This is a genomic window from Streptomyces sp. NPDC046860, assembly GCF_040645115.1.
Taxonomy (GTDB): Bacteria; Actinomycetota; Actinomycetes; order Streptomycetales; family Streptomycetaceae; genus Streptomyces.
On record NZ_JBEYXQ010000002.1, the window covers coordinates 242649 to 468472 of the forward strand.

Genomic DNA, 225824 nt, shown 5'->3' on the forward strand with positions numbered 1-225824 from the left:
GCTGCCTCCGCGCTGTTCAACACCGCCCGCCAGATCGGCAGCGCGACCGGCGTGGCCCTCGGCGGCAGCCTGCTGGCCGGCGGTGCCGACTACGGCACCGGACTTCGCATCAGCATGGCGGCCGGAGCCCTCGCCTATCTGACCGCGGCGGTCGTCGCGTGGGTGTGCGTCCCGGACGGACCGAAGGCACCGCCCCCGGTGCGGACGCGGCGATGATGCTCGCGGTCAGTCTCGGCGGGCGTACGCCGTGATGCGGTCGGCGAGACCGGTGACGAGGTCACGGAGTTCGTCGGGGCGCTCGATGACGAACGGCCGGTCGAGTGCGGCGAGTACCGGAGGCAGCCAGTCGAGCCGCTCCGCCCGCAACTCGGCGCGCAGCCAGCGCTCGGCCGCCCGGTCCTCGGGCGCCCGGTCCTCGGCGGTCGCGGAATCGTGCTCCTCCAGGCACGCGACACTGGCCGGAAGGTGCGCGCGGATCTGCTCGACCGTCCCGTGGATCCGCAAGGTGACCTGATGCCGGTACCCGGCCGTGGCCAACCCCGACAGCACGCGCTGTGCCGGACCCGGCCCCACCGGCGCCTCGAACGAGCCGGGCAGGGCCCTCGCGGCCGCGATGCGATCGAGCCGGAAGGTCCGGTCATCGTCGGCCTGGGGGTCCTTGCCCGTCACGTACCACCTGCCCCCATGGGCGACGATCCCGTAGGCGTGCAGGGTGCGTTCGCTGCGCCGTCCGTCACGGTCGGTGTAGCGGACCGAGACCGGCCGGCGGTGGCGCACCGCATCGGCGATCGTGAGCAGGATACCGGCGTCCGGGGTGTCGAACTCGCCGGGCTGATCGGTGAAGGCGAGAGCCTCCATGAGTGCGTCGAGCCGGACGGCGAGGTGCTTGGGCAGCACCCGCTGGATCTTCGCCGACGCCGTCTCGTTCGCCGTGCGTTCCGTCGTCGTCAGCCCCGCCCGGCGGCCGGCGACCAGGCCGAGCAGCACGGCCAGCGCCTCGTCGTCGCTGAGCATGAGCGGGGGCAGGCGGTACCCGGGAGCCAGCCGGTACCCGCCGTAGCGACCGCGCACCGACTCCACGGGTACGTCCAGGTCGATCAGGTGGTCCACGTACCGCCGCACCGTGCGCCCTTCGACGCCGAGCCGGTCGGCGAGCTCGGCCACGGTCCGGGTGCCGCCGGACTGCAGCAGCTCCAGGAGTGTCAGCACGCGGCCGGTGGGTCGAGGCATGGTGCGCAGCGTAACGCGAATACAGGACCGATTCTGTCCACTATTTCTCCTAGCCTGCGACGTACGCGCCTCCGGCACGACCAAGGAGATCCCCATGGAGTTCGTCTCGATCCGCATCATCACCGGCGACGTCGCTCGTCTCGTCGACTTCTACGAGCGAGCCACAGGGGCACGGGCGACTTGGGCCACCGAGGACTTCGCCGAGCTCAGGACCGCGGGCGCCACCCTCGCGATCGCCGGCATCCGCACCGTCCCTCTGTTCGCCCCGGGCTCTGCCCGCCCGGCGGACAACCACAGCGTGATCATCGAGTTCCTCGTCGACGACGTGGACCGCGTCCACCAGAACCTGACCGACCTCGTCACCGACTTCGTCAGCGGGCCCACCACGATGCCCTGGGGCAACCGGTCGCTGCTGTTCCGTGACCCCGACGGCAACCTCGTCAACTTCTTCACCCCCGTCACCCCGCCGGCTGTCGAGAAGTTCGCGCACTGACGCACCCACCGGCGCTCCGGTCAGGTGATCGCCGGGTTGGTCCCGTCGGGCAGCGCGCAGGCGTAACCGGCGTAGGCGCGTGAGACGACCTGTCCGCCGGCGGCCGCGCAGTCGTCTCTGGAGATGTTCGGGGACGAGGCGGCCGCGACGCCGGCGGCGCCGATGGCGCTCACGCAGGTCAGGGTCGCGGCGGCCAGGACGGCGCCCAGGATTCTTCGCACGCGCATGACGTTCCTCCTCCCGAGCGCCTCCGTCCGGCCGTCCGGAAGGGCAGGTCTTCGAACGACGGCGCCCTTCTCTTCAGAATGGGCGTTCCGTGCGGGGCCCGCGAGGCGGGGCCCGCACGGAACCGTGGGGGGCTGTCGCGCGCTGTCCTCTAGCGCGGTTCGTGGGCCGCCGCGCGGCAGGCGCCGGTCGCGGCGCCGCCCGCCACTCCGGCGCCGGTCAGCCCGGTCACGCAGCTCTGCAGGTCGCCGACCACGCCACGGCCGCAGGCCGCTGTGACGGAGGCGGAGTCAGTGGCACCGGCCAGCTCTGCCATGCGTGCGCAGGCGGGGATGTCCGCCCGGGCCGCCGGAGCGGCGATGACCGCACCGGCGAGGGAGAGGGAGAGGGCGGCGAGGGCAGAGGCGATACGGGTCGACGTGTGCATGAGACGAACCTGCCTTCCGGCTCGGTAGCGCGGTCCTGGTCCCCCCTCCCCCGTTCCAGCGTCGCATCGTCTTCCGCGCCCGTCCTGGGCATCCGGAGGCGGGGCACGCCGGGTGACCGCGACCGCGCGAGGCGCGGCAGCCGATCCGGGGTGGCTCGGTCAGCTGTCACCCGGCAGCGAGGTCGCCGCGGCTGCGACGCCCGGAGTCGCCGTCTCCTGCCCCGGACCGGGGTCCTCGGCCGGCCTGTCGGACCGCGCGAGCAGCCAGTACAGGGTGGCCGGCACGGCGAGTCCGACGATCCACGAGACGTCCGACCCGCCGAGCGGCGCGACGAGTGGTCCGGTGTAGAACGAGGTGGCCAGGAAGGGGAGTTGGGCCAGGACGCCGACCGCGTACACGATCAGCGCGCCCCAGCGCCAGGCGCCGTAGCGGCCGTGCGGGTCGAAGAGGGCGGGGATGTCGTAGCGCTCGCGGGAGATCAGGTAGTAGTCGACGAGGTTGATGGCCGACCAGGGCGTGAAGAAGGTCAGCAGGAACAGCAGGAAGTCCTTGAACGAGACGAGGAAGCTGTCCTTGCCGGCCAGGGCCAGCACGGTGCCGGCCACCATGATCGCGGCGATGTACGCGGCCCGGCCGCGCGGCGACAGCGTCCGCTGCCCCCGGAAGCCGCTGATCCCCGTGACCATGGAGATGAAGCCGCCGTAGGTGTTGAGGACGTTGATCGTGAGCTTGCCCAGGGCGATGACGAAGTACAGGAGCGACGCGACCACACCGGCGCCGCCGAGTGAGACGACGTAACCGACCTGGTCGTCCAGGAACCGCTCCCCGGCACTGGCCGCCACCAGTACGCCGAGCGTCATCGACCACTGGGAGCCGAGCGCCGAGCCGGACAGGGTCCACCAGAACGTCGCCCGGGCGCTGGTCGTGCGCGGCAGGTAGCGCGAGTAGTCGGCGACGTACGGGCCGAAGGCGAGCTGCCAGGACGCTGACAGCGACATGGCGAGCAGGAACATCGGCAGGGAGAAGTGCGCGTCCGCGAGAAGTGCCCCCACGTCGACGCGGTCGAGCAGCCGGATGCCCAGGAAGACGAAGGCGACGGCGCAGACGGCGCTCGCGACTCGCCCCAGGGCGTGGATGACGCGGTAGCCGATCGCGGCCATGACGGCGGTCAGCGCGGCGAAGGCGACGATGCCCGTGGTGTCGTCGGCGTGGACGAGCCGGGCGGTGGCCTGCCCGGCGAGCACGCTGCCGCTCGCGAAGAATCCGATGTACATCAGGATGACGAGGAACAGCGGCACCGCGGCGCCCCGGACGCCGAACTGCGCGCGTGACTGGATCATCTGCGGCAGTCCCAGCCTCGGACCCTGCGCGGAGTGCAGCGCCATGACCGCGCCGCCCAGCAGGTTGCCCGCGACGAGTCCCACGAGCGACCAGACCACGTCACCGCCGAACACGACGGCGAGAGCTCCGGTGACGATGGCGGTGATCTGCAGGTTCGCGCCGAGCCAGAGCGTGAACTGGCTGACCGCCCGGCCGTGTCGCTCGCTGTCCGGTACCACGTCGATGGAATGCCGTTCGATCACGCCCTCGGCTCGGCCGGGACCGCCCGTGGTGCGCGCGTCCTTGTGGTCGAAACGCCCCGCCCTGGTCATCGTCTGCCCTCCGCGCGCCGGCCCGTTCTGCATATAGCCATGCAGACTCCGATCCACTGAATGATTTGTCAATACCCTGCTGACCGGGCGCCTCTCCTCCTGTTAATTTCATGCGGTGATCTCTCTGGGGGAGCCCGCGTTCTTCACCCGCCTGCGTGACGCGCGGCGGATTCTCATCGCCGGTGCGGGCGGCGGATTCGACGTGTACGCCGGACTGCCGCTGGCCCTGGCGCTGCGGTCGGCGGGCAAGGAGGTGCACCTCGCCAACCTGTCCTTCGCCGACCTGTACGGCCTCAGCCCCGAGGTGTGGGTGGCTGAGGATGTGGCCGCCGTCGGGCCCGACACCCCAGTGCGCGGCGACTACTTCCCCGAGCGGACGCTCGCTCAGTGGCTCTCGACGCAGGATCTGCCCGCGACCGTGTACGCGTTCCCGAGCATCGGGGTGGGTCCGCTGCGGGCGGCGTACCGGGCGCTGATCGCGCGCCTCGGCGGTGTCGACGCGGTCGTGCTGGTGGACGGCGGGACCGACATCCTGATGCGCGGCGACGAGCACGGGCTCGGCACCCCGGAGGAGGACATGGCGAGCCTGGCCGCCGTGAACGGGCTGGACGAGATCCCCCACCGGCTGGTCGCCTGCCTCGGTTTCGGGGTGGACGCGTATCACGGCGTGAACCACGCGCTCGTGCTGGAGAACCTGGCCGCGCTGGACCGGGAGGGCTCCTATCTGGGCGCGTTCTCGCTGCTGGGGGCGGGCCGGGAAGGCGCGCTCTATCTCGACGCGGTGGCCCATGCCCAGCGCTCGACCCCGAGTCACCCGAGCATCGTGAACGGGTCGGTGGCCGCGGCCGTGCGCGGCGACTTCGGTGACGTCCGGTTCACGGAGAGGACCAGGGGCAGCGAGTTGTTCGTCAACCCGCTGATGTCGCTGTACTTCTGCGTGGACCTGCCCGGACTCGCCCGGCGCAACCTGTACCTGGACCTGCTGGAGCGGACCTCGCTGATGCGTCAGGTGAGTTCCGTGATCGAGGAGTTCCGGGCCGCCCTCCCCCGCCAGCGTCCACCACGGGTGTTCCCGCACTGAGCCTCGCCGCGGTGCGCGCACACGGTCCGGTCACCTCCCCCGGGTCCCCCTATGCTCGGCCTGTGCAGCCGCTCCCCGACCTCCCCGATCTCCCCGATCCGCTGATCTCGGCGTTCCCGGCCAGGTTCGCCGAGGATGTCGAAGCGGTGCTGGCGGTGATGCCGGCCGCCCAGCTGGAGCCTGTCGGCTTCTTCCCGGTCGGCGTCGAGGGCCGGGAGGTGTCCATACCCGGGCGTCTCTACCACGACGAGCCGTCGGCCGAGTTGGTCGCGGCTCTCTCGCCTCGTCAGCAGCGGATTCTGCACTGCCTGTACTCCAGGCACTGCGACGGGCGGGTCAGGCAGCGGCACTTGGCGGAGATCGTCGGCCACGTGGACCCGTGGGTCGTCCCGTACGTCCTGCAACTGACCGGCGAGTACGTCGTGGAGATCCTGGTCGCCGTCCTCGACGGGCTTCGTGATCTCGCGGCGCCGGGCAACCCCGGCCACATCGCCTACGGACGGTTCATCGTGGAGAACCCGCTCCACTTCGCGCGGACCCAGCGACGGGTCGTCAGCTACTGGAACTGCTACTACCGGTCGGTCTGGTCGAGCTTCCGGGGCTACCCGGGCTGCGTCCTTCTCGACCTGTTCCGTTCGGCCGCCTCGGACAGCGCGGGCCGCCCCTGGCCCAGCCTCGCCCCGGAGGCGCGCGCCCGGGTGGACGGCTACTGCTGAAGCCAGCCGGTGGCGTCCGCCACCTCGCGCGCGATGTCGACCACGGAACGCCCGTCGGTCCTCACCCGGACCGCGTCCAGGGGCATCCGCTCGTCCAGCAGTCGTGCCTTACGGGCACTGCTCTCCATTTCGTGCTGGAGCTCCGAGCCCTGTTCGCGGCCGGTCAGCCGTGCGCGGACGGTGGTGTCGGAGGCGGTGAGCACCACCCGTACGATCCTGACCTCCGCGCCCATGGCCCGCTGGAAGATGCCCTCGTTCTCGGGCAGCACGCTCACCGTGTGCGTGTAGATCAGGCGGCGGTACCCGAGTTCGGCGTAGTTCGACCAGAGTGCCGTCAGATTGCGCTCGGTGATCTTGGTGCGGCGGGGGTCGCCTTCCGGGGCGGGATGCGCCTGCGCCATGAAGTCACCCTCGATCACGCAGTGGGCGACCTCCGCGGCGCGCAGGCGCGCGGAGACCTCCCAGCCCACCGTCGTCTTGCCGACACCCGGGCGCCCTGAGAGGAGCGGTACCTCCGCTTGGTCCATGACCGCACCCTGCCATCGCACAGCCGGACCGGGCGAACGAAACCGGCGCTCACGGCGTCATGTGGCGGGTGATCAGGTCCAGCAGGCGCAGGACGGCCGCGTCCGCTTCCGGGCGGTGGACGGCGACCAGGGTGGTCTCCAGGTAGGCGGACGAGCCGCTCAGGGGGACGAAGGCGACCTCGGGCACCTGGAAGTCACGCAGACGCTCGGGCAGAAGGCTGACGCAGAGTCCGGAGGCGACGTAGCTGAACAGGCCGGTGAGGTCGTCGGAGACCGCTCGGCTACGAGGGATGAAGCCGGCCTCGTGGCAGGCCAGTTGGACCTGGTGGGCCAGGGCCGGGAGTGCCGTGGCGTCGGGCAGGACGAAGTCCTCGTCCCGCAGGTCCCCGAGCGAGATCATGTCGGCTCCGGCCAGCGGGTGACCGCGCGGCACCGCCGCGGCGATGCGCTCCACGGCGAAGTCACGGGTGACGAGGTCCGCCGACAGTGGTGAGGGGTCGCGCAGGAATCCCAGGTCCAGCGTGCCGGAGCGGACCATCTCGGCGAGGGCGGCGGGCGAGTCCTGGTGCAGGTGGATGCGCAGGCCGGGCAGTTCCTCGGCGGCCGCCCTCAGGAGCCGGGGCAGGTAGTGGTGGCTGAGGATGCTGACGTACCCCACCCGGACGTCACCGGCCAGGCCGCCGGCGACTCGGCGTACCCGCTCGATGGCCGCCGACTGGGCCGCGAGCAGGCGCTGCGCGTCGGCGGTGAACGTCTCGCCGGCCGGGGTCAGCGACACCCCGCCCGGCCCCCGCTCGAACAGCCGCACCCCCAGCCCCCGCTCCAGGCGCTGGATCGACTGACTCAGCGGCGGCTGGCTCATGGAGAGGCGTTCCGCGGCGCGGCCAAAATGCCGCTCGTCGGCCACCGCAAGAAACTGCTCCAGGAGGCGCTTGGTCAGCTGAATATCGTCAATCATATCGCCCATACATCAACCATATATTGGACAGACCCCAGGCGGCAGGTGTCCACTGAGTCGTGGGTGCTCGGTCGGCAGCGCCCTTCCCCCAGACCAAATGCGATGCGGGAGAGGTCCGCGCATCTCCGCGGACGACACCGACCACCTGCGCCGCGGGCCGAGCGGCGCATTCCTCTCCCTGGAGGCTCTCGATGCAGAAGCAGGATGTCGTCCGGCTCTTCACCACGCCCGTGGGCGCCCCCGCCTACGCGCCCACCCGGTACCGCTTCACCGATCGCGAGTACCTGAACATCTACTACCGCACCGACCCCGAGGCGCTGCGCCGGCTGGTACCGGAACCGCTGTCGGTCACGGACCCGGTCGTCCGCTTCGAGATCATGCGGATGCCCGACGTCACCGGCCTGGGCGACTACACCGAGGCGGGCCAGCTCGTCGCCGTCGAGCACGAGGGCGAGGCGGGCGAGTTCAGCCTCGCGATGTACGTCGACAGCGTCCCCGCGATCTCCAGCGGCCGCGAGTACAGCGCGTACCCGAAGAAGGGCGGGTCTCCCTCCCTGTACGTCGACTCCGACACCCTGGTCGGCACGCTCGACTACGGCACCCTGCGCGTCGCCACGGCCACCATGGGCTTCAAGCACCACGCCATGGACCTCGACGAGGCCCGCGCGGAGATCTGCTCGCCGAACTTCATGATCAAGACGATCCCGGACTACGACGGCGGCCTGCGCGTGTGCGATCTGGTCCGCACCCGGATCACGGACGTCACCGTCAAGAGCGCCTTCACCGGCCCGGCCCGGCTCGAGCTCTTCGCCCATGTGATGGCTCCGCTCTCGGACCTGCCGGTCCTGGAGATCCTCAGCGCCAGCCACATCGTGACCGACCTGACCCTCAACCCGGTCGAACCCGTCTACGACTACCTGGCCGCCTGACCCGGTCGCGGACCCCGGCGTCCTCGTCCCCCACCGGTGACCGAGACGGTCCCACCCCCTGCTGTTCGAGAAAGGCCCGCCCCATGTCCCCCACCCCTGAGCCCGTCCTGGACTCCTACAAGCGCGCCGCGATCATCGGCGGCGGCGTCATCGGTGTCTCCTGGGCCGGTCTCTTCCTCGCCCGTGGCATCAAGGTCGTCGTCAACGACCCCCGCGGCGACATCGAGGACCTTGTCCTCGCGGGCCTGGCGGAGATCGCCCCCACCCTGGACGCGCTCGGTCTGCCCACCGAGAACCTCGCCGCCGGGCTCACCTTCGAGGCCGACCTGGCCACCGCCGTCTCCGACGTCGACATCGTCCAGGAGAACGGCCCCGAACGCCTCGAACTCAAGCAGCGGATCTGGCAGACCGTCGAGCGGAACGCCCCGGCCCACGCGCTGCTGGCCACCTCGACCTCCAGCATCCCGGCGACCGCCATCGCGGAGGCCATGCGGCAGCCCGAGCGGCTCATCGTGGGCCATCCCTTCAACCCGCCGCACCTCGTGCCGCTGGTGGAGATCGTCCCCGGCGAGAGGACCTCCGAGGCCACCGTCCACCAGGCCAAGGCGTTCTACGCCGCGCTGGGCAAGAAGCCGCAGGTCCTGCGCAAGGAGGTACCGGGCTTCGTCGCCAACCGCCTGCAGTCCGCGATCTTCCGTGAGTGCGTCCACCTGGTGGCCGAGGGCGTCGTCACCGAGCAGGAGCTCGACGACATCGTCACCTCCTCCATCGGCATGCGCTGGGCGGTCGGCGGCCCCTTCCGCACCTTCCACCTCGGTGGTGGCCCGGGCGGACTGCCGCACTTCATCGAGCACCTCGGGCGTGCCATGGAGAGCGGCATGTGGCCGGTGCTGGGCAACCCCACCTTCGACGACGCCACCGTCGCCGAGCTGACCGACCAGGCGGCCGACGCCTTCGGCGGGAGCAGCGTCGCGGAACTCGCCGCCGAGCGGGACCGGGCGCAGATCGCCCTCATGCGCGCCCTGGGCGAGACGCCCGGCGCCGTCGCCGGCCAGGCCTGAGCAGCCTTCCCTCACCTCCCCCCCAACGCACCACACCTGAGAAACGAAGAGATCATGCCCCTCCCTGACAACTCCGGCCCTGACAACTCCCGCCCCGACAACTCCCTCACCGACAAGATCCAGAGGGCGATCGACAACCCGGCCACCGACGACGCGTTCGACGTGCACGCCGAGACGGACGAGGTACTGGCCGGCATCGGCCTGAAGCCGGGCGCCACCGGCGGCCGGATCACCTTCGAGGGCGCCGACCCGGTCGTGCCCAGCACCCTGCGGCTCGGCGCGGCCTCCGGCATCGCCCTGGTCGCCAAGTCCGCCGCCGTCGCGGCTCTGTGGAAGGACCGCACCGGGCGCGGCCAGGACATCCACATGGACCTGCGCAAGGGCCCGCACCGGCTGTGCCCCTTCTACGAGGGCAAGTGGGAACTCCTCAACGGATACACCGGCGGCACGCCGTCCATCATCAACATGGCGCTCGCCAACAACTTCTACCGCACCGCGGACGAGCGCTGGATGATGCCGTTCAACATCTATCCCAACATCAAGGTCGCCGCCCAGCGCCTGCTCGGCGTCGGTGAGGTGCCCGAGCACGTCGAGGCCGCGATCGCGAAGTGGGACGCCCGGGAGCTGGAGCGGGCGGGCGCCGAGGCCGGATGCGTCATGCCGATGGTGCGCACCCCTCAGGAGATCCTGCGGGAGGAGCAGTACGAGCAGGTGCTGTCCAGGCTGCCGCTGGTGGAGATCACCCGCGTCGGCGACAGCGATCCGGAGCGGCTCCCCGCCGACCCGACCGCCCCGTTCGACGGCGTGAAGGCGCTGGGCATGGGCCACATCATCGCCGGTGCCGGTGCCGGCCGGGCCATGGCGCTGCACGGCGCGGACGTGCTGAACCTGTGGCGCCCGTACGAGCTCGAGCACGATGTCACGTACAACTCCACGAGCGTGGGCGTGCGTTCGGCCACGGTGAGCCCGTACACGAAGGACGGCCTGGCTCTCGTCCACAAGCTGCAGTCCGAGGCCGACGTCTTCTACGCCAACCGGCGCCCCGGCTTCCTCGGCCGTATCGGTCTGTCCGAGGAGGAGGCCGTCGCCCGCCGCCCCGGCCTGATCTACGCGACGGTGTCGCTGAACGGGCGGAGCGGTCCGTGGAAGGACTACCTCGGCTTCGACCAGACGGCCGGCGCGCTGACCGGCCTTCTGCACCTGGAGGGCGACGGCGACAGGCCCGCGCTGCCTCCCATCACCGTCGTCAACGACTACCTCGTCTCCTGGTTCCTGACGGCCGGCATCGCCGAGGCCCTGCGGCGGCGCGCCGTGGAGGGCGGCAGCTACCGGGTCCACGTGTCCCTGTCCCGGGTCGCCCTGTGGATCCTGTCCATGGGCATCTTCGACCAGGACTACGCCAAGGGGATCGCGGGCACCGGCGAGCCGCACGCCTACCCGGACCCGGAGCTGTTCACCGCCGAGACCCCGCTCGGCCACTACCAGGGCATCACCGACCAGGTGCGGATGTCGGACACCCCCGGCGCCTACCGGCAGATCCTCGTCCCGCGCGGCTCGCAGCGCCCGGAGTGGCTGCCCACCGCCTGACTTCCCGGCCCCGACCGGCCCTGCCTCCCGTCCGCGTCGGCGCGCTCCGCCGGGCCCCGGCCCCGGCCCCGGCCTAGTCTTCTTCTGTGCGCACAGTGGAGCTGCTGCCCGACGAGGCGACCGAGGCACGGGTACGGCGGGTCTGGGCGCGGCTGGCGGCGGCGGGGTTGCCCAGTATGGCCGGGCACCGGCACCCCACGAACCGGCCCCACCTGACCCTGGCGACGGCGTCCGACCTGCCGTGGGACGCGCGGACCGGGCTGGCCGAGGCGCTCTCCGTGCTTCCGGTGCCGCTGCGGCTGGAGCACACGGTCCGCTTCGCCGGGCGGACGTCCGTACTGGCCTGGCGGGTCGTGCCGGACGCCGCGCTGTCCGCCCTCCAGCGGCAGGTGTGGGAGCTGGTCGGCGGCGGTGACAACCCCCTGCTGGAGCCGGACGAATGGGTCCCCCATCTCACCCTCGGCCGGACGCGGTCCAAGGGCGATCCATGGCCCGCCGAACTCCTGCCCGTCGAGCTGTCCGAGCCGTGGGAGGGGGCGTTCACCGCGGCGCGGAGCTACGACACCGGGACGCGGAGCGTGGAGCGGCTCACGCGGGCTTCCGCGACGCCGCCCGGGTCCGGGGTCCCGGTCCACCGCGACCGGCGCGATTCGTCCTCCGGCGGGACGGTGAACGGTTAGAGTGCGCGTGCGACGCGGTGAGGGGGTCCCATGGCGAAGGTCAATGTCAGTCTCGACGCCGAACTCGTGGTCGAGGTGATGGTGCTGGCCGGGATCGGCTCGCCGCAGGACGCGGTCGAGGCGGTGGTGCGGGACTACATCGCCCGTGGTCATCGCACCGAGGCCCGGACCGAACGCACGGACCTGAAGCTGCGGGAGACCGACATCAGGCCGCAGGACCCGCAGGGCTGATCGGGCCGTTCCCGGTTGCCGCCCTGGCAGGATGACCGCATGGAACGAGTACGTGGAATCGGTGGCTACTTCATCCGGGCCGCCGACCCGGCCGCCCTGAGCGCGTGGTACCGCGACTGTCTGGGGCTGGACAGCGACGAGCACGGCCTGTGGCGTCAGGACGCCGGGCCGACGGTGTTCGCCGCCTTCGAGTCCGGGACCGGCTACTTCGGCGCGCCGACGCAGCAGACCATGCTCAACTTCCGGGTCGGCGACCTCGACGCGATGCTCGCGCAACTGCGCGCCAAGGGGGCGGACGTGGCCGAGGAGACGCAGGACATGGCGGGGGTGGGCCGGTTCGGCTGGGTCACCGACCCCGAGGGCAACCGGGTCGAGCTGTGGCAGCCCGCCTGACCCCGTAGCGGCCGCGAGGCGCGGTTCCTGGCTCAACTCGCCGCCGTCTCAGGTCCAGTTGGCTGAGTTAGGGTTGCCCGGTCCGCCGACCCGCTCCAAGGAAGGGTGCTCCATGCTCGACCGGATCGTGCGGCACCTCGCCTGCCCGCACTGCGGTGCCGCGCAGGCGATGGGCGAGCGGGCGCTCCACTGCTCCGCGGGACACTCCTTCGACATCGCGAAGCAGGGGTACGTGAATCTGCTGCCCGGGGCGACGAAACTGCGGGCGGACACACGGGAGATGGTGGAGGCGCGCGACGCCTTCCTGTCGGCCGGGCACTACGACCCGGTGCGGGACGCGCTGGCCGGGCTGGCGCGGCGGACGGCCGATCCGGCGGTGCCCGGCTGTGTCGTCGACATCGGGGGCGGGACGGGCCACCACCTCGCCGGGGTCATGGACGCGTTACCCGGTCTCGACGGCCTGCTGCTGGACATCTCCAAGTACGCCGTGCGGCGGGCCGCCAAGGCCCATCCGCGGATCGCCGCCGCCGTCGCCGACGCCTGGCGGACGCTTCCGCTGCGGGACGACACCGCCGCCCTGGTGATCAACACGTTCGCTCCCCGCAACGGTCCCGAACTGCGCCGGATCATCCGGCACGGCGGTGTCCTCCTGGTCGTCACTCCCCTGCCCGGGCACCTGAACGAACTCGTCGGCGCGCTGGGGCTGCTGCGGGTGGCCGAGGGCAAGGAGTCACGGCTCGCCGGGCAACTGGCCCCGCACTTCTCGCCCGTCGCCACGGAGCGGCTGACCCGGACCATGGCGCTCGATCACCGGGCTCTGGCCCATCTGGTCGGCATGGGGCCCAATGCCTGGCACCGCGACGCCCGGGAGGATGCCGAGCGGATACGGCGGCTGCCCGCGCCGGTGCGGGTCACGCTGTCCGTACGGCTCTCCGCCTACCGGTTGTCGGCGTAGCGGCTGTCGGCGTAGCGGCTGTCGGCGTAACGGTGCGGGGTCCGGCCCGGTCAGCCGGCCACGTGCAGCCCGAACCCCGTGCGGCCCGGTGTCTCCAGCCCCTCCTTCAGGTGCAGTGAGGGGATCTCGTAGTCGCCGAAGTTCTGCCGCCGGAACGGGATCGGTTCCGTCGACTCCAGGGTGAGCAGGCGCTGCTCCCACGCCTTGGCGACGTCGGTGAAGTCCGCGTCGGTGATCCGGTCGGCGCCGTGGAGGACGAACGGGGGCAGCACCTCGATGCCGGGGTAGTACAGGATGCCGTGGTGGATCGGGAACAGCAGGTCCTCGATGGGGCCGTTGATCCCGCGGGCGGCGTAGTGCGACTCCGGGCCGCCCACGGTCACCGACAGCAGGGCCCTGCGTCCCGCGAGGGTTCCCTCGCCGAAGCGCTCGCCGTATTTGGTGTCGCTGTGCTCGCCGACGCCGTAGGCGAAGCGGTGGGTGAAGACCCGGTCCACCCAGCCCTTGAGGATCGCGGGCATGGTGTACCACCACAGCGGAAACTGAAAGATGACGGTGTCGGCCCACAGCAGCTTCTCCTGCTCGGCGAGCACGTCCGGGGTGAGTGTCCCGGCGTCGAAGGCACGGCCGGAGTCCTGGGCGACATGCAGCGGGCTGGACGCGTGGGGCCCGTAGTCGGCGGCGTCCACGACCGGCTTCCAGTTCATCGCGTACAGGTCGCTGACCCGTACCTCGTGCCCGCGGGCCCGCAGCGTCGACACCGCGAGGTCCTTGAGCGAGCCGTTGAGCGACCTCGGCTCGGGGTGGGCGTGGACGATCAGCGTCTTCACGGGGGCTCCTTGGGATCGGGGTGCCCTCGATTCTGGGCGGCGCGGCATCCGGTGTTCAGGGGCGGCGCTTCCGACGGACCGGACTTCCTGGTATCGGCAGGACCACCCTCACCGGCCGCCGCCGCGGCCATACTTGGGGCCATGGACGATCTTGCGGGCTTCCTGCGTACCCGGCGTTCCCGGGTCGATCCGGCGGCCGTCGGCATTCCGGCCGACAGCCGCCGCCGGGTCGCGGGGCTGCGCCGCGAGGAGGTCGCGCATCTGTCCGGAGTCAGCGTGGACTACTACGTGCGCCTGGAGCAGGGCCGCGCAACCCAGCCCTCCGAGCAGGTCCTCGACGCGCTCGCCCGCGTCCTCGGCCTGGACGGGACCGAGCGGGAGCACCTCCACCGGCTCGCCCGGCAGCGCCGGCGCCGCGCGAACGCCCCGGCCGCGCGACTGCGCCCGGAACTGCTGCGTGTCCTCGGTCTGGTCACCGACGCGCCCGCGCTGATCATGAACCACCGGCTGGACGTGCTCGCCGGCAACCGGCTCGCCGGGCTGCTCTACGGCCGCCCGCTGCCGGGCCTGAACACCGCCCGGCACATCTTCCTGGAGGAGACCGAGCGCGGCCTGTACGCGGACTGGGAGAACTGCACGCTCGACGCGGTCGGGCATCTGCGCCTGGCCGTCGGGAAGTACCCGGACGACCCCCGCTCGGCCTCGCTCATCGGCGAGCTGGCCATGGGAAGCGAGCGCTTCCGCCGCCTCTGGGCCCGTGCCGACGTACGGGCCCGTACGCACGGCCGCAAGGCGTACCGGCATCCGTTGGTCGGGCTGCTGGAGCTGCACCAGGAGAACTTCGCGCTGCCGGACGACTCGGGTCTGGAGCTGCTGGTGCTGTCCGCGGCCCCCGGCAGCCCCACCGAGGACGGGCTGCGTCTCCTGGCGGGCCTGAGCACGGACGACGGTGAGGGGCGGAGCGCGGGGAGTGCCGGTGGCCGCGAGGGGATCGACGGCGGCGGGCCGCTGGCTGGGGCGGGTCGCCAGGAGCCTGCTCCGTCGAAGGCACGGGACACCCCTCAGATGCCGTAACCCCCGGGGACCTCGCGCGGGACGGCGTCCGGCATCGCGGCCGGTGGCGCCTCCGACACGGCCGTCCGGTGGCCTCCTGGCGACCGGCACCGTTCGGGCAGCCGTGCTGCCCCTGCCGTGCCTCACGCGCCCTGGTGTTCTCGCCCGGACGGTGTCCACGATGGGCTGACGCGACGGAAGGTGGAAGACGGTGGCGCACCAGCGGCGGAGCCGGCAGGACGGGCGGGGCGACGAGGCGGCAGAGGGGCGCAGCGCGGGTCCGGCGCCCCGCTCGGACGCCGTCGTCCCGGCCGGACCCGAGCGGGCGGTGAGTCCGGGCAGTGTGGCGGCGCTCCAGCGGTCCGCCGGGAACGCCGCCGCGGCCGCCGCCGTGCAGCGGTCGTCGGTGCACCAGGTGCTGCGCAAGGCGGGGAAGCCGCTGGACGCCTCCGTGCGCGGGGAGATGGAGGCGCGGTTCGGTACCGGCTTCGGGGACGTGCGCGTGCACAGCGGGGCGGACGCGGAGCGGTCGGCGACCGAGATCGGTGCCCGTGCCTACACTGCGGGCAGCCATGTCGTCCTGGGACGCGGCGGCGGTGACAAGCACACCCTCGCGCACGAGCTGACGCATGTCGTGCAGCAGCGCAAGGGGCCGGTGTCCGGCACCGACTCCGGGCACGGGTTCGCCCTGTCCGATCCCTCGGACCGTTTCGAGCGGGCCGCGGAGGCGAACGCGCACCGGGTCATGTCGGGCCCCGTACCGGACCGGGGCGGCGCGTCCGACGCGGTGCAGCGGGCCGCCGCCGCGGACCCGGAGACGGTCCAGCGGGCGCTGGACATGAAGCTGGAGAAGGCGCGCGTCTCGCACTACTCGCCGTCGAAGAAGGGTGCGGGGACCGCTCAGGACCTGCCGATCGAGCGCCCGCACGAGGTGAGCGGGCCCGTCCGCAAGACCGGCACGAAGGGCAGGCCCGCCGCGCCCAACCCGATCGCGGTGCGCAAGCTCCAGCAGGCCTACAAGTCGAAGGCGGCCGCCGGAAAGTGGAAGGTGCCCAGCGAGGCGGACGTGTGGCGGGACCTGTTCGGCGGGGCGGGGTACGACCGCGGGCATGTGATGGGTCTGGAGGTCGGCGGTGTGGACGACCCCAAGAACATCGTCCCGCAGTGGTCGCTCAACCAGGGCACCGGCATGTGGCGGCGCATGGAGCAGGCGCTCGCCGAACTCGACGCGGGCACCGTGCGTTTCGAGGTGCACTACGCGTCGGCGAACGGCAACCACCGCGCGGTGATGGTGCCGACCCGGATCGACGTCTACCACGACGGCGCGGCCTACAAGCAGTGGAACAACGAGCCGGACACCAACGACCTGATCAGGTCCGGTGCCGACCCGAGCGACCTGTTCTTCTTCTACGAGCAGGCCATGGAGGACCTCGGGCGCAGCTCCGGTGACACCCTGACGCACGCGGAGATGGACGCGTTCGCCCTGCGCGCGCTCGGCGCGGACCGGGCCGACATGCTCTCGCACAACGACTACCACGACGCGGTCGCGCAGGGAGACACGCCCGCCGCCGACGCCGCCGACCAGCACGCGGCGGGCATGTCCAAGTCCGCCATCCCCGCGGACCGCCGCAAGAAGCAGATCGAGCGGTTCGTGGCCGCGGACCTCGTCACTCAGCACGGTACGGGCGACACGGCCACCTACACGCTGCACGACGCTCCGGGCCCGTCGCCGGACAGCGACTCCAGTTCGTCGAGCGGTTCGGACGTGGAGATGTCCGACGGATCGCAGTCGCAGGGCCAGCCGTTCATGACGATGACCTTCGACTCCCAGAGCAGCGGCGACGAGTACCAGGGGTCGGACGACCAGATGTCGACGTCCCCCTGAGCCGCACCGGCTCTGCCCGCCCGCCGGGGCGGGTGCCCGGCGCCGCCGTCAGGCGCCGGGCGAGCCGGAGCGGGGCGACTCGCGGGCGGAGCCGGAGCGGGTGTTGGGCGGGGTGCTGGTGTCCCGGAAGCACAGGTCGTGCCCGTGCCGGCGGAACAGTTCGCTGACGAACTCGTCCAGCGCGGCGATCTCCTCCTCGCGGGAGTGGATGTCGGCGAGGGCGGCGCGCTGCTCCAGGTCGATGGCGCGCTGCTTGTCGAGCCACGCCTGGTCGGTGGGCGCCTGCGGCAGTTCCTCGAACTCCCGCTGCGTACGCACGGGGAAGCTCTCGACCGGTTCGAGGACGGCCGGGCCTCCGGAAGGGTCCTCGTGGGAGCGGTAGACGACGAAGACCAGGCCGTCCACCGCGCCTTCGGCGATGCGTTTGCGCAGTTCGGGCCATTCCAGGGTGCTGAGCACGCTGGAGGGGACGGTGCCGTCCAGGGCGTGGGCGGTGACGGTGCCGGTGAGGCCCTGGACGTAGGTGGTGGACAGGCGTTTCCAGAGCGCGGCCAGGGCGTCCGAGGCGCTCCAGGTGGGCAGGCCGAAGAGGAGGCCGTCGAAGACGCGGCCCTGGACGGACGCTTCGAGGACCACACCCCGGCCCACGCTCGCGTCCTCCGTGGGGATGGCCGAGTTCATCTTGGCCCAGAGCTGTCCATGTCCGGCGGAGGCGGCGGCGACCCGGTCGAGCGACTCCTGGAAGCCCTCCTTGCGCTGCTGCTGGACGTACCAGGAGTACTGGACCCGGTGGCCCTGCACCTGGCGGTTCTGGAAGCCGTCGATGATCCGGCCGATGGCGGACTCGTCGACCCCGGTGGGCCGCCCGGCCTTCATGTCGGCCTCGATGTTGTCGAGGAAGGACTCGATGCCGGACATGAAGCCGGGCACCGTCCTGAGCGCGTCGACCCGGTTGACGCGCTTGAGGAGTTCGTCCTTGTCCTGGACGAACTTGATCCTGCGCCGGTCGGCTCCGGTCATCGAGTGCGCGGACTCCTGGGAGTTCTCGCTGTCTTGCGACTCCTCGGACTTCTGGGAGGCGCGCGAGGGTGGCCGGGAGGACTGGGGCGACCGCTGCACGACCTCGTCCGAGCGGGCGTGTTGGACCAGCCGGGACACCGCGGCGTTGCCCGCCGAGCGCTGGAGTGCGAGGAGCGGCCTGTTCAGTGCGCCGGTGCCGGCCCGTGTCCTGTCGGCGCCGTGCGTTCCGTCCGGTTCCGTCCCGTGTCTGTGTGTTCGCAACGCGCTCCCTCACCCCGCTCGAGCGGAACCGGATCATCGTGGTGATCCCCCTCGAACGCTGAGAGGAGATCAAGCCAAGTTTGATTCGCCGTGAATGGCGCCTACACGCGGTTACCGAGAGAAATTCAGCCAAGACACCCGAACATAATCGAGCAAAACCGGTCAGAGGACCGACAGGACCGGGGGTCCGTTTTCTGAACTCCCGGCCCTGTCGCGGCTTTGCATCACGGCGCGTGTCCGTGAGCATGTCCGTGACGCCTTTGTCACCTGGTGCTACTGAGCACTCCGCTGACGTTGAGCACCTCATGACACCCCTGTGCCCGCCGGCCGGTGGCGGGGGTGCCCGGCTTGGCGCAGGTGACCTGGGCGGTGACCGTGTCGTTCGCGGCGATCCTGATGGGGGTGACCCAGTGGTAGTCCTGATTGCGGAAGGTCTCCAGCGCGATCGTCGTGATCTTCCGCTCGCCGAAGTTGATGGTCAGCACCCCTTCGTCGCCCTGGAAGTTGGCGACGACGATGTCGGTGACCTGGAAGACCTTGCCCGCGGGCACCGTGTAGGTGCCGGTCTTGTCCGTGCCGCCGGCCGTCTGCACGTCGATGGTGGCCGAACCCTGCTGGCCACCCGCGCCACCGCTTCCGCCAGGACCGCTCTCGGTGCCCGTGCCGTCGCCGCCGCCGGCACCCGGACCGGTGCCCGCGCCGCCGCTGCCGCTGCCGCCGCCGGGCTTGCCCTCACCGCTTCCGGTCTGCCCCGCCTGTTCGTCGGCGCCGGGAGTGGGCCGCTGCTGGACGACCTCGTCAGCCGCCTCCTTCGCCGCGCTGCGCACGGCGGGCCGCACCAGCGTGAACCAGGCGAGGAGCAGGGCGATCAGGGCGGCGAGCACGGCGAGCAGCCACTTGGGGAAGACCGGGATCTGCACGAACTCCGCGTCCAGCGGGGTGTGCACGGCGTCGGCCGGCTCCGGCCGCTCCGCGCCGGGTTCCTCCGTCTCGGCGACGGCGACCGTGAACGGCCAGACGACGGGGGTGCCGAACCACACGGGCTTGCCGATGCGCGCCCGCAGACCCACCTCGGCGGACTCGCCCGGTTCCAGCTTCTGTTCGGCCGGCTTGACGGTGAAGCGCAGCTCCTCGCCCGGCTGCGCGGGGGTGAAGCCCAGGGTGACCGGGCTGTTGCCCTCGTTGCGCAGGGCCAGCCGGTAGCGGCCGCGCAGCCAGCCCCGGCGGCGGCGCGGCGCGATCTCCGCGCGCAGCTGCCTGAACTCCTCGACCCGGACGGTCGATTCGGGCACCCGTACCGCCTCGGGGTGCTCCGTCGGCAGCACGCGCACGGCGAGCGGCAGCTCACCGGCCCGGACCTCGTGGGACCTCGGCGGTTCCAGACGGATCGTCACCGTCTCGGAGGTGCCCGGGTACAGGGAGACGCGCGCGGGCTCCACGGTGGCCCAGGCCGCGCACTCGCCGACCACTTCGAGGCCGTAGCCCTCGACGATGTCGCTGTCGTTGCGGACGGTCAGAGTGGTGGTGGCGATACCGCCGGGCGTCACCGACACCGCGGGGATGTCGGAACCGGGCGCGCCGGGGCTTGGGGTGGGTGCTGGAGACGTCACCGGGTGACCGTATGACGCGCTCTCCTCCCCTCCGAGAGACGCGAGGGCAAGCCCGCGGGCAGCGCTCGTGCCCCGCGCAGCACTGCCCGGCTCCCCCGGTGCGGGCCCCTGCCGCCCCTCGAAGACGGTGCGCGGGCCGACTCACGCCGCTCGGACCCGCACGCAGCACCACGGCGCGCCGCTCCACCCCCCACACGTTCGATGGAAACAGGACTCATGACCACGAGCTGCCCTCAGGCCAACCGTCCCGCCACCGCGGCCCCGGCCGCCCACACCGCCCCCTGGACCACGCCCGCCGGACGGCCCGAGCGGGTGTCCGTCACCGTCTACGCCCCCGATCCCGTCCTCTACGTCGGCATCGTGCACCAGCTCCGCCAGCGCCCCGAGATCGAGTTCGTCGAGGCCGGGGCGGACGACAGCGCCCAGGTTTCCCTGATCGCCGTCGACACCGTCGACGACGAGACGTCGGCGCTGCTGCACCGGCTGCGGCACGACTCCGCGACCCGGACCGGCCTGGTGGTCGGCACCTTCGAGTCGGGTGACGCGCTCCAGCGCGCGATAGACAGCGGTGTCGCCGCGGTGCTCCGCCGCGCCGAGGCCGACCAGGACCGGCTGTTGCGGCTGGTCCTCGCGATCGCCAAGGGGGAGGGCATGCTGCCCGGCGACCTGCTCGCCAAGCTCCTCACCCATGTGGGCAGCATGCAGCGTTCGCCGCTCGATCCGCGGGCGGCGTCGCTGTCCACGCTCGCGCCGCGGGAGACGGAGATGCTGCGGCTGGTGGCGGAGGGGCTGGACACCGGGGAGATCGCCCGCAAGACCTCCTACTCCGAGCGCACGGTGAAGAACGTGCTGCACGAGGTGATCACCCGCCTGCAGCTGCGCAACCGTGCCCACGCGGTCGGCTACGCCCTGCGCAACGGCCTGATCTGACCCGTGCACCGCCCTCCGGCGGTCGGCACACTGCCCGAAAGCCCCTGAACCCCTTCCCCCGGGAGCGTCCCGCCGGCCCTGCCGCACCAGGGACGGCGGCGCCCAGGATGGCGGACGGTTGTGCGAAAGCGGAGTGCGGACGGTGAGGTGGGCCCGTGACGGGCACGGACAAGGCCGGCGGGTGGCGGTACCCGCTGGAGCGGATCGGCCTGGCGTTGCTGCTGCTGGTCCCCCTGCTGGCGGTGACCGCGGCCGCCGGTCCCGGCACGGCGAAGGCCCGGCCCCGGGCCGGTGACGCGGCGGTGACCCGGATCGCCTTCGCGGGCACCCGGCACCGCAGCCTGGGCCGGGTGGCGACGACCAAGTCCAGCACCCCGCTGTTCGGGGAGGGCGTGACCCACTACGACGTGGAACCCTCGGCGCTGGGCGAGCAGTTGGTGTTCGCCGGCCGCCGGGACGAGCGGAACCCGCAGGTCTATCTCCGGGCCGCCGACGGCTCCGTGACGAAGCTGACCGCCGGCCGGGACGCGGCGCATCCGCGGCTGACGCCGGACGGCCGGTCGGTCGTCTTCGACTCGGCCGAGCCCGGCGGCCCCGGGGGCCGCACCCAGCGCGACCTGTGGCTGGTGCGCACCGACGGCACGGGCCTGACCCGGCTGACCGACACCCCGGCCGACGAGGAGTGCCCGACGGTGTCGCCGGACGGACAGCGGCTGGCGTACTCCAGTGACGCCGATCCCCTGGCCGGGCAGCAGATCTACGTCCGCCCGCTCGGCGGCGGCACCGCGAACCGGGTCACCGATCCGGCGAACGGCACGGCGGGCGAACCGGCGTGGAACCCGGTGGACACCGCCGGGAAGCGGGACATCGTCGCCTACACCGCGACCACCGCCGAGGGCCCCAAGCTGCGCTACGTCTACGCGAGTTCGGGTGACGGCGGCCCGCTGCTGGGCGCCACGGAGGCAGGCTGGCGTACCCACGGGGCAGCCTGGTTGCCCGACGGGAACCAGCTGCTGTTCCTCAGCCCGGACCGCGACTGCACCTGCGAGGGCGACTTCGACCACGTCTTCCGGACGGTCGTGCACTCCGACGACGACGGCAACCGGTCGCTCGTGCTGACCGAGGACCGCGAGGTCGGTACGGCCACCTGGCTCGGTCCGGCCGACGGCGGCGGGGCCGTGGTGGACCGCACCACCGCCTCCGGACCGCACGTGGTGACCCTCCAGGACATCCGCGCGGACGGCTCCGACCCCCGCGACCTGGGCCGGGAGATCCTCCGGGAGGACCCGGCGGCCGACACCAACACCGATCCCGCCAAGGACCCGCTGTTCCAGCCCGCCGCGGGCTCCGACCCGTGGACCGAACGGCAGAACTACACCCCGGACGGGCGGCGGATCGTGCTGACCCGGTTCGAGGACTCCGACGCCGGACGCGTCGAGCGGATCTGGCTGGCCGACGCCGACGGCTCGAACCCGCGTGCCCTGCCGCTGGCCGGGCGCGGCCCGAAGGACTGGGACACCGACCCGACCATCTCCCCCGACGGCAAGTCCCTCGCCTTCCGGCGGACCTCGCCCGGCGGGACCGGGGACGCGGCCGGGCCGAGCCGCGTGCTCGTCGCGGACCTGGCCACCGGGGCGCTCCGGGGCACGGTCACCCCGCCGGCCGGACAGGCGCAGGGCACCGACGCCCAGCCCACCTGGTCGCCGGACGGCACCCGGCTCGCGTTCACCCGGACGCAGGTCGTCGCCGGCGGTGACGGCAACAAGCACATCTGGACCGTGCCGGTGGACCGGCTCGACCAGCAGCGCGACCTGTCCGCCGCCGACTGCCCCGGCGCCTGCGACGTCATCGACGACAGCCCGGCCTTCTCCCCGGACGGGCTGACCATCGCCTTCAACCGCAAGGCGGGGGGCGGCCGTGTCGACCAGCAGGGCGGGCTGCTGCTCACCTCGGTGACGGGCGACGACTGCCGGGTGCTGCTGCCCGCCGCCGCGCGCGGTCTGCCGGGCGCCTGTGGCCGGGAGCTGCCGGACGCCTCGGCCACCGGCCCGTTCCAGCCGCGGGACGCCGCCTGGACGGCCGACGGCACGGGGCTGGTGTTCAGCTCGCGTGCCGGGCTCGCGGTGAACAGCCCCGAGAAGCTGAGCCGGGTGGACGTGGAGTCGGGCACCCTGACCCCGCTCACCACCGGGCTGGGGGGCCGTCAGAAGGAGCCCTCGGTACAGCAGTCCGTGGATCTGGCGGTGCGGGCTCCGGACACCTCCGGGCAGGTCGTCGTCGGCCGTACCGGCACCGTCCGCGTCGACGTCGTGAACCAGGGCCCCGCGGCCTCGCCCGGCACCCGGTTCACCGTGGCGCCGCCCCTCGGGGCGACCGTCACCGGTCTGACCGCGCCCGGCCGGAACTGCGACGTGCGCGGCCTCACCTGCGACCTCGGCGTGGTGCCGCCCGGCGCCACCGTCCCGGTGACCGTCACCGTCACCGGGGTCACGCCCGGCGACCAGCCCCTGGACTGGTCGGTGACCGGCGCCGTGATCGACCCCGACCCGGGCGACAACACCGACCGCACGGTGGTCCCGGTGCGCGAGGCGCCCGCACCGCCCGACCCGACGCCGAGCCCGACCCCGACCGTTCCGACGCCGCCGACCACGCCCCCGGTACCGCCCGCGCCCCCGGCGCCGCCGGTTCCGGAACCCCCGGCGCCGAAGGCCGGGCCGGGCGTGACGGTCACCGCGAACCCGAACCCCGGCTATGTCGGCGGCCGCGTCGTCGTCACGTACACCGTGCGCAACGGCCGCAACGCCCTGGCCACCGGGCTCCGGCTGCGCATCGGGCTGCCCGCGAACGTGCCGGACAACGGGCCTCCGCCCGGCTGCGACACCGACTGGCTGTGCGCGCTGCCCGATCTCGCGCCCGGCGGCCGCAGCACCCTCCAGGTGGTCCTCAGCCCGAAGAAGGCGCTGACCGCCGAGGTGACCGGCACCCTCACCACCACCGGCACGGACGCCGACCGGAGCGACAACTCCGCCCGGCGGCGGCTGCGCGTCCTGCAGCCCCGGATCGTCGCCGTGCCGCCGATCGGCAAGCCCGGCTTCGTGACCTCGGTGCGCGGCAAGGACTTCCCGCCGGGCGCGCCCGTCCGGTTCCGCTGGAAGCCCGGCATCACGGCCGCCGCCGCGCCGACGGTGCCGCTGCCGGACGGCACGTTCATCGGGCAGCTCCTGATCCTGGCCAAGGACCAGACGGGCCCGCGCACCATCACCGCGAGCGGTCCCGGCTTCTCCCCGGTGAAGACGGACTTCCTGGTCGTCAACGGCAGTGTGCAGCCCCCGGACGAGGTGACCCGCCGGTGATCCACGAGGTCGACGAGGCCCTGCGCGGCCTGCTGGAGGAGTCCGGGCTCGCCGCGTCGGGCGTCGAGGTGGTGTTCGACGCGCCGACCAGCGAGTGGGCGGCCCGCCGCAGCGCGCCCACGGTGTGCGCGTTCCTGTACGACATCCGGGAGGACAACAGCCGGCGCAACAGCAGCGCGGGCGAGATCTACGACGAGGACGGTTTCGTCGTCGCCCGCCGCTCGCCCGCCCGCTGGTTCGAGCTGACGTATCTGGTCACCGCCTGGGCGAGCCGCCCGCAGGACGAGCACCGCCTGCTGTCACAGGTGCTGTCCACCCTGGCGTCCACGGACACCCTGGCCCCGCATCTGCTCACCGGCACGCTCGCCGAACTCGGCCTGATCGTGGGCCTGGACGCGGGCGGCACCGGACTGGACGCCCCGGCCGCGTCCGACGTGTGGTCCGCGCTGGGCGGCGAGCTGAAGCCGTCGCTCGGGGTGCGGGTACGGGCGCCGCTCGCCGGGATCGAGCGGGTCGCCGCGCCGCCAGTCACCGAGGGTCTGGTCGTACGGTCGGTGCCGCGGTCCCTGCCCGACGAGCCGGAGTCGGCGCGCCGGCTGCGCTACACGGAGATCGAGGACCCCGGCGCGGAGGGCTTCGGCGGGGGCCGGGAGCGGCGCCCCGCGCCCGCCCGGCGCCGCAGGAGGGGTGACCGCCAGCCATGACGGACAGCGTGGACCCGGAACTGTGGCGGCGGCTGGGCGCCGTGGAGGAGCGGGTGCGCAAGGCGGTCGCCGCACGGCGTGCCGTGGACCCCGACCCGGACGACCCCTACCGCGGCCAGTACCTCACCCCCGAGGCGGCGCGGCGCGTCCTGGACCACCGGCGCGAGCCGGCTCCCCTGGAGCCCGAGCGGCCCCAGGAGGACTCGCCGCTCGCCCTCCTGGCACGGGACTTCGGCCTCGCCCCGCTCGATCTCGACCTGCTGCTGGTCGCGGCGGCGCCGGACCTGGACGCGCGTTTCGAGCAGCTCTACGGCTATCTGAACGACGACCTCACCCGGCGCCGGCCCACCGTGGGCCTCGCCCTCGAACTGTGCGGGCACTCCGGTCTCTCCCCGGCCCGCTTCCGCCTCTCCCCCGGCGCGCCGCTGCTCGCGGGCGGTCTGCTGGAGGTCCAGGAGCCGGAACGGCCGCCGCTCTCCAGGGTGCTGGCGGTGCCGGACCGGGTGACCGCCCATCTGCTCGGCGACTCCGCGGCCGACGCGGCCCTGCGTCCCGTGCTCGGGGAGCCGACGCCCGACCCCGCGGCCGACCCCGGCATGGTCGGGCGGGCCGCACGGGCGGCCCTCGGCGGCACCGGTCATGTGCACCTGCGGGCCGTCGGCGGTGCCCCCGAGGGCCTGGCGGACGCGGCACTGCGCGAAGCGGGCCGCCCGCCGCTGGTGCTGGACGCGGCCGCGCTGGCCCGGCAGGCCCGTGCGCTGCCCGAACTGGCCGCGGCCGCCGCCCGCGAGGCACGCCTGACGGGCGCCGGAGTGGTGCTCGGTCCGCTGGACGCCCTCCCCGACAAGCCGTCCGAGCGGACGCACGCCCTGCGCACGGTGTGCGCGGCGCTGACCGGTATCCCCCTGTTCACCTACGGCGCGCAGGTGTGGGACCCGGGGTGGGCGGTGCGGACCCCGGTGTCCTTCACGGTGGGCCCGTCCTCCCCGGAGCAGCAGGCCCTGCGGTGGCGCTCCGCGCTGGAGGCGGCCGGTGCTCCGCCGGACGGCGCGTCGGGCGAGGAGCCCGCCCGCGCGGTGGCGGCGCACCGGCTCGACTCCGGGCAGATCCGCCGTGCGGCGGACGCGGCGGTGCGCACGGCGGCCCTGGCCGGGCGGCCGGTGGACGCGCGGGACGTACGGGCGGCGGTGCGGGCGCAGAACGGCGCGGGGCTCGCCCGGCTGGCCCGCCGGGTGGAACCCGCGGTCGGCTGGGACGACCTGGTGCTGCCGCCCCGGACCCTGCGGGGGCTGCGCGAGCTCGCGGTGCGCGCCCGCCACCGCGACCGGGTGCTCGGCCAGTGGGGGATGCGGCCGGGCGGGGGCCGGGGGCGTGGCGTGATCGCGCTGTTCGCCGGGGAGTCCGGCACCGGCAAGACGATGTCCGCCGAGGTGGTCGCCACCGACCTGGGCATGGACCTGTACGTGGTGGACCTGTCGACGGTGGTCGACAAGTACATCGGGGAGACCGAGAAGAACCTGGAGCGGATCTTCACCGAGGCGTCGGCGGTCAACGCGGTCCTGCTGTTCGACGAGGCCGACGCGATCTTCGGCAAGCGCTCCGAGGTGAAGGACGCCCGCGACCGGCACGCCAACATCGAGTCGGCCTATCTGCTCCAGCGCATGGAGTCCTTCGACGGGATCGCCGTGCTGACCACCAACCTGCGGGCCAATCTGGACGAGGCGTTCACCCGGCGGCTCGACGTGGTGGCCGACTTCCCCGTGCCCGACGCGGCGCAGCGCCTGGCGCTGTGGGAGCGGTGCCTGGGCGAGCGGCTGCCGCGCGCGGCCGATGTGGATCTGGCGTTCTGCGCCGACCGGTTCGAGCTGGCGGGCGGTTCGATCCGGTCGTGTGCGGTGACGGCCGCGTATCTGGCGGCCGATTCGGGGAACGAGCTGACGATGCGGCAGGTGGTGGAGTCGGTCGCGCAGGAGTACCGCAAGCTCGGCCGGCTGGTCCTGGCGGCGGAGTTCGGTCCCTGGCTCGCGCAGGTCACGGGCGTCTGACCCTGCACGCGCGGTGCGGCCCGCCCGCCCGTGCGGGCAGCCGGGCTGCCCCCGGGCAGGGCCCGATGTCCCCTGCGTGCGGTCGCGGCCGGAGGGAGGGTGGAGGAGACCCGTACCGCAGGACCGTGAAGGAGCGAGCATGCCGACGTACCTCACCCCAGGTGTTTACGTGGAGGAGGTGCAGTCCGGTGCTCGCCCGATCGAGGGTGTGGGCACCGCGGTCGCCGCGTTCGTGGGCTTCGCCGAGGACGGGCCGTTCCACGAGCCGACCCTGGTGACGAGCTGGGACCAGTACACCCGGCTGTTCGGCGGCTTCGTGCAGGGCGCCTACCTGCCGCACTCCGTCTACGGCTACTTCGCCAACGGCGGCGGCTCCGCCTACGTCGTCCGCATCGGCGGCTCCGCCGAGGACTCCTCCGCCCCGGCCGGCGACGGCGGGAGCGCGCGGCGCGAGCAGGCGGCGCTCGCCGTCGAGGTGGGCGGCTTCCAGATCGCGGCCCGGCCCGGCGTGAGCGGCGTCTCCATCGAGATCGCCGACCCCGAGGGCGAGAACCCGCCGGAGGACCGCTTCCGTGTCCTGGTCCGCCAGGGCGAGCAGGTCGCCGAGACCTACGACGCCTCGACCCGCCGCAACGTCAAGGGCTACCTGCCCAACCAGGCGCGCGGCTCGAAGCTGATCGAGGTGACCGAGCAGCGCGGCGGGAACGCGACCCGTCCGGCCGCGCAGACGATCTCCGTGCCGGACGCCCCGGCCGCGCCCGCGCCCGCCGCCTCCGGCCAGGTGGCCCGGCTGAACTCGGCCGAGTACGTGGGCGACGCGGACGCGCGCACCGGCTTCGCCGGTCTGGAGAGCGTGGACGAGATCACGATGGTCGCCGTCCCGGACCTGATGAGCGCCTACCAGCGCGGCGACATCGACGCCGAGGGCCTGCGCACGGTGCAGCTCGCCGTCATCTCGCACTGCGAGCAGATGGGCGACCGGGTCGCCGTCCTGGACGCCCCGCCCGGCCTGACCGCGCAGGGTGTCCGCAACTGGCGCAACGACGAGGCGGGTTACGACTCCCGCTACGCCACGCTGTACTACCCCTGGGTGCGGGTGCTGGACCCGGGCGCCGGGCGCAACATCACCGTCCCGCCCAGCGGGCACGTCGCCGGTCTGTGGGCGCGCAGCGACGCCGAGCGCGGGGTGCACAAAGCACCCGCGAACGAGGTGATCCGGGGCGCGGTCGACCTGGAGCGCCGGCTGAGCAAGGGCGAGCAGGACCTGCTGAACCCGATCGGCGTCAACTGCATCCGCACCTTCCCGGGCCGGGGTGTGCGGGTGTGGGGCGCGCGCACGCTCTCCTCCGACCCGGCGTGGCGCTACCTGAACGTGCGCCGGCTGTTCAACTACCTGGAGGAGTCGATCCTGCTCGGCACCCAGTGGGTGGTGTTCGAGCCGAACGACGACCGGCTGTGGTCGAGCATCCGGCGCAACGTCAGCGCCTTCCTCACCGAGGAGTGGCGCCGGGGCGCCCTGTTCGGGCGGACGGCGGCCGAGGCGTTCTACGTCAAGTGCGACCGGGACAACAACCCGCAGGAGTCCATCGACCAGGGACGTGTGGTCTGCGAGATCGGTGTCTCGCCGGTCAAGCCGGCCGAGTTCGTGGTGTTCCGGCTGGCGCAGTTCTCCGACAGCACCAGCCTCGTCGACGAGTGACCCGACTCGCTCCGGCACTTACCCCACCCAGAAAGGTGACACACAGTCATGGCTGAGGGCGATGCTCTTTCCACCCATATCTTCGGCGTCCAGCTCGGCGGCTACCTGGTCGAATCCATCCAGGAGATCAGCGGCCTGACCGTCGAGGAGGAGGTGGTCGAGGTCCGGCAGGTCAGCTCCGAGGGCAAGCAGATCATCCGCAAGCAGCCGGGCGCCCGCCAGGCCGGCGAGATCACGATCACCCGGGGACTCGACCAGAGCAGCGAGTTCACCCAGTGGATCAAGGAGACGCTGAACAACGGCGCGGTGGACACGGCGCGGCAGAACCTCACCATCGAGATCAAGGACTCCACCGGTGAGACCGTGCGGCGCATCCAGCTCATGCAGGGCTGGGCGTCCAAGTGGGAGGGCCCGTCCCTCAAGGCGGGCGAGTCGTCGGCCGCGACCGAGTCCGTGACCATCGTGTTCGAGGAGATCATCGTCGAATGAGGCGCCGTACGGTGACCGCGGGCAACCTGGACGAGATCCTCCAGGCGACGGCGCCCGCCAAGGGCGAGGCGGAGGCGGTGTCCAAGCCGTTCGCGCCCACGCCTCCCCCGCGCCAGGAGCCCGCGCTGCGCACGGAGTTCGAGTTCGAGCTGCCGCGCGGGTACGTGGACGAGGCGGGGACCGTGCACCGGCACGGGGCGATGCGGCTGGCCACGGCCCGCGACGAGCTGCGCCCGCAGATCGACCTGCGGGTCAAGGAGAACCCCGCCTACCTCAGTGTCGTGCTGCTCAGCCAGGTGATCACCCGGATCGGCACGGTCACCGACGTGCACGCGGGGGTCGTGGAGCGGATGTACGCGACCGACGTCGCGTTCCTCCAGGACTTCTACCGGCGCGTCAACAGCGAGGGCCACACGCGTGCGGCGGTCACCTGCCCGCACTGCGAGGGCGGATTTGAGGTCGACCTCTCCGGTGGGCGCCTGGGGGAATCGTGACGTACGCGCTCCCCCGGCTACGGGAGGAGATCGCGTACGTCGCCTACCACTTCCACTGGAGCCGCGAGGAGATCCTCGATCTCACCCACGGCGAGCGCCGGGAGTGGGTCTCCGAGATCGCCCGCATCAACACCCGCGTGAACGAAGGCGGTTGAACCCATGGGATGGCGAGACAGGCTACGTCGCCCCCGGCTGCCCGCCGCTGAAGGCGCGGGTCCGGCTTCCGTGCCCACCGAGGGGACGGAAGCCGGCTCCGGTGTGCCCGAGGGGTGGGACGGCGGCTGGCGTGCGGCTTCCGCCCCCGAACTGACGCTGGCCCGAGCGCCGTTGGCGGTCAGTGACGGTCTGGCCTTCCGCTCGGGGCTGGCCGCCTGGCGGGACCCTTCGTTCGACACGGGGCTCGCGCACGGCGTGCTGCCCTCGGCACCGGCCGGTCTGGTGCGCGGGGTCGCGCGGACGTCCTCGGGGTCCGGAGCGACCTTCGGCGGGGGCGGACCACTTCTGTTGCGGGCGGTCCGGCGGGAGGAACCGGAGGAGGCCGCGCCCGAGGCGGGCGAGCGGCTGGAGCGGGTCGTGTCCGGCCGCCCCCGGCAGGAGCCGGCCGCGGGGTCCGGTTCGGCGTCCCGGAAGGGTGCCGGGGGCGGGCGCGCCGGTGCGTCTACGGTGCGGCGGGGCCGGGACGCGTCGGAGGTCCCAGCGCCTGTCGAGGGGCAGCGGGGGCTCACGTCCACGGCATCTCCGGCCGTGCTGGGCGCGGGTGCGTCGGAGGCTCAGGTGCAGCGGGCGGCGACGACGCCGACCGCCGCCGCGCGGGCGTCGCTCCCTGTGGTGCGGCGCGTCGCGGTGGTGGACCCTCGTACGGGCGGGGCGGGCGGACCGGCAAGTGCAGTGCACTCAGGCGCTGTTACCGGTCCCACGAAGGCTTCGACATCACCCGGCACTGACTCCGAGCGAACCTCCTCCACCGCGTCCGTCCGTCCGTTTCCCACCGGCCGCTCACTGATCGTCGCCCGGCGGCCCGGCGGTCCCGTGCGCCGGGTGGCGCCTGTACCGACCGCCGCTTCCGAGTCGGCCGAGCCGCAGCAGCGGGCCCCTCAGGCGGAGCAGTCGTCGGAACAGGCCACGGTCCAGCGGCGCGAGGGAAGCCGTCCGCCGCTGGGTGAGCCCATGTCCCAACTCCCCTCGACGGCCGTGCCGATGAAGCGGCAGGCTGTCGAGGGAAGCGTTGCCGGGCCCGCTCTTCCCGTGGTCCAGAGCCGGGCGGAAGCGACGCCCGGTGATCGGCACGCCCCGTCCACCGAGCCTTCGCGGCGCCGGACAGCTCCCCCGGCCCCCCGTCCCCGGACCGGGCTGGGAGCACCCCTGTCGGAGCTTCCGCCCACGGCCGACGTACCCGGAAGCAGGCAGCGGCCCGGCCGGAACCCGGTGCGGCGGTCCACCGCCCCGACACCTCAACAGGCATCTCACAAACCCCTGTTGGGTGACCGGAACCCCGACGCCTCCAGCGAGCCGACGCCCGCCGCCCCGACCACCCCCGCATCACCGCCCGATGCTCTGGTGCAGCGCCGTACGACCACGGACGCCACGCCGACCGCAGCCCCGGCGCCCCTGACCCTGGCCCGACCCAGCACCCCCGCGCACGAGAACCCCGGCTCCACCGGTCCGGACACCCCCGCGCGCCGCACACCGTCACCGGCGTCACGCCCCGAGGACACGCGTCGTACGGCACAACGCGCCCCGGCCGCTCCCCGTACGCCCGACCGCCCGACCCTCGGTGCCCCGGAGCGCCAGACCTCCGTCTCTCCGGCCACGGCCTCCAGCGACCGGAGTCCCGCACGTCCGGCCACGGCCCCCGACCGGCCCGCCCCCGGCGTCGGCCAAGGCGCGGTGCCCTTGACCACGGCACGTCCCGGCACGCCGGCCCCTAAGGCGTCCGGCAGCGACCGGGGCTCCGTACCGCCGACTTCGGCCCGCCCGAGCACGTCCGGCACCACAGGTGCCACAGGTGCCATAGGCGCCACCGGCCAGGGCTCGGTCCCCCTGACCCCCGCCCGTCCGGTCACGCCCACGGTCCAGACGTCCCGCACCGCCCAGAACCCGGCACGCCCCAGCACGCCCGGCCCCACGGCGGCCCCGGCACGCCCGGACACCCAACCCCGCCAGGCGCCCGGCACCCTCCGGCCCCCCGCGAGCCCCCGCACACCCGGCACCGCCCCGGCCTCGGCACGCCCCGCCCCCGCCACCACCCCCCTGGTCATGGCCCGGGCCGTCACCCTCACCGGTCGCCCCGCGCCCACAGCCGCCGAGCCGTCCCCCACGCTGAACCTCCTCCCCGCCCGCCCGCTCACCCTCAGCACCGAGTCGGCATCCCCGACAGCCGCGCCCACGCGACGCGGGCCCGCCGGACGTCCGGTCGTGGCCGCTCGCTGGGCACGCGAGACGGCGGGAGCGCACACGCCCGCGCCCGTCCAGCGCGCCACCCAGCCCCCGGTCACCCCCTCCCCCGCACGTACCGCGCGCCCCGCTCCCCTGGCTTCAGCCCCCAGCGCCCCCGCGCCACGCCCTCTCCCGGTCACCGCGCCCCAACCGCCCGCCGTGCAGCCCTTCCTGGCGAACGCCCCCGCCCGCGAGGCCACCCCGTCGACCCCTGTTCCCCTGGTCCGGCCCGCGCGCATCCAGCGGGACACCGGCACCGCCCCCGCCGCGCCGCACCCCGTGTCCCCGGCGGTCCACCCCCAGATCCAGCGGGACAAGGGCGGCACCACCACCCCGCCCGCCCAGGGCTCCGCCGCCCCCCAGAACGTGAAGCAGCGGACCGACAGCACCAGCCGGGCCAAGCCCCCGGCCCCCGAGTCCGCCCCCGACCTCGACGACCTGGCCCGCCGCCTGCTGGACCCCGTCTCCCGTCTCCTGCGCGCCGAACTGCGCCGGGGCCGGGACCGTACGGGCCGACCCTTCGACGGCCGTCGCTGACGCCCGCCCCGCCACGCCAGACCCGCTCCACGCCCGACCCTCCACCACCACCGCACGCACCACGGACGGAACCCGAGCAGCATGACGGACAACATCTTCGCCACGAGCGTGTTCTTCCGGCTCAACATCGGCGGCAACGACCTCGGCGCCTTCCACACCTGCTCCGGGATGGGCGCCCAGGTCGAGATGGAGACGTACGCGGAGGGCGGCAACAACGCCTTCACGTGGCAGTTGCCGGGCCGGGTCACCTGGTCGAACATCACGCTGACCCGGCCCGTCACGGCCGACACGGCGAAGATCGGCCGCTGGCTGGACGAGACGCTGCGCCGGGTGGAGCCCAAGGACGGCGAGATCGTGGCGCTGCGGCCCGACCTGAGCCGGATCATCGGCTGGCAGGTGTACGGGATCGTGCCGGTGCGCTGGCAGGGCCCGTCGTTCGACCCGGCCAGTTCGCAGGCGGCGGTGGAGACGCTGGAGATCGCGCACGAGGGTCTGGTCCCGTCCTGACCCCCTGCCCTCGCGGTCCCCGTCGAAGCCTCGTCCCCCAGGAAGGAAAGCCCCATGTCCCCATCGGTCCGCGCCAGCCGGGCCAGGGCTCAGCTCACGCTCAAGGAGCCGCCGGCCTCCGTCGGCGCCCGGCCCGGCGGCACGCTCGCGCGGCTCGACCTCCAGTTCAACCCGTCGACGCTGGAGCTGAGCAAGTCCACCGAGTGGCGGCGCACCCCGGCGCGCATGGCGGGCGAGTCGGCGCTGCCGGAGTTCGTCGGCAGTGGTCCTCGGGTGCTGAGCCTGGAGGTGTTCCTGGACGCGACGGCCACGCACGACAACTCCGTGGAGCAGGCCGTGGAGAAGCTGATGAAGGCGTGCGTGCCCACGCAGGCGAGCCTCGGCCGGAAGAAGCCGGCGAGCCCGTGGGTCCGGTTCGAGTGGGGCACGGCGCGCACGACGTCGTTCGACGGGGTGCTGTCCAGCCTGTCGGTGTCGTACACACTGTTCGACGTGGACGGGAAGCCGCTGCGGGCCACCTGCTCGCTGTCCATCGAGGAGGCGAGCGTCGACCCGCCGGGGCAGAACCCCACCTCGGGCGCTCGGACGGCGCGCAGCACGCACACGCTGGTGGCGGGCGACAGCCTGGCGATGCTCGCCTGGCGGGAGTACGGGGACGCCACGGCCTGGCGGGCCATCGCCGAGGCGAACGGCATAGACGACCCGATGGCGCTGGAGCCCGGGACCGAACTGGTGGTGCCCGGACTGCGGGACGCCGGGTACGAGGAGGAGTCGTGACGGCCGCCGAGTCGGGGGACGTGCGGTCGTTCGCGGCCGATCCGGTGGTCGAGGCGCCGGGAGAGCTGCCGCCGACCTGGGCGACGCAGCTCGTGAGCTGTGTGGTGGAGGAGAGCGTGGGGCTGCCGGACACGGCGGTGCTCACCTACCGTGATCCGCAGCACGAGTTCCTCGCCGCGACCGGTGTCACGATCGGCACGCCGCTGCGCGTGTCGGTGGTGACCGTGAAGGGGCAGGCGCGGGAGCCGTTGTTCAGCGGCGAGGTCACGGCGCTGGAGCTGGACCGGGACGGCACCGGTACGTTCACCGTCCTGCGGGCCTACTCCAAGGCGCACCGGCTGCAGCGGGGCCGCAAGGTCGTGGCGTACCGGAACATGACGGTCGCGGCGATCGTGCGCAAGGTCGCCGCCTCGGCGGGGCTGGCCTGCGGCAAGGTGGAGGCCCCTGCGGTGACGCACGAGCAGCTCTCGCAGGCGAACGTCTCCGACTGGGAGTTCCTCCAGTACCTGGCGGCCGAGTGCGGGGCGCACGTACGGGTGGACGCCAAGGGTGTCCTGCAGTTCACCCGCCCGGTGAAGGCGTCCGGTGCCCCCGCACCGTCGACGCCCGCGACGCGCAGCCCGCTGGTGCTGGAGTACGGGCGGAACCTGCTGGCGCTGCGGGCGTCGCTGTCGATGGCCGACGCGGCGCAGAAGGTGCAGGTGCGCGGCTGGGACGTGACCACGAAGCGGGCGGTGGTGGCCGAGCAGGCGTCGGTGACCAGCGGCACGGTCGTGCCCGGTCTGGGCCCGGCGTCGGTGAACCGGTTCGGGAAGAAGACCCAGGTGACGGTGGCCGACACCCCCTACCGGACGCAGGCGGAGGCGGCGGCGGTGGCGCGGGCGACGGCCGAGCAGGTCAGCGCCTCCTACGGTGACCTGGAGGCGCTGACCACCGGCAATCCGGCACTGCACGCGGGCAAGGCGGTGGCGCTGGGCAATGTGGGTCCGGCGTTCTCGGGGCGGTACACGGCGACCGCGGTGCAGCACGTGCTGGAGCCGCACGGCGGGTACCGGACGACCCTGTGGGTCAGCCCCCGCCAGGACCCCTCGCTGACCGGGCTGGCCGGTGCCGGGGCGGGCTCGCGCGGTCCGCGCATCCCGGGTCTGGCGATCGGTGTCGTCACCGACGTGCGTGAGCCGGGCGGCGCCGAACAGGGCGCGGTCCGGCTCAAGTTCCCCTGGCTGGACGACACCTACGTCTCGGACTGGGTGCGCACGGTGCAGTGGGGCGGCAAGGGCGGCGGCGGTGTGGTCAGCCCCGAGGTGAACGACGAGGTGCTGGTCGGGTTCGAGCAGGGGCTGCTCGACAGTCCGTACGTCCTGGGCGGGCTCTACAACGGGGTGGACAAGCCCTCGAAGCACGACGTGCCGTTGGTCGACAGGACCAGCGGCAAGGTCAACCGGCGTTCCTTCGTGTCGCGTTCGGGGCACCGGCTGGAGCTGCTGGACGCTCCCCGGCCCGGCCCCTCGGGGCTGCGCCTGGTCACGGCGGACAAGCGTCTGGAGGTGCGGATGGACGACCGCGAGGACCGTATCGAGATCACCGTCTACCGGTCGCCGGGGCAGGCGGGGACGTCCGTGGTCATGGACAAGCAGGACATCACGCTGAGCGCGCCTCAGGGCCAGGTGATGCTGAAGGGACGCCGGGTGGTGCTGGAGGGCCAGTCGCGGGTGTCCGTGTCCGGGCGGGCCGTGGCGGTCTCCGGGCGTTCGTCGGTCGAGGTGGACGGCGGTCTGCTGGGTGTCCTGAAGGCCAAGCTCATCAGGATCAACTGAGCCCGCCCGCATGCCTGTTGTTGTCGAATACCGAGGAGTGCACGATGCCGGCCGCAGCCCGTACCGGTGATCCGACCAGCCATGGCGGCCGGATCACCACTCCGCCGCCCGCGGCCGCCGCGCGGGTGGCGACCGTGCTCATCGGCGGCCGCCCGGCCGCCGTCGTGGGCAGCCTGCACGTGTGCGTGGTCCCGCCGCACGCGGCCACCGGACCGCTGAACGTGATCGTGCCCGATCCGATGGCCCTGGCCGGCGAGGGCGTGCTGATCGGCGGCCTGCCCGCCGCGCGGATGGGCGACAAGACCGCGTGCCAGGCGCAGATCGTGATGGGTGAGTTGAGCGTGGAGATAGGTGGCGTGCTGTGAGCGAGCGGTTCATCGGCCGTGGCTGGGCGTTCCCGCTGCGCGTCGGCCCCACGGGCGGTATCGCCATGGTGGAGCGGGCGCGGGAGATCGAGGAGGCGATCCGGCTCGTCCTCGGCACGGCGCCCGGCGAGCGGCCGATGCGGCCGGAGTTCGGCTGCGGCATCCACGACTACGTCTTCGCGCCGGGCGACGGCGACACGGCGGGGCGGGTCGCGCAGCAGGTGCGGGAGGCGCTGGAGCGGTGGGAGCCGCGGATCTCCGTGGACGACGTCGTGGTGGCCTTCGACGCGGTGGACGCCGGGACGCTCTACATCGACGTGCACTACACGGTGCGCTCCACCAACGACCGGCGCAATCTGGTGTTTCCGTTCTACACGATCCCCTCCGAGGAGGGTGTCGAGGAAGTGGTCGGCGACTGATGGTCCTGCCCTCCCCCAATCTGGACGACCGGCGCTTCCAGCAGCTCGTCGACGAGGCGAAACGGTATGTGCAGCAGCGTGCTCCCGAGTGGACCGACCACAACGTGTCGGACCCCGGCGTCACGCTGATCGAGACGTTCGCCTACCTGGTGGACCAGTTGCTGTACCGGCTGAACCGGGTGCCGGAGAAGAACTACCTCGCGTTCCTGGACCTGCTGGGCATCCGGCTGTTCCCGCCCTCGGCGGCGGCCGCCGATGTCGACTTCTGGCTCTCCGCGCCGCAGCCGGAGACGGTCACGCTGAGCGCGGGCACGGAGGTGACGACGGCGGCGGGCGAGGACGAGGACGCCGTCGTCTTCGCCACGACCGATGAACTGCGCATCGTGCCGAGCGAGTTGGTCCGGCTGGTGACGGCTCCGCGCGGCGGTGAGCAGACCGACCGGACGAACGCGCTGGCCGAGGGCCACGACGTGCCCTGTTTCCAGCCGGTGCCCGAGCCGGGGGACGCGCTGCTGTTCGGGCTGCCGGCGGCGGTGCCGCGCTGTGTGGTCGCGGTCCGGCTGGACAGCCGGGTCGAGGGCGTCGGCGTCGACCCGCGCCAGCCCCCGCTGGCCTGGGAGGCGTGGGACGGGACCCGCTGGCTGCGGTGCGAGACCGGCGAGGACACCACGGGCGGTCTGAACCGGCCCGGCGAGGTCACGGTGTACATGCCCGCCTCGCACACGGCGTCCGTGATCGGCGGGACGCGGGCGGGCTGGCTGCGCTGCCGGGTCGTCCCGGCCGAACCCGGCCAGCCCTTCTACTCCGAGTCGCCGACCGTGCGGGAGGCCGCCGTGTTCACGGTGGGCGGCACCATGACGGTGGAGCACGCGGAGACGGTCGCGGACGTGCCGCTCGGCGTCTCGGAGGGGGTCGCGGGGCAGACGTTCCGCCTGGACCGGCCGCCGGTGCTGCTCGACGGGGAACCGCCGGTGGTGGAGGTGTCCTCGGCCGACGGCTGGCAGCGCTGGCAGATCGTCGAGCACTTCGGCCGCTCGGGGCCGGAGGACCGGCACGTGCGGGTCGACGCCACCTCGGGCGAGTTCGGCTTCCCGCCCGCGCTGCGCGAGGCCGACGGCACCCTGCGCGTGTGCGGCGCGGTGCCGCCCAAGGGCGCCCAGGTGCGGGTGGCCCGCTACCGCACGGGCGGCGGACCGGCGGGCAACGTGGCGCGCGGCGCGATCAACGTGCTGCGCAGTTCGGTGCCGTACGTCGCCCGCGTCGGCAACCGTGAGGCGGCCCGCGGCGGCGTCGCGGGCGAGACGGTGGCCAACGCCCGGCTGCGCGCCCCGCAGGCGCTGCGCATGCAGGAGCGGGCGGTCACGGCCGAGGACCACGAGATCATCGCGCGGCAGGCGGCGCCCTCGGTGCGCCGGGTGCGCTGTCTGCCCGCCGCCGGGGAGCCGGGCGCGGTACGGGTGCTGGTGGTCCCGGACGCGGTGCCCGACGACGACGGCCGGGTCCGCTTCGAGCAGCTCATCCCGTCCGACCAGGTGCTCGCCGCGATCACCGGGGCGCTGGACGAGCGGCGCCTGATCGGCACCCGCCTCGTCGTGGAACCGCCGGTCTACCAGGGCGTCACCGTGGTGGCCCGGCTCACCGCGCCCGCCGCCGTCGCGGACCGGGTGCGCGCGACGGCCCTGGCCGCGCTCCACGACCACCTGGACCCGCTGCACGGCGGCCCCGACGGCACCGGCTGGCCGTTCGGGCGGCCGGTGCAGTACGGGGAGGTGTTCGGCGTCCTCCAGCGTGCCGTGGGCGACGTGCTGGTGGAGGACATCCGGCTGTTCCCCGCCGACCCGGTGACCGGGCGGCGCGGCGCACCGGTCGACCGGGTCGACATCGGCGCGGGCGCGCTGGTCTTCCCGTACCAGCACCAGGTGGTCGTCACGGCCGCGGAGCCGGAGGCCCGCGCATGAGCCGCGCCGCGATCCCCGGCCTGCCCAGCCGCCATCCGATCGGCGGCCAACTGCCCGCGCTGTACGCCGAGGACGACTTCGCCCAGCGGTTCACCGCGGGCCTCGACACGGTCCTGGCCCCGGTGTTCAGCACCCTGGACAACCTGCCCGCCTACCTCGACCCGAGGGTGGCCCCGGCCGACTTCGTGGCCTGGCTCGCCTCCTGGGTGGGCGGGGTCGACGATCCGCGCTGGCCGGCCGAACTGCGCCGCGAGGCCGCGGTCCGGGCGATGGAGCTGCACCGCCGGCGCGGCACCGCGCGCGGCCTGCTGGAAGCGCTGGACCTGATCCTCGGGGTGCGCGCCGAGGTCGTCGGTGACGGTTCGGCGCTGTGGTCCCGCACCCCCGGCAGCGAGCTGCCGCCCGCGCCGGACGCGGAGATCGTCGTACGGGTGTGGCCCGGCAGGGCGGCGACGGTCGAGGAGTCGCGCGTCCACGAACTGGTCCGGGCGCTGTGCCCGGTGCACACGCGGTGCCGGGTGGAGATCCTCCCGGCCGCACCCGCCGACTCCGGCGAAGGGGAGTGACGTCATGCGCGAGTGTCCCGCCTGCGGGGCTTCGAACGAGGCGACGGACGACTTCTGCTGGAACTGCGGGAGTTACCTCGGCTGGTCGGAGGAGACGGCGCGAGGACGGGGGCGGGGCAGTGAGCCCGCGGCGCAGCCGTCCGCGCCCTCGGCCTCGACTTCGGCTTCAGCTTCGGCTTCGGCTTCGGCTTCGGCTTCGGCTTCGGTCGGGGAACCGGCTGCCCCGGCGGAACCGGACGCGGCCCGCGAGCCGGAGCAGGCCCCCGGGCCGGAGCCGGCGGCCGGGGAAGCGAAGCCGGCGGCTGGGAAAGCGGACCCGCCCGCCGGGACGCCCGCCCCGGCGCCCGCCGAACCCGCCCCGGAACCGCCCCGCGCGCCCGCCCCGCCCCCCGAGCCGCCGGCTCGCCCGGCGGCACCGCAGCCGGTCAAGCCGGCCAAGGCGGTCGCGCCCCGGCCGGTGGTCCGCCCGGTCGCGGCGGAGGAGGACACCTCGGGTGTGCCGTGTCCCGTCTGCCGTACGCCGAACCCGGCGTACCGGCGTTTCTGCCGCCGGTGCGCCGCGCCGCTGACGGCCGCCGCGGCGCCGCAGCGGCTGCCGTGGTGGCGCACGGTGTGGCCGCTGCGGCGCCTGCGCGGCGGGTCCGGCCGGCTGGTGCGACTGCTGGTCGTCCTCGCGGTGATCCTGGCTCTGGGGGTGGCGGGGTTCCTGCTGCTCCCGGCCGGACGGCATCTGGTGGAGGACACGCGGGACAAGCTGGGCAAGCCGAGGGCGGTGAGCCCGTCCCGGGTCGTCGCGACGGCCGAACTGCCGGGCCACGGGGCCCGGCTCACCACGGACGGGCTCAGCAACCGCTACTGGGCGATCCCGGGGAAGGGCGCGTCGGTGACGTACACCTTCGCCAAGCCCTTCCGCTTCGTGGATGTGATCGTCACCAACGGCGCGTCCAGGAAGGCCGAGGACTACGGCACCCAGGCCCGCGCCCTCCACCTGGACATGGAGGTCACCTCGGAGGACGGCCGGGTGCGGCACAAGGAGCTCGACCTGAGCGACAAGCCGGGCGAGCAGCCCTTCGCCGTCGGCATGAGCGGCGTCACCACGGTCCGGCTGACGCTCAGCGCCCCGGTCGGCCTGTCCGGCGGACGGCACGTCGCGCTGGCGGAGGTGGAGTTCTTCCAGCGGACGTGACGTCCCCGGGGCCGGGCCGTTCGTGGCACCGGTGTGGGGTCACCGGACGATGCGGACCAGCTTGTGGTTGGCGAACTCCTCCATGCCGAAGCGGCCCAGTTCCCGGCCGAAGCCGGACCGCTTGACCCCGCCGAAGGGCAGCTCGGCCGCGGTGCCCGCCGGGCCGCCGACGAACACCATGCCGGTGGCGAGGCGCTGGGCCACCCGGTCGGCCTGCTCCGGGTCGTCGGTCTGCACCGAGGCGCTCAGCCCGTAGGGCGAGTTGTTGGCGAAGTCGACCGCCTCGTCCTCGGAGCCGACCCGGAACAGCAGCGCGACCGGACCGAACAGCTCCTCCTTGTAGGCGCGCATGTCGGGCGTGATGCCCGCGAGCACGGTCGGTTCGTACCAGGCGCCCGGCCGGTCCATGCGGCGCCCGCCGGCCAGGACGGTGGCCCCCTTGTCGACGGCGTCCCGCACCTGCTCGTCCAGGGTCTCCAAGGCCCTCTCCGAGGAGAGCGGGCCCATGAAGGTGCCGGGGTCGGTGGGGTCACCGGGGACGATCTCCCGGACCGCCTCGGTGTACCGCCCGGCGAAGTCGTCGTAGTGCTCGTCCAGCGCGATGATCCGCTTGGCGGAGTTGCACGCCTGCCCGGCGTTGAACATGCGGCCCTGGAGGGTGTTCCGCACGACACGGGCCATGTCCGAGACGCCGAGGATCAGATAGGGGTCGGAGCCGCCCAGCTCCAGCACGACCTTCTTCAGGTTCCGGCCCGCGATCTCGGCCACGGCGGCGCCCGCGCGCTCGGAGCCGGTGAGGGAGACGCCCTGGACGCGGTCGTCGGCGATCACGTCCTCGATCTGCTCGTTGGAGGCGAAGATGTTGACGTACGCGCCCCTGGGCAGACCGGCGTCGTGGAAGACGCGCTCCATCTCCAGCGCGGACTCCGGGCACTGCGGGGCGTGCTTGAGCAGCACGGCGTTGCCGAGCATCAGGTTCGGCGCGGCGAACCGGGCGACCTGGTAGTAGGGGAAGTTCCACGGCATGATCCCGAGCAGGGTGCCGACGGCCTCCTTGCGGACGACGGCCCGGCCGCCGGAGGCGACGTCCAGTTCCTCCTCCTTCAGGAACTCCTCGCCGTGGTCGGCGTAGTACCGGTAGATCGAGACGACGATGTCGATCTCACCGAGCGCCTGGCCGACCGGCTTGCCCATCTCCTGGGTGATGACCGCGGCGAGCCGGTCCCGGCGCTCCTCGTAGAGATCGGCCACCCGGTGCAGCACGGCCGCGCGCTCCTCGGGCGGCCGCGCCGCCCACTCCCGCTGCCCCTCATCGGCGAGCGCGAGCGCCTCGCGCAGTTCCGCGTCGGTCGCGGTGGGGTACTCCCGCACGGTCTCGCCGGTGGCGGGGTTGACGATCCGGTACTGCTGCATGGGGGTCCTCTCGATCTCCGGTCCTGGAACCGCGGTCGGTGGTGGCGTGCGGAGGCCGCGCACCAGGTGTGTGCCGCTCCTACCCGCCACTCCCTCCACCAGGCTGTCCGAGATCCGCCGGACGCGCTCGCCGGGGAGCGCCACACGCAGGTCCGTCCCCGTCGCTCGGGAGGCATGTGCGCGGATACGACGACCGACGGTGCGTTCCGGCCGCGCCGGGCAGGGGGTGTGCCGAGCCGCGCTGCTGGAGGTACGTCTCGGCTCGGAAGCAGGTGACTGCGGTCGGGAATCCCTCGCCGTTGTCCGATCTGTTTGATATGACTGTCCATCAGCGGATCTCCAGCGCTCGGAGCGGAGTCGGAAGACTCGTCCTCGTGCGTGCTGGGAGTGAAGGCGGGGGTGGGGCGCGCCGCGCGCACAGCTAGGGGGATCGTGACTTCCGTTTCGTCGTTCAGGCAATGGTTGCGGGACAACCCCGAACTGGTGCTCCTGCTGTTCCGCCACGTCGAGAAGACACACGGCCCCGCCGCGCTGCAGTACGACGGCGGCCCCGCCGTCTCGAAGCTGCGCAGGCCCGCCGGGGCACGGATGTGGGTGACCCGGGCGCCCGAACAACTGGTCCTCAGCCTCTGCGCGTGCGGGTTCAGGCTCGCCGACTCCCGGATACGCGAGACGGGACACACGGCACGGCTGCCGGACGCCGATCTTCAGCAGCTCACGCAGATGCTGACGGAGCTGCCGCCCGACCTCGCCCGACTCGTGCTCCAGGGACTCTCCCTCTTCGAGGACCTGCCCGCGGGCCGGCTGGTGCGCGATCACGCCGAGCAGCTCCAGCGGGCCGCCGGGAGTGCCGCCGCCCCTCTCGCACAACCCGACTACGAGCGCCTCTCCTGCGAGGACCGGGTGCCGAGGGAGTCCGGCGGCGCGGCGCGAACAGGCACAGACACAGACACAGGGCAGACGACTCGACCGGAAGCAAGGGGAAGCCGGACCGTGGACGCCGAGGAGATCGCGCAGGAGACGGCGCGGTTGAAGGAAGCCGCAGGACGACTGGCCGACGGGCTGGACGCCTTCGCCGCAGGCGTGAGGGCCGGACGGCTGGCCGGCGATCGGGAGTTGTCGCGCGCGACCGCCCGGTGGGTCCGGGAGCGCGGCGCGCTGGCCGGCATCCTCCGGGATGCGGGTGCCGAGGAGGTCTGGGCCGACGACCAGGACTGGGCCGCGGCCGAGTCACTCGTCGAGCGGGTCCGCGAGAAGGAGCACCTGCGGAAGGCGACCGAGCGGGAGATCTCGGAGACCGAGCAGGCGCTCGACGAGGCCCGCTCCGTCTACCGGTCCTCCGCGAGCGAGATGCTCCGGGGCCATCTGCGCGAGAAGATCACGGAGTACGAGCAGCGCCTTTGTCAGCTGCTCGGAGACGCCGACGCGGAGGACCCCGCACCGCCACCGGTCAGCCAGGTCAGCGACACCGGCTCGGAGCCGGAATCGTCCGGAGAGCTGAGCACTCCGTCGCCGGACGACGACGCGGACAGCGGTACGGACGACGTCCCGGTCACGGACGAGGAGGAGGCCGCTGGGCTCGGCACCATCCCCGAGCCCGGCGGCGAAGCGGGCCCCGCCCCGGAGGAGACGTACACCGAGGACTCTCCGCCCGCGTCCCCCGCGGACCCGGGGCCGCGGCCGGACACCCCGGAGGCGGACGGGAGTGAGGAGTCCGGGGACGGCGTTTCCTGGGGTGAAGGCGACGCGCCCACCCTCGCCGTCCAGGACGGGACGGCGCACAGGGACGCCGCTGCGGGCGCGGTGAAGCAGGAGGCCCCCGCGACTGCCCTGGACCACGTCCCCGCCCCACGCTGCCCGGACCCGAAGCCCACGGCCGACGTGTGGTCCGGCGAGTCCGCCCCCGTGGCGGAGCTGGTCGAGGAGGGGAGGCTGGCCGAGGCCTACTGGCTGAGCCGCGCCGCCGGGGCGAACGTCCACCGCCTGGTCGCCATGGCGTTCGCGGACGCCGCCTTCCACACGTCGCCGGGGCTGGCCTCGGGTCTGCAGGTCGAGGCCGAGGAACGCATCGAGGCGGTCGTCGGAGAGGGGCCGTGGGAGGACGACCGCGATGCCCATCTGGTGCTGCTGACCGCGGCCATCCGCAGCGGCCTGTCGGCGCGATGGGCCGGCAGCGTGCTGACCGACTTCACGTCGCTGCCGGGGCTGTCCGGACCATGGGCGGCACTGCTGGAAGAACTGGTGCACGCGGTGCGCCAGTCCGTAGAGATCCAGCCCGGCGCCCAGGACGCACCCGCCGTGGCGTCCGCCGCCGACAGCCGGGAGGAGATCGGTGAGCGGGCCCGCCAGCTCGCCCTCGACCTGCCGCAGCGCACCATTAAGTACCAGCGGGCCACCATCGTGCTGCAGGCCCTCGCCGCGCCCGACGGTGTGCTGGGAAGCACGCTGGAGACCATTCAGGGCTGGGCCGAGGGGCGCGTCGAGGCCGAAGAGCTCGTCAAGGAGATGGAGGAGCGTTACAAGCGCTCCGACGCCGCCGACCGGATCATCGACACCACGGACCGCGCGAAGCGGACGCCCAAGCAGGCGAAGCACTCGATCCACTCGGCGGCACGCGACCAGCTCCGGGGGCATGTGAAGAACGTCCAGGACCTGCTCACCGCTGCCCTGCACATCGCTGCCTCGTCCCGCCCGTCCGGCAGCCGCGATGTCGGCCGGGACCTGGTGAGGGCGATCACGGCCGCACGGCAGGCCGAGCCGGTGCCCGGGGTGGGTGGCACACTCCTCGCACTGCTGCTGCGGTGGCTCGACGGCTCGTACTCCCCCGAGCCGCGCGACACCGGGTTCCGCCCTCCGGCCGACGGCCTGCTCCACCTGCCCGGCCTGTCCTGGCGGGTCGACGAGGGCCGGGACGAGCCCGACCTCGAGAGGCCGGACGCGCTGGAGGCCATGCTCGGCCTGCTGGGTCCCGCCGACATCTCCCTGGCTCTCCGGCATCACCAGGGCGAGGGCGACCTGCACCTGGCGGCCCGGCTGCTGGACAGACTGGAGCAGGGACGGATCGCCGGGGCCACGCCCCAGCCGGCACAGCTCTTGGACTGGCGTGAGGGACTCTCGGACGCGGCCGCCGACTGGCGGCGCAAGTGCGCCGAAGAACACCGACGCGCCCAACTCGCCCTGGCCCAGATGCGGGTGCAGAACCTGTTGAAGCCCGAGGACGAGCACGACTTCACGGTGCGTCTCCTCGACCTGGAGGCGGACCACGGGGAGCGTCACGGGGAGAAGTTCCGCGCCACCGCGGAGATCGGGCGTCGCCTGCACGCGCTGGAGGAGAAGCAGACCGCTCAGCTCTACCGCGAACTCGACGCCGCACGCCTGAGCCAGGCGGAGGAGCAGCGCATCCGCGCGCTGCTGGACCGTGGTGAGACGGTCGCCGCGGAGGAGCTCCTGTCCTTCGCCCGAGGTGGCGACGCGCTGCCGGAGCCCACGGAGCCCGTGGGTCAGGAACTGTCGCGCTTCCTGGCGGGCGTCTCCCACCGCGACGTCCCGCCACCCACCCGGCACGGTGTCAGCGCCCGCTGGTGGGCGCAGCACTACGCGGGGGACGACTCACTGGTGCAGAACGCGGTCGCCGGGCTCGATTCCTGGGAGAACCTGATCCGCGAGCGCGACGCGCGCAAGATCCGTGGTCAGGCCAGAAGCGTGCTGCGTCTGCTCGGCCTGAGCGTGACCGAGTCCAACGTCGAGGAGGCCCGGCACGGTGTCACCCGGCTGAGCGTGCGGGCCGACATCACCGAGAGCACGCCGGGCTACGTCGCCGCCCTGGGGTCTCAGGCCCGCCGGACGTACAAGGTCGTCGTCATCGCCGACGAGCTCCGGGGTGAGGGTCCGCTGCGGCACCTCCCCGACTCGGCCATCGGCGCCAACGTGATCCTCTACCTCCAGCCTCTCGGGATCGAGGGGCGTCGCAAACTGGCGCTCGCCTCACGCGACCGTGGGCAGCAGGCGCTGGTGGTGGACCCGGCCGTCGTCGGCTGGGTCGCGGCCCGCGCCCCCCGCTCGTTCCGCGCCGTGCAGCGGGTCACGCTGCCGTGGACCGGGTACACCCCGTACACCCCGCACGTCGCCGGTCTCGTGCCGCCGGAGGTCTTCAAGGGCCGGGCCGAGGAGATGCGCGAGATCCTGAAGCCCGATGGTTCCATCTTCCTCTTCGGAGGACGTCAGCTCGGAAAGTCGTCGTTGCTGCGGCAGGCCGTCGAGGTGTTCCAGAAGGCGGACCCCGACAGCAACATCGCCGTCTACCTCGACCTCCTCAAGGCGGACATCGGGCACGCCGAACCCCCGGACGGCATCTGGCGGGCGCTGCTCGCGGAGTTGAAGCGTCGCGACGTCATCTCTTCGAGCACCTCCGACAGCAGTCCTGTCGACGCCATCGCCGACAAGATCAGGCAGTGGATCGAGGCGCAGCCCGGCCGGCGCATCCTGCTGCTCGCCGACGAGGCGGACGCCTTCCTCACGGCGGACGCCCAGGCGGTCTACACGGGTGGCGGCCAGTCGACGTTCCGTACCGTCAAGCGGCTGCAACGGCTGATGGAGACGACCGGCCGGTCCTTCAAGGTCGTCTTCGCCGGTCTGCACCAGGTCCAGCGCTTCAACCACCTGACCAACGTCGTCACCGCGCACGGAGGCCCTGGCGTTCTGGTCGGACCGCTCAAGCCACAGGCCGCCGTCGCGCTCGTGGAGGAACCCCTGGCCGCGGTCGGTCTCGTCTTCGAGCGGCCCGACCTGGTCTGGCACATCCTGGGTGTCACCAACTACCAGGCCAACCTGGTGCAGATCTTCTGCGATCACCTCGTCGTCTACATGCAGCAGCGGGCCATGCCCGCCGACGGCCGCCGCGCGCCGATCACCTGGGACGACGTACAGGCCGTCGCCAACCTGGAGCGGGTACGCGAACTCATCGCGGAGCGGCTGCGCTACACCATCAACCTCGAGGACCGCTACCGCGTCCTCACCCTGCTGATCGCACTGCGGGCTCTCGAGCACGGCTACGCGCACGCGATCCGCCCCGGAGAGCTGCTGGAGGAGGCCCATGCGATCTGGCAGGAGGGCTTCCCCCTCAACAGCGAGCGTCAACTGACCATCTTCCTGGATGAGATGGTCGGGCTGGGTCTGCTCATCAAGCTCCCCGCCGAGGAGCGGGCCTATGCGATGCGCAGCCCCAACGTGGTGAACATGCTGGGCACGCGCAATGAGCTGGAGAGCGAACTCAACGACACCGATTTCGATCTTCCCTACGACTACAACCCTCGCTCGGCCCGCCGCTCGGTCGGCGTCATGCGCGGCATCCAGCGGATGAGCCCGCTGACCGAGGGGCAGTTCGACGAGATGCTCGCCCACCCCACCCGCACGAGCATCGTGCCGTGCACCCGGGCACTCGGCGACCACCTCGTCGAGAGCGGCCTGCGGCTGTACGGCGAGGGGTACGGTTTCGACGTCGTCACCGTGGACCGGGCCGAAGACCTCGTCGACGCGATCACGGCCAACTCACGGCGTCGGCGGGGTTCCAGGCTCCTCTTCGTCGATCTGCGCGGCCGAGCGGGTTCCGAGGTGAAGGAGGCCGCGCAGCGCCTGGTCGAGCACACCTCGGTCTCGGCGATCGACGCCGAGAGCACGCCCGGCGCGGCTCGGCGGTACGCGGTCGTCCTGTGCTCCCCGGACGCGGCGGCTCAGGCCGAGACGGCCAAGGCCGGCCTCGTGGTGCCGCAGCGGTGGACCGAGGACAGCGTCCGTGCCTGGCCCGAGTCGCCGTTCGGGCTGCCGCAGGAACGCCGCAGTCTCATCGCCGCCACCGGTGGCTGGCCCGCTCTGGTCGAGCTCGCGATGCACAACGTGCGTTCCGGCATGCGGCAGAAGGAAGTGCTCCAGAGTCTGTACGAGCGGTTCGACGCCGTCGACGCGGCCACGGCACACCTGAACGCGGCCGGCCTCGTGGCATCGGACATCTCCCCCGTCGCGGCCTGGGCGCAGTTCTACAGCACGGAGGAGTACCTCGCCGGGAACGCGGCCCTCACCCCTGGGGACCTGGCCGCCGCGTTCTTCGAGGAGAGTGACGAGCACGAGGCCCTGCGCTCGGCGGAGGGCCTGCTGGAGCGGCTGGACCGGCTGGCAGTCCTCGATCAGGGGGGCAAAGGCGTCCGGCTCGACGCTGTCACCTTCCGTGCCCTGAAGACGATCGGACCGGATCGGTGAGCGCTGCCGGCCCCTGGGTGCGGGGCAGCGCGCCCGGGGGCGCGGAGTCCACGTACGGCGATGACCCCGGTGCGCAGGTCCCCAAGGCGCGCCTGCCGGTCGCGGACAGCGTGGATGCCGCCCCGCAGATCGACAACGAGGGCCTCGCCGGGCTCCCCGGCCCGCGTCGGCACCTCGATCTGCTGGAGGCGGACCTGCGGTCCGGGCGGAGCTGCGTCTGGTACTTTCCCGATCCCTTCGTGGAATCCGGACGCGCCGACTTCTTCGTCGACGAACTGGCCCACCGCGTCGACGGGGTGGTCTCGGTTCCCGGGGTGGTGTCCCCGTCCGACCGGGGCACACTCCCGTCACCCGGGGCACGGACGCCGTTACCGGGTCCGGTCGCGTCGCCCGACACCACGACGCCGCCGGATGCGGCGGATCTCCAGGACGACCCGTACGGTGACCTGCTGAGCAGCCTCGTCGTCACGACCGGCACGGAGCTGCCCAGCGTGTCCCCCTCGGCACCCGTGTCGGCCTCGACGCTGCGGGACCGGCTGGCCAAGGAACTGGGCGTGAGCGGCGATCCCGTCGCGGCGCTGGCGGACCAGGCCGCCGCCGGTCTGGCTCCCCACACCATCGTCGTCCGCTGCTGGAACGAAACCTCACCGGAAGAGGCGGCCCGGGTTCTCCGAGTGGCTCTGGCCACCTTTCACGAAGCCGGTCTGGCGGACCGCGCCCAGCCGCGGTTCCTCATCGCGGCACGAGCGGGCGACCTGCCACGCCAGGCGCTGGGCGACCGCAGCCGGTCGTCCGTGCACTGGTGGTGGAAGGTGTGGACCCGCCTGGACACCGAGGTCCTCATGGCCTGGCAGCCCCGCGCCCGGACCGACGACCCGGCGGGCGCCCTTCTCCAGCGCGTCACGGATGCCGTCGTCGCCGAGGTCTGCGGCCCCGACATCGACCGCGCTCTGGCCCTGCGCGAAGCGTGGAGCGGCGGAGACCTGAAGAGTCTGCGCACGGCGCTCGCAGGACTGCTGCCCGACGAACCGCACCCGGAGGCGGAGTACGATCCGAGCCCGCGCATGTCGGTCGCCCACGCCTGGGCCCCGGACGCCGAGATCCACGATGCGTGGGCCGGGGGCTCCGTCGAGAGCTGGGACGGGCGCATCAGGTCGGTGAACGGCCGTAATCTGCTGGATTCCCGGTCGCACGAACTGCAGGTTCTCGTCTGTCACGCCCAGAACCGGGTCCTGCTCCCCCTCATCGAGGAGGCGCGCACGGCCCTGATCCTCCTGGTGCCCGAACTCCTGCGCAAGGGCAGGCACAGCCTCCAGGACTTCTGTGTCAGAGCCCGCTCGCAGTACAAGAACAAGAACGGCCGGACAGCGGTGCCGCCGGATCTCCACGAACTGGAGATCGGCGGCCTCTCGGCCGCCGCGTTCATGCTGAACCTGACCAGTGCCCAGATTCTGCGCCTGCGCTCGCTGCACACCGCGCGCAACATCCTCTCCCACCGCAGCCCCCTCGAACACGCGGACCTGGTGACTCTGGTCAGAGTGCTGACCACGGACTGGACCACGAAGTGACGCTCTCCGTGCCGGGACACCGGTCGGGCAAGTCTCCGCTCATCCGGTCGTGCCTAGCCCGATCCGGGGTACACGGCCCCGCATGGCAGCGATGACCGATCACTCCAAGTCCCTGCGGGCCGTCCGGCAGTTGCGTCGGGTGCGTGGTTTCTACGCGAGCGGCGTGCTCCTCTGGCTGACCGCGGCTGTCTGGACGGGATGGATGCGTCCCGGCAGCCCTCAGATGTGGGTCTCCGTACTCCTCCTCGCCCTCTTCGCCGGGCTGCTGGTCACGGCGTCGCTGTGGCTCTCGCGTCTGCGCGGCCCGGGTGCGGGTGTTCCGGCCCACCATGCGGCGGCGGGACGGAAGATCACCGCCGGGCACGCCTGACCCCCTGCGAGCGGCTCGGCTGGAGATTGGAAAAGTTTTTGCCTCTGGCGCGAACACCGCGCCGATGACCAGCTCACCCGCCCCGCGCAGGTTCTCGCTTCGGCAAAATGCGGCCGGAACCGGTGCCGGGCGGGTGTCGTGCGCGTTACGGGGGCGTTGACCGGCGCGGGCACCGGGCGGAGGCTCGTCATATAGGTGCTCGGTACAACTGGTTCGGCGGCCCGGCCCGGCCCGAGCGGGAAACCGCAGGCCAGGCGGCGTGCCGGGGGCAGGAGGCAGCGCATGTGCGGTATCACCGGCTGGGTGTCCTTCGACCGCGATCTCGGTGCCGAGGACGCCGTACTGGATGCGATGACGGAGACGATGGCCTGCCGGGGTCCGGACGACCGGGGCACATGGGCCGAGGGGCCCGCCGCGCTGGGGCACCGCCGGCTCGCCGTCATCGACCTGCCCGGCGGACGCCAGCCGATGTCCGTCGGCACCCCGCAGGGGAACGTCGCCCTCGTCTACTCGGGAGAGGCGTACAACTTCACCGAGCTGCGCCGTGAACTCGCCGACCGGGGGCACCGGTTCACCACCGACTCCGACACCGAGGTCGTCCTGCGCGGCTATCTGGAGTGGGGCGACACGGTGGCCGAGCGGCTGAACGGCATGTACGCGTTCGCCGTGTGGGACGGCCGCCACGACAGGCTGGTGATGATCCGCGACCGCATGGGCATCAAGCCGTTCTTTTTCTTCCCGACCTCCGACGGTGTCCTCTTCGGCTCCGAGCCCAAGGCGATCCTCGCCCATCCGCTGGCCCGCCCCCGCGTCGCGCTGGACGGTCTGCGAGAGCTGTTCACCCTGGTCAAGACCCCCGGGCACGCCGTGTGGGACGGGATGCGCGAGGTCGAACCGGGCACCGTCGTCACCGTCGACCGCTCCGGCCCGCGCACCCGGACGTACTGGCGGCTGGAGACCCGGCCGCACACCGACGACCGGGAGACGACGATCGCCACCGTCCGGTCGCTGCTGGACGACATCGTGCGCCGTCAGCTCGTCGCCGACGTGCCGCGCTGCACCCTGCTCTCCGGCGGTCTGGACTCCTCCGCCATGACCGCGCTGGCCGCCCGGCAGCTCGCGGAGCGGGGCGAGAAGGTACGCAGCTTCGCGGTCGACTTCGCCGGACAGGCGGACAACTTCGTCGCGGACGAACTGCGCGGCACGCCGGACACCCCCTTCGTCCACGACGTGGCCCGGCTCGCCGGGACCGAGCACCAGGACATCGTCCTGGACGTGCAGTCCCTGGCCGACCCCGCCGTGCGCGAGAGGGTGATCCGCGCCCGGGACCTGCCCGCCGGGTTCGGCGACATGGACGCCTCGCTCCTGCTGCTCTTCCGTGCCATCCGGGACCAGTCCACGGTCGCCCTGTCCGGTGAGTCCGCCGACGAGGTCTTCGGCGGGTACCTCCAGTTCTTCGACGAGGAGGCCCGGCACGCACAGACGTTCCCCTGGCTTGTGGCCTTCGGCCGCCACTTCGGTGACGACACCGGCGCGCTGCGGCCCGAGCTGGCCGAGTCCCTCGATCTGCCGGGCTACATCGCCGACGGCTGGCGCACGGCCGCCGCCGGTGTCGAACGGCTGAGCGGCGAGAGCGACTTCGAGTACCGCATGCGCCGGATGTCCCACCTCCACCTGACCCGGTTCGTACGGACGCTGCTCGACCGGAAGGACCGGATGAGCATGGCGGTCGGGCTGGAGGTGCGGGTGCCGTTCTGCGACCACCGGCTCGTGGAGTACGTCTACAACACGCCCTGGGCGCTGAAGTCGTTCGACGGGCGGGAGAAGAGTCTGCTGCGCGAGGCCACGGCCGATGTGCTGCCCGGGTCGGTGTACGAGCGGGTCAAGAGCCCGTACCCGTCCACGCAGGACCCCGGCTACGGGCGCGCCCTCCAGGAGCAGGTCAGGGACCTGCTCGCGCGGCCCTCCCACCGCGTCTTCGACCTCCTCGACCGGGAGAAGGTCCGCACGGCCGCGGCGGAGGGGACCCCGGCGGGTACCCAGGCGTCCCGGCGGGGACTGGAACGGACGCTGGACCTCGCCCTGTGGCTCGACCTCTACTCGCCCGAGGTGATCCTCGGCTGAGGCCGGTCACCACCAGGAGCGCCGCCGTGCCCACGGCGGCGCTCCTGTCTGTCCAGATCCCCTCGACTCCCTTCTCCCGCAAGCAAGTTGACCGAACTTCGCCTTTCCCGCGCCCCTCCACTTGACTGGTACAGACCAATGCGTTTGAGTGTGGCCCCACACCCCCCATCACGGCCGTCCCCCACGCCTTGGCCGGTGTCTCCCGTGCGCGCCGACGAAGCGCGCCCGCGTTGCGCCCTGAGCCGGAACAGCCGTGGAATCTCAAGGAGTTGATTCAGTGTCGAGACGGCACATCTCCGCCGCGCTGGCCGCGCTCACGCTCGCCGTGGCCCCCGTACTGCTTCCGGCGCCGGCCGCTTCGGCCGCCCCGGCGGCCTCCTGCTCCAGCTACCCGAACTGGGTGGCCGGCAAGTCGTACCGCGCCGGTGACATCGTCCGCTACACGGACGGCAAGGCGTACATCGCCGAGCACGACAACCCGGGCTACGACCCGATCATCAGCACCTGGTACTGGGACCCGTACTCCTGCGACGGCGGCGGCACCACGCCGGTCGGCAACTTCGTGGTCACCGAGGCCCAGTTCAACCAGATGTTCCCGAACCGGAACTCGTTCTACTCCTACAGCGGGCTGGTGAACGCGCTCGGCGCGTACCCCGGCTTCGCCAACACCGGCAGCGACTCGGTGAAGAAGCAGGAGGCCGCGGCCTTCCTCGCCAACGTGAACCACGAGACCGGCGGCCTGGTCTACGTGGTCGAGCAGAACACCGCGAACTACCCGACGTACTGCGACTGGGGCCAGCCGTACGGCTGCCCGGCCGGTCAGGCGGCGTACTACGGGCGCGGCCCGATCCAGCTCAGCTGGAACTTCAACTACAAGGCGGCCGGCGACGCGCTCGGCATCGACCTGCTGAACAACCCGTGGCTGGTGCAGAACGACAGCGCGGTCGCCTGGAAGACCGGCCTCTGGTACTGGAACACCCAGTCCGGACCCGGCTCCATGACGCCGCACAACGCCATGGTCAACCAGGCGGGCTTCGGGCAGACGATCCGCAGCATCAACGGCTCCCTGGAGTGCGACGGCCGCAACCCCGCCCAGGTGCAGAGCCGCGTCGACGCCTACCAGCGCTTCTCCCAGATCCTCGGCGTCTCCCCCGGCGGCAACCTCTACTGCTGACGAGGACCCCGCTCCCGGCGCGCCACGGCCACCCCGGCCGTGGCGCGCTCGTGCGTCGGCGGCCGGCTCCGCCGTCACACCGGGCCGCTCCGGCACCGCCGACGTGTGGTTCCGGCGACGAAGGGCACTCAGAGACACGCACGGGAACGCCCGGCGTCCGGGAGGCCGACATGGGACCAGTGGCAGCGCTGCCGACCCCGCCGGGTGTGTACGCCCCGCAGCACGACACCGGCCTGATCGCCCGCGCGCTGGACGACGAGCGCCTGGACGCCGGTTCCGCCGTCCTCGACCTGTGCACCGGGAGCGGGGCGCTGGCCGTACGGGCCGCGCGGCGCGGAGCCCGGGTCACGGCGGTCGACATCTCCTGGCGCGCCCTGGCCACCGCGTGGTGCAACGCGCTGCTCGCCGGGCGGTGCATCACCGTGCGCCACGGCGACCTGGTCGGGGCCGTGCCGGGGCGCCGGTACGACCTCGTGGTGAGCAACCCGCCCTACGTGCCCGCGCCTGCCGCGAACCCGCCGAACCGGGGTCCGGCCCGCGCCTGGGACGCCGGGCCGGACGGCCGGGTCTTCGTGGACCGGATCTGCGACAGCACCGCGGAGGTGCTCCGCGGCGGCGGGGTCCTCCTGCTCGTGCACTCCGGGCTGTGCGGCACCGCGCCGACCCTGGAACGGCTCGCCGCCTCGGGGATGGACGCCACCGTGGTGGGCCGGGCCACCGTGCCCTTCGGCCCCGTGCTGCGCGAGCGCCGGTCCTGGCTGCACAGCCGGGGCATGCTGCGCGACCGGCACGAGGAGCTGGAGGAACTGGTGGTGGTCCGCGGCGTACGGCGCTGAACGGAGCCGGGTCCGTTTCGGCGGACTTCAGCGGGTACTCGGGGTGCGGAACGCGACGCGTGTCGAGAGGGCGGAGGTCCGCCGTGCCCCGAGAAGCCGAGACCCCGGTCCGCGTGACCATCACGCCCGACGGGCCGCTGCTGCTGCCGGGGCCGGTCGAGGTGACCTGCCCGGACGGTACGGTCGTCACCTCGCGGCGCTTCACGGTGGCGCTCTGCGTCTGCCGCCGCAGCCGCGCCTACCCGTGGTGCGACACCAGCCACCGCCGACGCACGCGGAGCACGGGGGACGACCGGTGACGGCGCCCCCGCTCCCCCGGCCGCGCGGCGCACTGTCCGCGTCCGTCGTCTCCTCGCTGACCGGCGGCCGCGACGCGCCCGTCCATAGGCCCGCCGATACGCTCGCGGACACCGCCGACCCGTACGGCGACGACCTCCAGCTCGCCCTCTACGTCCTCTACGAGCTGCACTACCGCGGCTTCGAGGGCGTGCCCGACGACCTGGAGTGGGACCCCGTCCCGCTGGCGCTGCGCCGGTCGCTGGAGCGGCCGTTCCTCGCGGCCCTACGCCGGGACGCACCGCCGGGCACGAGCGCCGGGAAGGCGCTGGACGCGCTGCTGGTGGAGCCCGTCGGGCACGACGACAGCAGCGTGAGCCACCATCTGCGGCGGGACGGCAAGCTGTGGCAGCTGCGGGAGTACGCGGCCCTGCGCTCGCTGTACCACCTCAAGGAGGCCGATCCGCACGCCTGGGTCATCCCGAGGCTGCGCGGCCGGGCCAAGGCGGCCATGGTGGCGGTGGAGTTCGACGAGTTCGGCGCCGGACGCCCGGACGAGATCCACGCCCGGCTGTACGCCGACCTGATGGCGGACCTCGGTCTGGACACCGCGTACGGCAGCTATCTGGACCGGGCGCCCGCCCCCGCGCTGGCCACGGTCAACCTGATGTCCCTCTTCGGCCTGCACCGCGCCCTGCGGGGCGCCCTGGTGGGCCATTTCGCGGCGGTCGAGGTGACGTCCTCGCCGGGGTCGCGGCGGATGGCCGCGGCCATGCGCCGCGCCGGGGCGGGGGCGGCGGCGCGGCGGTTCTACGACGAGCACGTGGAGGCGGACGCCGTGCACGAACAGGTCGTCCGCCGGGACGTGGTCGGCGGCCTGCTGGCCGACGAGCCGTGCCTGGAGGCCGACATCGCCTTCGGCGTGCACGCCACCGGCCTGCTGGAGGACCGGTTCGGCGCCCATGTGCTGAAGGCGTGGCGGCAAGGGCACAGCGCCCTGCGGGAGGCGCCCGCGACGCCGGACGGCCCGGACCGGTGCCGGTCCGGGCCGTCCGGCAGCGGGTGAGGCGCGCTCAGGCGTCCAGCAACTGGTTGAAGAAGGTGCGGTACTGCTGGAGTGCCACGCGCAGCCCTTCGGTCTCGACCTGCTCGCCCCGGCTCCACTGGCCTTCCAGGTCCTTCTTGTGGTCGGCGAAGGTCGCGGCCAGGGACTGGATGACGTCGGCGACGAGGGCGTCCGCCGAACGCACCGCCTCCTTGGGGTCGTCGACGAAGGTGCCCTGGATCTTCGCCCAGCGCCCGCGGTAGTCCTCGGCCTCCTGATGGGCGATCAAGGGGTCGGACCCCTCGTCCACCGAGCGCGGCCGCTCGTCGCCCCGCGTCCGGTCCTGACCGGCCTGTTCCTCCGGTGCTCCGGTGCGCTCCCCGGCGGCCTCCCGCTCCCGCGAACGTTCCGGTGCGGGCGTCGCCTCGCCGGGGAAGGAGGGCGGCGACGTGTCGGCGCTCCGGCCGGTGCGCTCGTCGGACAGCGGGGGCGCTTCGGCGGTGCGGTCGGAGTGCGCCTCGGACAGCGGGCCCGAGCGGACCTCGGACGACGTGTCGCGTCCGGTACCGGAGGGCGCGCCCGAAGGCGTGCCGGGGGCGTCGGGCGCGTCGGTCAGGGGGCCGGAGCGGGCGTCGGGACGGCTGTCCCGGCCAGAGCGCGCCAGGTCCTCCGTCGTCAACTCGCCCTCGCCCGGGCCGCTGTTGGTGTGCCGGTCTGTCATGACAGCCTCTCTTCCGCTGATGCCGTGGTGGGCCGGGCGCCGGGTCAGGCCGCGTCGTGCCCGGTGCTCTCGTGGTGCGGGGGACGCTCGCTGCCCAGCAGGTCGTCGAAGAGGGTGCGGTAGCGCACCATGGCGCCGCGCAGTTCCTCGGTGGTCGCCTCGCCGTTCTCGTTGCGGAGGTTCACGTCGTGCGCGTCGCGGTAGTGCTCCAGGGTCTTCGCGTGCTCGACGGACAGGTCCTTGAGCTGTTGCTCGAAGCCCTCGGTGGGGTAGCCCCGGTCCCGCATGAGCCGGGTGACCAGGCGGTCGGCGTCGTCCACGCTCTGCGCCGGGTGGTCCACGAACCGTTCCTGGGTGGTGCTCCACTCGGCGGCGTACCGGTCGCGCTCGTCGGGGGACAGCTCCTTGAGGTCGAGGTCGCGGTGCCGCTTCTCCCGGGCCTTGAGCTCGCGCTCGGCGTCGCGCCGGCTCTCGCCGGACTCGACGGCCCGGTCGTACTCGGGACCGAACCGCTCTTGCAGGCTGCGCCGGCGACGGCGCGTCACGAGCCACACTCCCGCGGCGATCAGAATCAGGATGACCGCGATGGGGACCAGAATGGCGATCAGCGTTTGAGCGGTGGACATCGCCTCTCCCGCATGGTGAGTTGAGTGGTGGGGCTGATCCGGTCGACGGACAGCCCGGTACACCGCCCGAGTACCCCCGCCGTGTTGCGGCACACCGGGTGACGTGATTGCCCGGCCGCGCCGACGGGTACGCGGAGGCGGCACCGGGCGGCTCGCCAGTCGTGCGGCGGGCCGCCCTCCTCCTTGCACCCCCACGGCACGGACGGGGATGAGGGCATGAGCCGACGGCACACTCAGGACGACGCGGCACGCGTGCCGCGCACGCGTCCGGCGACGGCCGGCCACCACCGGGAGCGCTCCGGGACCGAACCGGCCACCGCCCGCAGCCCGCTGAGGCTGCGGCTGGTGCTCGGCGTGGCGGGCCTGCTCGTATTCCTGCTCGGTACGGCGCTCTTCGCCCTGTGGGCGGGCGCGGTGACGCAGCGGGACGTTCCGGACCCCACCCAGCTCACGGTCCTGGCGGTGATCTGCGGTGTCCTCTCACTGCTCGCCGCCGTGGACCTGGTGGTGGTCCTGCTGCGTCTCGCGCGCGAGCGCGCCGGGCGGCCCCGCCGGAGGTGATGGCGCGAGCCGCCGCGGCGGGGCCGCACCTCAGCGCGGCTCAGCCGGAGGGCTCGTCCGGCACGGGCTGGTCGGCGCGCACCCCGGCGGCGTCCGGAGCGCCGCGCGGGCCCGCGCCCGCCTCGTCCGTGTCGGGCACGTCGCGGGTGTCGTGAGGCGTGTCGGGCCCGTGCGCGCGGGCGTCCCAGCGGTCCTCGCCCTCGCCCGCCTGCTGGTCGGGCAGGTCCCTGGGCACGCGTCGGGCTCGGGGGTCGTGCTGCTGGTCGGACATGGCGCTCTCCTCCACGGTCGGGTCCTCGGACGCCGCGCACGGGCCGGGGCCGGGCGGGCGGTCCGTCGCGGGTACCCGGCAGTCCTCGGAGCATGCGGCCCGGGGGGGGTGAGCCGAGCGGCCCAAACAATTGAGCGGTTCATGTTTCAGGACAAACGACCCGGATACCCGCACGCAGTCGTACCAACAGCTCGGAGGAAGTGTTCACGGTGGGCGCAGCAAGCCTTACCCCGCGCGAACGGCGCAAACTGACCGAGATAGAGAAGGGCTTGAGCGGTGACAAGGTGCTCGCCCGGCGGCTGAGCACCATGCGGGTCTCCGGCCGGCCCGTGACCTGGGCGCGGCGGGCGCGGCGCCGGGCGCTCCCGCTGGCGGTGGCCGTGGGGGCGATGACGACCCTGACGCTGCTCGGTCTGCATTTCGTGCTGCGCGAGACGTACCTGATCGGAGCGATCGTCGCCGTGTGGCTGGCCACGGTGGCCGGTCTCGTGACGCTGGTCGTGCGGGCGTGCCGCCGCTGGGAGGCGGCCGAGCGGGCGGGGCGGAGGACTCCCTGGCCGATCGACCCCTCCCAGGTGTGAGGGGGCGGACCATGCCGAGCCGCATGGATGACAAGGCTGAGGCGGGCCTGCCGCGTGCCAGGCGCCCGCTCACGGAGGAGGAGTTCCGTGAGCTGATGCGCGAGGCCCGGCAGGAGGCGCGCCGGCTCCGGTTCGGCGCGCCGCCCGAGGAGGACTCTGCGGTCGCGCTGCGCACCCAGCACGCCGAGTTCGGCGCCGCCGCGCACTGACCCGCGCCGCGCGGAGGTCTCCGGTCGTTTCCCCGGTGAAGGAGGCCCGCCGCTGCGGTTACGCTCACCCGGCACGGTGTTACGTCAGGGGCACATCAAAAGGTGTGGCGGGGAGAGCGGGGGCCGCTGTGGCGGAGCTGGACATGGCCGAATACCTGGGCGGGTACGCCCGGATGCTGGCCGAGGTCTCCCGCACCGGCCGGCGCCCCACCCGTACGGAACTGGACGAGCGGCGGGCTCTCGGGGAGCGGGCCGCCGAGGCGGGGCACAGTCTGCGCGCCCTGGTGCGCGGACATCTGACGGCCACCCGGACCGCGTGGCCCGACGGCACCCCGGCGGGCTCGGTGAGCGGGGTGCTGGCAGCCGTCGAGCAGGCGGTGGACGCCTTCGCCGAGGGGTACGAGCGGGCGCAGCGGCTGGCCGTCCGGCAGGAGGAGGCGGCACGGCGGGAGTTCGTCGACGACCTGCTGTACGGCCGCAGCGACCTGGGGCGCCTGGCCGAGCGGGCCGAGCGGTTCGGCCTCGTCCTCTCCCACACGCACGCGGTCGCGGTGGCCGAGGGCCCGGAGGCGTTCGCCGACACCGCTCCGGTGACCCGGCGGGTGGAGTCCGTGCTGATCGCGCGGTTCAGCGAGCGGCGCATCCTGCTGACCACGAAGAACGGCAAGCTGATCTGCGTGGCCCCCGGCGACCAGGAGGAAGTGCTCGCCTGCTTCGCCGAGCAGGTGCTGACGACCCAGGACTGCGGCCGGGTGGCGATCGGCCGCCCCCGGCAGGGTCCGGGCGGGGTGGTGCAGTCGTACGAGGAGGCGCTGAGCACCCTGGAGCTGGCGGAGCGGCTCGGCCTCGGCGAACCGGTGGTCCGCGCGGCCGACCTGCTGGTGTACCCGGTGCTGCTGCGGGACCGGCAGGCGATGACGGAGCTGGTGCTCAGTGTGCTGGGGCCGCTGCGCGACGCCCGCGGGGGCGCGGAGCCGCCGCTGCGGACGCTGGAGGCGTACTTCGAGTCGGGCTGCCGGGCCGCGGAGGCGGCCCGTCGGCTGTCGCTGAGCGTGCGCGCGCTGACGTACCGGCTGGAGCGCATCCGTCAGCTCACCGGCAGCGATCCGGCCGATCCGCTGCACCGGTACACGCTGCAGACGGCCGTCATCGGGGCCCGGCTGCTGGGCTGGCCGGCGCGGGAGACCTGAGCACGCCGAAGGGGGCCCACCGGCAGGGTGGGCCCCCTTCTTCCGGTCGCCGGACCCGCTCAGCCCGTGATCTCGACCTTGCCGTTGCCCTGGGCGCCCTGGGCGGGCCGCCCGGCCGGGGTGACGCTCGTGGCGGCACGCTCGGTGACGCCCTTGAGGAGCTGGGTCAGGTCGACGCCGGTGGTGGAGCCGAGCAGTTCCAGACCCTGGGCCACGTTGTCGGCGACCGCGCGCGGAATGCGGCCGGCGCCGTCGGTGGAGATCACCGTCATCTTGTCCACGGCGCTGAGCGGCTCGGACGCCTTGGCGACGATCTCGGGCAGCACCGAGACGAGCATCTGCAGGACGGCGGCGTCGCCGTACTGCTCGTAGGCGTCCGCCTTCTTGCGCATGGCGTCGGCCTCGGCGCCGCCCTTGGCGGTGATCGCCGCGGCCTCCGCGTCGCCCTCCAGCCGGACCGCCTCGGCGATCGCCGCACGGCGGGACCGCTCGGCCTCACCCTGCTTGAGACCCTCGATGGCGCCCGCCTCGGCCAGTGCGCCGCGGCGCTGCTTCTCGCCCTCACCGGTGAGCCGGGCCCGCTCGGCCTCGGCCTCGGCCGCCGCGATCCCGGCCAGCCGCTCCGCCTCGGCCTGCTTGACGCGGGCGACCCGGCGGGCCTCCGCCTCCTGCTCGGCGGCGTACCGCTTGGCGTCGGCGGGCTTGCGGACCTGCGTGTCGAGCTGACGGTCCGTCAGGGCGGCCTGGCGCTCGGCGACCTTCTCCTGCTCGGCGAGGATCTCCTGCTGGCGGGCGGCCTCGGCGAGCGGTCCGGCCGCCGCCGCGCGGGCGGCGGCCTCGTCGGTCTCGGCCTTGATCTCCGCCTGCTTCAGCGCGAACGTCCGCTGCGCGACGGCGATCTCCTCCTCGGCCTTGAGCCGGGCCTGTTCGGCGGCGCGCCGGGCCACGGCCTCGGCGATGTCGGCCTCCTGGCGGGCGCGGGCGGCCTCGGGACGGCCGAGGTCCTCCAGGTAGGAGCCCTCGGTGGTGATGTCCTGGATCTGGAAGGCGTCCAGCACCAGGCCCTGCCCGGACAGGCTCGACTCGGCCTCCTCGGCGACCTGGCCGGCGAACGCCGCGCGGTCGCGGATGACGTCCTCCACCGACATCCGGCCCACGATGGCGCGCAGCGCGCCGGAGAGCACTTCCTGGGTGAAGCCGACGATGCCGTCCTGCTGCATCAGGAACCGCTGGGCCGCGGCGCGGATGGAGTCCTCGGTGCCGCCGACCTTGACGATGGCGACGCCGTCCAGGTTGGCCTTCACACCGCGCAGGGTGACCGCCCCGCGCACCGCGACCGGGATGTGCCGCGAGGACAGGTCGAGGGTGAACCGCTGCTGCACGAACGGCACGACGAACACACCCCCGCCGACGACGACCTTCTGGCCACTGTTGTCGGTGAAGACGCGCCCGGTCTCCGGGTCGGTGGCCTTCTTGCCCCGGCGGCCGGTGACGATGAACGCCTGGCTCGGCCCGGCGACCTTGTACCGGCTGACCACGGTGAGCGCCAGCAGGGCGAGGAGTACGACGACTCCGGCCACGGCGATCAGGACAGGACTCACGACGTTGCCCCCCAGATTCAGAGATGACGCAGATTCAGAGATGACGACAGAGCAGGGTTCAGCGCTCCACCGGGCGCACCACGAGGGAGGTCGGCGACGGCACCGCTTCCACCCACACCTCGGTGCCGCGCGGCAGCGGCGCGGTGGCGCGCGCGGCGAACTTGACGGTCTGCCCGCCGAGCCGGACGAGGACCTCGCCGTACCCGGAGGCCGGGATCGCCGTCACCACGTGGCCCGAGGTGCCGATCAGGTCGTTACCGGTCGGGGTGGCGTCGGTCTGGTCGCGCAGCAGCATCCGGCCGAAGCGGTAGGTCAGCCAGGCGGTGCCCACGCCGGCCGCCGCGCCGATCGCGGCGGCCGGCGCCGGGGCGATACCCAGGCCCTCGAGGGCGATGACCCCGCCGAAGCCGGTCATCGACAGGAACCCGGCGACGACCGGCAGCGACAGCCACCCCTCCAGGGCGCCTTCCAGCGCGCCGTGGAACAGGCCGTCCAGCAGGCCGTCGAAGACCAGCGACAGGACGAGCAGCACGACCCCCGTGATGCCGATTCCGAGAAACCAGGCCATACGCGCCCTCCCCCTCCCGCCCGCCGCTGATCTCCGGCTCGGCGGAATGTTCACACACGTCCCGGACCATTTCATTGCCTGAATCCGGCAGTCTTTACGTTCTTTTTATGCCGTCTTCACGCCGGGCGGCGGCCGAAGGCGTGATCCGTGGTCACCGGGTTACTCGTGGGGCAGGACGCGGGCGCTGCCGGCCCGCGGCAGGTCGTACGCGTCAGGAGGCAACCGTGGCCATCCGGTACCAGCTCATCCGGCGTCCGCCGGCCGCCGTGTGGCGGGTCCTCCAGCGGCCTTCCAGCTACGCGGACTGGGTCGTGGGCACGCACGAGACCGCCGCGCGCGAAGGCCGCTGGCCCGAGCTGGGATCGTCGCTCTCCTACACGCTCAAGATCGGCCCGCGCCGGGTCGAGGGCCACACCGTGGTACGCCGCCACGAACCGCCCCGGCACCTGGAGCTGGAGGCGAAGTCCCCCTTCGGCAACGCCCGCATCGCCATCGACGTACGCGACTGGGGCGACGAGAGCCTCGTCATCGTGGACGAGCACCCGCTGCGCGGGCTGGGCGACAAGCTCCACAACGTCCTGTTCGACACCCTGATCCAGCTCCGGCACCGGGACATGCTCAGCCGCCTGGCCCGGCTGGTGGAGCGGGAGACACCGGGGCAGTCCGACGACGGCGGCCGACGGGGTTCCGCGTCGGTCCCCCACGGCACCGGGGAGGCGGGCCATGACTGACGCGGTGGTCATCGGGGCGGGACCGAACGGGCTGGTCGCGGCCAACCTGCTCGCCGACCGGGGCTGGAGTGTGGAGGTGCTGGAGGCACAGCCGGAACCCGGCGGCGGTGTGCGCAGCGACCGCGCGGTCCACCCCGACTTCGTCAACGACCTCTTCAGCTCCTTCTACCCGCTGTCCGCCGCCTCCCCGGTCATCGAGGCGCTCCGCCTGGAGGAGGAGGGACTGCGCTGGTCGCACGCCCCGCAGGTGCTGGCCAACCCGCTGCCCGACGGGCGCTGCGCGGTGCTGCACCAGAACGCCGAGGCCACCGCCGAGTCGCTGGACGCCCTCGCCGCCGGGGACGGCGCGGCCTGGCGGGCCCAGTGCGAGACCTGGGACCGGGTGGGCGCCGACCTCGTCCGGGCGCTGTTCACCACGATGCCTCCCGTGCGGGCGCTCGCCGCCCTCGGGCTCAGGCTGCGCGGCGGCGGCGCGCTGCGGCTGGCCCGCTCCATGCTGCTGCCCGTGCGGCGGCTCGGCGAGGAGGAGTTCAGCGGCGAGGGGGCCAGGCTGCTGCTCGCGGGCAACGCCCTGCACGCCGACCTGGGCCCGGAGTCGGCGGTCGGCGGCGGCTTCGGCTGGCTGATGTCGATGCTCGGCCAGGACGTGGGTTTCCCGGTGCCGGTCGGCGGGGCCAACGCCCTCACGGACGCGCTGGTCGGCCGGCTCGGGCGCCGGGGCGGCGTCGTCCGGTGCGGGGAGCGGGTGACGGAGATCGTCGTGGAGCGGGGCCGGGCCGTCGCGGTCCGTACCGCGGGCGGCGACACGGTCCCGGCCCGGCGCGCGGTCCTGGCGGACGTGTCCGCGCCCGCCCTGTACGGCGGGCTCGTCGCGCCGGAGCATCTGCCCTCGCAGGTGCTCGACGACATGCGGCGCTTCCAGTGGGACTTCGCCACCTTCAAGGTCGACTGGGCGCTGGACTCCCCCATCCCGTGGCGGGCCGGGGCCGCGGGCGGCGCCGGCACCGTGCATCTGGCGGACAGCGTGGACGACCTCACCCGGTTCGCCGCGCAGATCGCCATGGGGCTGGTCCCGGACCGGCCGTTCGTGCTGCTGGGGCAGATGACGACCGCCGATCCGACCCGCTCCCCGGCGGGCACCGAGTCCGCCTGGGCCTACACCCACCTGCCGCGCGACATCCGCGGCGACGCCGGGGACGGAGGTCTCACCGGCTCCTGGGACGCCGCCGAGCGCGAGATCATGGCGGACCGGATCGAGCAGCGGGTCGAGGAGTTCGCGCCCGGTTTCCGCGCCCGCGTGCTCAACCGGCGCGTGCTGGCACCGCCCACGCTGCAGTCGGCCGACGCCAACCTGAGCGAGGGCGCCCTCAACGGGGGCACGACGGCGCTGCACCAGCAGGCGGTCTTCCGGCCGATCCCCGGCACGGGACGCCCGGAGACCCCGGTCCGGGGGCTCTATCTGGCCTCCGCCTCGGCCCACCCGGGCGGCGGGGTGCACGGCGCGCCCGGCGCCAACGCCGCGCAGGCCGCGCTGGGAGTCCGCCGCTCCTTCGCGGACGCCATGGCCCTGCTGCAGCGCTCCCTCGCACGCGGCAGCGGGGCGGCCGCGGTGGGAAACCGCTGACCGCCCCGCCCGCCGTCCGGCTGCCGGGAGACGCTAGCCCGCGTCGCCGCCCAGGCTGCGGATGATCGCCGACGAGAAGGCGTCGAGGTCTCCGGGGTCGCGGGAGGTGATCAGGGGGTGGCCGCCCTCGGTGTCGACCACCACCGGCTGGTCGGTCCACATCGCTCCCGCGTTCACCAGGTCGTCCAGCAGCGACGGGTACGACGTCATGTCGCGGCCCTCGGTGAGCTCGGTGTTCACCAGCAGCCAGGGTCCGTGGCAGATCGCCGCCACCGGTTTGCCCTCCCGCGCGAACGCGGTCACCAGGCGCTGCGCGTCCTCGTCGACGCGCAGCTGGTCGGCGTTGAGGGTGCCGCCGGGGATGATCACCGCGTCGTAGCCGTCCGACGTCGCCTCGGCGAGCGTGGTGTCCGGCTCGACCTTGTCGCCGGGGTCCTTGTCGGAGACGAGGGTGGCGATGGCCTCCGGTTTCTGTGCCGCGACCACCACGCGGGCGCCCGCCTCGCGCAGGGCCGCCACCGGCTTCTGAAGTTCGTCCTGCTCGGTCCCGTAGTTCGTCGTGAGGACGAGGACGCTCTTTTCGTCGAGTGCCATGGGTCGGTGCTCCTCCCGTGTCCCCCTGGTTCCCGGCGCGCGGACCCGCTCGCGGCGGCGTCCGGGCGGCCGGTCCTACCCGCACCGGCTGCCCCTCTGGCCCCGTTTCATTCGACGGCGGCCGGAATCCGTTCCAGCACCCCGCCCGCGAACACGTCGTACAGCGGCAGCGTCTCCAGGTGGACGTAGCCGATGTGGCAGTCGCAGCTGGTCAGCGGGCACGGGCGGGGGCGGAGCGCGGCCCGGTAGGAGCCGTCGTAGAGGTTGCCCAGCTCCGCGGGGACGAAGTGGCAGCGGCGGACCGTGCCGTCGCCGTCCACCGAGATCACGGACTCACCGGTCCGGCAGGGCAGCCCGGCACTGGCGTGCGGGTGCCTGCTGTACGGGAAGAGCGGGTCCAGCCCCGTCCACAGGGCGGCCTCGGCGTCGTCGTAGGTGTGGCCCTCGGCCGCGTTCACCCAGAGGTACACCCGCTCGGGCAGCTCGGCGCGCAGCCGCCGGGCCGCCTCCAGGTGCTCGGGCAGCCCGACGACGCCGACGCTGTACCGGACGCCGAGCCGGTCCAGCTCGTGGCACTTGCCGAGGAACCGGTCGTAGGGGGTCTGCCCGGGGTGGTAGGTGCACCACAGCGCGAGGGTGTCCCGGTCGGCGTCGGCGAGCCAGTCGGTGCGGCAGCTCAGGTTGGTCTGGATGGCGACGCGGCGGATGTGCGGCAGGTGGGAGAGGTCGGTCAGGGCGCGCCGGTACCAGGAGCGCACCAGTCCCTCGCCCCAGGGCGTGAACAGCACCGAGAGCCGGTCCTCGGTGCGGCCGGCAGCCCAGCCGGCGAACCGCTCCAGGCTCGCCCGGTCGGCCCGCAGCTGCTCCCGGCTGTCGCGGCGCTTGGCGAACGGGCAGTAGGGACAGTCGTAGTCGCAGGAGGCCAGCGGGCCCCGGTACAGCAGGGTCAGGTCCATGACGGCAGGCTCACTTGCGCTCGTAGGCGGCCATCGCGGCCCGCACGGCCGGGGAGAACAGTTCGGGGCCGAGCGCGTCGGAGTGGGCCAGCCCTTCTGGGGTCAGCCGCAGCACCGGGTCCGCGCCGGGCTCCAGCCAGCCGAGGTCCGCGAACCGCGCCAGCTCGGCCGGGAAGTCCTCGGCCGGGGCGCTGCCGCCGAACCGGGTGCGGTACTCCGCCGTCTCCAGTCCGTCCGCCTGGAGCAGCGACTGCAGCAGGTGGCGGCGGCGCGCCTCGTCCCCGGTCATCCGGCGTCCGTATTCGGCGTGCGCGAAGTCGGCGGCGGGGCGGGCGGTGTAGTCGTCGATGATCGCGCGGATCTCGTGCATGCCGACGGCGTAGTCGAAGGAGTAGTGCAGCCCGGAGGTGTAGGAGCGTGCTCCGCAGCCCAGGCCGATCATGCCGTCGGTCTGGCAGGCGTAGTCGTCGGCGCCCTCGGCCGGGGCGTCGGCGCGGCGGAACATGCGCATGGACCGCTGCTCGTAGCCGTGCGCGAGGAGATGGTCCCGGCCGGCGCGGTACAGCCGCAGCCGCTGCTCGTCCCACTCCGGGTCGGCCGCGTCGCCGCGCCGTCCGAGTCCGGTGAGCGGGCGTACGTAGAGCGGGTAGAGGTACAGCTCCTCGGGCCGCCAGGCCAGCGCGGCGTCCAGCGAGCGCAGCCAGGTCGCCTCGGTCTGGCCCTCGATGCCGTAGATCAGGTCGATGTTGAGCACGGGTATCCCCGCGTCCCGGACCCGGCCGAGCGCCGCCTCGACGTCGGCGCGGCGCTGCGGGCGTACGGCGGCCCGCGCCTCGGTGTCGTCGAAGCTCTGCACGCCGAGGCTGAGGCGGGTGGCACCGCGCTCGGCGAGGACGGCGAGCCGGTCGGCGGTGGCCGTGGCCGGGGACGCCTCCACGGAGAGCGGCACGGCACGCAGGTCGGCGCCCATGCGGTGCTCGGCGATGTCGCAGAGCCGGGTCAGTTCGGCGGCCGTGAGGAAGGTGGGGGTGCCCCCTCCGAAGGCGGCGGTGGCGAACCGGACCGTCTCGCGCTCCCCCAGCGCCTCCCGCACGGCGCCCGCCTGCCGCTCCAGTGCGTCGAGATAGGCGCCGGTGAGGCCGTCGGGCGCGCCGATGCGGGTGAACAGGTTGCAGAACCCGCAGCGCACCTCGCAGAACGGGATGTGCAGGTAGAGGGAGAGCGCGTCCGTGGGCTCGTCCGCCCACAGCCGGCTCAGCCGCGGCCGGTCGGCCAGCCGCCGGTACGCGGTCTTGTGCGGGTAGGCGTAGACGTAACTCTGGTAGGGGGCCGGGGCGGTCACGGCGGCCGGGGTCATCGGCCGGCTCCCTGCGCGAGCGCGAAGTGGGCGTAGGGCACGGTCCACACCGACTCGTGGCCGATGCGGTGTCCGCTCCAGCCGTCGTCGCCGTAGGCGGTGCCGTGGTCGGAGCAGACGATGGCCAGGCAGGGGCGGCGGCTGCTCATGGCGGTGAAGAGGCGGCCGATGTGCCGGTCCACGTACTCCAGCGCGGCGGCGTGGGTGGCGCAAGAATCGCCGTCCTCCTTGCACGCGCCGGGCAGATGGAACCAGTTGGGCTGGTGCAGCGCGGAGACGTTGACGAAGAGGAACAGCGGCTGCTCCGGCGCCGTGCGCGCGGCTATCTCCTCGGCACGGGACACCTGGGACTCGAAGGAGTCCGGTGAGGTCACCCCGAACTCCGGTTCCCAGTGCGACTCGTCGAAGAGACCGGGCAGCACCGAGCCGAGGGCGCCCTGCTTGTTGAAGAAGCCCACGCCGCCGACGCAGGCCGTGCGGTACCCGGCCTGGGCGAGCCCGGACACCAGGTCCGGGGTGTCGTAGACGAAGGTGCCGTCCGCCGTGGTCTCGCTGCCCGCGAAGGCGGCGGCGAACAGGCGCGGGTGCCTGCCGGGCGCGGCCGGTGTGGGCAGGAAGCCCGCGAACATGGCCTGGTGGGAGGCGTAGGTGAAGCTGCCGGGGGCGTGCCGCTTCTCCCAGCGGCCGCCGGGCAGATGGCGGGCGAGGTGGGGGATGCGGCCGGCCTCGGCGAGTTCGGCGGCCACGTCGTAGCGGAGCGTGTCGAGGGTGACCAGCAGAATGTCGTGGCTGCCGACGACGCGGTTCATGTCCGGTACGCCGGGGGCCACTTCGGGCAGGCGGGCGGTGGCCGGGTCAGGCGCTGGCATGGGTGGTTCCTGTTCTGTGCGGGTGGTGCGGGCCGGGCGGCGTGGTGAGCGGGGCCCGGCGCAGGGCGGCGGCGACCTGCGCCGCGTAGGTGTCGAGGCCCTCGGCGCCGCTGCCGGGCAGGCCGGTGAGCCGGGGCAGCAGATCGCCGAAGGCGTTGACCTCGCCGACGAAGGCGCGGCGCCAGCCGACGGCCGGCAGCAGGTCGACGCCGACGCAGAGGGTGTCCGGGAAGCAGGCCGCGGCCCGCTCGCAGATCCCGAGCAGCTCCGGCCAGCGCAGGCCGGCGCTCTCGGCGGCCCGCCTGGCTCCGGCCAGATCGCCCCGGTGGCCGCCGAGGTGGAGGTTGGTGAGCGGTCCGGCGCCGGTGCGGACCACGGCGTGGGTGGCGCGGCCGTCGACCACGACCACCCTGAGGTCGGCGGCGCGGCCGTCCTGGGACGCCTTGGGCACCCAGCGCTCCAGGTGCAGGCCGTCCGGGGCGAGCGCGTCCACGATGGCGGCGATGTCCCGCTCCCGCTGATACCGGCGTATCCGGAGGGAGTTGAACAGCCGCCCCTCCGCGTCGAGTTCGACGGAGGTGGTGGCCCTGATCCGGCCGCCGGCCGCCGAGTCCACGGCGAGCACACCGGAGGCCGACGAACCGTGCGCGGGCTTGACGAACAGCCGGGGCATGCGGTGCTCGCGCATCAGCGCCCGCACGTCGTCCCAGCCGCGCACCGGTGCACCCGCCGGGCCCGAGGTGGGCGATTCGGGCACCGGGACGTCCGCCGCGGCGAGGACCGCGTGGCAGCGCCGCTTGTCGAACATGACGGCCACGTCGTCGGCGCCGTCCAGCCGTACGCCGCCGCGCAGGGTGCCCAGGGCCGCGGTGAAGCGCTCGTACCAGCGGGCCGAGCCTTCGACGCGGGTCGGGTCGGGCACGCCGCGCAGGAGGAGGTCGACCTCGGGGTCCTCTCCTGGCGAGTCGACGCGGACGATCTCCTGCGTCCCGAAGCGGGCCCCGCCTTCGCGCAGCACCTGAAGCCAGGGCACCACGCGGGGCGCGGGCAGCCCGGCGGCCTCGACGGCCCGGGCGAAGAGGGTGACCCTGCGGCCCGCGGGGTTGCCGACCACCGTGAAACACCGGTTCATGGAGGGCCGCTCACTCGCCGATCGCCACGAACCGCTGGACCGTGCCGTCCTTGTCCTCGTACGAGTCGGCGTCGTCGTCGTTCAGGTCGAGCCGGACGCCCGCCGGTTCGAGGGTGTCCCGAAGGCGCTGACGCAGCGGCTCGGTGAAGTAGTTGTGGTGCAGGTCGAGGAAGTCGAGGTGGGTCAGCGGCCGGCCGGCGAGCAGCGCGGCGGCGCCCTCGTCGCCGAGGGTGCCCATGGAGAGGTCCAGCGTCCGGAGCCGGTCCACGACGGGCGCGGCGGCGACGGCGGCCGCGATCGCGTCCTGTATCTCGCTGTTGCGCAGCCCCAGATGACGCAGGCGGGGCAGCCGGGCGCCGGAGAGGATCGGCTCCAGGTCGGACACCTCGCTGTCGGCGCCGTACGACGAGTCGCCGAGCCACAGTTCGAGGTGCTCCAGCGCGGGCAGGTCGCTGCCGCCGACGCCCCGCACGACCTCGGCGGGCAGCCCGCCGGTCTCCACGACCAGCTTGGACAGCGCGGAGTGGGTGAGCGCGTGGAACTCGAGCCCGGTGCCGCCGCGCACCCCGAACTCCACCAGCTCCGGGAAGCCGGTGAGCAGTCCGGTGACGTCCGACTGCTGGATCCAGGAGAGTTCGGCCTCCTCCATGACGAGGTCGCCGAGGAACAGCGCGCGCAGGGCGGGCAGCCGGTCGCGGGCGGCGAGCAGCGCGGCCGTCGCGGCGGAGGAGTCCGTCTCGTACGCGTCCGTCCAGGCGCCGACGATCAGCGCCCGGACGCGCGTCGTGTGCACGGTGGCGAGGAAGCGGGCGAAGGCGTCCGTCCACTCCTCCTCCGCGTCGTACACGTCCCCGGCGATCCGCCACGCGACGGCGTCCGGCTCGGGCAGCTCCACCTCCGCTTCCGCGTCGGGGAAGTCGAACGCGGGGAGGCCGTACAGCTCTCCCAGGTGTTGATTGATCGTCATACGGGCTGCTCCTGACGTGCGATGGGCGCGAACGTGTGCGGTCCACGGCGTGTCCGGAAGTTCTACCAACCCGCACTGACAACCGCCCCGCCGCCTGTGGAGAACCACGGCTGAGGAGCGCCACGGCCTTGGAGCGCCACGCGGCGGACCGCGCGGCGGACTACTCGGCGGGCAGGGCCTCGCGGAGCGTCCTCGCGGTGGCCGCCGGGTCGTACCCCTCGGGGACGCCGTCGACCAGGACGATGTCCCCGGCGATGTGCCGGGAGCGCAGCGGGGCGATCTCCTGGTAGGCGGGCGAGTCCCACCAGGCCCGCGCCTCGGTGATCCCCGGGAAGCCGATGATCACGACATGGCCGGGCCAGACGCCCTCCTTCACCTCGTGCTGTGCGCCGTGGACGAGGAACCGGCCGCCGTAGGGCTCGAAGGTGGCGGTGATCCGCTCGATGTACTCGGCGATCTCGAGGTGCGGGGTGGCCTCGCGGAGATGGGCAACGGCGTAGGCGGTCATCGGGTCCTCCACAGCGTCGGCGATCATCGGATCTTCGCGACGCCCGATCCTGCCACCCCCGCTGACCGGCGTCGACGGTCCGCCGGGTGATCGATCGCGACGGGCCGGAGCGGCACGGTGCTCCCGGCTTCCGGGGCGGATCTGTGCTACTCTTTCTCTTGTTGCAGTTGTGGTACCCATGAACTTTATGTGCGCCTGACGGGAAATGTTTCTCCTTCAGGCGCATTTTGTTTTCCGGCATCTCCGGATGGGGCCTCTGCCATCAGAAGGAGAAAGTCATGGCACAGGGAACCGTCAAGTGGTTCAACTCGGAAAAGGGCTTCGGCTTCATCGAGCAGGACGGCGGCGGCCCGGACGTCTTCGCCCACTACTCGAACATCGCCACCCAGGGCTTCCGTGAGCTCCAGGAGGGCCAGCGGGTCTCGTTCGACGTCACGCAGGGCCAGAAGGGCCCCCAGGCCGAGAACATCGTTCCCGCCTGATCGCAGGACGCGTATCTCGCTCACCGGGGTCCGCACCGTCATGGTGCGGACCCCGGTTTGTGCTGTGTTGAGGAAGGCAGTAACCGCATGCCCCGCAGGTATCAGAAGCCGAACCGCGGCTCGTCGTCGTCCCGGCCCTCGCCGGCTCCCAGTGCTCCCCAGGAATTCCGCCTGCCGGAGAGCACGACACCCGCGCTGCCGGCCGTCGCTGAGTTCGCCGACCTCGACATGCCCGCGGCGCTGCTGAAGACGCTGGCCGCTCAGGGGGTGACCACCCCCTTCCCCATCCAGGCCGCCACGCTGCCGAACTCGCTGGCCGGCCGTGATCTCCTGGGCCGAGGCCGTACCGGCTCCGGCAAGACCCTGGCCTTCGGCCTCGCCCTCCTCGCCCGTACGGCGGGACGGCGCGCCGAGCCCAAGGCCCCCCTCTCCCTGATCCTGGTGCCCACGCGTGAGCTGGCCCAGCAGGTGACGGACGCGCTGACCCCGTACGCCACGGCGGTCAACCTGCGCATGGCCACGGTGGTCGGCGGTCTGTCGATCACCAAGCAGGCCGCCACGCTCCGGCGCGGCGCCGAGGTGCTGGTGGCGAGCCCCGGCCGTCTGAACGACCTGGTGGAGCGCGGCGACTGCGTGCTGCACGACGTCGACATCACGGTGCTGGACGAGGCCGACCAGATGACGGACATGGGCTTCCTGCCGCAGATCACCAGGCTGATCCAGCAGGTACGCCCCGACGGCCAGCGGATGCTGTTCTCCGCCACGCTGGACCGGAACATCGACAAGCTGGTGCAGCGGTTCCTGACCGACCCCGTGGTGCACTCGGTGGACCCGTCCGCCGGTGCGGTCACCACGATGGAGCACCACCTGCTCCACCTCCAGGACGAGACCGACAAGAAGGCCGTCACCACGCGCATCGCGGCCCGTGACGGCCGGGTCATCCTGTTCCTGGACACCAAGCGGTCCGCCGACCGGCTCGCCAAGCGCCTGCTGTCGGTCGGGGTCCGCGCCGCCGCCCTGCACGGCGGGCGCTCGCAGCCGCAGCGCAACCGCGCGCTGGAGCAGTTCAAGACCGGCGAGATCACCGCGCTGGTGGCGACCAACGTCGCGGCCCGCGGTATACACATCGACGATCTCGACCTCGTCGTGAACGTCGACCCGCCGACCGACCACAAGGACTACCTGCACCGCGGCGGCCGCACCGCCCGTGCCGGCGGTTCCGGCAGCGTGGTCACGCTGGTGCTGCCCGAGCAGAAGCGGGAGGTCAACCAGCTCATGTCGGCCGCCGGCATCCGCCCGAAGACGGCCCGTGTCACCTCCAGCGCCCCGGAGCTGGTCACCATCACCGGTGCCCGTGAGCCCTCGGGCGTGGCCGTGGTCATCGCGGCCCCGGAGCCGACGCCGCCGAAGGCGCGTCCGGCCCGCGGGTCCGGCGCCGGTTCCGGGGCGGGTGGCCGCGCGGGCCGCCGACGCCGTCCGGCCGGTGCCGGTGAGGGCACGAGCGCGGGCGGCCAGGGCCGGGGGTCCGAGGGCCGTTCCAAGCCGGGTACGGCGAGCGGCGGCGGCACGGGTGCCTCCGGCGGGCGCGGTACGGGCCGTCGCGCGAGCGCGGAGGGTGCCAAGGGCCAGAGCACGGGCGGCCGCCGCGGCGCCGGTGGCACGGCTTCCGGCAAGGCGGCCCCGCGCGGTGCCGCGCGCAGGGGTCCGGGCGAGCGGGCGGCGGGCACCGGCGGTGCCGACCGCCGAGGCGGCCGCCGCCCGGCCGCGAGCTGAGCCCAGAGCAACGGAAAAACCCCCCGACCGGGCCGGTCGGGGGGTTTTCTGTTCGCTTGGGCCGGTACGGATCACCGGCGCCGGGGCAGGCGGACCACCTGGACGAAGAAGTCGTCGATCTGGCGGACGGCGGCGATGAACTGGTCGAGGTCGACCGGCTTGGTGACGTAGGCGTTGGCGTGCAGCTTGTAGCTGCGCAGGATGTCCTCCTCGGCCGCCGAGGTGGTGAGGACGACCACGGGGATGTCGGCGAGGTCCTGGTCGGACTTGATCCGCTCCAGCACCTGGCGCCCGTCGTACTTGGGCAGGTTCAGGTCCAGCAGGATCAGGTCGGGCCGGGGCGCGTCGGTGTGGCCGGCGCGCCGGTAGAGGAAGTCCAGCGCCTCCTCGCCGTCGCGGACCACGTGCAGCGTGTTGCCGATCTTGTTGTCCTCGAAGGCCTCCCTGGTCATCAGCTCGTCGCCGGGGTCGTCCTCCACGAGGAGGACGTCGATCGGGGTGGCGTCGGGAGTCGTCATGTCAGGGCCTTCTTCTGAGGGTGGGTGCCGGGCTCGTCCTGGATGGTCGCCCCGGGCAGGGTGAAGCGGAAACGGGTGCCGTCGACGTACTCGGTGTCCAGCCAGATCCTGCCGCCGTGGTGCTCCACGATCTTCTTGCACAGCGCCAGGCCGATGCCCGTCCCACCGTAGGCGTCCCGGCTGTGCAGTCGCTGGAAGATGACGAAGACCTTCTCGGCGAACTCGCCGGGGATGCCGATGCCGTTGTCCGTGACGCTCAGGAGCAGGGTGCCCGGCTCGTCCGGGTCGTCCTCGCAGGTGACGATGACCTGCGGGGCGCGGTCGGGGTGGCGGAACTTCAGGGCGTTGCCGACCAGATTCTGCCAGAGCATGGCGAACAGGGTCGGGTCGCCCACCACCTCGGGCATCCCGTCCGGCCGCTCGACCCGGGCGCCGGACTCCTCCACGGCGGTGCCCAGGTTCATCAGCGCCTTCTCCAGCGACTTGTCCAGGCCCACGGGCACGCGGTCGTCGGTGAGACGGCCGACGCGGGAGAAGGTGAGCAGGTCGTTGATGAGCACCTGCATGCGCTTGGCGCCGTCCACCGCGAAGTCGATGTACTGCCGGCCGCGGTCGTCCAGCTCGTCGTAGTACCGCTTCTCCAGGAGCTGGCAGAAGGAGGCGACCTTGCGCAGCGGCTCCTGGAGGTCGTGGGAGGCGACGTAGGCGAACTGCTCCAGCTCCACGTTGGAGCGGCGCAGCTCGACCGCCTGGGCGTCCAGGTCGGCGGCCTGGGTGGCGAGGACACGCTGCTGGGCGTGGGAGGCGTCCAGCTCGGCCACGATCCGCTTGCGCATGCCCTCCACGTCGTCGGCGAGGGCCGTCAGGTCGGTCGGGCCGCCTCCGGTGATGACGTGTTCGAAGTCGCCGCCCGCGACCCGGCGGGAGGCGGTGCGCAGCCGCTCCAGGGGCCGGGTGACGAGCAGCCGTACGAAGACGGCGAGCACCGCGCCGGTGAGCAGGAAGGCGGCCACCATGGCGGCGAGCCCGGTGTTGCGCAGGTTCCGCTCGTGCGCGAGCTTGGCCCGCCCGTCGCTGACCGCCTCGGCCAGGTGCGTGTTCTGCAGGCTCCACTGGGCGCGCAGGCGGTCGAAGTCCTGCCTGCCGCGCTCCAGCTTCTGCTGGTCCAGCGCCTTCGGGCGGCCGGGGGTGATGGAGCGGGACAGCGGCTCGGCGTAGTCGCGGCGCCATGCGGCGGCCCCGCGCTCGATCGCGTCCAGGTCACGGCGCAGTTCGGGGCGGTCCCCGATCAGCCGGCGCAGGTTGTCGGCCGCGTTCGCCTCCTCCTGCTTGCCCTGGGCGTAGGGCGCGTTGAAGCGGGGGTCGGCGGTGATCGCGTAGCCCCGGATGCCGGTCTCCTGGTTGACCAGCGCGGCCTGGAGCCGGTACGCCTCCGTCTGCGCGGGCTGGACGTTGCTCAGCATGGTGTCGGTGACCGACGCCGTACGGTTCAGCAGGTTGGCGCCGACCACCGTGCCCAGGAGGACGAAGAGGGCCATCAGCGACAGCACCAGGTAGAACCAGCCCTGCACGGTCAGCCGGCGTCCGGTCCACGGCTTGCCCGTGACGTTCCTCACCCTGTGCTCCGAACCGACTTGTCGCTCACGCGTCCCACTCGTTTCTCTCGTCTCACGTTTCTCAGTTCCAGCTCACATGGACCACGGCCACGTCGTCCGCGAGGCCGCCGCGCTCCTCGGCCAGGCCCTCGGCGTCGCCGATGAGCCGGTCCACGAAGTCGTCGGGCCCCAGCCCGGCCGCCTCCCGGGCGAGTTCGAGCAGACCCTCCTCGCCGAGGCGCTGCGGGCCCTGGCTCACGTGCCCCTCGAAGAGCCCGTCGGTGAAGAGGACCACGGAGGCGCCCGGCGGCACCTGCAGTTCGGCGACGGGCCAGCGGGCGCCGCCGGGGACGAGGCCCAGCGCCGGTCCGCCCGGCACCTCGACCCAGTCGACGTCCCCCGCACCGCGCCGGAGCAGTCCGTGGTGGCCGGCCCGCACGACGCTGGCCCGGCGTTCGCCGGGGACGGCGGACAGGCTGACCAGGGTGGCGAAGACCTCTTCCCTGGCGCGCTCGGCGACCAGGATCTCCTCCAGGCGGGCCACCTGCTCGGTGCCGGTGATGCCGCTGAGGACTAGTGTGCGCCAGGCTATCCGCAGGGCGACGCCGAGGGCGGCCTCGTCCGGTCCGTGGCCGGAGACGTCGCCGACCAGGGCGTGCACCGTGCCGTCCGCGCTCTGCACGATGTCGTAGAAGTCGCCGCCGAGCAGCGCCTGGGCGCGGCCGGGGCGGTAGCGGGCGACGACCTGGACGCCGTCGGCGCGCAGCAGCGGGCGGGGCAGCAGCCCGCGTTCCAGACGGGCGTTCTCCTGGGCCTGCATCAGGCTGGCCTGGAGCGCGACCGCCGACTGTTCGGCCTGCTTGCGCTGGATCGCGTAGCGGACGGCGCGGCCGAAGAGTTCGGGTTCGACACGGCCCTTGACGAGGTAGTCCTGGGCTCCGGCGGTGACCGCGGCGAGCCCGGTCTGCTCCTCGGCCAGGCCGGTGAGGACGACGATGGCCACCCGGTCGGCGCGTGCCTTGACCAGGGAGACCGCTTCGAGGCCGCTCGCGTCGGGCAGGTGCAGGTCGAGCAGGACGCAGTCGGGGCGCTCGGTCGCGAGCACCTCGGCGGCCTCGGCCATCGAGCGCACCCAGCGCAGCCGCATCTTCAGGGCGCTGTCGGCGACCAGTTCCTCGACCAGCAGCGCGTCGCCCGGATCGTCCTCGATCAGGAGCACGGACGGCTGCCGCTCGTCCCACACCGGCTCGACACCTGTTCCGGCCACCGGCGTCAGCTCATCGGCCTCAGCCCGTGACGTCACCATGGTCTCGCCCTTTCGCCCCACTCGTGCCGCCCGACGTAAGAAGTTGTCGACCGACAACATTGGATGAGCATACTCAGTGTGAAGATCCGGGCGTGACCAGTCCGGGTGACATCATTCACCCATCCGGACCGGGAGGCGAGGCGCGGGTGCGCGAAGGGCACGCGGTTCAGCCTTCGAAGCGGTACCCCATGCCCGGTTCGGTGATCAGATACCGGGGGTGGGAGGGGTCCGCCTCCAGCTTGCGGCGGAGCTGGGCCATGTACACGCGCAGGTAGTTGGTCCTGTCGCTCAGGGAGACACCCCAGACCTCGCGCAGCAGGTGCTTCTGGCTGACCAGGCGGCCGGGGCTGGTGACGAGGATCTCCAGCAGATGCCATTCGGTCGGGGTGAGTCGGATGTCACGCCCGCCGCGCACGGCCTTCTTGGCGGCCAGGTCGAGGGTGAAGTCCGCCGTGCGGACCAGCGTGGTCTCCGGGGGCGTGCGGCACTCCTCGGTGCGGCGGACCGCGGCGCGCAGCCGGGCGAGCAGTTCGTCCATGCTGAACGGCTTGGTGACGTAGTCGTCGGCCCCGGCGTCCAGGGCGGCGACCTTCTCCTCGGACGCCTGGCGGGCGGAGAGGACGAGGATCGGCACGCGGCTGCGGGACGCGCGCAGGGACCTGATGACCTCGGCGCCGTCCATGTCGGGCAGTCCGAGGTCGAGCACGACTACGTCCGGCACCTGGTCCGCCGCCAGCCGCAGCGCCGTGGCGCCGTCCGGGGCGGCGTCGACGGCGTACCGGCGGGCCTGGAGGTTGATCACGAGGGCCCGTACGAGCTGCGGGTCGTCCTCCACCACGAGCACCCGGGTCATGGACGCGCGCCCTCCTGTCGTACGCCGCCGCGGATCAACGGCAGCAACTTACGTCATACGTGCGGGATTCGGGGGTGCGGGGCGGCCCGGACCCTCCTTGTCCAGCCGCCGCACGGGCCGTTCCCCCGCACGAGCGCGTCTCCCCCGATCGAACGAGTTTGAGAACGGCACCCCTTGGCGCGCGGGGCCGACCGGGCGGCGCGAACGCGTGTTCCGGAATTCGTCGCGGAAAAGCCGTGACAAGGCCGGTGTCCGGCGCGTTTTTAGAGCACCAGTACCACTCGCCCCTCAGACGGAGGACGCCATGCATCCCGCACCGACCCGCGCACCGCGCGCCTCCGCATTCGAACACCGGGTCCGGGCCGGTCTGGTCCGTACGGCCGTACCCGGACGGGGGCGTACGGCATGAGCGGGTTCGCGCCGGGAGGCGCCCGCATCACCTGCCGTGCGCTCGTCGTCGACCGGGAGCGGCGCGCCCTGCACGTCCGGGACGGGGCCGGGGGTCCGTTCGTACTCCCGGCCGCCCGGGCCGGGGAGGGCGACCGCACGCTGCTCGCGGCGGCGCTGCGCGCGGTCACGGAGCGGACCCGGCTCGCACCGGGCGACCTGTGCCTGACACCCCGATTACTGACCTCTCCGGTCCATGTCGAAGCCACGGGCCCGGCCTGCCTCACGTTCACCTTCGTGCTGTACCTGGCCCGCGAACTGGCCGAACCCCTGCCCGGCGCCGACTGGCTGCCCCTGGAGAAGCTCGAACCGCCGGCGCCGGCGGAGCGGTTGAGCGCGGCGGGGCTCGACGGCAGCCCGGCGCCGGTGAACTCCTCGGCGCTGATCCACGACGGCGGGGGCCGCTACCTCCTCCACCTGCGCGACAACGCACCCGGCATCCCTGAGCCCGGCGCCTTCGCCCTGCTCGGCGGCGGCCGGGAGCCCGGGGACCGCACCCCGGAGGACACCCTCCGCCCCGACGAGCTGCACCGGCTGCGGCTGGACCCCGGGACCCGCGCGCTCCTGCTGCGCCACGCGGCCCGCTCCGCGCCTCCGCCGGCCGTCGGAGCGGTCCCCCGCCCGGCGAAGGCCCCCGACGCGCGCGGTACCGAACCCAACATCGTCGGCGCCCATCTCTACGCGGAGGACGGCGACGGCCGCGTGCTGCTCGGTCTTCGCCATCCCGGCTCGGCGTTCGCCGGGTCCACCTGGCACTTCCTGGCCGGGCACTGCGAGCGGGAGTCCGCCGTCACGTGCCTGGTGCGGGAGGCGTACGAAGAGGCCGGCCTGGTCATCGACCCCGCCGACGTGGACCTGGCCCATGTGGTGCACGTGCTGAACGGCCCGGCGGCGCGGCCACGCCTCCAACTCGTCTTCCGGGCCCGCCGCTGGCAGGGGACACCCCGGCTGAGGGAGCCGGACAAGTGCCTGGAATGGCGCTGGTGGGCCCCGGACGGGCTGCCGGAGAAGCTCGTCCCCTACACCCGCGTGGCCATCGACGGCATCCGCGCGGGCCGGGCCTACTCGGAGCTGGGCTGGTGCCCGGCATGAGCGGGCGGCGCCACACCGTGCCGGTCGACGTCCACCTGATCCTGCGCCGGGAGAGCGGCACGGGTCCCGAGGTGCTGGTGTCACGGCGGGCGGGGGCGGTGTACGCGGCGGGGCTCTGGCATCTGCCCTCCGGGCACCTGGACGGTCCGCACGAGGACATGACCGGCGCGCTGATCCGGGAGGCCCGGGAGGAGACCGGTGTCGTCGTCGGCCGGGCGGACGTGCGCGCGGCGGTCGGCGTCCACCACCGGGCCCCCGGCGGGGACGCCCGGGTCGGCTTCTTCTTCGAGGTCCTGCGGTGGGCGGGCGAACCCCGCCTGATGGAGCCGCACCTCTGCGACGCCATGACCTGGGCCCGGCTGGACGCGCTGCCCGACCCGATGGTGGCGTACTGCCGGGCCGGACTGGACGCCTACCGGGCCGGTGACCACCTGGCCGTGCACTTCCAGCACCCCGGCGACCCGGTCGCCCACGACGTGACGGCCGACCGGCTCCGCGTCGTCCCCGACACCACTTCCCCGCCGCCTCCGCAGGGTTCGGCACCGGGCCGGCCCGCCGCACCCCCTGGAGACGCCTCGTGAACAGCGAAGCCCTGCACGCCCGCCCGCAGCACTCCGGCAGCGCGCCCTCAAAGCCCGCCGTCCGGCCCGCCACCCCCGCCGACGCGGAGGGGATCGTCCGGCTCCGGTCCGCCTTCGTGCTCGGCGAGCCGCTGACGCGGGAGTGGATCGCCCGTTCCGGCGCCGGACTGGCCGCCCGGCTCGCCCCCGGCGGCGACGCCCGCGCCCGCGTCGTCGACGCCCCGGACGGCACCCTCGCGTCCTGCGCGCTCGCGCTGGTCCACTCCGTGCTGCCGGAACCGGCCTCGCCCTCGGGGCGTGCCGCCCGCGTGCACGCCGTCGCCACGCATCCCTCCTGGCGCCGCCGGGGATTCGGCCAGGCGGCGCTGACCGCGCTGCTCGGCGGGCTCCGGGCGGAGCGGGTGTCCCCCGTCGACGCGGACGTGCCCGGCGCGGCGGCGGCGCTCTTCCGTGCCTCGGGATTCTGCGGCAGCCTGGCGCCCATGCGGATGACATGGCCGGAGCCGCCGCTCCGGGGCCGGGTGGACGAGAAGACCGGCCATGTCTGGCTGCCGCCGGAGCAGTACGCCGAGACGGTCATGAAGGCGACCGGCTTCGCCTGCGTCCTCTTCACCGACGGCCGGGAACGGCCGGTGCAGCTGCACGGGGTGTACAGCCCGACCCACCCGTGGCAGCTGGTGGGCGGCACGATGGACCCGGGCGAGCGGCCCTGGGAGACGGCCGTGCGCGAGTGCCGGGAGGAGACCGGCATCGAGCTGGGCGGACCTCCGAAGCTGCTGGCCACGGTGTACGGACTGCCGGGCGCCGAGTGGCCGTACAGCACCATGGGACTGGTCTTCGACGGCGGGCGGCTGGACGAGGCCCGTATCCGGGACATCCGGCTCGACCCTCGTGAGCACGACGAGGTGCGGGTGCTGCCGCTGGAGCGATGGCGGCCTCTGATGCCGCCTCGGGACTTCGCGCGGCTCCGCGCGGTGCTGGAGGCCCGCCGTACCGGCGTGGCCGCCTACTTCGACACCTGGGACTGGGGGACGCAATGAGCATCGTTCTGATGGCGGACCGGCGGGTGGCGGCGGTCCCGGTGCGGGAGTGCGGCGAACCGCTGGTGGACGTCCGGGCGCACGGCGCCCTCCGGGTCGACCCGCGCAGGCAGGACGCCGCGGGCGCCTTCGCCCATCTGCGCCCGGGGGTGCTGCACCGCCTGCTGCACGCCCAGTCGCTCCTGCCGGACGGCCTGCGGCTGCTGTACGTCGAGGGGTACCGGCCACCCGCCCTGCAGCGGCGGTACTTCGACGAGTACAGCGACGTGCTCGGCCGGGACAACCCCGACTGGCCCCCGTCGCGCGTGCGGGAGGCGGCCAGCCGTTACGTCTCCCCGCCGGAGATGGCCCCGCACGGCGCGGGAGCGGCCGTGGACCTGACCCTGATGAGCGCCGACGGCCGCGAACTGGACCTGGGCACCCGGCTGAACGCCGATCCCGAGGAGAGCGAGGGCGCCTGCTACACCTCGGCGACGAACATCAGCTCCGAGGCCAGGGCCAACCGGGACATCCTGGCCGGCACGCTGTCGGAGGCCGGGCTGGTCAACTACGCCACGGAGTGGTGGCACTGGAGCTGGGGCGACCGCTACTGGGCCCTCCAGACGAACAACCCCACCGCCCCCTACGGTCCGACCGGCCTGGACCGGTGAACCCCGGCCCCCGTCAGTCGGCGTCGGTGGGCAGTGAGAGCCCCCGGTAGACCTGGTCGAGGACGGTCGGCAGCAGGGCGTTGGCCGTGGTGCGGCCTCCGGGCGAGAGGGTCAGGTTGGTCCAGATGACGAGGGTGACGTCGTGGTCCGGGTCGTGGCCGATGAAGGAGTTGAAGCCGGGGAGTTCGCCGCCGTGGTAGTACATCGCGGCGTTCGGGCCGAACCGCTGGTGGGTGATGCCGTATCCGTAGCTCTGCCCGCCGGGCGGTGCCGAGGGGTCCTCGGCGCGCGGGCTGTCCAGCCACTGCCGTTGGTGCGCGGCGTCGAACACCTTGCCCGTCACCAGCGCCCTGATCCAGGCGGCCAGGTCGTCCGCGGTCGAGACGGCGCCTCCGGCCGCGGTGGCGTACGACGGGTTCTGGTGGGTGTAGTCGCGGGGCGGGAGTTCCCCGGAGCGCGCCGCCGCCTCCAGACGGGCGGGGTAGGGCCGGTCGGTCAGCGCGTAGGCGGTGCCGCCCCACATGTAGCCGTGGGCGTAGGGGTCCGGCAGGGAGGTGTCGGTGATGCCCGGCAGGGAGGTGCCCGTCAGGCCGAGGGGGGCGAGGAGCCGGTCACGGAACTGCCGTGCCAGGGGCGCGCCGCCCGCCTGCTCGGCGACGAGGCCCAGCAGGGCGTAGTTGGTGTTGCTGTACTCGTAGGCCGTGCCGGGGGCGAAGTTGGCCGGGTGCCGGAAGGCGAGGGCCAGCATCTCGCGCGGGGTGCGGGCCGCCGCGGGATCGGCGTCCAGGGAGGCGGCGAGCCGGGGGTCCTCGGTGTAGTTGTAGAGGCCGCTGCGCATCCTGAGCAGTTGGGCGAGGGTGATGTGGTCGCCGTTCGGGACGCCGGAGACGTGGCGGGAGACCGGGTCGGAGAGCCGGAGCCTGCCGTCCTGGGCGAGCAGCAGGATCAGCGCCGCGGTCATGGTCTTGGTGTTGGAGGCGATCCTGAAGTGCTCGGAGGTGGTGGGCGCCCGTCCGCCGCCCAGCCGGCTCGTGCCGACGGTCACCCGGTAGGTGCCCTGCGGGGTGCGGAGCAGGACGACAGCGCCGGGCACCTTGAGCCTGGCCGCCGCCCGTTCGACGGCGGTGCGGAGGGCGGCCTGGTCCACGGGTCTGAGCGCGGGGTCGGCGGACGCGGCGGTCGCGGATGCGGTGGTCGCGGATGCGGCGGCCACGACCGGGGCGCCGGAGAACACCGGCGGTCCCGCACCCGTCGACAGGAGGCACCCCGCGGCCAGCAGGGCCGCGTACGGCGTCGTGCGGGGCATGCGGCGCTTCGCGCGCCGCGCGTGTCCCGCTCCGCGAATCCTCATCCCGTCGTCACTGTCCTGACGGTCTCGCAGGTGCCTCTGGCGTTCTCGCAGGTACGCATCGAACAGAGCACCCAATCTTACCAGCCGAGCCCCGCCAAGCAGGCATATAAGCCGCATATCGCGCTCTCGCTGGCATAGTGCCGCCATGACCCTCACGCCCCGTAGGAACGACTCGCGGCGGGGCGGCGGCCGCCATCGCACGGCCCTCGCCCTGGTCTGCGCCCTGGGGATCGCGGGCGGCGTCGTCCTGGCGCTCGACCCGTCCCCGGACGAGCCCCGCACCCCCGCTCCCCCCGGCCACCCCGCGCCCCGCCCCTCGGAGGCGCCCTCCCCCGGCGCGCCCGGCATCGGCGACCCGCTCATGCCGCTGGACGGGAACGGCGGCTACACGGTCCGCCGCTACACCCTGGACTTCGACTGGCAGGCCCCCCGGACGCCCTTCCCCGCGACCACCACGATCAGCGCCACCGCGACCCAGGCCCTCTCCCGCTTCGACCTCGACTTCGCGGGCAACACCCTGCGCGGCGTCACCGTCGACGGCGCGCCCGCGCGCACCGTGCGCCGGGGGGACGAGCTGATCGTGACCCCGGCCCGGCCGGTCGCGCGCGGGCGCGCCTTCACCGTGCGGGTCTCCTACACCGCCGATCCCTCGCAGCGGCGGCACCGCACCGACGCCATCCAGGACTACGGCTGGGTTCCCACGGCCGACGGCACGGTGCTGTCGCCGCAGCCGAACGGCGCCAGGATGATCTTCCCGGCGAACGACCATCCCAGCCTGCGGGCGCCGTTCACCTTCCACGTCACCACCCCGCCCGGCCTGACGGCCGTGGCCAACGGACGGCTCGTCAACCGCGCTCCCCAGCGCGACGGCAGGGTCCGGTGGACGTACGACTCCGAGCATCCGGTCGCCCCGCAGCTGGTGCAGCTGGCCATCGGCCGGTTCGACGTGGTCGACGGCACCGGCCCGCACGGGCTGCCCCTGCGCGACGTCGTGCCCCGGGGGCTGGTGGCGAGCACCGAGGCGTACCGGTCCCTGACGCCGGACCACCTGACCTGGCTGGAGAAGCGGCTCGGCCCCTACCCGTTCCGGCGTTACGGCGTGCTGGTCGGCGACTCCGAGCTGCCGGTGGCGCTGGAGACGCAGTCCCTGTCGGTGGTGCCGAGCGCCGATCTGCTGGGGGATCAGGTCGGTGCGGACCGGAACCTCGTGCACGAGCTGGCGCATCACTGGACCGGGGACAGCGTGGCGATCCGCCGCTGGTCCGACCTGTGGCTGAGCGAGGGTCACGCCCGGTTCTACGAGCTGCTGTACGCCGACACGCGGGGCGGTCCGAGCCTGGAGGACATGATGCGTTCGGCGTACGAGCAGCACGACCAGTGGCGGCACGACGACGGCGCGCCCGCCGAGCCGCACGAGGAGGGTCTGTTCCGTCAGATGCGTTACGACGGCTCGGCGCTGGTGCTGTACGCGCTGCGGGAGAAGGTCGGCGCCGAGACCTTCGAGCGCGTCGAGAAGGCGTGGGTGACGGCGTATCGGGGCCGGGTGGCCGGTACCCGGGACTTCGTCAGGCTCGCCTCGAAGGTGGCGGGCGAGGACCTGACGGGCTTTCTGACTCCTTGGCTGTACGGGTCGCACACCCCGCCCATGCCGGGACGGCCCGACTGGCGGGTGGACCCGGTCGAGGAGGAGTGAACCGCTGCCCCCACCCGGCGGGGTCCGCTGCCGCCGACCGGGTGGCCTGGGCGCGGGGGCTGGTCCACGCCAGTGACGCTCGGCGCGACGCGGCGCCCGAGGCAAGGAAACGTGGCGGAGGTGACATGCGGGGCGCGCCCTCGTTCGCGCCCTGGCCGCATGTTCCGGCCGCGCCGAGCCTCGTTGGAGCCACCGTATGAGAAAACGCGTCGCCCCCCGCCTGTCCACTGCCATGCGCGGGCACCGGCGGATCGTCTGCGTGACCGCCGCGTCGGCGGCGCTTCTGGTGCCCTTGCTCATCGACCGCCCGGACGACTCCGGGCCCCCCGACCGGCGTCTCCAGGACGACTACACGGCGGCGGCGGACGAGTTCCACGTCCCGCGCGGTGTCCTCATGGGGGTGTCCTACCTGCAGTCGCGGTGGGACTCCCACCAGGGGGCGCCGAGCGTCGTCGGCGGCTACGGGCCGATGCACCTGGTGGACTCCGCCGGGCTGCCGGCCGAGACTCCGCCGCACCATGTGACGCCTCATCCGAAGGTGCGGAAGGCAAGCCCGTCCCCGGCGCAGAAGGCAGCCGAGGCCGCGCTGCGCTCGGCCGACCTGCGGCGGGCGGCCGTTCTGGTCGGTCTGCCGGTGGAGCGGCTGCGCACGGAGGACGCGGCCAACGTGCGCGGCGGCGCGGCGCTGCTCGCGGAGGCCCAGCGGAGTCTGGGCAAGCCGCTGAGCACGGACCCGGCCGACTGGTGGGACGCGGTGTCGCGCTTCCCGGGCACGACCGACGCCGGCTCGGCGGCGGCGTACGCCAACGACGTCTTCGACATCATCCGCCGGGGCGCGGACCGCGTCACCGACGCCGGTCAGCATGTGGTCCTGGCCGCGAGCCCCCGGGTGCGCCCGCACGCCGGTGCGGCCGGCGCGTCCCGCTCGAAGAACGTGGAGTGCCCGGCGGAGCTGCCGTGTTCGTGGCTGAGCGCGCCCTACGTCAGGATCGACGACGAGGCGTACGGCAACCACGACCTGGCCGACCGGCCCAAGGACCAGCGGATCGAGTACATCGTCATCCACGACACCGAGGCGCCGCTGGCCTCGATGCTGCTGACCGTCCAGGACCCGACGGAGGCGTCCTGGCACTACTCGATCCGCTCCAGCGACGGCAGTGTCACCCAGCACGTCAGGACCAAGGACGCGGCCTGGCACTCGGGCAGCCAGTTCGTGAACGGCCGCTCGATCGGCATCGAGCACGAGGGCTTCCTGCGGCAGCCGAACGCCTGGTACACGGAGCAGATGTATCGTTCCTCCGCCCGGCTGGTGCGGTATCTGACGAAGCGGTACGACATTCCGCTGGACCGTCAGCACATCTTCGGCCACGACAACGTGCCCGCGCCGACCGAGGAGACCATCCCGGACATGCACGACGACCCCGGTCCGTTCTGGGACTGGCGGCACTACTTCGACCTGCTGGGCGCGCCGCTGAAGGCCACGGCGGGGCCGGACAGCGACACGGTGATGATCCTTCCGGAGTACGCCAAGCACCGGCCGGTGTTCACCGGGTGCGTGGAGAGCGGCGAGAAGTGCGCGCCGCACGGCTCCAGCGCGGTCCGGCTGCACACCGAGCCCAGCGAGGACTCCTCCCTGATCCAGGACCCCGGCCGCAAGCCGGACGGCGACGACACCACGGTGGACGTCAACGATCTGGGCTCGCGGGTGTCCGCCGGGCAGCTCTTCGCGGTGGCCGGGCGGCAGGGCGACTGGACGGCGATCTGGTTCCAGGGCCACAAGGCGTGGTTCAAGAACCCGAAGGACCAGCCGACCGCCGTGGGCGCGCGGGCCCGGACGGTGACGCCGAAGGAGGGCCGCCACGAGATCCCGGTGTTCGGGCGGGCGCTGCCGGAGGAGTCGGCCTACCCGGAGGGGATGGACGAGCAGCAGGAGGCGCCGCTGCCGTACACGATCGACGAGGGGCAGCGGTACGTGACGCAGTCCCGTGTCCAGGGCTCGTACATCGACCGCTCCTCGTTCGGTGACAGCCCGGCACCGGTGGTGCGGGGGCAGGAGGAGTACTACGAGATCCAGCTCGACCACCGGCTGGCCTACGTCCGGGCGAGCGACGTGGACGTGCAGGAGCCTCCTGCGGCCGCGGGCGCGCCGAAGAAGGGCACGGCGAAGTCCGGGAAGTGACACAGCGCGGCCGGGGCAGTCCCACCCCTTTCGATGACCGCCCCGGCCGCGTGGTGAACGTCCTCGGTCACCGCCGACCGCTGGACTGGCTCCCGGTGAGCACCCAGACTGGGGGTGTCGGACGCCCCGATCTTCCTGGACGGTGACCGTGGAGACGCAAGACAGCCGGCGGGTGGAGTTCACTCCGGAGGCGGCCGGGCTGGTAAGGCGGCTGAGCGAGCAGCACGGTCCGCTGATGTTCCACCAGTCCGGCGGCTGCTGCGACGGCAGCGCCCCCATGTGCTACCCCGAGGGCGAGTTCCGCACCGGTGACTCCGACGTCCTGCTGGCCGAGCTGACGGTGGACGGCGTCGCGGAACCGGTCGGCTTCTGGATGTCGAAGTCCCAGTACGACCTCTGGAGCCACACCCGCCTCATCGTGGACGTGGTGCCCGGCCGGGGCAGCGGCTTCTCCCTGGAGGCCCCGGAGGGCGTCCGCTTCCTGATCCGCTCACGGGTGATCGACGCCTAGGGCTGCCGCGTCACGGCCGCAGTCCGCTCACCAGGTCCGCCGTGGCCGTGAGGCCGCTGCTGATGGTGGGGGCCATGCTGGTGCTGGCCAGGTAGAAGCCGAGCAGCATGCAGACCAGGGCGTGCGAGATCTTCAGGGCGCCGTTGCGCATGAAGACCACGGCCAGGATCAGGAGCAGCAGCACCACTGAGATGGAAACAGCCATCGGAACCTCCTCCGCCACGCCCGGTGTGCGGCGTTCGGCCGCAAGTGTGGCGTAGCGGAGGCTGGTTCCGGGGCGCTGACGTGTCCCCCGTACGGGTGGTGTCAGCCCGACGCGGGAACCGGGAGGTCCGCCAGTGCCGCGAGGGCCTCGCGGTGGGCGCCCGCGCTGCCGTGGGCGAGGGAGTCGGCCTTGGCCCGCTTCAGGTACAGGTGGACCGGGTGTTCCCAGGTCATGCCGAGCCCGCCGTGAAGTTGCACCGCCTCCTCGGTGGCCCGGACGGCCACGGGAGAGGCGTAGGACTGCGCGACGGCCACCGTGAGGTCGGTGTCGGTGCCCGTGGTGAGGGCGTCGGCGGCGGCGCGGGCGGCCGCGCGGAGGTTGACCACCTCCAGCCAGAGCTGGGCGAGCCGGTGCTTGATCGCCTGGAATCCGCCGACCGGCCGGTTGAACTGCTTGCGCTCCTTCAGATAGCGCACGGTCTCGGTCAACGCCCAGTCGGCGACGCCCCATTGCTCGGAGGCGAGCAGTCCCGCACCGGCCCGCAGCGCGCGCCGCACGGCGGGCTCGGCGGGGCCGAGGCGGCGGCCGGGGGCTCCGTCGAGGGTGACGGTGGCGAGCGGGCGGGTGAGGTCGAGCGCGGTCCGCGGGGTGATCGTGACGGCGTCGGCGGCCACGGCGTACAGGCCGCCGTCGTCGGCCGGGACGAGCAGCACGTCGGCGGCGACGGCGTCCGCGACGGAGGTGAACTCCCCGTGCAGCGAGCCGTTCTCGACGCGCGCGGTGGTGAAGGCGGCGCCGGGTGCGGTGGTCAGGGCGACGGCCAGCGCGGCCACGGTGCGGCCGGAGGCCAGTCGCCCGAGCAGCTCGTCGTCGGCGCAGGCGAGCAGCGCCTCCGTGGCGACCACGGCACTGGTGAGGTAGGGCACCGGGGCGACGGCCCGGCCCAGCTCCTCCAGCACGACGGCCGCCTCGCGGTGGGTGGCGCCCTGGCCGCCCCGCGCCTCGGGGATCAGCAGTCCGGCCAGGCCCATGCCCTCGGCGAGCTGCTTCCACAGGGCGGGGTCGTGCGGGGTGTCCGACTCGGTGCGGGCGATCACCGCGGCGGGCCCGCAGTGGTCGGTGAGCAGGTCGCGTACGGCGGCGCGCAGCGCCTCCTCCTCCTCGGAGTACAGGAGGTCGGGCTCGGCGTTCGTCGTGCTCATCGGGCCAGGTCCTTCCAGGGGACGTCCTTGTCGGTGCGCGGTTCGGCGGGCAGGCCGAGGACGCGCTCGGCGACGATGTTCAGCAGGACCTCGCTGGTCCCGCCCTCGATGCTGTTGCCCTTGGAGCGCAGGTAGCGGTACCCGGCGTCGCGTCCGGTGAAGTCGACCAGTTCGGGACGGCGCATGGTCCAGTCGTCGTACAGCAGCCCTTCCTCGCCCCGGAGTTCGACCTCCAGGCCGCTGATCTCCTGGTTGAGGCGGGCGAAGGCGAGCTTCATGCCGGAGCCCTCGTAGCCGGGCTGGCCGGCGTTGAGCTGCTGGCGCAGGCGTTCGGCGGTGAGGCGGGAGACCTCGGCCTCGACCCAGAGCTTCAGCAGCCGCTGGTGCAGGTCGTGGGTGCGCAGCTCGGCGCGTTCCCGCCAGGTCCTGGCCACGGGCCCGATCATGCCGCCCTCGCGGGGCAGGCGCATGCCGCCGATGGAGACGCGTTCGTTCATCAGCGTGGTCTGCGCGACCCGCCAGCCGTCGCCGACCTCGCCGAGGCGGTGGTCGTCGGGGATGCGGACGCCGGTGAGGAAGACCTCGTTGAACTCGGCCTCGCCGGTGATCTGGCGCAGCGGCCGCACCTCGACGCCGGGGTCGGTCATGTCGCAGATGAAGTACGTGATGCCCGCGTGCTTCGGCGCGTCCGGGTCGGTGCGGGCGATGAGGATGGCCCAGCGGGCCAGGTGGGCGCTGGAGGTCCACACCTTCTGGCCGTCGACCACCCAGTCTCCCCCGCCCTCGCGCACGGCACGGGTGCCGAGGGCGGCGAGGTCCGACCCGGCACCGGGCTCGCTGAAGAGCTGACACCACACCTCCTCGCCGGTCCACAGCGGGCGCAGGAAGCGGGCCTTCTGCTCGTCGGTGCCGTAGCGCAGCACGGTCGGGGCGGCCATGCCGAGGCCGATGCCGATGCGGCGCGGGTCGTTGTCGGGGGCACCGGCGGCGGCCAGCTCCTCGTCCACGACGGCTTGGAGGGTGCGCGGGGCGCCGAGCCCGCCGAGGCCCTCGGGGTAGTGCACCCAGGCGAGTCCGGCGTCGAAGCGGGCCCGGAGGAAGTCGAGGCGGTCGGTGGTGGCGGGCGGGTGCGCGGCCAGCAACTCACGCGTGCGGCGGCGCAGTTCAGCGGCGTCGGTCATGCGGTGGCTCCGTTCTGCGGCAGGACGGCGATCCGGCCGGTGGTGACGCCGTCGGCGACGCGCTGCACCGCCTCGGCGGCTCCGGCGAGCGGGACCCGCTCGCTGACCAGCGGCTTGATCGCGCCGCGCGCGGCCAGCCCGGTCAGCTCCTCGTGGCAGCGCAGCACCAGCTTGGGGTTCTTGGTGTTGTACAGGCCCCAGTGCAGGCCCACGATCGAGTAGTTCTTGACCAGGGCGTGGTTGAGGGCGGGGCTCGGGATGGTGCCGGACGCGAAGCCGACGACCACGATCCGTCCCTCGAAGGCGACGAGCTTGGCGGACTGCGCGTAGGCGTCACCGCCGACGGGGTCGTAGATCACGTCGGCGCCCTTGCCGCCGGTGGCCTCCTTGACGGCGGCGACCACGTCCTCGGCGCGGCGGTCCACGACGACGTCGCAGCCCAGTTCGCGGGCGACGGCGGCCTTGTCGGCGCCGCCCACGACGCCGATGACCCGTGCCCCGGCGGCCTTGCCGAGCTGGACGGCCGCGCTGCCGACTCCGCCCGCGGCGGCGTGCACCAGCAGGGTCTCGCCCACCTCCAGGTGCGCCCGGCGGTGCAGGCCGAACCAGCCGGTCTGGTAGCCGATGTGCAGGGCGGCCGCCTCGGCGTCGTCCAGCGTCTCGGGCGCGGGCAGCAGCGCGCGGGCGTCGGCGAGCGCGTACTCGGCGAAACCCCCGTGGGGCAGCGCCGGGTTGGCGATGACACGGCGGCCGTCCTCGGTCTCGCCGCAGATCTCCACGCCGGGCGTGAAGGGCAGCGGGGGCCGGATCTGGTACTGGCCCCGGCAGAGCAGGGCGTCCGGGAAGTTGACGTTGGCGGCGCGCACGCGCAGGAGCACCTGGCCGTCGCCGGGGGTGGGGCGTTCCACCTCCGCCAGGCGCATCACCTCGCACGGCTCGCCGTTCTCGTGCACTTGCCATGCCTGCATGCCGGGCCTCCACGGGACTGCGTCGTCTTGAGCGGGGTCCACGGCATACTAAGCGGTCGCTTGCCGATCAGGGAACAGTCTGCCGGGATCAGGGCGACCGGACCCTCAGCCCTCCCCCTCGGCTCGCCGCCCCGCCCGCGCCCGCAGGTGCATCCGCTCGCCCTGCGGCCCGAACAGGCTCAGGAACTCCACCGGGCCGTCCCCGGCCGACCCGAACCAGTGCGGCACCCGGGTGTCGAACTCGGCGGCCTCCCCCGGCCCCAGCACCACGTCATGGTCGCCGAGGACCAGCCGCAGCCGCCCGGAGAGGACGTACAGCCACTCGTACCCCTCGTGGGTGCGCGGGTCCGGCTGCCGGTCGCGGCTCGGTTCGAGCACCTTGTACGCCTGGAGGCCGCCGGGGCGCCGGGTCAGGGGGTAGAAGGTGCGGCCGTCCCGCCTGACCGGCTCGGTGCGCACCCTCGGGTCGCCGACCGGCGGGGCCCCGACCAGTTCGTCCAGCGGGACCCGGTGGGCCTGCGCGATGGGCAGCAGCAGCTCCAGGCTGGGGCGGCGCAGCCCGGACTCCAGCCGGGAGAGGGTGCTGACCGAGATGCCGGTCGTCTCCGACAGCGCGGCCAGGGTCACGTCCCGCTCCTTGCGGATGCGGCGCAGCCTCGGACCCACGGCGGCCAGCACCTCGTCGGTGCCCTCCGCGCCCACGTCGTTCACGTCACTCATGCCCGTATTGCAGATTCGGCAACGCCGTTTGTCAATCCGGCAGGGCGGCCGGTCCGGCGTCGCGGGTGTGCGCCCGGCCGTGCCGGTGCACCATGGCTGCATGCTGCTCACCCGGCTCGCGGAGGTGTCGGGTCAGGTCGCCGCGACGGCGTCCCGGACCCGCAAGAGGGATCTGCTCGCGGAACTGTTCCGGGAAGCGGAACCGGACGACGTCCCGGTGGTCATCCCGTATCTGGCGGGTCACCTGCCGCAGGGCCGGATCGGCGTCGGCTGGAAGGTGCTCGGCCGCGAGGTGCCGCCCGCCGCCGAGCCGACCCTCACCGTGCGCGGGGTGGACGCCCTGCTGAGCGAGCTGGCCTCGGTGTCCGGCGCCGGCTCCCAGGCCGAGCGGGCGCGGATCGTCAGGGAGCTGATGGGCGCGGCCACCGGGGACGAACAGCGCTTCCTGCGCGGCCTGCTGACCGGGGAGGTCCGCCAGGGCGCCCTGGACGCGCTGGCCGTGGAGGGGCTGGCCCGCGCGACGGACGCCGACCCCGCGGCGGTGCGGCGGGCGGTGATGCTCGCCGGGTCGCTCCGGACCGTCGCCCGGGCCCTGCTGGCCGAGGGCCCCGGCGTGCTGGAGGAGTTCCGGCTGACGGTGGGCTGCCCGGTGCTGCCGATGCTGGCCCGCAGCGCCTCCTCGGTCGCGGAGGCGGTGGAGAAGCTGGGGGCGTGCGCGGTGGAGGAGAAGCTCGACGGCATCCGTGTGCAGGTACACCGGGACGGCGGCGAAGTCCGGGTGTACACGCGGACGCTGGACGACATCACCGGCCGGCTGCCGGAGGTGACGGCGGCGGCGCTGGCGCTGCCCGGCGAGCGGTTCGTGCTGGACGGCGAGGTGATCTCCTTCGGGCCGGACGGGCGGCCCCGCTCCTTCCAGGAGACGGCGGGACGGGTCGGCTCCCGGGTGGACGTGGCCCGGGCGGCCGGGGAGGTCCCGGTCTCCCCCGTGTTCTTCGACGCCCTGTCGGTCGGCGGCCGGGACCTGCTGGACCTGCCGTTCACCGAGCGGCACGCCGAGCTGGCCCGGCTGGTGCCGGAGCCGATGCGGGTGCGCCGGGCACTGGTGGCCGGTCCCGAGGACACCGGCGCGGCGGAGGAGTTCCTGGCCGGGACCCTGGCGCGGGGCCACGAGGGCGTGGTGGCCAAGGGGCTCGACGCGCAGTACAGCGCGGGCAGGCGCGGCGCCTCCTGGCTGAAGGTCAAGCCCGTGCACACCCTCGATCTGGTGGTGCTGGCCGCCGAGTGGGGCCACGGCCGCCGCACCGGCAGGCTCTCCAACCTCCACCTGGCCGCCCGCACGGCCGACGGGGGTTACGCGATGCTCGGCAAGACCTTCAAGGGCATGACCGACGCCATGCTGGCCTGGCAGACCGAACGGCTCGGCGGACTCGCGGTGGAGGAGAAGTCCTGGGGCGTGACCGTACGCCCCGAACTCGTCGTGGAGATCGCCTACGACGGACTCCAGCGCTCCACCCGCTACCCCGCCGGGGTGACCCTGCGGTTCGCACGGGTGATCCGCTATCGGGAGGACAAGCGGCCCGAGGACGCCGATACGGTGGAGGCCCTGCTCGCGGCCCACCCGGAGGTCAAGGCGTGACCGTACGTCCGACGAAGCGCAGCGCTGGACTGCTGCTGTTCCGCCACACCGATCACGGGCTGGAAGTGTTGCTCGGCCATATGGGCGGCCCGCTCTGGGCCACGAAGGACGAAGGGGCGTGGTCGGTGCCCAAGGGCGAGTACGAGCCGGACGAACCGGCCTGGGAGGCGGCCCGCCGCGAGTTCCAGGAGGAGCTGGGCATCGCCCCGCCGGACGGCCCGGCCCTGCCGCTCGGCGAGATCACGCAGCGCAGCGGCAAGATCGTCACCGCCTGGGCGGTGGAGGCGGACCTCGATCCGGCGACCGTCGCGCCCGGCACCTTCACCATGGAATGGCCGCCGCACTCGGGACGCGTCCAGGAGTTCCCCGAGCTGGACCGGGTGGCCTGGTTCACCCCGGAGCGGGCCCGGGAGCTGATGGTCTCCGGACAGGGCACGTTTCTCGACCGTCTGGCGGAGCACTCGGGCTGAACAGGGGACCGAGGCGTTGCGGTTCCGCATGCCGCGCGCGAAGGTCGACGCACATCCCGGTACCAGGAGGTCAGCCATGCCCATCGCCACGGTGAACCCGGCGAACGGCGAGACGGTCAAGACGTACGAGCCGATGGACGACGCCGAGGTGGAGCGCCGGCTCCAACTCGCCGAGGCAACCTTCCGGACCTACCGGACGTCGTCGTTCGCCGAGCGCGCCGAGCATCTGAACCGGGCCGCCGACCTGCTGGAGGCGGACAACGACGAGATCGCCCGGGTCATGACGACCGAGATGGGCAAACCGCTGGCGCAGGCCCGCGCGGAGGCGGCCAAGTGCGTCAAGGCGATGCGCTGGTACGCCCGGCGGGCCGAGGGGCTGCTCGCCGAGGAGGTGCCGGACGAGGCGGACGTGAAGGACTCCGGGGCCTCGCGGGTCCGGGTCGTCTACCGGCCGCTCGGCCCGGTGCTGGCGGTGATGCCGTGGAACTTCCCGCTGTGGCAGGTGATCCGGTTCGCCGCGCCCGCGCTGATGGCGGGCAACGTCGGACTGCTCAAGCACGCCTCCAACGTCCCGCAGACCGCCCTGTATCTGGAGGACCTGTTCCAGCGGGCCGGGTTCCCGGTGGGCTGTTTCCAGACGCTGCTGGTCGGCTCGGCCGACGTCGACGAGATCCTGCGCGACGACCGGGTCAAGGCCGCCACCCTCACCGGCAGCGAACCGGCGGGCCGGGCGGTCGCCTCGACCGCGGGCGAGATGATCAAGAAGACGGTGCTGGAGCTGGGCGGCAGCGACCCGTACCTGGTGATGCCGTCCGCCGACCTCGACCGGGCGGCGAAGGTCGCGGTGACCGCGCGGGTGCAGAACAACGGACAGTCCTGCATCGCGGCGAAGCGGTTCATCGTGCACACGGACGTGTACGACGCCTTCGTGGAGAGGTTCGTCGCCGGGATGAAGGACCTGACGGTCGGTGACCCGATGGACGGCGCCACCGACGTGGGGCCGCTCGCCACCGAGCAGGGCCGCGCGGACGTGGAGGAACTGGTCGACGACGCGCGCCGCAGCGGGGCGGCCGTGCTGTGCGGCGGCGAGCGGCCCCGGGGCGCCGGCTGGTACTACCCGCCGACCGTGATCGCGGACGTCACCCGGGAGATGCGCATCCACCGGGAGGAGGCGTTCGGCCCGGTGGCGACCGTGTACCGGGCGGACGACCTGGAGGACGCGATCCTGATCGCCAACGACTCGCCGTTCGGCCTGAGTTCCAGCGTATGGACCGAGGACGAGGACGAGATGGCGCACTGCGCGCGGGACCTGGAGGCCGGGGGCGTGTTCGTCAACGGCATGACCGCCTCGCACGCCGCGTTCCCCTTCGGCGGGATCAAGCGGTCCGGGTACGGACGTGAACTCTCCGCGCAGGGAATCCGGGAGTTCTGCAACATCACCACGGTTTGGCAGGGAGCGTGAGGATCGCACGGATACGATCCGGTCTGTGAACGGCGAAGTGACCCTGCCCCTGATCGTGGACGAGCGAGGCGCGCTGCGGGTGTCGGCGTCCGACGTCAGCAAGCTGCTGCGCAGCGTGGGGGCACGGTGGGTGCATCTGGTGGAGGCCGGGGAGCGGGGGCTCGACGAGGACACCGTCGCCGAGCTGACCATCGAGCTGGCGAAGTTGGCGGACCGTATCGACGTGGCGTGCATCGCGCACAGCAGCGGGGCGCCGTAGGGGTTTTCGGGTGCGTGGTGGGGTGCTGCGCCGTCGTGGCTTGTCGCGCAGTTCCCCGCGCCCCTGGGGCCGGAGCAGTCGCCCGGCGATTTCAAGCGGCTCTGAGCTGCGGAGATGCCCTTTTACTACTCTCCGTTCTCGCCGGTTCGGAGTAATTCGGCGCGAGATCGTCGGCCTTACGGGTGAGTGTGGGTGGACCACCTTCTGACCGGCGGACGAAGGCCCGCCGGACGGCGAAAGCAGGGACCGCTCATGGCGACTTTGTGCAGACCCTCGGTGTCCGTGCCGGATCACGTGATCACCATGGAGGAGACCCTGGAGCTGGCCCGCACCCACCACGCGGACAACCCACAGCTCCCGTTGGCCCTCCGGCTGATCGAGAACACCGGAGTGCGCACCCGGCACATCGTGCAGCCGATCGAGGAGACCCTGAAGCACCCCGGTTTCCATCAGCGCAACAAGCTGTACGAGTACGAGGCCAAGGCGCGGGTGCCCGCGGTGATCCAGCAGGCGCTGGACTCGGCCGAACTCCTCACCTCTGACATCGATGTCATCGTCTACGTGTCGTGCACCGGCTTCATGATGCCGTCGCTGACCGCGTGGCTGATCAACGAGATGGACTTCTCCAGCACCACCCGGCAGCTCCCCATCGCCCAGCTGGGCTGCGCGGCGGGCGGTGCGGCCATCAACCGGGCGCACGACTTCTGCACGGCCTACCCGGAGGCCAACGCCCTCATCGTGGCCTGCGAGTTCTGCTCGCTGTGCTACCAGCCGACCGACCTCGGCGTCGGCTCCCTGCTCTCCAACGGCCTGTTCGGCGACGGCATCGCGGCCGCCGTCGTACGCGGCCGGGGCGGCACGGGGGTGCAGCTCGAGCGCAACGGCTCGTACCTGATCCCCAAGACCGAGGACTGGATCTCGTACGACGTGCGGGACACCGGGTTCCACTTCCTGCTGGACAAGCGGGTGCCGACCACGATGGAGCCGTTGGCCCCGGCGCTCCAGGACCTCGCGGGCACCCACGGCTGGAACGCCTCCGACCTGGACTTCTACATCATCCACGCCGGCGGCCCCCGAATACTCGACGACCTCAGCAAGTTCCTGAAGGTCGAGCCGCACGCGTTCCGGTTCAGCCGGGCCACGCTCACCGAGTACGGCAACATCGCCAGCGCCGTCGTCCTGGACGCGCTGCGCCGGCTGTTCGACGACGGCGGTGCCGAGCAGTCCGCGCGCGGACTCCTGGCCGGCTTCGGCCCCGGCATCACCGCCGAGATGACCGTCGGCCGCTGGGTCGACCGGGACTAGGAGGGGGCCATGAACGACGAGACGCTCACCGAGACCCCGCCCCCGATCCGGCCATGGCCGGCCGTCGACCTGCCGGGCACCGACTTCGACCCGGTGCTGGCCGAGCTGATGCGCGAGGGCCCGGTCACCCGTATCCAGCTGCCCAACGGCGAGGGCTGGGCGTGGCTGGTCACCCGGTACGAGGACGTACGCATGGTGACCAACGACCCCCGGTTCGGCCGGGAGGCGGTGATGGACCATCCGGTCACCCGGCTCGCGCCGCACTTCATCCCGGACCGGGGCGCGGTCGGCTTCCTCGACCCGCCCGACCACACCCGGCTGCGCCGCTCGGTCGCCGCCGCGTTCACCGCGAAGGGCGTGGAGCGGGTACGGGAGCGGTCGCGGGCCATGCTGGAGGAGCTGGTGGACGAGCTCCTCCAGGACGGTCCCCCGGCCGACCTGACCGGCGCGGTGCTCAGCCCGTTCCCCATCGGGGTGATCTGCGAGCTGATGGGCGTGCCCCCGGCCGACCGGCACGCCATGCACGAGTGGACGCAGCGCATCCTGTCCTCGGCGCACGGCAAGGAGGTCAGCGAGCAGGCCAAGCGGGAGATGAGCGCCTACTTCACGGACCTCATCGGGCACGGCCCGCACGGACCCGAGGACGCCGTCTGCTCGCTGCTGAGCGCGGCCGTGGACCGGGACGAGGTCACGCTGGTGGAGGCGGTCGGCCTGGCCGTGCTGCTCCAGATCGGCGGCGAGGCGGTCACCAACAACAGCGGGCAGATGTTCTACCTGCTGCTGACCCGGCCGGAACTGGCGGAGCGGCTGCGCTCGGACCCGGCGATCCGGCCGAGGGCGATCGACGAGCTGCTGCGCTACATCCCGCACCGCAACGCGGTCGGCCTGTCCCGGATCGCGCTGGAGGACGTGGAGGTCGGGGGTGTCCGCATCCGTGCGGGCGACGCCGTCTACAACTCCTACCTGGCCGCCAACCGCGACCCTGAGGTGTTCCGCGACCCGGACACCATCGACGTCGAGCGCAGCCCCAACCCGCACGTGGCGTTCGGCTTCGGCCCGCACTACTGCCCGGGCGGGATGCTGGCCCGGCTGGAGTCCGAGCTGCTGGTGGACGTCCTGCTGGACCGGGTCCCGGGTCTCAAGCTCGCGGTGCCGCCGGAGGAAGTCCCCTTCCGCAAGGGCGCGTTGATCCGGGGGCCCGAGGCCCTGCCGGTCACCTGGTAACCCGGTCATGACGTCGACCGAGGGACTGCTCGTGCCGCCGGGACACGGCCGGGTCGTGCAGACGGCCGCCCAGCGGGTCACGTTCAAGGTCACCGGCACCCACTCGCGGACGGCCTCCACCTTCGAGGTGGAGGTCCCGCCGGGCTTCGACGTGGGCGCCCATGTGCACACCCACAGCGAGGAGCTGTTCTACGTCCTGGACGGGGAGCTCGACGTCCTCGCCTTCGAGCCCCGCATCCGCACTCCCGACAACTGGCAGAAGTGGGAGTCGACTTCGGGCAACCGGGTCGTACGGGCCACGCCGGGCACGGTCATCGTCGTCCCGCCCGGCTGCCCGCACGCCTTCGCCAACCCCACCGACACCCCGGCCCGCATGTTCTTCCAGGCCTCTCCCCCGCCGGACCACGAGCGCTACTTCGAGGAACTCCTGGAGATCCTGGACGCGGGAGGCCCCCCGGACCAGGAGGCCATCGAGGAGCTGCGGAAGCGCTACGACATCGACCAGCTCACCCCTCTGAAGCACCGGTGAGCGAGTCGGCCCGAGGGGCGCGGGGAACCCCGCGCCCCCCGGCGCTAGCGAATCGGCACCCCGGCCAAGGTCCGGGCGATCACCAGCCGCTGGATCTCGCTGGTTCCCTCGAAGATCGTGTAGATGGCGGCGTCCCGGTGCATCCGCTCGACGGGGTACTCCCGCGTGTACCCGTTCCCCCCGAGGATCTGGATCGCCTGGCCGGTGACCTTCTTCGCCGTCTCGCTGGCGAACAGCTTGGACATCGATCCCTCGGCCGCGGTGAACGGCCTGCCGTTGACGGCCATCCACGACGCCCGCCACACCAGCAGCCGGGCCGCGTCGATGGACGTGCGCATGTCCGCCAGCTGGAAGGCGACTCCCTGGTTGTCGACGATCGGCCGCCCGAACTGCTCACGGGTGGTGGCGTATTCGAGGGCCACCTCGTAGGCGGCGCGGGCGGTGCCGACGGCCATCGCGCCCACGGCGGGCCGGGACGCCTCGAAGGTGGCCATCGCCGCGTTCTTCACCCTCTCGCCCCCGCCGCGGGCCCGCTCCCGCGCCCGGGCCAGCCGCTCGTCCAGCTTCTCCTTGCCGCCGAGCAGGCAGGAACCGGGCACCCGCACGTCCTCCAGGACGACCTCCGCGGTGTGCGAGGCGCGGATGCCGTGCTTCTTGAACTTCTGGCCCTGGCCGAGACCGGGGGTGCCGGGCGGGATGATGAAGGAGGCGTGGCCCTTGGACCCCAGCCCGGGGTCGACCACGGCGACGACGACGTGGACGTTGGCGATGCCGCCGTTGGTGGCCCAGGTCTTGGTGCCGTTCAGCACCCACTCGTCCTTGGCCTCGTCGTACACCGCGCGGGTGCGCATGGAGGCCACGTCGGAGCCGGCGTCGGGCTCGGAGGAGCAGAACGCCGCGACCTTGACGTCGTTCACGTCGCCGTACATCTGGGGTATCCAGGTGCCGATCTGCTCCTCGGTGCCGTTGGCGAGGACGCCCACGGCCGCGAGGCCGGTGCCGACGATGGACAGGGCGATACCGGCGTCGCCCCAGAACAGCTCCTCCATGACCATCGGGATGCCGAGGCCGGTGGGGTCGAAGTACTGCTGGGCGTAGAAGTCGAGGGAGTAGACGCCGATCTTGGCGGCTTCCTGGATGACCGGCCAGGGAGTCTCCTCACGCTCGTCCCATTCGGCGGCCGCGGGCCGGATCACATCGGCGGCGAAGCCGTGCAGCCAGTCCCGGACCTCCTTCTGTTCGTCGTTGAGCTCCATGGTGAACTCGGCCATGTCCCCTCCAGCGGCGCACGAGCGGTGTTACTAGCGGTAACCAGAGTCTGTTACCGACCGGTAGGCAAAGTCAACTCCGGATGACGCCTTTGGTATCCCGTTCGATGTCAGGGCCGCGGTGAGTGTTAGTTTGCGCAGGCGTCACCGAATCAGCACGGGTGGGGAGAGCACATGGACACCACACAGCGGACCGATCAGCAGAGGTCCGCCGACCGACGGCGGCGGGAGCTGCTGGAGGCCGCCGACCGGGTGGTGCTGCGCGACGGCCCGCAGGCGTCGATGAACGCCATCGCCGCGGAGGCGGGCATCACCAAGCCGATCCTGTACCGCCACTTCGGCGACAAGGGCGGCCTGTACGCGGCCCTCGCCACCCGGCACACCGACGCCCTGCTGGACTCCCTGCGCGCGGCCCTGGACGCCCCGGCCGACCGCCGGGAGCGCGTGGAGTCCACCCTCGACACCTACCTCGCCGCCATCGAGGCCCGGCCGCAGGTGTACCGCTTCCTGATGCACCCCTCCGAGGGCGGCCAGGGCGGCGAAGCCGGATTCGACGTCGGCAAGCACAGCGCCCCGCTGCTGCGCCGGATGGGCGAGGAGCTGGCCCAGGTCATCGAGGAGCGCGTGGACCTCGGACCGGGCAGCCAGCGACTGGCCCGCGTCTGGGGGCACGGCATCGTCGGCATGATGCACGCGGCCGGGGACTGGTGGCTGGGCGAGCGCCCCTGCTCGCGGGCCGAACTGGTGCGCTCCCTGGCCGACTTGCTGTGGGGCCGCCTGGCGGCCGCCGGTGACCGGGTGGGCGGTCCGGGCTTCTGATCCCGCCCGCCGGGCCTCAGGAGCGCCAGGGGGCCCGTCGTACCTGCCGGTCCAGCTTGCGCCGGCGGCGGCCCGTCACGCGGTCGGCGTAGACCGTGCCGTCCAGGTGGTCGCACTCGTGCTGGAGGCAGCGCGCGAAGAACCCGGTGCCGTGGACGGTGACCGGCTCCCCCGTCATCGTGAAGCCCTCGACCACCGCGTGGTCGTACCGCACGGTGCCCGCCTCCAGGCCCGGCAGCGACAGGCACCCCTCGGGGCCCAGGAACTCCAGACCGTCGGCCGCCACCAGCCGGGGGTTGACGACATGGCCCAGGTGGCGGACCTCGTCGTCGTCCGGGCAGTCGTACACGAACACCCGCTGGTCCACCCCGATCTGGTTGGCGGCCAGGCCCACGCCCTCGTTGGCGTACATGGTGGCGAACAAGTCCGTCACGAGTCCGGCGAGTTCCGGACCGAAGTCGGTGACGTCACGGCATGGGGTGTGCAGCCCGGTGTCGCCGAGCAGGGTGAGGGGCCGGACGCGCCCGTGGGCACCCGGTATCGAGCGGTGTCGCATGACGGCAAGGGTACGGTTCGTTCGGCCCGCGCCGAGCGCGCGAGGGCGGGCCGGGTGGACCGGGATTCGGGTGTGCGAACGGTTCTCGATAGGCTGAGGCCCACACCACGCTGCCGGATGGCCCCAGGCGCGGCGCGTACGCAAGGAGGATCGAGGACTGATGGCAGGCAACTCGGACCCGCTCTCGCCGCGGGCCAAGCTGGCCGTGACCGCGGGCAAGGCGGTCGCGGCGGCATCGCGCGCCGCCGGGCGCGGCAGCGGGTCGGTGATCGGCGGAAAGGTCGCCCTGCGGCTCGACCCCGACCTGCTCGCCCGGCTCGCCACCCACCTGGACGTGGTCCTGGTGTCGGCGACGAACGGCAAGACCACCACCACCCGGCTCATCGCCGAGGCACTGCGCGCCGCCGGGCCCGTCGTGTCCAACGCGCTCGGCGCCAACATGCCGGCCGGCATCACCTCCGCCCTCGCGGGCGGCTCGGACGCCAAGTTCGGCGTCATCGAGGTGGACGAGAAGTATCTGGCCGGTGTGGCACGTGACACCAGCCCGAAGTGCATCGCGCTGCTGAACCTCTCCCGCGACCAGCTGGACCGCGCGGCGGAGACCCGGATGCTCGCGGAGAACTGGCGCGAGGGCCTGTCCGGCTCGAAGGCCGTCGTCGTCGCCAACTGCGACGACCCGCTGGTGGTGTGGGCGGCCTCGTCCTCCCCGAACGTGGTCTGGGTCGCGGCCGGCCAGATGTGGAAGGACGACGCCTGGTCCTGCCCGTCGTGCGGCGGCGTGATGCAGCGCCCCGGCGACGACTGGTTCTGCGGCGAGTGCGGCTTCCGCCGTCCGACCCCGACCTGGGCGCTCTCCGGCGACCACGTCCTCGACCCGCACGGTTCGGCCTGGCCGATCCACCTCCAGCTCCCGGGCCGCGCCAACAAGGCGAACGCGGCCAGCTCGGCCGCCGTCGCCGCCGTGTTCGGGGTGCCGCCGCAGGTGGCGCTGGAGCGCATGTACCAGGTGCAGGCGGTCGCCGGACGCTACGACGTGGTCCAGTTCCAGAACCGCGACCTGCGTCTGCTGCTGGCGAAGAACCCGGCCGGCTGGCTGGAGACCTTCTCCCTGATCGACCCGCCGCCCACCCCGGTGATCCTCTCCGTGAACGCCCGCGGGGCGGACGGCACCGACACCTCCTGGCTGTGGGACGTGGACTACACCCGGCTCACCGGCCACCCGATCTTCGTGGTCGGCGACCGGAAGCTGGACCTCGCCGTGCGCCTGGAAGTGGCGAACCAGCACTTCCAGGTGTGCGAGAACCTCGACGAGGCCGTCGCCGCGGCCCCGCCGGGCCGTATCGAGGTCATCGCGAACTACACCGCGTTCCAGGACCTGCGCCGCCGCGTCGGCAACTGAGCCAGAAGGGCGAAGACCTCCTCATGAGCGACAACCAACTGCGGCTGGTGTGGATCTATCCCGATCTGCTGAGCACCTACGGCGACCAGGGCAACGCCCTGGTCGTGGAGCGCCGGGCGCGCCAGCGCGGCCTGGACGTGGCCCGTCTCGACGTGCGCAGCGACCAGCCGATCCCGACCTCGGGCGACATCTACCTGATCGGCGGCGGTGAGGACCGTCCGCAGCGGCTGGCGGCCGAGCGGCTGCGCCGCGACGGGAGCCTGCAGCGCGCGGTGGAGAACGGCGCGATCGTCTTCTCCGTGTGCGCCGGCTACCAGATCCTGGGCCACGAGTTCATCAACGACCTCGGCCAGCGCGAGCCCGGCCTCGGCCTGCTCGACGTGGTGTCGACGCGCGGCGAGGGCGAGCGGTGCGTGGGCGACGTGCTCGGGGACATCGACCCGCGCCTCGGCCTGCCCCCGCTGACCGGGTTCGAGAACCACCAGGGCGTCACCCATCTGGGCCCGAGCGCCCGCGCCTTCGCCCAGGTGAAGCTGGGCCGGGGCAACGGCACCGGGGACGGTACGGAGGGCGCGTACAACGGGACCGTGTTCGGTACCTACATGCACGGCCCCGTGCTGGCCCGTAACCCGCAGATCGCGGACCTGCTGCTGAAGCTGGCGCTGGACGTGAACGCGCTGCCGCCGATCGACGACCGCTGGTACGAGGCGCTGCGCGACGAGCGCATCGCCGCGGCACAGCAGCCCGCGTAATCACGGCATATCACCCATATCAGTACACCCGTCAGGCGGGCTCCCGGGCATCGGGGAGCCCGCCTGACGCATACTCCGCTCACCTGTGCGGGTGCGTCCAGCAGGCGGACGCCCGCTGGGTGAGGGGGCCATGACGCCGGTAGTCTGGCCGGGAACCCGCCGGACAACGTGGTCCGGTCTCCCGGCCCACGTCGAGAAGGTAATTCGGGCTATGCGCATTGGTGTCCTCACCTCCGGCGGCGACTGCCCCGGCCTGAACGCCGTCATCCGGTCCGTCGTGCACCGAGCCCTCGTCGACCACGGCGACGAGGTCATCGGCTTCCGCGACGGCTGGAAGGGCCTGCTGGAGTGCGACTACTTGAAGCTCGACCTGGACGCCGTGAGCGGCATCCTGGCGCGCGGCGGCACGATCCTCGGCTCCTCCCGTGTCCGTCCGGAGCATCTGCGCGGCGGGGTCGAACGGGTGAAGGGCCATGTCGAGGAACTCGGGCTCGACGCGATCATCCCGATCGGCGGTGAGGGCACGCTGAAGGCGGCTCGGCTGCTGTCGGACAGCGGGCTGCCGATCGTGGGCGTGCCCAAGACCATCGACAACGACATCTCGGCGACCGACGTCACCTTCGGGTTCGACACCGCCGTGGGGGTCGCCACCGAGGCGCTGGACCGGCTGAAGACCACCGCCGAGTCGCATCAGCGGGTGCTGATCGTGGAGGTCATGGGCCGCCACACCGGCTGGATCGCGCTGAACTCGGGCACGGCGGCCGGCGCGCACGCCATCGTCGTCCCGGAACGCCCCTTCGACATAGGGGAGTTGGCGCGCCGGGTGGGTGCCCGGTTCGAGGCGGGCAAGCGGTTCGCCATCGTGGTGGCCGCCGAGGGCGCCAAGCCGCTGCCCGGCTCCATGGAGTTCGACGAGGGCGGCCGGGACATCTACGGCCACGAGCGCTTCGCCGGTATCGCCCGGCAGCTCTCCGTCGAGCTGGAGCAGCGGCTCGGCAAGGAGGCGCGGCCGGTGATCCTCGGGCATGTGCAGCGCGGCGGCACGCCGACGGCGTACGACCGGGTGCTGGCGACCCGGTTCGGCTGGCACGCGGTGGAGGCGGTGCACCGGGAGGAGTTCGGCCGGATGACCGCGCTGCGCGGCACGGACGTCGTGATGGTGCCGCTGGCCGACGCGGTGAGCACCCTGAAGACGGTTCCGGACGAGCGGTACGCCGAGGCGGAGTGCGTGCTGTAGTCCGGGGCGCGGGGAGGTGCGGACCCCGCTCACGGCCGGGCGCGGGGGCGCCCGTACCCTGAGTGCGGACAGAAACCGCTCAACCCCCACGAACCAGGAGCCGCCGGATGGACCACAGCGGGCACGGCATGGTGCCGGATCTGCCGCCGTTCACCTTCGGACGGGGGCTCGCGTGGTCGGCCGACCCCTTCTTCCTGGTCGCCTGCGTGGCCGGGCTGGCCCTGTACGGCTGGGGGGTGCTGCGGCTGCGGCGGCGCGGGGACGCGTGGCCGGTGTCGCGGACGGTGTCCTACGTCGTCGGCGTGCTGACCATCGCCCTGGTGATGTGCACCCGGCTCAACGACTACGGCATGGTCATGTTCAGCGTGCACATGGTGCAGCACATGGTGATCAGCATGCTGTCGCCGATCCTGATCCTGCTCGGCGCCCCGGTGACGCTGGCGCTGCGGGCCCTGCCCACGGCAGGCCGGGGGAAGACCGGCCCGCGTGAACTGCTGCTGGCGCTGCTGCACAGCCGGTACATGCGGTTCATCACCCATCCGGCGTTCACGATCCCGCTGTTCATCGCCAGTCTGTACGCGCTGTACTTCTCGCCGGTCTTCGACTTCCTGATGGGGTCGAGGGCCGGGCACATCGCCATGATGGTGCACTTCCTGATGGTGGGCGTCGTCTTCTTCTGGCCGATCATCGGCGTCGATCCGGGCCCGCACCGGCCGAACCATCTGATGCGGATGCTGGAGCTGTTCGCGGGGATGCCGTTCCACGCCTTCTTCGGCATCGCGCTGATGATGGCGTCCGAGCCGATGGTGGAGACCTTCCTGCACCCGCCCGCCTCGCTCGGCATCGACGCGCTCTCCGACCAGGGCGCGGCCGGCGGCATCGCCTGGGCGTTCAGCGAGATCCCGTCGGTCCTGGTGCTGATCGCGCTGCTCTTCCAGTGGTACCGCTCCGAGCAGCGGCAGGCCCGCCGCAAGGACCGGGCCGCGGAGCGGGACGGCGACCAGGAGCTGGAGGCGTACAACGCCTACCTGGCCTCGCTGAGCGCCCGCGAGGGCTGATCCGGCGCGGAATTCCGCGGGCTCACCGTGTGCCGGTGGGCCCGGAACCGGGGCACGATGGTGGTGGACGGACCACGAGGAGGGTGCCGCGATGCCCGGTTCCATGCGAGGTTCCAGCAAGGCGGACGGTTCCACCAGGGCGATGGGGGCGCTGACCGTGGGCGGTCTCGTCGTCGTCACGGCGTACACGGTCGCGCTCGGCAGCAACGGCTGGCTCTGGTTCGGCTGGGTGGTGCTGGGACTGCTCACGCTGGCGCTGGCCGTCACGCAGTCGTGAGGACGCCGCGCCGCCTCCGGCCGCGCCACCGCCGGTGAGAGGCGGCCGCGGCTGATTACAGTGCCCGCATGAACAGCAGGACCGCGTCCTTCGACGACCTCGACCGCAAGATCATCACCGCGCTGATGGCGAACGCCCGGAGCAGTTTCGCCGAGATCGGCGCGGCCGTCGGGCTGTCGGCCACGGCGGTGAAGCGGCGGGTCGACCGGCTGCGGGAGACCGGGGTGATCACCGGGTTCACGGCGACCGTGCAGCCCTCCGCGCTGGGCTGGCGCACGGAGGCGTACGTCGAGGTCTACTGCGAGGGCGCCGCCCCGCCCCGGCGGCTCGCGGAGGTGGTCAGCAACCATCCGGAGATCACCGCGGCCATGACGGTGACCGGCGGCGCGGACGCCCTGCTCCATGTGCGGGCGCGGGACGTGGAGCACTTCGAGGGGGTGCTGGAGCGCATTCGCGCCGAGCCGTTCATCCGGAAGACGATCAGCGTGATGGTGCTGTCCCACCTCCTCCCGGAAAGCCCCGAGGCGGGCGCCACCCAGGCCGCACCCGAGTGATCGTCGTTCAAACCCGCGAGGCACGCAGATGTCGTGCGTCCTGGCCGGTGTATACGCAACGATGCTGCGCGAGCACGCAGCTTTTGTCGCTTGTCGCGCCTCGGCCCGAGTTCCTACCGTGGTCTCACCCCCGTGAGTAACACACTGGAAAGCGGAGGAAACCCTCTGTGGCCGAAACCCGTGTGCAGCGCCCCCGGCGCTTCCTGGTCTGCGAACCCAGGCACTTCACCGTCCAGTACGCGATCAACCCCTGGATGCGTCCCGACGCCCCCGTGGACGTCGACCTCGCCCAGTCCCAGTGGCGTGCGCTGATCGACGCCTACCGCACCCACGGGCACACCGTGGACGCGGTCGACCCGGTGCCGGGCCTGCCCGACATGGTCTTCGCGGCCAACGCCGCCTTCGTGGTCGGCGGCCGCGTCTTCGGCTCGCTGTTCCACGCGCCGGAGCGCCGTCCGGAGTCGCTGCACTACGACTCCTGGTTCAAGACGGCGGGGTACGACGTGTACCGCCCGCTGGCGGTGACCGAGGGCGAGGGCGACCTGGTGTGGACCGGCCGGTACGTGCTGGCCGGCACCGGGTTCCGCACCACCCGCGACGCCCACCGCGAGGCGCAGGAGTTCTTCGGCCACCCGGTGATCGCGCTGACCCTGGTGGACCCGTACTTCTACCACCTGGACACGGCGCTGTTCGTCCTGGACGACGACAACATCGCCTACTACCCGGAGGCGTTCTCGGCGGGCAGCCGCGAGGTGCTCCAGCGGCTCTACCCGGACGCGGTGCTCGCCACCCGTGACGACGCGATGGCGTTCGGCCTGAACTCCGTGTCCGACGGCCGGCACGTCTTCATCGCCCCCCAGGCCGAGGTGCTCGCCGAGCGCCTGGCCGCACATGGTTACGATCCCGTGCCCGTCGACCTGTCGGAGCTGCACAAGGCAGGCGGCGGCATCAAGTGCTGCACTCAGGAGATCCGCTCATGACCGCACCCGCGCACGCGCGCACGTCCGCCGACCTGATCCGGGCGGAGGAGCCGGTGCTCGCGCACAACTACCACCCGCTGCCCGTCGTCGTGGCACGGGCCGAGGGCGCCTGGGTGGAGGACGTCGAGGGCCGCCGCTACCTCGACATGCTGGCGGGCTACTCGGCCCTCAACTTCGGCCACCGCCACCCGGCGCTGATCCAGGCCGCGCACGACCAGCTCGACCGGCTGACCCTGACCTCCCGCGCCTTCCACAACGACCGGCTGGCGGAGTTCGCCGAACGGCTCGCCGCGCTGACCGGGCTGGACATGGTGCTGCCGATGAACACCGGCGCGGAGGCGGTGGAGAGCGGCATCAAGGTGGCCCGCAAGTGGGCGTACGACGTGAAGGGCGTCCCCGAGGGGCAGGCCACGATCGTGGTCGCGGCGGACAACTTCCACGGCCGTACGACGACCATCGTCAGCTTCTCCACGGACGAGACGGCACGGGCGGGCTTCGGCCCCTTCACCCCCGGCTTCAGGATCGTGCCGTACAACGACCTGGCCGCGCTGGAGGAGGCGGTCGACGAGACCACGGCCGCGGTGCTGATCGAGCCCATCCAGGGCGAGGCCGGGGTGATCATCCCCGACGAGGGCTACCTGGCGGGTGTGCGGGAGCTGACGCGGCGCAGGGGGTGCCTGTTCGTCGCGGACGAGATCCAGTCCGGGCTGGGCCGCACCGGGCGCACCCTCGCCGTCGAGCACGAGTCGGTCGTGCCGGACGTGCTGCTGCTGGGCAAGGCGCTGGGCGGCGGCATCGTCCCGGTGTCCGCGGTGGTGGCCCGGCGCGAGGTGATGGGCGTACTGGGTCCGGGCGAGCACGGCTCCACCTTCGGCGGCAACCCGCTGGCGGCCGCGGTCGGCACGGCGGTGGTCGGTCTGCTGGAGACGGGAGAGTTCCAGCGCCGGGCCGACGAGCTGGGCGTGGTGCTGCGCGAGGGTCTGGAGGCGCTGCGCGGTCACGGGGTGAGCGGGTTCCGCGCGCGGGGTCTGTGGGCCGGTGTGGACGTGGACCCGGCGCTGGGCACGGGCCGGGAGATCAGCGAGCGGCTGATGCGCGAGGGCGTCCTCGTCAAGGACACCCACGGCTCCACCATCCGGCTCGCTCCCCCGCTGACGGTCACCGCCGACGAACTGCGCTCCGCGCTGGGGACGCTGGAGAAGGTGCTGGGACAGGCGGGCTGAGCCCGCGCGGGCGGGGCCGGGGCCGTGACGGCTCCGGCCCCGCCCGTCCCGGTCACTTCTGGCCGAGCAGGCCCTTCATCTCCTTGATCTCGGGGCTCTGCGCGGCGATCACGTCGTCCGCCATCCGCTTCGCGCGGCCGTCGCGGCCCTGGGCCTTCTCCGTGCCGGCCATCTCCACCGCGCCCTGGTGGTGGGCGATCATCAGGGTCAGGAACTTCCTGTCGAACTCCGCGCCCTCGCTCTTCTCGAGCGCCGTCATGTCGTCGGCGCTCATCATCCCCGACATGCCGGCCATGCCGTCGTGGTGCGTGTGGTCCATGCCGGCCGCCGGGGCCTTCTCGCCCCAGGAGTCCAGCCAGCCGGTCATGGTGCGGATCTCCGGGGCCTGGCCCTTCTCGATACGGGCGGCCAGCGCCTTCACCCGGGCGGAGGCGCCGTGGCCGGAGGCCAGCCGGGTCATCTGCAGGGCCTGCCGGTGGTGCGGGATCATGCCCTGCGCGAAGGCGACGTCCGCGGCGTTGTGGGCGCCGGCCGGGACCGATGCCGCCGGGGCTCCGTGCGTACCGGCGTGCTCGTCCGCGCCGCAGGCGGCGAGGAGGAGGGCGGCACAGGCGGTGGCGGCGCTAAGTGCGGCACGGCGGATCGCGTGAGAGGTGGTCATGCTGGAACTCCTGCTGGTGAAAGGGGATTTGGGCACGCGTGGGGACGGCCGCGCCGGATGGGCCGCGCGCGGTCGTAGGTGCCTCTAGATCCGCAGGAGCTGGAGTTCTGCCAGTGAGGGGGGTGCCCGGGCGCCGTCCGGTGAGGCGGGGGCGCGGGTGCGGGCTTCGCCGCAGGGCTCGGGTGCGCCGAACGGCCCGGCGAGCGGCTCGGGCAGCTCGGGGCCGCCGCTGACCGCACCGGAGGCGCAGGACGGGTCCGCGTGGTGCAGGCGGTGGCCGCCGCAGTGGCCGTCGGGACAGTCGCCGGGGGCGTCGGCGAGGACGCCCGCGTGGACGGCGTGCGCGTGCTCCGGGTGCCCGGTCCCGCCGACCGGTGCCAGTGCGTGCATCCCGAGCAGCCCGGTCAGCACCGCGAGCACGAGCAGGCCGGGCGAGCGCCTCAGGGGCGTTCGCGGGGCGCGCTGGGACGCGGGGCCGGGCATGCCCGGCATCCTACGAGCAGTGTGCGCGGCCGCCTCGGCCGGACCCGCCGCCGGGTGCCGTTCAGCTTCCGGTGCCGGTCTCCGTGGGCGGCCCGCCGTCCCGGCCGCGTCTGCGCGAGCGCCGTACCAGACGTGTCACCGCCGCCCCGGTCGCGGCCGCCGCCCCGGCGCCGAGCGCGTAGGGCACCCAGCGGGGGCGGGGCTCGTCCGGGGTGGCGGTCCGGTCGGGCGGTACGGGACGGGTGCGGTGCCCGCCCGTTGCCGTGGAGGTCGTGCCGGCCGCCAGGGAGGTAGGGCCGCCCGGCTCGCCGGGGTGCCGGTCCCCCGGTCCGGCGGCTCCCCTGCCCTCGGTCACGGCGGGCCGGAGCCGCTCCACTCCGGCGTCCCGGTGGTCCTTGGTCACAGCGCCCCGAAAGGGCCGCTCACCCACTCCCACGGTGCCCCGGCCGCTCAGCCGGAACAGCAGCACCAGGGAGGGCACGATGAGCAGCGCCGCGACGATCGCGACGCCGACCACGACGGCCAGGGTGGCGTCCGGGGCCGCAGCCTCGTTGACCGAGAGGTGGGTGCCCAGGAGGTAGGGCGTCTGGGCCACACCCCAGCCGATCACGACGAGCGCGACGGCGCCCGCCGCCGCGATCCGTGTCCCGATGGTCCGCTTGGCCCGCAGCAGGGCGAGTCCGACCAGGCCGCCGACGGCCGCGAGGACCACCAGGGGCAGCGCCGGACCGACGAGGCGGTCGAAGAGGCGCGGCGAGTCGGCCTGGAGGATGAAGATGCCCGCGATGCTCACCGCGCCGGTGACCGCGCCGGCCATGATCGCCCGGTTGCGGTAGTACCGGTACAGGGTGTGGTCGTCGCGGTGCAGGGCCTCGACCGTCAGATAGGTGGCGGCGAGGTAGGAGCAGGCGAGGATCGCGAGGATGCCGCCGAGGATGCTGGTGGGGTTGACCCAGCTCGACACGGCGTCGCCGTTGCCCGCCGTGGGCACGCGGCCGGAGGCGAGACCGCCCGCGATGGCGCCGAAGCAGTACGGCGTCAGCACGGAGGACAGCGCGAAGGCCGCGCCGTACACCCGCTGCTCCTCGGTGTTGACGGTCGCCTTGCGGAAGGCGAATCCGGCGCCGCGCAGCACGATGCCGAGCAGGGCGAGGACCATCGGGATGTAGAGCGTGGTGGTGATGGCGGCGAAGGCCGAGGGGAAGCCGGACCACAGGACGACGAGGCAGTAGATCAGCCAGGTGTGGTTGGCCTCCCAGACCGGGGCGAGGGAGACGTCGATCAGATGCCGTGGTTCGCGGCCGCGCTTGGCGCCGCCCGCGACGAGGTCCCACAGGCCCGCGCCGAAGTCTGCTCCGCCGAGCACCGCGTAGGCGACGACGCCGATGAAGAGGAATACCGCGACCAGCTCGGCCATTTACAGCACCTTCCCCTCGGAGCGCTCCTGCCGGGAGCCGGGTGTGGAGTCGGGGCCGTAGGGCACGTAGACGTTCTCGTCGCCCTCCTTCTGCCAGCGTCGCTTCATCGACAGCAGCACCCAGATGGCACCGGCGCCGACCGCGGTGTAGAGCACCACCACCCCCGCGAAGGTGGGCCAGAGGTTGCCCTGGGTGGTCACCGCGTCCTGGGTTTTCAGCAGGCCGACGACGATCCACGGCTGCCGGCCGACCTCGGTGGTCACCCAGCCGGCCTCCAGGCTGAGGATGGAGACGATGCCGCACAGGGAGGCGGCGCCCAGGAACCAGCGGTTGGTCTGGAGGGTGTTCCGGCGCTTCCACCAGACCCAGACGAACCAGGCCGCGACGGCCAGCATGAGCATGGAGGTGCCGACCATGATGTCGAACGCCCAGTGCACGATGTTGACCTGTGCGGTGGTGGGTCTGACCTCGGCGGGGACGGCGTCGAGTCCCAGGATGCGGGTCGAGGGTTTGAATCCGGCGAGGATGGAGGCGACCCACGGGACCGGGATGCCGTAGCGGACCTCGCCGTCGATGAGCACCCCGCCGAGGGTCTCGGGTACGTAGGTGCCGGTGGTGGGCAGCAGCTCGATGGCCGCGAACTTGGCGGGTTCGTCGTCGAAGACCTGCCGCGCGATGGTGTCGCCGACGAAGATCTGCACCGGCAGGGCGACCGCGGCGGTGATGAAGCTGATCAGGAAGCCGAGCTTCTGGTAGTGGCCGCGCCGCCCTCTGATCATCCCGATCGCGTAGACGCTCGCCACGCAGAATCCGGCGACGATGTAGGCGGCCAGCAGCATGTGCCAGAACTGGAGCCAGAAGGCGTTGTTGAAGAAGACCTCGCCCGGCCGGACGTCGACGACCTCGCCGTTGCGGACGGTGATGCCGCCGGGCTGGTTCATCCAGCTGTTGGCGGCGATGACGGCGCCCGCTCCGCCGATGCTGGCCAGCGCCACCGGCACGCCCGACCAGAAGTGGGCCCAGGGGGGCATCCGGTCCCAGCCGTAGATGTAGATGGCCACGAAAATCGCTTCGAGGAAGAAGAAAAGCCCCTCGATGGCGAAGGGGAAGCCGAAGGCGGCGCCGTATTTGCCCATCAGCCCGGGCCACAGCAGACCCAGTTCGAAGGAGAGGACCGTTCCGGTGATGGCACCGACCGCGAAGAGCACGGCCGCCACCTTCGACCAGCGCCGGGCCAGCAGGAGCGCGGCCTCGTCCCCCTTGCGCAGACCCCGGTAGTTGGCGATGAGCATCAGCGACGTCAGGGCCACGCCGAAGGGCACCAGGATGATGTGGAAGCCCAGGGTGAAGGCCATCTGCTCCCTGGCCGGCAGGAGCTGGTCCGGCTCGGCGGCGGCCAGGAGCATGGGATACCTGGCCAGGTCGACCGTCAACATGGACGGGCCCTCCTCTTCGCTGGTTCGGCCGGTCTCTCATGAATCTGCCACCATTTCTTCCGTTTCGCCCGCTATGGATGCACCGGACGGGCGGCATGGGGCGCGGCCGCTTCCGCGAATTCGCCGCCGGAGGAGCATGAGCCCGGCCGCGCGCGGTTAGAGGTGATGCACAGGCCGCTGCGGGCGAGGGGGAGCCGTGTTCTACCACTTGCTGAAGTACGTACTGCTGGGTCCGGTGCTCCGGCTGCTCTTCCGGCCCCGGATCGAGGGACTGGACCATGTGCCGGAGTCGGGCGCGGCGATCATCGCCGGGAACCACCTGTCGTTCTCCGACCACTTCCTGATGCCCGCCATCCTCAAGCGCCGGATCACGTTCCTGGCCAAGGCGGAGTACTTCACCGGGCCGGGGATCAAGGGGCGCCTGACCGCGTTCTTCTTCCGCAGCGCGGGCCAGATCCCGGTGGACCGCTCGGGCAAGGAGGCCGGGCAGGCGGCCGTCCGCGAGGGCCTGAAGGTGCTGGGCCGGGACGAGCTGCTGGGGATCTACCCCGAGGGCACGCGGTCGCACGACGGACGGCTGTACAAGGGGAAGGTCGGAGTCGCCGTGATGGCGCTGAAGGCCGGGGCGCCGGTCGTGCCCTGCGCCATGATCGGCACGTTCGAGGCCCAGCCGCCCGGCCGGAAGATCCCGAAGCTGCGCCCCATCACCATCCGCTTCGGCGAGCCGCTGGAGTTCTCCCGCTACGCGGGCATGGAGGACGAGAAGGCGGTCCTGCGGGCCGTCACGGACGAGATCATGTACGCGGTGCTGGAGCTGTCGGGCCAGGAGTACGTGGACCGCTACGCGGCCGAGGTGAAGGCGGAGGCGGAGGCGGCGCGCACCCGCAGGTTCGTCCGGCGGCGCTGACCCGTCCGGGAACGCCGGAGGGGGCGGCCGGGTGTCCGGCCGCCCCCTCCTTCTTGCTCCTGGCTCGCTCCGGGCCGTTACGGCTGGGGCGTGGCGTGCGGTGCGCAGGTGACGTCGGAACCGTCGAGCTTGCCGCTCAGCAGGTAGGCGTCGACGCGCTGGTTGACGCACGGGTTGACCAGTCCGGTCACGCCGTGCGAGCCCGCGCCCTTCTCGGTGATCAGGCGGGAGCCCTTGAACCGCTTGTGCAGCGAGACGGCACCGGCGTACGGGGTCGCCGCGTCGTTGGTGGACTGCACGATCAGCACGGGCGGCAGACCCTTGTGGGTGCCGACCTCGACCGGGGTGTGCTGCTTGGCGCCCCAGGTGGCGCAGGGCAGGTTCATCCAGGCGTTGGCCCAGGTCATGAACGGGTAGTCCTTGTGGAGCCGGGTGTTGTCCCGGTCCCACTTCTGCCAGCTGGTGGGCCACTTGGCGTCGGCGCACTCGACGGCGGTGTAGACGGCGTTGCCGTTCTCCGCGGAGATGTTGCCCGCGGTGTCCGACGGGTCGGGCGCGGCCGCGTCCACCAGCGCCTGGGTGTCACCGGCGACGTACTTGCTGAACGCCGTGGCGACCGGCACCCACGAGGAGTCGTAGTACGGGGCGCTCTGGAAGAAGGAGATCAGCTCGGCCGGGCCGACGACCCCGCCCAGCGGGCTCTTCGCGGCGGCGGCGCGCAGCTTGAGCCACTGGCCCTGCACGGCGGCACGGGTGGTGCCGAGGTGGAAGGCGGCGTCGTTGGCGGCGACCCAGTCCTGCCAGTCCTTCCAGCGGCCCTCGAAGGCGATGTCCTGGTTGAGGTTGGCCTCGTACCAGATGTTCTCGCGCGAGGGGTCGACGACACTGTCGACGATCATCCGGCGGATGTGACCGGGGAAGAGGGTGCCGTAGACGGCGCCGAGGTAGGTGCCGTAGGAGACGCCCAGGTAGTTGAGCTTCTTCTCGCCGAGCGCGGCCCGGATGACGTCGAGGTCGCGCGCGGTGTTCGGCGTGGTCATGTGCGGCAGCATCTCGCCGCTGCGCTCGGCGCATCCCTCGGCGTACTCGCGGGCCAGCTTGCGCTGGGCGCGCTTGTCCGCCTCGCTGCCGGGCACCGGGTCGGCCTTGGGCGCCTTGACGAACTCCTGCGGGTCGACGCAGGAGATGGGCGCGGAGTGGCCGACGCCGCGCGGGTCGAAGCCCACGAAGTCGTACGCCTTGGCGGTGTTGGCCCACAGGGCGCTCTTGGTGGTGACCCGGCGCGGGAAGCGCAGGCCGGAGCCACCGGGGCCGCCGGGGTTGTAGATGAGGGCGCCCTGGCGCTCCTCCTTGGTGCCGGTGTTGCCGATGCGGTCGACGGCGAGCTTGATCTGCTTGCCGTACGGCTTGGCGTAGTCCAGCGGCACGGTGACCCAGCCGCACTGGATGGGCTTCTCCAGCCCCCAGTCGGCGGGGCAGTCCTGCCAGTCGATGCCGGCCTGTGCGGCGCGGGCGGCGGCCGTGGCGGCGCCGCGGGCCTCGCGGTCCTGGCCGTGGCGGCTGTCGGCGCTGGCCGCGGGCGCCGACACCGCGCCGGCTATCAGCGTGGCGGTGACGAGCGCTCCGGCCGAACTGAGCGCCAGCAGACGGCTCTTCGGCTTGTTCTCCCTCAAGGGGCCCCCTCCGTGACTTCACTGCGAGTGGTCAGGCGGGGAATCCTCGCGGCTGTGAGCCGTCTGAGAACAGGGTTGGTCGACCTTCTTTACCAATCCGATAAACGGATGGTCAGTTCCGATCGGCGGTCAGTAGCGACAGCGCCTCGTCCAGGCGGCGCCGGAGGGCCAGCGCGTCGGGCGCCACGGCACTGACGAGGACGGCGGGTCCGGCGAGCGGCATCAGGGCGGTGTCCTCCCCCAGCATCCGGGGTTCCGCCGAGTGCTGCCGCAACTCGGGCGCTACGAGAACCAGTTGACCGACCGAGCGATGTCCCCCGAGCACGGCCGGCCCGTCCCAGCCGCCCGGCGCGCCGGGGCCGCACGACAGCTCCTGGTCCAGCAGTGTGGTGCCCGCGAGGCGGACGGTGAGTCTGCTGGTGAGCCGCCCCGGCTCCTCACCGGCCCGCCCGAGCACCTGCTCCTCGCGCAGGACCAGCCGTGCGCCCGGCGCCAGTTCGGCACGGGTGGTGACGTGCAGGTCGCTGCCCCGGGCCGAGATGAGCTGCTCGGGCAGCCAGCGCAGCTCTCCCCCGGCGGCCACGTCGAGCCGTACGTCGTAGCGTGCCTCGCCCTTGGCCTGGCCGGGCAGGGCGAGGGTGGCGGCGGCCGACCCCAGGTGCAGCCGGGCGCCCTCCCCCACCTGGGCGTCGATCGAGAAGCGGTCGCCGCCGAGCGGGCCGCTCATCGCGCCGACCAGCAGGACGCGGGCCTCGGTGCCGTGTGCGCGGGTGCGGCGCGGGGCCAGCGGGCCGTCGCCCTCCAGCACCGGGAGCGCGGTGCCGCCCCGGCCGTCGGCGCGGGCCTCGATCCGGGCGCGGGCGCGGACTCCGGTCACGCGGTCCACGCCGCGAGCTTCTCGCGCACCCACCCGGCCACCTCGCCGACCCCGCCCTCGACGCGCAACGTCTGGAAGACCACCGGGAGTTCGGCGCGCTGCGCCTTGGCGTCGGCGGCCATCCGGGCGAGGTCGGAGCCGACGTACGGGGCGAGGTCGGTCTTGTTGACCACGAGGAGGTCGGCGGTGGTGACGCCGGGGCCGCCCTTGCGCGGGATGTCGTCGCCGCCGGCCACGTCGATGACGAAGACCTGGGCGTCCACGAGCCCCTTGGAGAAGGTCGCGGTGAGGTTGTCCCCGCCGGACTCCACCAGGATCAGGTCGAGCGGGCCGACGGCGTCCTCCAGGTCCTCCACCGCTTCGAGGTTGGCGGAGATGTCGTCGCGGATCGCGGTGTGCGGGCAGGCGCCGGTCTCCACGGCCGTGATCCGCTCGGGCGGCAGCACGGCCTCGCGCAGCAGGAATTCGGCGTCCTCGCGGGTGTAGATGTCGTTGGTGACGACGGCGAGGGAGAGTTCGTCGCGCAGCGCCCGGCACAGCGCGGCGACGGTCGCGGTCTTCCCCGAGCCGACCGGGCCGCCGAGGCCGATGCGCAGGGCGCGCCGGGTGCCGTCGGGGCGGTGTGCGTCGGCGCCGACGGCCGCCGGGCCGGTGTGGGGGTGGTCGAGATGCATCTACGGCTCCAAGTGCGGTCGGTTCAGGGCCTCTACGAGGCGAAGAGGCGGACGGGCCAGGCCGCGTGTGCCTGGGCGCCGATCTCCAGCAGGGGGGCGGACTCGGCGGGCAGGTCGTCGGCTCCCTCGGTCAGCGCGCGCCGGGCGGCCTCCACGGCGCGGTCCGCCACCCGGTCCAGCTCGGGGGTGAGCCGGGCGAGGACGCCGGTGGCGTCGAACGGGTCGAGGCTGAGCAGCCGCACGGTGGCGGTCGCGGGGCCGCTCACGCTCTCGTACAGCGCGCAGTGGGCCGCGTCCAGGGGTTCGAGGCCGGCCGCGCGGGCGGTGAGGCCCAGGACGACGGGCTGGTGGGCCCCCTTGGGGAACTGCCGTGCCAGATCGTCCAGTTCGGGTGACGGCCAGGTGGCGCGGGCCGCCCGTACCAGCTGACGGCCCAGTCGCCGGGCGGCGGTGCGGAGAGCCGGTGACGGGGTGCGGGCGTCGGCGGCCGCGTCCAACTCCCTTGCGGGGATGCCGAGTACGGCCGCCGCCGCGAGGGAGGCGGCGACCAGGCCGGTGGTGTGCAGGCGTCCCCGGCAGAAGTGCTCCAGGGTCGCGGCGTCGGTGACGCGGCCCGCCTTGACCGCGGCCTCCGCCCCGCCGGAGTGGGCGTGCCCTCCGGCGGGGAAGCGGCCGTCGGCCAGGACGAGCAGCGCGGCTCTTGACATCAGCGGCCTCAGAAGAGGAAGTAACGCTGGGCCATGGGCAGTTCGGCCGCCGGTACCGCCTCGACCAGCTCTCCGTCGATGTGCACGGCGAAGCTGTCCGGGTCGATCCGTACGTCCGGCATGGCGTCGTTCTCGCACAGGTCGGCCTTGGTGACCGCGCGGGTGGAGTCGATCGCCACGAACTCCTTGCCCAGACCGAGTCGTTCGGGCAGGCCGTCCTCGATCGCCAGCTCGGAGACGAAGTTGAGGGAGTTGGCGGCCGGGGCCCGGCCGATGGCGCCGAACATCGGGCGGGGCAGGATCGGCTGCGGGGTGGGGATGGAGGCGTTGGCGTCGCCCATCTGCGCGTAGGCGATCTGGCCGCCCTTCAGCACCAGCAGCGGCTTCACCCCGAAGAACGCGGGCTCCCAGAGCACCAGGTCGGCCAGCTTGCCGGTCTCCACGGACCCGACCTCGGCGGCGAGACCCTGCGCGAGCGCCGGGTTGATCGTGTACTTGGCGACATAACGCCGTACCCGGTGGTTGTCGGCGCGGCCGTCGCCCGGGAGCGCGCCCCGGCGGCGCTTCATCACATGGGCGGTCTGCCAGGTGCGCAGGATGACCTCGCCGACGCGGCCCATGGCCTGGGAGTCGGAGGAGATGATCGAGATCGCGCCGAGGTCGTGGAGGATGTCCTCCGCGCCGATGGTGGACGGCCGGATGCGGGACTCCGCGAAGGCGAGGTCCTCGGGGACGGCCGGGTTGAGGTGGTGGCAGACCATCAGCATGTCGAGGTGTTCCTCGGCGGTGTTGACGGTGAACGGCCGGGTCGGGTTGGTCGAGCTGGGCAGCACGTTGGGCTGCGAGACGACCGTCATGATGTCCGGCGCGTGCCCGCCCCCGGCACCCTCGGTGTGGTACGAGTGGATGCCCCGCCCGGCGATGGCGGCGAGGGTGTCGCCCACGAAACCGGCCTCGTTGAGGGTGTCGGTGTGGATGGCGACCTGGATGCCGGTGCGGTCGGCGACCGTGAGGGCCGCGTCGATGACGGCCGGGGTGGAACCCCAGTCCTCGTGCAGCTTCAGCCCGACGGCGCCGCCCCTGATCTGGGACAGCATCGCCTCCTGCGAGACGGTGTTGCCCTTGCCGAGGAAGCCGACGTTGACCGGGTACGCCTCCATCGCCTCCAGCATCCGGGCGAGGTGCCAGGGTCCCGGCGTGACGGTGGTGGCCTTGGAGCCCTCGGCCGGGCCGGTCCCGCCGCCGACCAGGGTGGTGACACCGGAGGACAGCGCCTCGTCGGCGATCTGCGGGCAGATGAAGTGCACATGGGCGTCGATGGCGCCGGCCGTGAGGATGCGTCCGTTGCCCGCGATGACCTCGGTCTCGGGGCCGATGACGAGGTCGGGGTGGACGCCGTCCATGGTGTCGGGGTTGCCGGCCTTGCCGATGCCGGTGATCCGGCCGTCGCGGATGCCGACGTCGGCCTTGATCACGCCCCAGTGGTCCACGACGACGACACCGGTGATCACGGTGTCGGGGGTGCCCTCGGCGCGGGTGGCGCGGGACTGGCCCATGGACTCGCGGATGACCTTGCCGCCGCCGAACACCGCCTCGTCGCCGGAGGCGCCGGGGCCGCCGGAACGGTCCTCCTCGATCTCGACGAGGAGGTCGGTGTCGGCGAGCCGGATGCGGTCGCCGGTGGTGGGGCCGAACAGGTCGGCGTAGGCGGCGCGGGAGATCTCAGGCATCGAGGACGCCTCCGGTCTCGCCGCGCAGTCCGGGCACGATCCGGGCGCCGCCGAGGGGGACGAGTCCGACCTCGACGGGGATGCCGGGCTCGAAGCGGACGGCCGTGCCGGCGGCGATGTTCAGCCGCTTGCCGCGCGCGGCGGCCCGGTCGAAGTCCAGGCCGGGGTTGGCCTCGGCGAAGTGGTAGTGCGAGCCGACCTGCACGGGCCGGTCGGCGGCGTTGAGGACGGTGAGCCGGGTGACCTCGCGCCCCTGGTTGCAGACGACCGGGCCGTCCGCGAACAGCACTTCTCCGGGAATCATCGCGGCGCCCCTCAGACGATCGGGTCGTGGACGGTGACCAGCTTGGTGCCGTCCGGGAAGGTGGCCTCCACCTGGACGTCGTGGATCATCTCGGGGATGCCGGCCATCACGTCGTCCCGGGTGAGCACCTTGCGGCCGGAGGACATGAGTTCGGCGACGGTACGGCCGTCGCGGGCGCCCTCCAGGATGTGCGACGTGATGAGCGCGACCGCCTCCGGGTGGTTCAGCTTCACGCCGCGGGCCCGGCGCCGTTCGGCCACGTCGGCCGCCACATGGATCAGCAGTCGCTCTTGCTCGTGCGGGGTCAGCTGCACGTCCCACCTCACAGTCCTCGCTCCGGACCGTGCGGGGCCCGGTTGCCGCGGCCACGACTGGGGGCCGGCTCGTGACGAAAACCCCTGGTGGCGTGGGAGCGAAGGCTAGTTCGCCGGCGTTTCGGCGTTGTTAACCGGCGGGTGTTCGGCGCGCCTCCGCCTCAGGAGGTGCCCGGCCGGCGGTGCTCGGCGGCGATGCCGAAGCGCTGCCGCTCCAGCGGCGGGGAGGCGGGGACCTCGTGCACGCCGGAGACGGAGCTGATCACCTGCTCGTCCCGCTCCGGCGCGTCGGAGGCGGCCTGCGCGTCGAGCGCCTCCAGCCGCTCCAGGTCGGCGGCCGAGACCAGCGCGACGAGCGGCTTGCCGTGCCGGGTCACCGTGACGCGCTCACCGCCGTACACCACGCGGTTGATCAGGTCGGCGAGCTCAGCCCTGGCTTGGGTCACCGGAATCTCGTAGGCCATGACCCCATTCTAACGTCACGTACGTCCTGTACATTTTTTACAGAAGCGGGGTCTGAAGCGGCCCCGCCGATCAGGAGGGGTGTGCCATGACCCGATCGAACGCCCGACATGTCCTGCCCGAGTTCACCGAGCGCGAGGGCGGGGTCCGCCGCACGCTCGACCCGTACTCCAAGCTGTTCGAACACCGGATCGTCATGCTGGGCACGCCGCTGGACGACGCGGCGGCGACCGATGTGATCGCCCAGCTCATGCAGCTCGAACACGCCGCCCCGGACCGGGACATCACGCTGTACCTGAACTGTCCGGGCGGCGACTTCCACGCCATGACGGCGGTGTACGACACGATGCGCTACATCAGCTGCGACGTGGCGACGTACTGCCTGGGCCAGGCCGTCTCGGTGGCCGCCGTGGTGCTCGCGGCCGGAGCGCCCGGCAAGCGGTTCGCGCTGCCCGGCTCGCGGGTCGTGCTCCGCCAGCCGGAGCTGGCCGAGCCGGTGCGGGGACAGCCCAGCGACCTGGAGATCCAGGCGGCGGAGATGGTCCGGGCGCGGGAGCTGATGGAGGAGCTGTTCGTCCGGCACACCGGCCGCGACGCCGCCACCGTCCGCGCCGACCTGGAGCGCGAGCGGGCGCTGGACGCCGCCGGCGCCCTGGAGCACGGCCTGGTCGACGGCGTCGTGGGCACCCGCGACCACGTCCCCGGCGCCCGGTGAGCGGGCCGTGCTGCCGGAGGAACTACCACCGCTGCCCGCGCTGACCCGTGCCGAGGGTGAGCTGATCGACCGTTATCTGGAGGCGGCCGACCTGCTGGGCCGGATCAACCCGGCCCGGCACGGCGACACGTACCGGGCCCTCAGGGCGGCGCAGGCACTGGTGCGTACGGCGGCCGCGCTCCGTGACGCGCTCGCACTGATGCACGGGCGGGGCGAGCGGGAGCTGTACGGGGGCACGCTGGCACACGCGCTGCGGGTGCTGGACGGCGAGCGCCGGACCGCGCGCGTCGTGCTCCCGCCCGATGACGGTGGCTGACCCGGACGCCGCCCACGGGCGGACGGCGCCCCGCGCGCCGTCCGCCGAGCCGAAACGGGCCGAACGTGGTACCGCCGACCGGTGTATCTCCGCGCCCGTTTCCGTGCTCGCCGACTTGCGCGCCGCGCGCCCTGCGGGGTGTCCCGTGACCGTGGAAGCCCAGGTCCGGGGCTACGGCATGCAGTTGACGGTCACTCGGGAAAGGTGCTGTCCACCCGAACGGGTGAGTGGTGAGTAACCCCACAAACCACCGGTTCCATTGGGATTTTCGGACAGGAGTGGGCCAAGATCCCTGTCTGACGACAAGCCCCCGCCACAGCGGCGGGGCGGTCCGGGCGGACGCCGAGTCCTGCCGCCGCCCGGATGCCCGGTCGACAGAAGTGCATCGGCAGGAGTGGAGGACCCGAGCAAGACGGGTCGCCGGGACGTTCGTCCGCAGCAGCGGGCGGCCGTGCCGAGCAGCCCTTGGGGTGAAGCCGTGGTGACACGGCCGGGCAACTTCGCCAGCCCGAATCCGACAGGTCATCCTTCACAGGCGGCTGACGAAGGGTTGCGCATGACTGCGCTCAATCGTGTCCCGTCGCTGATGGCCCGGGCCGGTACCGCCTCGGCCCTCACTCTGGCCGCCGTGGGCGGCTCGATCGTGGTGCCGGGGCTCGCCACCGACGCCTCCGCCGCGACCACCGCGACGAAGGCACTGAAGGTCGCCGCCTCGAAGAAGGGCGCACCGTACCGCTACGGGGCCACCGGTCCCCGCAGGTTCGACTGCTCGGGCCTGACGCTGTACTCGTTCAAGAAGGCGGGCAAGTCCCTGCCGCGTACGGCCGCACAGCAGTACAACAAGACGCACCACATCTCCTCCGGCCGCCGCAAGGCCGGTGACCTGGTGTTCTTCCACTCGGGCTCCAGCGTCTACCACGTCGGCATCTACGCCGGTAAGGGCAAGATCTGGCACGCGCCGAAGACCGGGGACGTGGTGCGGCTGCAGAAGATCTGGACCAGGAGCGTCTGGTACGGCCGGGTCAACTGACCCGGACGAGCGCGGCGGGAGCGGCTCCGCGCGGGCGTACGCGCCCCGGGAGCCGTTCCTGAGCGGGCCCCCGGCATCGGGGCGCCCGCGGCGGCTCAGCGGGCCGGAGATGCCTCCGGCCGGACCGCGTTGGCCAGCGGCTGGCGCGGGACGCTCCAGGGCAGCTCGACGAAGACCGTCTTGCCGCCCTCCCGGGTCGGCCGGACGCGCAGCTTGCCGCCGCACTCGACGGTGAGGCAGCGGATGATGGCCATGCCGCGCCCGTTGTCCTGGGCGACGGCGGCGGGGAGCCTCTTCGGCAGCCTCGGATGGCTGTCCGTCACCCCGATCAGCAGCAGCTCGTGCCGGGCCAGCACGACGTCCACGGTGAAGGTGGGCGACTGGCCCAGGGTGTGCTGGACGGCGTTGGTGGCGAGTTCGGAGACGATGAGGCGCACGGTGTCGGTCACCTCGTCGTCCGAGGGCAGCCCCCAGCCGGCCAGGGTGCCCACCACGTAGGACCGGGCCGTGGACACCGAGGCGGGATCGCTCGGCAGCGTGACGGAAGCTTCCAGGTGATCTGCCATGGCGAGGTCGTCCCTTTCCCACGGGGCCGCCCGCCGACCTCCCCCGGGCCGCGCGGCGACGCGGGGCGGAGGGTTTTCGGGACGGTTCCGCACTGATGCCTGCACGTCACCCTGCCATCACCGGGCCGGTCCGGGGAACCAACCCCCCAGATACGCGGACATCTGTCGCTCAACGGGGTGAACTCTACGACGCGAGACCGTATTTGACGGGGTTTTTCCCGGCCTCAGCGGGGCCGGACGGCGGTGATGACCCGTACGGCCCGTTCGATGTCCGCGTCCGACAGGTCCGCGCGGGCCGTCAGCCGCAGCCGGGAGACGCCGTCCGGGACCGAGGGCGGGCGGAAGCAGCCCACGGACAGACCCTCGGCACGGCAGTCGGCGGCCCAGCGCACGGCCGCGTCGGGCGACGGCGCCCGTACCGAGACCACGGCCGCGTCCGGGCGTACCGCCGCCAGGCCCTCGGCGGTCAGGCGGGCGTGCAGTCCGGCGGCGACCTCGCGGACACGCGCCGGGCGCCCGGGTTCGCGCCGGAGCAGGCGCAGCGCGGCCAGCGCGGCCCCCGCGGCGGCCGGGGCGAGACCGGTGTCGAAGATGAACGTCCGCGCGGTGTCGACCAGATGGGCGATCACGCGTGCCGGGCCCAGCACCACCCCGCCCTGGCTGCCCAGCGACTTGGAGAGCGTCGCGGTGACCACCACGTCGTCCGCGCCCGCGAGCCCGGCCGCGTGCGCCGCGCCCCGGCCGCCCTCCCCCAGCACGCCGAGACCGTGCGCGTCGTCCACGACCAGTCCGGCACCGTGCTCCCGGCAGGCTTCGGCCAGCCGGCCCAGGGGTGCCGCGTCGCCGTCGACGGAGAAGACCGTGTCGGAGACGGCGATCGCCTCGCCCCGGTGGGTCGCCAGTGCCTTGGCCACGGCTTCCGGGTCGGCGTGTCCGACGACCTGCTTGGTGCCGCGCGCCAGCCGGCAGCCGTCGATCAGGGAGGCGTGGTTGCACGCGTCGGAGACGATCAGCGAGCCGTGCGGGCCGAGCGCGGTGACGGCGGCCAGGTTGGCGGCGTAGCCGGAGGACAGCACGAGGGCCGCCTCGAAGCCGCAGAACGCGGCGAGTTCGTTCTCCAGCCGGGTGTGCAGCTCGGTGGTGCCGGTGACCAGGCGGGAGCCGGTCGCGCCGCCGCCCCAGGTCCGCGCCGCCCCGGCCGCGCCCTCGACGACCTCCGGATGGCGGGCCAGGCCCAGGTAGTCGTTGCTCGCCAGATCCAGCAGGGGTGAGTCGGCGGGGCGGGGGCGCAGGGTCCGCAGGAGTCCGGCGCGGCGGCGCGCCTCGGCCTGCTCGTCGATCCAGCCGAACGCCATGGGCTCCTCCGGGACTCGCTTTCGCGGACAAGGGATTTGTAGACAACAGACAGACACTAGCGGCGTGGAGAGCCGCCCATGATGTGGCAATACCCACACGGTGAACGCCGGTCGTTGTGCGAAGTCTCCTTGGCCCGAGGCGGTCGGGTAGGACAGGATCAACCCCCATGGACCTCCTGAACACGCTGGTGGACAAGGGACTGCGGCGCGAGACGCCGACGCGCGAGGAAGCGCTCGCCGTGCTCGCCACCTCCGACGACGACCTGCTCGATGTGGTGGCCGCGGCCGGGAAGGTGCGGCGGCACTGGTTCGGCCGCAGGGTGAAACTCAACTATCTGGTCAACCTCAAGTCGGGCCTGTGCCCGGAGGACTGCTCCTACTGCTCCCAGCGGCTGGGCTCCACGGCGGGCATCCTCAAGTACACCTGGCTGAAGCCGGACCAGGCGTCCGAGGCGGCGGCCGCCGGGCTCGCCGGGGGCGCCAAGCGGGTGTGCCTGGTGGCGTCCGGGCGCGGGCCCACCGACCGGGACGTGGACCGGGTCTCCGACACCATCAAGGCGATCAAGGAGCAGAACGAGGGCGTCGAGGTCTGTGCCTGCCTGGGCCTGCTCTCGGACGGTCAGGCGGAGCGGCTGCGGGAGGCGGGCGCCGACGCCTACAACCACAACCTGAACACCTCCGAGGCGACCTACGGCGACATCACCACCACCCACACCTACGCCGACCGGGTGGACACGGTCCACAAGGCGCACGCGGCCGGCCTCTCCGCCTGCTCGGGGCTGATCGCGGGCATGGGTGAGCGCGACGAGGACCTGGTGGACGTGGTGTTCGCGCTGCGGGAGCTGGACCCGGACTCCGTTCCGGTGAACTTCCTGATCCCGTTCGAGGGAACCCCGCTGGCCAAGGAGTGGAACCTCACCCCGCAGCGGTGTCTGCGCATCCTGGCGATGGTCCGCTTCGTCTGCCCGGACGTGGAGGTACGGATCGCGGGCGGCCGTGAGGTCCACCTGCGCACCCTCCAGCCGCTGGCGCTGCACCTGGCCAACTCGGTCTTCCTCGGGGACTACCTGACCAGCGAGGGCCAGGCGGGCAAGGCCGACCTGGAGATGATCGCGGACGCCGGGTTCGAGGTGGAGGGCGCGGACCAGGTGACGCTGCCGGAGCACCGGGCGGCGGCCGGAGGCGGCTGCGGGTCGCATGCGGCGGCGGGCGGCTGCGGCTCGGACGCGGCGGCGGGCGGCTGCGGGCCGGACGCGGAGACCTCCGGGTGCGGGTCGCACGCCGGGGGCGGGGTGTGCGGCACGGCCGGGCCCGCGGCCGAGGTGCCGGCCGGCACCGACGCGCGGACCGACCTGGTCGCCGTGCGCCGCCGGGGCGCCGGGACGGACCTCGCGCCCAATGCCTGAGCGGGACGCGGCCGAGCTGCTGGAGCTGGACCGGCGGCACGTGTGGCATCCGTACGGTCCGATGCCCGGCCGCACCGAGCCGCTTCTCGTGGAGTCGGCCAGCGGGGTCCGGCTGCGGCTCGCGGACGGCGGTGAGCTGGTCGACGGGATGTCGTCCTGGTGGTCGGCGATCCACGGCTACAACCACCCGGTGCTGAACGAGGCGGCGCGCGAGCAGCTGGGGCGGATGAGTCATGTGATGTTCGGCGGGCTCACCCACGAGCCCGCCGTCCGGCTGGCGAAGCACCTTGTCGACATGTCGCCCGAGGGGCTTGAGCACGTCTTCCTCGCGGACTCCGGGTCGGTGTCCGTCGAGGTGGCCGTCAAGATGTGCCTCCAGTACTGGCGTTCGCTGGGCCGTCCCGGCAAGCGGCGCCTGCTGACCTGGCGCGGCGGCTACCACGGGGACACCTGGCACCCGATGTCGGTGTGCGACCCGGAGGGCGGCATGCACGGGCTGTGGTCCGGCGCGCTGCCCCTCCAGGTCTTCGCCGACGCGCCGCCCGCCGAGTACGACGAGGCGCACGCGGAGCATCTGCGCTCGGTGATCGAGCGGCACGCGGACGAACTGGCCGCCGTGATCGTGGAGCCCGTGGTGCAGGGCGCGGGCGGGATGCGGTTCCACTCCCCCGCGTATCTGCGCGTGCTGCGCGAGGCGTGCGACGCGCACGACGTGCTGCTGGTGTTCGACGAGATCGCCACCGGATTCGGCCGCACCGGCGCGCTGTTCGCGGCGGAGCACGCGGCCCTCTCGCCGGACGTGATGTGCGTGGGCAAGGCGCTGACCGGCGGCTATCTGACCCTGGCGGCGACCCTGTGCACCGCGCGGGTGGCCGAGGGCATCTCGCGCGGTGAGGTGCCCGTGCTCGCGCACGGGCCGACGTTCATGGGCAACCCGCTGGCCGCCAGCGTGGCGTGCGCCTCGCTGGAGCTGCTGCTGGGGCAGGACTGGCCCGGTGAGGTCAAGCGGATCGAGACCGGTCTGCGGGACGGCCTGGCCGAGGCGGCCGGTCTGCCCGGTGTCCGGGACGTGCGCGTGCTGGGCGCGATCGGCGTGGTCCAGCTCGACCACGAGGTGGACATGGCGGCCGCGACGCGGGCCGCCGTGCGGGAGGGCGTGTGGCTGCGCCCCTTCCGCGACCTGGTCTACACGATGCCGCCGTACGTCACGGACGACGCGGACGTGGCACGGATCGCGCGCGCGGTGTGCGCCGCGGCGCGGGAGGGATGACATGCCGGTACTGGTGATCACGGGCACGGGCACGGAGATCGGCAAGACGATGGTGACGGCCGCCGTGGCGGCCTCCGCCCTCGCGGCCGGCCGCTCGGTGGCGGTGCTGAAGCCCGCCCAGACGGGAGTACGCCCGGACGAGCGCGGCGACGCCGACGAGGTGGCCCGCCTGGCGGGCCCGGTCACGGCCCGCGAACTGGCCCGCTACCCGGACCCGTTGGCGCCGGCCACGGCGGCCCGCCGGTCCGGCCTGCCCCCGGTCCGCCCCCGCGACGTGGCCGAGGCCGCCGCCAAGCTCGCCACCGAGCACGACCTGGTCCTGGTGGAGGGCGCGGGCGGCCTCCTGGTCCGCTTCGACCCCGCGGGCGGCACCCTGGCCGACGCGGCGTCCCTGCTCGACGCCCCGGTCCTGCTGGTCGCCCCCGCGAGCCTGGGCACCCTGAACTCCACGGAACTCACGGCACGCGAACTGCGCTCCCGCCACCTGGAGTTGACCGGGGTGGTGATCGGCTCCTGGCCCACCCGCCCGGACCTCGCCACCCGCTGCAACGTCACCGACCTCCCGGAGGTCGCGGGCGCCCCCCTCCTCGGCGCGCTCCCCAGGGGCACGGGCACCCTGCCCCCGCCGGACTTCCGCACCCACGCCCCGTCCTGGCTCTCCCCCCGCCTGTGGGGGACGTGGGACGCGGACGGGTTCCGGGAGCGGGAGGGGGCCTGGTAGGGGCGTACGGATTCCTCCCCGCTCGCATCCGCCGCTGCGCCGATGGCCGAACAGTGTTTCAGGTGTGGTCCGGGTCACACTAGGCTCGGCCATGGCCAAGGAGTCGGAACGTCGAGGCGACGGGGAGACCATCTTGTTCACATCTGCTGCTCAGGACGCGCCGGGCGCGGTGCCGGGGGACGGGACGGTGGCCCGGGCCCGTGGACTGACCAAGGCGTACGGCACCGGGGAAACGGCCGTGATCGCACTGGACTCGGTGGACGTGGACATCGCGCGGGGCCGGTTCACCGCCGTGATGGGTCCCTCCGGGTCCGGCAAGTCCACGCTGATGCACTGCCTGGCGGGGCTGGACACGGTCTCGGCCGGTCAGGTGTGGCTCGGGGACACCGAGATCACGGGGCTCAAGGACGGCGAGCTGACCAGGCTGCGCCGGGACCGGATCGGGTTCGTCTTCCAGTCGTTCAACCTGATCCCCACGCTCACGGCGGCGGAGAACATCACCCTGCCCATGGACATCGCGGGCCGCAGGCCCGAGCCGGGCTGGGTGGACCAGGTGATCGACCGGCTGGGTCTGCGCGACCGGCTCGGCCATCGCCCGGCGCAGTTGTCCGGCGGCCAGCAGCAGCGCGTGGCCTGCGCGCGGGCGCTGGCCTCGCGGCCGGAGCTGATCTTCGCGGACGAGCCCACCGGCAACCTGGACTCCCGGTCGGGCCTGGAGGTGCTGGGCTTCCTGCGCAGCGCGGTGGACGACCTCGGGCAGAGCGTGGTCATGGTGACGCACGACCCCGGTGCCGCCGCCCACTCCGATCTGGTGCTCTTCCTCGGTGACGGCAGGATCGTGGACCGGATGGAGCGGCCCACGGCGGACGCCGTGCTGGAGCGGATGAAGGCGTTCGACGTGGTCCGGGGCCGCCTGGGCGACGACGCCGTGGCGCGGGAGGACTGACCACCGTGCTCCGGGCGACTCTGCGCAGTTTCCTCGCGCACAAGGGGCGGCTGGCGCTCTCCGCGCTGGCCGTCGTGCTGTCCGTGGCGTTCGTCTCCGGCAGCCTGATCTTCTCCGACACGGTGACCCGTACCTTCGACCGGCTGTTCGCCTCCACCGCGGCGGACGTGACGGTCGGCCCGAAGCAGGACCTGCGTTCCCCCGTGCCCGGCGGCGCGGTGCAGACGGTGCCCGCGGACCTCGCGGCCCGGGTGGCGAAGGTCGGCGGTGTCGCGTCGGCGCACGCGGACGTGTCGGTGCAGAACATCACGGTGATCGACAGCCGGAACAGGTCGGTCGGCCCGACCACCGGGGCTCCGACCATCGCCACCTCCTGGTACATGACGGACCGCAGCCCGGTGGAGCTGACCTCCGGTCACGCGCCGCGCGGTGCGGGAGAGGCGCTGCTCGACGCGGACACCGCGGACAAGAAGCACGTACGCGTCGGCGACCGGCTGACCGTGCAGGCGCAGCCGGGGACGTTCCGGGTCCGGGTCGTCGGCATCGCCACGTTCCGGACCACCAACCCCGGCGCGGCGCTGGTCTTCCTGGACGGGGCCACGGCCGGGAAGCAGTTGCTGGGCTCGGCGGACCGGGCGACCGCCGTCTCGGTGGACGCGGCGCCGGGGGTGACCGACCCCGAGCTGAAGCGCCGGGTCGGTGCCGCGGTCGGCGGCGGCTACGAGCTGAGGACGGCCGCCGAGCAGGCCAAGTCGGCGGCGGCGAACCTCGGCGGCTTCCTCGACGTGATCAAGTACGTGATGCTGGGCTTCGCCGGCATCGCGGTGCTCGTCGGGATCTTCCTGATCGTCAACACCTTCTCCATGCTGATCGCCCAGCGCACCCGCGAGCTGGGCCTGCTGCGGGCGCTGGGCGCGGACCGGCGGCAGGTGCGGCGCTCGGTGCTGCTGGAGGCGCTGCTGCTCGGGGTGGTGGGCTCCACGCTGGGGCTCGCGGCCGGCATCGGGATGGCGTACGGGCTGATCCGGCTGATGAGCCTGTTCGGGATGAACCTGAAGGCCACGGAGATGGTGATCGGCTGGGGCACGCCGGTCGCGGCGTACGTGGTCGGGGTGGGCGTCACCTTCGTCGCCGCGTATCTGCCCGCCCGGCGGGCGGCGACGGTGTCGCCGATGTCCGCGCTGTCGGACGCCGAGGTCGCCGGGGTGGACAAGCCGCTGACGGGCCGGGCGGTCGCGGGCGGGGTCACGGGGCTGGCCGGGGCCGCCGCGCTGGCCGGCTGCGTGACGGCGACGAAGGCCGCACCGGCGGCCTCGCTGCTGGGGCTGGGCGTGGTGCTGACGCTGATCGCCGTGGTGATCGCCGGGCCGCTGCTGGTGCGGCCGGTGATCCGGGTGCTGGGCGCCGCGTTCCCGGCGCTGTTCGGTTCGGTGGGCCGCATGAGCCAGCGCAACGCGCTGCGCGATCCGCGCCGTACGGGTGCCACGGCGGCGGCGCTGATGGTGGGGCTGGCGCTGGTCGGCGGGATGTCGGTGGCCAGCGCCTCGATGTCGGCCTCGTTCGACCGGCAGATCGACCGCACCCTCGGGGCGGACTACATCGTGCAGAGCACCAACTTCACGCCGTTCAGCGACGACGTGCGGCGCACCGTGCTGGCCACCGACGGCGCCGGGCTGGTGGTACCGCAGCGGATCACGCCGCTCGCGGTGCGGATGCCGGACGGCCGGCGGGTGCAGACGGCCGCCGCGGCCTACGGGCGCGGGCTGGACGAGGTCGTGCACCTCACGTACACCCGCGGCGGTACCGCGTCCGCGCTGGCGGACGGGCGGCTGGCGATGGACTCCGGGTTCGCGCGGGACCACGGCGCGCGGATCGGGAGCGTGCTGCCGGTCGAGTTCCCCGGCGGGCGCGTGGCGCGGCTGACGGTCGGCGCGCTCACCAACCTGGACTCGCCGGAGGGCTTCGGCACGCAGGGCGGCATCTTCCTGGGCCTCGGCACGGTGGACACCTATGTGCCCGGCGCCCAGGACTCGGTGCTGTACGTCAACGCCGCGCCCGGCACCGACCGGGACGCGCTGCGCTCCTCGCTGGAGTCGGCGCTGAAGCCGTACCCGCAGCTCCAGGTCCGCGACCAGGCCGACTACAAGAAGCTGGTGCACGACCAGATCTCGGTGCTGCTGTTCCTGGTGTACGCGCTGCTGGGGCTGGCGATCGTCATCGCGGTGCTCGGGGTGGTCAACACCCTGGCGCTGTCGGTGGTGGAACGCACCCGCGAGATCGGGCTGCTGCGGGCGATCGGGCTGAGCAGGCGGCAGCTGCGCCGGATGATCCGGCTGGAGTCGGTGGTGATCGCCGTGTTCGGCGCGGTGCTCGGGCTGGCCCTGGGCCTGGTGTGGGGGGTGTGCGGTCAGCAGGTGCTGGCGCTGCGCGGGCTGAAGGAGCTCCAGGTGCCCTGGGGCACGATCGTCGCCGTGGTGATCGGCTCGGCGGTGGTGGGTGTGGTGGCGGCGCTGCTCCCGGCGCTGCGGGCCTCGCGGATGAACGTACTGGCCGCGATCGCGCACGAGTGATCCGGGCCCGGTCCGGTGGCGGGTTTCCCCCGGGCGCGGCACGGTATAGATGGTCCGTACCGCGTGATCTGCAAGGGGGCGCGTCCCGGCGCGGACTTCGGGCTCGTCCGCGAGCCCGCGTCTCCTCCCGGCCGGGCCCGTTCGGCCACCGTTCTCCGGACCTGGTGTCCGGGGCACCGCGTCCCCAGCCGGAAGAGGGATGCGCCATGACGACCAACTCCAGCGACGGGCAGGTCGGCTTCGCCGATCTCGACCTGGCCCCCGAGATCCAGCGGGCGCTGACCGCGCTCGGCTACGAGGAGCCCACCCCGATCCAGCAGGAGGCCATCCCGCCCCTGCTGGAGGGCAACGACCTGCTCGGGCAGGCGGCGACGGGCACGGGCAAGACGGCGGCCTTCGCCCTGCCGGTGATCCAGCGCATCGCCCGCGAGGGCAAGGGCAAGGGCCCTTCCGCCCTGGTGCTGGTGCCGACCCGCGAGCTGGCCATCCAGGTCTCGGAGGCCGTGCACCGCTACGGCACCGATCTCGGCGTCCGCGTCCTGCCGGTCTACGGCGGGCAGCCCATCGGCCGCCAGCTCCGCGAACTGCAGCGCGGGGTGGACGTGGTGGTGGCGACGCCGGGCCGGGCCCTGGACCACATCGCGCGCGGCACGCTGCCCCTCGGCGGCCTGCGCACGGTCGTGCTGGACGAGGCCGACGAGATGCTGGACATGGGGTTCGCGGAGGACATCGACTCGATCCTGGAGAACGTGCCCGAGGAACGGCAGACGGTGCTGTTCTCGGCGACGATGCCCTCGCGGATCGACTCCATGGCGCGCAAGCACCTGCGGGACCCGGTGCGGGTGCGGATCGAGCGGGAGGCCCCGGCGCCCGGTGAGGCGCCACGCATCCGGGAGTCGGCGTACATCGTGGGGCGGGCGCAGAAGGCGGCCGCGCTGGGCCGGCTGCTGGACGTGGAGTCCCCGGAGGCGGCGATCGTGTTCTGCCGCACCCGTGACCAGGTCGACCAGCTCTCCGAGACCCTGAACGGCCGCGGCTACCGCGCCGAGGCGCTGCACGGCGGGCTGAGCCAGGAGCAGCGGGACCGGGTGATGGGCAGGCTGCGCGGCGGTACGGCGGATCTGCTGGTGGCGACCGATGTCGCGGCCCGCGGTATCGACGTGGAGCACCTCACGCACGTGATCAACTACGACGTCCCGTCGGCGCCGGAGTCGTACGTGCACCGGATCGGGCGCGTCGGGCGGGCGGGGCGCGAGGGCGTGGCGATCACGCTCGCGGAGCCCCGGGAGTCCCGGATGCTCAAGGCGATCGAGCGGGCGACGGGCCGGAAGGTCCCGCTGGAGAAGGTGCCCTCGGTCGCGGACCTGCGGGCCAGGCGGCTGGAGCTGACGCGGGCCGCGCTGCACGAGAGCCTGCTTCAGGACGAGGACCTGGAGCGGTTCCGGGTGGTGGTGGAGACCCTCGGGGACGAGTTCGACGTGATGGACGTGGCGCTGGCGGCGGTGAAGCTGGCCCACGAGTCCGGCGGGGCCGCGTTCGACGAGGAGGAGATCCCCGAGCTGGCGCCGCGGGACCGGGACCGCGGCGACCGCGGGGGCCGGGACCGCGACCGGGACCGGGGTCCGCGCGGGCGGCGGCCGCAGCGGACCTCGCCGGGGATGACCCGGCTGTTCGTCGGGGCCGGGCGCAGTGCGGGGGTGCGGCCGCAGGACCTGGTGGGTGCCATCGCCGGGGAGACGCGGCTGAGCGGGCGGGACATCGGGGCGATCGAGATCGCCGACCGCTTCTCCCTGGTGGAGGTGCCCGAGGAGGCGGCGGACGACGTGGTACGGGCGATGCGCGGCGCCAACGTCAAGGGCCGCCGTGCCCAGGTCCGCCGCGAGCGCGACCACGCCCGCTGACCGGACGCGGACCGGGCGCCCGGCGGGGCGCCCGGTTCCCCTGGGCGCAATCGGTCCCGCATGCCGGAAACCCTCTGGTCCGGCGGCCGCCCGCTCTGCTTGGCTCGGGCTCATGAGTGATCCGTACATCCGCCGGGCCGGTCCCGGTGACATCGACGCCGTGCTGGAGTTCTGGCGCGAGGCCGCCGAGGGCACGAGCATCAGCGACGACCGCGCCGGGGTGGCCCGGCTCCTCGAACGGGACCCCGAGGCCCTGCTCCTGGCCGAGCTGGACGGGGTCCTGGTGGGCTCGGTCATCGCCGGTTTCGACGGCTGGCGGTGCTCCGCGTACCGGCTCGCGGTGCACCCCGGCCACCGGCGCCGGGGCATCTCCCGGGCGCTGCTCGCGGCGGCGGAGAACCGGTTCGCCGCACTGGGCGGGCGGCGCGTGGACGCGATGGTGCTGGTCCGCAACGAGAACGCCCACCATGCCTGGCGCGCGGCGGGGTACGGGCCACAGGAGAAGTGGCGTCGCTGGGTCAAGCCGCTGAGCGGCTGAACCCGACGGAGGCCGCTTTGCCGATCCTTTACCATTGGAGCAGCATCTCGGCACTCGATGAAAGGTCGTGAGCGTCCTCCCATGGGCGAGCCTCCCAGTCCGCGCCACCGACATCGCGCGGTCCACCCCGTCCTGACCGATCCTGGGACGGAGGTGACCCGATGACCGAAGTGCTGCTCCTGCTGGTGGCGATCCTGCTCTCGCTCGCCTGCGGGGCCTTCGTGGCGGCCGAGTTCTCGCTGACCACGGTCCAGCGCGGCGAGCTGGAGCGGGCCGCGGCGGCGGGCGAGCGTGGCGCTTCCGGCGCGCTGAAGGCCGTACGCCAGCTCACCTTCCAGCTCTCCGGCGCCCAGCTCGGCATCACCGTCACCAACCTGATCGTCGGCATGCTGGCCGAGCCGTCCATCGCGGCACTGCTGTCGGGACCGTTCCGCGCCATGGGGCTCTCCCCCGCCACGGCCAGCTCGGCCGCGCTGGTCCTGGGGACCGCGCTGTCGACGGTGTTCCTGATGGTGGTCGGCGAACTGGTGCCGAAGAACTGGGCGATCTCCTCGCCGCTGGCCGTGGCCAAGCGGGTGGGCACCCCCCAGCGCTGGTTCAGCCTGGCCTTCCGCCCCTTCATCACCCACCTCAACAACACCGCGAACCGCATCGTGCGCCGCTTCGGCCTGGAGCCCGCCGAGGAGCTGGCGTCCGCGCGCGGGCCGCAGGAGCTGGTGGCGCTCGCCCGGCACTCCGCGAAGGCCGGCTCGCTGGAGCCGGACACCGCGGAGCTGTTCGTGCGCACGCTGAATCTCGCCGACCTGACCGCGGAGAACGTGATGACCCCGCGCGTCCAGGTCGTCGCCCTCGACACCCTGGCCACCTGCGAGGACGTGGCGAACGCGACGCGTGCCACCGGCCTGTCCCGGTTCCCGGTCTACCGGGGAAACCTGGACTCGGTGGTCGGTGTCGCCCACATCAAGGACGTACTGGCGCTGCCCGCCGAGGACCGGCCCGTCCGCTCGGTGACCCAGATCATGCGCGAACCCCTCCTGGTGCCCGAGTCCCTCACCGTGAACCGGCTGCTGGACCGGCTGTCGGGCAAGCGCACCATGGCCGTCGTCATAGACGAGTACGGCGGCACCGCGGGCGTGGCCACGCTGGAGGACATCGTCGAGGAGGTCGTCGGCGAGGTACGCGACGAGCACGACCCGCACGAGACCCCCGACCTGGCCCCGGCCGGCACCGACGAACAGGGCCGCACCCTGTACTCGGCGGACGGCGCGGCCCGCACCGACCAGCTCGCGCGGGTGGGCCTGCGCGTGCCCGAGGGCCCGTACGAGACGCTGGCCGGGCTGGTCGCCACCGAGCTGGGCCGCATCCCGGAGATCGGTGACAGCGTGACGGCCGAGGGCTGGCGGATGGACGTGGTGGACGCCTCCGGGCACCGGGCCGCGCGGCTGCTCCTGCACGCCCCGGCCGCCGCGCCGCACGGCAGGCAGAGCGACGAGCGGACGGGGAGGGCGCGATGACCGCCGTACAGATACTGATCGGTCTGGCGACCCTGATCGTCAACGCGTTCTTCGTGGGCGCCGAGTTCGCGCTGATCTCGGTGCGGCGCTCGCAGGTCGAGCCGCTGGCCCAGGAGGGCGACAAGCGGGCCCGGCGGGTGCTGTGGGGGCTGGAGCACGTGTCGGCGCTGCTGGCCGCCGCCCAGCTCGGCATCACGCTGTGCACGCTGGTCCTCGGTGTGGTCGCGGAGCCGGCCATCGCGCACCTGCTGGAGCCGGTGTTCCACGCGATGGGCGTGCCCTCGGGCGCCGGGCACGCGGTGTCCTTCGTGATCGCGCTGACCCTGGCCACCTATCTGCACATGCTGCTGGGCGAGATGGTGCCGAAGAACATCGCGCTCGCCGAGCCGGTGCGGACCGCGCTGCTGCTCGGCCCGCCGCTGGTGGCGCTGGCCCGCGCGCTGCGCCCGGTGATCTTCTCCGTCAACGCCTTCGCCAACGGCCTGCTGAAGCTGCTGCGGGTGGAGGCGAAGGACGAGGTCTCCGCGACGTTCACCGACACCGAGCTGGCCGAGATCGTCAAGGACGCCACCGAGGCGGGCCTGATCGACGGCCGGGCGCAGGAGCGCCTGCGCGACGCGCTGGAGCTGGGCAGCCGCCCGGTCCGGGACGTGGTGGTGCCGCTGGAGCGGGTGGTCTACACGAGCGTCGGCGTCACCCCGGAGCAGCTGGAGCGGCTGTCGGCCGAGTCGGGCTTCTCCCGGTTCCCGGTGGTCGACGCGGGGCGCCGGATCGTGGGCTACCTGCATGTGAAGGACGCGCTGGACGCCTCGCCGCGCGACGTGCCGTTCCGGCTGCGCGACATGCGGCCGATCGCGCGGGTGCGGGAGACCTCCCCGCTGGACGACGTGCTCACCGCGATGCGCGGCAGCCGCACGCACGTGGCGGCGGTGATCGGGGCGGACGGGAAGCTGGCCGGCCTGGTGACCATGGAGGACGTGCTGCGGGAGCTGTTCGGGCAGACCGCCTGACAGGCAGGGGCCGGAGGCGGGGTACGGGGGCCGGGTACGGGGGCACCGACCGGTGGGTATGGCGGCGGGATACCATCTCTGTCGCCATGCAGACGAATTCCACACCTCCCGCGTACACCAGCCTCGTCGCTCTGGGCGACTCCTTCACCGAGGGCATGTCGGACCAGCTGCCCGACGGCTCCTACCGGGGCTGGGCGGACCTGCTGGCGGCCCGGATGGCCGCCCGCACCCCCGGCTTCCGGTACGCCAACCTGGCGGTGCGCGGAAAGCTGATCCAGCAGATCGTCGACGAGCAGGTGGACCTCGCGGCCGCGATGCGGCCCGACGTGATCACCCTGGTCGGCGGCCTCAACGACACCCTGCGGCCCAAGTGCGACATGGACCGGGTGCGGGATCTGCTGACCGAGGCGGTGGAACGGCTGGCGCCGCACTGCGAGCGGCTGGTGCTGATGCGCAGCCCCGGCCGCCAAGGCCCGGTGCTGGACAAGTTCCGCCCGCGCATGGAGGAGCTGTTCGCCTGCGTGGACGAGCTGGCCGCCAAGCACGACGCGGTCGTGGTCGACCTCTACGGGGCGCCGTCGCTGGGCGACCCCCGCCTGTGGGACGTGGACCGGCTGCACCTGACCCACGAGGGGCACCGCCGGGTGGCGGAGGCGGTCTGGCAGTCGCTCGGCCACGCGGCCGAGGACGCCGAGTGGCGCACCCCCATGGCCGCCACCCCGCCGCCCGGCTGGGGAGCGCGCCGGGTCGCCGACGTCCGCTTCACCCGGCAGTACCTCCTGCCGTGGATAGCCCGCCGCCTCACCGGCCGCTCCTCGGGCGACGGCCTCCCGGCCAAGCGCCCGGACCTGCTGCCGTACGAGCTGACGCACGGGGACCCGGCGTAGGGCCTGTCAGGCCGGAGGCGACTCTCGCGGTTCAGCCGTTCGCCGTGCGACAGACGGGCTCGGCCGGGCCCCGGTCCACGGGGATCCCGAGCCGGCCGGCCACGGTGGTGAGCGCCGGGCCCAGAGGGAGGGCGACCCGGGCGCGGGCGTGCACGTCGCCGCGGGTCGGGTCCAGGTTGACGACGAACACCGGCTTCCCGGCCTCGGCCGCCTGGCGGACGAAGCGGAGCCCGGACATCACCGTCAGCGAGGAGCCCAGGACCAGCAGCGTGGCCGCCTCGCGGACCAGGGCGCGGCAGTGCTCGACGCGGGCGGGCGGGACGGCCTCGCCGAAGAACACCACGTCCGGCTTGAGGATGCCCCCGCAGACCGCGCAGGGCACCACGCGGAAGTCGCCGACCTGGTCGTCGGTGAGGTCGGCGTCACCGTCCGGGTTGATACCGGCGGCCACCGGGGCGAATCCCGGGTTCGCCTCCTCCAGCCGCCCGGCGAGGACGCTTCGCGGGCTGAGGTCGCCGCAGGAGAGGCAGACGACGCGGTCCAGGCTGCCGTGGAGTTCCACGACGTCCTGGCTCCCGGCCGCCTGGTGCAGGCCGTCGACGTTCTGGGTGATCACGCCGGACAGCAGGCCGTGCCGTCCGAACGCGGCCACCGCCCGGTGCCCGGCGTTGGGGCGGGCGCGGCCGAAGGTGCGCCAGCCCAGGTGGCTGCGGGCCCAGTACCGGCGCCGGGCCCGGTCCCCGCCGGTGAAGTCCTGGTAGGTCATCGGGGTGTGCCGGCTCAGGCTGCCACCCTCGCCGCGGTAGTCGGGGATGCCCGACTCCGTGGAGATGCCCGCCCCGCTCAGCACGAGCACCCCGCCCGCGCCCAGCGCCTCGGCGACCGGCCCCGGATCGGTGATGCCCGGCGGCAGTTCCCCGCTCGGGGTCCAGCTCAACGTAGGACGCATGCGCATACTGCAAGAGTAGGGAACCCGCCCGCGATGCCCGCGCCGCGCTCCTTGTAGCTTCCTCCGAAGCACCCCACGGCGCTGGCCTGCACGAATCGCCAGTACAATTCCGTTACGTGACTTCAGCGCCCGCCAAGCCCCGCATCCCCAACGTCCTCGCCGGACGGTACGCCTCCGCCGAGCTCGCCACGCTCTGGTCGCCCGAGCAGAAGGTGAGGCTGGAGCGGCAGCTCTGGCTCGCCGTGCTGCGCGCCCAGAAGGACCTGGGCATCGAGGTGCCGGACGAGGCGATCGCCGACTACGAGCGCGTCCTGGACACCGTGGACCTGGCCTCCATCGCCGAGCGCGAGAAGGTCACCCGGCACGACGTGAAGGCGCGGATCGAGGAGTTCAACGACCTCGCCGGGCACGAGCACGTCCACAAGGGCATGACCTCGCGCGACCTCACCGAGAACGTCGAGCAGCTCCAGATCCGGCTCTCCCTGGAGCTGGTCCGCGACCGTACGGTGGCCGTGCTGGCCCGCCTGGGCAGGCTGTCCGGCGAGTACGCCGAGCTGGTCATGGCCGGTCGCTCGCACAACGTGGCCGCGCAGGCCACCACCTTGGGCAAGCGCTTCGCCACCGCCGCCGACGAGCTGCTGGTGGCCTACGCCCGCGTGGAGGAGCTGCTGGGCCGCTACCCGCTGCGCGGCATCAAGGGCCCGGTCGGCACCGCGCAGGACATGCTGGACCTGCTGGGCGGGGACGCGGCCAAGCTGGCCGAGCTGGAGGAGCGCATCGCCCACCACCTGGGCTTCGGCCAGGCGTTCACCTCGGTCGGCCAGGTCTACCCGCGCTCGCTGGACTACGAGGTCGTCACCGCGCTGGTGCAGCTGGCGGCGGCGCCCTCCTCGCTGGCCAAGACGGTCCGGCTGATGGCCGGGCACGAGCTGGTCACCGAGGGCTTCAAGCCCGGCCAGGTCGGCTCGTCCGCGATGCCGCACAAGATGAACACCCGCTCCTGCGAGCGCGTCAACGGCCTGATGGTGATCCTGCGCGGCTACGCCTCGATGACGGGCGAGCTGGCCGGCGACCAGTGGAACGAGGGCGACGTGTCCTGCTCGGTGGTGCGCCGGGTCGCGCTGCCGGACGCGTTCTTCGCGCTGGACGGCCTGCTGGAGACGTTCCTGACCGTGCTCGACGAGTTCGGCGCCTTCCCGGCCGTCGTCGCCCGTGAGCTGGACCGCTACCTGCCGTTCCTCGCCACCACCAAGGTGCTGATGGGCGCGGTGCGCTCGGGCGTGGGCCGCGAGGTCGCACACGAGGCGATCAAGGAGAACGCGGTGGCCACCGCGCTGGCCATGCGGGAACAGGGTGCCGAGCGCAACGACCTGCTGGACAAGCTGGCCGCCGACGACCGGCTGCCGCTGGACCGCGAGCAGCTCGCCGCGCTGATGGCCGACAAGCTGTCCTTCACCGGCGCCGCCGCCGACCAGGTCGGCGTGGTCGTGGGCAGGATCGAGGAGATCGCCAAGCAGCGCCCGGAGGCGGCCGGTTACACCCCCGGGGCGATCCTCTGACCTCCTTCACCCAGGCGGAGCTGGAGGCCGCCCGCGACCGTCTCGTCCCCGACGTGATCGCGGACGGCCTCCGCGTCCTGTTCTGCGGCATCAACCCGGGCCTGATGTCGGCGGCCACCGGCCACCACTTCGCCCGCCCGGGCAACCGCTTCTGGCCGGTCCTGCACCGCTCCGGCTTCACTCCACGCCGGCTCAAGCCCGCCGAGGAGCGCGAGCTGCTCTCCCACGGCCTCGGCATCACCAACGTGGTGGCGCGGGCGTCGGCCCGCGCGGACGAGCTGTCCCCCGAGGAGTACGTCGAGGGCGGCCGGGTGCTGGCGGCCAAGGTAGAGCGGTACGCGCCCCGCTGGCTGGCCGTGGTCGGCGTGACCGCGTACCGGGCCGCCTTCGGCGACCGCAAGGCGGTAGTGGGCCCGCAGGAGCGCGCGTTCGGGAACACCCGCGTGTGGGTGCTGCCCAACCCGAGCGGCCTCAACGCCCACTGGACGGTGGACGGCATGGCGGAGGAGTTCGGGCGGCTGCGTGCGGCGGCGGAAGAGGAACCTCAGGGCTGAGGCGGCCTTCAGGGCTGAGGGAAGCCTCCGGTCTAGGGCGGGGCCGTACGGGTCACCGCGGCAAGGAGGCGTATCTCGTCGGCCTCGTCCCGGTCGGCCACACCCACCGCCAGCCACACCTCCCCCGCCTGCCACAGGCCGAGTTCGTCGGTGCGCAGGCAGAGCGAGGCCCAGGGCTCGGGTACGCGCTCGCCCCGCGAGAGCCGGAGGCGCAGGGTGAGCTGGCCCCAGGGCGGTGTCTCGCCCCAGCGGGCGCCGAGCCGCCCGGCTATCGCCTCGCGCAGGGCGTGGAGGTCGTCCGCAACGGCCGCTCTGGGCCCACGGCCGGTCTCCAGCACCACGGTGTGGTGTCCGGCCCCGCCCGCCGGGAGGTCCCGGGCGCGGAGCCGGTCGATGGCGGCCAGATGCCGTGCGACGACGTCCATGTGGTCCAGTAAAGCGACCCCCACTGACATCTGGCGATGCGTCAGGCGTCCCGCCGCCGTACGCACCAGGCGCCCGCGCCGAGCGCCGCCCCCGCCCACAGCGCGGTCACCGCGAGCCCGGTCCAGGGGCCGAGCGGTCCCTCGGGGGCGCTGTGCAGGGCGAGTTGGCCCGCCCGGTCGGGCAGGAAGTCCGCGGCGCCCGAGGAGAGGTCGCCGACGACGAAGGACACGATCAGCAGGAACGGGATCAGCAGCCCGAGGGTGGCGACACCGCTGCGCAGCACGGCGGCGAGTCCGGCGGCGAAGAGGGCCATCAGCGTCAGGTACAGGGCGCAGCCGACCGCCCCGCGCAGCCCCTCGGCCCAGCCCGGCCCGGACTCCCCCGCCGTCGCCCTGCCCACCGCGAGCGTCGTCAGGCCGGTCAGCAGGCCCACGGCGAGCACCGGCAGCGCGACGGCGACGGCCTTGGCCGCGAACCACCGGGTCCGGTCGGGCACCGCGGCGAGCGTCAGCCGCAGCGCACCGCCCCGGTACTCGCCGGCGACCGCCAGGGCGCCGAAGGCGACGGCGGCGACCTGGCCGAGGCTGACGCCGAAGAACACCGAGAACAGCGGGTCGGAGCGGTCCGGCTCGGCGGCGGCGACCGCCGAGAAGGCCACGGTGACGACGAGGACCGCCGCGAGGCCGCCCAGCAGCGACCGCAGCGTACGGATCTTGATCCACTCGGCGTGCAGTGCGGGGACGAACGTCATGTCAGACCTCCTGCGGCTGTGCGGTGAACTCGGCCTCGACCGCGGTCAGATCGAGGTACGCCTCTTCCAGGCTCGCTTCCCGGGCGGCGAGTTCGAGGACGGGCAGCCCGGCTTCGGCCAGCAGGTGGCCGAGTTCGTCCGCGCGGGCGTGCCGCACGGTCCAGGTGCCGTCCGCCGCCCGCTCGCCCTCGTGCCCGTGCCGGGCGAGGAGGGTGCCGAGCGCGTCGGCGTCGGTGCTGCGGACGCGGATCCCGGGGCGTACGCGGGCGTCGATGAAGTCGCGTACCGGAGTGTCGGCGAGGAGGCGGCCCCGGCCGAGGACGACGAGGTGGTCGGCGAACGCGGCGGTCTCCCCCATGAGGTGGCTGGACACCAGGACCGTACGGCCCTCGGCGGCGAGTTCGCGCAGCAGCGAGCGGACCCAGACGATGCCCTCGGGGTCGAGGCCGTTGGCGGGCTCGTCCAGCAGGATCACCTCGGGGTCGCCGAGCAGGGCCGCGGCGATGCCGAGCCGCTGGCGCATGCCGAGCGAGAAGGTGCGGACCCGGCGCCGGGCCACGGAGGCGAGGCCGGTGCGCTCCAGCACCTCGCCGACGCGGGCCGCAGGGAGGCGGTTGCTCACGGCGAGGGCCAGCAGGTGGTCGTGGGCGGTGCGGGCGCCGTGGGCGGCACGGGCGTCCAGCAGGGCGCCCACCCGGCGCAGCGGCTCGCGGAGCGCGGTGTAGGGGCGGCCGTCGAGGGTGGCGGAGCCGGAGGTGGGGTGGTCCAGGCCCAGGACGAGGCGCATGGTGGTGGACTTGCCGGCGCCGTTGGGGCCGAGGAAGCCGGTCACCCGGCCGGGGCGGACGGTGACGGTCAGCCGGTCGACGGCTCGTCTGCCGCCGTACTCCTTGGTGAGGTCCCGCAGTTCGATGCTGGTCATGGGGCGAGCCTCGCGGGTCAGGGGGCCCGGGCACCTCCCCCGCGGGCGGGGACCGGCTCCCCCGTGCGGGGGAGGCCGCGGCGGGGCGCCGGGTGCGACGATGGCGGACATGATCCGCTTCCTGCGCCCGCTGCTGCGCGGAACGACGTACACGCGCCTGCTGCACCTGTGGGTGCCGACGCTGAGCATCGCGTTCTGGCTGTTCATCGACCCCAGCACGCCGTGGGTGCCCGCGCTGTTCCTGATCCCGGCCGGCATGATCCCGGCCGTGCGCAGGGGCGAGGGTGTGCAGGCGCGGCTGCTGCTGACGCCCGGCGAGACGGACCCCGGCATCTCCGAGGTCCCCGCCTCCTGCTGGCGGGACCGGGGGCGGACGCTGCTCTGGCTGGAGCTGCGGATGCTGCTCGGCGCGGTCGCCGTGTTCGCCTGCGTGTGGCTGCCGATCCTCACCTTCGAGCTGGCCAAGTACGCCTGGGGGCTGCCGGCTTCCGACATCCCCTTCCTGGAGGGTCTGACGCCGCACCGGGCGCTCGCGCTGCTGGCCCCGCTTCCCCTCCTCGCCCTGTACGGCACCGTGCTCGGGCTCGGTGCGCTGATCACCCGGTGTGCGCGGTGGCTGTTGGGACCGTCGGCGGCGGAGCGGATGGCGGCGCTGGAGGAGCGCACCGAGCAGTTGCTCGAACGGACGCGGATCGCGCGGGAGTTGCACGACTCGATCGGGCACGCGCTGACCGTGGCGGTGGTCCAGGCCGGGGCCGCGCGGGCGGCCGGTGATCCGGAGTTCACCGGGCGGGCGCTGACCGCGATCGAGGAGACGGGCCGGGCCGCGCTGGAGGATCTGGAGCGGGTGCTAGGGGTGCTGCGTGAGGCGGAGCGGCCGGTGAGCGCCCGGCCGACGCTGGTGGACGCGGACCGCCTGGTGGAGTCGGCGCGTGCCTCGGGCGCGAAGGTGGACCTGGAGGTGACGGGCGCCGTCGAGTCCCTGCCGGGCCCGGTGTCCCGCGAGGGCTACCGCATACTCCAGGAGGCGCTGACGAACGTCCTGCGGCACGCGGGCGCCGTCCCGGTGCGGGTGCGGATGACCGTCACCGGACGTGAACTCGCCCTGGAGATACGCAATCCGCTCCCGGCGGCCCTTCCGGCCGGCCGGGGCGGCAGCGGGCTGCGCGGCATCCGGGAGCGGGCCGCGCTGCTCGGCGGCCGCGCGGACACCGGTGCGCGGGAGGGCGACTGGCTGGTGCGGGCCGAACTCCCGCTCGGCTGATCTACGCTGGCCGGATGCCGTTCACCGTACTGCTCGTCGACGACGAACCCCTGGTCCGCGCCGGTCTGCGGGCCGTGCTGGAGGCGCAGTCCGACATCGAGGTGGTCGGCGAGGCGGCCGACGGGGCCGCCGTCATCCCGCTGGTGCGCGGTCTGCGCCCGGACGTGGTGGCGATGGACGTCCGTATGCCGCTGCTGGACGGCATCGAGGCCACCCGCGCGGTGCTGCGCACGGTGGCCGATCCGCCCAAGATCCTGGTGATCACCACCTTCGAGGACGACGAGTACGTGTACGAGGCGCTGCGCGCGGGCGCGAACGGGTTCCTGCTGAAGCGCTCGCGCCCGGAGGAGATCGTGCACGCCGTGCGGCTGGTCGCGGCGGGAGACTCGCTGCTGTTCCCGGCCTCCGTACGGCGGTTGGCCGCGCGGTACGCGGCCGGCGGCCCGCCCGTCGAGCCGCTGGCGGCGGCGCGGCTGACCGAGCGCGAGGGAGAGGTGCTGCGGCTGATGGCGCGCGGGCTGACCAACGCGGAGATCGCGGCGCGGCTGGTGGTCGGGGCGGAGACGGTGAAGTCCCATGTGAGCGCGGTACTGGCGAAGTTGGGTGCGCGCGACCGCACCCAGGCGGTGATCGCGGCCTACGAGTCGGGCTTCGTCGCGGCCCGGTGACGGCCCGGCCCTCGCCGGGGTGGGCCGGGCCGAGTACGATCCGCCCCACACGCCCGGAGCTGGGAGGACGGACCGTGGGGCAGTTGACCGGTGGTGATCCCTCACTGCTGCGGAGGATCAATTCCGCGGTGGTGCTGCGCGCGCTGCGCGACACCGACTGCGCGACGCTCACGGAGATCACCCGGGCCACCGGGCTGTCCCGGCCGACCGTCGAGGGTGTCGTGGAGGGGCTGGCCGAGGCGGGGCTGGTGGTGGAGCGGGCGGCCGAGGAGGGCACCGCGCGCCGCCAGGGACGGCCCGCGCGCCGGTTCAGGTTCCGGGCCGAGGCGGGGCATCTGCTGGGGCTGGAGATCGGCGCGCACCGGGTGGTCGCGCTCGTGTCCGACCTGGACGGCCGGGCGCTGGGCACGCAGACCCGGGAGGTCGACGAGAAGGCGCCGGCCGACGAGCGGCTGGAGAAGCTGCGCGGCACGGTCGCCGAGCTGCTGCGGCGGACCGGGGTCGCGCGGGGCTCGCTGCGCGCGGTCGGGGTCGGGACGCCGGGCATCGTGGAGGCTGACGGAACGGTTCGCCTGGGCACGGCGCTGCCCCAGTGGACGGGACTGAGGCTGGGCGAACGCCTCAGCCGTTCGTTCCGGTGCCCGGTGCTGGTGGAGAACGACGCCAACGTGGCCGCCGTGGCCGAGCACTGGCAGGGCGCGGCCAAGGACACCGACGACGTGGTGTTCGTGCTGGCCGGGCTGAGTCCGGGCGCGGGCTCGCTGATCGGCGGCCGGCTGCACCGGGGGTACGGCGGGGCGGCCGGGGAGATCGGCGCGCTGCATCTGCTGGGCCGGGAGGCCACCCCGGAGGCGCTGCTGTCCACGACGGACGAGCCGCTGCCGCCGCTGGACGAGCAGGCGGTCACCGAGGTGTTCGCGCTGGCGCGGGAGGGCGACGGCTCGGCGCGGGCCGCGGTGGAGCGGTTCATCCAGCGGCTGGTGCACGACGTGGCGGCGCTGGTGCTGGCGCTCGATCCGGAACTGGTGGTGGTCGGCGGCTGGGCGGCCGGTCCGGACGGGGTCCTCGATCCGCTCCGCCGCGAGCTGGCCCGCTACTGCCTGCGGCCCCCGGCCGTGGCGCAGTCCCTGCTGGGCGAGGCGGTGGTGGCCACGGGCGCGCTCCGGCTGGCGCTGGACCATGTGGAGCGGCAGTTGTTCGCGGTCGAGAGCACGGTCGGCGCGTGACGGGGCCTGACGAGCCCGGCGCGGGCTGAGGGACCGGCGGGACGCCGGACGCCCCGGTGGAGTTCCGGGGCGTCGGGCGTCGTGCGTCGGGCGTCGGGCGGCTGCGCGGTGTCAGGAGGCGCGGCGCTCCGGGTCGTGGTGTATCTCGACGTCCGGGGTGTCGCCGAAGGTCAGGCGGCAGGTGTCGGCCCGGTAGGTGGCCACGCCGAGCGCGGCCGTGCGGCCCTCGGCCGTGAACCGGGTGGTGACGACGAGGACGGGCGAGCCGGGCAGCCGGTCGAGGTCCCTGGCGTCCTCCGCGCCCGCCGAGCCGAGTTCCACCGAGCGGTCCTGGCCGTCGAGTTCGAGCCGCTGGAGTTCGCGCAGCACCGCTCGGGCGCGGGCCGCGCCCGCGGGCGCGTCGATCGCGCTGAGGTCGGGCACCGACGCGGCCGGTACGTACAGCAGCTCGGTGGCGACCCGGCGGCCGTGCGACATCCGGGACCGGCGCACGAGGTGCACCTCGTCCGTGCCGGTGTCCAGTGCCGCCGCGACGGACGCGGGCGGTACGGCGCGCTCGCAGTCGACGGGCTGCCAGGGCTCGTCGCCGGTGCCGGGCCAGGTGTGCCGCCCGGTGCCGAGGGCGACGCCGACCCGCGGCGGCGCGACGGTCGTACCGACGCCCCTGCGGCGTTGCAGCCGCCCTTCCAGTTCGAGCTGTTCCAGCGCCTGCCGGAGCGTGGCGCGGGCGACGCCGAACCGGGCGGCGAGGTCGCGCTCGTTCGGCAGGATCTCGCCGACCGAGAACTCGGAGTCCAGCGCCTCGCTGAGCACGGTCTTGAGATGCAAGTACTTCGGTTCCGGCACCGTTTCCAGTTGCGTGGTCCCCACCCTGTCCTCCGCAAGTGCCGTGCTCCGGCGGTTTTGGCGCCCTTGTTTATTAAAGGTTGTTGCAGTTCTTTGCGACCATAGGGCGGCCCTGATGCTTGGTCAAGACCAATTGTCCCATCCCTGCCCGCTCGCCCGGTGGCCGGGTGACCAAGCGTTCACATGGAGTTCGCACGCCGAGGGGAGTCGCCCTCGGCGAGTACGCGCAGCTTGTCGGGGTTGCGGATGATGTAGACGGCGCTGATCGCGCCGTCGGTGATGCCGAGCTGGAACAGGGTGTCCGGCCTGCCCTCGGACAGCACGAGCACCGCGGCACCGCCGTTGACCTCGATGAACCGCACCGTCATGTCCGGCAACGGCTTCGTGCCGACGGCGGCCAGGAACCGCCCCACCTTGTCGGCGCTGAACAGCACCCGCACCGGCGCCTTCGCCTTGCCGCCGCTGTCGCCGACCAGACGGGCGTCGGGCGCGAGCAGGGACATCAGCCCGTCGAGGTCACCCTCCGTGGCCGCCGCGAGGAACCGCTCGGTCAGCTTCCGGCGCTGGGCGGGGTCCACGTCGTAGCGCGGCCGGCGCTCCTCCACGTGTCTGCGGGCCCGCGCGGCCAACTGCCGTACCGCGGGCTCGCCCCGTTCCAGCAGCTCCGCGATCTCGGCGTACGGATAGCCGAACGCCTCCCGCAGCACGAACACCGCCCGCTCCAGCGGGGACAGCGACTCCAGTACGACGAGGACGGCCACGGAAACGGAGTCGGCGAGCAGGGCCCGGTCTGCGGTGTCGGGGACGCTGTCGCCGAAGTCGGTGGTGTACGGCTCGGGCAGCCAGGGCCCGACGTACGCCTCGCCCCGCGTCCTGACCTGCCGGAGCCGGTCCAGGGCGAGCCGGGTGGTGACGCGCACCAGGAAGGCGCGGGGCTCGCGGACCTCGGCGCGATCGGCGCGGGACCAGCGCAGCCAGGCGTCCTGCACCACGTCCTCGGCGTCCGCGACGCGGCCGAGCATGCGGTAGGCGACGCCCGTCAGGAGCGGCCGGTTCTCTTCGAAGACATCGATCGCGGTCTCGGTCGTCACACCGCCCATCCCATCCCGGCGCACCCGCCGGTGTCCAGACGAATTCGGTCCGTCCTGGCAGGCTCCGGATCATGGCGGGAAGGGGCGCGGGGCACCGGCGACGCGCGGCACGGCGCGGGGGCTACCCGCCGGTAGCAATTGCTGACAAGCTGTCCACGGCGTCCGTCAGCAGTCCGGCAGTTGGGGAGTTCCGTATGTCCGCCACCGTCTCCTTCAAGGTTCCCGCCCCGGCCGGGACGAAGGATGTGACCGTCTCGTACCAGCGGGTGGGGCGGGGTGATCCGCTGGTGCTGCTGCACGGCATCGGGCACCACCGCCAGGCGTGGGACCCGGTGGTGGACATCCTGGCGACCGAGCGCGAGGTCGTCGCCGTGGACCTGCCCGGCTTCGGCGCCTCGCCGGGCCTGCCGAACGGCCTCGCCTACGACCTGGCGACCACCGACTCCGTGCTGGGGTCGCTGTTCGAGGCGCTCGGCCTGGACCGCCCGCACGTGGCCGGGAACTCGCTGGGCGGACTCCTCGCGCTGGAGCTGGGCCGGACGAAGTCCGTACGGTCCGTCACGGCGCTGGCGCCCGCGGGGTTCTGGACCGAGGCGGAGCGGCGCTACGCCTTCGGGGTGCTGCTCACCATGCGCGGGCTGGCCCAGCGGATGCCGCTGCCGATGGTGGAGCGGCTGTCGCGCAGCGCGGCCGGCCGGACCGCGCTGACCAGCACGATCTACCGCCGTCCCGCGCGCCGGGCCCCGGAGGCGGTGGTCGCCGAGACGCTGGCCCTGGCCGGGGCCACCGGGTTCGAGGCGACGCTGCGGACCGGCGCCACCGTGCGGTTCACCGACGCGCTGGCCGGTGTTCCGGTCACGCTGGCCTGGGGCGCGCACGACCGCATCCTCCTGCGCCGGCAGGGAGTGAGGGCCAAGCGGCTCATCCCGCACGCCCGGCTGGTGCGGCTGCCGGGCTGCGGGCACGTGCCGATGAACGACGACCCGGCGCTCGTCGCCCGCGTGATCCTCGACGGCAGCAGCCGCGGCTGACCGGCCGGTCCGGAAGTCCCGTACCCTCGACAGCGTGTCGCGCACCGGCGTCATCCCCCGGAGCGCGGCACGCCAACTGCCCTGACGAGCAGCGTTTCTGACGTCCTGTCGTGTTCGCCCGCCGATGGTTCAAAGCGCGACGAATTCGGGCACAAGCATGCTTAACCCATCGGTCACAGAGCGTTCGTGATCACGCAACACCACTCCTGCACAGTGGCCGCATGACTGCGGACCTCTCTCGAACGAACCGGACCTCGACCCGGCAGCCGGCACGGACCCGGCACGGGCGGCCCGTGCACCACTGGCGACGGGACCTCGTCGAGCTCGCGGCGCTGTTCACGGCCGTCGCGGTGGCCGACGGGGTGGCGAACCTGATCGGGCACGGCCCCGACGGCCCCGCGCTGCTGCTGATCTCGGCGCTCGCGCTGGCCGCGACCGCCGGTTTCCACACCTGGTGGGCACGGCGTCATGTGCACGCACCTCCCACCGCCGGCACCGGCGATACCGGCGCCCGGCCGAGCGCTTCCGCGCACCCGGCCGGGCAGTCCGGGCGGGCGGCGGACGACACCCTGTGGCGGATGCGCACGACCGTACGGGACGAACCCGGATCGCTGGCCGCGCTGTGCACAGCGCTGGCCAGGCACCGGGTCGACATCCTGAGCCTGCAGACCCACCCCCTGGCCGACGGCACGGTGGACGAGTTCCTGCTGCGGGCGCCCGGCACCCTGACGGTGGCCGAACTGACCCGTGTGGTCGCGGAGTCGGGCGGCAGCTCCACCTGGACCGAGCGGGCCGACGCCCACGACCTGGTGGACGCCCCCACCCGCATCCTCGGCCTCGCCACCCGCACCGCCCTGGACGCGGCCGAACTTCCGCTGGCGCTGCGCCAGTTGCTGGGCCGGTGCACGATCCGCTCCCTGCCCGCGGGCACGAAGGGCGAGCCGGTGCCGGCCGAGGGGACGCTGGAGGACACCGTGCTGCGGCTGCGGGCGCCCGACGGAGGCGTGCTGAGCGTGGAACGGCCCCATCTGCCGTTCACCCCGACCGAGTTCGCGCGGGCGCGGGCGCTGGTGGAGCTGGACAGCCGGCTCGGCCCGCGCATCCCGCGCTCCCGTGACGTGCTGACGCTGCCCGAGGGCAACGCCATCACCGTACGCAGGGTCGACACCGGCGATCTGGACGCGGCCAGGGCGATGCACGAACGCTGCTCGGAGCGCACCCTGGACCTGCGCTACCACGGCCCGGTCCGCGACGCGGACCGCTACCTGGACCACCTGCTCAGCCCGCGCTTCGGCCGCACCATCGCCGCGCACACCGCGTCGGGCCGGCTGGTGGCCCTCGGTCATCTGCTGTGGGACGGCGAGGAGACCGAGGTCGCCCTGCTGGTCGAGGACGACTGGCAGCGGCGCGGGGTCGGCACCGAGCTGCTGGAGCGCCTGGTGCGGATGGCGGTGGAGGCGGGCTGCGCGAGCGTGTACGCGGTGACCCGTTCCGCCAACACCGGCATGGTCGCGGCGATGCGCGGGCTCGGACTGCCCCTGGACTACCAGGTCGAGGAGGGCACGCTCGTCATCACCGCCCGGCTGGCCCCCGCCCGGACCGGCGCCCCGCGTGCGGGCGACGAGGAGCGGGTCCGGCTCTGACCTGCCGGAAGGGCGGAAGGACGGACGGGCGGACGGACGGCCCGGCGGTGACCGGCCGCCGGGCCGTCGTCATGGGGTTCCCCTGATGGAACGGGTCAGTTGACGGCCTCGTGCAGCGGCACCGGGACCCGGGCCGGCTCCCCCAGCGCGCCGGACAGGTCCGCCCACAGGTCGTCGGCGTCCTCCAGACCGACCGAGAGCCGCAGCAGCCGGTCGCCCACCCCGGAGCCGTGCCGGTCGGCGGCGTCCACGATGCGGTGGCTGATGGACGCCGGGTGCTGGATGAGGGTGTCGACGCTGCCCAGGCTGACCGCCGGGGTGATCAGCCGGACGCGGGCGATCACCTCGTGCGGGTCGCCGTACGTCTCGAACGCGACCATGGCGCCGCCCAGTTTCGGGTAGTGGACGCGGGCCACGCGCGGGTCCTCGCCGAGCCTGCGGGCCAGTTCGGCGGCGGTCGCGGAGGCGGCGCGCACCCGGACCGGCAGCGTGGTGAGCCCGCGCAGCAGCAGATAGCCCGCCAGCGGATGCAGCACCCCGCCGGTGGCGAACCGTATCCGCCGCAGTTCCCCGGCGAACTCCTCGTCGCAGGCGACGACTCCGGCCATCACGTCACCGTGCCCGCCGAGGTACTTGGTGGCGCTGTGCAGCACCAGCCGCGCGCCGTGCTCGGCGGGACGCTGCAGGACGGGCGTGGCGAAGGTGTTGTCGACGAGCAGCGGCACGGAGCCGCAGGAGTGGGCGACGGCGCGGAGGTCGATCTCGGTGAGGGTGGGGTTGGCCGGCGACTCCACCAGCACCAGTCCGGTGTCGGGGCGCATCGCGTCGGCGACCCCGGCCGGGTCGGTCCAGGTGACCTCGGTGCCGAGCAGTCCGGCGGTCAGCAGGTGGTCGCTGCATCCGTACAGCGGGCGGACGGCGACCACATGGCGCAGGCCCGCGGCCGACCGGGCGAGCAGGACCGCGCTGAGCGCGGCCATGCCGCTGGCGAACGCGACGGCCGCCCCGGTGCCTTCGAGCCGGGCGAGCCCTGTCTCGAAGCGGGCCACGGTCGGGTTGCCGAGCCGGGCGTACACGGGCTGCCCCTCGGGCAGGACGCCGTCGGCGGCGAACGCGTCGATGCGGGCGGCCTCCTCCCTGCTGTCGTAGGAGGGGTAGGTGGTGGACAGGTCGATGGGCGGGGTGTGCAGGCCCTGTGCGGCCAGACCCTCCCGTCCGGCGTGCACGGCCTCGGTGGCCAGTGCCCTGGTCGTGGTGCGTACGGTGTCGGCGGCGCCGTTGCTGCTCGATTCCATGCCCGAAGGGTGAACACCGGACGGGTCCGCGGGGCGATGGGCCGTGTTACGTTCGGCCGATGGACGCCTCCGTCGTACTGGACCCGGTGGATCTGCACCTGCTCCGGCTGCTGCAGAACGACGCCCGGACCACGTACCGCGATCTCGCCGCGCGGGTGGGGGTGGCGCCGTCGACCTGTCTGGACCGGGTGGCCCGGCTGCGCCGGTCGGGCGTGATCCTCGGCCATCAACTGCGGCTGGACCCGGCGAAGCTGGGGCGTGGCCTGCAGGCGCTGCTGTCGGTGCAGGTCAGACCGCATCGGCGGGAGCTGGTCGGGCCGTTCGTGGAGCGCATCCGGGCGATGCCGGAGGCGCGGACGGTGTTCCATCTGACCGGCCCGGACGACTATCTGGTGCATGTGGCCGTCGCCGACATGGCCGACCTCCAGCGGCTGGTGCTTGACGAGTTCACCGCGCACCGCGAAGTGGCGCGGGTGGAGACCCGGCTGATCTTCCAGCAGTGGGAGTGCGGGCCGCTGCTGCCGCCCGGTCATGCCGAGAGCTGAAATGGCCGGTGCACGGGTGACGCGGAGGCACTCCCGGCAGCAGGATGGGCGCCATGTCCGATACGAAGAGCTTGCTGCCCCGTCAGGTCGCCGACTCCTACGTCGACGACCTCATCGCCCTCGACCCGGTCACCGGCACCTACCTCGGCGTGCGGGAGAGTTCCGGCCGGCTGCCCGACTACTCCCCCGCCGGCCGGGACGCGCTGGCCGGCCTGGCGCGGGCGACGCTCGCCGCGCTGGACGAGGCCGAGCGGCTGCCCGGCGCGGACAGTGACGCCGAGCGCCGCTGCGGGCGGCTGCTGCGGGAGCGGCTGACCGCCGAACTGGCCATGCACGACGGGGACGAACACCTGCGCGCGGTCGGCAACATGCACACGCCGGGCCACTCGGTGCGGGACATCTTCTCCGTGACCCCGCAGGAGACCGAGGAGGACTGGGCGGCGATCGCCGAGCGGCTGCGCGCGGTCCCGGCCGCCTACGAGGGCTATCGCGCCTCCCTCGCGCTGGGCCTGGAGCGCGGGCTGCACGCGGCGCCCCGGCCGACGGCGACCTTCGTCGAGCAGCTCACCGAGTGGGCGGACACCGGCGAGGGGCGCGGCTGGTTCGAGGACTTCGCCGCCGCGGGCCCGGAGGCGCTGCGCGCCGAGCTGGACGAGGCGGCCCGCGCGGCGACCGCCTCGGTGGCCCTGCTGCGCGACTGGATGCGGGACGTGTACGCCCCGGCCGTCGCGGGCGCCCCGGACACGGCGGGCCGCGAGCGGTACGCCCGCGGCGCCCGCTACTTCAACGGCACCGACCTGGACCTGGACGAGGCGTACGCCTACGGCTGGGCGGAGTTCCACCGGCTGCTCGGCGAGATGGAGAAGGAGGCGCAGAAGGTGCTCCCGGGCGCGAAGACGCCGTGGGTGGCGCTGGCGCACCTGGACGAGCACGGCCGGCACGTCGAGGGCGTGGACGAGGTCCGGGAGTGGCTCCAGGGCCTGATGGACCGGGCCATCGCCGACCTGGACGGCACCCACTTCGAACTCGCCGAGCGGGTGCGGCGGGTGGAGTCCCGCATCGCCCCGCCGGGCGGCGCGGCGGCCCCGTACTACACGGGTCCCTCGGAGGACTTCTCCCGGCCGGGGCGGACCTGGCTGCCGACCATGGGCGAGACCCGGTTCCCGGTGTACGACCTCGTCTCCACCTGGTACCACGAGGGCGTGCCCGGCCATCACCTCCAGCTGGCGCAGTGGGCGCACGTCGCCGCCGACCTGTCGCGCTACCAGGCGACGGTGGGCATGGTCAGCGCCAACGTCGAGGGCTGGGCGCTGTACGCGGAGCGGCTGATGGACGAGCTGGGCTACCTCGGGGACGCGGAGGAGCGGCTCGGCTACCTGGACGCGCAGATGATGCGCGCGGTCCGGGTGATCATCGACATCGGCATGCACCTGGGTCTGGAGATCCCGGCGGACTCGCCGTTCCGTCCCGGTGAGCGGTGGACGCCGGAGCTGGCGGAGGAGTTCTTCCGGGCGCACAGCAGCCGTCCGGCGGACTTCGTGGTGAGCGAGCTGACCCGCTATCTGACGATGCCGGGGCAGGCGATCGGCTACAAGCTGGGCGAGCGGGCCTGGCTGACGGGCCGGGAGCGGGCCGCCGAGCGGCACGGCGACGCCTTCGACCTGAAGACCTGGCACATGGCGGCGCTGTCCCAGGGTTCGCTGGGCCTGGACGACCTGGTGGACGAGCTGGCCCGGCTCTGACTCGGCCGTACGGCCCTCTCGCGGTGGCGCGCCTCCCGTACCGGCTGCTTGCTGGTGCGGGAGGCCGTCGTACGAGGGAGGTGGGCCGTTCATGCAGCGTGACAGGCCGGGCCGGCGGGCGCTGGAGACACCGCGGGCGGCCGGGCTGGCCGGGGTGGTCTTCGCGCTGCTGCTGGCGGCGACGATCGTCCTGATGCGGCTCGGCATCCCCGAGGGGGCCGACGCGGCGAGCGCCGACGGGTTCACGGACTCGACGCGGCGGGACGCGGTGGTGACGGCGCTGGCGCTGATCCCGTTCGCCGGCATCTTCTTCCTGTGGTTCCTGGGGGCCGTGCGTTCCCATGTGGGCGATGTGGAGGACCGGTTCCTGGCGACCGTGCTGCTGGGCAGCGGGCTGGTCTTCACCGCGACGCTGTTCGGCGCGGCCGCGGCGGCGTCGGCCGTGCTGGCCGTGGCGCACCCGGCCGGCGGTGCGCCGTCGACCGCCGCCTGGGACTTCGGCCGCCATTTCGCGTACACGCTGATGACGGACTACGCGATGCGGATGGCGGCGGTCTTCGTGTCGTCGATGTCGGTGATCGGCAAGCGGATGGGGGTGCTGCCGCGCTGGCTGACGGCGGTGGGCGCCGTCAGCGCGCTGCTGCTGCTCTTCGTCTCCTCGAACGTGCCGTGGGCGGAACTGGTCTTCCCCGCCTGGTCGCTGCTGCTCAGCGTGCACATCCTGCTGGTCAGCGGGCGGCGGCGGCGCGTGAGGGCTTCCTGAGCCGCTCACCCGATCGGCCGGTCCCGGCGCGCGGCCCGGCCCTGGGCACACCGATGCTTACGGTCGGGGGGACGACCGGAGCAGGCCAGCGGGAAGGGCGAGCGTCGATGCGGATCGTCGTCGATCTCAACAAGTGCCAGGGATACGCCCAGTGCGCGTTCCTCGCCCCCGACGTCTTCACCATGCACGGCGAGGAGGCGCTGCTGTACGACCCGCGCGCCGCCGACGAGCAGCGCGACGCGGTCGCGCGGGCCGCCGCCGCGTGCCCGGTGCAGGCGATCACGGTGGAGGGCCTGCACCAGGGCGCCCCCGCCGAGCGCGAGCAGGTCCTCAGCGGAGCTCCCTGGGAGCCGCGCGATGGCCGCTGACTACGTGGACTGGCTGCGCCGCGAGGGCCGGATCGTGATCGTGGGCGCCTCGCTGGCCGGACTGCGCGCCGCCGAGACGCTGCGCGAGGAGGGCTTCACCGGCTCCCTCACCCTGGTCGGCGACGAACCGTACGAGCCGTACGACCGGCCGCCGCTGTCCAAGTCGGTGCTGCTGGGCAAGGCGTCGCCCGAGCACACCGAGCTGCCCCGGCGCCGGGAGCTGGACGCCGAGTGGCGGCTCGGCGTACCGGCGGCCGGGCTGGACCTGACGGGCAAGCGGGTGCTGCTCGCGGACGGCGAGGAGGTGGACTACGACCGGCTGCTGATCGCCACCGGTGTGCGGGCCCGCCTCTGGCCGATCCCCGAGGAGGCGGAGCTGGACGGCGTGTTCGTGCTCCGCACCCGCGACGACGCGACCGCGCTCACCGAGAAGCTGCGGGCGGGGGCGCGGCGGGTGGTGGTGATCGGGGCCGGGTTCGCCGGGTCCGAGGTCGCCTCGGCCTGCCGTGAGATGGGCCTGGAGGTCACCGTCGCGGAACGCGCGGGCGCCCCGCTGGTGGGCGCGCTCGGCGGGGTGATCGGGGCGGTCGCCGCCGACCTCCACCGGGAGAACGGCGTGGACCTGCGCACCCATGTCACGGTGACCGCGCTGGAGGGCGACCCGTTGGGCAGGGTGCGGGCGGTGCACCTGTCCGACGAGAGCGTGGTCGAGGCGGACGTCGTGGTGGTCTCGCTGGGCTCGCAGCGCAACACCGAGTGGCTGAACGGTTCGGGGCTCGGCGCGGGGCCGCGCGGCATCGCCAGCGACGCGGGCTGCCGGGCGTTCGACTTCCGGGGGATCGTCACCGACGACGTGTTCGTCGCCGGGGACGTGGCCCGCTCCCCGCACCCGATGTTCGGCTACCAGTTCCTGTCGCTGGAGCACTGGGGCAACGCGGTGGCGCAGGCCGAGACGGCCGCGCACAACATGATCTGCCCCGCCTCCGACCGGCGCCCGCACATCTGGATGCCCGCCTTCTGGTCCTCGCAGTTCGGCGTGAACATCAAGTCGGTGGGCGTGCCGCCCATGGGCGAGGAACTGATGATCATCCAGGGGTCGCTGGCCGAGCGCCGGTTCGTCGGCGTGTACGGCTTCCAGGGCCGGATCGTGGCCGCCGTGACCTTCGACAACGCGCGCTGGCTGGAGTACTGCCAGCGGCAGATCGAGCAGGGCGCGCCGTTCCCGGTCGAGTACCCCACGACGGACCGCCGTCCAGAGGGGCGGCAGCCGGTGGCGGCGGACTTCCCCGACCCGTCCCTGCCGACGCACGGCCCGACCGTGACCCTCAGCGGCTACTCACCGGCGGACCGCCGCCTGGTGTTCACGCCCGGCCACCACTGACCGCCGTCCGGCGCTCCCGGCACCCTCGACGCCCCAAGGACCTGTCATGACGCAACGCCCGCTGGTGGACCGGATCACCGACTTCGCCAACCGCGCCGACCCCTACCCGCTCTACGCCGAGCTGCGCCGCACCCCCGTGCTGCACGAGGACGCGGACGGCCCGTACGTCATCAGCTCGTTCTGGGACATCGAGAGCCTGCTGCACGACCCCCGGATCAGCTCCGACGCGGCCAACCTGACGGCGGCGGGGGCGGACGAGCTGCAGTCGGAGAGCACCGGGCTGCCGCCGTCGTTCATCCGGCTCGACCCGCCGGAGCACGACCGGCTGCGGCGCATCGCCAACAGCGCCTTCGGGCCGCCGCACGAGCCGCGCCGGGTCGACGACATGCGGGGCGAGCTGCACGCCATCGTCACCGAGCTGATCGACGGGCTCGCCGGCCAGACCGAGATCGACCTGGTGGACCAGTTCGCCTACCCGTTCCCGGTGACCGTGATCTGCCGGCTGCTCGGGGTGCCCCGCGAGGACGAGCCGAGGTTCCGTTCCTGGGTGGACCCGCTGGTCGCGAGCCTCGACCCGGAGACCCGGCAGAGCGCGGACCCCGAGTTCGTGCAGAGGGCGCAGGAGGCGCGGACGCAGCTCGGCATGTATCTGGCCGGGCTGGTGGAGGAGCGCACCAAGGACCCGCGCGACGACATGCTGTCCGACCTGGCCGCCGGGAAGGGACCGGACGGCGCCATGACCATGATGGAGGTGCTCAGCACGGCCGTGCTGCTGCTGATCGCCGGTCATGAGACCACCGTCAACCTGATCACCAACGGGATGCTGACGCTGCTGCGCCACCCCGAGTACCTCCAGCGGCTGCGCGAGGAGCCGGAGTCGGCGGTCAGGATCGTGGAGGAGCTGCTGCGGTACGAGCCTCCGGTGCAGCTCGTCCCGCAGCGCACCTGCATCACCGACATCGAGGTGCGCGGGGTGACGATCCCCAAGGGGTCGCGGATCTGGCTGATGCTGGCGGCGGGCAACCGGGACCCGGAGCGCTTCAAGGACCCGGAGCGCTTCGACCCCGACCGGGACGACCTCCAGCACCTCGGCTTCGGCAGCGGCATCCACAGCTGCTTCGGCGCCCCGGTGGCACGGCTGGAGACGCAGATCGCGCTGGCCGAGCTGGCCCGGCGGCTGCAGAACCCGCGCCTGGTGGCGGACCCGCCGCCGTACCGGCCGAACGCGGTGCTGCGCGGCCCGCGCCATCTGACGGTGGCCTTCGACGGTCTGGCCCCCTGAGACTCGGACGCCGAGGGCTCGGACGCCTCGGACGCCGAGGGCTCAGACTCCGCGCCGCCGCAGCGAGGAACCCGTCCTGTCCTTGACGACCTCCAGCTGGGCGTGGATGCGGCGGCGCAGGTCGCCGACGTGGCTGACGATGCCGACACTGCGGTCGCGTTCGCGCAGCGAGTCCAGCACGTCGAGGACCTCGTCGAGCGTCTGGTCGTCGAGACTGCCGAAGCCCTCGTCGATGAAGAGGGTGTCCAGGCGGACCCCGCCCGCCTCGTCGGTGACCACGTCGGCGAGGCCGAGGGCCAGGGCGAGGGAGGCGAAGAAGGTCTCGCCGCCGGACAGGGTGGCGGTGTCCCGCTCCCGGCCGGTCCAGGCGTCCACGACGTGCAGCCCGAGCCCGCTGCGCCCGCGTCCGCTGCGGTCGTCGGAGTGGACGAGGGTGTAACGCCCGGCGGACATCAGCCTGAGGCGCGCGGTCGCGGCGGCGGCGACCTGCTCCAGCCGGGCGGCCAGGACGTACGACTCCAGGCGCATCCGGCGTTCGTTGTCCGCACTGGTGCCGGCGGCGAGGGCGGCGAGCCGGGCCACCCGGTCGTACTCCTCGCGCAGCGGGGCCAGGCTCCGGGCGCCGTCCTCGGCGCGGGCGGAGAGGCGGTCCAACTCGGTGGTGGCCCGCTGGGCGGCGTCGCGTGCGGAGGCGGCCCCGCGCAGCCGGCGCTCGGCGGCCAGGGCGCGCTCCTGGGCGGCGCTGACGTCGGCGGGGGCCTGCCGGGACGCGGCCGCCGTCTCGGGTTCGGCGAGCGCGGCGCGTACCGCGGCCTCCTCCGACTGCCAGGCGTCCAGGCGGTGCTGGAGCGCCCGGTGGGCGGCGGGGTCGAGCAGGGCATCGGCCGCCGCGCCCGGGGTGTCGAACCCCGCGCGGTAGGCCGCGTCGGCCAGCCTGGCGTCGGCCTCCTTCAGGCGGACGGCCGCCTCCTCGGCGGTGCGCGCGGTGTCGGCGGCCTCGGTGAGCACGGCCGCGAGCCGCTCCAGTTGGGCGGCGCGGGCGGCGACGCTCTCGGCTGTTCCGCGCGCCTGGGTCAACTCGGCTTCCAAGGTGCCCTGTTCGCGGTCGAGGGTGTCGCGCCGGGTGAGCCGGGCGGCGGCCCGGACGGCGGACCGCTGGCGGGCCTGGAGCCGCTGCTCGCGCTCCCCCTCGGCCCGGCGCAGTTCCTCGTGGGCGGGGTGCAGGGCGGAGGCGTCCCGGCGAGCCTGCTCGAACTCCCGCTCCAGTGCGCCGGTTTCGGCGGCGATGTGGTCGGCGGGGGTGTCCCCGACCTCGGTGGTGACGGCGTCCAGCGCGGCCCGCAGCTCGGTGCTGTTCCGGGTGCGCGCGACGTGGTCCCGCTCGGCCTCCTGGTGGGCGTCGAAGGCGCGCTGCTCGGCGTCCCGGTCCACGTGTCCGGCGTCCTTGCGGGCCGGTGCGGGGTGCTCGGTGGCTCCGCAGACCGCGCAGGGGGCGCCGTCGGTGAGGTGGGCGGCCAGCTCGGCGGCGATGCCGGTCAGGCGCTGTTCCTTGAGGTCGAGCCAGCGCCCGCGCAGGTCCTGGGCGTGCTGACCGGCGTCGAGGGCCCGGCGTTCGGCGGCCGCCGCCTCCGAGGTCAGCCGGTCGCGGCGGCGGGCGGCTTCGAGCCGCCGCCGGGCGGGGTCGCGCCGGGCCGCGAGGGACTCGGCGCGGGACGCGGCCTCCTGGGCGGAGTCGATGCGGGCCTGGAGGGCGGCGCGGGCGGGCTCCCAGCCGTCGAGCCACGCGTCCGCCTCGCGGGCGGCGTCCTCGTCGGCGCGCTCCTCGCGGTCGAGGCCGGCGCGCTCGGCGAGCAGTTCGGTGAGCCGGTGCTCGGCGCGGCGGGCGGAGGCGAGGGAGCCGAGTTCCTCGGCCGCGCGCCGGGCGGCGGCCGCGAGTCCGGGGGCGCCGGAGTCCGCCTGGTCCCCGGGCAGGGCGCGCCGGGCGTCCTCCTCGGCCCGGACGGCCCGCCGGTGGGTCCGTTCGGCGTCCTCGCGCAGCTCCAGCGCGGGTGCCACGGTCTCCGCCTTGCGGCCGCGCTCCATGCGAGCCCGCTCTTCCTCGTGCTCCCCGTCCCGCCCGGCCAGGCGCGCGGCGCGCTCCCGCGCCTCGGTGAACCGCTGCTGGAGGCGGGCGAGTTCGCGGGCGGAGGCCAGCTCCTCCTGGGCACGGGTATGGGCCGACTCGGCCGCGGTGAGCCCGCAGTGGGCCACGGTGAGGCGTTCGCGGGCAGCGCTGCGGGCCACGGCGGCGGCCGCGAGGACCGCCACGGCGAGCCCTGGGTCGCCGGGCGTGTGGCCGGGCAGCTCCATGGCGTCACCGGCCGCCTGCTGCATGCGGTGGGCGTCGGCGAGCAGGGCGGTGTCGCCCTCGCGCAGCCGCGCCTCGGTGGCGCGCCTGCGGTCGGCGAGCCGCTTCTCCACGTCGGCGAAGCGCCGGGTGTCGAAGAGGCGGCCGAGGAGCTTGCCGCGTGCCTCGGCGTCGGCGCGCAGGAAGCGGGCGAAGTCGCCCTGGGGCAGCAGGACGACCTGGCAGAACTGCTCGCGGCTCATGCCGAGGAGCTGGGTGATCTCCTCGCCGATCTCATTGTGCGAGCGGCTGAGGTCCTTCCAGGCGCCGCGCACGGCGTCGTACTCGCGCAGCCAGGTCTGGGCCTTGTCGAGGGTGGTGCCGGTGCCGCGCTTCTTGGGCCGCTCCCACGGGGGCTGCCGGGTGATCTCCAGTCGGCGTCCCGCCACGGTGAGTTCGAGCCGGACCTCGGTACGGGTGCCCGGTTCGGCGTGGTCGCTGCGCAGGTGGGTGCCCTGGCCGCTCTGGCGGGCGCCGGGGACGGAGCCGTACAGGGCGTAGCAGACGGCGTCGAGGACGGAGGTCTTCCCGGCGCCGGTCGGGCCGTGCAGCAGGAAGAGTCCGGCGGCCGAGAGGGCGTCGAAGTCGACGCTCTGGGCGGCGCCGAAGGGGCCGAAGGCGGTGATGTCGAGCCGGTGCAGCCTCATCGGGCGACCTCCCGCACCACGTCGTCGGCGCGTACGGCGTCGAAGGCGTCGCGCAGCACGGCCGTCTCCCGCTCGTCGGGGCCGGCGCCGCGCACATGGGTGACGAAGTCCTCGGCGATCTGCTGGTCGCTGCGGCCCGCGAGGCGCCGGGCGTAGGACACGGCGGGGTCGTCCTCGGTGCGCTCGGGGGCGAAGACGAGGCTGAGGGTGTGCGGGAAGCGGGCGGCGATGCGGGCCATGGGGTCGGCGGGCCGGACGGCGTCGGTGAGGGTGGCCTCGACCCAGGAGTCCTCGTGGCGGCCGAGGGCGGGATCGGCGAGCAGTTCCTCCAGCGTGCCCCGGACGCGGGCCAGCGGGCGCGGGACCGGGCAGTCGAGGCGCTCGGCGGTGACGGCGCCCTGGGCGTCGAGGTCGACGAGCCACATGCTCTTGCGGTGGTCGGCCTCGGAGAAGGAGTAGGCGAGCGGGGAGCCGGAGTAGCGGACGCGCTCGCTGATCCGCTGGCAGCCGTGCAGGTGGCCGAGGGCGACGTAGTCCACGCCGTCGAAGATCCCGGCGGGGACGGCGGACACTCCCCCGACCGTGATGTCCCGCTCGCTGTCGCTGGCCTCGCCGCCGGTGACGAAGGCGTGGGCGAGGACGACGGAGCGGGTGCCGGGGGCGCGGGCGGCGAGGTCGGCGCGGACGCGGTCCATGGCGGCGGCGAGCACGGCCTCGTGGCCGGCCTTCGGTACCGCGAACTCGTCCTTGACCAGGGCGGGTTCGAGGTAGGGCAGGCCGTAGAAGGCGACGTCGCCGTGGTCGTCGGCGAAGACGACGGGGGTGCCGGCGGCGGCCGGGTCGGTGCGCAGGTGGATGCCCGCGCGGTCGATGAGTCCGGCGCCGACGCCGAGGCGGCGGGCCGAGTCGTGGTTGCCGGAGATCATCACGGTGGGCACGCCGAGGCCGGCGAGCCGGTGCAGCGTGTCGTCGAACAGCTCGACCGCGGCCAGCGGGGGCACCGCGCGGTCGTACACGTCTCCCGAGACCACGACGGCGTCCACGGCCCGCTCGCGCACGGTGGCGACGAGGTGACCGATGAACTCGGCCTGGGCGCCGAGCATGTTCACCCGGTGGAAGGCCCGGCCGAGATGCCAGTCGGAGGTGTGCAGGAGTCTCATGGACCCCGAGACTAACGGGAGGGTCGGACAACGCGCCCCGGTCGCTTCAGATTTGGGCGTTATGCCCGATTGGCCCGTTTCAGGCGTCGCCGTACGCCTCGCCGCCCAGCTCGAAGGAGGCGGAGCCCGCCGTGACGTCGGCGAGCCACCCGCGGAAGGCGTCCACGTCGGCGTCCGGCAGGGCGATCCCGATGGCGACCGCCTCGCCGTAGGACACCTCGCGGACCTCGCGACCGGTGGCGCGCAGGTCGTTCTGCACCTTGCCCGCGCGCTGGTGGTCGACGGTCACGGTGGCCAGCCGGTAGCGGCGCCGGGTGCGGGTGCCGACCGCGTCCAGCGCCTCGCCGACCGAGCCGCCGTAGGCGCGGATCAGCCCGCCCGCGCCGAGCTTCACACCGCCGTAGTAGCGGGTGACGACGGCGACGACGTACCGCATGTCACGGCGCAGCAGCATCTGGAGCATGGGCACGCCCGCGGTGCCGCCGGGCTCGCCGTCGTCGCTGGCCCTCTGCGTGGAGGCGTCGGCGCCGATGACGTACGCCCAGCAGTTGTGCGAGGCGTCGGCGTGCTCCCCGCGGACCCTGGCGATGAACTCCTGCGCCTCCCGCTCGGTGGCGGCCGGGGCGAGCGCGCACAGGAAGCGGGAGCGGTTGATCTCGGTCTCGTGCACACCCGCGCGGGCCACTGTGCGGTACTCGTCCTGCATCCCGCCAGCCTATGCGGAGCGCCGTGCCCGCCCGTCCCCGGTGTGCGGGGGAGGATGCGGGGGCAGATGCGCTCAGCGATCAGGCGGCCCGCGCGGTGGGCCGCGGGTGAGGAGGCGGCCCCCGATGACCAGCGTCCCCGCGCGGCCCCCGGACCCCGGCGCGCCCGCCCCGGACTCCGTGCGGGCCCGCTGCCGCGGCTGGCTGCTGGAGGGGCTGAGCGAGCGGACCGCACGGCACCCCGGCCCGCACGGCACCCCGGACCCGGAGCATCGGGGCCACCGCTGGTGGCGGGTGATGTGCCTGACCGGCGTCGACTACTTCTCCACGCTCGGCTACCAGCCCGGCATCGCCGCCCTCGCGGCCGGCGCCCTCTCCCCGCTGGCCACCCTGGTGCTGATCGCGCTCACCCTCTTCGGCGCGCTCCCGGTGTACCGCAGGGTGGCCCGGGAGAGCCCGCACGGCGAGGGCTCGATCGCCATGCTGGAGCGGCTGCTGTCCTGGTGGTCCGGGAAGATCCTGGTGCTGGTGCTGCTGGGGTTCGCCGCCACCGACTTCATGATCACCATCACTTTGTCCTCGGCGGACGCGGCCGCGCACGTGATGGAGAACCCGTTCGCGCCGCACTGGACCGAGGGCCGTGCCGTCTGGATCACCCTGGTACTGATCGGGCTGCTCGGCGCGGTCTTCCTGAAGGGGTTCAAGGAGGCCATCGGGATCGCGGTCACGCTGGTCGTCACGTATCTCACGCTCAACGTGGTGGTGCTCGCGGTCTGCGCCTACGAGGTCCTCACCCACCCGGTACGGATCGAGGACTGGACGGACCTGCTCACGGCGGAGCACTCCTCCCCGCTCGCCATGGCCGGCGTGGCCCTGCTGGTCTTCCCCAAGCTCGCGCTCGGCATGTCCGGCTTCGAGACCGGGGTGGCGGTGATGCCGCAGATCAAGGGCGGCGCGCAGGACACGTACGAGAACCCGGCGGGCCGTGTCCGGGGTGCCCGCAAGCTGCTCACCACCGCCGCGCTGATCATGAGCTGCCTCCTGCTGCTGTCCAGCCTGGCGACGACGATCCTGATCCCGGAGCGGGACTTCGAGCCCGGCGGCCCCGCCAACGGCCGCGCCCTCGCCTATCTGGCCCACGAGTACCTCGGCGAGGTCTTCGGCACGGTGTACGACCTCTCCACCATCACCATCCTGTGGTTCGCGGGCGCCTCCGCGATGGCCGGGCTGCTCAATCTGGTCCCGCGCTATCTGCCCCGCTACGGCATGGCCCCGGAGTGGACCCGGGCGGTGCGGCCCCTGGTGCTGGTGTTCCTGGTGGCGGCGGTGCTGATCACCCTGTGGTTCCACGCGAGCGTGGACGCGCAGAGCGGGGCGTACGCGACCGGCGTCCTGGTGCTGATGCTGTCGGCGGCCTTCGCCTCCACCGTCTCCGCGCACCGGCGCGGACACCGGGCGGCGACGGCCGGCTTCGGGATCATCACCGCCGTCTTCGGCTACACCCTGGTCGACAACGTCGTGGAGCGGCCCGACGGCATCAAGATCGCGTCCATCTTCATCGTGCTGATCCTGCTCACCTCGATCGGCTCACGCGTGCACCGCGCCTTCGAACTCCGCGCCACCGACGTGGTGTTCGACGAGGCCGCGCTGCGCATCATCGACGAGGCCGCCGAGCACGGCCCGCTCCAGCTCATCGCCAACGAGCCGCAGGAGCACAGCAGACGGGAGTACCGGGAGAAGGAACGCGAGCAGCGCCAGCACACCCGGCTGCCCAAGGGCGCCTCGGTGGTGTTCCTGGAGGTGTTCGTGCGGGACTCCTCCGACTTCACCGCCGAGATCACCGTCCACGGCGACGAGAAGCACGGGGTACGGCGGCTGCGCGCGGACGGGCCGACGGTGCCCAACACCATCGCCGCCGTCCTGCTGGCCCTGCGCGACCGCACCGGGAAGGTGCCGCACGTCTACTTCAACTGGACCGAGGGCAACCCGGTCGGCCACCTCATCCAGTTCCTGGTCTTCGGCAACGGCGAGGCGGCGCCGGTCACCCGCGAGGTGCTGCGGCGCGCGGAGCGCGATCCGGAGCGGCGGCCCTGGGTGCACGTCGGCTGAGCCGGCTCACCCCGGGTTGCCCAGGTCCCCGGCGAGGTCGAGGGCGAGCAGCCGGTCGGCGTAGAGGAAGGTCTCGAAGCGGGCGCCGTCCGGCAGATCGGGCGCCTCCGCCACGTCCCGCAGCACCGCGAGCACCGCGGGCAGGTCGAGGTCGTCCTCCCAGGCGGCCCGGAGCCGGGCCCTCACCTCGTCCGGCACCGGGCGCGAGGGCCGGTTGCCCCACCGGGCCACCCCGGCCCGCCACCCGGCCACGGTCCGCGCGGCCGCGTCCAGCGCGGCGTCGTCCAGCCGGGCGGGTTCGCCGCGCGGGACGGAGAGCAGCGCGAGGCGCAGGGCGCCGGGGTCCTCCAGGAGCCGCTGCACGTCGTCCCCGGGGCCGTCCCAGCCTGCCGGGGCCACCGCGACCACCACTCCGGCGCCGGGATGCTCCCGCGTCGCCGCGCGCACGTGCAGCACCTGCGCCTCCCCCAGGCCGGACGCCACGTCCCGGCTGTCCTCGAACGGCCGGATGCTCAACGCGGTCGCCGCGGTGCCGAGTTCGGCCTGCTCACGGGGTGCGGTGAGCATCGTCCAGACCGGGGTGCCGCCGAGTTCCAGGGCCCGGACGAGGAGATCCGCGGCGAGCAGGACTCGCAGCGCGGTGAGGTCGAGGCAGCCCGCGTGAGCCTCCACGCGGGTCAGGCCCCGGCGGGCGGGGGTGGCGGGGACGGACTCGCCGGTCCGGGCGTCGAGGATGCGCAGCACGCAGCGAGCGTAGGCGCGCGGGGGCCCGGACGCAGCACCTTGTACCGATTCCGGACAGCGTGGCGGCCCCGGGCGGGGGAATCCTCGCGCGACGGCCGCTGTTGTCGCGGTGGCACAGTTCCCCGCGCCTGGAGGAGGCCGCCGTGTACGGCGACGACGCCACGATCCGCAGCATCCTGACCGACCTGGGCGACACCTGGGCGGTGGTCGGCCTCTCCGGCAACCGTTCCCGGGCGGCCTACGGGGTCGCCGAGGTGCTGCGGCGGTACGGCAAGCGGGTGGTGCCGGTACACCCGAAGGCGGAGCCGGTGGCGGGCGAGCAGGGGTACGCGAGCCTCGCCGACATCCCGTTCGACGTGGACGTGGTCGACGTGTTCGTCAACGGCGAGCTGGCCGGCGCGGTCGCCGACGAGGCGGTGGCCAAGGGCGCCCGCGCGGTCTGGTTCCAGCTCGGGGTCGTGGACGAGGCTGCGTACAGGCGGACACGGGCGGCGGGGCTGGAGATGGTCATGGACGCCTGCCCGGCGATCGAGATCCCCCGGCTCGGCTAGTTCCCCCGGTCTAGATCCCGAGCCCCTCGATGACCACCGCGCCGGGGATCTCGGCGAACGCCTTTCCCGGAAGCAGGAGTTTGCCGCGCCTGCGGCCGCTGCCGACCAGGACGTAGGGCAGGTCCACCACGGCCGAGTCGATCAGCACCGGCCAGGCGGCGGGGAGTCCGAGCGGGGTGATGCCGCCGTACTCCATGCCGGTCTCGCCGGTCGCCAGGTCCATCGGGGCAAACGACGCCTTGCGGGCGCCCAGTTGGCGGCGCACCGTGCCGTTGACGTCCACCTTGGTCCGGGAGAGCACCAGGCAGGCGGCGAGCGTGGTCTCGCCGCCGCGCTTGCCCGCCACCACCACGCAGTTGGCGCTGCGCTCGGGCAGGTCGGCGCCGTAGTGCTCGACGAAGACGGCGGTGTCCGCGAGGTCGGGGTCGGTGTCGACGTAGAGGATCTGTTCGGCGGGGACCGCTCCCTGCCAGTTCCGTACGGCGTCGGCGACCGGTGGGGTCAGCTCGGCCAGGCACTCGGGGGCGGGGGTGGCGTTGTCGAAGTCTCCGATGGGCGCGCGCATGGCGGCACGGTAACAGCCCGCGCGGACCTCCTTCAGCGCACCGGCGGTACGGACACCGCCATCACCATCCGCGTCGGTACGTCGCCCTCGTTGCCGTAGGTGTGCGGGGCGTCGGCCTCGAAGGTGGCGCTCGCCCCGGCCGGGACCGCGTGCCGTACCCCGTCCACCTCCAGGGTGAGTTCCCCGGCGGTGACGTGGACCAGTTCGACGGTGCCGGCGGGGTGGGGGTCGGCGTCACTGTGCTCGCCCGGCATCAGCTTCCAGTCCCACAGCTCCAGCGGGCCGGGCGCCTCGGTGCCGGCCAGCAGCCGGTTGTAGCTGCCGCCCTCGGTGTGCCAGAGCCGGACCGCCTGGTCGGCGGGGACGACGCGCACCTTGGGGCCCTGTTCGTAGTCGAGCAGGGTGGTGACGCTGATGCCCAGCGCGTCGCCGATCTTGACGACGGTGCCGATGCTGGGGTTGGTGCGGGCCTGCTCGATCTGGATGAGCATGCCCCGGCTGACCCCGGCGCGGGCGGCCAGCGTGTCCAGCGTGAAGCCGCGCTCGGTGCGCCAGCGGCGGACGTTGCGCGCCAGGGACTGGGTCAGCAGGTCGAGGTCCGCCACATCACGTCCATCGGGGGTCACGGGGGTCACAGGAGTCCCGCCGGTCACGGGAAGGAATGACCGGATCGGGTGCACGGGGCCGCGGTACGCCGTACCCGATCGTGCACCGCACTGTACTGCGCGGTCAGCCGCGGAGCACGTGCCCGCCGGGTCAGCCCTCCGCGGCCGGCTCCGCCAGCAGCGCGATCTGTTCCTCGTCCAGTTCGGCCAGCGCGCCCAGTTGGGCGGAGGTGACCCCGGCCGGGGGCGGCACCGGGGCGGGGGTGCGCAGCGGGGGCTGCCAGCCCTCCTCGGGCGTCCAGCGCCGTACGACGCGGGCGGGCGCCCCGGCGACCACGGCGTGGTCCGGGACGGCTCCGCGTACCACCGCGCCGGCCGCGACCACCACGTTCCGGCCGATCCGGGCGCCGGGCAGGATCACGGCGTTGGTGCCGATCCAGCAGCCGGGGCCGATCTCGACGGGCTCCATGCGGGGCCACTGGCGGCCGATGGGCTCGTGCGGGTCGTCGTAGGAGTGGTTGGTGGAGGTGACGTAGACGTACGGGCCGAAGTAGCAGTCGCGGCCGATGGTGACCGTGGTGTCGGCGATGACGTGGCTGCCGCGGCCGAGGACGACGCCGTCGCCGATGCGCAGGATCGGGTCGGGGCCGAGGTCGAGGTCGGGCATCAGGCCGGCGGTGAGGGTGACCTGCTCGCCGATGATGCAGTGCGAGCCGAGGGTGATCCACCGCTCGCCGAAGACCGTGCCGAGCGGGAAGGCGAGCCGGGTGGCCTCGCCGATCTCGCGGAACCGGAACCGGCCCGGATGCCCGGCGGTGACCGCGCCGCTGCGCTGCGCCCAGCCCCACGCGGCATGGACGGCACGCTGGGCGAGCCCCTGCCGCCAGGAGGAGAACGTGTTCTTGCGCTTCGGCACCCGCCCACGTTACTCAGCGGTCACTCGCCCGCAGGCGCCGGGCGGCTGTGATCTTCACCCCATCCCGCGGGCCCCGTCATGCCCTACCGTGCGCGGGAAGGACCGCCCGGCGCGGTCCGGCTCGAACCTCGCCCGGCAGAGAGACGGTGGACACGGATGACGCACAAGGCCCTGATCGTGGGCATCGGCGGCAGGGAACCGGCGGTCGACCCGGAGGCGTTCGTCGCCCCGAACGCCTCGGTGATCGGCGACGTGACCCTGCGGGCGGGGGCCAGTGTCTGGTACGGCGCGGTGGTGCGCGGTGACGTCGAGCGGATCATCGTCGGCGCGGACGCCAACATCCAGGACAACGTCACCCTGCACGCCGACCCCGGCTTCCCGCTGACCATCGGTGAGCGCGTCTCCGTCGGGCACAACGCCGTGGTGCACGGCGCCACCGTCGAGGACGACTGCCTGATCGGCATGGGCGCGACCGTTCTGAACGGCGCGGTGATCGGCGCGGGCTCCCTGGTCGCCGCCCAGGCGCTGGTGCCGCAGGGCATGGTCGTACCGCCCGGCTCACTGGTGGCGGGCGTCCCGGCCAAGGTGCGCCGGGAGCTGTCGGAGGAGGAGCGGCAGGGCGTCACACTCAACGGCACGCTGTACGCGGACCTGGCGAAGACGCACCGGGCGGTGCACGAGTAGGCGGCGCGGGGGCTACGGGCGGAGGGCTAGGGCTGGTCGGCGGGGACCGGCTCGGCCTCCGGGGCCGGCGTCGCCGTGGAGCCGTTCCGCTTCGCGCGGCGCCTCATGAGCAGGAAGGAGCCGAGGCCGATGACGACGGCGGCCACCAGGCCCAGCCAGGAGAAGCGCTTGAGCCAGTCCTCCGCGACGATGCCGACGTAGTAGACGACGGCGGTGGTGCCGCCCGCCCACACGATGCCGCCGAGGACGTTGGCGATCAGGAACTTCCAGTAGGGCATGCGCAGGACGCCCGCGAGGGGGCCGGCGAAGATGCGGAGCAGGGCGATGAAGCGGCCGAAGAAGACCGCCCACATGCCCCACTTCTCGAAGGACCGCTCGGCGGTGGCGACGTGCGCCTCGCTGAAGTGGCTCGGGAACCTGCGTTCCAGCCAGGCCAGCAGCGGACGGCCGCCCTTGCGGCCGATCGCGTACCCGATGGAGTCGCCGATCACCGCGCCGGCGGTGGCGCACACGCCGAGGACGACCGGGTCGACGCCGGAGTGCTGGGAGGACATGAGCGCGGCCGACACGAGGACGATCTCGCCGGGCAGCGGGATGCCGAGGCTCTCCAGCCCGATCACCAGACTCACCACGGCGTAGACGGCGACCGCGGGCACCGAGTCGAGCCATTCCTGGACGTGCACCGCCGGTTCCTCCCAGTCGCTGTCGCACCCTGCGGGGCGCCACGCGCGGGCACTCCCCCAGGAAGGCTACCCGGTCGGCGCACACCCCCGGCGAGCACGGCCGCTGCGCCCACGGCGAACGGACGCGTGAGCGCCGCGCCGGGCGCGCGGCCGCCGCGGTGGGTGAGGGAGGTCAGCCGTTGGGGCGCAGGGTCCAGACCACGGTCATCTCGCCGGAGACGGAACCGTCCTCGCGCTCGATGGTGATGGCGACCGGGAACTCCGGGCGGCTGCCCTCGTCGAGTTCCGCGACGACCTCGGCGGCCGGGCGGCCCAGGGTGGCGGTGGCGGTGACCGGGCCGAGGGCGAGCTTCCTGTAGTCGATCTCCGCGCGCACGGCGAGCGGCACGGCCCGCGAGAGCTGGTCGCCGAAGGCGGTCAGCACGATGGCCCCGCTGGCGGACTCGGCCAGGGTGAACATGGCGCCGGCGTGCGGTCCGCCCAGGTGGTTGTGGTACTCGGGCTGGTCGGGCAGCCGGAGCACCGCGCGCTCGGGGGTGACCTCGATGAACTCCAGGTTCAGGGTCCGCACCATCGGCACCGCGGCGGCCAGCATGTCGCCCATGGAGGCGCTCTCAACTGTCATGACCGCGATGTTACCGACGGGTAGCGAGCCTGACCAGCCCCATGTCCCCTCCGTTCCCCCGTTTCGGTACGCCCCTGACGAGGGACGGTGACCGAAACGTGTCCCGTGGCGCATTAGGGTTGCTGGCCATGTGGCCAGGAGAGCAGCCGCCAGGGGGCGCGCAGAACCCGCAGGACAACCCGTACCAGCAGCCGGGTTACCAGCAGCCGAATCCGTATCAGCAACCCGGCTACCAGCAGTACCCGCAGCCGAACGCCTATGGGCAGCAGCCCCAGTGGGGGCCGCCGACGCAGCCGCCGCACAAGCCGGGGGGCGGGAGCAACCGGGTCAAGGTCGTCGCCATCGTCTCGGCCCTCGCGGTCGTCGTCACCGCCGGGGTGACGGGGTATCTGGTCCTCGGGTCCAAGGACGACGGCCACGACGAGGCCAAGGGCGGGAAGAAGACCAGCCAGTCGCCCACGCCCGAGCCGTCGGTGAGTTCGTCGCCGACGGACGACAACCCGCGTGGCGGGGAGGGCGAGAAGCCCGTCATCGCGGGCTGGAAGGTCGTCGTCAACCCGAAGTTCGGCACCGCGTTCGATGTGCCGCCGGAGTGGCAGCTCGAGTCCACGGACACCTCGTACTTCATGGAGGACCACGCGGACGACGACAAGCTGATCACCTCGGTGTCGGCGCCCGCCGTCTACAAGTCCAAGTGGTGCACGGACGACAGCGACAAGGACGGCCGGACGGAGGACACCTCCCTCGCGGTGGCCGGCACGCGCGGCGAGAGCGGCGCGAAGAGCCCCGAGCAGGCCGCGTCCATCCGGGTGCCGTGGTACGTCTACGGCGGCTACACCCAGCCCGACAAGAAGAGCCTGACGTACGACAAGAAGGCCAAGCCCTACACCACCTCCTCGGGCGTCAAGGGCGCCTACGCGTGGGCGCGTTCGTCGGGCAGCCCGCAGAAGGGCAAGTGCGCGAGCGACGGCAAGGCCATCTCCTTCGCCTTCCGCAACTCCGCCCAGGACATCGTGTCGTTCGACCTCTACGGCGCCAAGGGCGTGAAGGAGGAGGTCGACACGGCGACGATCATGAAGATCCTCTCCTCGGTCCGGCTGCACGGGGACCCCACGGAGAGCTGAGGACCGGCGCGTAATCAGCTTGGCGGTCCCGGGACCACTCGGCCATAGTCGGCCCGGTGATCCCGGACTCCTCCGCGCGTGCCTCCTGGGCGGGCCGCAACTATTCGCTACTGACCGCCGCCGCCGTCGTCACGAGCCTCGGTGCGAACGGGTCGCTGATCGCGGCCGCGTTCGCCGTGCTGGACTCCGGCGGCGACGGCGGCGACGTGGGTCTGGTGGCCGCCGCACGCACGCTGCCGCTGGTGGTGTTCCTGCTCGTCGGCGGCGCGGTCGCCGACCGGCTGCCCCGGCACCGGGTGATGGTCGCGGCCAACGCCCTCAACTGCGCCTCCCAGGCGGCGTTCGCGCTGCTGGTGCTGACGGGTGAACCCCGGCTGTGGCAGATGATGCTGCTCACCGCGCTCGGCGGCACCGGCCAGGCGTTCTTCAGCCCGGCGGCCGAGGGCATGCTGCTCTCCTCGGTGGAGGGGGAGCACGCGGGCCGGGCCTTCGCCCTGTTCCGGATGGCCACCCAGGGCGCGGCGCTCGGCGGGGCGGCGCTCGGCGGCGCGCTGGTCGCGGCGCTCGGTCCCGGGTGGGTACTCGCCCTGGACGCGGCCTGCTTCGCGGTCGCCGGTGCCCTGCGCGCGTTCCTCGACGTCAGCCACATCCCGGCCCGTGAGAGCGGCGGCGGCATGCTGGCCGATCTCCGCGAGGGCTGGCGGGAGTTCATCGGACGGCCCTGGCTGTGGGGCATCGTCGTCCAGTTCTCCGTGGTCAACGCGGTGGTCGCCGCGAGCAACGCGGTGTACGGCCCACTGGTGGCCCGCGACAGCCTGGGCGGCGCGGGTCCCTGGGGCCTGGCCCTGGGCGCCTTCGGCGCGGGCACCGCCGCGGGCGCCCTGCTGATGACCCGCTACCGCCCCCGCCGGCTCCTCCTCGCCGGCACCCTCGCCGTCTTCCCCCTGGCCCTCCCCTCGGCCGCCCTCGCCGTGCCGGTTTCCCCAGGGGTCCTCCACGGGGTCATGTTCCTCGCCGGCGCGACGGTGGAGATCTTCGGCGTCTCCTGGATGACCGCCCTCCACCAGGAGATCCCCGAGGACAAGCTGTCCCGCGTCTCGGCCTACGACTGGCTCGGCTCGGTCGCCCTGATCCCCCTGGCCACGGCCCTCGCCGGCCCCGCCCAGTCCGCCTTCGGCCGCACCCCCGCCCTCTGGGGCGCCGCCGCCCTCGTCGTCACCGCCACGGCCCTGGTCCTGCTGATCCCGGACATCCGCGAACTCCGCCGCCACGACAGCCGGAACACGGCGGCGTCCCACGCCACCGCCGACACCGAGCACTCACCGAAGGGGCAGCCGGCCGAGAGCCAGTAGCGCCTGGGGACAGGCCGGTGTGGCCGGGTGATGACTCAGCCGATGCCGAAGGCCCCCGACGGGGGTTCGGGGGACGGGGTGGCCTCGGTGTCGGGGAGGGGGCGGGCGGTTCCGATGAACTCGTGCAGGGACGGGCCGTGTTCGACGCGGGCGGGGAAGGCGTCCGCTGCCGTGCGGCGGGACAGGAGGGCGGTCGCCAGGGGGCGGTGGGAGGCGAGGAGGATCGCGTTGCCGAAGCGGCGGCCGCGCAGGACTCCCGGTTCGGCGATCAGGGCCAGCTCCTCAAACAGGCTCGCCAGGTTGGCCAGTTGGGAGCGGAGGAAGGTGAACGGGGCCGCGTCGGCGAGGTTGGCGAGGTAGACGCCGTCCGGGCGCAGGACCCGTTCCGCCTCGCGGGCGTACTCCCGGGAGGTGAGGTGGGCCGGGACACGGGAGCCGCCGAAGACGTCCGCGATCAGGACGTCGGCACTGTCGTCCGGGGCGGCCTCCAGCCAGGCGCGGGCGTCGGCGGCGTGCGTGGTGATGCCCGCGCCGGGCGGTAGCGGCAGGTGCTCGGCGACCAGGTCCAGCAGGCCCTTGTCGGCCTCCACCACGTCCTGCCGGGAGCCGGGCCGGGTCGCGGCGACGTACCGGGGCAGGGTCAGCGCTCCCCCGCCCAGGTGCAGCACGTCCAGCGCCCGGCCGGGCCCGGCCGCCGCGTCCAGGGCGTGGCCGAGCCGCCGGGCGTACTCGAACTCCAGGTGCTCCGGCTCGTCCAGGTCGACGTAGGACTGCGGAGCCCCGTCGACGGTGAGCAGGTATGCCCGGTCCCGGTCGACGTCGGGCATCAGCCTGGCGGTGCCGTGGTCGACGGCCCTGCTCACGGGTACGGATTCGCTCACCGGGCCATTGTCGCCGCTCGCGCGGGGTGCGCGGGGACGGCCCCCGCGCACCCCGCCCGGCTCAGCCGACGGAGGTGACCGTCCCGGCGCCCACGGTCCGCCCGCCCTCCCGGACGGCGAACCCGAGCCCCGCCTCCAGCGGCACCTCCCGGTCCAGCTCCACGGTCATCTCCACCGTCTCGCCGGGCCGGACGGTCCCCGCCTCGCCCAGGTCGATGCCGCCGGCCACGTCCGCGGTGCGGATGTAGAACTGCGGCCGGTACCCGGTGGACAGCGGCGTGCTGCGGCCGCCCTCGGCCCCGGCCAGCACGTACACCCGCGCGGTGAACCGCCGGCTCGGCGCCACGCTGCCCGGCGCCGCGACGACGTGCCCGCGCCGGACCGCGTCGCGCGGCGTCCCGCGCAGCAGGATCGCCACGTTGTCCCCGGCCTGCGCCTCCGGCATCGGCTTGCCGAAGGTCTCCAGCCCGGTGACCACGCTCTCCGCGCCCTCGCCACCCGCGCCGAGCACCTGCACCCGGTCGCCCACGCGCAGCGTGCCCCGCTCGACGGCGCCGGTCACGACGGTGCCGCGACCGGTGATGGTGAGCACGTTCTCCACCGGCAGCAGGAACGGCGCGTCCAGGTACCGCTCGGGCATCGGCACATAGGTGTCGACCGCGTCGAGCAGCGCCTCGACGGACGCCGTCCAGCGGGGGTCGCCCGCGAGCGCCCGCAGCCCGGAGACCCGTACGACGGGGATCGTCTCCCCCGGATACCCCTGGGAGGTGAGCAGTTCGCGCACCTCCAGCTCGACCAGGTCGGCCAGCTCCTCGTCGCCCGCGTCGGCCTTGTTCAGCGCGACCACGATGTGGTCGACGCCCACCTGCCGGGCGAGCAGCACGTGTTCGGCCGTCTGCGGCATGATCCCGTCCAGCGCGGAGACGACCAGGATCGCCCCGTCGAGCTGGGCGGCGCCGGTCACCATGTTCTTGACGTAGTCGGCGTGGCCCGGCATGTCCACGTGGGCGTAGTGCCGGGTGTCGGTCTCGTACTCCACGTGCGCGATGTCGATGGTGATGCCGCGCCGCGCCTCCTCCGGGGCCCGGTCGATGCGGTCGAACGGCACGAAGGTGCCGGTGCCGCGCTCGGCGAGCACCTTGGTGATGGCGGCGGTCAGGGTGGTCTTGCCGTGGTCGACGTGCCCCATGGTGCCGATGTTCAGGTGCGGCTTGGTGCGCACGTACGCCGTCTTGGGCATGGCTGTCCCTCGTGGTCTCGGTGGTGCGTGGAGAGCGCGGGACCCCTGGAACTCGCCGACCCTCCCCTCGCGGGGTCCGCCGGACTTTCCGGAGAGGGTCAGCTTCGGGCGCCGTCGACGGCGGCCACGAGGACGAGGACGGCAGCCTTCGGCGCGTCCGCGACCGCGGATGCTGCGAGGAAGGCGTACCGGAACATGACGCAGATCATTGCGGAAGCGTCGTCCCACGTCGAACGGTTTTCCGCGGGCCCACAGGGGTCAACGGCCGTGAACCATACGCCGATCACACCCCGGTGTCGGTTAGTGTCGCCGAATGCCCGATGCCACCACCCGCTCTGGGGGCACCGCCACGGCCGCTCCCCCGGCCGTCGCCCTGAGGCCGACCGTCTCCGTGCCCGTCCCGCTCCTCACCCGCGCCGGACTCGTCGCGCGCGCCATGCTCGTGTGGCCGTCGCCGTACGCACGCCTCGCGCTGCTGCTCCTGCTCCTCGCGGGCGCGGCCACGGCCGTGCTCGTCCTCGACCCGCAGCGTTACCTCACCCAGGGCTGGCCGCCGCAGCTCGGCGGGTTCGCCGCGGCGGGGGTGTTCGCGCTGGCGTACGGGGTGTGCACGGTGGCGTTCGTGCCGCGCCCCCTGCTCAACCTGGCGGCGGGCGCCCTGTTCGGCTCCGCCCTGGGGCTGACCTCGGCGCTGGCGGGCACGGTGCTGGGCGCCGGGCTGGCGTTCGGGCTGGGGCGGGCGCTGGGCCAGGACGCGCTGCGCCCGCTGCTGCGCGGGCGCTGGCTGAAGGCAGCCGACGGGCAGCTCAGCCGGCACGGCTTCCGGTCGATGCTGGCGGCCCGGCTCTTCCCCGGCGTCCCGTTCTGGGCGGCGAACTACTGCGCGGCGGTCTCCCGGATGCGCGCGGCGCCCTTCCTGCTCGCCACGGCGCTCGGCTCGATCCCGAACACGGCCGCGTACGCCGTCGCCGGTGCCCGCGCCTCGACGCCGACCTCGCCCCTGTTCCTCGTCGCGCTGGCCGTGATCGGGCTGCCGGCGCTGGCGGGTGCGGTGGTGGCCTGGCGCAAGCGGCACCATCTGCGCGGGCGTTGACGCGTCCCCGGAGACGCCCGGACACCCCTCGTACGCCCTTGGTACGCCCTTGGTACGCCCCTCGTACCCCCACCGATGGCCCGCTGTTCATGACCATCGCATGACCAACCCCCTGTGAAGGCTTTGCCAACGGCGCCCGCTACGCTGCCCTGCGTCGCACGATCCCCCTACGCTCCCCAGCGCTTGGACGCCACACCTCCATGTCTTGGTTTGAATCCCTCGTCCTCGGACTCGTCCAGGGGCTCACCGAGTTCCTGCCCGTCTCCTCCAGCGCGCATCTGCGGCTGACGGCGGCCTTCTCCGGCTGGCAGGACCCCGGCGCGGCCTTCACCGCGATCACGCAGATCGGCACGGAGGCGGCGGTCATCATCTACTTCCGCAAGGACATCGGGCGGATCATCTCGTCCTGGTTCCGCTCCCTGTTCGACAAGTCGATGCGGCACGACCACGACGCGCAGATGGGCTGGCTGGTGATCGTCGGCTCGATCCCGATCGGGGTGCTGGGCGTGACGCTGAAGGACCAGATCGAGGGGCCGTTCCGGGACCTGAGGATCACGGCGACGATGCTGATCGTGGTCGGTGTGGTCATAGGCATCGCCGACCGGATGGCGGCCCGCGACGAGTCCGGCGGCCGGCACCGCAGCCCGAAGCAGCGCAAGACGTTGCAGGACCTGGGCGTCCGGGACGGCCTGATCTTCGGCCTCTGCCAGGCGTGCGCCCTCATCCCCGGCGTCTCCCGCTCCGGCGCCACCATCAGCGGCGGCCTCTTCATGGGCTACAAGCGCGAGGCCGCGGCCCGCTACTCCTTCCTCCTCGCCATCCCGGCGGTCCTCGCCTCCGGCGTCTTCGAGGTGAAGCACTCCCTGGGCGAGAGCAGCGAGGTGGCGTGGGGCCCGACCCTTTTCGCCACGGTCATCGCCTTCGGGTCGGGATACGCCGTAATCGCATGGTTCATGAAGTGGATCTCCAACAAGAGCTTCATGCCGTTCGTCTACTACCGGGTGGCCCTGGGCATCGTCATCATCGCCCTGGTCGGCGCGGGCGTACTGAGCCCGCACGCGGCGGAGTCGGCGGGCTGAGCCGGCCGCCCGGCTCGGGTCAGCGGCGCATCGGGCGCTCGACGAGGCCCGCCAGTTCGGTGTCGGTGGCCGGGCGGAGGGTCGAGAGGATGTGGCGGGCCGGGGCGAGGTCGGTGTGTGTGCCGTCCATGGTCACGGTCCAGACCAGGCCGTCGCGGGTGAGGCGCAGCTCCTGGTGCTCGTATCCGCCCTCGAAGGTGATCAGCCGGCGTCCCGCGCCGTCGTCCGTGCAGTGGACCGGTTCGTAGGAGACCGGGCAGCCGCTCGCGTCGGCGCGGCGGGTGTCGTGGCCGGTGCGTTCCACGCCGAGGTGCAGGTGCGTCGAGGAGGAGCTTTCGTAGTCGGCGCCGAATCCGTCCTCGCTCGCCCCGAGGACGTTCAGCGTGTAGCCGGGCGGCGGGTCGCCGACGCGGAGCATGGTCCGGTCCACGCCGTTGGCGGTGATCCATTCGTCGAGGGTGGGGGGCTGCGCGGCGGCCCACACGGTGTACCAGCAGCCGGCCGCCATGGCGGCCGCCGTCCCGAGTGCGCCGGCCTTCACCCGGGCGCCGGGGAGGAGCAGCGCGGCGGCGATCGCGTAGCAGGCGCCCCCGGCGATGAAGACCAGCGGAACACCCCACGGTCGGTCGGTCTCCATGACCATCACGGCGACCCCGGTCGCGCCGGCCGTTCCGAGGACGTACACAGCCGCGGCCCAGGCCCACACCCCGCCCGTCCGGCGCATGAGCGGCACCCACCGGCGGAATGCGGCCCCGAGTCCGGCCAGCGCCGCGAACGCGAGCAGCATCGAGCCGACGGCGACCGCCGTGAACGGCGCGGCCAGGTCGGCGAAGAGGGCGACGCCCACCGCCATGAACTGCACGTAGGCCATGGCGCCTCCGGCCGCCCAGACGGCCGTCAGATGTCCGATCGCCCGGCGCGCCCGCTGTTTCCGTGTCATTCCCATGATCACGCCGGGGAGCGGGACGCGGTTCCCGGATGCGCGGACGCGGGCATCAGCCCCTGTGGTCGTTGAACTCCCTGATCAGTCCCGACAGTTCCAGCAGGCTCTCGATCCGGAACAGGGGCAGCCGCCCGGCGTCCCTCGTGTTCCAGGCCAGCCGGGCCCAGGGACCCCGGTGCACGAGCGCCGTGTGCAGTCCGGCCCGGTGGGCGGGGCGGAGGTCGTTGTCGAGGCGGTCGCCCACGTAGAGGATCTCGTCCGGCTCGGCCGGGACCAGGGAGGTCAGGCGGGCGAAGAAGGCCGGGTCGGGCTTGGAGACGTGCCAGTCGGCCGAGGTGCCGATCAGGTCGACGTCCGTGGCGAAGAGTTCCCGCAGGAGGCGGGCGGCGTGCTCGTCCTGGTTGCCCGCGATGCCGAGCCACAGGCCGTCCGCGCGCAGGGTGGCCAGGGTGTCGCGGACGTCGGGGTACACGTCGGTCTCGGCGAACCCCTCCGGCAGGCCGGCGGCGGCCCGCTCCGCCCGCTCCCGCGCGAGGTCGATGCCGGGCCGGAACTCCTCGAACACCTCGCGGTGATCACGCCCCTGCGCGACGACGGCCCCGAACATCGCGGAGAAGGTGTGCCGGGGCACTCCCAGCCAGTCCGCCCAGGTACCGAACACCGTCGTCTCGTCGACCAGGCACTCACCGACATCGAAGACCGCTGCGCGAATCATGGTGGCCAGGGTAGTGCGGACGTCCCGCCCCGGTGATCTACGCGCCCAGATGGGCCAGCATCCCCTCGGCCACGGGATAGGGCCGCGGGCAGCAGCCCGGCCGCGTCTTCCGACCGGCCCGCCCGTACCGCCCCGTGGATCTCCCGGGCCAGGGGTGTCACGTCCCGTATGTCCACGATCCACCGGTCGGCATAGCGGGCCGCCGCCTCGCCCGTGAGGCCGAGCTGGAGGGAGCGGTGGGACAGCGGACTCAGGTGCAGGTCGCGCTCCGGGTCCCACTGCACGCGGGCGGGCGCCTCGCGCAGACGGCGCTTGAACTCGGCCTGGGTGCCGTGCAGTCGGGGGACGTGGTGGGAGAGACAGGCGTTGCGCAGGGCCCAGGCGAAGCCGGCGCGGGTGATGTCCACGGCGAGGACCGTCTCCTGGCCCTCCTTGGTCCCCCACCCGCAGCGGTACATCATCCACAGGAACGAGGGCTTGATCCACGTCATCCGGGTCCGGCTCCAGGAGTCCGGGAAACGGCCCGTCCGGGCCGCCGGGACACCGATCTCCGGCCGGTACGCCTGGTACACCGTGACCGTGTCGGAGGTGTGGGCGGCCCGGATGCGGAACTTCGGTTCCGGGGCGGCGGGTCGGTCGGTCATGGGACCAGGTTCGGCCACCGGACGCCCGCCCCGCCACCGGATATCGCCGGTGGCGCCCTGTCGTGGAGCGCGTGAGGCGCGCACACTGGGGGTGAGGGCCCTGGGGAGGGAGACTCCGGATGAGGAGCACGAGGAAGTTCGGCCGGCCACTGGGCTCCCCCTGGCCCCGGTCGGGCGCCGCGGCCCTCGCGGGCGCGCTGCCGGTGCTCGCGTTCCCGGCCCCCGCCCTGTGGTGGTTCGCCTACGTCGCCCTCGTCCCCTGGATCGCGCTGGCCCGCTCGGCGCCGACCGCGCGCCGGGCCGCGCTCGACGGCTGGTGCGGCGGCATCGGGTTCATGCTGGCCGTGCACCACTGGCTGCTGCCGAGCCTGCACGTGTTCATCTTCCTGATAGCCGCCCTGCTCGGCGCGCTGTGGGCCCCCTGGGGTCTGCTGGTGCACCGTCTCCTCGGCGGCACCCCCTCCCCCGGCCGCGCCTCGGCCGCCCTGCTGGTGCTGCCCTCGGCGTGGCTGGCGGTGGAACTGGTCCGCTCCTGGCAGGGGCTCGGCGGGCCGTGGGGGATGCTCGGCTCCACCCAGTGGCAGGTGGGCCCGGCGCTGCGGCTCGCCTCCGTGGGCGGGGTCTGGCTGCTCAGCTTCCTGGTGGTCGCCGTCAACGTGGCGCTGGCGGTGCTGGTCTCGGTGCGCGCCTCCCGGGTGCCCGCCGTGGCCTCACTGATCGCCACCGCCGCCGCCACGAGCGCCGCGTACTCCTGGGTGCCGCGCGCGGACGTGGACGGGCGGGCGCGGATCGCGGTCGTCCAGCCGGGGGTGTACGACGGTCCCCGGGGGCCGGGGCAGCGGTTCGCGCGGGAGGAGGCGCTGACCCGGGAACTGGCGGGGCGGGACGTGGACCTGGTCGTCTGGGGCGAGAGCAGTGTCGGCGAGGACCTCGGCGACCGGCCCGACCTGGCCCGCCGCATCGCCGCCCTGTCGCGGCAGACCGGCGCCGGGGTGCTGGTGAACGTGGACGCCCGCCGCTCCGACCGCCCCGGCATCTACAAGAGTTCCGTGCTGATCGGCCCCGACGGCCCCACCGGCGACCGGTACGACAAGATGCGGCTGGTGCCGTTCGGCGAGTACGTCCCGGCGCGCGCCCTCCTCGGCTGGGCCACGTCGGTCGGCGAGGCGGCGGGCGAGGACCGGCACCGGGGCGCCGAGCAGGTCGTGATGGACGCCGGAGGTCTCAGGCTCGGCCCGCTGGTCTGCTTCGAGACCGCGTTCCCCGACATGGGCCGCCATCTCACCGAGGACGGCGCGGACGTCCTGGTCGGCCAGTCCGCCACCTCCACCTTCCAGCGGAGCTGGGCCCCGGAACAACACGCCTCGCTGGCCGCGCTCCGGGCCGCCGAGACGGGCCGCCCCATGGTGCACGCCACCCTGACCGGCGTCTCGGCGGTGTACGGCCCGGACGGCGAGCGCCTCGGCCCCTGGCTCGGCACCGGCGCGAGCGCCGCCCGGGTGTACGACGTCCCGCTGGCGCACGGAGTCACCCCGTACGTCCGGCACGGCGACTGGCCGGTGGACGTCGCGCTGCTGGTGCTGACGGTGCTGGGCGTGACGGAGGGGGTACGGGCGCTCAGGCCGCGCCGGACGGGTCCCCGGCCGCTCGTACCACCCGCTCGCACAGCTCGTGAGTCGCCAGCGCGTCCCGTGCGCTGAGCGGTTCGCCCGCGCGGACGGCGTCGAGGAAGGTGAGGACGGCCCCCTCGATGCCGCGCTGCCGGGACACCGGGACCCAGTCGCCCCGGCGGCGCACGGTGGGCTGCCCCTTGTGGTCGACGACCTCGGCGAGGTTGATCACCTGGCGCTTGGTGTCCTGCCCGGAGACCTCGAGGACCTCCTCGGCCGAGCCGGAGAGCCGGTTCATCACGCCGAGCGCGGTGAAGCCGTCCCCGGAGAGCTGGAGCACGACGTGGTGGAGCAGCCCTGCCTCGCTCCGGACGCGCACGGTGACGTCGTCCACGGGTCCGGGCGCCAGGAAGCGCAGGGTGTCGACGACGTGGATGAAGTCGTCCAGGATCATCGAGCGCGGCTCCTCGGGGAGGCCGACCCGGTTCTTCTGGAGCAGGATCAGGTCGCGCGGGTGCTCGAGCACCTGCGCGTAGGACGGGGCGTAGCGGCGGTTGAAGCCGACGAAGAGGGGGACGCCCCGGCGCTCGGCGAGCTCCACGAGCCGTTGCGAGTCGGCGAGTTCGTAGGCGAGCGGCTTGTCCACGTAGGTGGGCACGCCCGCCTCCAGGAGCCGGGTGACGATCTCCGGGTGCACGGCGGTGGGCGCGTGCACGAAGGCCGCGTCGAGGCCGGCGTCCAGGAGGGAGTCCAGCGTCTCGTGCCGCTGCCCGGCGGGCAGGTGCAGCGAGTCGGCCACGGCGGTGAGGGTGGCGGGGGTACGGGTCTGCAGGTGGAGGTCGAGTCCGGGCTGTGTGCCGAGGACCGGCAGATAGGCCTTCCGCGCGATGTCGCCGAGTCCGATGCAGCCGACCTTCACGTGTGCTCTCCCTGCCGCTGTCCTGCGTTTTCCTCCCGGAAGCATACGGCGGGCACCTGGACGGCTGAGGCGCTCCGCCGGGACACGTCCGTCTCCCGGCCGACCGGCGGGCGGCGTCAGCCTCCGTCCGCGCCACGCCCTCCCGGCGGGGCGAGAGATCACCCGTGCGGGGCATCCGGGGCCCGTCACCGGGGCCGGGCGGTGGGCCGGGCGCGCAGAGTGGGCGGGTGGATCGAACGACGACCGCCGCAGCGCTTCTCCTCACCGTGGCCGTCGCGGCTCTCACCGGGTGCATGACCGTGCACGGGCCCTCGGCGCCCGAACCGGGCCTTGACGCCCGGCCCTCCCGGCCCGCGGCGGCCCGCCCGGACGGCAGCGCGCTGCCCCGGATGGAACCGGGGCCCGCGCGGGAGGCTTTGGAGCGGACCGGCACCTCCCCCCGCCCGGCCGCACCGCGCCCCCCGGTGGCCGCTCCCCCCGAACCGCGGCGCCCTCCAGCCGCCCCCGCACCCCGCCGGGCATACCCGGAACAGCGGCAGCGGAACCCGCGCACCGGCACCCCGCATCGGCCCCGCACCGCGCCAAGAGCCCCGAACGTGTGCGCCCTGGGCCGCAAGTACGGCGGCTGGCCGAAGAACAGCCCCCAGTCCACGATCTGCGACCGGACGTACGGGCGGTGAGACGCGTCGTCGGGGTTAGCTCTTCGGCCGCTGTCGCGGTGGTCCCCAGCCGTCCGGCTCTGTGGGGCCGGTGGCGGACAGGCGGAGTTCCAGGCGGGTGATCGCGGCCCGGACGCCGGTGCCGTAGCCGTCGTCGGTGAGGGTGTCGGCCGCGCGGCGGGCGCGGCGGAGGTGGGTGCGGGCGGCCTCCGCGCGGTCCAGCTTGAGGTAGTCGGCCGCGAGGTTGAGGTGCAGGGACGGGTAGAAGCCGCGCACGGTCGAGGGGTCGGCGCCGGGGCGGCCGTCGGTCAGCTCGTCGGCCGCCGACAACGCCCGCAGGTCCCAGGCGAGTTCGTCCGCCGGGTCGTCCTGGGTGTCGGCCAGGTAGTGGGCGAGGGTGCAGCGGTGCAGGGCGTCACCGGACTCGGCCGCCCGGTCCCACAGCTCCAGCAGCCGGGTCCGGGCCTCCTCGCGGTCGCCGCCGCGGTGCAGCATGACGATCTGCCCGATCCGGGTGAGCAGGGCGTCGGGCGCCGTCTGCTCCTGTCGCTCCGCCACCGCACCCTCCGGACGCGTCTTCCGGCCGCTCGTCGGCCGTCCGCCCCCGACGCTAACCGCAGTCGGCGGCGATACCGGGCAGGCGGCCCCGAGCGACGTGGCGAGACCGCCTGGCCGGTCCCGGTCAGCCCAGGTCGGGGATGCGCCAGTCGATCGCCTCGTGGCCCTGCGCGGCGACGGCCTCGTTGATCGCGGTGAAGGGACGCGAGCCGAAGAACTTCTTCGCGGAGAGCGGCGAGGGGTGCGCGCCCTTGACCACCACGTGCCGCGTCTCGTCGATCAGCGGCAGCTTCTTCTGGGCGTAGTTGCCCCAGAGCACGAAGACCGCCGGGTCGGGACGGGAGGCCACCGCGCGGATCACCGCGTCCGTGAACTTCTCCCAGCCCTTGCCCTTGTGCGAGTTGGCCTCGCCGGAGCGCACCGTGAGGACCGCGTTCAGCAGCAGGACGCCCTGTTCGGCCCACGGCATCAGATAGCCGTTGTCCGGGACGGGCAGGTCCAGCTCCTCGCGCATCTCCTTGTAGATGTTCCGCAGCGACGGCGGGGTCTTCACCCCGGGCCGGACCGAGAAGCACAGGCCGTGCCCCTGGCCCTCGCCGTGGTACGGGTCCTGGCCGAGGACGAGCACCTTGACCTTGTCGTACGGCGTCGCGGCGAGGGCGGCGAAGACCTCCTCGCGCGGCGGGTGGACGGGACCCTTCGCCCGCTCCTCCTCGACGAACTCGGCCAGCTCCTTGAAGTAGGGCTGCTGCAGTTCGTCGCCCAGAACGCCCTGCCAGGACTCGGGCAGCATGGCGATGTCGGTCACGTCGGTGTCCCTAACGATCGGCGGTCACTTCCAAGGCTTCAGAACCTACAGGCGACCACTGACAACGCGGGCGGGCGGGCCGCTCACCAGCTGGTCTTGCGGTGCAGCTCCCACATCATCATGATCGTCGACGGGTCGAGTGCCTTCTCGCCGCCCGCGATGTCCTCGCTGGCCGCGACGTACTGGCGGCCCTGCCACAGCGGGATGAGCCGGGCGTCCTCCACCATGATCCGCTGGGCGGACGTCAGGTCCTTCACCACCTCGGCCCGGTTGCCCTGCGCCCGCGACCGGGGCAGCAGCTCGCCGGTGATCTTCTTGGTCTCGTAGGGGGTGCCGAGGGCGTTGTGCTCGCCCACGAAGGGCGCGATGAAGTTGTCCGCGTCGGGGAAGTCCGGGAACCAGCCGCGCCCGAACACCGGGTACTCCCCCTTCTGGTAGCCGGTCACGTAGGTCTTCCACGGGCGGGTGCGCAGGGTGACGGTGAACAGCCCGGACGCCTCCAGCTGCCGCTTCAGCTCCTGGAACATCACGGCCGTCTCGGAGCCGTACCGGTCGGAGGTGTACCAGAAGGTGAGCGGGACCCGCTGCTTGATCCCGGCCCCGGTGAGGATCGCCCGGGCCTTGCCCGCGCTCGGGTCGCCGAAGCGGTCGAAGTAGGAGGTGGCGTGGCCGGTCAGGCCCTTGGGGACCATCGAGTACAGCGGTTCCACGGTGTCCCGGTACACCTTGTGCGCGATCGCGCCCCGGTCCACGACCTGGGCGACGGCCTTGCGCACGGCCGCGTTGCCGGCCCAGCGGTCCTTGGGGTTGAACACCAGGTAGCTGATGTCGGTGCCGGTGCCGTCGACCAGTTGCAGATCGGCCGGGGCCTGCTGCTGCAGGGCGAGGATGTCGTCGGCGGCGAGCCCGCGGTAGGTGACATCGATCCGCTTGTCGCGCAGCGCCTTCACCATGGCGCCGGAGTCCTGGAAGTAGCGGATGGTGACCGCTCGGTTCTCCCGCTCGGCGAAGCCCTCGTACCGGTCGTTGCGCTTCAGCACCGCCTGCTCGCCCTCGTCGTAGGACTCCAGCAGGTACGGGCCGGAGCCGCGCACGTTCTTCTCGGCGCGCAGCGCGTTGGCGGGGTACTCGCGCGGGTCGACCAGGGACAGGGCGGGGGTGGCGAGCACGAAGGGGAAGGTGGCGTCGGGCTTCTTCAGGTGGAAGACGACCTCCCGGTCGCCGGCGGTCTCCACCCGGTCCAGACCCTCCAGCAGTCCGGCGGGGCCGCTCGGGGCGTTGATGGTGCGGATGCGGTCCACGGAGTGCCGGACGGCCTCGGCGTCCAGCGGGTCGCCGTCGGCGAACTTCAGCCCGGAACGCAGCCGGCAGCGGTAGGTGCGGCTGGTGGAGTCGGTGAAGGAGCAGCTCTCGGCGGCGTCCGGCTGCGGGGTGGTCGCGCCGTTCGGGTAGGCCAGGAGGGTCTGGTAGACGTTGCGGAACAGCTCCCAGGAGCCGTCCCAGGCCCCCGCCGGGTCCAGGGTGCTCGGCGCGCTCGTCGTCCCCACCACGATGGGGCTGCTGTCGTCGGGGCCGCCGTCGGAGAACAGACCGCAGCCGGGCAGCAGGGTGATGAGGGAGGTCAGGGACACGGCCGCCGCGACCCTGCGCCGGACTCTGTTCCGCTTGAACACGCGCTCGCTCCTCGATCCGCCGTACCAAGGTCGGCAGACCATACCGCAGCCCAAGACCTCCTGAACCTCTCCTGAAACATGGGTTGTTGAACGGTTATGCATGACTACGTTGTCAGGTCCGCGACCCGGCCAAAAACGCGTACGGGCGCCGCTCCCCGAGGGGAACGGCGCCCGTACGGCGCGGGCCGGAGGGGGTCAGCCCACCCCGGCGTTCAGGAAGATGCCGCCGTCCACGACGAGCGTCTGACCGGTGACCCAGTCGGACTGCGCGGAGGTGAGGAAGGCCGCGGCCCCGCCGATGTCGGAGGGGACGCCGAGGCGGCCGAGGGGGTAGGCGGCGGCCGCCTCCGCCTCGCGGCCCTCGTACAGGGCCTCGGCGAACTTGGTCTTCACCACCGCCGGGGCGATGGCGTTGACCCGTACCTTCGGCGCGAACTCGTGCGCGAGCTGCTGGGTCAGGTTGATCATCGCGGCCTTGCTCACGCCGTACGCGCCGATGAACGGCGAGGGCGCGAGGCCGGCGACGGAGGCGATGTTGACGATCGCGCCGCCGTTGTCCTTCTGCCAGGCGTGCCAGGTCTTCTGGGCGAAGCCGAGCGCCGAGATCACGTTGGTCTCGAACACCTTGCGGGCCACGTCCAGGTCGACGTCGGCGATGGGGCCGAAGACCGGGTTGGTGCCCGCGTTGTTGACGAGGTAGTCGACGCGGCCGAAGGCCTCCATGGCGCGTTCGACGGCCTCGGTCTGGTGGGCCAGGTCGTGGGCCTTGCCGACGACGCCGATGACGCGGTCGGCGCCGAGCCGCTCGACGGCCTCCTTCAGCGCCTCCTCGTTGCGGCCGGTGATGACCACGCGGTCACCGCGCGCCACCAGGGCTTCCGCGACGCCGTAACCGATGCCCCGGCTGGCGCCCGTGACGAGCGCCGCCTTGCCGGAGAGTGCGGGAAGTTCAGTCATGTCCGTGTGCTCCAGGTTCCTCGGGTCGGACCGGCTAGTCGAGCGGTCCGCCCGCGACGTACAGGACCTGGCCGGAGACGAATCCGGCCGCCTCGCCGGTGAAGAAGGCGATGGCGTTGGCGATGTCCTCGGGCTCACCGACGCGCTGGACCGGGATCTGGGTGGCGGCGGCCTTCTTGAAGTCGTCGAAGCCCATGCCCACGCGGTCGGCGGTGGCCTTGGTCATCTCGGTGGCGATGAAGCCGGGGGCGACGGCGTTGGCGGTGATGCCGAACTTGCCCAGCTCGATGGCGAGGGTCTTGGTGAAGCCCTGCAGACCCGCCTTGGCGGCCGAGTAGTTGGCCTGGCCGCGGTTGCCGAGCGCGGAGGACGAGGACAGGTTGACGACCCGGCCGAAGCCCGCGTCCACCATGTGCTTCTGCACGGCCTTGGTCATCAGGAACGAGCCGCGCAGGTGCACGCCGAGCACGGTGTCCCAGTCGGACACGCTCATCTTGAACAGCAGGTTGTCGCGGAGCACACCGGCGTTGTTGACCAGGATGGTCGGCGCGCCCAGCTCCTCGACGACCCGCGCGACGGCGGCCTCGACCTGCGCCTCGTCGGAGACGTCGGCGCCGACCGCGACGGCCTTGCCGCCCGCCGAGGTGATCTTCTCGACGGTGTCCTTGCAGGCGGCCTCGTCCAGGTCGATCACGGCGACCGCGTGACCCTCTGCGGCCAGCCGTACGGCGGTGGCGGCGCCGATGCCGCGCGCCGCGCCGGTGACTACCGCGACCCGCTGTTCATTGGTGGACATGTGCTGCTTCTCCTCGCCCTTGAGAGAACCCGTCGGGTCCGGCACCGGACCCGCCGTGCGGTGAGCGACCGCTTAGTACCTTCAGCACCCGTGACGCTAGAAGCCCTGGCACCCGGTGTCAACGAGACACCGGGCGGTGTGATCCATTACCTCACCAGGAGGTCCAGCAGACGCTCGGTCTCGGCCACCGGGTCGGCGGTCAGCCCGGTGTGCACCGGACCGGGCCGGACGACGGTGGAGCGGGGCGCGATCAGCCAGCGGAAACGCCGCCCGGCGTCGTCACCGGCCGCCTGCCCGGCCTCCTCCCCGCCCGCGCAGACCCGCTCCACGGCACCGAGCGCGGCGCGCACCCCGGCGACGTCCGCCGACGGGTCCAGCGCGAGCAGCCGGGCCTCGTCCAAGTGGGTGCGGGCGCCGACGTAGCCCCGGGCGCGGCAGTAGACGATCACCCCGGCGTTGATCCGCTCCCCTCGCTCGACGCGCGGCACGACCCGCAGCAGGGCGTACTCGTAGACCTCGCGGTCGCCGCCCTGGCCGCCCCGGATGATGTGGCGCTCGACCACATCTCCGGCCATGTGAATGTGGTGCTCGCTCACTTGCTCTCCTTGAGGCCCTCGATGCGTTCGTGGACGGTGCCCGCGCGGGCGAGCAGCGGGCGCGCGTAGGCACGGCGCAGGTCGTCGGGGGTGTCGAAGCCGGGCTCGTCGGCGAGCCAGGCGTCGGGGATCTCTGCGGTGACCTCCGCGAGCAGGTCCTCGGTGACCAGGCGGGCCAGGTCGGCCGCGGCGGCGGTGACGTCGGGGGCGAAGCGGGCGAGGGCGTGGTCGGCGGCGTCGTAGGGCCGGGCGGCGGAGGCGTCCACGGAGGGCCAGTTGTGGTGCCAGATCATGGTGGCGCCGTGGTCGATGAGCCACAGCCCGCCCCCCTGCACCAGCAGGTTGGGGTTGCGCCAGGAGCGGTCGACGTTGTTGACCAGCGCGTCGAACCAGACGATCCGGCCCGCCTCCGCGGAATCGACGGGGAAGGCGAGGGGGTCGTAGCCGAGGGCGCCGGAGAGGAAGCGCATGCCGAGGTTGACGCCGCCGCTGGAGCGCAGCAGGTCCTGCACCTGGCGCTCGGGTTCGCCGAGGCCGAGGACGGAATCCAGCCGGACGGTCACCAGACCGGGCACCCGGAAGCCGAGGCGCCGGGCCAGTTCCCCGCACACGACCTCGGCGACGAGGGTCTTGCGGCCCTGCCCGGCGCCGGTGAACTTCAGGACGTGGAGCCCGAGATCGTCGGTCTCGACGAGCCCGGGCATCGAACCGCCCTCACGCAGGGGCGTGACGAACCGGGTGGCGGTGACTTCGCTCAGCATCCGCCCAGGCTATATCGCCCGCGGCGGCCCGCCGGAGGTCCGCCGAGGACCGGCCGGAAGCACGCCGCGGGCCCGCCGGGGGCCGGCCGGGGGCCGCGTCCCGGCCGCGCGCACCACCTCGGCCGGCCCCCTCCGCCCAGGGCCCGCGCGCGCCTACGATCGGCCTCGTACCTCCCCGCACGACCCGGACCGGCCGTACGACCGTCAGGAGAACCGTGGAGACCTCATCCGCCGGAGACCCGCACCGCCTGGACGCCTCCGGGGGCTGCCCGCACGCCGACAACGCCCGTCTGCTGGCGCGCGGCCCGGTGGCCGCCGTCGGACTGCCGGGCGGGATCGAGGGGGTGGCCGTCCTGGGGCACGACGCGCTGCGGGAGTTCCTCCAGCATCCCGAAGTCGCCAAGGACGCCGCGCATTTCAGGGCCCTGAGCGAGGGGCGGATCGCGCCGGGCTGGCCGCTGCTGACGTTCGCCACCGTGCGCGGCATGACCACGGCCGACGGAGCCGACCACCGTCGGCTGCGGTCGCTGGTCAGCCGCGCCTTCACGCCGCGCCGGGTGGCCGAACTGCGGCCGCGGATCGAGGAGCTGACCGACTCGCTGCTGGACGGCATGGAGGCGGCGGGCGGCGGCACGGTCGACCTGCGGCGGCACTTCGCGCTGCCGCTGCCGATGGGCGTCATCTGTGAACTCCTCGGCGTGGACGAGCGGTTCCGCGACCGCCTGCACCAGCTGAGCAGCCATGTGGTGTCGACCGACCTCGCCCCGGAGGCGGTGCTGGCCGCCAATCGTGAACTCCTGGCCGTGCTCGGTGAGATAGCCGCGGGCAAGGCCGCGGACCCCGGCGGCGATCTGATCAGCGCCCTCATCGCCGCCCGCGACGAGGGCGGCGACCGGCTCGGGCAGGAGGAGCTGATCGGCACCCTGGTGCTGCTGATCGTCGCGGGGCACGAGACCACGCTGAACCTGATCACCAACGCGGTGCGGGCCCTGTGCGGCCACCGCGACCAGCTCGAACTGGTCCGCGAGGGCGAGGCGGGCTGGGCCGACGTGGTGGAGGAGACCCTCCGCTGGGACTCGCCGGTGAGCTGCTTCCCGTTCCGCTATCCGGTGCGGGACCTTTCCGTCGGCGGCACGACCGTACCGGCGGGCACCCCGGTCCTCGCCGGCTACTCCGCCGCCGGGCGCGACAAGGCGGCCCACGGGCCGGACGCCGACCGCTTCGACGTGCGGCTGCCGGCCCGGCCCGACGCCGTGCGCCATCTGTCCCTCGGGCACGGCGCCCATTACTGCCTGGGCGCGCCGCTGGCGCGGCTGGAGGCGACGGTCGCGCTGGAGCGCCTGTTCGCCCGGTTCCCGGACCTCGAACCGGCCGTCGCGGAGGCGGACCTGCCCCGGCACCCCGGTTTCGTCGGCAACAGCGTGCGGGAACTGCCGGTCCGGCTCGTACCGGTCACCTGACCGTGTCTCAGCGGGCGGGCGCCGGCCCCGGACCGGGTTCTTACGCCTTCCTCATGCCCCGGGCGCGAGGATCAGGGCCGTCGCTGAACGGTGGCTGCCACGGGGCCGTACCCCTGGACGGATCAAGAACGCTCACTCCGGCGGAAGGAAACGCCCCATGACCAGCGCATCGCCCCGACCCACTGCCGGACCGGACCGGCGCACCGTGATCGCGGCGGCGGGAGCGGCCGGACTCACCGTGGCGCTGGCCGCCTGCGGTTCGCAGGACGGCGGTTCGGACGCGGCCGGTACCGGTTCCGCCGGTGACGCCCTCGCCAAGACCTCGGACATCCCCGAGGGCGGCGGCAAGATCTTCAAGGACCAGGGTGTGGTGGTCACCCAGCCGAGCGCCGGGACGTACAAGGCGTTCTCGGCGAAGTGCACCCACCAGGGCTGCGCGGTGGGCAGCGTCGCGGACGGGGTGATCGTCTGCCCGTGCCACAACAGCCACTTCTCGGTGACGGACGGCAGCGTGAAGCAGGGGCCCGCGACGGCGCCCCTGCCCGAGGAGAAGATCACCGTGTCCGGCGACGAGATCAAGCTGGCCTGACCGGCCGACAAGGGGGGGGGCCGCATGACCGTCACTCAGCAGCGCCGGGGCCGGAAGATCATGATGACGCCCGGTGAGCTGGACGACTTCCTGACAGGTCAGCGCACCTGCCGGGTGGCGACCGTCTCGGCGGACGGCACTCCGCACGTCAGCGCGTTGTGGTTCGTCTGGGACGGCACCTCGCTGTGGCTCTACTCCGTCGTGCGCAGCAGACGCTGGACCCAGTTGCGGCACGACGCGCGGGTGGCCGTGGTCGTCGACTGCGGTGAGGAGTACGACCAGTTGCGGGGGGCCGAGCTGTCCGGGCGGATGGAGTTCGTGGGTGAGGTGCCGCGCACGGGCGAACTGTGTGCCGAACTCGACACGGCGGAGACGCTGTTCGCGCGGAAGAACTTCGGCATGGACGAGATGCCGCACGACGGCCGGCACGCCTGGGCCCGGCTGACGCCGGAGAAGATCGTGTCCTGGGACTTCCGCAAGCTGGCCGCGCCCGGCGGGCGTTGAGGAGTCAGCGGGCCTGTCCGGCCGCCGTGCGCAACGCGTCGACGGCGGCGCGGATCGAGGGGCGGCGGTCGGCGTCCGCCCGCCACAGCACGTAGACGTGCCGCCGCACCCGCTGCCTGAGCGGGACGAGGACGACGCCGGGCGGTACGGGGTCGCGGCCCAGCAGGGGCGCGATGCAGACCCCGAGCCCGGCGGCGACCAGCGCGAGCTGGGTGTGGGTCTCGCCCGCGCGGTGGCCGACGATGGGTTCGACGCCCTTGGAGCGCAGGGTGAACAGCAGCCACTCGTGGCAGAACTCGCCCTCGCCCCAGGTGATCCACTCGTCCTCGGCGAACTCCGCGAGGTCCACCTCGTCGCGCCCGGCGAGCGGGTGCCCGGCGGGCAGCGCGACCTCGGCCGGGTCGTCCAGGAGCGGTTCCTTGACGAGGCCGTCGGGCACGGGCATCGGCTTGTTGTACCAGTCGAGGACGACGGCGAGGTCGAGGTCTCCGCGCGCGACCCCGGCGACGCCGAGTTCCGGCTCCAGCTCGCAGGAGCGCAGCCGCAGGGCGGGGTGCCGGGCGCGCAGCGCGGCGAGCGCGGACGGGAAGAGTCCCCTGGCCGCGGTGGGGAACGCCGACATCCTGAGTTCCCCGGCGACCTGGCCCCGGTGCGCCTCCAGGTCGGACTGGGCCAGCTCGACCTGGGAGAGGATGCGGGCCGCGTGCTCGGACAGCAGGCGCCCGGCGTCCGTGAGCCGTACCCCGCGCCCGTTCTTGGCGAGGAGCCGCTGTCCGGCCTCCCGCTCCAGCTTGCCGAGCTGCTGGGAGACGGCGGAGGTGGTCACGTGCAGTGCCTCGGCGGCGGCGCTGACCGAGCCGTGCCGGGCGAAGGCGTGCAGGGTGCGCAGGCGCTCCAGGTTCAACATGTAAGCGATCCTAAAAGGTATCGCGCTGTAATTCTCGATTGTGCTACGAAGTTGCGTACCGCATCTTTGACGTCATGAGCACGGTCACCCCTTCCCGGCCCCCGTCCACCACGTCCGCCGCCGTCCCGGCGCCCCCGCGCACGCCCCGCCTGCTGGACTGGCGGCTGCGCTTCGGCCTGCTGTCCCTGATCTGGGGCTTCAGCTTCCTGCTGATCAAGGTCGGCACGGGAGCCTACGCACCCTTCCAGGTCACCCTGGGCCGCCTGCTGTTCGGCACCGCCGTGCTCGTGGCGGCCATGGCCGTGAAGCGGGAGCGGCTGCCGCGCGGGGCGAGGACCTGGGCCCACCTCATGGTCGCCGCGTTCTTCCTCAACGCCCTGCCCTTCTCCCTCTTCGCGTTCGCCGAGCTGACGATCCCCTCCACGCTGGCCGGCATCTGCAATGCCACCTCCCCGCTGTGGGGCATGGCGTTCTCCCTGGTCGCCCTCTCGGAGGACCGGCCGACCAGGCTCCGCGTCGCCGGGCTCGGACTCGGCTTCCTCGGCGTGCTCACCGTCCTGGGCGCCTGGCAGGGCTTCCACGGCCTGGACGCCCAGGGCACCGCACTCGCCCTGCTGGCCTCGCTGAGCTACCCGGTCGGCTGGATCTACGTACGGCGGACACTGGCGGGCACGGGCAACTCCCACCTGTCGATGACCGGCGCGCAGTTGCTGCTCGCCACGGGCCAGCTCGCGGTGGTCACCCCGCTGTTCACCTCCGTCCCGGACCGCTTCCCGGTGGGCCCGCTGCTGGCGGTGGCCGTGCTGGGCGCCCTCGGCACCGGCCTGGCGATGCTCGTCCAGTACGGCCTGGTCGCCGAGGTCGGGCCGACGACGGCCCAGATGGTCACCTACTTCGTGCCGGTGATCGCCACCGTGGCCGGGGTGACGATCCTCGGCGAGTCGCTGCGCTGGACCACCCCGGTGGGCGCGGTGATCGTCATCGTCGGGGCGGCGCTGACACAGGTCAGGCGCAAGAGCCGGGCCTGACGGGCGGGCCTGAGCGCTATCGCAGGGTGCGGGCCGGGGACGGGCGTACCGCCGCCGCCACCGCGTCCGCGAGCGGTTCGATGTCCGCCTCGGTCAGGGGGGAGACCGTGATGCGGACGGCGGGCGGTGAGTCCAGCCGGAACCGGGCGCCGGGGGCCACCGCCCAGCCCTGCTGGAGGAGCCGGGCGACGGCGCCGGTCTCGTCGGGCACCGGCACCCAGACGTTCATGCCGCTGCGGCCGCGGGCGGTGACCCCGCGTTCCGCCAGCGCCTCGAGGAGCCGGCCGCGGCGCGCGCTGTACGCGGCCGCCGCCTCCGGACCCACCGCCCCGTCCGCCCAGAGCCGGGCGACGGCGCGCTGCAGCAGATGGCTCACCCAGCCGGGGCCGAGCCGCTGGCGTCCGCGGACCAGGTCGACGGTGCGGGCGTCGCCCGCGAGGACGGCCAGCCGGAGGTCGGGGCCGTAGGTCTTGGACACGGAACGGACGAACGCCCAGTGCCGGGTGGCGCCCGCGAGGGGGTGCGCCGGGAGGTCGACGAAGCCGTGGCCGTGGTCGTCCTCGATGAGCACGGTGGCGGGATGCCGGTGCAGCACGGCGCGCAGCAGCCGTGCGCGCGCGGCGCTCACCGAGGCGCCGGTGGGGTTCTGGGCGCGGGCGGTGACGACCAGCGCGCGGGCACCGGAGGCGAGGGCGGCCTCCAGTCCCGCGGGCAGCGGGCCCTCGTCGTCCACGCCCACGGGGACGGCGCGCAGCCCGAGCGCGGGAATCAGGTCCAGCACGCTCCCCCAGCCGGGGTCCTCCACGGCGACCGCGTCGCCCGGCCTCAGGTGGGCGGCGAGGACGCGCTCGATGGCGTCGAGGGAGCCGGAGGTGAGCGTGAGCGGCCCGACGGGGACACCGTCGGCGTCCAGCGCCGCGCGGGCGGCGCGGACGAGACCGGGGTCGGCCGGGTCGTCGCCGTAGAGCACCGGGGCGCGGTCGGCGTGGGCCGCGGCCGCCGCGAACGCCGGGGCGAGGGCCGGCAGCAGCGCGGGGTCGGGGTTGCCGGTGGACAGGTCCCGCACCCCCTCGGGCACGTCGACGCGCAGCTCGTCGCGGCCGGTCGTCGCCGGTTTCGGGCGGACCCTGCTGCCCCGGCGGCCGGCGGTCTCGATCACCCCGCGCTCGCGCAGGGTGCGGTAGGCGGCCGCGACCGTATTGGGATTCACGTCGAGCCGGGCCGCCAACTCCCGCATGGGAGGCAGCGCCTGGCCCGGCAGCAGCTCCCCGGAACCGACCGCGCGTTCGACATCGGCGGCGATCTCCGCCGCACCGCGCCCCTGAATCCGATACTCTCCTAGCACAAACCTAATTATGCACTAGTGCAATCAGAAGTCCAGTCAGAAAACCAGGGAGGGACCGCCATGCAGGGGACCGGACAGGAAACACCGCAGGCCGCCTACGCACCGACCGACCGCACCGTGCCGACCCGGGCCGCGCAGCGCGCCGCGTACGACCGGGAGACGGTGCACGCGATCCTCGACGCGGGCTACCTCTGCCACCTCGGCTTCGTCCGCGACGGCGCCCCCGTGGTGCTGCCGACGCTCTACGGCCGGGTCGGTGAGCGGCTGTACGTGCACGGCTCCACGGGTTCGCGCCCGCTGCGGATGACCGGGACCGCCGATCCGGGCCTGCCGGTGTGCCTGACGGTCACCCATGTCGACGGGCTGGTGCTCGCCCGGTCCGCGTTCCACCACTCGATCAACTACCGCTCCGTGGTGGTGCACGGCGTCGCCCACGAGGTCACCGACCCCGAGGAGCGGCGGACGGCGCTGGACGCGGTGGTGGACCAGGTGGTGCCGGGCCGGTCGGCCGACTCCCGCCCCGCCAACCGCAAGGAGCTGGCGGCCACGGCGGTGATCCGGCTGGACCTGGACGAGGTCTCCGCCAAGATCCGCACCGGCGGCGTGAACGACGAGCCCGAGGACCTGGCCCTGCCGTACTGGGCCGGCGTCGTCCCCGTGCACACGGCGTACGGCACCCCGCTCGCGGACGCGGACCTCGCACCGGACACCGGCCTGCCCGCCTACCTGGCACACCCGGCCGGCGAGGCCGAGGCCCTGAACTAGGGGCCCCGAACCAGGGGCCCTTGGACGGCGGTCCCCCGCGTCAGGCGGCGGTCCCCCGCGCGGACAGTTCCCGCTCCGCGCCGCCCTCCGCGACCGGCTCGGGGTGTCCCCTGGCCGGCGCGGAGGACTGCGCGATGAACGCCCCGGCCAGGACCACCGCTCCCCCGGCCACCTGCGGCAGCGACAGGTGCTCGCCGAGCAGCACCCAGGCCAGCACGGTGGCGATGACGGCCTCCAGGCAGGCGACGACCCCCGCGACCTGCGGGGACAGCCGCCGCACCGACAGCACGCCGGTGACGTAGGCGGCGACCGTGGCGACGAGGACGATCCAGGCGAGCAGCGCGACGGCGGGCACCGGGACGCCGTCCAGGCGGGCGGTGCCGGTCAGTACAGAACGGTCCATGGTCCAGGGCCGGGCCACGGCGGTGAGCACGGCGGCACCGGCCAGCAGCCCGTACGCGATCACACCGAGCGGATCGGGCGCCCGCTCCCCCGCGTCACCGCCCTGGTCGGACAGCACGAAGTAGCCGACCTGGCAGCAGGCGGCGCCGAGGGCGAGGAGCAGACCGAGCGCGTCGAAGCGCAGCCCGGACCAGACCTCGACCACGCAGGCGAGTCCCCCGGCCGCGAGGACCACGCCGAGCGCGGCCGCCCTGGTCACCGGGCGGCGCTGCACGAACCGCACCCAGCCGAGCACCAGCGCCGGGGCCAGGTACTCCACGAGCAGCGCGACGCCGACCGGGATGCGGGAGATCGCGGCGAAGTAGCAGGCCTGCACCCCGGCGACGGCGAGCAGCCCGAACCCGGCGAGCAGCGCCGGGCGCTGACGGAGCAGCGCGCGGTGGCGTACCGCGAGGGGCAGCATCACCAGGGCAGCGCCGGTCACCCGCAGCCAGACGACGTGCAGCGGGTCGAGGCCCGCCTCGATCAGCGGCTTGGCCGCGACTCCCGACCCGCCGAAGGCCAGGGCCGACACCAGCGCGAGGGCGAGCCCGGCTCCCCGGCCGTTCTCAGTGTTTCCGGTCGAACGCACGCGCACATGATGACAGGCGACGACATGAGCGTCACCCCTGTTCGCACCTGTCTCAGAGGCTGGACCCGGAGCCCGTCCCGACGTCCGGCGCCGGCCGTGCCGCGGGGCGCGTCGCCGCGGCCAGTGCGCCGGCGGGGACTCCGGCGCGCTCCAGGACCTCGACGGCGCGGGAGCGGGGGTCGGCCACCAGGGCGGCGAGCAGATCGATGCCGGTCGCGCGGGGTTCGCCCCGGCGGGCGGCGCGGCGCCGGGCGTCCCGCATGGCCTCGGCCGCCGGGGGCGACCAGCGTTCGGGCCCCTCGAAGGTGCCGTCGCCCCGTACCGGCCTGGGCACCGGGCCCGGCGCGCCGCCGCCCTCGGTGGCGCGCTGCCAGCCGATCCCATAGCCGATGCTCCGCTGCACGAGGTAGCCGAGCAGCCGGACCAGCGGAGGCCCGACGGCGGCGCGGGCCTCGGGGTCGGAGTCGAGGAGGGAGTGCAGCAGATGGGCGGTGTCGATCTGCCGGTCGCCGTCCCGCACGGCGCGGCGGCGGGCACCGGCGACGGCCGCCGCGAGCGTGGCGTCGATTCCGGTGTCGTCCTGTGCGCCGGCGCCGCCCTCGTCGGGGACGGCCCGGCCGGCTGTACGGGGTTCCACGGTCCCACCCCATCAGTCACGGCGGTCTCTTCACATCCACGAGGGGAACCATTCGCGCGTCCCACGCAGAGTGGAGGCCCGCGCCCCGCGTCTCCTTCTCACGGATGACGCCGGACCGCCCGCCTCAGGGGCGCGCCCGGCCCGCCGCGCGCCCCGGCGCAACCACACGGCGCCCGCACACGTCCCACACGACGTGGAGGAAGGACGCCTGTGCTGGCTGGTGAGCCTGCCGGCGGTCGACGGCAGGCAGTACGTGTACCGGGTGTACGCCCCGTCGGACGCGCTGCCCGCCGATCTGTTCTGGGACGCCTGGCACTGCCACGACGAGGGCCCCTTCCCGCGCGCCTGGGACCTCTTCGACGCGGCGGTGATACGACGCGTGCCCGCGTGAGCCTCAGTCCTCGTCGGCGAGGATGAGGTACAGCCGCTTGCGCGCGTCGTTGAGGACGCCCAGGGCCTTGTCCCGCTGCTCCTTCGTCCCGGTCTTCCAGACCTGGCCGAACGCCTCCATCAGGCCGGCCCCGGCCTGGCGGATCTCGCCGAGCGCCTCCCAGTCCACACCCCGCGAGGCTTCCTCCCAGGGGGCGTCCGGGCCCTCCTCGGCGGCGGTACGGCCGCTGTCGGTGAGGGCGAACAGCCGCTTGCCGCCCTCGCTCTCACTGGCGATCAGCCCCTCGTCCTCCAGCAGTTGCAGGGTCGGGTAGACCGAGCCGGGGCTCGGCTTCCACGCGCCGCCGCTGCGCTCGGCGATCTCCTGGATCATCTCGTAGCCGTGCATGGGCCGGTCCACCAGCAGCGCGAGGATCGACGCCCGTACGTCGCCGCGCCGCGCCCGTCCCCTTGGCCCGCCGCGTCCGCGTCCGCCCCCGAAGGCGGGGCCGCCGAACATGGGGCCGCCGAATCCGGGGCCGCCCGGCCCGAAGGGCCCGAACGCGCCCCGCCGCCCTTCGAATCCACCCGGGCCACCCGGGCCGTGCGGGCCGTGCGGGCCGGGTCCGGGCCCCCAGGGCCCGCGCGCGAATCCATGACCGTGCATCACGATCACTCCGTCCTGTCGTCGATCCGTCACATCCGATCGCGTAGCTTCCGCGACACTTCGACGATATATCGGTAAGCCGTCACCGACAAGACCCCGCCGTGAGAAAACACCGTTGCCCGCCCCCCGGCGGCGCGGGCATACGATCTGCCGCATGACGACACGTCTGGTGCAGATCTCGATGAAGGCCCGGGACAAGTCCGCGCTCGGCCGGTTCTGGGCGGAGGCGCTCGGCTGGCAGGTCACCGGGGACACACCCGACGAGACCGACGTCGAACCCGGTGACGTGACCTACCCCTCCCCCGAGGCCGTCTGCATCGACGTCCTGAACGTCCCGGACCCCAAGACGGTGAAGAACCGCGTCCACCTCGACCTCGCCACCACCAGCGCTGCCCACCAGGCCGAACTGGTCGCGCGCCTGAGGGAGCTGGGCGCCGCCCCCGTCGACATCGGCCAGGGCGACGTCCCCTGGACCGTCCTCGCCGACCCCGAGGGCAACGAGTTCTGCGTGCTGGAGCCCAGGGAGGTCTACCGGGACACCGGTCCGGTCGCCGCCGTGGTCGTCGACTGCGCGGACCCGCGCGCCCTGGCCCGCTTCTGGGGCGAGGCGATGGACTGGACGGTGCACGAGGTGACCGACCGCGTCGCCAGGCTGCGCTCCGCCAAGGCCGTCGGGCCCTTCCTGGAGTTCATCCGCACCCCCGACGCGAAGACCGGCCTGAACCGCGTCCACCTCGACGTCCGCCCCTACCCCGGCGACGACCGGGCCGCGGAGGCGGACCGCGTACGCGCCCTCGGCGCCACCGACCTCGACCTCGGCCAGGGCGACGTCCCCTGGACCGTCCTCGCCGACCCCGAGGGCAACGAGTTCTGCGTGCTGACGCCGCTGTGACGCCCGCGCCCTCACCCGGCCCCAGGACCGACCTGCTCCGCTGCCTCGGTTCCGCCCGCGAGGCCCTGCTCTGGAAGCTCGACGGGCTCTGTGAGTACGACGTCCGCCGCCCGCTCACCCCGACCGGCACCAACCTCCTGGGGCTGGTCAAGCACGCGGCCGGGATCGAGCTGGGCTATCTCGGGGACGTCTTCGGGCGCCCGTCCGGTGAGGAGCTGCCGTGGCTCGCCGAGGGCGCCGAGCCCAACGCGGACATGTGGGCGACGGCCGAGGAGTCGCGCGCGGACATCGTCGGCCTCTACCGCCGCGCCTGGGCGCACGCGGACGCGACCGTCGAGGCGCTGCCGCTGACGGCCGTCGGCCGGGTGCCCTGGTGGCCGGACGGCCAGGACGAGGTGACCCTGCACCACGCCGTCGTACGCGTCCTCGGCGACACCCAGCGGCACGCCGGGCACGCCGACATCGTCCGGGAGCTCATGGACGGCGCCGCCGGCCTGCGCAGCGGCCACACCGCCCTGCCGTCGCGGGACCCGGCCTGGTGGGCGGAGCACCGGGCGCGCGTGGAACGCGCGGCGCGCGAGGCCAGGGAAGAGCCCTGACCCGTCGCGTCCCGGCCCGCCGCGGGTTTGCCAGAATGGCACCCGGCCCGCAGGTGAGGGCCGCCGCCGAAGTGTGAGGAACGAGCATGACCGACCTGGCCGCCGCGTCGCAGCAGAAGGAGATCGCCCGCGATCTCCAGGTCCCCGAGTCCTTCGACGTGGAGCAGGAGACCGAGCGCCGGATCGCCTTCCTCGCGGAGCGTCTGACCTCCACCGGACTGCGCGCTCTGGTGCTGGGCATCAGCGGCGGCGTGGACTCGACCACGACGGGCCGGCTGTGCCAGCTCGCGGTCGAGCGCGCCCGCGCCGCCGGCCACGAGGCGACGTTCTACGCGATGCGGCTGCCCTACGGTGTCCAGGCCGACGAGGCCGACGCCCAGCGGGCGCTGGACTTCATCCGCCCCGACCGGACCCTGACCGTGGACGTGCGCCCCGCGAGCGACGCCGCGCTGGCGGCGGTCGTGGCTGGCGGCACCGTCTTCCACGACGCGCACCACCAGGACTTCGTGCACGGCAACATCAAGGCCCGCCAGCGCATGATCGCCCAGTACGCGGTCGCGGGCGCCCACGACGGCCTGGTCGTCGGCACCGACCACGCGGCGGAGGCGGTCTCCGGCTTCTTCACCAAGTTCGGCGACGGCGCGGCCGACGTGGTCCCGCTCACCGGCCTGACCAAGCGCCGCGTGCGCGCCCTGGCCGACGCCCTGGGCGCCCCGGCCGAGCTGGTCTGGAAGACCCCCACCGCCGACCTGGAGACCCTGGACCCGGGCAAGGCCGACGAGACGGCGCTCGGCGTCACGTACGACGACATCGACGACCTCCTGGAGGGCAAGCCGGTGGCGGAGCCCGCCTTCACCACGATCGTCGACCGCTACCGCCGTACCGAGCACAAGCGACAGCTGCCCCTGGCCCCCTGAGCGGGGGCGCGGGCCGACGGCCAAGGCCACCTGTCCGCAACTGGCCTTGGCCGCACGGGCGTCGCAGCCCCTAGGGTTCGCGCCATGCGCATCCGAATCGTCGACGCCTTCGCCGACCTCCCCTTCACCGGCAACCCCGCCGGAGTCCTGCTCCTGGACGACGTGTTCCCCGCCGACGACTGGCTCCAGCGGGTCGCCGCCGAGGTGAACCACTCCGAGACGGCCTTCGCCCACCGGTTGCCCGCCGGGAGCGAGGCGGACTGGGCGCTGCGCTGGTTCACGCCCGTCGCCGAGGTGGCGATGTGCGGGCACGCCACCCTCGCCACCGCGCACGTCCTGCACACCACCGGCACCCAGCGGGGCCCGGTCCGGTTCACGACCCGCAGCGGGGTCATGGTCGCCACGCCGGAGGAGGACGGGACGATCACCCTGGACTTCCCCACCGCGCCGCTGACCGAGGTCGCCGTACCGGAGGGGCTCGCCGAGGCGCTGGGCGCCCAGCCGGTGGCCGCGTTCGACACCGGCCCGGACGTCGGAGACCTCCTGGTGGAACTGGCCGACGAGAAGACCGTGCTGGAACTGTCCCCCGACCACCGGGCGCTGACCGGCCGCGCCGGCAGGGGCGTGATCGTGACCGCCCGCGCCGTGGACCCCGCGCTCGGCTACGACTTCGTCTCGCGCTGCTTCTTCCCGAACGTCGGCGTCGACGAGGACCCGGTGACCGGCAGCGCGCACACGGCGCTGGCCCCCTACTGGTCCCGGCGCCTGGGCCGGGACGACCTCACCGGCCTGCAGGCGTCGCGGCGCACGGGGCTGGTCCGCACCGGTCTGCGCGGCGCGCGCACCCTGCTCGTGGGCCGCGCGGTCACCGTCATCGAGGGCGAACTCCTGGCCTGAGCGGAGCGGACGGGGCACCGCTCACGCGGTGGGCAGCCAGCCCACCTTCCCGGCCAGCAGGCCGTATCCGACGAAGGCGCCGATGTCCAGCAGCGAGTGGGCGACGACCAGCGGCCCGACACGGCCCCACCGCCGGTACAGCCAGACGAAGACCACGCCCATCACCATGTTGCCGATGAAACCGCCGATGCCCTGGTAGAGGTGGTACGAGCCCCGCAGGACCGCGCTGGCCACCAGCGCGGTCCCCGGGGTCCAGCCCAACTGGTGCAGCCTGCGCAGCAGGTAGCCGACGACGATGACCTCTTCGAGGACCGCGTTCTGCATCGCGGACAGCACCAGCACCGGGTACTTCCACCACACGTCGGGCAGCGCCTCGGGCACCACGGTGAGGTTGAAGCCGAGGCCGCGGGCCGCGAGGTAGAAGGCGATGCCGGTGCTGCCGATCACCGCGGCGACCGCGGCCCCGCGCGCCAGGTCCGGCCCGGGCCGCCCCCGGTCGAAGCCGATCGTCCTGAGGCTCTCGCCCTCCCTGCACAGCAGATAGGCGACCAGCGCGACCGGCACGAGGGCGGACGCGATCCCGAAGAGCTGCCAGGCCAGATCGAGCCATGGACGGCCGGGCGCGGCCGAGGCGTTGAGGGTTGCGGCCTGGTCCTTGAGTCCGCCGGGCCGGGTGACCGAGCCGATGAAGCTGATGAGCGCGGACACGCCGCTCGCCCCGAGCGAGAGCGCCAGCACGATCAGCGTCTCGTCCCGCAGCGTCCGCCGGGAGGGCTGCTGCCATGCCATGGACTCGGCCACCGGTTCCGCCTCCACCCGCGTTCCGGACGCCGGGCGGCTCGACCTGCCCCCGCGCGCCTGTGCTGCGCAAAGGATCGCAGAAGGACCCGGCCGGCCCGCGCACCGGGTCGCGTACGGCCAGGGCAGCGGGCCGTACACGGAGGGCGGGCGCCCGTCCGCGTACGGCCGTGTCTCCCCGGGCCTCAGCCCAGCGGCACCGGCTCCGGCACCCCCACCGGCCAGGTGTGCACCGGTTCCCCGGCGTGCATCAGCTCGGCGTACCGGCGCGTCGTCGCGGCCAGCGCCTCCTGCCGGCCGTGTCCCTTCTCCAGCGCGCGGTGGAAGGTGGCCGCCTGCCAGGACGCGCCGTTGACCCGCTTGCGGCAGCGCTCCTCGATGACGCCGAGGTAGAAGTCCCGGTCGGCGGCCTCGATGCCCCAGCCGTCCAGTCCCGCGGCGGCGAGCGGCAGCAGCTCGTCGCGGACCAGCGTGACGGCGTCGACCTCGGCCGTGCCGCCGTAGCGGCCGCGGCGGGGCCAGACGAAGCGGGCGTCGATGCCGTACCGGCAGGCCGCGTCGAAGTTGGCCTCGGCGGTCTCGAAGGGCAGCCGGGTCCACACCGGGCGGGACTCCTCGGCGAGCGCGCGCACCAGGCCGTAGTAGAAGGCGGCGTTGGCGATCACGTCGGTGATGGTGGGGCCGGCCGGCAGCACCCGGTTCTCCACCCTCAGGTGCGGAACGCCGTCGGCGACGTCGTAGACCGGGCGGTTCCAGCGGTACACCGTGCCGTTGTGCAGGACGAGTTCGGCCAGCCTGGGCACGCCTCCGGTGTCGAGGACCTCCAGCGGCTCCTCGTCGTCGCAGATGGGCAGCAGCGGCGGGAAGTAGCGCAGGTTCTCCTCGAACAGGTCGTGCGCTGAGGTGACCCAGCGCTCGCCGAACCAGGTGCGCGGCCGCACGCCCTGTGCCTGGAGTTCGGGCGGGCGGGTGTCGGTGGCCTGGAGGAAGAGCGGTGGCCGGGACTCCCGCCACAGCTCGTGCCCGAACAGGAAGGGCGAGTTGGCGCCCACCGCGATCTGCGCGGCCGAGGCCGCCTGCGCCGCGTTCCACACGTCCGCGAACCGGTCGGGCGTCACCTGGAGATGCAGCTGCACCGAGGTGCAGGCGGCCTCCGGGACGATCGAGCGGGAGGTGCACCGCAGATGCTCCACCCCCTCGATGTCCAGCCGGAAGTCCTCTCCCCGCGCGGCGACGATCTGGTCGTTGAGGAGGGCGTACCGGTCCACCTCGGAGAGGTTGGACGAGACCAGGTCGTCCCGGCCGAGCGTGGGCAGGATGCCGGTCATCACGATTCCGGCGTCCACCTCGCCCGCCTTGCGGTCGGCGTAGGCCAGGGAGGTGCGCAGTTCCTCCGCGAGCCGGTCGAATACGCGGTCGCCCAGCCGGTGCGGGGCGATGTTGACCTCCAGATTGAACATGGCCAGTTCGGTCTGGAAATCGCGGCTGGCGATCCGCTCCAGTACCTCACCGTTCAACATTTTCGGCATACCGTCGGGGCCGGCGAGATTCAATTCGATCTCCAGCCCCATGAGGTTCTTGGGACGGTCGAACCGTTTCTCTGCCAGCAGGCGCTCCAGTCCCGCCAGGCACTTCTGGAGCTTTTCGCGGTAGCGCTGGCGATCGGACAGGTCGAACGGCCCTGCCACGACCTTCTCCCCCATGGAAGTGTCCCTCCTCGCATGGGCGGCCCGAGGGTCCGGCCGCCGGGGTCCCGGATCAGGTGGGATGATGCCCAGCGGAAGCGATCGATAACGCCGCATCCGGCCTCGCCGCCCATTATTCTGTCGGAAGTGTCCTGCGGCACATTCACGAGGCATGCCGCATCACGCATCTTCGGGTGCCCTGATCGTCTCGTGAAAAACGCCGACGACAATCGGCCGACCGCGCGAGCGGTGTGCAACGAGGTCAGCACGGCTGCCCGGCCGGGAAATCGGGATGTTCAGCACGTATCAGCGACCGATTATCGCCTTGCCCGGACTATCGGAATCGGATAGCCGAAACAACGGGTGAACACGTGTCGTATAAACTTCGCCTGCAGGGCCGAAGGATGGTTCCTCGGTACCGGTTTCTGACGCGTATTCGCCGAGTTCCGGCCGTCCGCCGACGGCCGGCGACCCCAGCCCCGGTCGCGTCCGCTCCGGACCCCGCCGTCCCCGGCCCTCCACCTGTGAGCAGACAGTGCCGTCCGCCCCACCCCGCCACACCGCCACCGCGCCGCCGCGCCTGTCGAACGAGAGGCGACCCACCATGCCGCTGCACGTGCCCCCCGCGCCCGCGCCCGCGCTGCACTCCGTCCTCACGGCCCTCGGTTCCCCCACCGCGGTCCGCGAGGCGCGCACCCCCGCCCTGCGAGCCGCACAGGGCCCCGTCACCCCCGAACTCCCGCTCGCCCTGCATGTGCTGGACCACATCACGCCCGAGGGACTGTCCGCGACGCGGCTGACGGGCTGGCGCTTCGTCGTCCGCTCCGGCGACCGCCCGGTCGCCGCGGCCGACACCGTGCTCACCCCGGACGGCTGGGCCTTCTCGCACTTCTTCGAGGGCCCCTACATCCCGTCCACCGAGCGGGCGCTGCTGCAGGCGGAGGCGCTGCTCCAGCCCTACCAGCCGCGCCTGCTGTCGGTGCCCGGCCTGTACATGCTCACCCTGTGGCTGCACGGCGACCCCGCGGCCGATCCGGCGGAGGGCCATCCCGCCGCCACCGACCTGCTCGTGCCGCTCGCGCCGGCGCCACCCGGTATCAGAGCCCACCGGCCGCACCGGGTCTCGGAGTTGCTGCCCGTGCTGACCCATCGCGCGACTCCCGTGCCCCTTCTCGGCTCACCTGCCTGACCGACCCCCCGCGTACCCCGCTTCCCGGCCCGGAAGCGGGGTACGGCCTTTTCTCCGGGTACGCCGGATTCCTGTATCGGGCACGGGTATTTCCGTGGGCCCCACACATTTCGCTCGTGCGAGTAATTGCCCGCTCCTACGAGCGAGAGAACAGTGCTCCGCCGAGTGGACTAGCCCTTTCCGGTCACACCGAACCACCCAAAGGGACAGTGGGGTTGGATTGAACCGTCCGCGTGGGTGACGCGTCATGAACGAGTAAGGAGCGGTGCTGCGAAATCCCTGCGGAACGACGCCCAGCGGGCAACACTGGATTCCGACCGATGTTTCACCACGGGGGACGGACATGACCACGACCGAGCGAGAGATCCCGCCCATGTGCCAGCATCAACCGACCTGCCCGCCAGCCGAGTCCGCCGACCGCGAGTCGGCCCGTCTCGTGGCGCACCACCCGGAACAGGGGTGGAGTCTGCTGTGCAACGGCGTTCTGCTCTTCGAGGACACTGGTGAGCTGCTGCCCGACGGCCGGGTCATCGCCCCGCACCGCCCGCTCGCCGCGACCCAGGTGATGACCGCCGCCTGAGCCGCACCCGGGGCGGCCCGCGAAGACCGCCCGACGACCCGGAGGGGCCGGACGCACACACGGTGCGCACCGGCCCCGACTCGCGTCCGGGGCGCATCTCCCCCCCCCCCCGGCTGGTCGAATCGGCCGCGCGGGAGTGGGATGGAAGGAGGGCGCGCGAGCGGTCCGTCCCCCGAGGAGCGTGGAGTGATGTCCGGTTACAACGCCCCCTCGGCCACGCGGGTGGTCGTCGGTGTGAGCGGTTCCCTGGGCAGCGTCACGGTCCTGCGCCGGGCCACCGCGCTGGCCCGCCGGCTGGCCGCCGAGCTGTGGCCGGTACTGGCCTGGACCCCGCCCGGCGGAGATCCGGCCGGTCGGCGGCCCGGCGCCGCCGACCCGCTGGCCGAGGAGTGGCAGCGGCTCGCGGAACGCTGTCTGACCTCGCTGCTCGACGACCTCTTCGGCGAGGAGGGCCCCGGCATCCCCCTGCACGCCGTGATCGTGCGCGGAACACCCGGCCGCGCGCTGCTGGCGGTCGCGGACCGCGAGGACGACCTGCTGGTGGTCGGCACGGGCCGCCGCGGACTGCACCGGGCCTTCTCCGGCCGGGTCTGCCGGCACCTGCTGGCCCACGCCGCCTGCCCGGTGCTCGCGGTGCCGCCCTCCCCGCTGGAGTCCGACCTGTCGGCGGTGCGCCGCCGCAACGCCTGGCACCGGCGCATGGACACCCGCGGCCTGTGAGCTGCCCCCGTCGCCCCCGTCGGACGGGGGCCGCTGGGCTGCGGAGCACCCCCGCCGGGGGCAGCATGGACAAGGTGCACCCGACACCCGGAGGATCTCGCAGGAGATGACGCTCGGTGTCCGCCCCGGAGCCCGCGGCAGCCCTCCCCCGGGCGTCGCCCGCACCCCGCCCTCCACCGAGGCAGGCTCCGGACCGGCGCTCACCGGCACACCAGAAGCCCCCGTCGGCCCATTCTTAACGCAGGATTGACGCCCACCCGGTCCGGAATCCCAGGGCGGAGCGTCACTCTCCGCATACGCTGGTCCGGCTGTCCGCGCGACGACCGCAGGCAGCCGAGCCGCACCACCTGGAGCACGCCGATGGCCACGACCGAGCACCCTCCCAGTCGCCTGCGCGCCTGGATGCTTCAGGGGCTCTCCGACATGGGCAGGAGCGGCGGTCTGACCGGGCCGCACGCCGAGCCCGAACCCCCGCACAAGGGCCAGCGCTGGTGGCGGGTGATGTGCCTGACGGGCGTGGACTACTTCTCCACCCTCGGCTACCAGCCGGGCATCGCGGCCCTGGCGGCCGGGCTGCTCTCCCCGTTGGCGACCATCGTCCTGGTCGTCGTCACCCTGGCGGGCGCCCTCCCGGTGTACCGGCGGGTGGCTCAGGAGAGCCCGCACGGCCAGGGCTCCATCGCCATGCTGGAGCGGCTGCTGTCCTTCTGGAAGGGCAAGCTGTTCGTGCTGACCCTGCTGGGGTTCGCGGCCACCGACTTCCTGATCACCATCACCCTGTCCGCCGCCGACGCGTCCACCCACCTGGTGGAGAACCCGCATCTGACCGGCACGCTGGGCGGCCACCAGATGCTGATCACGCTGATCCTGGTGGCGCTGCTCGGCGCGGTGTTCCTCAAGGGCTTCCTGGAGGCCATGGGCGTCGCGGTCGCCCTCGTCGGCGTCTATCTCGCGCTGAACCTCGTCGTGGTGATCAGCGGCCTGTGGCACGTGGTCACCGCCGAGCACGTGGTGACCGACTGGACCAACGCCCTGACCATGGAGCACGGCAACGTCTTCGCGATGATCGGCGTGGCCCTGATCGTCTTCCCGAAGCTCGCCCTCGGCCTCTCCGGCTTCGAGACCGGCGTCGCCGTGATGCCCCACGTCCAAGGCGACGAAGGCGACACCGAGGAACGTCCGACGGGCCGTGTCCGGGACACCAAGAAGCTGCTCACCACGGCCGCGGTCATCATGAGCTGCTTCCTGATCACCACCAGCTTCATCACCACACTGCTCATCCCGGCCGAGGAGTTCGAGCCCGGCGGCCAGGCGAACGGCCGCGCCCTCGCCTTCCTCGCCCACGAGTACCTGGGCAACGCCTTCGGCACGGTCTACGACGCCTCGACCATCGCCATCCTGTGGTTCGCGGGCGCCTCCGCGATGGCCGGCCTGCTCAACCTGATGCCCCGCTACCTGCCCCGGTACGGCATGGCCCCGCACTGGGCCCGCGCGGTGCGCCCCATGGTCATCGTGTTCATCCTGATCGCCTTCCTCGTCACCTGGCTCTTCGACGCCAACGTGGACAAGCAGGGCGGCGCCTACGCCACCGGTGTGCTGGTGCTGATCAGCTCGGCCGCCATCGCGGTCACCATCGCCGCCCGCAAGGCCGGGCAGCGCGGCTGGACCATCGGGTTCGGCGTCATCTCCGCGGTGTTCCTCTACACCACCGTCGCCAACGTCATCGAGCGCCCGGACGGCGTGAAGATCGGCGCCTGCTTCATCGCGGGCATCATGCTCGTCTCCCTGCTGTCCCGGCTGGCCCGTTCCTTCGAGCTGCGGGTGACCAGCGTGGCGATGGACCCCATGGCGGAACGTTTCGTCAGGGACATGGCCAGCCGGAAGATCCGGTTCATCGCCAACGAGCCCGACAACCGGGACCGGGCCGAGTACCGCGACAAGATCGAGCAGATCCGCACCGACAACGACATGCCCGAGCAGGAGGACTTCGTCTTCGTCGAGGTGACGGTCGCCGACCCCTCGGAGTTCGAGACGTGCCTGACCGTGCGCGGCGAGGTCCTGCACAACCGCTACCGGGTGCTGACCGTGGAGTCCTCCTCCATCCCCAACGCCCTCGCCGCGCTGCTGCTGCACGTACGGGACCTGACCGGGCGTACCCCGCACATCTTCTTCGAGTGGACCGAGGGCAACCCGTTCGCCAACTTCCTGCGCTTCTTCCTCTTCGGGCAGGGCGAGGTCGCGCCGGTCACCCGCGAGGTGCTGCGCGAGGCGGAGCCGGACCGGGCCAGGCGCCCGCGGGTGCACACCGGCTGACCCGTCCGGACGCGTCCGTATCCACCGGGTGCCCGCCCCGGTCCACGGCCGCCGACCTCTCGTTTTATGGTGACCAGCATGCAGTCCTACACGATCGGCCAGGCAGCCCGGCTCCTCGGCGTGAGCCCCGACACCGCCCGCCGCTGGGCCGACGCCGGCCGGATGGCCACGCACCGGGACGAATCCGGGCGGCGCCTGATCGCCGGCCGGGATCTCGCCGCGTTCTCCGTCGAGCTGGCCCAGACGGGCGGCGAGGAGGAGAACTCCTCCACCTCCGTGCGCAACGCCTTCCCCGGCATCGTCACCGCCATCAAGCTCGGTGACGTGGCCGCGCAGGTGGAGATCCAGGCGGGCCCGCACCGCCTGGTGTCGCTGCTCACCCGCGAGGCGGTCGACGAACTCGGCCTGGAGGTCGGCATGGAGGCCACGGCACGGGTGAAGTCCACGAACGTGCACATCGACCGCTTCTGAGCGGTCCCCGGACGCGGGCCGGTCCGCCGCCGGCGCGACGGACCTCGTCGCCCTCGTCGGCCCTCGCCGGACCTTTCAGCCCTTCTCAGCCCTTCTCGGCCCTTCTCAGCCCTTCTCAGCCCGCCGCGAGCGTCGCCCGGTCCGCGCGACCGGGCACGGCCGCGCCGAAGTGGTATCTCCCGTCGACCCGGATCGCGGTGATCCCGCTGATGTGCCGTCCCCCGCAGCGGTCCTGCGGCAGGACGAGCTGGGGCCCGGCCGCGTCCAGCGGCGCCCCGTCCATCGCCACCGCGAGCAGGACGGGGGCGTCCGCGAAGTCGGGGTCGATCTCGGCCCAGCTCAGCACCGCCCGGTGCCCGTCGGCGCCGGTCACGGAAATCAGGAATCTCAGCCGGTCCTTGCGGCGCACCGGGTCGAATTCCGGACCCGCGTCCCTCAGCACGTGATACAGGCGAGGCCCGGAGAAGCGGTGTCGCTGCGTACCGCTGGTGGCGCACTCGAAGCTGACGTCCACCCGGAACTGCGGCCATTCGTGCAGGTCAGGCACGGTGAGCCGGGTGGGTCGGACCAGGTCGCCGGTCATGGCCACTTGAGCGAGCGTCACCGCGACCACCTCCGGTGAATTGCTACCCCTCACCACCCTCCGGTCAAACGCATATGCCACCCCCAGATAACAACTTCGCAGCTCATGCAACGTGACAGAAGGCTTACGTCTGGCAAATGCGGCAGTATCATCAATCGATGTGGCCGATCTCCGGCCCCTTGGAAGGGCGCGACCGCTGTTCCACCGAGACGAGGAGTAGACAACCGTGATGACCCGTTCCGCACGCCGGACCCGCCGGACACTGCCGCTGGCCGGTGTGGGAGTCGCCGCCCTGCTGGCGCTGAGCGCCTGCTCCAACTCCGACGGGTCCACGCCCGCCAAGGCCGACAGCTCCGGCTCCGCCTCCCCGAAGCTGTCCGGCACGGTCACCGTGTTCGCGGCCGCCTCCCTCAAGGAGAGCTTCACGACGCTGGGCAAGCAGTTCGAGCAGCAGCACCCCGGCACCAAGGTCGCCTTCAGCTTCGGCGGCAGTGACACCCTCGCCGCCAGCATCACCAGCGGCGCCCCGGCGGACGTGTTCGCCGCCGCCAGCCCCAAGACGATGAAGATCGTCACCGACAAGAAGGACACGGCGAGCGCGCCGTCGACCTTCGCCCGCAACCAGCTGGAGATCGTCACCCTGCCGGGCAACCCCGACAAGGTGTCCTCGCTCAAGGACCTCTCCGACCCGAAGCTCAAGGTCGTCCTGTGCGACAAGACCGTGCCGTGCGGCGCGGCCGCCCAGAAGGTGCTGGACGCCACCGGCGTCAAGGTCACCCCGGTCTCCTACGAGCAGGACGTCAAGGCCGCCCTGAACAAGGTGGAGCTGAAGGAGGCCGACGCGTCGCTGGTGTACAAGACCGATGTGAAGTCCGCCGGTGGCAAGGTGGAGGGCGTGGAGTTCCCCGAGTCCGAGGACGCGATCAACGACTACCCGATCGCCCCGCTGAAGAACGCGCGGAACGCCGACACGGCGGCCGCGTTCATCGCCCTGGTCAAGTCCCCCGACGGCCAGAAGGTGCTGACCCAGGCCGGCTTCCTCAAGCCGTGACCGACCTGAAGCGGCCCGACGCCGCGGCACGCCCCCGCGGGGGCGGGTCGCGGCGCCCGCGCGTCCGCGGCCCCCGCCGCGGTGTGCCGGTCCCGCTGCTGGTGCCGGGCCTGCTGGCCATGGCGTTCCTGCTGGTGCCGCTGTTCGCCCTGCTGGTCCGCGCCCCCTGGAGCAGTCTTCCGTCCCAGCTGACCAGCCCCGAGGTGTGGCAGGCGCTCAAGCTCTCGCTGATCAGCGCCACCGCGGCCACCGCGGTCGCCCTGGTGCTCGGCGTGCCGCTGGCCTGGCTGCTGGCGCGTACGGAGTTCCCGGGGCGTGGCCTGGTGCGGGCGCTGGTGACCCTGCCGCTGGTGCTGCCCCCGGTCGTCGGCGGTGTGGCGCTGCTGCTCGCCCTCGGCCGCAACGGCATCATCGGCAAGTCGCTGGACGCGTGGTTCGGCATCACCCTGCCGTTCACCACGGCCGGAGTGGTCGTCGCGGAGGCGTTCGTCGCCATGCCGTTCCTGGTCATCAGCGTCGAGGGCACCCTGCGCGCGGCCGACCCGCGCTTCGAGGAGGCCGCCACCACGCTCGGAGCCTCCCGCTTCACCGCGTTCCGCCGGGTCACCCTGCCGCTGATCGCCCCCGGCATCGCGGCCGGCGCCGTACTGGCCTGGGCCCGCGCGCTCGGCGAGTTCGGGGCCACGATCACCTTCGCGGGCAACTTCCCGGGCCGCACCCAGACCATGCCCCTGGCGGTCTACCTCGCCCTGCAGAACGACCCCGAGGCGGCCATCGCGCTCAGCCTGATCCTGCTGGCGGTGTCGATCGCGGTGCTGGCGGGCCTCAGGGACCGGTGGATGACGGGAGCGTGACGGTGCCGCGAGGATGGAAGACAGCGACCACGCCGGCGCCGACGGAGGACGACCGCCCCATGACCGACATCGACGCGCCCCCCGCCCGGCTCAAGGCGGGCGAACAGGGCCTCGACGCCCGCCTCGTGGTCGACCGCGGCGATTTCCGCCTCGACGTGGCCCTGCGGGCGGCCCCCGGTGACGTGGTCGCGCTGCTGGGCCCGAACGGCGCGGGCAAGACCACCGCGCTGCGCGCCCTGGCGGGCCTCGTCCCGCTCTCGGAGGGGCACCTGCGGCTGGACGGCACCGCGCTGGAACGGACCCCGCCGGAGAACCGCCCGGTCGGCGTGGTCTTCCAGGACTATCTGCTCTTCCCGCACCTGTCCGCGCTGGACAACGTGGCCTTCGGTCCGCGCTGCCACGGCGCCGGCAAGGCCGAGGCCCGCGCGCAGGCCGCCGTCTGGCTGGAGCGGATGGGCCTGGCCGGTCACGCGGGTGCCAAGCCTCGCCGGCTGTCCGGCGGCCAGGCCCAGCGGGTGGCGCTGGCCCGGGCGCTGGCGACCCGGCCCCGGCTGCTGCTCCTGGACGAGCCGCTCGCCGCGCTGGACGCCCGTACCCGCCTGGAGGTCCGTTCCCAGCTGCGGCGGCATCTCGCCGAGTTCGAGGCGGTCGCCGTGCTGGTCACGCACGATCCGCTGGACGCCATGGTGCTCGCGGACCGGCTGGTGGTGGTGGAGCACGGCCGGGTGGTGCAGGAGGGCACCCCCACGGAGATCGCCCGCCACCCGCGCACCGACTACATCGCGCAGCTGGTCGGCCTGAACCTCTACCGGGGCGAGGCCGACGGGCACGCCGTACGGCTGGAGGCAGGGCCGGTGATCACCACCACCGAGGAACTGACCGGGCCGGTGTTCGTGGCGTTCCCGCCGGTCGCCGTCACCCTGTTCCGGGACCGTCCGACGGGGGCGAGCGCCCGCAACCTGTGGCGCTGCGAGGTCGCGGGCCTGGAGACGCACGGCGACCAGATCCGCGCGGACCTGACCGGGGAGATCCGGCTCGCCGCCGACCTCACCACGGCGGCGGCCGCCGAGCTGGACCTGCACACGGGCGCACCGGTCTGGGCGACCGTCAAGGCGACGCAGACGCACGCATACCCGGCATAGGGCCGTCCGGCCACTACGGTGTGGCCCCATGAGCATGAGCATCCGCAACCAGCTTCCCGGCACCGTCACGGCGGTCCACCCCGGCGAGGTCATGGCGACCGTCAAGATCCGGCTGGACGGCGGTCAGCACTTGACCGCCGCGATCACGGAGGAGGCCACCAAGGATCTCCGGCTGGCCGAGGGCACCCCGGTGCACGCCCTGGTGAAGGCGACCGAGGTCTCCCTGGCCACCGAGCCCGTCGACCGGATCTCGATCCGGAACCAGCTCGCGGGCACCATCAGCGAGATCACCATGGGCACGGCGATGGCTACGGTGAAGGTGGCGGTGCCGGGCGCCGAGGTCACCTCGGCCATCACGCACGAGTCGGCCGCCGAGCTGAAGCTGTCGGAGGGCGACTCGGTGGTGGCGCTGATCAAGTCGACCGAGGTCTCGCTCGCCACGGCCTGAGCGAGGACGGGGAAGGCCCCCCGCCCGGGTCCGGGCAGGGGGCCTCCTCAATTGGACGGCTCAGTCCTCGTACGCGTCCAGCGGCGGGCAGGAGCACACCAGGTTGCGGTCGCCGAACGCCTGGTCGATACGGCGCACCGGCGGCCAGTACTTGTCGGCCGCGGAGACGCCGGCCGGGAAGACGGCCTCCTCACGGCTGTACGCGTGCGTCCACTCGCCGCCGAGGGCGGCCGCGGTGTGCGGGGCGCCGCGCAGCGGGTTGTCCTCGGCGGGCCAGGTGCCGGCGGCGACCTTGTCGATCTCCGCGCGGATGGCGATCATCGCGTCGCAGAACCGGTCCAGCTCGCCCAGGTCCTCGGACTCGGTCGGCTCGATCATCAGTGTGCCGGCCACCGGGAAGGACATGGTCGGCGCGTGGAAGCCGTAGTCGATCAGGCGCTTGGCCACGTCGTCCACGCTGACGCCGGTCGCCTTGGTCAGCGGGCGCAGGTCGATGATGCACTCGTGCGCGACGAGGTTGCCGGGGCCGGTGTAGAGCACCGGGAAGTGCGGCTCCAGGCGCTTGGCGACGTAGTTGGCGGAGAGCACGGCCACCTGGGTGGCGCGCTTGAGGCCCTCGCCGCCCATCAGGCGGACGTACGCCCAGGAGATCGGCAGGATGCCCGCGCTGCCCCAGGGGGCGGCCGAGATGGGGCCGACGCCCGTCTCCGGACCGGCCGCGGGCTGCATCGGGTGGTCGGGCAGGTACGGCGCGAGGTGGGCGCGGACCGCGACCGGGCCGACGCCGGGGCCGCCGCCGCCGTGCGGGATGCAGAACGTCTTGTGCAGGTTCAGGTGGGAGACGTCGCCGCCGAAGTGGCCCGGCTTGGCGAGGCCGACCAGGGCGTTGAGGTTGGCACCGTCCACGTACACCTGGCCGCCCGCGTCGTGCACCTGGGCGCAGATGTCGGCGACATGCTCCTCGAAGACGCCGTGCGTCGACGGGTAGGTGATCATCAGCACGGACAGCTCGTCGCGGTGCTGCTCGATCTTCGCGCGCAGGTCCTCGACGTCGATCTCGCCGTCCCCGGCGGTCTTCACGACGACGACCTTCATCCCGGCCATCACCGCGCTCGCCGCGTTGGTGCCGTGCGCGGAGGACGGGATGAGGCAGATCGTGCGCTGCGCGTCGCCGTTGGCCCGGTGGTAGGCGCGTACGGCGAGCAGTCCGGCCAGCTCGCCCTGGGAACCGGCGTTGGGCTGGAGGGAGACCTTGTCGTACCCGGTGACCTCGGCGAGCCGGTCCTCCAGCTCGCGGATGAGGGTGAGGTAGCCCTCGGCCTGCTCGGCGGGGGCGAAGGGGTGCAGCGCGCCGAACTCGGGCCAGGTGACCGGCTCCATCTCGGTGGTCGCGTTCAGCTTCATGGTGCAGGAGCCGAGCGGGATCATGCCCCGGTCGAGCGCGTAGTCGCGGTCGGACAGCTTGCGCAGGTAGCGCAGCATGGCCGTCTCGGAGCGGTGCTCGTGGAAGACCGGGTGGGTGAGGTAGTCGTCGGTGCGCAGCAGCACCTCGGGCAGGGTGTCCTCGGCCGACCCGTCGAGCGCCTCGATGTCGCCCTCGACGCCGAAGGCGGCGAAGACGGCCTCGACCTGCGCCCGGTTGGTGGTCTCGTCGCAGGCCAGGGAGACGTGGTCGGCGTCGACGTGGCGCAGGTTGACCCCGCCCTCGCGGGCGGCGGCGACGACCTCGGCGGCCTTGCCGGGCACGCGCGCGGTGAGGGTGTCGAAGTAGGCGCCGTGCACGAGCTCGACCCCGCCGGCGCGCAGGCCCTCGGCGAGGATCGTGGCGTAGCGGTGGGTGCGGCGGGCGATGGTCCGCAGGCCGTCGGGGCCGTGGTAGACGGCGTACATGCCGGCCATGACGGCGAGCAGCACCTGCGCGGTGCAGATGTTGCTGGTGGCCTTCTCGCGGCGGATGTGCTGCTCGCGGGTCTGGAGCGCCAGGCGGTAGGCGCGGTGGCCGTCGGCGTCGACGGACACGCCGACCAGGCGGCCGGGCAGGCTGCGGGCGAACTTCTCGTGCACGGCCATGTAGCCGGCGTGCGGCCCGCCGAAGCCCATGGGGACGCCGAAGCGCTGGGTGGTGCCGATGGCGATGTCCGCGCCCAGCTCGCCGGGCGAGGTGAGCAGGGTGAGCGCGAGCAGGTCGGCGGCGACGGTGACGAGGGCGCCCAGCCCGTGCGCCTGCTCGACGACCGGCTTCAGGTCGCGTACGGCACCGGAGGCGCCGGGGTACTGGAGCAGGACGCCGGTGATGTCGCGGGCGGCGATGTCCGCCGGGATGCCGTCGCTCAGGTCGGCGACGACGACCTCGACACCGGCCGGCTCGGCGCGGGTCTGGATGACGGCGATGGTCTGCGGCAGGGTGTCCGCGTCGACCAGGAAGAGCCCCTTCTTGTTCTTGCCCATGCGCCGGGACAGCGCCATCGCCTCGGCGGCGGCGGTGCCCTCGTCCAGCAGGGAGGCGCCGGAGGTGGGCAGCCCGGTGAGGTCGGCGACCATCGTCTGGAAGTTCAGCAGGGCCTCCAGGCGGCCCTGGGAGATCTCCGGCTGGTACGGCGTGTACGCCGTGTACCAGGCGGGGTTCTCCATGACGTTGCGCAGGATGACCGGCGGGGTGAAGGTGCCGTGGTAGCCGAGGCCGATCATGGAGCCGAGGACCTGGTTGTGGTCGGCGAGACCGCGCAGCTCGGCGATCACCTCGGCCTCGGTGCGGGCACCGGGCAGGTCGAGCGCGTCGGCGTTCTTGATCACATCCGGCACCGCGGCGGCGGTCAGCTCGTCGAGGGAGCCGTAGCCGACCTGCGCGAGCATCTTGGCGCGCGCCTCGTGGTCGGGCCCGATGTGGCGCTGCTCGAAGGGGATACCCGCTTCGAGCTCGGTGAGCGGAGTGCGAGGGGCGGTCATGTGCGGAGGCCTCCTGGTCGCTGCGACCTGCGAGGGCACCACGGCGCGGGTGCCCACCGGCCTCCCCCTCTGTCATCTCTTACCTGAGAGCTTCGCCGGGAACCTGCGGAACCCGGCTTTCACCGTCGGTGAGAGCGGGAGCCGTGGGCGCCCGCCCTGCTTTCCAGAGTGACCTCGTCCGTGCGGTACGGGTGCCTGAGAGATTCCGGGGAGGAGTTGCTCCTTCGGCGCCTCCGCATTGCTCGGAGGACTCTCCCGCACGGGGTCAGCAGCCGTGTTCAGCGTACCAGCGGGGTCATCAGCGCGGCGTTCGAGTGGCCGCCGGGCTGATTCTGCTCTTTCGTAGTGCCTACGGATGAGTTGCGACCATGTGGAGGGAGAGGGATCGTGCAGACCGACATCGATCCGCGCAGCCTGATCGGCCGCAAGGCGTTCGACCGCGACGGCACCAAGATCGGCACCATAGACGAGGTGTACCTCGACGACGCGACCGGCGTCCCGGAGTGGGCGGCCGTGCGCACCGGCCTCTTCTCCCGCGACGCGTTCGTCCCGCTGGAGCCCAGCGAGCTGGTCGAGGGCACGCTGCGCGTCCCCTTCGAACGCGCCCTCATCAAGGACGCCCCCGACTTCGGCGTGGGCCGTCACCTCTCCCCCGAGCAGGAGCTCCAGCTCTACCACCACTACGGGCTCGACGTGGGCCCCTCCGCCCGGACCACCCCGGACCGCGACTTCGGCAAGGTCGCGGGCGCCGAGGAGTCCTGAGCCTCCCTCATCCGCCGCCCTCCCCGGTCTCCTCCTCCGGCCCGCTCTCCCGCGCCACCAGCGGCAGCGGGTCGGCCGGTGTCAGGCCGGGGTCGTCGGCCCGCAGCGTCCGTACCCGGCCCGGCCCGGAGAGCGGGGTCTCGAAGCGCACGGTGACCCGCCCCAGCCCGCTGCCCTGCACCCAGCCATGGCCGTACTCGGGGTGCCGCACGTCCTGGCCCGCCCGCCACTCCGGCCCGGCGGGCTCGGGCTTGAGCGGACCGAAGTCGGGGGCGCTCTCCTCGGGGGTCTCCTCGGCCGGCTCGCCCGCCGCCTGGGCGAACAGGTCCTCCTGGGTGTAGTCGGCCAGCCCGGAGACGCCGACGCCGAGCAGCCGCACCCCGCCGGTGGTGTCCACGGAGTCCAGCAGCCGCGCGGCCGCCTCTCGGATCACCGCGGGGTCGTCCGTCGGGCCCCGCAGCGTCTCGGAGCGGGTCCGGGTGGAGAAGTCGTACCGCCGCACCTTCAGCACGATGGTCCGCCCGGAGAGTCCGGCCCCGCGCAGCCGCCGTACACACCGGTCGGCGAGCCGGCGGACCTCCAGGCCGATGCGCAGCCGGTCGTGGATGTCCACCGCGTAGGTGTCCTCGACCGAGACGGACTTGGCCTCCCGCTCGGCCACCACGGGCCGGTCGTCACGGGCGAGCGCCATCGCGTACAGCGAATGGCCGTGCGCCTTGCCGAGCAGCCGGACCAGTTCGTCCTCGCCGGCCTCCGACAGTTCCAGGACGGTGGTGATCCCGGCGCGCCGCAGATGGTCGCCGGTGGCGGGGCCGACGCCGGGCAGGGTCCGCACCGGCATGGGCGCCAGCAGGGCCCGCTCGGTGCCGGGTTCGATGAGCACGAGGCCGTCGGGTTTGGCCCGCTCCGAGGCGATCTTCGCGAGCATCTTGGACGCGGCGAGCCCCACCGACCCGGTCAGCCCCGTCACCGCCCTGATGTCCGCGCGCAGCCGCACTCCCGCCTCCCGGGCCGAGGCCTCGTCCCAGGCCGTGCCGCCGGCCTCCAGGTCCACGAACGCCTCGTCGAGGCTCAGCGGCTCCACCAGCGGGGACAACTCCCGCAGCAGCGCCATCACCTGGTCGCTGATCGAGCGGTAGAGCGCGAAGCGGGGCGTGAGGTAGGCGGCGTTCGGCGCGAGCCGCCGCGCCTGGGCGGTGGGCATGGCCGAGTGCACGCCGAACACCCGTGCCTCGTACGACGCGGTGGCCACCACCCCGCGCGGCCCGATCCCGCCCACGACCACGGCCTTTCCCCGCAGGCTCGGCTTGGACGCCTGCTCGACCGAGGCGAAGAAGGCGTCCATGTCGAGATGGAGGATGGTGGGCGCGTCTCTCACAGGTCCGATGCTGCACCACGCCACTGACAACGCGGCCGCGCGGGTGCCGTCGGCGACCGGCGCAGCCGGGCCTCAGACGGCCCGGTTGCGCCGCCGCGCCAGCTCATCGGCGGGGTTGTGCCCGATGAGCGTCTCACCGGTGTCGACGCGCTCGCCGTGCAGCTGGGACAGGGCACTCTCCACGTCCCGCCACACCACGCCCACCGCGATGCCGAAGATGCCCTGGCCGCCCTGGAGCAGCGCGTGGACCTCGTCCGGGGAGGTGCACTCGTAGACCATGGCGCCGTCGCTCATCAGGGTCATGCGCTCCAGGTCCCGGAATCCGCGCTCCCTGAGGTGCTGCACGGCCGAGCGGATGTTCTGGAGCGAGACACCCGTGTCCAGGAACCGCTTGACGATCTTCAGCACGACCACGTCGCGGAAGCTGTACAGCCGCTGGGTGCCCGAACCGTGGGCCGGCCGCACGCTCGGCTCGACCAGACCCGTACGGGCCCAGTAGTCGAGCTGCCGGTAGGTGATCCCCGCGGCCGCGCAGGCCGTGGGGCCGCGATAGCCGATCTCCTCGGACGTCATGGCCGTCGCCCCTTCACCGTCCGGCACCGCCGTCGGTCGCTGCGGAGTGTGACCGGCCGCGCCGTCGGGCTGTGGGTGTCCCCCGCCTGGCCGAAGCCGCGCGCTCGGGGGAGGGTACGGACCGCTCTCCCCGAAACCGTGTCCCGGGGCACCCCCAGCCGTACCGTCGCCGCTCATTCTCACGCCGACCTCCGTCCTTGACCTGCCTTATCGACGGTAGGCAGTCACCAGGGGCGCGTCAACGATCGCCACACTCGGCACGCCGAGTGACAATCACCCTGAGAGTGGTTTCCCGTGTCCCACCGCGGGGAAAGGCTAGCCGAATGCGCTCGCGGGAAGGCGTAGGACGCTCTCACGCGCCGTTGGCAATTGCCCTCGCGGCGCGGTCACAGCGCGCCACCGGCCGACCCGGACACGGACCCTTGGGGGCCCGTCCGGCCGGCCGCGGACGTCACTGGCTGCTGGTACCGAAGTCCTCGGGCGAGATCTGGTCGAGGAACTCGCGGAACTTCTCCACCTCGTCCTCCTGCTCGTCCGGGATGGCGATACCCGCGTCGTCCAGCACCCCGTCACTGCCATAGATCGGCGTGCCGGTGCGCAGGGCGAGCGCTATGGCGTCGGACGGCCGCGCGCTCACCTCGACTCCGCTGGCGAACACCAGCTCCGCGTAGAAGACGCCCTCTCGCAGATCGGTGATGCGTACTTCGGTCAGCTCCTGGCCGACCGCCTCCAGCACGTCCTTGAACAGGTCGTGCGTCAGCGGACGCGCGGGAGCCATGCCCTGCTGGGCGAAGGCGATCGCCGTCGCCTCCCCCGGCCCGATCCAGATGGGGAGGTAGCGGTCGCCTCCCACTTCGCGCAGGAGCACGATCGGTTGGTTGGAGGGCATTTCGACCCGGACACCTACGACATCGAGCTCGTTCACACAGCAACCCTAGGCCGTGCCCGGGACGTTTGGGTAGTCGGGCCGGGAACAGGTGGGCGATCCGGCGCAAGTCAGCCGGGCCGGGACACACCGCACCTCAGGGCACCCGCACCCCGAGCGCGGACTTCACCAGCGCCGAGTGCAGCTTCATGGTGAGCGCCGCGAGTTCCTTCGTCCGGGTCTCGGCGAGCACTCTGGTCTGCGGATTGCGGTGCCGCTTCAGGGGCGCGACAACCTGGTCGACCAGCCCGGCCTCACGCTCGGCGGCCGCCTTCATCACCCGAAGATGGCGGGGCTCGATGCCGAAGCGGCCCAGTTCGGCCACCAGCGCGGCCACGGTGGCCGCCTCGGCGTCGTAGACGCCGTCCGCAAGGGGGGCGAGGAGTCCGTACGACTCCCACTCGCGCAGTTCGCCCTCGTCCACGCCCGCCGCCGCCAGCAGCTCGGCCCGGCCGATCCGGGCGACCGTGGACCGCTCGGCCTCCTCCGGCTCCTCGCCGGCGCCGCGCTGACGCCCGACGAGGGGCAGGTGGACCGCCTCGCCGCGCTCCATGGCGTCCAGATGCTCACGGATCACCTTGAGCGGCAGGTAGTGGTCCCGCTGCATCCGCAGGACAGCTCCGAGGCGCTCCACATCACGGGGGCTGAACTTGCGGTACCCCGACGGGGTCCGCTGCGGCTCGATGAGCCCCTCCGACTCCAGGAAGCGGATCTTGGAGATCGTGACTTCGGGGAACTCCTCGCGCAGCGCGTTCAGCACCGTACCGATGCTCATCAGCCCACTGTCCCTGGCGGCGGTACCGCTTCCGGCACCGCCGCTCGGTGTTTGAAGCATGGACCTTCCCTGGGGTTCCCCCGGACGAGTGTCCGGGGGTGGGTCAGACTCCCTGCCGGCTCGCGTAGAAGACCAGCCGGTACTTGCCGATCTGCACCTCGTCACCGTTGGCCAGCGCCACCTCGTCGATCCGCTCGCGGTTGACGTAGGTGCCGTTCAGGCTGCCCACGTCGGCCACCGCGAAGGCACCGTCCGGCGAGCGGCGGAACTCCACATGGCTGCGGGAGACCGTCACGTCGTCCAGGAAGATGTCGCTCTGCGGGTGACGGCCCGCCGTGGTCAGGTCGCTGTCCAGCAGGAAGCGGCTGCCCGAGTTCGGGCCCCTGCGCACCACCAGCAGCGCCGATCCGACCGGCAGCGCGTCGACCGCGGCCTGGGCCTCGGGCGACAGCATCGGCATGGCCGTCTGGCCGGTGACCTCGGAGTCGTAGGCCTCGATGCCGGAGATGGAGATCGTGGAGGTCGTCTCCGACGGACGCTCCGGCGCCACACCGGCACGCAGCGGCGCGCCGCAGTGGGAGCAGAAACGGGCGTTCTCCGCGTTGCGGTTCCCGCACCTCGTACACACCAGGTCCGACATGGACGGAGCCTCCTGCCGCGGCAGCCCCGCGGGGGCGTTGGACGCGTGCGGGTCCGAGGGGAACCCTCCACCCGCACCTGAGGTCGACGGTTGCCCGAAACCTATGCCGCCGGACTGGCCAGGGTCAACGGACGCCGCGCCCTGACCACCGGAAGTCCCACCACCCGGACCAGCCACCTGGTCCCGGAACAGCGGACGCTGTCCATCCTCGTCGGACTGTGCGCGATGGCGGGCCGTCGCGTTGTCGCCGCCTTCTCGCGCGCTCTTGCCGAACAACTTCCCAAACAACTTCACGGGCGATTCCCCTTGACCGAAACAGACCCGCCCGTGGGGCAGGACGAACCCAGAATGCCTACACCGACCGATCCGGACATCTTCACAACGTCCGTATCCACCCGACAGTTTCCACCACGCACCACCCCTTCGGTGCGGCGACCCCCCGCAACCTCATGCCCCCGCCCGACGCCGCCCATGCACCGCCGGTTCACCGGGAGGACGACCGAGCGTAGTCAGGCTGCTTCGCCTGCCGCAAGGCATCCACGACGATCTTGTCCGAGCGTTCCACACTCACCGTGGCCTGCTCCTTCTCCAAGCTCTGCACCACGCCTCCAGGGATGTTCAACGCCGGTTCCAGGTCCTGCGGCTTGCCGATGACCTTGAAACGATACGGTGCGTTGATCTTGTTCCCGTCGACGGCGACGCTGCCGTCGGTGTCCGCCAAGTACGTGTTCGCCACCACCCGCACCCCATTGACCTCGATCGCCTCGGCACCGGCGGCGCGCAGCTCCTGGATCGCGTCGAGCAGCATGTCGGACTCGACGGCCCCCTTCGTGTCCTGGACACTCACCGTGATGCCGGGACCCGTGGCGGCCACGGTTCCGGCGAGCACACCGAGTTGACGCTCCCGCTCGGCGGTCTGCCTGCGCGCCTCGGCGGCCTGGTCCGAGCTGCTCTGCAACTCCTGACGCTGCTTCTCCAAACCCTGCTTCTCGTCCTCAAGACGCTGAGTACGGTCGTCCAGTTCATCGAGGATGCGGACCAGATCCTCCTGGCGTGCCCCGCGCAGCGCGCTGTCCCCGTCGCTGTTGGACGCCACCTGCACGGCCAGCCCGAAACCGAGGCCGAACAGCAGCAGCGCCACGATGAGTTGCGCACGCGTGAGCCGCGGCGGCCAGAGGCCGTCGAGCAGCCGCTGGCGCCCGGTGAGCTGCGGCTCAGCCGGACGCCCGGCCGGCTCCGGCTCGGGAGCGGCCGCGGGGGCGGGGGCCGGCGCGGGCTCGGGCTGGGGCTCGGGGGCCGCGGGCGGCACCTCGGCGGGCAGTTCCCTGCGGAGCCCGTTCTCCGGCCGCTCGTCCTTCTCGCTCATCGCGCTCACGCCCTGAAGACGTGGCGCCGGATGGCGGCGGCGTTGGAGAAGATGCGGATGCCCAGGACCACGACGACGCCGGTGGACAACTGCGCGCCCACGCCCAGCTCGTCACCCAGGAAGACGATCAGCGCGGCGACGACCACGTTCGACAGGAACGACACCACGAAGACCTTGTCGTCGAAGATGCCGTCGAGCATCGCCCGCAGACCGCCGAACACGGCGTCCAGCGCCGCCACCACGGCGATGGGCAGATACGGCTCGACGACCGCCGGAACCTCCGGCCGGACCAACAGTCCGGCCACCACTCCCACGATGAGGCCCAGTACGGCGATCACGATGTGCCCTTCTCAGTCTTCTCGGCCTGCTCGGCGCTCGGCTGTGCTGTTCGTACGATCACACTCGGTGCGGCGGGCAACCGGACGTCACCCTCCGCGGAGATGGCGGTGCGGATACCGAAGTTGTCCTGGAGCGCATGCAGATACAGTCCGTCGGCGCTGTTCTGGAACCTGGTGCTCAGCCGTTGCCCGTCCCCCACCGCCAGCACCGTGTACGGCGGTACCAGCGGCCTGTTGTCGACCAGTATCGCGTCACCCGCGGCCCTGATCGCGGACAGGGAGGTCAGCCGCTGCCCGTTGATGGACACCGCCTCGGCGCCGGACGCCCACAGGCCGTTGACCACACGCTGCATGTCCCGGTCGCGCACCCGCCCGGTGTCGGAGAACCCGGCGGACTCGCGCGGGTTGGTGCCGTCCCCCTGGGCGCTCGACTCCTTGGCGTCGTTCACCACGAGCTTCACACCGGGTCCGTGCACCGCGGAGGCCCCGGACAGCAGGCCCACGAGGTCCGCCTGGCTGCCCCCGGCCTGCCGCAGCGCCGAACGCTGCCGCGCGCCGACCTCCTCGCGCAGCCGGTCGACACCGCTCTCCAGCTTGTCGGCGGCGGCGGTCTCCCGGTCGATGCGGTCGATCAGCTCCTGGCGCTCCTTGGCCACCACCGGGGCCGTGACGTGCGCCTGCGCCGCGCCGACCGTCACCACCAGGGCCGCGAGCACCAGGCCGCCCGCCAGCCCCAGTTTGGCGCGGAGGGTCTTCGGCAGGCCGCCCTCGCCGAGGGCTTCCCTGCGGGCGGCGGCCTCGGCGTACCCGTCGTCGAGGCTGTGGTCCATGACGTTGGTGATCAACGACATGGAGGCGTCCGGGCGCCTCGGCCGCGCGGGGCTGCTCCGAACGGGGGGTTGCTGCGGCATGCCGCACATCGTCGCATGCCGCGAGCGATGCCTTCGAACGAGCCCCGTACACGTGCCGGACAGCGGCCCCCGCGGGGGCCGTTGTCCGGCACGCCGGGCCGTTTCCCGGGATCAGCGCCCGGCGCTGTCCACCACGGCCGACCACTCGTCCAGGAGAGCCTGCGCGGACGCGTCGTCCGGGCCCTCCGCCCACAGGTGGGTGACCGCCTCGGCCGGGTCGGGCAGGACCATCACCCAGCGCCCGTCGCTCTCCACGACCCGCACGCCGTCCGTGGTGTCCACGGACCGGTCGCCGGCCGCCTCGACCACGCTGCGCATCACCAGGCCCTTGACCGCCCACGGCGTCGCCAGGTCCCGCTTGAGGACGTGGGCCCTCGGAATCCGGGCGTCGATCTGGCTCAGCGTGAGCTGGGTGCGCGCCACGAGCCCGATCAGCCGCACGAACGCCGCCGTGCCGTCGTAGACGCTGCTGAACTCGGGGACGATGAAGCCGCCCATGCCGTCGCCGCCGAAGATGGTCTCCTCCTCGCCGCCGACGCGTGTGAGGTCGTCCGGCGAGGTGGTCGTCCACTCCACCTGCGTGCCGTGGTACGCGGCGACCTGCTCGGCGATCCGGGTCGTGGTGACCGGCAGGGCCACCCGCCCGCTGCGCCGCTCGGCGGCGACCAGGTCGAGCATGACCAGCAGCGCCCGGTCGTCCTCGATGATGCTGCCCTTCTCGTCCACGAGCGACAGCCGCTCGCCCACGGGATCGAACCGCACGCCGAACGCCGCCCCGGAGGAGGCCACGATCTCGCCGAGCCGCTCCAGGCCCTTGCGCCGCATCTCGGCGGTCTCGGTGGGCCGGGCCTCGTCCAGACCGGGGTTGATGGTCAGCGAGTCCACGCCGAGCTTGCCGAGCAGGCTGGGCAGCACCAGACCGGCGCTGCCGTTGGAGGCGTCGACGACGACCTTCAGCCCGGACTCGGCGATCCCGGTGGTGTCCACGTTGCGCAGCAGCGACCCGGTGTAGGAGTCGTAGACGCTGGACGGGAAGTACAGGTCACCGATCTCGCCGGGGAACGCCCGCCGGTACTCCTGCCGCGCGAACACCCGGTCCAGCTTGCGCTGGCTGCCCTGGGAGAGGTCAGCGCCCTTGGCGTCGAAGAACATGATGTCCACGGAGTCCGGCACACCCGGCGAGGTCCGGATCATGATGCCGCCGGAGCTGCCCCGCGCGGTCTGCTGCCGGGCCACCGGCAGCGGCACGTTCTCCAGGTCGCGCACGTCGATCGCGCTGGCCTGGAGCGCCGAGATCACCGCGCGCTTGAGGGCACGGGCGCCTCGGGAGTGGTCACGGGCCGTGGTGACCGTGGTGCCCTTCTTCAGGGTGGTGGCGTACGCGCCGGCCAGCCGCACGGCCAGCTCCGGCGTGATCTCCACGTTCAGGATGCCGGTCACCCCGCGCGCCCCGAAGAGGTGCGCCTGTCCTCTGGACTCCCAGATGACGGAGGTGTTGACGAAGGCGCCGGCCTCGATGGTCTTGAACGGGTACACCCGGACGTTGCCCTGGATGATCGACTCCTCGCCGATCAGGCACTCGTCACCGATGACCGCCCCGTCCTCGATCCGCGCGGCCCGCATGATGTCGGTGTTCTTGCCGACCACGCAGCCGCGGAGGTTGCTCTGCTGGCCGACGTACACGTTGTCGGCGACCACGGCCTTGTGCAGGAAGGCGCCGCTCTTGACGACCACGTTGGAGCCGACGACCGAGTGCTCGCGTATCTCCGCGCCGGCCTCGACCTTGGCGTAGTCACCGATGTAGAGCGGCCCGCGCAGCACCGCGTCGGGGTGCACCTCGGCGCCCTCGGCCACCCAGACGCCGGGCGAGATCTCGAATCCGTCGATGTCGACGTCGACCTTGCCCTCGAGGACGTCGGCCTGGGCCTTCACATAGCTCTCGTGGGTGCCGACGTCCTCCCAGTAGCCCTCGGCGATGTAGCCGTAGACGGGCTTGCCTTCCTTCATCAACTGCGGGAAGACGTCCCCGGACCAGTCGACGGGGACATCGGGATCGACGTAGTCGAACACCTCGGGCTCCATGACATAGATGCCCGTGTTCACCGTGTCGGAGAAGACCTGGCCCCAGGTCGGCTTCTCGAGGAAGCGCTCGACCTTGCCCTCCTCGTCGACGATGGTGATGCCGAACTCCAGCGGATTGGGGACCCTGGTCAGGCAGACCGTGACCAGGGCGCCCTTCTCCTTGTGGAAGTTGATCAGCTCGGTGAGGTCGAAGTCGGTCAGCGCATCACCGGAAATGACGAGGAAGGCGTCGTCCTTCAGCGCGTCCTCGGCGTTCTTGACGCTTCCGGCGGTACCGAGTGGCTTCTCCTCATTGGCATACGTGAGCTCCATGCCGAGCTCCTCGCCGTCCCCGAAGTAGTTCTTGACGAGGGACGCCAGGAACTGCACGGTGACCACGGTCTCGTTGAGCCCATGCTTTTTGAGCAACCTGAGCACGTGCTCCATGATCGGGCGGTTCGCCACGGGCAGGAGCGGCTTGGGCATGCTTGAGGTCATGGGGCGCAGGCGTGTGCCTTCGCCCCCGGCCATCACGACGGCCTTCATGTCGGAAGCGTCCTCCTCGAAGAGACGACGGTCTAGCCGACTTCACCCGTCCAGATTGTCCCGCAGATTCGCGTCGCGGGCCATCGAAGCGTCACGTCATGGACGATCGCGGAGTTCCGTCGGCCAACGCGTCCGCGCGCACCAGACGGCGGACCTGGACCATATAGAGCACTCCTGCCCACCAATACAGGGTTGTACCCCATCCGGCGAACGCCCATCCGAAAACAGCGGCCAGTGACGCGATCCAACCGCTTCCGTCGCTGAGCAGCAGCAACGGGAAGGCGTACATCAGGTTGAAGGTGGCCGCCTTGCCGAGGAAGTTCACCTGGGGCGGCGGATAGCCGTGCCGCCGGAGGATACCGACCATCACGAGGAGAACCAGTTCACGGGCGAGCAGCAGGGCGGTCAGCCAGAGCGGCAGGATCTCGCGCCAGGTGAGGCCGAGAAGCGTGGAAAGCACATAGAGCCGGTCGGCGGCCGGGTCGAGCAGCCGGCCGAGGCTGCTGACCTGGTTCCAGCGCCGGGCGAGCTTGCCGTCCAGATAGTCGCTGACCCCGCTCAGCGCCAGGACCAGGAGAGCCCAACCATCGCTCTTGGGTCCTCCGAACTCCGGCCTGAGGATCAGCCACAGGAACAGAGGGACACCGGCAAGCCGAGCCATGCTCAGAATGTTGGGGATGGTGAGGACCCGGTCCGTCTGGACGCGGGTCTCCTGGACCTCCACCCGGAAGCCTCCTGTACGAAAAGTGCCGACAATGCACCATGACCCTACCGCAACGCAAAAAAGCTCCGGCTCTCGGGCGGTATGCCCAAGAGCCGGAGCTGTAAAAGGAGTTCGGCGGCGTCCTACTCTCCCACAGGGTCCCCCCTGCAGTACCATCGGCGCTGTGAGGCTTAGCTTCCGGGTTCGGAATGTAACCGGGCGTTTCCCTCACGCTATGACCACCGAAACACTATGAAACTTTCAGACCGTCATGTGTGGCACATGAGGCTGTTCGTGGTTTCAGAACCAACACAGTGGACGCGAGCAACTGAGGACAAGCCCTCGGCCTATTAGTACCAGTCAACTCCACCCGTTACCGGGCTTCCATATCTGGCCTATCAACC

Annotated in this window: 219 protein-coding genes, 2 rRNA genes, 1 pseudogene and 2 riboswitches (1 of these 224 only partly in view); of the genes and pseudogenes, 124 read left to right on the forward strand and 98 right to left on the reverse strand. The window is 73.0% G+C overall.

The window, feature by feature from the left end:
- Positions 1-216: the final stretch of an MFS transporter gene (locus tag ABZ898_RS04600; RefSeq protein ID WP_361653120.1), read on the forward strand. Its footprint begins 1146 nt before the window's first position; 216 of the gene's 1362 nt are visible here — the last part of the coding sequence; its start codon lies beyond the left edge, outside the window; its stop codon occupies positions 214-216.
- A gap of 9 nt (positions 217-225) precedes the next feature.
- On the opposite strand, the gene ABZ898_RS04605 is transcribed toward ABZ898_RS04600, so the two are convergent.
- The gene (locus ABZ898_RS04605; RefSeq protein ID WP_361652708.1) at positions 226-1230 is read right to left on the reverse strand and encodes a YafY family protein; all 1005 of its coding nucleotides are present in this window, start codon (positions 1228-1230) and stop codon (positions 226-228) included.
- Positions 1231-1324: 94 nt separating this feature from the next.
- Here ABZ898_RS04605 and ABZ898_RS04610 point away from each other — a divergent pair, with 94 nt between their 5' ends.
- Positions 1325-1723 carry a VOC family protein gene (locus ABZ898_RS04610; RefSeq protein WP_361652710.1) on the forward strand — a complete coding sequence of 133 codons (399 nt, stop codon included), beginning with the start codon at positions 1325-1327 and terminating at the stop codon, positions 1721-1723.
- Between the two features lie 20 nt (positions 1724-1743).
- Here the strand turns inward: ABZ898_RS04610 and ABZ898_RS04615 are convergent, their stop codons facing one another.
- The 3 genes from ABZ898_RS04615 to ABZ898_RS04625 form a co-directional block, all read right to left on the reverse strand.
- Positions 1744-1950 carry a hypothetical protein gene (locus tag ABZ898_RS04615; RefSeq protein ID WP_361652712.1) on the reverse strand — a complete coding sequence of 69 codons (207 nt, stop codon included), beginning with the start codon at positions 1948-1950 and terminating at the stop codon, positions 1744-1746.
- 149 nt (positions 1951-2099) lie between these two features.
- Entirely contained in the window at positions 2100-2375 is a 276-nt protein-coding gene (locus tag ABZ898_RS04620; protein ID WP_361652714.1) for a hypothetical protein, read from the reverse strand.
- 159 nt (positions 2376-2534) lie between these two features.
- Complete coding sequence (locus ABZ898_RS04625; RefSeq protein ID WP_361652716.1) at positions 2535-4028, reverse strand: cytosine permease; 1494 nt, start codon at positions 4026-4028, stop codon at positions 2535-2537.
- A gap of 115 nt (positions 4029-4143) precedes the next feature.
- Here ABZ898_RS04625 and ABZ898_RS04630 point away from each other — a divergent pair, with 115 nt between their 5' ends.
- Complete coding sequence (locus ABZ898_RS04630; protein WP_361652718.1) at positions 4144-5109, forward strand: DUF1152 domain-containing protein; 966 nt, start codon at positions 4144-4146, stop codon at positions 5107-5109.
- Between the two features lie 62 nt (positions 5110-5171).
- Positions 5172-5825: a hypothetical protein gene (locus tag ABZ898_RS04635; RefSeq protein WP_361652720.1), complete on the forward strand. Its 654-nt coding sequence runs from the start codon at positions 5172-5174 to the stop codon at positions 5823-5825.
- On the opposite strand, the gene ABZ898_RS04640 is transcribed toward ABZ898_RS04635, so the two are convergent.
- Both ABZ898_RS04640 and ABZ898_RS04645 read right to left on the reverse strand, forming a co-directional pair.
- Positions 5816-6352, reverse strand: coding sequence for an AAA family ATPase (locus ABZ898_RS04640; RefSeq protein ID WP_361652722.1), 537 nt, complete (start codon positions 6350-6352; stop codon positions 5816-5818). The two genes, ABZ898_RS04635 and ABZ898_RS04640, sit on opposite strands and share 10 nt — an antisense overlap.
- A 49-nt stretch (positions 6353-6401) precedes the next feature.
- A complete protein-coding gene (locus tag ABZ898_RS04645) occupies positions 6402-7319 on the reverse strand; it encodes a LysR substrate-binding domain-containing protein (protein ID WP_361652724.1) in 918 nt (305 codons plus the stop codon).
- Positions 7320-7501: 182 nt separating this feature from the next.
- Between ABZ898_RS04645 and ABZ898_RS04650 the strand changes: the two genes are divergently transcribed.
- The 7 genes from ABZ898_RS04650 to ABZ898_RS04680 all read left to right on the forward strand — a co-directional run bounded on the left by ABZ898_RS04650 (position 7502) and on the right by ABZ898_RS04680 (position 13146).
- Entirely contained in the window at positions 7502-8239 is a 738-nt protein-coding gene (locus ABZ898_RS04650; protein ID WP_361652726.1) for an acetoacetate decarboxylase, read from the forward strand.
- Positions 8240-8322: 83 nt separating this feature from the next.
- The gene (locus ABZ898_RS04655; RefSeq protein WP_361652728.1) at positions 8323-9300 is read left to right on the forward strand and encodes a 3-hydroxyacyl-CoA dehydrogenase NAD-binding domain-containing protein; all 978 of its coding nucleotides are present in this window, start codon (positions 8323-8325) and stop codon (positions 9298-9300) included.
- Positions 9301-9354: 54 nt separating this feature from the next.
- Positions 9355-10887, forward strand: a complete 1533-nt coding sequence (locus ABZ898_RS04660) for a CoA transferase (RefSeq protein ID WP_361652730.1) — start codon at positions 9355-9357, stop codon at positions 10885-10887.
- An 86-nt stretch (positions 10888-10973) separates the two neighbouring features.
- Entirely contained in the window at positions 10974-11567 is a 594-nt protein-coding gene (locus ABZ898_RS04665; RefSeq protein WP_361652732.1) for a 2'-5' RNA ligase family protein, read from the forward strand.
- A 30-nt stretch (positions 11568-11597) separates the two neighbouring features.
- Complete coding sequence (locus ABZ898_RS04670) at positions 11598-11798, forward strand: DUF2191 domain-containing protein (protein WP_361652734.1); 201 nt, start codon at positions 11598-11600, stop codon at positions 11796-11798.
- A gap of 39 nt (positions 11799-11837) precedes the next feature.
- Positions 11838-12191 carry a VOC family protein gene (locus ABZ898_RS04675; RefSeq protein ID WP_361652736.1) on the forward strand — a complete coding sequence of 118 codons (354 nt, stop codon included), beginning with the start codon at positions 11838-11840 and terminating at the stop codon, positions 12189-12191.
- 112 nt (positions 12192-12303) lie between these two features.
- The gene (locus ABZ898_RS04680; RefSeq protein WP_361652738.1) at positions 12304-13146 is read left to right on the forward strand and encodes a putative RNA methyltransferase; all 843 of its coding nucleotides are present in this window, start codon (positions 12304-12306) and stop codon (positions 13144-13146) included.
- Positions 13147-13196: 50 nt separating this feature from the next.
- On the opposite strand, the gene ABZ898_RS04685 is transcribed toward ABZ898_RS04680, so the two are convergent.
- Entirely contained in the window at positions 13197-13976 is a 780-nt protein-coding gene (locus tag ABZ898_RS04685) for an NAD(P)H-dependent oxidoreductase (RefSeq protein ID WP_361652740.1), read from the reverse strand.
- Positions 13977-14117: 141 nt separating this feature from the next.
- Here ABZ898_RS04685 and ABZ898_RS04690 point away from each other — a divergent pair, with 141 nt between their 5' ends.
- Both ABZ898_RS04690 and ABZ898_RS04695 read left to right on the forward strand, forming a co-directional pair.
- Entirely contained in the window at positions 14118-15050 is a 933-nt protein-coding gene (locus ABZ898_RS04690; protein WP_361652742.1) for a helix-turn-helix transcriptional regulator, read from the forward strand.
- Positions 15051-15372: 322 nt separating this feature from the next.
- Complete coding sequence (locus tag ABZ898_RS04695) at positions 15373-16914, forward strand: DUF4157 domain-containing protein (protein WP_361653122.1); 1542 nt, start codon at positions 15373-15375, stop codon at positions 16912-16914.
- Positions 16915-16962: 48 nt separating this feature from the next.
- Here the strand turns inward: ABZ898_RS04695 and ABZ898_RS04700 are convergent, their stop codons facing one another.
- The gene (locus tag ABZ898_RS04700; protein ID WP_361652744.1) at positions 16963-18195 is read right to left on the reverse strand and encodes a hypothetical protein; all 1233 of its coding nucleotides are present in this window, start codon (positions 18193-18195) and stop codon (positions 16963-16965) included.
- Between the two features lie 263 nt (positions 18196-18458).
- Positions 18459-19805 (reverse strand): hydrolytic protein, encoded by a 1347-nt coding sequence (locus ABZ898_RS04705; RefSeq protein WP_361652746.1) that lies wholly within the window; start codon positions 19803-19805, stop codon positions 18459-18461.
- A gap of 216 nt (positions 19806-20021) precedes the next feature.
- Here ABZ898_RS04705 and ABZ898_RS04710 point away from each other — a divergent pair, with 216 nt between their 5' ends.
- The 17 genes from ABZ898_RS04710 (at position 20022) to ABZ898_RS04790 (ending at position 40087) form a co-directional block, all read left to right on the forward strand.
- Positions 20022-20735 carry a response regulator transcription factor gene (locus ABZ898_RS04710; protein ID WP_361652748.1) on the forward strand — a complete coding sequence of 238 codons (714 nt, stop codon included), beginning with the start codon at positions 20022-20024 and terminating at the stop codon, positions 20733-20735.
- A 155-nt stretch (positions 20736-20890) separates the two neighbouring features.
- Entirely contained in the window at positions 20891-24088 is a 3198-nt protein-coding gene (locus ABZ898_RS04715) for a hypothetical protein (protein ID WP_361652750.1), read from the forward strand.
- Complete coding sequence (locus ABZ898_RS04720) at positions 24085-24792, forward strand: DUF4255 domain-containing protein (protein ID WP_361652752.1); 708 nt, start codon at positions 24085-24087, stop codon at positions 24790-24792. The genes ABZ898_RS04715 and ABZ898_RS04720 overlap by 4 nt, the downstream gene beginning before the upstream one ends.
- The gene (locus ABZ898_RS04725; protein WP_361652754.1) at positions 24789-26837 is read left to right on the forward strand and encodes an ATP-binding protein; all 2049 of its coding nucleotides are present in this window, start codon (positions 24789-24791) and stop codon (positions 26835-26837) included. The genes ABZ898_RS04720 and ABZ898_RS04725 overlap by 4 nt, the downstream gene beginning before the upstream one ends.
- Before the next feature lie 139 nt (positions 26838-26976).
- Positions 26977-28536 (forward strand): phage tail sheath family protein, encoded by a 1560-nt coding sequence (locus ABZ898_RS04730; protein WP_361652756.1) that lies wholly within the window; start codon positions 26977-26979, stop codon positions 28534-28536.
- A 48-nt stretch (positions 28537-28584) separates the two neighbouring features.
- On the forward strand, positions 28585-29025 hold the full coding sequence (locus ABZ898_RS04735; protein ID WP_355198899.1) for a phage tail protein: 441 nt from the start codon (positions 28585-28587) through the stop codon (positions 29023-29025).
- Positions 29022-29519 carry a hypothetical protein gene (locus tag ABZ898_RS04740; protein ID WP_361652758.1) on the forward strand — a complete coding sequence of 166 codons (498 nt, stop codon included), beginning with the start codon at positions 29022-29024 and terminating at the stop codon, positions 29517-29519. Before ABZ898_RS04735 ends, ABZ898_RS04740 begins: the two co-directional genes overlap by 4 nt.
- Positions 29516-29674 carry a DUF6760 family protein gene (locus tag ABZ898_RS04745; RefSeq protein ID WP_361652760.1) on the forward strand — a complete coding sequence of 53 codons (159 nt, stop codon included), beginning with the start codon at positions 29516-29518 and terminating at the stop codon, positions 29672-29674. The genes ABZ898_RS04740 and ABZ898_RS04745 overlap by 4 nt, the downstream gene beginning before the upstream one ends.
- 1321 nt (positions 29675-30995) lie before the next feature.
- Positions 30996-32492, forward strand: a complete 1497-nt coding sequence (locus tag ABZ898_RS04750; protein WP_361652762.1) for a hypothetical protein — start codon at positions 30996-30998, stop codon at positions 32490-32492.
- A gap of 81 nt (positions 32493-32573) precedes the next feature.
- A complete protein-coding gene (locus ABZ898_RS04755; protein WP_361652766.1) occupies positions 32574-32999 on the forward strand; it encodes a phage tail protein in 426 nt (141 codons plus the stop codon).
- A 54-nt stretch (positions 33000-33053) separates the two neighbouring features.
- Positions 33054-33776, forward strand: a complete 723-nt coding sequence (locus ABZ898_RS04760; protein WP_361652768.1) for a LysM peptidoglycan-binding domain-containing protein — start codon at positions 33054-33056, stop codon at positions 33774-33776.
- The gene (locus ABZ898_RS04765; protein ID WP_361652770.1) at positions 33773-35593 is read left to right on the forward strand and encodes a VgrG-related protein; all 1821 of its coding nucleotides are present in this window, start codon (positions 33773-33775) and stop codon (positions 35591-35593) included. Before ABZ898_RS04760 ends, ABZ898_RS04765 begins: the two co-directional genes overlap by 4 nt.
- 44 nt (positions 35594-35637) lie before the next feature.
- Positions 35638-35958 carry a PAAR domain-containing protein gene (locus ABZ898_RS04770; protein WP_361652772.1) on the forward strand — a complete coding sequence of 107 codons (321 nt, stop codon included), beginning with the start codon at positions 35638-35640 and terminating at the stop codon, positions 35956-35958.
- Entirely contained in the window at positions 35955-36377 is a 423-nt protein-coding gene (locus ABZ898_RS04775) for a GPW/gp25 family protein (protein WP_031181818.1), read from the forward strand. Before ABZ898_RS04770 ends, ABZ898_RS04775 begins: the two co-directional genes overlap by 4 nt.
- A complete protein-coding gene (locus ABZ898_RS04780) occupies positions 36377-38335 on the forward strand; it encodes a putative baseplate assembly protein (protein WP_361652774.1) in 1959 nt (652 codons plus the stop codon). The genes ABZ898_RS04775 and ABZ898_RS04780 overlap by 1 nt, the downstream gene beginning before the upstream one ends.
- Positions 38332-38901 carry a phage tail protein gene (locus tag ABZ898_RS04785; RefSeq protein WP_361652776.1) on the forward strand — a complete coding sequence of 190 codons (570 nt, stop codon included), beginning with the start codon at positions 38332-38334 and terminating at the stop codon, positions 38899-38901. The genes ABZ898_RS04780 and ABZ898_RS04785 overlap by 4 nt, the downstream gene beginning before the upstream one ends.
- Before the next feature lie 496 nt (positions 38902-39397).
- Positions 39398-40087, forward strand: coding sequence for a zinc ribbon domain-containing protein (locus ABZ898_RS04790; protein WP_361652778.1), 690 nt, complete (start codon positions 39398-39400; stop codon positions 40085-40087).
- A 39-nt stretch (positions 40088-40126) separates the two neighbouring features.
- Here the strand turns inward: ABZ898_RS04790 and ABZ898_RS04795 are convergent, their stop codons facing one another.
- Complete coding sequence (locus tag ABZ898_RS04795; RefSeq protein WP_361652780.1) at positions 40127-41500, reverse strand: NAD-dependent succinate-semialdehyde dehydrogenase; 1374 nt, start codon at positions 41498-41500, stop codon at positions 40127-40129.
- A gap of 432 nt (positions 41501-41932) precedes the next feature.
- On the opposite strand from ABZ898_RS04795, the gene ABZ898_RS04800 reads away from it, so the two are divergent.
- The 8 genes from ABZ898_RS04800 to ABZ898_RS04835 all read left to right on the forward strand — a co-directional run bounded on the left by ABZ898_RS04800 (position 41933) and on the right by ABZ898_RS04835 (position 55166).
- On the forward strand, positions 41933-47752 hold the full coding sequence (locus ABZ898_RS04800; protein ID WP_361652782.1) for a hypothetical protein: 5820 nt from the start codon (positions 41933-41935) through the stop codon (positions 47750-47752).
- Positions 47749-49320, forward strand: coding sequence for a hypothetical protein (locus ABZ898_RS04805; RefSeq protein WP_361652784.1), 1572 nt, complete (start codon positions 47749-47751; stop codon positions 49318-49320). The genes ABZ898_RS04800 and ABZ898_RS04805 overlap by 4 nt, the downstream gene beginning before the upstream one ends.
- An 82-nt stretch (positions 49321-49402) precedes the next feature.
- Entirely contained in the window at positions 49403-49690 is a 288-nt protein-coding gene (locus ABZ898_RS04810) for a hypothetical protein (protein WP_361652786.1), read from the forward strand.
- A 282-nt stretch (positions 49691-49972) separates the two neighbouring features.
- A complete protein-coding gene (gene asnB / locus ABZ898_RS04815) occupies positions 49973-51814 on the forward strand; it encodes an asparagine synthase (glutamine-hydrolyzing) (protein ID WP_361652788.1) in 1842 nt (613 codons plus the stop codon).
- A 277-nt stretch (positions 51815-52091) separates the two neighbouring features.
- A complete protein-coding gene (locus ABZ898_RS04820) occupies positions 52092-52988 on the forward strand; it encodes a glycoside hydrolase family 19 protein (RefSeq protein WP_361652790.1) in 897 nt (298 codons plus the stop codon).
- A gap of 170 nt (positions 52989-53158) precedes the next feature.
- The gene (locus ABZ898_RS04825) at positions 53159-53824 is read left to right on the forward strand and encodes a HemK2/MTQ2 family protein methyltransferase (RefSeq protein WP_361652792.1); all 666 of its coding nucleotides are present in this window, start codon (positions 53159-53161) and stop codon (positions 53822-53824) included.
- Between the two features lie 83 nt (positions 53825-53907).
- Entirely contained in the window at positions 53908-54123 is a 216-nt protein-coding gene (locus ABZ898_RS04830) for a CDGSH iron-sulfur domain-containing protein (protein WP_361652794.1), read from the forward strand.
- Complete coding sequence (locus ABZ898_RS04835) at positions 54120-55166, forward strand: iron-containing redox enzyme family protein (RefSeq protein WP_361652796.1); 1047 nt, start codon at positions 54120-54122, stop codon at positions 55164-55166. The genes ABZ898_RS04830 and ABZ898_RS04835 overlap by 4 nt, the downstream gene beginning before the upstream one ends.
- Positions 55167-55173: 7 nt before the next feature.
- Here ABZ898_RS04835 and ABZ898_RS04840 read toward each other — a convergent pair whose 3' ends face one another.
- Both ABZ898_RS04840 and ABZ898_RS04845 read right to left on the reverse strand, forming a co-directional pair.
- A complete protein-coding gene (locus ABZ898_RS04840) occupies positions 55174-55866 on the reverse strand; it encodes a hypothetical protein (protein ID WP_361652798.1) in 693 nt (230 codons plus the stop codon).
- A 44-nt stretch (positions 55867-55910) separates the two neighbouring features.
- Positions 55911-56492, reverse strand: coding sequence for a hypothetical protein (locus ABZ898_RS04845; RefSeq protein WP_361652800.1), 582 nt, complete (start codon positions 56490-56492; stop codon positions 55911-55913).
- 216 nt (positions 56493-56708) lie between these two features.
- Here ABZ898_RS04845 and ABZ898_RS04850 point away from each other — a divergent pair, with 216 nt between their 5' ends.
- The gene (locus tag ABZ898_RS04850) at positions 56709-57053 is read left to right on the forward strand and encodes a DUF6343 family protein (protein WP_361652802.1); all 345 of its coding nucleotides are present in this window, start codon (positions 56709-56711) and stop codon (positions 57051-57053) included.
- Positions 57054-57093: 40 nt separating this feature from the next.
- Here the strand turns inward: ABZ898_RS04850 and ABZ898_RS04855 are convergent, their stop codons facing one another.
- Positions 57094-57324 (reverse strand): hypothetical protein, encoded by a 231-nt coding sequence (locus ABZ898_RS04855; RefSeq protein ID WP_361652804.1) that lies wholly within the window; start codon positions 57322-57324, stop codon positions 57094-57096.
- A gap of 209 nt (positions 57325-57533) precedes the next feature.
- Here ABZ898_RS04855 and ABZ898_RS04860 point away from each other — a divergent pair, with 209 nt between their 5' ends.
- From ABZ898_RS04860 to ABZ898_RS04870, 3 genes are all read left to right on the forward strand, one after another.
- Positions 57534-57905 carry a hypothetical protein gene (locus tag ABZ898_RS04860; RefSeq protein ID WP_361652806.1) on the forward strand — a complete coding sequence of 124 codons (372 nt, stop codon included), beginning with the start codon at positions 57534-57536 and terminating at the stop codon, positions 57903-57905.
- 23 nt (positions 57906-57928) lie between these two features.
- Entirely contained in the window at positions 57929-58114 is a 186-nt protein-coding gene (locus ABZ898_RS04865; RefSeq protein ID WP_361652808.1) for a hypothetical protein, read from the forward strand.
- Positions 58115-58257: 143 nt separating this feature from the next.
- Entirely contained in the window at positions 58258-59304 is a 1047-nt protein-coding gene (locus ABZ898_RS04870; protein WP_361652810.1) for a helix-turn-helix domain-containing protein, read from the forward strand.
- A gap of 59 nt (positions 59305-59363) precedes the next feature.
- On the opposite strand, the gene ABZ898_RS04875 is transcribed toward ABZ898_RS04870, so the two are convergent.
- Positions 59364-60905, reverse strand: coding sequence for an SPFH domain-containing protein (locus ABZ898_RS04875; RefSeq protein ID WP_361652812.1), 1542 nt, complete (start codon positions 60903-60905; stop codon positions 59364-59366).
- A gap of 58 nt (positions 60906-60963) precedes the next feature.
- Positions 60964-61473, reverse strand: a complete 510-nt coding sequence (locus tag ABZ898_RS04880; protein WP_361652814.1) for an NfeD family protein — start codon at positions 61471-61473, stop codon at positions 60964-60966.
- Between the two features lie 224 nt (positions 61474-61697).
- Between ABZ898_RS04880 and ABZ898_RS04885 the strand changes: the two genes are divergently transcribed.
- Complete coding sequence (locus tag ABZ898_RS04885; protein ID WP_361652816.1) at positions 61698-62204, forward strand: SRPBCC family protein; 507 nt, start codon at positions 61698-61700, stop codon at positions 62202-62204.
- The gene (locus ABZ898_RS04890) at positions 62197-63828 is read left to right on the forward strand and encodes an NAD(P)/FAD-dependent oxidoreductase (protein WP_361652818.1); all 1632 of its coding nucleotides are present in this window, start codon (positions 62197-62199) and stop codon (positions 63826-63828) included. Before ABZ898_RS04885 ends, ABZ898_RS04890 begins: the two co-directional genes overlap by 8 nt.
- A gap of 33 nt (positions 63829-63861) precedes the next feature.
- Here ABZ898_RS04890 and ABZ898_RS04895 read toward each other — a convergent pair whose 3' ends face one another.
- The 7 genes from ABZ898_RS04895 to ABZ898_RS04925 form a co-directional block, all read right to left on the reverse strand.
- A complete protein-coding gene (locus tag ABZ898_RS04895) occupies positions 63862-64422 on the reverse strand; it encodes a type 1 glutamine amidotransferase domain-containing protein (RefSeq protein ID WP_361652820.1) in 561 nt (186 codons plus the stop codon).
- A 107-nt stretch (positions 64423-64529) separates the two neighbouring features.
- Complete coding sequence (locus ABZ898_RS04900) at positions 64530-65378, reverse strand: STM4011 family radical SAM protein (RefSeq protein WP_361652822.1); 849 nt, start codon at positions 65376-65378, stop codon at positions 64530-64532.
- Positions 65379-65388: 10 nt separating this feature from the next.
- On the reverse strand, positions 65389-66735 hold the full coding sequence (locus tag ABZ898_RS04905; RefSeq protein WP_361652824.1) for an STM4012 family radical SAM protein: 1347 nt from the start codon (positions 66733-66735) through the stop codon (positions 65389-65391).
- Positions 66732-67544, reverse strand: a complete 813-nt coding sequence (locus ABZ898_RS04910; protein WP_361653124.1) for an STM4013/SEN3800 family hydrolase — start codon at positions 67542-67544, stop codon at positions 66732-66734. Before ABZ898_RS04910 ends, ABZ898_RS04905 begins: the two co-directional genes overlap by 4 nt.
- A 46-nt stretch (positions 67545-67590) precedes the next feature.
- The gene (locus tag ABZ898_RS04915; RefSeq protein ID WP_361652826.1) at positions 67591-68736 is read right to left on the reverse strand and encodes an STM4014 family protein; all 1146 of its coding nucleotides are present in this window, start codon (positions 68734-68736) and stop codon (positions 67591-67593) included.
- 10 nt (positions 68737-68746) lie between these two features.
- Positions 68747-69703 (reverse strand): STM4015 family protein, encoded by a 957-nt coding sequence (locus ABZ898_RS04920; RefSeq protein ID WP_361652828.1) that lies wholly within the window; start codon positions 69701-69703, stop codon positions 68747-68749.
- Positions 69704-69863: 160 nt separating this feature from the next.
- Positions 69864-70211 carry a DUF1330 domain-containing protein gene (locus tag ABZ898_RS04925; RefSeq protein ID WP_361653126.1) on the reverse strand — a complete coding sequence of 116 codons (348 nt, stop codon included), beginning with the start codon at positions 70209-70211 and terminating at the stop codon, positions 69864-69866.
- Between the two features lie 278 nt (positions 70212-70489).
- On the opposite strand from ABZ898_RS04925, the gene ABZ898_RS04930 reads away from it, so the two are divergent.
- Positions 70490-70693: a cold-shock protein gene (locus tag ABZ898_RS04930; RefSeq protein WP_007502648.1), complete on the forward strand. Its 204-nt coding sequence runs from the start codon at positions 70490-70492 to the stop codon at positions 70691-70693.
- Between the two features lie 87 nt (positions 70694-70780).
- Complete coding sequence (locus ABZ898_RS04935; RefSeq protein WP_361652830.1) at positions 70781-72466, forward strand: DEAD/DEAH box helicase; 1686 nt, start codon at positions 70781-70783, stop codon at positions 72464-72466.
- 71 nt (positions 72467-72537) lie between these two features.
- Here ABZ898_RS04935 and ABZ898_RS04940 read toward each other — a convergent pair whose 3' ends face one another.
- The 4 genes from ABZ898_RS04940 to ABZ898_RS04955 form a co-directional block, all read right to left on the reverse strand.
- Positions 72538-72984, reverse strand: coding sequence for a response regulator (locus ABZ898_RS04940; RefSeq protein WP_361652832.1), 447 nt, complete (start codon positions 72982-72984; stop codon positions 72538-72540).
- Positions 72981-74522 (reverse strand): CHASE3 domain-containing protein, encoded by a 1542-nt coding sequence (locus ABZ898_RS04945; protein ID WP_361653128.1) that lies wholly within the window; start codon positions 74520-74522, stop codon positions 72981-72983. The genes ABZ898_RS04940 and ABZ898_RS04945 overlap by 4 nt, the downstream gene beginning before the upstream one ends.
- A 139-nt stretch (positions 74523-74661) precedes the next feature.
- Positions 74662-75885 (reverse strand): fused response regulator/phosphatase, encoded by a 1224-nt coding sequence (locus tag ABZ898_RS04950; RefSeq protein ID WP_361652834.1) that lies wholly within the window; start codon positions 75883-75885, stop codon positions 74662-74664.
- Positions 75886-76051: 166 nt separating this feature from the next.
- Entirely contained in the window at positions 76052-76738 is a 687-nt protein-coding gene (locus tag ABZ898_RS04955) for a response regulator transcription factor (RefSeq protein WP_361652836.1), read from the reverse strand.
- A gap of 405 nt (positions 76739-77143) precedes the next feature.
- Here ABZ898_RS04955 and ABZ898_RS04960 point away from each other — a divergent pair, with 405 nt between their 5' ends.
- The 4 genes from ABZ898_RS04960 to ABZ898_RS04975 are packed head-to-tail and all read left to right on the forward strand — an operon-like array spanning position 77144 to position 80548.
- Positions 77144-78277 (forward strand): NUDIX domain-containing protein, encoded by a 1134-nt coding sequence (locus ABZ898_RS04960; protein ID WP_361652838.1) that lies wholly within the window; start codon positions 77144-77146, stop codon positions 78275-78277.
- A complete protein-coding gene (locus ABZ898_RS04965) occupies positions 78274-78858 on the forward strand; it encodes an NUDIX domain-containing protein (protein ID WP_361652840.1) in 585 nt (194 codons plus the stop codon). Before ABZ898_RS04960 ends, ABZ898_RS04965 begins: the two co-directional genes overlap by 4 nt.
- On the forward strand, positions 78855-79898 hold the full coding sequence (locus ABZ898_RS04970; protein WP_361652842.1) for a GNAT family N-acetyltransferase: 1044 nt from the start codon (positions 78855-78857) through the stop codon (positions 79896-79898). The genes ABZ898_RS04965 and ABZ898_RS04970 overlap by 4 nt, the downstream gene beginning before the upstream one ends.
- A complete protein-coding gene (locus tag ABZ898_RS04975) occupies positions 79895-80548 on the forward strand; it encodes a M15 family metallopeptidase (protein ID WP_361652844.1) in 654 nt (217 codons plus the stop codon). Before ABZ898_RS04970 ends, ABZ898_RS04975 begins: the two co-directional genes overlap by 4 nt.
- A gap of 13 nt (positions 80549-80561) precedes the next feature.
- Here ABZ898_RS04975 and ABZ898_RS04980 read toward each other — a convergent pair whose 3' ends face one another.
- Positions 80562-81854, reverse strand: coding sequence for a serine hydrolase domain-containing protein (locus ABZ898_RS04980; RefSeq protein WP_361652846.1), 1293 nt, complete (start codon positions 81852-81854; stop codon positions 80562-80564).
- A 190-nt stretch (positions 81855-82044) separates the two neighbouring features.
- Here ABZ898_RS04980 and ABZ898_RS04985 point away from each other — a divergent pair, with 190 nt between their 5' ends.
- The 3 genes from ABZ898_RS04985 to ABZ898_RS04995 all read left to right on the forward strand — a co-directional run bounded on the left by ABZ898_RS04985 (position 82045) and on the right by ABZ898_RS04995 (position 86282).
- Positions 82045-83592, forward strand: coding sequence for a M1 family metallopeptidase (locus tag ABZ898_RS04985; RefSeq protein WP_361652848.1), 1548 nt, complete (start codon positions 82045-82047; stop codon positions 83590-83592).
- A 196-nt stretch (positions 83593-83788) separates the two neighbouring features.
- Positions 83789-85771, forward strand: coding sequence for a peptidoglycan recognition family protein (locus tag ABZ898_RS04990; protein WP_361652850.1), 1983 nt, complete (start codon positions 83789-83791; stop codon positions 85769-85771).
- Positions 85772-85919: 148 nt separating this feature from the next.
- Positions 85920-86282 (forward strand): DUF779 domain-containing protein, encoded by a 363-nt coding sequence (locus tag ABZ898_RS04995; RefSeq protein ID WP_361652852.1) that lies wholly within the window; start codon positions 85920-85922, stop codon positions 86280-86282.
- A gap of 10 nt (positions 86283-86292) precedes the next feature.
- On the opposite strand, the gene ABZ898_RS05000 is transcribed toward ABZ898_RS04995, so the two are convergent.
- The 5 genes from ABZ898_RS05000 to ABZ898_RS05020 form a co-directional block, all read right to left on the reverse strand.
- Positions 86293-86487 carry a hypothetical protein gene (locus tag ABZ898_RS05000; protein WP_030809112.1) on the reverse strand — a complete coding sequence of 65 codons (195 nt, stop codon included), beginning with the start codon at positions 86485-86487 and terminating at the stop codon, positions 86293-86295.
- 101 nt (positions 86488-86588) lie between these two features.
- Positions 86589-87689, reverse strand: a complete 1101-nt coding sequence (locus ABZ898_RS05005) for an acyl-CoA dehydrogenase family protein (protein WP_361652854.1) — start codon at positions 87687-87689, stop codon at positions 86589-86591.
- Positions 87686-88870 carry an acyl-CoA dehydrogenase family protein gene (locus tag ABZ898_RS05010; protein ID WP_361652856.1) on the reverse strand — a complete coding sequence of 395 codons (1185 nt, stop codon included), beginning with the start codon at positions 88868-88870 and terminating at the stop codon, positions 87686-87688. The genes ABZ898_RS05005 and ABZ898_RS05010 overlap by 4 nt, the downstream gene beginning before the upstream one ends.
- Positions 88867-89838 (reverse strand): NADPH:quinone oxidoreductase family protein, encoded by a 972-nt coding sequence (locus tag ABZ898_RS05015; protein ID WP_361652858.1) that lies wholly within the window; start codon positions 89836-89838, stop codon positions 88867-88869. Before ABZ898_RS05015 ends, ABZ898_RS05010 begins: the two co-directional genes overlap by 4 nt.
- A gap of 105 nt (positions 89839-89943) precedes the next feature.
- Positions 89944-90558: an XRE family transcriptional regulator gene (locus ABZ898_RS05020; RefSeq protein WP_361652860.1), complete on the reverse strand. Its 615-nt coding sequence runs from the start codon at positions 90556-90558 to the stop codon at positions 89944-89946.
- 100 nt (positions 90559-90658) lie between these two features.
- On the opposite strand from ABZ898_RS05020, the gene ABZ898_RS05025 reads away from it, so the two are divergent.
- From ABZ898_RS05025 to ABZ898_RS05055, 7 genes are all read left to right on the forward strand, one after another.
- Entirely contained in the window at positions 90659-92197 is a 1539-nt protein-coding gene (locus ABZ898_RS05025) for an ATP-dependent DNA ligase (protein ID WP_361652862.1), read from the forward strand.
- Positions 92194-92667 (forward strand): NUDIX domain-containing protein, encoded by a 474-nt coding sequence (locus ABZ898_RS05030; protein WP_361652863.1) that lies wholly within the window; start codon positions 92194-92196, stop codon positions 92665-92667. Before ABZ898_RS05025 ends, ABZ898_RS05030 begins: the two co-directional genes overlap by 4 nt.
- A gap of 76 nt (positions 92668-92743) precedes the next feature.
- Positions 92744-94129 (forward strand): NADP-dependent succinic semialdehyde dehydrogenase, encoded by a 1386-nt coding sequence (locus ABZ898_RS05035; protein ID WP_361652864.1) that lies wholly within the window; start codon positions 92744-92746, stop codon positions 94127-94129.
- 25 nt (positions 94130-94154) lie between these two features.
- Complete coding sequence (locus tag ABZ898_RS05040) at positions 94155-94388, forward strand: DUF6213 family protein (protein ID WP_217460603.1); 234 nt, start codon at positions 94155-94157, stop codon at positions 94386-94388.
- Between the two features lie 252 nt (positions 94389-94640).
- On the forward strand, positions 94641-95693 hold the full coding sequence (locus ABZ898_RS05045; RefSeq protein ID WP_361652865.1) for a type III polyketide synthase: 1053 nt from the start codon (positions 94641-94643) through the stop codon (positions 95691-95693).
- Between the two features lie 9 nt (positions 95694-95702).
- The gene (locus ABZ898_RS05050) at positions 95703-96917 is read left to right on the forward strand and encodes a cytochrome P450 (protein WP_361652867.1); all 1215 of its coding nucleotides are present in this window, start codon (positions 95703-95705) and stop codon (positions 96915-96917) included.
- Positions 96918-96924: 7 nt separating this feature from the next.
- The gene (locus tag ABZ898_RS05055; protein ID WP_361652869.1) at positions 96925-97446 is read left to right on the forward strand and encodes a cupin domain-containing protein; all 522 of its coding nucleotides are present in this window, start codon (positions 96925-96927) and stop codon (positions 97444-97446) included.
- Between the two features lie 44 nt (positions 97447-97490).
- Here ABZ898_RS05055 and ABZ898_RS05060 read toward each other — a convergent pair whose 3' ends face one another.
- Positions 97491-98717 carry an acyl-CoA dehydrogenase family protein gene (locus tag ABZ898_RS05060; RefSeq protein WP_361652871.1) on the reverse strand — a complete coding sequence of 409 codons (1227 nt, stop codon included), beginning with the start codon at positions 98715-98717 and terminating at the stop codon, positions 97491-97493.
- Between the two features lie 171 nt (positions 98718-98888).
- Between ABZ898_RS05060 and ABZ898_RS05065 the strand changes: the two genes are divergently transcribed.
- A complete protein-coding gene (locus ABZ898_RS05065) occupies positions 98889-99533 on the forward strand; it encodes a TetR family transcriptional regulator (protein WP_361652873.1) in 645 nt (214 codons plus the stop codon).
- 16 nt (positions 99534-99549) lie between these two features.
- On the opposite strand, the gene def is transcribed toward ABZ898_RS05065, so the two are convergent.
- On the reverse strand, positions 99550-100089 hold the full coding sequence (gene def, locus ABZ898_RS05070) for a peptide deformylase (protein WP_361652875.1): 540 nt from the start codon (positions 100087-100089) through the stop codon (positions 99550-99552).
- Between the two features lie 160 nt (positions 100090-100249).
- Here def and ABZ898_RS05075 point away from each other — a divergent pair, with 160 nt between their 5' ends.
- The 8 genes from ABZ898_RS05075 to rocD all read left to right on the forward strand — a co-directional run bounded on the left by ABZ898_RS05075 (position 100250) and on the right by rocD (position 107569).
- Positions 100250-101488: a MurT ligase domain-containing protein gene (locus ABZ898_RS05075; protein ID WP_135788428.1), complete on the forward strand. Its 1239-nt coding sequence runs from the start codon at positions 100250-100252 to the stop codon at positions 101486-101488.
- 23 nt (positions 101489-101511) lie between these two features.
- On the forward strand, positions 101512-102240 hold the full coding sequence (locus ABZ898_RS05080; RefSeq protein WP_361652877.1) for a glutamine amidotransferase: 729 nt from the start codon (positions 101512-101514) through the stop codon (positions 102238-102240).
- Between the two features lie 211 nt (positions 102241-102451).
- Positions 102452-103477, forward strand: coding sequence for a 6-phosphofructokinase (locus ABZ898_RS05085; protein ID WP_361652879.1), 1026 nt, complete (start codon positions 102452-102454; stop codon positions 103475-103477).
- Positions 103478-103584: 107 nt separating this feature from the next.
- A complete protein-coding gene (locus ABZ898_RS05090) occupies positions 103585-104535 on the forward strand; it encodes a cytochrome c oxidase assembly protein (protein ID WP_361652881.1) in 951 nt (316 codons plus the stop codon).
- A 91-nt stretch (positions 104536-104626) separates the two neighbouring features.
- Positions 104627-104812: a hypothetical protein gene (locus ABZ898_RS05095; RefSeq protein WP_202494650.1), complete on the forward strand. Its 186-nt coding sequence runs from the start codon at positions 104627-104629 to the stop codon at positions 104810-104812.
- A gap of 68 nt (positions 104813-104880) precedes the next feature.
- Positions 104881-105366, forward strand: coding sequence for an Lrp/AsnC family transcriptional regulator (locus ABZ898_RS05100; protein WP_361652883.1), 486 nt, complete (start codon positions 104881-104883; stop codon positions 105364-105366).
- A gap of 167 nt (positions 105367-105533) precedes the next feature.
- Positions 105534-106346 (forward strand): dimethylargininase, encoded by an 813-nt coding sequence (gene ddaH, locus ABZ898_RS05105; RefSeq protein WP_361652885.1) that lies wholly within the window; start codon positions 105534-105536, stop codon positions 106344-106346.
- Positions 106343-107569 (forward strand): ornithine--oxo-acid transaminase, encoded by a 1227-nt coding sequence (gene rocD / locus ABZ898_RS05110; RefSeq protein ID WP_361652887.1) that lies wholly within the window; start codon positions 106343-106345, stop codon positions 107567-107569. Before ddaH ends, rocD begins: the two co-directional genes overlap by 4 nt.
- 52 nt (positions 107570-107621) lie before the next feature.
- Here the strand turns inward: rocD and ABZ898_RS05115 are convergent, their stop codons facing one another.
- The 4 genes from ABZ898_RS05115 to ABZ898_RS05130 all read right to left on the reverse strand — a co-directional run bounded on the left by ABZ898_RS05115 (position 107622) and on the right by ABZ898_RS05130 (position 111567).
- Positions 107622-108230 (reverse strand): DUF305 domain-containing protein, encoded by a 609-nt coding sequence (locus ABZ898_RS05115; protein ID WP_361652889.1) that lies wholly within the window; start codon positions 108228-108230, stop codon positions 107622-107624.
- Positions 108231-108314: 84 nt separating this feature from the next.
- Positions 108315-108713 (reverse strand): DUF6153 family protein, encoded by a 399-nt coding sequence (locus ABZ898_RS05120; protein ID WP_361652891.1) that lies wholly within the window; start codon positions 108711-108713, stop codon positions 108315-108317.
- Between the two features lie 61 nt (positions 108714-108774).
- The gene (locus ABZ898_RS05125) at positions 108775-110130 is read right to left on the reverse strand and encodes a cytochrome d ubiquinol oxidase subunit II (protein WP_361652893.1); all 1356 of its coding nucleotides are present in this window, start codon (positions 110128-110130) and stop codon (positions 108775-108777) included.
- On the reverse strand, positions 110131-111567 hold the full coding sequence (locus ABZ898_RS05130; protein WP_361652895.1) for a cytochrome ubiquinol oxidase subunit I: 1437 nt from the start codon (positions 111565-111567) through the stop codon (positions 110131-110133). It abuts the gene before it with no gap.
- Between the two features lie 196 nt (positions 111568-111763).
- Between ABZ898_RS05130 and ABZ898_RS05135 the strand changes: the two genes are divergently transcribed.
- Positions 111764-112474, forward strand: coding sequence for a lysophospholipid acyltransferase family protein (locus tag ABZ898_RS05135; protein WP_361652897.1), 711 nt, complete (start codon positions 111764-111766; stop codon positions 112472-112474).
- A gap of 77 nt (positions 112475-112551) precedes the next feature.
- On the opposite strand, the gene ABZ898_RS05140 is transcribed toward ABZ898_RS05135, so the two are convergent.
- The 8 genes from ABZ898_RS05140 to ABZ898_RS05175 form a co-directional block, all read right to left on the reverse strand.
- Entirely contained in the window at positions 112552-114147 is a 1596-nt protein-coding gene (locus ABZ898_RS05140) for an alpha/beta hydrolase (protein ID WP_361652899.1), read from the reverse strand.
- A gap of 112 nt (positions 114148-114259) precedes the next feature.
- On the reverse strand, positions 114260-115033 hold the full coding sequence (locus ABZ898_RS05145) for an urease accessory protein UreD (RefSeq protein WP_361652901.1): 774 nt from the start codon (positions 115031-115033) through the stop codon (positions 114260-114262).
- Positions 115021-115698 (reverse strand): urease accessory protein UreG, encoded by a 678-nt coding sequence (ureG, locus tag ABZ898_RS05150; protein WP_361652903.1) that lies wholly within the window; start codon positions 115696-115698, stop codon positions 115021-115023. Before ureG ends, ABZ898_RS05145 begins: the two co-directional genes overlap by 13 nt.
- Positions 115699-115730: 32 nt before the next feature.
- Positions 115731-116405 (reverse strand): urease accessory UreF family protein, encoded by a 675-nt coding sequence (locus tag ABZ898_RS05155; protein WP_361652905.1) that lies wholly within the window; start codon positions 116403-116405, stop codon positions 115731-115733.
- 8 nt (positions 116406-116413) lie between these two features.
- A complete protein-coding gene (locus ABZ898_RS05160; RefSeq protein ID WP_361652907.1) occupies positions 116414-118135 on the reverse strand; it encodes an urease subunit alpha in 1722 nt (573 codons plus the stop codon).
- Positions 118128-118439 (reverse strand): urease subunit beta, encoded by a 312-nt coding sequence (locus ABZ898_RS05165; RefSeq protein WP_361652909.1) that lies wholly within the window; start codon positions 118437-118439, stop codon positions 118128-118130. Before ABZ898_RS05165 ends, ABZ898_RS05160 begins: the two co-directional genes overlap by 8 nt.
- A gap of 11 nt (positions 118440-118450) precedes the next feature.
- Entirely contained in the window at positions 118451-118753 is a 303-nt protein-coding gene (locus ABZ898_RS05170) for an urease subunit gamma (RefSeq protein ID WP_161147905.1), read from the reverse strand.
- 161 nt (positions 118754-118914) lie between these two features.
- Positions 118915-119217 carry a type II toxin-antitoxin system Phd/YefM family antitoxin gene (locus ABZ898_RS05175; RefSeq protein WP_361652912.1) on the reverse strand — a complete coding sequence of 101 codons (303 nt, stop codon included), beginning with the start codon at positions 119215-119217 and terminating at the stop codon, positions 118915-118917.
- Between the two features lie 86 nt (positions 119218-119303).
- Here ABZ898_RS05175 and ABZ898_RS05180 point away from each other — a divergent pair, with 86 nt between their 5' ends.
- From ABZ898_RS05180 to ABZ898_RS05190, 3 genes are all read left to right on the forward strand, one after another.
- Complete coding sequence (locus tag ABZ898_RS05180) at positions 119304-119930, forward strand: ATP-dependent Clp protease proteolytic subunit (protein ID WP_361652914.1); 627 nt, start codon at positions 119304-119306, stop codon at positions 119928-119930.
- Positions 119931-119937: 7 nt separating this feature from the next.
- On the forward strand, positions 119938-120246 hold the full coding sequence (locus tag ABZ898_RS05185) for a hypothetical protein (protein ID WP_361652916.1): 309 nt from the start codon (positions 119938-119940) through the stop codon (positions 120244-120246).
- A 371-nt stretch (positions 120247-120617) separates the two neighbouring features.
- Positions 120618-120799: riboswitch (cyclic di-AMP (ydaO/yuaA leader) on the forward strand.
- Positions 120800-120802: 3 nt separating this feature from the next.
- The gene (locus ABZ898_RS05190) at positions 120803-121276 is read left to right on the forward strand and encodes a C40 family peptidase (protein ID WP_361652918.1); all 474 of its coding nucleotides are present in this window, start codon (positions 120803-120805) and stop codon (positions 121274-121276) included.
- A 95-nt stretch (positions 121277-121371) separates the two neighbouring features.
- Here ABZ898_RS05190 and ABZ898_RS05195 read toward each other — a convergent pair whose 3' ends face one another.
- Both ABZ898_RS05195 and ABZ898_RS05200 read right to left on the reverse strand, forming a co-directional pair.
- A complete protein-coding gene (locus ABZ898_RS05195) occupies positions 121372-121842 on the reverse strand; it encodes an ATP-binding protein (RefSeq protein ID WP_361652920.1) in 471 nt (156 codons plus the stop codon).
- A gap of 224 nt (positions 121843-122066) precedes the next feature.
- On the reverse strand, positions 122067-123197 hold the full coding sequence (locus ABZ898_RS05200; protein ID WP_361652922.1) for an 8-amino-7-oxononanoate synthase: 1131 nt from the start codon (positions 123195-123197) through the stop codon (positions 122067-122069).
- Between the two features lie 167 nt (positions 123198-123364).
- On the opposite strand from ABZ898_RS05200, the gene bioB reads away from it, so the two are divergent.
- From bioB to ABZ898_RS05250, 10 genes are all read left to right on the forward strand, one after another.
- The gene (gene bioB / locus ABZ898_RS05205; RefSeq protein WP_361652924.1) at positions 123365-124603 is read left to right on the forward strand and encodes a biotin synthase BioB; all 1239 of its coding nucleotides are present in this window, start codon (positions 123365-123367) and stop codon (positions 124601-124603) included.
- Positions 124596-125873: an adenosylmethionine--8-amino-7-oxononanoate transaminase gene (locus tag ABZ898_RS05210; RefSeq protein WP_361652926.1), complete on the forward strand. Its 1278-nt coding sequence runs from the start codon at positions 124596-124598 to the stop codon at positions 125871-125873. The genes bioB and ABZ898_RS05210 overlap by 8 nt, the downstream gene beginning before the upstream one ends.
- A 1-nt stretch (position 125874) precedes the next feature.
- Positions 125875-126594 (forward strand): dethiobiotin synthase, encoded by a 720-nt coding sequence (bioD, locus tag ABZ898_RS05215; RefSeq protein WP_361652928.1) that lies wholly within the window; start codon positions 125875-125877, stop codon positions 126592-126594.
- A gap of 133 nt (positions 126595-126727) precedes the next feature.
- Positions 126728-127540 carry an ABC transporter ATP-binding protein gene (locus tag ABZ898_RS05220; RefSeq protein WP_361652930.1) on the forward strand — a complete coding sequence of 271 codons (813 nt, stop codon included), beginning with the start codon at positions 126728-126730 and terminating at the stop codon, positions 127538-127540.
- A gap of 5 nt (positions 127541-127545) precedes the next feature.
- A complete protein-coding gene (locus ABZ898_RS05225; RefSeq protein WP_361652932.1) occupies positions 127546-130110 on the forward strand; it encodes an ABC transporter permease in 2565 nt (854 codons plus the stop codon).
- Between the two features lie 206 nt (positions 130111-130316).
- The gene (locus ABZ898_RS05230) at positions 130317-132011 is read left to right on the forward strand and encodes a DEAD/DEAH box helicase (RefSeq protein WP_361652934.1); all 1695 of its coding nucleotides are present in this window, start codon (positions 130317-130319) and stop codon (positions 132009-132011) included.
- 112 nt (positions 132012-132123) lie between these two features.
- Positions 132124-132549: a GNAT family N-acetyltransferase gene (locus ABZ898_RS05235; protein ID WP_361652936.1), complete on the forward strand. Its 426-nt coding sequence runs from the start codon at positions 132124-132126 to the stop codon at positions 132547-132549.
- 161 nt (positions 132550-132710) lie between these two features.
- Complete coding sequence (locus tag ABZ898_RS05240; RefSeq protein ID WP_361652938.1) at positions 132711-134063, forward strand: hemolysin family protein; 1353 nt, start codon at positions 132711-132713, stop codon at positions 134061-134063.
- Positions 134060-135073 carry a hemolysin family protein gene (locus ABZ898_RS05245; protein WP_361652940.1) on the forward strand — a complete coding sequence of 338 codons (1014 nt, stop codon included), beginning with the start codon at positions 134060-134062 and terminating at the stop codon, positions 135071-135073. The genes ABZ898_RS05240 and ABZ898_RS05245 overlap by 4 nt, the downstream gene beginning before the upstream one ends.
- 86 nt (positions 135074-135159) lie before the next feature.
- Positions 135160-135960, forward strand: coding sequence for an SGNH/GDSL hydrolase family protein (locus tag ABZ898_RS05250; RefSeq protein WP_361652942.1), 801 nt, complete (start codon positions 135160-135162; stop codon positions 135958-135960).
- Positions 135961-135991: 31 nt separating this feature from the next.
- Here ABZ898_RS05250 and ABZ898_RS05255 read toward each other — a convergent pair whose 3' ends face one another.
- On the reverse strand, positions 135992-136915 hold the full coding sequence (locus tag ABZ898_RS05255) for an NAD-dependent protein deacetylase (RefSeq protein WP_361652944.1): 924 nt from the start codon (positions 136913-136915) through the stop codon (positions 135992-135994).
- A gap of 110 nt (positions 136916-137025) precedes the next feature.
- Between ABZ898_RS05255 and purB the strand changes: the two genes are divergently transcribed.
- Positions 137026-138468 (forward strand): adenylosuccinate lyase, encoded by a 1443-nt coding sequence (gene purB / locus ABZ898_RS05260; protein WP_361652946.1) that lies wholly within the window; start codon positions 137026-137028, stop codon positions 138466-138468.
- Positions 138465-139022 carry a G/U mismatch-specific DNA glycosylase gene (gene mug / locus ABZ898_RS05265; RefSeq protein WP_361653130.1) on the forward strand — a complete coding sequence of 186 codons (558 nt, stop codon included), beginning with the start codon at positions 138465-138467 and terminating at the stop codon, positions 139020-139022. The genes purB and mug overlap by 4 nt, the downstream gene beginning before the upstream one ends.
- A gap of 32 nt (positions 139023-139054) precedes the next feature.
- Here mug and ABZ898_RS05270 read toward each other — a convergent pair whose 3' ends face one another.
- From ABZ898_RS05270 to ABZ898_RS05280, 3 genes are read right to left on the reverse strand one after another with little or no spacing between them, the layout of a single operon-like run.
- A complete protein-coding gene (locus ABZ898_RS05270) occupies positions 139055-139447 on the reverse strand; it encodes a hypothetical protein (RefSeq protein ID WP_361652948.1) in 393 nt (130 codons plus the stop codon).
- Positions 139448-139488: 41 nt separating this feature from the next.
- Positions 139489-140199: an ABC transporter permease gene (locus ABZ898_RS05275; RefSeq protein WP_361652950.1), complete on the reverse strand. Its 711-nt coding sequence runs from the start codon at positions 140197-140199 to the stop codon at positions 139489-139491.
- A 1-nt stretch (position 140200) separates the two neighbouring features.
- Positions 140201-141121: an ATP-binding cassette domain-containing protein gene (locus ABZ898_RS05280; protein ID WP_361652952.1), complete on the reverse strand. Its 921-nt coding sequence runs from the start codon at positions 141119-141121 to the stop codon at positions 140201-140203.
- A gap of 109 nt (positions 141122-141230) precedes the next feature.
- Between ABZ898_RS05280 and ABZ898_RS05285 the strand changes: the two genes are divergently transcribed.
- The 3 genes from ABZ898_RS05285 (at position 141231) to ABZ898_RS05295 (ending at position 144279) form a co-directional block, all read left to right on the forward strand.
- Positions 141231-142385 carry a histidine kinase gene (locus tag ABZ898_RS05285; protein WP_361653132.1) on the forward strand — a complete coding sequence of 385 codons (1155 nt, stop codon included), beginning with the start codon at positions 141231-141233 and terminating at the stop codon, positions 142383-142385.
- A 14-nt stretch (positions 142386-142399) separates the two neighbouring features.
- Complete coding sequence (locus ABZ898_RS05290; RefSeq protein ID WP_361652954.1) at positions 142400-143053, forward strand: response regulator transcription factor; 654 nt, start codon at positions 142400-142402, stop codon at positions 143051-143053.
- Between the two features lie 74 nt (positions 143054-143127).
- Positions 143128-144279, forward strand: a complete 1152-nt coding sequence (locus ABZ898_RS05295) for an ROK family transcriptional regulator (protein ID WP_361652956.1) — start codon at positions 143128-143130, stop codon at positions 144277-144279.
- Between the two features lie 111 nt (positions 144280-144390).
- On the opposite strand, the gene ABZ898_RS05300 is transcribed toward ABZ898_RS05295, so the two are convergent.
- Both ABZ898_RS05300 and ABZ898_RS05305 read right to left on the reverse strand, forming a co-directional pair.
- Complete coding sequence (locus ABZ898_RS05300) at positions 144391-145149, reverse strand: GntR family transcriptional regulator (protein WP_361652958.1); 759 nt, start codon at positions 145147-145149, stop codon at positions 144391-144393.
- A gap of 155 nt (positions 145150-145304) precedes the next feature.
- Positions 145305-146216: an RNA polymerase sigma-70 factor gene (locus ABZ898_RS05305; RefSeq protein WP_361652960.1), complete on the reverse strand. Its 912-nt coding sequence runs from the start codon at positions 146214-146216 to the stop codon at positions 145305-145307.
- Between the two features lie 194 nt (positions 146217-146410).
- Here ABZ898_RS05305 and ABZ898_RS05310 point away from each other — a divergent pair, with 194 nt between their 5' ends.
- Positions 146411-147247 (forward strand): alpha/beta fold hydrolase, encoded by an 837-nt coding sequence (locus ABZ898_RS05310; RefSeq protein ID WP_361652962.1) that lies wholly within the window; start codon positions 146411-146413, stop codon positions 147245-147247.
- Positions 147248-147540: 293 nt separating this feature from the next.
- Entirely contained in the window at positions 147541-148890 is a 1350-nt protein-coding gene (locus tag ABZ898_RS05315) for a GNAT family N-acetyltransferase (protein ID WP_361653134.1), read from the forward strand.
- A 95-nt stretch (positions 148891-148985) separates the two neighbouring features.
- On the opposite strand, the gene ABZ898_RS05320 is transcribed toward ABZ898_RS05315, so the two are convergent.
- A complete protein-coding gene (locus tag ABZ898_RS05320; protein ID WP_361652964.1) occupies positions 148986-150185 on the reverse strand; it encodes a PLP-dependent transferase in 1200 nt (399 codons plus the stop codon).
- Positions 150186-150244: 59 nt separating this feature from the next.
- On the opposite strand from ABZ898_RS05320, the gene ABZ898_RS05325 reads away from it, so the two are divergent.
- The 6 genes from ABZ898_RS05325 (at position 150245) to ABZ898_RS05350 (ending at position 156266) form a co-directional block, all read left to right on the forward strand.
- Positions 150245-150730, forward strand: coding sequence for an Lrp/AsnC family transcriptional regulator (locus tag ABZ898_RS05325; RefSeq protein WP_361652966.1), 486 nt, complete (start codon positions 150245-150247; stop codon positions 150728-150730).
- A 53-nt stretch (positions 150731-150783) separates the two neighbouring features.
- The gene (locus ABZ898_RS05330) at positions 150784-152472 is read left to right on the forward strand and encodes a DUF885 domain-containing protein (protein WP_361652968.1); all 1689 of its coding nucleotides are present in this window, start codon (positions 150784-150786) and stop codon (positions 152470-152472) included.
- Positions 152473-152563: 91 nt separating this feature from the next.
- On the forward strand, positions 152564-153235 hold the full coding sequence (locus ABZ898_RS05335) for a hypothetical protein (protein WP_361652970.1): 672 nt from the start codon (positions 152564-152566) through the stop codon (positions 153233-153235).
- 107 nt (positions 153236-153342) lie between these two features.
- Positions 153343-153603: a ferredoxin gene (locus ABZ898_RS05340; RefSeq protein WP_361652972.1), complete on the forward strand. Its 261-nt coding sequence runs from the start codon at positions 153343-153345 to the stop codon at positions 153601-153603.
- Entirely contained in the window at positions 153593-154984 is a 1392-nt protein-coding gene (locus ABZ898_RS05345; protein ID WP_361652974.1) for an FAD-dependent oxidoreductase, read from the forward strand. The genes ABZ898_RS05340 and ABZ898_RS05345 overlap by 11 nt, the downstream gene beginning before the upstream one ends.
- 46 nt (positions 154985-155030) lie before the next feature.
- Positions 155031-156266, forward strand: a complete 1236-nt coding sequence (locus ABZ898_RS05350; RefSeq protein WP_361652976.1) for a cytochrome P450 — start codon at positions 155031-155033, stop codon at positions 156264-156266.
- Between the two features lie 42 nt (positions 156267-156308).
- On the opposite strand, the gene ABZ898_RS05355 is transcribed toward ABZ898_RS05350, so the two are convergent.
- From ABZ898_RS05355 to ABZ898_RS05365, 3 genes are all read right to left on the reverse strand, one after another.
- Entirely contained in the window at positions 156309-159299 is a 2991-nt protein-coding gene (locus ABZ898_RS05355; RefSeq protein WP_361652978.1) for an SMC family ATPase, read from the reverse strand.
- Entirely contained in the window at positions 159296-160459 is a 1164-nt protein-coding gene (locus tag ABZ898_RS05360; RefSeq protein WP_361652980.1) for an exonuclease SbcCD subunit D, read from the reverse strand. The genes ABZ898_RS05355 and ABZ898_RS05360 overlap by 4 nt, the downstream gene beginning before the upstream one ends.
- 79 nt (positions 160460-160538) lie before the next feature.
- Positions 160539-161165 carry a YigZ family protein gene (locus tag ABZ898_RS05365; protein WP_361652982.1) on the reverse strand — a complete coding sequence of 209 codons (627 nt, stop codon included), beginning with the start codon at positions 161163-161165 and terminating at the stop codon, positions 160539-160541.
- Between the two features lie 124 nt (positions 161166-161289).
- On the opposite strand from ABZ898_RS05365, the gene ABZ898_RS05370 reads away from it, so the two are divergent.
- Positions 161290-163272, forward strand: coding sequence for an amino acid transporter (locus ABZ898_RS05370; protein ID WP_361652984.1), 1983 nt, complete (start codon positions 161290-161292; stop codon positions 163270-163272).
- 6 nt (positions 163273-163278) lie between these two features.
- Here ABZ898_RS05370 and ABZ898_RS05375 read toward each other — a convergent pair whose 3' ends face one another.
- Positions 163279-164016: a hypothetical protein gene (locus ABZ898_RS05375; RefSeq protein WP_361652986.1), complete on the reverse strand. Its 738-nt coding sequence runs from the start codon at positions 164014-164016 to the stop codon at positions 163279-163281.
- Positions 164017-164159: 143 nt separating this feature from the next.
- Here ABZ898_RS05375 and ABZ898_RS05380 point away from each other — a divergent pair, with 143 nt between their 5' ends.
- Entirely contained in the window at positions 164160-164567 is a 408-nt protein-coding gene (locus ABZ898_RS05380) for a CoA-binding protein (RefSeq protein ID WP_361652988.1), read from the forward strand.
- Positions 164568-164577: 10 nt separating this feature from the next.
- Here ABZ898_RS05380 and ABZ898_RS05385 read toward each other — a convergent pair whose 3' ends face one another.
- From ABZ898_RS05385 to ABZ898_RS05395, 3 genes are all read right to left on the reverse strand, one after another.
- Positions 164578-165132 (reverse strand): YbaK/EbsC family protein, encoded by a 555-nt coding sequence (locus tag ABZ898_RS05385; RefSeq protein ID WP_361652990.1) that lies wholly within the window; start codon positions 165130-165132, stop codon positions 164578-164580.
- 32 nt (positions 165133-165164) lie between these two features.
- Positions 165165-165737: an XRE family transcriptional regulator gene (locus ABZ898_RS05390; protein ID WP_361653136.1), complete on the reverse strand. Its 573-nt coding sequence runs from the start codon at positions 165735-165737 to the stop codon at positions 165165-165167.
- A 151-nt stretch (positions 165738-165888) separates the two neighbouring features.
- Positions 165889-166653, reverse strand: a complete 765-nt coding sequence (locus ABZ898_RS05395; RefSeq protein ID WP_361652992.1) for an acyltransferase — start codon at positions 166651-166653, stop codon at positions 165889-165891.
- 156 nt (positions 166654-166809) lie between these two features.
- Here ABZ898_RS05395 and ABZ898_RS05400 point away from each other — a divergent pair, with 156 nt between their 5' ends.
- A complete protein-coding gene (locus ABZ898_RS05400) occupies positions 166810-167337 on the forward strand; it encodes a gamma carbonic anhydrase family protein (RefSeq protein WP_361652994.1) in 528 nt (175 codons plus the stop codon).
- Positions 167338-167363: 26 nt separating this feature from the next.
- Here ABZ898_RS05400 and ABZ898_RS05405 read toward each other — a convergent pair whose 3' ends face one another.
- Positions 167364-168020, reverse strand: coding sequence for a DedA family protein (locus ABZ898_RS05405; RefSeq protein WP_361652996.1), 657 nt, complete (start codon positions 168018-168020; stop codon positions 167364-167366).
- 172 nt (positions 168021-168192) lie between these two features.
- On the reverse strand, positions 168193-168645 hold the full coding sequence (locus tag ABZ898_RS05410; RefSeq protein ID WP_361652998.1) for a DUF4442 domain-containing protein: 453 nt from the start codon (positions 168643-168645) through the stop codon (positions 168193-168195).
- Positions 168646-168773: 128 nt separating this feature from the next.
- On the opposite strand from ABZ898_RS05410, the gene ABZ898_RS05415 reads away from it, so the two are divergent.
- The gene (locus ABZ898_RS05415) at positions 168774-169769 is read left to right on the forward strand and encodes a hypothetical protein (protein ID WP_361653000.1); all 996 of its coding nucleotides are present in this window, start codon (positions 168774-168776) and stop codon (positions 169767-169769) included.
- Between the two features lie 59 nt (positions 169770-169828).
- The gene (locus ABZ898_RS05420; protein ID WP_361653138.1) at positions 169829-171121 is read left to right on the forward strand and encodes an MFS transporter; all 1293 of its coding nucleotides are present in this window, start codon (positions 169829-169831) and stop codon (positions 171119-171121) included.
- A 35-nt stretch (positions 171122-171156) separates the two neighbouring features.
- Here ABZ898_RS05420 and ABZ898_RS05425 read toward each other — a convergent pair whose 3' ends face one another.
- Both ABZ898_RS05425 and tuf read right to left on the reverse strand, forming a co-directional pair.
- Positions 171157-172002 carry a fused MFS/spermidine synthase gene (locus tag ABZ898_RS05425; protein ID WP_361653002.1) on the reverse strand — a complete coding sequence of 282 codons (846 nt, stop codon included), beginning with the start codon at positions 172000-172002 and terminating at the stop codon, positions 171157-171159.
- Positions 172003-172063: 61 nt separating this feature from the next.
- Entirely contained in the window at positions 172064-173242 is a 1179-nt protein-coding gene (gene tuf / locus ABZ898_RS05430) for an elongation factor Tu (protein WP_361653004.1), read from the reverse strand.
- Between the two features lie 313 nt (positions 173243-173555).
- On the opposite strand from tuf, the gene ABZ898_RS05435 reads away from it, so the two are divergent.
- Together ABZ898_RS05435 and ABZ898_RS05440 are read left to right on the forward strand one after the other, a co-directional pair.
- Positions 173556-174335: a TVP38/TMEM64 family protein gene (locus tag ABZ898_RS05435; RefSeq protein ID WP_361653006.1), complete on the forward strand. Its 780-nt coding sequence runs from the start codon at positions 173556-173558 to the stop codon at positions 174333-174335.
- A gap of 200 nt (positions 174336-174535) precedes the next feature.
- On the forward strand, positions 174536-175414 hold the full coding sequence (locus ABZ898_RS05440; protein ID WP_361653008.1) for an undecaprenyl-diphosphate phosphatase: 879 nt from the start codon (positions 174536-174538) through the stop codon (positions 175412-175414).
- Between the two features lie 19 nt (positions 175415-175433).
- Here the strand turns inward: ABZ898_RS05440 and ABZ898_RS05445 are convergent, their stop codons facing one another.
- The 3 genes and pseudogenes from ABZ898_RS05445 to ABZ898_RS05455 form a co-directional block, all read right to left on the reverse strand.
- Positions 175434-176354, reverse strand: a complete 921-nt coding sequence (locus ABZ898_RS05445; protein WP_361653010.1) for a hypothetical protein — start codon at positions 176352-176354, stop codon at positions 175434-175436.
- A gap of 55 nt (positions 176355-176409) precedes the next feature.
- Positions 176410-177072 carry an HAD family hydrolase gene (locus ABZ898_RS05450; protein WP_361653012.1) on the reverse strand — a complete coding sequence of 221 codons (663 nt, stop codon included), beginning with the start codon at positions 177070-177072 and terminating at the stop codon, positions 176410-176412.
- Between the two features lie 37 nt (positions 177073-177109).
- A pseudogene (locus ABZ898_RS05455) lies at positions 177110-177716 on the reverse strand (DUF4291 domain-containing protein).
- 119 nt (positions 177717-177835) lie between these two features.
- Between ABZ898_RS05455 and lnt the strand changes: the two are divergent.
- Entirely contained in the window at positions 177836-179416 is a 1581-nt protein-coding gene (gene lnt, locus ABZ898_RS05460) for an apolipoprotein N-acyltransferase (RefSeq protein WP_361653014.1), read from the forward strand.
- On the opposite strand, the gene ABZ898_RS05465 is transcribed toward lnt, so the two are convergent.
- From ABZ898_RS05465 to ABZ898_RS05500, 8 genes are all read right to left on the reverse strand, one after another.
- The gene (locus tag ABZ898_RS05465) at positions 179334-180245 is read right to left on the reverse strand and encodes a Gfo/Idh/MocA family oxidoreductase (protein WP_361653016.1); all 912 of its coding nucleotides are present in this window, start codon (positions 180243-180245) and stop codon (positions 179334-179336) included. The two genes, lnt and ABZ898_RS05465, sit on opposite strands and share 83 nt — an antisense overlap.
- Before the next feature lie 695 nt (positions 180246-180940).
- Complete coding sequence (locus ABZ898_RS05470) at positions 180941-181462, reverse strand: hypothetical protein (protein ID WP_361653018.1); 522 nt, start codon at positions 181460-181462, stop codon at positions 180941-180943.
- A 124-nt stretch (positions 181463-181586) separates the two neighbouring features.
- Positions 181587-182270: a uracil-DNA glycosylase gene (gene ung / locus ABZ898_RS05475; RefSeq protein WP_361653020.1), complete on the reverse strand. Its 684-nt coding sequence runs from the start codon at positions 182268-182270 to the stop codon at positions 181587-181589.
- 83 nt (positions 182271-182353) lie between these two features.
- Entirely contained in the window at positions 182354-183943 is a 1590-nt protein-coding gene (locus tag ABZ898_RS05480) for an ABC transporter substrate-binding protein (protein ID WP_361653022.1), read from the reverse strand.
- A 195-nt stretch (positions 183944-184138) separates the two neighbouring features.
- Positions 184139-184900: an SDR family oxidoreductase gene (locus ABZ898_RS05485; protein WP_361653024.1), complete on the reverse strand. Its 762-nt coding sequence runs from the start codon at positions 184898-184900 to the stop codon at positions 184139-184141.
- 34 nt (positions 184901-184934) lie between these two features.
- Complete coding sequence (gene fabG, locus ABZ898_RS05490; RefSeq protein ID WP_361653026.1) at positions 184935-185696, reverse strand: 3-oxoacyl-ACP reductase FabG; 762 nt, start codon at positions 185694-185696, stop codon at positions 184935-184937.
- A 146-nt stretch (positions 185697-185842) separates the two neighbouring features.
- The gene (locus tag ABZ898_RS05495; protein WP_361653028.1) at positions 185843-186292 is read right to left on the reverse strand and encodes a DUF3037 domain-containing protein; all 450 of its coding nucleotides are present in this window, start codon (positions 186290-186292) and stop codon (positions 185843-185845) included.
- A complete protein-coding gene (locus ABZ898_RS05500) occupies positions 186289-187053 on the reverse strand; it encodes a HipA family kinase (RefSeq protein WP_361653030.1) in 765 nt (254 codons plus the stop codon). Before ABZ898_RS05500 ends, ABZ898_RS05495 begins: the two co-directional genes overlap by 4 nt.
- A 215-nt stretch (positions 187054-187268) precedes the next feature.
- Between ABZ898_RS05500 and ABZ898_RS05505 the strand changes: the two genes are divergently transcribed.
- From ABZ898_RS05505 to ABZ898_RS05515, 3 genes are all read left to right on the forward strand, one after another.
- A complete protein-coding gene (locus ABZ898_RS05505) occupies positions 187269-188513 on the forward strand; it encodes a cytochrome P450 (protein WP_361653032.1) in 1245 nt (414 codons plus the stop codon).
- 157 nt (positions 188514-188670) lie between these two features.
- Positions 188671-189102 carry a Rieske (2Fe-2S) protein gene (locus ABZ898_RS05510; RefSeq protein ID WP_361653034.1) on the forward strand — a complete coding sequence of 144 codons (432 nt, stop codon included), beginning with the start codon at positions 188671-188673 and terminating at the stop codon, positions 189100-189102.
- A gap of 24 nt (positions 189103-189126) precedes the next feature.
- On the forward strand, positions 189127-189606 hold the full coding sequence (locus ABZ898_RS05515) for a pyridoxamine 5'-phosphate oxidase family protein (RefSeq protein ID WP_361653036.1): 480 nt from the start codon (positions 189127-189129) through the stop codon (positions 189604-189606).
- Positions 189607-189610: 4 nt separating this feature from the next.
- Here ABZ898_RS05515 and ABZ898_RS05520 read toward each other — a convergent pair whose 3' ends face one another.
- Entirely contained in the window at positions 189611-190513 is a 903-nt protein-coding gene (locus ABZ898_RS05520; protein WP_361653038.1) for a LysR family transcriptional regulator, read from the reverse strand.
- A 74-nt stretch (positions 190514-190587) separates the two neighbouring features.
- Here ABZ898_RS05520 and ABZ898_RS05525 point away from each other — a divergent pair, with 74 nt between their 5' ends.
- On the forward strand, positions 190588-191541 hold the full coding sequence (locus ABZ898_RS05525) for a DMT family transporter (RefSeq protein ID WP_361653040.1): 954 nt from the start codon (positions 190588-190590) through the stop codon (positions 191539-191541).
- 16 nt (positions 191542-191557) lie between these two features.
- On the opposite strand, the gene ABZ898_RS05530 is transcribed toward ABZ898_RS05525, so the two are convergent.
- Positions 191558-192886, reverse strand: coding sequence for an aminotransferase class I/II-fold pyridoxal phosphate-dependent enzyme (locus ABZ898_RS05530; RefSeq protein WP_361653042.1), 1329 nt, complete (start codon positions 192884-192886; stop codon positions 191558-191560).
- Positions 192887-192946: 60 nt separating this feature from the next.
- On the opposite strand from ABZ898_RS05530, the gene ABZ898_RS05535 reads away from it, so the two are divergent.
- Positions 192947-193651, forward strand: coding sequence for a pyridoxamine 5'-phosphate oxidase family protein (locus ABZ898_RS05535; protein ID WP_361653044.1), 705 nt, complete (start codon positions 192947-192949; stop codon positions 193649-193651).
- 40 nt (positions 193652-193691) lie between these two features.
- Here ABZ898_RS05535 and ABZ898_RS05540 read toward each other — a convergent pair whose 3' ends face one another.
- A complete protein-coding gene (locus tag ABZ898_RS05540) occupies positions 193692-194684 on the reverse strand; it encodes an EamA family transporter (protein WP_361653046.1) in 993 nt (330 codons plus the stop codon).
- Positions 194685-194736: 52 nt separating this feature from the next.
- Positions 194737-195252 (reverse strand): Clp protease N-terminal domain-containing protein, encoded by a 516-nt coding sequence (locus ABZ898_RS05545; RefSeq protein WP_361653140.1) that lies wholly within the window; start codon positions 195250-195252, stop codon positions 194737-194739.
- Positions 195253-195514: 262 nt separating this feature from the next.
- Between ABZ898_RS05545 and ABZ898_RS05550 the strand changes: the two genes are divergently transcribed.
- Positions 195515-195712, forward strand: coding sequence for a hypothetical protein (locus ABZ898_RS05550; RefSeq protein ID WP_361653150.1), 198 nt, complete (start codon positions 195515-195517; stop codon positions 195710-195712).
- A 3-nt stretch (positions 195713-195715) separates the two neighbouring features.
- On the opposite strand, the gene ABZ898_RS05555 is transcribed toward ABZ898_RS05550, so the two are convergent.
- The gene (locus ABZ898_RS05555) at positions 195716-196357 is read right to left on the reverse strand and encodes a PadR family transcriptional regulator (protein WP_361653142.1); all 642 of its coding nucleotides are present in this window, start codon (positions 196355-196357) and stop codon (positions 195716-195718) included.
- Between the two features lie 154 nt (positions 196358-196511).
- Here ABZ898_RS05555 and ABZ898_RS05560 point away from each other — a divergent pair, with 154 nt between their 5' ends.
- The 4 genes from ABZ898_RS05560 to ABZ898_RS05575 all read left to right on the forward strand — a co-directional run bounded on the left by ABZ898_RS05560 (position 196512) and on the right by ABZ898_RS05575 (position 199662).
- A complete protein-coding gene (locus ABZ898_RS05560; protein WP_361653048.1) occupies positions 196512-197249 on the forward strand; it encodes a VOC family protein in 738 nt (245 codons plus the stop codon).
- Entirely contained in the window at positions 197246-197848 is a 603-nt protein-coding gene (locus ABZ898_RS05565; protein ID WP_361653050.1) for a DinB family protein, read from the forward strand. Before ABZ898_RS05560 ends, ABZ898_RS05565 begins: the two co-directional genes overlap by 4 nt.
- Before the next feature lie 86 nt (positions 197849-197934).
- Positions 197935-198765, forward strand: a complete 831-nt coding sequence (gene nadE / locus ABZ898_RS05570; RefSeq protein WP_361653052.1) for an ammonia-dependent NAD(+) synthetase — start codon at positions 197935-197937, stop codon at positions 198763-198765.
- 84 nt (positions 198766-198849) lie between these two features.
- Positions 198850-199662: a PhzF family phenazine biosynthesis protein gene (locus ABZ898_RS05575; protein WP_361653054.1), complete on the forward strand. Its 813-nt coding sequence runs from the start codon at positions 198850-198852 to the stop codon at positions 199660-199662.
- 21 nt (positions 199663-199683) lie between these two features.
- Here ABZ898_RS05575 and ABZ898_RS05580 read toward each other — a convergent pair whose 3' ends face one another.
- Together ABZ898_RS05580 and ABZ898_RS05585 are read right to left on the reverse strand one after the other, a co-directional pair.
- Positions 199684-200451, reverse strand: coding sequence for a type II CAAX endopeptidase family protein (locus ABZ898_RS05580; RefSeq protein ID WP_361653144.1), 768 nt, complete (start codon positions 200449-200451; stop codon positions 199684-199686).
- Between the two features lie 194 nt (positions 200452-200645).
- The gene (locus ABZ898_RS05585; RefSeq protein WP_361653056.1) at positions 200646-202163 is read right to left on the reverse strand and encodes a glutamate--cysteine ligase; all 1518 of its coding nucleotides are present in this window, start codon (positions 202161-202163) and stop codon (positions 200646-200648) included.
- 586 nt (positions 202164-202749) lie between these two features.
- Between ABZ898_RS05585 and ABZ898_RS05590 the strand changes: the two genes are divergently transcribed.
- The 5 genes from ABZ898_RS05590 to ABZ898_RS05610 all read left to right on the forward strand — a co-directional run bounded on the left by ABZ898_RS05590 (position 202750) and on the right by ABZ898_RS05610 (position 207418).
- Positions 202750-203334 (forward strand): hypothetical protein, encoded by a 585-nt coding sequence (locus tag ABZ898_RS05590; protein WP_361653058.1) that lies wholly within the window; start codon positions 202750-202752, stop codon positions 203332-203334.
- 373 nt (positions 203335-203707) lie between these two features.
- Positions 203708-203914, forward strand: a complete 207-nt coding sequence (locus tag ABZ898_RS05595; RefSeq protein ID WP_161149892.1) for a DUF5999 family protein — start codon at positions 203708-203710, stop codon at positions 203912-203914.
- Positions 203915-204103: 189 nt separating this feature from the next.
- Positions 204104-204634: a universal stress protein gene (locus ABZ898_RS05600; protein ID WP_361653060.1), complete on the forward strand. Its 531-nt coding sequence runs from the start codon at positions 204104-204106 to the stop codon at positions 204632-204634.
- Positions 204635-204994: 360 nt separating this feature from the next.
- Entirely contained in the window at positions 204995-206947 is a 1953-nt protein-coding gene (locus ABZ898_RS05605) for an amino acid transporter (RefSeq protein WP_361653062.1), read from the forward strand.
- 78 nt (positions 206948-207025) lie between these two features.
- The gene (locus ABZ898_RS05610; RefSeq protein WP_361653064.1) at positions 207026-207418 is read left to right on the forward strand and encodes a helix-turn-helix transcriptional regulator; all 393 of its coding nucleotides are present in this window, start codon (positions 207026-207028) and stop codon (positions 207416-207418) included.
- 115 nt (positions 207419-207533) lie between these two features.
- On the opposite strand, the gene ABZ898_RS05615 is transcribed toward ABZ898_RS05610, so the two are convergent.
- Positions 207534-208001, reverse strand: coding sequence for a molybdopterin-dependent oxidoreductase (locus ABZ898_RS05615; RefSeq protein WP_361653146.1), 468 nt, complete (start codon positions 207999-208001; stop codon positions 207534-207536).
- A gap of 229 nt (positions 208002-208230) precedes the next feature.
- On the opposite strand from ABZ898_RS05615, the gene modA reads away from it, so the two are divergent.
- Genes modA through ABZ898_RS05635 form a run of 4 tightly spaced genes read left to right on the forward strand, consistent with a single transcriptional unit; the run spans position 208231 to position 211496 of the window.
- Positions 208231-209052 (forward strand): molybdate ABC transporter substrate-binding protein, encoded by an 822-nt coding sequence (gene modA / locus ABZ898_RS05620; RefSeq protein WP_361653066.1) that lies wholly within the window; start codon positions 208231-208233, stop codon positions 209050-209052.
- The gene (locus ABZ898_RS05625) at positions 209049-209906 is read left to right on the forward strand and encodes an ABC transporter permease (protein WP_361653068.1); all 858 of its coding nucleotides are present in this window, start codon (positions 209049-209051) and stop codon (positions 209904-209906) included. Before modA ends, ABZ898_RS05625 begins: the two co-directional genes overlap by 4 nt.
- A gap of 59 nt (positions 209907-209965) precedes the next feature.
- Complete coding sequence (locus ABZ898_RS05630; RefSeq protein ID WP_361653070.1) at positions 209966-211048, forward strand: ABC transporter ATP-binding protein; 1083 nt, start codon at positions 209966-209968, stop codon at positions 211046-211048.
- A gap of 28 nt (positions 211049-211076) precedes the next feature.
- Positions 211077-211496, forward strand: coding sequence for a TOBE domain-containing protein (locus tag ABZ898_RS05635; protein ID WP_361653072.1), 420 nt, complete (start codon positions 211077-211079; stop codon positions 211494-211496).
- A gap of 60 nt (positions 211497-211556) precedes the next feature.
- Here ABZ898_RS05635 and gcvP read toward each other — a convergent pair whose 3' ends face one another.
- The gene (gene gcvP / locus ABZ898_RS05640; protein ID WP_361653074.1) at positions 211557-214442 is read right to left on the reverse strand and encodes an aminomethyl-transferring glycine dehydrogenase; all 2886 of its coding nucleotides are present in this window, start codon (positions 214440-214442) and stop codon (positions 211557-211559) included.
- 173 nt (positions 214443-214615) lie between these two features.
- Positions 214616-214710: riboswitch (glycine riboswitch) on the reverse strand.
- A 119-nt stretch (positions 214711-214829) separates the two neighbouring features.
- On the opposite strand from gcvP, the gene ABZ898_RS05645 reads away from it, so the two are divergent.
- Positions 214830-215204, forward strand: a complete 375-nt coding sequence (locus ABZ898_RS05645) for a PRC-barrel domain-containing protein (protein WP_361653076.1) — start codon at positions 214830-214832, stop codon at positions 215202-215204.
- A 7-nt stretch (positions 215205-215211) separates the two neighbouring features.
- On the opposite strand, the gene ABZ898_RS05650 is transcribed toward ABZ898_RS05645, so the two are convergent.
- From ABZ898_RS05650 to ABZ898_RS05705, 12 genes are all read right to left on the reverse strand, one after another.
- A complete protein-coding gene (locus ABZ898_RS05650; protein WP_361653078.1) occupies positions 215212-216582 on the reverse strand; it encodes a DNA polymerase IV in 1371 nt (456 codons plus the stop codon).
- 72 nt (positions 216583-216654) lie between these two features.
- Complete coding sequence (locus ABZ898_RS05655; protein WP_361653080.1) at positions 216655-217338, reverse strand: MerR family transcriptional regulator; 684 nt, start codon at positions 217336-217338, stop codon at positions 216655-216657.
- 268 nt (positions 217339-217606) lie between these two features.
- The gene (locus ABZ898_RS05660) at positions 217607-218080 is read right to left on the reverse strand and encodes a bifunctional nuclease family protein (protein WP_004002801.1); all 474 of its coding nucleotides are present in this window, start codon (positions 218078-218080) and stop codon (positions 217607-217609) included.
- Positions 218081-218177: 97 nt separating this feature from the next.
- Positions 218178-218915, reverse strand: a complete 738-nt coding sequence (locus ABZ898_RS05665) for a MerR family transcriptional regulator (RefSeq protein WP_361653082.1) — start codon at positions 218913-218915, stop codon at positions 218178-218180.
- Positions 218916-218958: 43 nt separating this feature from the next.
- Positions 218959-219897, reverse strand: coding sequence for an FHA domain-containing protein (locus tag ABZ898_RS05670; protein ID WP_361653148.1), 939 nt, complete (start codon positions 219895-219897; stop codon positions 218959-218961).
- A gap of 82 nt (positions 219898-219979) precedes the next feature.
- On the reverse strand, positions 219980-220861 hold the full coding sequence (locus tag ABZ898_RS05675; protein ID WP_361653084.1) for a DUF881 domain-containing protein: 882 nt from the start codon (positions 220859-220861) through the stop codon (positions 219980-219982).
- A 5-nt stretch (positions 220862-220866) separates the two neighbouring features.
- Positions 220867-221199: a small basic family protein gene (locus ABZ898_RS05680; RefSeq protein WP_031181996.1), complete on the reverse strand. Its 333-nt coding sequence runs from the start codon at positions 221197-221199 to the stop codon at positions 220867-220869.
- Positions 221196-222119: a DUF881 domain-containing protein gene (locus ABZ898_RS05685; protein WP_361653086.1), complete on the reverse strand. Its 924-nt coding sequence runs from the start codon at positions 222117-222119 to the stop codon at positions 221196-221198. Before ABZ898_RS05685 ends, ABZ898_RS05680 begins: the two co-directional genes overlap by 4 nt.
- A 102-nt stretch (positions 222120-222221) precedes the next feature.
- Positions 222222-224717, reverse strand: a complete 2496-nt coding sequence (locus ABZ898_RS05690) for a mannose-1-phosphate guanyltransferase (protein WP_361653088.1) — start codon at positions 224715-224717, stop codon at positions 222222-222224.
- A 91-nt stretch (positions 224718-224808) separates the two neighbouring features.
- Positions 224809-225441 (reverse strand): CDP-alcohol phosphatidyltransferase family protein, encoded by a 633-nt coding sequence (locus ABZ898_RS05695; RefSeq protein ID WP_161146904.1) that lies wholly within the window; start codon positions 225439-225441, stop codon positions 224809-224811.
- Positions 225442-225550: 109 nt separating this feature from the next.
- Positions 225551-225667: ribosomal RNA gene (rrf, locus tag ABZ898_RS05700) — 5S ribosomal RNA — on the reverse strand.
- 83 nt (positions 225668-225750) lie between these two features.
- Positions 225751-225824 (reverse strand): 23S ribosomal RNA (locus ABZ898_RS05705); the annotation flags it as partial.

Bases quoted from the DNA above. Each gene is read 5' to 3' on its own strand.
- ABZ898_RS04605 (WP_361652708.1), bottom strand. From the start codon at position 1,230: ATGCCTCGACCCACCGGCCGCGTGCTGACACTCCTGGAGCTGCTGCAG.
- ABZ898_RS04610 (WP_361652710.1), top strand. From the start codon at position 1,325: ATGGAGTTCGTCTCGATCCGCATCATCACCGGCGACGTCGCTCGTCTC.
- ABZ898_RS04615 (WP_361652712.1), bottom strand. From the start codon at position 1,950: ATGCGCGTGCGAAGAATCCTGGGCGCCGTCCTGGCCGCCGCGACCCTG.
- ABZ898_RS04620 (WP_361652714.1), bottom strand. From the start codon at position 2,375: ATGCACACGTCGACCCGTATCGCCTCTGCCCTCGCCGCCCTCTCCCTC.
- ABZ898_RS04625 (WP_361652716.1), bottom strand. From the start codon at position 4,028: ATGACCAGGGCGGGGCGTTTCGACCACAAGGACGCGCGCACCACGGGC.
- ABZ898_RS04640 (WP_361652722.1), bottom strand. From the start codon at position 6,352: ATGGACCAAGCGGAGGTACCGCTCCTCTCAGGGCGCCCGGGTGTCGGC.
- ABZ898_RS04645 (WP_361652724.1), bottom strand. From the start codon at position 7,319: ATGGGCGATATGATTGACGATATTCAGCTGACCAAGCGCCTCCTGGAG.
- ABZ898_RS04650 (WP_361652726.1), top strand. From the start codon at position 7,502: ATGCAGAAGCAGGATGTCGTCCGGCTCTTCACCACGCCCGTGGGCGCC.
- ABZ898_RS04655 (WP_361652728.1), top strand. From the start codon at position 8,323: ATGTCCCCCACCCCTGAGCCCGTCCTGGACTCCTACAAGCGCGCCGCG.
- ABZ898_RS04660 (WP_361652730.1), top strand. From the start codon at position 9,355: ATGCCCCTCCCTGACAACTCCGGCCCTGACAACTCCCGCCCCGACAAC.
- ABZ898_RS04670 (WP_361652734.1), top strand. From the start codon at position 11,598: ATGGCGAAGGTCAATGTCAGTCTCGACGCCGAACTCGTGGTCGAGGTG.
- ABZ898_RS04675 (WP_361652736.1), top strand. From the start codon at position 11,838: ATGGAACGAGTACGTGGAATCGGTGGCTACTTCATCCGGGCCGCCGAC.
- ABZ898_RS04680 (WP_361652738.1), top strand. From the start codon at position 12,304: ATGCTCGACCGGATCGTGCGGCACCTCGCCTGCCCGCACTGCGGTGCC.
- ABZ898_RS04690 (WP_361652742.1), top strand. From the start codon at position 14,118: ATGGACGATCTTGCGGGCTTCCTGCGTACCCGGCGTTCCCGGGTCGAT.
- ABZ898_RS04710 (WP_361652748.1), top strand. From the start codon at position 20,022: ATGACCACGAGCTGCCCTCAGGCCAACCGTCCCGCCACCGCGGCCCCG.
- ABZ898_RS04725 (WP_361652754.1), top strand. From the start codon at position 24,789: ATGACGGACAGCGTGGACCCGGAACTGTGGCGGCGGCTGGGCGCCGTG.
- ABZ898_RS04730 (WP_361652756.1), top strand. From the start codon at position 26,977: ATGCCGACGTACCTCACCCCAGGTGTTTACGTGGAGGAGGTGCAGTCC.
- ABZ898_RS04735 (WP_355198899.1), top strand. From the start codon at position 28,585: ATGGCTGAGGGCGATGCTCTTTCCACCCATATCTTCGGCGTCCAGCTC.
- ABZ898_RS04740 (WP_361652758.1), top strand. From the start codon at position 29,022: ATGAGGCGCCGTACGGTGACCGCGGGCAACCTGGACGAGATCCTCCAG.
- ABZ898_RS04755 (WP_361652766.1), top strand. From the start codon at position 32,574: ATGACGGACAACATCTTCGCCACGAGCGTGTTCTTCCGGCTCAACATC.
- ABZ898_RS04760 (WP_361652768.1), top strand. From the start codon at position 33,054: ATGTCCCCATCGGTCCGCGCCAGCCGGGCCAGGGCTCAGCTCACGCTC.
- ABZ898_RS04770 (WP_361652772.1), top strand. From the start codon at position 35,638: ATGCCGGCCGCAGCCCGTACCGGTGATCCGACCAGCCATGGCGGCCGG.
- ABZ898_RS04780 (WP_361652774.1), top strand. From the start codon at position 36,377: ATGGTCCTGCCCTCCCCCAATCTGGACGACCGGCGCTTCCAGCAGCTC.
- ABZ898_RS04785 (WP_361652776.1), top strand. From the start codon at position 38,332: ATGAGCCGCGCCGCGATCCCCGGCCTGCCCAGCCGCCATCCGATCGGC.
- ABZ898_RS04795 (WP_361652780.1), bottom strand. From the start codon at position 41,500: ATGCAGCAGTACCGGATCGTCAACCCCGCCACCGGCGAGACCGTGCGG.
- ABZ898_RS04810 (WP_361652786.1), top strand. From the start codon at position 49,403: ATGGCAGCGATGACCGATCACTCCAAGTCCCTGCGGGCCGTCCGGCAG.
- asnB (WP_361652788.1), top strand. From the start codon at position 49,973: ATGTGCGGTATCACCGGCTGGGTGTCCTTCGACCGCGATCTCGGTGCC.
- ABZ898_RS04825 (WP_361652792.1), top strand. From the start codon at position 53,159: ATGGGACCAGTGGCAGCGCTGCCGACCCCGCCGGGTGTGTACGCCCCG.
- ABZ898_RS04840 (WP_361652798.1), bottom strand. From the start codon at position 55,866: ATGACAGACCGGCACACCAACAGCGGCCCGGGCGAGGGCGAGTTGACG.
- ABZ898_RS04845 (WP_361652800.1), bottom strand. From the start codon at position 56,492: ATGTCCACCGCTCAAACGCTGATCGCCATTCTGGTCCCCATCGCGGTC.
- ABZ898_RS04850 (WP_361652802.1), top strand. From the start codon at position 56,709: ATGAGCCGACGGCACACTCAGGACGACGCGGCACGCGTGCCGCGCACG.
- ABZ898_RS04855 (WP_361652804.1), bottom strand. From the start codon at position 57,324: ATGTCCGACCAGCAGCACGACCCCCGAGCCCGACGCGTGCCCAGGGAC.
- ABZ898_RS04865 (WP_361652808.1), top strand. From the start codon at position 57,929: ATGGATGACAAGGCTGAGGCGGGCCTGCCGCGTGCCAGGCGCCCGCTC.
- ABZ898_RS04870 (WP_361652810.1), top strand. From the start codon at position 58,258: ATGGCCGAATACCTGGGCGGGTACGCCCGGATGCTGGCCGAGGTCTCC.
- ABZ898_RS04880 (WP_361652814.1), bottom strand. From the start codon at position 61,473: ATGGCCTGGTTTCTCGGAATCGGCATCACGGGGGTCGTGCTGCTCGTC.
- ABZ898_RS04890 (WP_361652818.1), top strand. From the start codon at position 62,197: ATGACTGACGCGGTGGTCATCGGGGCGGGACCGAACGGGCTGGTCGCG.
- ABZ898_RS04895 (WP_361652820.1), bottom strand. From the start codon at position 64,422: ATGGCACTCGACGAAAAGAGCGTCCTCGTCCTCACGACGAACTACGGG.
- ABZ898_RS04900 (WP_361652822.1), bottom strand. From the start codon at position 65,378: ATGGACCTGACCCTGCTGTACCGGGGCCCGCTGGCCTCCTGCGACTAC.
- ABZ898_RS04905 (WP_361652824.1), bottom strand. From the start codon at position 66,735: ATGACCCCGGCCGCCGTGACCGCCCCGGCCCCCTACCAGAGTTACGTC.
- ABZ898_RS04910 (WP_361653124.1), bottom strand. From the start codon at position 67,544: ATGAACCGCGTCGTCGGCAGCCACGACATTCTGCTGGTCACCCTCGAC.
- ABZ898_RS04915 (WP_361652826.1), bottom strand. From the start codon at position 68,736: ATGAACCGGTGTTTCACGGTGGTCGGCAACCCCGCGGGCCGCAGGGTC.
- ABZ898_RS04920 (WP_361652828.1), bottom strand. From the start codon at position 69,703: ATGACGATCAATCAACACCTGGGAGAGCTGTACGGCCTCCCCGCGTTC.
- ABZ898_RS04925 (WP_361653126.1), bottom strand. From the start codon at position 70,211: ATGACCGCCTACGCCGTTGCCCATCTCCGCGAGGCCACCCCGCACCTC.
- ABZ898_RS04930 (WP_007502648.1), top strand. From the start codon at position 70,490: ATGGCACAGGGAACCGTCAAGTGGTTCAACTCGGAAAAGGGCTTCGGC.
- ABZ898_RS04935 (WP_361652830.1), top strand. From the start codon at position 70,781: ATGCCCCGCAGGTATCAGAAGCCGAACCGCGGCTCGTCGTCGTCCCGG.
- ABZ898_RS04940 (WP_361652832.1), bottom strand. From the start codon at position 72,984: ATGACGACTCCCGACGCCACCCCGATCGACGTCCTCCTCGTGGAGGAC.
- ABZ898_RS04945 (WP_361653128.1), bottom strand. From the start codon at position 74,522: ATGGCCCTCTTCGTCCTCCTGGGCACGGTGGTCGGCGCCAACCTGCTG.
- ABZ898_RS04950 (WP_361652834.1), bottom strand. From the start codon at position 75,885: ATGGTGACGTCACGGGCTGAGGCCGATGAGCTGACGCCGGTGGCCGGA.
- ABZ898_RS04955 (WP_361652836.1), bottom strand. From the start codon at position 76,738: ATGACCCGGGTGCTCGTGGTGGAGGACGACCCGCAGCTCGTACGGGCC.
- ABZ898_RS04960 (WP_361652838.1), top strand. From the start codon at position 77,144: ATGAGCGGGTTCGCGCCGGGAGGCGCCCGCATCACCTGCCGTGCGCTC.
- ABZ898_RS04965 (WP_361652840.1), top strand. From the start codon at position 78,274: ATGAGCGGGCGGCGCCACACCGTGCCGGTCGACGTCCACCTGATCCTG.
- ABZ898_RS04975 (WP_361652844.1), top strand. From the start codon at position 79,895: ATGAGCATCGTTCTGATGGCGGACCGGCGGGTGGCGGCGGTCCCGGTG.
- ABZ898_RS04980 (WP_361652846.1), bottom strand. From the start codon at position 81,854: ATGCCCCGCACGACGCCGTACGCGGCCCTGCTGGCCGCGGGGTGCCTC.
- ABZ898_RS04985 (WP_361652848.1), top strand. From the start codon at position 82,045: ATGACCCTCACGCCCCGTAGGAACGACTCGCGGCGGGGCGGCGGCCGC.
- ABZ898_RS04990 (WP_361652850.1), top strand. From the start codon at position 83,789: ATGAGAAAACGCGTCGCCCCCCGCCTGTCCACTGCCATGCGCGGGCAC.
- ABZ898_RS05000 (WP_030809112.1), bottom strand. From the start codon at position 86,487: ATGGCTGTTTCCATCTCAGTGGTGCTGCTGCTCCTGATCCTGGCCGTG.
- ABZ898_RS05005 (WP_361652854.1), bottom strand. From the start codon at position 87,689: ATGAGCACGACGAACGCCGAGCCCGACCTCCTGTACTCCGAGGAGGAG.
- ABZ898_RS05010 (WP_361652856.1), bottom strand. From the start codon at position 88,870: ATGACCGACGCCGCTGAACTGCGCCGCCGCACGCGTGAGTTGCTGGCC.
- ABZ898_RS05015 (WP_361652858.1), bottom strand. From the start codon at position 89,838: ATGCAGGCATGGCAAGTGCACGAGAACGGCGAGCCGTGCGAGGTGATG.
- ABZ898_RS05020 (WP_361652860.1), bottom strand. From the start codon at position 90,558: ATGAGTGACGTGAACGACGTGGGCGCGGAGGGCACCGACGAGGTGCTG.
- ABZ898_RS05025 (WP_361652862.1), top strand. From the start codon at position 90,659: ATGCTGCTCACCCGGCTCGCGGAGGTGTCGGGTCAGGTCGCCGCGACG.
- ABZ898_RS05035 (WP_361652864.1), top strand. From the start codon at position 92,744: ATGCCCATCGCCACGGTGAACCCGGCGAACGGCGAGACGGTCAAGACG.
- ABZ898_RS05045 (WP_361652865.1), top strand. From the start codon at position 94,641: ATGGCGACTTTGTGCAGACCCTCGGTGTCCGTGCCGGATCACGTGATC.
- ABZ898_RS05050 (WP_361652867.1), top strand. From the start codon at position 95,703: ATGAACGACGAGACGCTCACCGAGACCCCGCCCCCGATCCGGCCATGG.
- ABZ898_RS05055 (WP_361652869.1), top strand. From the start codon at position 96,925: ATGACGTCGACCGAGGGACTGCTCGTGCCGCCGGGACACGGCCGGGTC.
- ABZ898_RS05060 (WP_361652871.1), bottom strand. From the start codon at position 98,717: ATGGCCGAGTTCACCATGGAGCTCAACGACGAACAGAAGGAGGTCCGG.
- ABZ898_RS05065 (WP_361652873.1), top strand. From the start codon at position 98,889: ATGGACACCACACAGCGGACCGATCAGCAGAGGTCCGCCGACCGACGG.
- def (WP_361652875.1), bottom strand. From the start codon at position 100,089: ATGCGACACCGCTCGATACCGGGTGCCCACGGGCGCGTCCGGCCCCTC.
- ABZ898_RS05075 (WP_135788428.1), top strand. From the start codon at position 100,250: ATGGCAGGCAACTCGGACCCGCTCTCGCCGCGGGCCAAGCTGGCCGTG.
- ABZ898_RS05080 (WP_361652877.1), top strand. From the start codon at position 101,512: ATGAGCGACAACCAACTGCGGCTGGTGTGGATCTATCCCGATCTGCTG.
- ABZ898_RS05085 (WP_361652879.1), top strand. From the start codon at position 102,452: ATGCGCATTGGTGTCCTCACCTCCGGCGGCGACTGCCCCGGCCTGAAC.
- ABZ898_RS05090 (WP_361652881.1), top strand. From the start codon at position 103,585: ATGGACCACAGCGGGCACGGCATGGTGCCGGATCTGCCGCCGTTCACC.
- ABZ898_RS05095 (WP_202494650.1), top strand. From the start codon at position 104,627: ATGCCCGGTTCCATGCGAGGTTCCAGCAAGGCGGACGGTTCCACCAGG.
- ABZ898_RS05100 (WP_361652883.1), top strand. From the start codon at position 104,881: ATGAACAGCAGGACCGCGTCCTTCGACGACCTCGACCGCAAGATCATC.
- rocD (WP_361652887.1), top strand. From the start codon at position 106,343: ATGACCGCACCCGCGCACGCGCGCACGTCCGCCGACCTGATCCGGGCG.
- ABZ898_RS05115 (WP_361652889.1), bottom strand. From the start codon at position 108,230: ATGACCACCTCTCACGCGATCCGCCGTGCCGCACTTAGCGCCGCCACC.
- ABZ898_RS05120 (WP_361652891.1), bottom strand. From the start codon at position 108,713: ATGCCCGGCCCCGCGTCCCAGCGCGCCCCGCGAACGCCCCTGAGGCGC.
- ABZ898_RS05125 (WP_361652893.1), bottom strand. From the start codon at position 110,130: ATGGCCGAGCTGGTCGCGGTATTCCTCTTCATCGGCGTCGTCGCCTAC.
- ABZ898_RS05130 (WP_361652895.1), bottom strand. From the start codon at position 111,567: ATGTTGACGGTCGACCTGGCCAGGTATCCCATGCTCCTGGCCGCCGCC.
- ureG (WP_361652903.1), bottom strand. From the start codon at position 115,698: ATGCATCTCGACCACCCCCACACCGGCCCGGCGGCCGTCGGCGCCGAC.
- ABZ898_RS05155 (WP_361652905.1), bottom strand. From the start codon at position 116,405: ATGTCAAGAGCCGCGCTGCTCGTCCTGGCCGACGGCCGCTTCCCCGCC.
- ABZ898_RS05160 (WP_361652907.1), bottom strand. From the start codon at position 118,135: ATGCCTGAGATCTCCCGCGCCGCCTACGCCGACCTGTTCGGCCCCACC.
- ABZ898_RS05165 (WP_361652909.1), bottom strand. From the start codon at position 118,439: ATGATTCCCGGAGAAGTGCTGTTCGCGGACGGCCCGGTCGTCTGCAAC.
- ABZ898_RS05175 (WP_361652912.1), bottom strand. From the start codon at position 119,217: ATGGCCTACGAGATTCCGGTGACCCAAGCCAGGGCTGAGCTCGCCGAC.
- ABZ898_RS05180 (WP_361652914.1), top strand. From the start codon at position 119,304: ATGACCCGATCGAACGCCCGACATGTCCTGCCCGAGTTCACCGAGCGC.
- ABZ898_RS05190 (WP_361652918.1), top strand. From the start codon at position 120,803: ATGACTGCGCTCAATCGTGTCCCGTCGCTGATGGCCCGGGCCGGTACC.
- ABZ898_RS05195 (WP_361652920.1), bottom strand. From the start codon at position 121,842: ATGGCAGATCACCTGGAAGCTTCCGTCACGCTGCCGAGCGATCCCGCC.
- ABZ898_RS05200 (WP_361652922.1), bottom strand. From the start codon at position 123,197: ATGGCGTTCGGCTGGATCGACGAGCAGGCCGAGGCGCGCCGCCGCGCC.
- bioB (WP_361652924.1), top strand. From the start codon at position 123,365: ATGGACCTCCTGAACACGCTGGTGGACAAGGGACTGCGGCGCGAGACG.
- ABZ898_RS05210 (WP_361652926.1), top strand. From the start codon at position 124,596: ATGCCTGAGCGGGACGCGGCCGAGCTGCTGGAGCTGGACCGGCGGCAC.
- bioD (WP_361652928.1), top strand. From the start codon at position 125,875: ATGCCGGTACTGGTGATCACGGGCACGGGCACGGAGATCGGCAAGACG.
- ABZ898_RS05230 (WP_361652934.1), top strand. From the start codon at position 130,317: ATGACGACCAACTCCAGCGACGGGCAGGTCGGCTTCGCCGATCTCGAC.
- ABZ898_RS05235 (WP_361652936.1), top strand. From the start codon at position 132,124: ATGAGTGATCCGTACATCCGCCGGGCCGGTCCCGGTGACATCGACGCC.
- ABZ898_RS05240 (WP_361652938.1), top strand. From the start codon at position 132,711: ATGACCGAAGTGCTGCTCCTGCTGGTGGCGATCCTGCTCTCGCTCGCC.
- ABZ898_RS05245 (WP_361652940.1), top strand. From the start codon at position 134,060: ATGACCGCCGTACAGATACTGATCGGTCTGGCGACCCTGATCGTCAAC.
- ABZ898_RS05250 (WP_361652942.1), top strand. From the start codon at position 135,160: ATGCAGACGAATTCCACACCTCCCGCGTACACCAGCCTCGTCGCTCTG.
- ABZ898_RS05255 (WP_361652944.1), bottom strand. From the start codon at position 136,915: ATGCGCATGCGTCCTACGTTGAGCTGGACCCCGAGCGGGGAACTGCCG.
- ABZ898_RS05270 (WP_361652948.1), bottom strand. From the start codon at position 139,447: ATGGACGTCGTCGCACGGCATCTGGCCGCCATCGACCGGCTCCGCGCC.
- ABZ898_RS05275 (WP_361652950.1), bottom strand. From the start codon at position 140,199: ATGACGTTCGTCCCCGCACTGCACGCCGAGTGGATCAAGATCCGTACG.
- ABZ898_RS05280 (WP_361652952.1), bottom strand. From the start codon at position 141,121: ATGACCAGCATCGAACTGCGGGACCTCACCAAGGAGTACGGCGGCAGA.
- ABZ898_RS05285 (WP_361653132.1), top strand. From the start codon at position 141,231: ATGATCCGCTTCCTGCGCCCGCTGCTGCGCGGAACGACGTACACGCGC.
- ABZ898_RS05290 (WP_361652954.1), top strand. From the start codon at position 142,400: ATGCCGTTCACCGTACTGCTCGTCGACGACGAACCCCTGGTCCGCGCC.
- ABZ898_RS05310 (WP_361652962.1), top strand. From the start codon at position 146,411: ATGTCCGCCACCGTCTCCTTCAAGGTTCCCGCCCCGGCCGGGACGAAG.
- ABZ898_RS05320 (WP_361652964.1), bottom strand. From the start codon at position 150,185: ATGGAATCGAGCAGCAACGGCGCCGCCGACACCGTACGCACCACGACC.
- ABZ898_RS05325 (WP_361652966.1), top strand. From the start codon at position 150,245: ATGGACGCCTCCGTCGTACTGGACCCGGTGGATCTGCACCTGCTCCGG.
- ABZ898_RS05330 (WP_361652968.1), top strand. From the start codon at position 150,784: ATGTCCGATACGAAGAGCTTGCTGCCCCGTCAGGTCGCCGACTCCTAC.
- ABZ898_RS05335 (WP_361652970.1), top strand. From the start codon at position 152,564: ATGCAGCGTGACAGGCCGGGCCGGCGGGCGCTGGAGACACCGCGGGCG.
- ABZ898_RS05340 (WP_361652972.1), top strand. From the start codon at position 153,343: ATGCGGATCGTCGTCGATCTCAACAAGTGCCAGGGATACGCCCAGTGC.
- ABZ898_RS05345 (WP_361652974.1), top strand. From the start codon at position 153,593: ATGGCCGCTGACTACGTGGACTGGCTGCGCCGCGAGGGCCGGATCGTG.
- ABZ898_RS05350 (WP_361652976.1), top strand. From the start codon at position 155,031: ATGACGCAACGCCCGCTGGTGGACCGGATCACCGACTTCGCCAACCGC.
- ABZ898_RS05355 (WP_361652978.1), bottom strand. From the start codon at position 159,299: ATGAGGCTGCACCGGCTCGACATCACCGCCTTCGGCCCCTTCGGCGCC.
- ABZ898_RS05360 (WP_361652980.1), bottom strand. From the start codon at position 160,459: ATGAGACTCCTGCACACCTCCGACTGGCATCTCGGCCGGGCCTTCCAC.
- ABZ898_RS05365 (WP_361652982.1), bottom strand. From the start codon at position 161,165: ATGCAGGACGAGTACCGCACAGTGGCCCGCGCGGGTGTGCACGAGACC.
- ABZ898_RS05370 (WP_361652984.1), top strand. From the start codon at position 161,290: ATGACCAGCGTCCCCGCGCGGCCCCCGGACCCCGGCGCGCCCGCCCCG.
- ABZ898_RS05385 (WP_361652990.1), bottom strand. From the start codon at position 165,132: ATGCGCGCGCCCATCGGAGACTTCGACAACGCCACCCCCGCCCCCGAG.
- ABZ898_RS05400 (WP_361652994.1), top strand. From the start codon at position 166,810: ATGACGCACAAGGCCCTGATCGTGGGCATCGGCGGCAGGGAACCGGCG.
- ABZ898_RS05410 (WP_361652998.1), bottom strand. From the start codon at position 168,645: ATGACAGTTGAGAGCGCCTCCATGGGCGACATGCTGGCCGCCGCGGTG.
- ABZ898_RS05415 (WP_361653000.1), top strand. From the start codon at position 168,774: ATGTGGCCAGGAGAGCAGCCGCCAGGGGGCGCGCAGAACCCGCAGGAC.
- tuf (WP_361653004.1), bottom strand. From the start codon at position 173,242: ATGCCCAAGACGGCGTACGTGCGCACCAAGCCGCACCTGAACATCGGC.
- ABZ898_RS05435 (WP_361653006.1), top strand. From the start codon at position 173,556: ATGCCCGATGCCACCACCCGCTCTGGGGGCACCGCCACGGCCGCTCCC.
- ABZ898_RS05440 (WP_361653008.1), top strand. From the start codon at position 174,536: ATGTCTTGGTTTGAATCCCTCGTCCTCGGACTCGTCCAGGGGCTCACC.
- ABZ898_RS05445 (WP_361653010.1), bottom strand. From the start codon at position 176,354: ATGACACGGAAACAGCGGGCGCGCCGGGCGATCGGACATCTGACGGCC.
- ABZ898_RS05450 (WP_361653012.1), bottom strand. From the start codon at position 177,072: ATGATTCGCGCAGCGGTCTTCGATGTCGGTGAGTGCCTGGTCGACGAG.
- lnt (WP_361653014.1), top strand. From the start codon at position 177,836: ATGAGGAGCACGAGGAAGTTCGGCCGGCCACTGGGCTCCCCCTGGCCC.
- ABZ898_RS05485 (WP_361653024.1), bottom strand. From the start codon at position 184,900: ATGACTGAACTTCCCGCACTCTCCGGCAAGGCGGCGCTCGTCACGGGC.
- fabG (WP_361653026.1), bottom strand. From the start codon at position 185,696: ATGTCCACCAATGAACAGCGGGTCGCGGTAGTCACCGGCGCGGCGCGC.
- ABZ898_RS05500 (WP_361653030.1), bottom strand. From the start codon at position 187,053: ATGCTGAGCGAAGTCACCGCCACCCGGTTCGTCACGCCCCTGCGTGAG.
- ABZ898_RS05510 (WP_361653034.1), top strand. From the start codon at position 188,671: ATGACCAGCGCATCGCCCCGACCCACTGCCGGACCGGACCGGCGCACC.
- ABZ898_RS05515 (WP_361653036.1), top strand. From the start codon at position 189,127: ATGACCGTCACTCAGCAGCGCCGGGGCCGGAAGATCATGATGACGCCC.
- ABZ898_RS05520 (WP_361653038.1), bottom strand. From the start codon at position 190,513: ATGTTGAACCTGGAGCGCCTGCGCACCCTGCACGCCTTCGCCCGGCAC.
- ABZ898_RS05525 (WP_361653040.1), top strand. From the start codon at position 190,588: ATGAGCACGGTCACCCCTTCCCGGCCCCCGTCCACCACGTCCGCCGCC.
- ABZ898_RS05535 (WP_361653044.1), top strand. From the start codon at position 192,947: ATGCAGGGGACCGGACAGGAAACACCGCAGGCCGCCTACGCACCGACC.
- ABZ898_RS05555 (WP_361653142.1), bottom strand. From the start codon at position 196,357: ATGCACGGTCATGGATTCGCGCGCGGGCCCTGGGGGCCCGGACCCGGC.
- ABZ898_RS05560 (WP_361653048.1), top strand. From the start codon at position 196,512: ATGACGACACGTCTGGTGCAGATCTCGATGAAGGCCCGGGACAAGTCC.
- nadE (WP_361653052.1), top strand. From the start codon at position 197,935: ATGACCGACCTGGCCGCCGCGTCGCAGCAGAAGGAGATCGCCCGCGAT.
- ABZ898_RS05575 (WP_361653054.1), top strand. From the start codon at position 198,850: ATGCGCATCCGAATCGTCGACGCCTTCGCCGACCTCCCCTTCACCGGC.
- ABZ898_RS05580 (WP_361653144.1), bottom strand. From the start codon at position 200,451: ATGGCATGGCAGCAGCCCTCCCGGCGGACGCTGCGGGACGAGACGCTG.
- ABZ898_RS05585 (WP_361653056.1), bottom strand. From the start codon at position 202,163: ATGGGGGAGAAGGTCGTGGCAGGGCCGTTCGACCTGTCCGATCGCCAG.
- ABZ898_RS05590 (WP_361653058.1), top strand. From the start codon at position 202,750: ATGCCGCTGCACGTGCCCCCCGCGCCCGCGCCCGCGCTGCACTCCGTC.
- ABZ898_RS05595 (WP_161149892.1), top strand. From the start codon at position 203,708: ATGTGCCAGCATCAACCGACCTGCCCGCCAGCCGAGTCCGCCGACCGC.
- ABZ898_RS05600 (WP_361653060.1), top strand. From the start codon at position 204,104: ATGTCCGGTTACAACGCCCCCTCGGCCACGCGGGTGGTCGTCGGTGTG.
- ABZ898_RS05605 (WP_361653062.1), top strand. From the start codon at position 204,995: ATGGCCACGACCGAGCACCCTCCCAGTCGCCTGCGCGCCTGGATGCTT.
- ABZ898_RS05610 (WP_361653064.1), top strand. From the start codon at position 207,026: ATGCAGTCCTACACGATCGGCCAGGCAGCCCGGCTCCTCGGCGTGAGC.
- ABZ898_RS05615 (WP_361653146.1), bottom strand. From the start codon at position 208,001: ATGACCGGCGACCTGGTCCGACCCACCCGGCTCACCGTGCCTGACCTG.
- modA (WP_361653066.1), top strand. From the start codon at position 208,231: ATGACCCGTTCCGCACGCCGGACCCGCCGGACACTGCCGCTGGCCGGT.
- ABZ898_RS05630 (WP_361653070.1), top strand. From the start codon at position 209,966: ATGACCGACATCGACGCGCCCCCCGCCCGGCTCAAGGCGGGCGAACAG.
- ABZ898_RS05635 (WP_361653072.1), top strand. From the start codon at position 211,077: ATGAGCATGAGCATCCGCAACCAGCTTCCCGGCACCGTCACGGCGGTC.
- gcvP (WP_361653074.1), bottom strand. From the start codon at position 214,442: ATGACCGCCCCTCGCACTCCGCTCACCGAGCTCGAAGCGGGTATCCCC.
- ABZ898_RS05665 (WP_361653082.1), bottom strand. From the start codon at position 218,915: ATGCTTCAAACACCGAGCGGCGGTGCCGGAAGCGGTACCGCCGCCAGG.
- ABZ898_RS05675 (WP_361653084.1), bottom strand. From the start codon at position 220,861: ATGAGCGAGAAGGACGAGCGGCCGGAGAACGGGCTCCGCAGGGAACTG.
- ABZ898_RS05685 (WP_361653086.1), bottom strand. From the start codon at position 222,119: ATGTGCGGCATGCCGCAGCAACCCCCCGTTCGGAGCAGCCCCGCGCGG.
- ABZ898_RS05690 (WP_361653088.1), bottom strand. From the start codon at position 224,717: ATGAAGGCCGTCGTGATGGCCGGGGGCGAAGGCACACGCCTGCGCCCC.